A 230,686-nucleotide genomic window follows, 5' to 3' on the forward strand; every position below is an offset into this window, starting at 1 on the left:
TAGACCGAGCCTGCCGTGCGCTCGAGTTTCGGGTCGACCGACACCGTGCCCTGCTGGTCGCGCTGCCGGCCTTGCGCATCGCGAAACTGCACGTCGACCACGCGAAAGCCATTGGACTCCCCGTCGGTGCCGTTGAAGCGGAACTCGACGCGGTTGATTCCAGGTGCGGCGACCAGGCGCACACGTGTGGCGGCGTCGAGCGTGAGCGTCACGTGCGTGGTGTAGAACCCGCCGTTGATGCCGCCATGGATGCGTTCGGCATCCGGCAGCGACACCGTCGCATCCGTGATGTCGGTCCAGGGAATGGTGGTGTCCGACGGCGACGCGCCACCCAAGACCCGCACGCTTGCCTTGACCTTCACCGGTGCATGCGTGGTCACCTCATATTCCGGTGCGCCATAAAAGCCGCACCGGTGGCAGACAAACCAGAGCGTTGTCGTGGCGGCAGCATCCGCCGTGGCAAGTGAGAAGCCGGCTGTTGCCACCAGTGGCGCATCGGGATTGCCATCACCGAGGACCTCGATGGGCAGCGTCACGGGACCCGGCGTCGCCCGCGTCGCGGCGGGCGCACGAACGGTGCTGCCGACAACCCGTGAGAACGCAGCCGGCGGTGGGGTGGCCCGGGCCTCGGCAAACGGGAAGGCAAGGAGCAGGGCGGGGACGATGACGGCCCGTGGAAGGAGTGGCATGCGAGGGTCCATGGGGAGGGCCACGCGTGATGCGCGGGACAGGGCGTCAACCTAGAGAGGCGGCCACCGTACTGCTTGCACAATCGTCATCCGTGCCACCGTTTCGGGCACGCCGGGGAGTGCGGTGTCGCAAACTGAGACCTGCGACGCACTATGTCGCAGGCCGGTGAGATTGGGCATGGCGACTCGCCCGTCGTCGAATCGGTCGACAAACCTCAACCAATTGGTGAAGATCGTTCCTGCGTCCAGGCTACGTAAGGGATGCGAATCCTGAGGATGGGGGTGCATAGTGTCTAGTCATAAAGTGCGCGGCTTGCGCATGAGCCTGGGTACCCTCGTGCTGGTGACAGTGATCCCCATGCTTCTGATGGGTGTCATCGCGATCGCGCTCGCCGGACGGGAGTTTCGTGAGAGTTCGCGAGAGCGTTTACGCGAAACCGCCCAGGCGCTGAGCCACGCGGTCGACGATGGTATTCGTGACAACATCGCAAGCCTCCGGCTACTGGCCAACGTTGGTGGCAACGGTCTCACGAGCGAGCAGGCAACCGCCTTGTTACGATCCTCCAATGGAATCGGAGACGACACTCGCGTTCTCGTACTCAACTCTGAAAAAGAGGGGGCGGGAGTGCTTCCACCCGATTTGTACGCGCGCACGCTCGCCGAGTCGCAGGCTCGCATTTCCAACCTCATCCGCATCGAAGGCTCGACGCTACCACGGGTCGCGATCACGCTTCCCATGGCGACATCCGGATCCCCGTCACGAGTCATGGCCCTGCTGCAGCCATCCAATCAGCTGATCAACGTGATTCAAAGGAGCCATGCGACGGGCTCCGAGCTGCTTGTTGCGGTCGTCGATTCCACGGGGCATATCGCCGCACGCTCGCGTTCACCCGAGGCCTACCTGGGCAAGCCCGTACCGGACTGGAACAAGCTTCTGGCGCTGGGAACGAACGAAGGACTCTTCTCCGCACGCACCAAGGAAGGAGGAATGGTGATCTTCGCTTTCCGCAAGCTCGATAACGCACCGGGCTGGGCTTTGGTGGTCGGCCAGCCGATCGATTCGTTCGATGCCGGGTGGAAAGTGCCGCTTTGGTGGATGATCGGTGCATGGTTTGTCGCCACGCTGGCGGCGTTCGCTATCGCGCATCGCTTTGCCCAGCGCATCCTGGTTCCCATGCAATCCCTCGTTGCACGAAGCCGGCGCGTGGTCGACGACGTGGGTCATGTCGGGGAACTGCCCAGTTCGTCGATACGCGAGATCAGGGAGCTTCAGGAAAGCCTCCTGCTCGCGGAGCAGACCCTGGAACAGCGCGCCCAGGATGCACAACGACTGGCGGAGAAGTTGCGCAGCAGCGAGAAACGCTACCGGTCCATCGCAGAGGCGGGGGCGCTCGTGCTCTGGCGCTGCAACATCGAGCGTACATTGACGGCTATCAACGGTTGGCGGGAATTGACCGGGCAGAGCGATGACGCGGCCGTCGGCAAGGGTTGGATGCAACGAATACACCCCGCGGATCTTTCGGCGATGGAGGATGCGTGGGACCGGAGCGTGTCACTGGAGGTTAGTCTCGACATCGAGTTCCGCGTCATGGGTGCCGACGGCGGATGGCGTTGGGTGCGCTGTCGCGGGGCACGGGTCGAGGGTGAGGAACCTGTCGAATGGGTGGGTGTCCTGGAAGACGCCGATGCCCGGCGCAAAGCACAGGCGCGCATTGCCTACCTCGCCCATCACGATGCCCTGACCGGACTGGCCAATCGCAGCCTGTTCCACGATAGGCTGCAGATAGCGGTTACCGATGCTCATCGCGGGCGACGGAGTGCCTTGTTGTGCGTGGATCTCGATCGCTTCAAGGACGTCAACGATACGCTGGGTCACCCAACCGGCGATGCTCTCCTGATCGCGGTGACGGGTCGTTTGAAAGGGATTCTTCGCGAAACGGATCTTGTTGCACGACTGGGCGGCGATGAGTTCGCGATACTCCTTGGTTCGGAGCGTCAGCCCGACGATGCTTCGTTGATCGCCGGGCGCATCATCGATGCCATCAAGGAACCCTACGAGTTGGACGGCCACTCGATCGTCATCGGGGCAAGCATCGGCGTGGTCGTGATCGATGACCTTGCGCCAGGAACCGACCGCCTTCTGCAAAACGCGGATCTTGCGCTCTACCGTGCAAAGGGGGAGGGCAAGGGGCGTTATTGCTTCTTCGAGGCGGATATGGACGTCCGCATGCAGCTACGTCGTCAACTCGAGCTGGATCTTCGTGCGGCCCTCTCGCGCGGCGAGTTTGTCGTTCACTATCAACCCATGATCGAGGTGAAGAGCGGCAAGCTGTCGGGATTCGAAGCCCTCTTGCGTTGGGAACATCCCAGCCGTGGCCTGCTCATGCCGATGGATTTCTTCGATCTGGCGGAGGAGATTGGCCTCCTCATTCCATTAGGCCGCTGGATCCTCGAGCAGGCGTGCCGGGACGCCTGCAGCTGGCCCGAACGCCTCCGTGTGGCGGTAAATGTTTCGGCATCTCAACTTGCCCATCCGCGGCTGCATGAAATGGTGGAAAACGCGCTCGCCGCCTCTCAGCTTGCTCCGACCCGCCTGGAGCTGGAGATCACGGAGAATGCTCTGCTCGCCAACATCGAGGCCGCATCGGCCACCTTGCTGAAGCTGAAAGTAAGCGGCGTCGCCATTGTCATGGATGACTTCGGCACGGGTTATTCGTCATTGGGATACTTGCGCGCTTTTCCGTTCGACAAAGTGAAGATCGATAAATCGTTCGTCCGCGACCTCGGCCCCAACGCAGAAGGCAACGTTTTGATCAGCGCCATCTCCCAGCTTTGTGCAAGGCTGGGCATCGGCACCACTGTGGAAGGCATCGAAACCGCAGTGCAGCTCGCGCACATAAAGGAAGAGGCGTGCACTGAAGCACAGGGCTATCTGTTTGGCGAAGCATTGCCTGCCGATGGTCTCGCGGCGTTCATCCGCGCGCACGAGACAACATTGCCTCCGCGCGGGGACGCCCCCGAGGCTTGACGGGTGCCTATAGCCTGATTCAACCTCACCTCGAAGCGTTATGGCGGTCCTTTAACTTTCGCAGCGCCGAGAAGCCGCCCAAGCCGGCAGTCATGACCATCACGCAGGCCAGGGGCGGCCACCACCATCCCTCCATCCGCAAGAGTGCAATGCTCGTTCCGAAACATGCGAGCAGCGCGACCAGTGCGATCGTCCACATCTGGCGAAATCCGGGCAGACCGTAGAGCAGCAACGGCAACGTCAGCAACGTGGCGCCGATGACGAGCTGGTTCGTGAAGTTCAGTGGTGTCAGCGTGCTGGCGTTTTCGATGGACTCGAGCAGGTTGGCCTGATACTCCACGCCCGGCATGCGCTCTTCGCCACCCGAAGCCGAGGTGTCGAGCAGGTCGCCAAGTCCCGAGGCCGTCGCACCGACGAATACCCAGCGTCCGTTGAGTAGCGCGGGCGACACATGGCCTTCCAGCAGGTCGACGTAGGAGACCTGGTCGAAGCTACCGGCCGGTCCGGCGAAATGGAGCAGGACATAGTCGTCGCGCATCCATTGGTAAGGCGATTCCATGTCCGTATCCGGTCTGTGCAGGCTGGGCAGTACCGGCTTTTGCGTTTTCCGGTCCATACCATAGACGGCGAGGGCGAGGGCCGGCCAGTACGGGCGCCCCAGGCCAGCTTTCAGATAGGCGCCACGAATGACGCCGTCATCGTCCTTGGCGGCATCGACGTGACCGAAGGCAGACGCCTCACTGGCGATCTCCTGCGTGGGCAACATTTCTTCCAGTGTTCCGCCGAGTTCGGCGGCTTCGGCGAATACGGGCATGGCGACGTGCCCGTTTCGGCGAATGGCCTGCGCGAAAGCGCGATCGTTTTCTGGGTGATTGATGTCGGGCTCGGCCATGGTGATGTCGATACCGACACCGCGAACGCCCGCATCGGTGAGGCGATCGAGCAGTCGTGCATGCACCGCGCGCGGCCACGGCCAATTGCCGAGCCTGGACAGGCTCTTCGCGTCGACCGCCACGATAACCACGGCGTCGCTGGTCCGATACGACCAATGACGCATGTGCAGGTCGTAGAATGTGTTGTCGAGTCGGGTGGCCGCGCCGCTCGCCATGATCAGGGTGAGCGAGGCCACGCCGATCATCCAGGTCAGCACACGCCCGAGTACGACGAGCGGATCAGTACGCATCGTCGACCGCTGCGACATCGGCGAGGTTCCATGCGTCGGTTCGGCTGCAGCGGTTCATGGCATCAAAGTAGCAGCCACAGCAACGATGCACCGCCGCCTGCCGCTGCCCAGCGGCAGGCCACGCATGGCATGCGCGTTTTCTGCACCGAGCCCCATGGTCCGGCATAGCCGTCGGTGTCGATGGTTTGCACGCGTACATACCATTTGCCGGAAGACAGCTTCTTGAGGTCGATTTCCGGTCTGTCGAGCGTGGCATCCACTTCTGGCCGGGTGAAGTCTGGATGACGCGCCAGTTGTACGTGATAGCGCTGACCCGGTTGGCCCGCTGGCCAGCTCAGTGTCAGATCGCCATGCGAGCGCTTGGGTTCGCCAGGTACCGGAGCGGGTGGTTCGGATACCAGATCGAAGGGAAGTGCGTGGGTGTACGGACCCACCTTGCCGGTGTCGTCGCGGCTGGCGATGCGCCAGTAGTAGCGGCCAAGAGGTAGCGAATGGGCCGGGCGCACCTCGCTTCCCGTCACCTGCGGCTGATCGGCCAACAGGTGTTCGAATGCCGGGTCGCTAGCCAGCTGCCAGGCGTAGGACGTAGCCTGCTGGCTTTCCGTCCAACGGAATGCCGGTCGGGTATCGCGCACCCGGCTATCTGGCTGCGGCGACACGATCAGCGGCGGTCGCGGGTGGTTGTCGATGGATATGGCCGAACAGGTGGCGTCTAGGCCTTCGAGCGCGCTTGTGCCGACACCGCGCACGCGGATCGCATAGGTGCCATCGCTCAAATCGGGAATGACCGCACGGGTATCATCGACGACGCGGTCCAGCAGCAGGGCCTCGAATTTCGCACTGGACGCGACCTGCACGCGATAGTGCCGGGCGCCGTTCAAAGCCTGCCACTGAAACTCGTAAGGAAACTGATTGATCGGGACTACCGGGCATTGCAGTGCCGGTGCCGGAAGCAGCGATTGCGGTTGTCCCGGAGAAGCTTCCCCGGCGGTGGTCACGCCCAGTCCGGTCGTCGCCAGTACATGTCGCTTGTCGTTGCCGACATCGACCTTGCCGGAGATCACCTCGGTTCGCGCCTCATCGGTCGCCGAATCGGCGATCACGCGAAAGTGGGTGCCGCGCACGCTGGAAATCGTGCCTGGAGTCGACACATTGAATCGCGCGGCGTTCCCGCTCATGGGGGTAACGTCACTGTTGATGCGCCCTCGCTGCAGACGTACGCGGGTGTCGACCATGCCTGTGTTTTTGTAGGCGCTAAGCCGATCAAGAGCGAGCTCGCTGTTGCTCTGCACGAGAATGCGCGAACCGTCCGCGAACTCCAGGGTGAGGCTGGAATCACTCTGGGTCACCAGCGTAGCGCCGTAACCGAACGACATGCCTTGCGTCACGGGCATCGCCTGCGCGGTGCCGGGCAGGGTGGCTGTGGCATGGCCGATGACGGCAATCACCCTGGCCCTCGCGGGTTCCAGCCGCAGCCACGCCACCGGAATGTGCAGAGTCATGCCCGGCGGCAGATGAAGCGGATCGGCGACTTTGTTGTAGTCCTGGAGTTTCTGCCAGGGGATGCCCGGTTTCAGGTAACGCCCGGTCAGATCCCAGATTGTGTCGTTGGGACGTACCCGATAGTTCCAGTCGGCAGCCGGCGTGGCAAATGCCGGTGCAAAAAATATAGGACCGAAAGCGATAGCGAGCGACACAGCAAACAACCAGCGGCGAAGCCGGGACTGCCCCAAAACCTTGCGTGACATAACCTCACTCCTGTTGCGCCCCCAAGCGCTCCGCCGCGCGATCCTTCCAGGCACGCCGAACCGTCCGGATTCGACAGGCCTGATGCGGCACAAAGACGGTGTTATTATCGTGAAGTTTCGGAAAAATTGCTATTTGACCTGTCTATTCAGCTAGTTGGTTATTCAGGCCTGAGAGCAGGGTCTCGACTTCCAGGGCAAAACCGGGCAATTGGGAGAGGGCGTCGTTCGCCTGTTCCGTATGCAGGGACTCAAGCAATTGCTTGCCCTGGCTAAGTAATGCGCCATCGTTAAACAGTTGTAGGGCACCAAGCAGGCGATGCAGGCTCAAGGATGCCGCCGCCGCGTCGTCCATTTCGACGCAACGGTGTAGTTCAAGCAGGTCGTCGCGACTGGCGCTGGAAAAGGCCTGCAGCATTTCGGCGTACAGACCCGCCTCCTCGTTACCGCCGGTCAGTCTGGCCAGCTGTACGGCGTCGGAAGCATGGGGTATATGGGCACGCGCGGATGCCGGTTGTTCCGGCAACCACTGGCGGATTTTCTGGCTGAGCGGGAGTAGTTGCAGCGGTTTGCTCAGGGTGTCGTCCATGCCGGCGTTGCGGACGCGCACGGCCTCCCCGGCCAGGGCGTTGGCGGTCATGGCGAGGATGGGAAGCCGTCGTTGGCGACCGGTCTCCGCTTCGTACTGGCGCCATGCCATAGCGAGTTCGTATCCGCTCATCAAGGGCATGTTGCAGTCAGTGAGCAGCATCGCGTATTCGTTACCGATCAGGGCCTCCAAAGCGTCCCGCCCGTTGTCCACCACTTCGCAACTCAAGCCGAGGATCGCCAACTGCCGAAGGATCAGCTTTTGGCTCACCGGATGGTCTTCGGCGACCAGGATGTGCCCGCGATCGACCGGTACACCAGCCAAGAACAAAGGCAACGGATCGGAGTCCGCTATCGCGCCCGACGATAGCCCCTCACCGGTCTCTTGCAATGTTTCATCGCGCAGCTCGAGTGCGACAAGGCAGGCGCGCACCAGTGACTGCCACTTCAGCGGGTTCGCGCTCAGGGGCACCCGGTCATCCCCCACCGTCGAAGGACCTGCATCGCCGGTAATGGCAATGACATGAGCACTGATCAGGGACTCACTGTCTTTATCGGCGGGGTCGATAAACAGCAAGCTCGCCGCCATGCCTTCGCGTAACGCTTGCGATGGCATGGCTTGTTCCACCGTCATGCCCAAGGACTTCAGGTGCTCGCTCAATGACCTTGCCGTTTCAGCCGAGCCGATCCTCACGACCGCATGGCGCCCATGCAGTCCGGCGGGTGCGACGACTTCTCGCCGCACTACAGAGAGGCGGACTTCAACTCCCACCGTCGTTCCCACGCCGGGCTCGCTGCTCAACTCGACCGCGCCACCCATGAGTTCGACCAGATGGCGGCAGATGGCAAGGCCCAACCCGGTGCCTCCATAACGCCGGCTGGTCGAGGCCTCGGCCTGGGTGAACGGCTTGAACAGCGTGGCCTGCTTCTCTCCTGGAATACCGATGCCGGTATCCGTGACGCTGATGCGCAAGTGCTGGCGATCGCTCTCGTCGCCAAGCACGACCATGCGCACGGCTATGCTGCCCCGCTCCGTGAATTTGATGGCGTTGCTCAGCAGGTTCAATAGGATCTGGCGCAGGCGAACGCTGTCGCCGCGCAAGATGCCTGCGACGGTGGCATCGATAGCAATATGGATGCCAAGGCCTTTCGTCTGAGCACGTGCCGCCATTACGCTTATGACGTTGTCGACCAATACACGCGGATCGAATGGCGTTTCGTCCAGCCTGAGATCACCCGCTTCGAGTTTGGAAAAATCCAGGATGTCGTTCAGTACCTGGAGCAATACGTCCGCAGAATCCTCAACGGCACGTAGAAGCTCACGCTGCTCAGCGTCGATCGGCGTGCGTCCGAGCAATTCAAGCATGCCGATCACGCCATTCATTGGCGTACGGATTTCATGGCTCATCGTGGCCAGGAAATCCGCTTTTGCCTTCGATGCACGCTCGGCGACATCGCGCGCAATTCGCAGGGCTTCGTTGCGCGCGTTGAGTTCGGTCGTATCGATGAAGTAACCAATCAGCCGCACGCTTCCATCAGGCAACTGCTGCGTCGCAAGCGTCGCGCGAATCCAGCGCAGGCCGTCGCGGCCGAATGCGCGGAAATCGAGCGAGCGTTGCCCCGGGTCGGTGGTGGCGGGGAAGATCAGTCGACCGAAAGAGGCCATATCGTCGGGATGAATGCGGCCTTGCAACACATGCTCATGAAGCACGTCGCCCGTGCCGAGTAGGTCCACCAATTCCAGACCGAACAGGGCGCGCGCATCGCCGGCGGAAAACGTGAGATGGCGGACCCCCTGTGTGTCTCTGAGTATGGTGAAGACCACCACGGGGATTTGCTGAACGATGTCGCGTAAACCCAGGTCGGTGATCCGCGCGGCGCGTTCCGCGTCACGAAACGCCGTGACGTCGATGAGGATGCCGATAGACCCGACGAGTTGCCCGCTCTCCGTGAGGATCGGGCGATTCCATAACAGCGCCTGCCGCGGCATGCCGTCATCGAATGTGTAATCGATTTCACGAGGGTCGTGTCCATCCGCTGTTCCGCCGAAACCTTCACTCAAGATCGCCGCCGTCATCGCTTCCGCAGCGGCGGGGTGTTGTCGGTAATACGCATTCGTGCCGACGATGCGTCCATCAAGGTCATGGATGGCCACAGGCGCAAGCAATGCGTCCAGGGCGCCTTCGGAAAACGAACGCTGAGCGAGGAGTTCCTCATGCAGGCGCCTGGCCTTGCTCACATGGGCTTGCAGCAGCCAGGCAAGCCCCATCGCCACGACTGCCACCAGGATCAGCAGCACGGCGAGCACAAGCGTAGTGGCGGAAATAGGGGTCGCCTGATTGTTGATCCAGGTGACTCCATACGATGCGTCGAAGGTAGCGATCCCGGGCAACAGATGGGGCAGTGTGGTCGGCATATCGCTCCTCGACGCCGCAGTGCTGACTGAGTTCATGGCAGGCTTTGCTGCGCGTTCATGTTACAATTACCACCAATTCATGCACAAATCATGCCGCGTGCACAGATTTATACGCGGTGGTGATGGCTAAGTTATGGGCTAACCGTAAACCGTAGGGTGAGGTGCGCAGTGCGGGTCATTATTTCCGACGACCATCCTGTTGTACTGATGGGGTTGAAAGCAGCGCTGCAAAGTTACGGGGACAGGTTCAGCATCATTGGCGAGGCGAGCAATGGCAGGGAGCTGGCCAGCTTGCTGTCACGCGAACCTTGCGATCTGCTTATCACCGATTTCTCCATGCCGGGCGATCAGCCTTCCGAGGATGGCCTGTCCATGTTGGCCGGGATACGCGAAAATTATCCGAAGCTTTCCATCCTTGTACTCACGATGCTCCGCAATCCCGCTCTGGTGCAAGGCATGCTTGCGATCGGGGTGGGTGGCGTCGTCGACAAGATGGCGATGACCCGGGAGCTGATACTTGCGATCGATGTCATCTGCGCGGGACGCATCTATCTCAGCGAACGTACGCGTAAACAGATCGAAGAGACGGCGATAGCCAACAACGAGCCGGGGTCGATATCCCCGCGCGAGGCCGAAGTAGTGCGATTCCTGGCGCAGGGCCTTACTGTCTCCGAAATCGCCCGCCGCACAGGACGTAGCGTGAAAACCGTCAGCCAGCAGAAGCGCGATGCCATGCGCAAGCTCGGTCTGGACGGCGACAAACAGTTATACGACTACGCCCGCTCCAACGGCCTGTTCTAAGAAAGGATAGCCGCCACCGTACGGCTGGTGTCACCTACGCCTCGACCGCCTCGACCGCCTCACGCTCGTGCATCGCGGCGGCGTGGGCGGCACCTTTCAGCCCGTCTAGGACTTTTCTGATTCCAATCGCGAGGCCAGTCGCTCACATTACGAACCACGAGATGTGACGGCATCGTGCCCCAGGGCTGAACCAGGAATCCATGCACGTCACACAACGGTTTTCCGCATACCAGGGACGTGTATGTGTCGACGATTACGTCGACGGCAGTCGAGTCCGCATTTGCCCCCGATAGGGCTTGGCTGCCGGGATTTAGTTGTAACTAGAGAGGGGTAGAGCATACGAGATGCTGCAACACTTCTTGCGCACGGCTGACGCCATCGCAATACCCAGTCATCCTGGTCCAATCCAGTTGCCGATAAGGCCACTTATGCCTCCCCCTGTACATGAGGGATTGGCGCTTCAGCGCAGCTCATTGCTAGACGTGCTGTGTCGCATTGAAAGCCATCTCCATCTCAGTGCTTCATCCACGCTCGGCGCCAGGGAGGTTGCGATGAGACGTGACCTCCACGAACTGGTGAGCACGGTCGACCCCGAAGACGCTGTGTCGCTCGCCGAAGTTCGTCTACCCATGTTGCGCAGGATTCTATTGGCGGAGTGGGGCGACGCGGCCCTGGGAGATTATGCCTCGCTCGTCATGCTGCGTTCGGTGGACCGCCTGGTTGCGGTGGACCCGAAAATGCGCGATCTGTTCCGTCGGGCTGTGGTGGCGCTGAAGCATCCAACGTAAAGTTGCCTTCCAGGCCTAAACTGGCCCAGCGTTTTCAGCCGACGGTCGTTTCGTCCACAGGTATCTTCACGGAGTCTCCGACAATGGCATCACACGGTATTATCGTATGGCTGATCATCGGCGCAGTAGCCGGTTGGCTTGCCGGATTGTTGGTCAAAGGCGGCGGCTTCGGCGTGATTGTCGACATCATCGTCGGCATCGTCGGTGCGTTCATCGGCGGCTGGCTGGCCGGTGTTCTTGGCATCAACCTTGGCGGCGGCCTGCTCAGTTCTATCGCTACCGCGACGCTTGGTGCGGTGATACTGCTGTTTATCTTACGCCTGTTCAAACGGGCTTAAGTCGATAGCGGAGTTACAGAAGCGCCGGCAAAATGCCGGCGCTTCTGTATGCCGTCAATCGGATCACACAATGAGCATAACGTGGGTGTAGGTTGGCCTACAGTGCAAGCGGCTGATTCTTAAGGCGTCATATCGATGAGATGGTGTCAGGTATGGAGCAGTAAGTGATGCCAGGAATCTCATTGGCGACAAGGGTTTCGGTCGAGCCTGTATCGGGGTACCAAAGCCTACTGGGCCTAGCGCACGTTGGGCTACACGATCACGCCGGTTGTTGTACCACGGTACGCTCCGTCACCGGAGCATCCCGCTCACCTACCTCTGGATAATCCAGGTGGATCACACGCTCCGCGGACGCGATCGTTTCGGGACGATGCGCGACCATCATTCGCGTCATGTTCAAGGCCGCGACGTTACGGCTGATCAGGCGCTCGTTCACCACGTCAAGATGGCTGGTGGCCTCGTCGAGCAGGAGCAATTGTGGCCTTCGATAGATAGCCCTTGCCAGGAGGATCCTCTGTTCTTGTCCCGCCGAAAGTGCAGATCCCATATCTCCGACCAAGGTTTTGTAGCCCATCGGGAAAGCCTGGACCTCGTCGTCAATGGCTGCCAAGCGTGCGGCGTGAACCATTCTCTCTTGGTCGCGGTCCGTCTCGAAGAAGCAGATATTGTCTTCAACAGAGCCGGAAAAGAGTCTGTCGCTTTGGAGTACGGTGCCACAGATGGAACGGAATCCGCCGCGCCCAATGTCCGCGATATCAACGCCATCGTAAAGAATGCGTCCCTCGGTCGGTTCCAGAAACCCCAGGATGAGTTTCACGAGCGTCGTCTTTCCGACGCCTGACGGACCCGCCAAGGCCACGGACTCGCCCGGCTTGATGGTTTCGTTGAAATGGCGAAGGATCCACGGTTCGTCGTCCGCGTATCTAAATCCGACGTTCTCGAACCGAAGCGCACCAACACGTGTCGGAGAGAATCCCTTTCCAAGATCTTCCTTGGTCTGCTCGGTGATGTCCCGCAAGCGATCCACATGAAGGTCGAGCAGCCGGAGCTCGATCAAGTTATCGACGAGCGCCGCCGCTTTGAGCAAGAACATCTCGACGTAGGCCACGGCCGCCACGAATGCGCCAATGGTAAAACTGCCGCCAAGCACCCCGCGCGCGCCCAGGGCGATGATTCCGAGGCGACACAGCCCCATGATAGCTTCGTTTCCCGAACGTGCCATGGAACTGAGGAACTTAACGCGGATCATCTTGTTGAGCGTGAGCGTGAACAGGGACGTGAACCGGTCCGTTCGTCCGCCATGATCATTGAAGAGCTTGACAGTGGCGATGCCTCTGACCGATTCGATCATGAGACTTTCCTGCCGTGCGCTGGCATTGAGTTGCTCCTGATTCGCCAGCATCAGGGGGGTATAGATAAACAGGCGTATGGACCCGTATACCAAGAGGGTAGATGCGGCTAATAGCGTGAACCACCATGAATAAGCCGAGATGAGCGCCAGTGCGATCAAGGAGGTGCCGCCATCGATGATCGAAGATATGATGTTCGTGGACAGGATCGACTGGATTGACTGGATCGAAAGGTAACGAGACAAGACGTCGCCTATATTCCGCTTCTCGAAGTACGGAAGCGGTAACCTGAGCAGGTGATGGAAGACATCGCTACCCCAGCGCCTTACAAAAGACGCGCTGACCGAGGCGATAGACCAGTCACGGGCTACGCTCAAGGTGGCTTTGAGCAGGATCGCGAAAGCAAAAAGGCCGCTCAAAAGATAAAGCAGGTTCACATCGCGTGCACCGATTACCCGCTCAATCACCCATTGCAGCAGCAGTGGACCGACGAGACCGGTAAGCTCAAGGCATACCGCTACCAGCAGGAGTAGTGTGCCGGCACCGACCAGCGAACGCATGATATTCCGCACTTCATTGCCGAAACGCGGCGGTTTTCTGTACGCAATGACCTCGAAATTTTCGTCCGGTTCGGCATCAATGGCGTAACCGGAGAACTGACGAGAGAATTCCGCTGCGTCAATCTCGCATCGGCCTTTCGCTGGGTCATGCACGATGTAGCGGTCGCGCTTGACGCCGTCGAATACGACAAAGTGATTATTGCCCCAATAGAGTATCAACGGTCGGCCGAATCGCTGCAAGACATTCGGTGAGCAGCGTATGACCCGTGCTTTCAGGCCGAGATCGTCTACTACAGATGCCGTGCGACGCAGCGACATGCCCGATAATGAGGACGCGTAGCGCGTGCGCATCCAGCTGAGATCGATACGGTGTCCGTAGTACTGGCCAATCATCGTTGCGCACGCTAGGCCACATTCCGTGATCTCGGCCTGGAGGATAACCGGCAGTCGCTTCCTCATGCGTAAGCCACACCGTCGACAGAACATGAAGAGAGGTGGCGAAGCCCGTGAACGCGATCGCGCAGCTGCTCCAGGCGCCATGCGATTTCGCTGTCCCACCGACCATCGAAGAATGGCGGCACGTCACGGAATATCCGATAGCCACTGGTCGCGGCAGCCTCGCGCCATGTCGTCAGTCCGCCAAGTCGTTCGAGTTCCGCGCCCGCCCTGGCCGCATATTCCGCGTCCGCGAGGCACTCCGCATATTCTTCCGTGCGTTGAAACAGTTCCGTGGCGCATGCAGTGTCTCCGCAGGCGAGTCTCAGAAGGGCGGCACGGAACAGAATCCTCACCATGACGTGGTCAGGCACAGCGTTAGCGATGGGCACTGGCAGGCGCAGCAACTCGATGGCCAACTTTTCCGAAGGTTGGAAGGCGCCTTGTTGCGCCGCCCATACGGCCCTGTAATACATGCCGGCGAGACGGGTCCTGGCATCGGTAAACCAGGCACGATTCGACAATCCGGCGTTGACCATGCCCATATCCCTGTGATGGGTGCCAGCGATGATCTGCTGCTCGGCAAACAAAGGATGTTCCTTTCGGCCAAACAGGCGTTCAATCCGCCGGAAGTGGCGAGTCAGCTCGTCTGTGCTGGAGATGGACAAGTGAAAATACTCGCCGGCGAAGACGCTGGCGGCGAAATGCCGGTCACTTTCGCTACCTATGCTGACGCCATCGAGAGTCACGCGGCCGTGGATTGCCAGGCGCCGCAGGGCAGCGAGCTTTTTCGCTGAACCTTTCACATCGCCATCGATGCGATCAAGCCGGGCCAGGTTTACCCAGGGCTGCACGACCTCGTCCATGGCACGCTCCGCGATCGCGTGCCGGATCTGGTCGATGCACTCACGACGAGCTGCGGTGGTTCCGGACGTAAGTAACGTCAACAGCGAGAAGTTGTTCTGTACGGCTGAGAACTCGCTTGAGGCGATCTTTCCGCCCCTCTTGGCAATAGCGGCCGCCTTCTCGATCAGCCCATCCAGCCAAGGCAGTATGGGCTTGCGGGGTGTCCGTCCGGTGTCGACGAGCGAATCGGCGGTGATGAGCCTGCGAAGATCGATAGTCGCCATGGGCGTTATCTCAGCAGCAACGCCGGATCTCGGCGGACCGTTCGTCGTAGGGTGAGGGAAACCGCTGAAAAACTCACGAGTAACATCCCCGCCACTGTTGCGATTACAAGAGATGCCGGCAATCTGGCAAGGCCATATCGTTCCGCCAACTGTACGTTCACGCCGATGGCCATGATCGTACCAAGTACCACGCCGCTACCTGCCACGAAGAAGTTTTCGCAGGCAAAGAAAAAGACAATATCGCGCCGCATGGCACCAAGCGCTCGCATGATGCCGATCTGCCGGAGACGACGATGCACGAGGAAATGAGTGAGAGCAGCCAGTCCGCACGCCAGCATCGTAAGGAGGATAACGGTGATGACGAGAAGCAGCCGAGTTACTGCCATGTCGGAGGCGAAGTATTCCCGCCGCTTCTGCGGAAGAGTGAACACATCGGCCTGCACATGCCCCGGGTTGTGCAGTTCCATGGCCGAAGCCGCTTGGGAAAGAGCGTTATCCAGCCGTCCCTTGCGAGCGCGGATGGTAAACGCACCACCGACGTTTTCCTGCTCAATGCGTATCTCACTGACGATGCCTTCGTCGTCTGTCGGGGCACCCGTCAACTGTGAGCGGAGGTGGCGCACGACACCGATCACCCGCATCGGGTTGCCGTCCGAGTACAGAACCTTACCCAGAGCGCCGTCATCGGGGAACAGGTGCCGGGAGAGGCCCTCAGTTACGAGTACAGGAAGAACGCTGGAATCCGTCAGGGAATCCGCGGGAGGCGGGTCATTTTCACTGAAGGAACGCCCCTGCGTCACGTCGACGCCGAGGGTGTGCGCCAGCCCTTGGCTTCCCTGGAAGAGGTAGGCGGTGATCGAAGTGGAATGACCGTCGGCACTTCGGCGAACCTCAATCGTGGATGTATTCATCAGGGGAGGCGCACCATACGCGGCCGATTCCACGTCAGGAATTTCGCGCAGAAGCTCCAGGTTTTGTGAGGCGGTCGAGGGATTGGATGCACCGATCACCCCGATGCTCCGAATGACGCCGATGTTGGCTTCGTCTATGCCAGTCGGCGTTTGCCAGCGGTCTTGGGTGGCGGCGACGACGGCCATGGCGTTGATGATCACCGCAGTCAAGACAGCAACCTCTAACAGCAAGAGGACGTGGATGAACTTCTGCCGCCGAAGCATGGCAAGAATGGTGGGAATGATGTCCAGGAATCGGTTCATAGCGTCTTGATCAGTTGAGCCGGCGCTACCCGAGAGGATCGGAGGGCAGGGTAGAGGCCAACGGCGAACATAACGATGACCGCCACAGCGACGGATTGCGAAAGCGCGGCGGCGTCGACGTGTATCCCTTCCATCAGGGTGGGCGATTGCCGCTGGATCATCCTGAAGCCCAGCCAGGTCAAGGGCACGGAAAGAATCCCGCCGGCGAGACCGGCGATGCCGGCTTCGAACAGGCATTGCAGGAAGATGTCTTTACGGGTTGCGCCGAGCGCGCGACGGATGGCTAGCTCGGAACCGTAACGTGAGAACTTGGCCACGAGCAAACCGATTGCACTGATCATGCAGATAAGAAAGACCCCGGCGCCAATCACGGCTTGCATGCGAACAGTGGGTGGTACCACGTGATTGACTTCCACCCAACGCCGCACGTCACTAAGCATCGGCGTAGCGTTGACTTGGAAACGACCGGACGCTACTTGGCTGCTGACGTAGGCTTGCAGATTTTCCCGAAAGCGGGCGACGGCGTCAGGTTCCGTAAGGCTTACCCAGTATTGCACCCAGGTACAATTCGGGGACGTGGGGTGTTCACCGGACTGCCCGCTGGCCGGCCAGCAGTGAGTAGGACCAAAACCGTAATCCTGCGGAAGATCCATCCAGGTCCTGAACGGCATGTAGAGGTCTTCCGCATTCGCGAACGGCCCGCTGCCAAGGTCGTAAAAATGCGGTTTCGGATTGAAATCGTCGACGATGCCAATGACCCGGAAGGTACGCGTCGCGATCTGCATTTCCTTTCCGACACTGTTCTTTCCGCCGAAGATTCGTTCATTGGCCACCCGCGATAGAACCACCACCGGTGCGCGGTCGTTATCATCGGCGGAGGTCCAGCCTCGGCCCGCCAGGAAATGGAGGCCAAAGAGGCTGAAGAAGCGCCAAGTCGTCGCCCGCGTGTGGGTCATCCGCAGTGGGGAGTCGTCGCCGCCGCGCTTCGCCGGCAGACGATTGGCGCTCATCATGGCGGCGGCAGGAGAGGTCGGTAGCTGGTATAGCGCCTCTGCGTCCTGAAGGGTCAGGTCAGCGGGCATCGCGGGATCCCGCGCGATCACCTCTGCCGGGCGAGGTTCTATCTGAGGGTGGAAGATGGTGTAGCTGAGCCCGGGCAGTGGGTCTCCGCCAAGTCGCTCTACGAGGGCGATCGCTGAAAACGGCGCGCTGATACCCAGAGCGACGGCGAGCACCATGAACGCCGACATGAGCGGATGCCGGCGGGTGCCATGCCATGCGGACTCAAGGGAATAGCCAAGCATTCAAAAACTCTCCCACGGAACGTCGGAACGGTGCCGCCGAAGCGGCACCGGGACTTAAGGACCGGTGGCCCTCGTCCATGTCACTGACAGGAGTCCTTGTTGTGACAGAACACCCCCGACACGGCTTCGGCACTGGGGCCGCCGATCGACGACTGGATGCCGCCGCTCAGGCGGGAGACCTGCTCCGCGTCGACGATGTCGAACAAGCCATCTTCGTCATAAACAAAAAGCTTCGACTCGTTGCTCATGCTGGTTTTCCTTATTTGCAGTTCTTGTCATTGGAGCAGGCGAATCCTGAAACAACCAGTCCTTCCCGGGCACCCGCCATGGATGCCTGGATGCCGCCGCTCAGGTCGTACGGGGATGCATCGTCCTGGATGTCGAAGAGGCCATCTTCGTCATAAACGAACACGATGCCGTGTCCTGTCGATCCATTACTCATCTTCCATTCTCCGTGATTGCACAATGATTGACGCGCGTTTCCTCGCGCGAGACCGATCCTCCATGAAACCGTGGCGTCATCCGTACGAGTGAGCCGGGCAACCGAGCTCTTCAGGATTGCGGCTAAGGTGACCGCGAAGCCAAAAGTTCATGCGCTCATCGTCGATCTGCACGCGGCCGTCTTCGAGAAGGCGGCCAACGTCGTTACCTTTGCTATTGAGGGCGACGGTGCATTTGCCGAGCCTGCCGTCCGCCCTGATCATCAGGTGATTGGGCTTGGCCGCGTAGCAGATGTAACCAAATTGGTGATCGTCTTCGTTCGAAGACTTGGCCTCTGCCAAAGCGTCGGACTTGAGCTTGATATCCGTGACCTTAATCGCACTTTCGAAAATGTTGCCGACGCCATTGGAGACGGCAAAGCCAGCCTTCACGAGCCGCTCCTCGATACGCAGGGAGATGCGGTGAGCGTCCGCCATCGAGATGGTCTGCATTTCCTTTGCGTTAAGATTGGTCCCGCCGAGGTCGGATATATGGCGTACGTAGACGCTATACCTCGGGTCGCCGCCAAATTGGGCCACGATCTTCTCTGTCAGTTCGTACAACCCCTGCTCGTTGCCTGGCATGATGTGAAGCCGAAGGATGGTCTCAAATGCGAGGTCAGAGGAATGAGCGGAAACGAGGTTCGCCCAGATTTCCCTGAATGTCCCCGATCCATTCGCGTACCGACGCGAGCGGTTATGGGCTTCCTCGTCGCCATCCAGAGATATCTGGAAATTGCGTTGTCGGCGGGAAACCAAGGCTTCCAATGTGGAAGGGTCCAAAAGGAACGCGTTGGTAGTGAGGCCGCCCTCGAACTCCTCCAGATCCCCGCGTTCATAGAAGCCATAGGCGTAGTCAGCAAGCTCGTGGACGATGTCCTTGGCGACCAAGGGTTCGCCGCCAAACCATTCGAACTGCAATGACTTTAGTCCCGCGTTCTCAACGCGCCGTCTGATCAAGTTCTTGATGCCGTCGACGACCGGGCGCTTCATCTTGCCAATGGCGAAATCTTCATAACAGTAAGTACAGCGAAAATTACAACGCTCGGTTGGCAGGATCGTAAGGTGAAGGTGCCTGTTTCCATCATGCCGCATGACATCCCCTTGTCAGTTCAACCAATGAAGTACGCGTACGCCACGGCGACGCAGGTGGCGATAGAGACGGCACAAAGGATCGCTACCAGCACCGCCGAAGGCGGGGGTGTGACGTCATCTGCTTTGTTTACCGAACGGGCATCAGGCCATCGCATAGCGGAGCCCTGCCGAGTGTCTCGCTAGACGCTTCGCGGCCGGGTGGCCGCCGTGTGGCCGACGGAGTCGACTCTTCCCCATGACCTGCATCCTTGCCTCCTTCGACGGATTCACGAGGTCGTGGACTTATATATACCAGCCTAGTTTATAGAATCCATAGCAAGCTTTTGCGATCCGTCGGCCTCAGCGCGGGTCTGGAGCGCGCCCAAGGAGACCTTGTTTCGCTTCGAATGCGCGTCAGGCCGCATCTATCGCTGATTTCGCGCCGGATCGGTGGGGAGTTGTGTCGCAAGTTATTGCGACTTGTAGGGATTGCCCTACAGCAGGATGCGCTGTTAGCTGACATCACCACTTCACAATTATTCTGACGTCACGATGTTAGGGCCGACGTTTGATCAGCTAGATGGCACTTCGAACAGTGCCCATTACGTAGTTGCACATTCGGCAAATGGTCCAGGGTGGGTTGCTCGATATGCACCGTCTCGACTGAGGGCATGAGCCGGTAGGAAGTCGCTGTGTGCCGATCAAGTGCCTGACTGGAAGTCGACGCCAGAGCGATTAGGGATGGTTATCAAAGGTGGCGTCAGTATCACGATCCTTTAGTTGTCCACCTCTATGCGTAGGAAAGATAAGGACAATGGCCTTGATTTTGGACAATGGCAGTAGCGTTGCTTAGGCCAAATGGACAGGTAGACCGCTCAGGGAATCGGCGTAGAACGCAATGCAGTGGACGTGTTGGTTCGTCGGGGGCTATCGCAGCGTGAGGCCTGCCTCTATCTGGGTCTGAGTCGGTGATCATGACCGGGGCTCACTGTGAGCAGGACGGGGCCACGTCGAAATGCGATCGCTTTCTCGCCCGAAATGTCCTCGAGCGCAACAGCGATTCCTCGGCATCGCGCTTGAGTGAGCGCGCCAGAGGGAAATCTCCCAAGGTCACGTCGCGAAGGTGTCGGATGACGGGGCGGGAAAAACCGGGAAGACAGACCAGATCGGTCACCCAAAGGTTCAGCCCTTCGTTCCATTCGCTCAGATGAAGCAGGTTTATGACGTCCCTTTCCATAAGCGCCGAGACCTCATCGGCGAGGAACGCCCATGTTGCGTAGCCGACGGGATTGCCCTGTTCATCGAAGTAAAGAACGAACTGTCCCAACGCGACCGGGGGAGTGAGCCAGTTGGCGATCGCGGAGATCGGGAGCGCTTTGCGCGACCCCGTGCATAGCAGCTGGGTGATATAGCCAAGTGCCTTCGCGGTGTCAGTATGATGTCCGTCGGGTGATTCGGTCAGTATTTTCATGTCGCGATCGTCTCAATCGGGAGGCTGGTAGAACCGGTCCGCCGAGGGTATTTCGACGGTCTGGTTGGCGATCGCTATCGGTCCTCCGCACTTGGCATCGAGGCCGCAAGAAGGTAAGACAAGAGACACTTTGCCTCGACCCTGATCATGGGACGCAAGCGGAGGAAGCATGGCAAGGGCTATTGTCCGGCCGAAGATGGCCACCGTTTCAGCGCAACGCGTTCCCTCGACGATCAGCGTCCGATCGCCGGATACTGGATCGGCGCAGTACAGCGCCGCGCTGTGGCTGCCGCTACGCTGTGCGAGGAGCACCAGTCCCGGGGGCAGCGATGGCCAGTAGCGACGGGATTTAGACACGCACCCCTCGATAAAGTGCGTAAATGCATCCTCGGCGTTCGCTTCGCCAGACTTCAATAGGTAGTTCGTGAGGCGGACCAGGTTCTCCCTCACTATGAGCCGTCGCGGAGCGCGCCAGCGAGCCATGGCGGCCTTGCATGAATCCACGGCTCCAATGGCTCCCGTTTCCGTCCCGGCGTCGCGGAGCAATGAGGTCAGTCGATGGGCCAATGCGTCGGCGACGTCACGCCTCCCCGACTGGTGACCGAGTGGTCTGGCGGCAAGGTAATCGACGAGGGTCTGCTGCTCATGGATGAATGCTTCCCTGGCCTCGGCGAGGATCCTGACCCTTACCGCGGAACGTGCGGCGGGAATGCTTTCGAGCGCGAAAGCCTTCGTGCAGGCTTCGTCGAAGGCGGTCAGCGCGATTTCCGAAAGGCGGCGAATGACTACGTGGGTTGCGGGAAGCTGCTGCGTTGCCGGCGCGTACTTGCGAAAATAGAAGGCCAGCGAGTCAACCATCGGCTTCATATAGCTGAACTCATCGCCGAAAGGTGCCGCCGCACGGACCGTGCGCGCGCGCCGCCAGTCCGGAAGCGCCCGGAACGATCCGAAGTCGACCAGCTCGCCGTCGACCGTCACGTTCGAAGAAAAATACCCACCATGATGAAGCCGGTGAAACCAGCCGTGGCCTATCTGCCGACTGATCCGGTCTAGCGTGTCGACGATCCCGGTAGTGGTTACGCCAAGTGAGCCATCCGGGCCGGCTTTGTCGCAGAAGTTCCCGATCGCTTCCCGTGTCCGTTGTGCATCCTGGAACTGGGGTGATTCGATTGTTCCGCCTTTTCCGAAATAGATGCTGCGCTCGAAGTGGGCGGGGCGGATGAAGTTGGGCCGTACGGCGATGGCTCGATGCGGTTCGAAACTGCCGTCCGGTCTCTGCAGAACATCATTGATTCTCAGGATCGCCACCGTTGGAACCGCGCCATGGGGGAACTCCGCATCGGCAATTTCGCCGAGAATCGCTTCACGTATGGCTTCTTCTAGCCACATGCATCCATGTGAGTGATACCAGTCGGCTGTCTTCCCCACCAGCGACGTCGGACCGATGCCTTTAGCATTGAATGCCCCCACGTAGCCGCAGCGTCCACTTCCGCCATGGTTGGGGGTGCCGCCGGGTGCGCCGTAGCGATCGGCGTGCATCGTGCGGGTCGACGACGTATAGAACTCGTCGGGCTCGTGGTCGCGTGGCGGTCGGGGGGCCGCATACGCGAAATCGTTCTTCAGAGCTTGGACGATGCGCGCCCGGGTCGATGGCTCCAGGATGTCTACGCCTTGGCTCAGGAACCAGCGCTCGTTGATCCAGACGACGTCGGCGGATCGCAACTGCCTCGTCTCGAATGGCATGCCCATCGAAGGCGAGAGTGCTTCCATGCTTCTCACGCCGGCCCGTTGCGGTACCGCGTTCGTTAGGTCCATTCGGCCGCTCCGGCTGGCGGTTCGATCCGGCGGTCGAGCATCCACGCGATTAGAGGCGCCATCGCCCAAAGGAGGGCGAGCAGAGCGCCCTCGGCATGCGGGCGTGAGTGAAGGCCGTTTAGAAGCAGTACCAGCCCGACGATCGCGGTCGAGGGCAGGAAGACTTGGATATACCGTGCGAGGGCTTCGGGCCCTTTGTCGACCTGTGCGCTGGTTCGCCATTCGAGCAGGTCCTTACGGCTCCAGGTCATTCTGTACAAAGCGCGTCCGATGGCGTCGATTTGTAACGTCGCCGTGACCGGCAGGTAAGCCAGCCACAGTATCTTTTCGAGGATCGCGAGCGACAGGAATGAAAGGGCCGACCTTATCGTGCGGAAATCCCCACGAAAGGTCATCAGGAGGAACCTGAAAAACGTGGACGCGAACATGATGGCCAGCATAAACGTCGGCACAGGCCATCCCGATTCGCGGCCGACGGAGTCACCTACGAGAAGGACGCCCAGACAGGCCGCGGGGATGATAGATCGCCTTGCGTTGTCCACGATCTTCAGTCTGGACAGCACGGAAAGCGGGTTTTTTTCCGTCTTCCCATCTTGGTTAAGGACCCGCGGGAGCAGCCAGCGCAGGTTCTGCCAGTCGCCACGCGTCCACCGGTGCCTCCTGGCCAGATCGGAGAGAAGGGTGGACGGGGGGCGTTCCTGCAGCGCGGGGTCGTAGGCGATGCCCGAGCGGAGATAAGCCCCCTCAATGAGGTCGTGACTGAGCAGGCAATTGTCCTGAAACCGACGGTTCAACACCCGATGGGCGACCTTGACGTCATAGATTCCCTTGCCATAGAACGAGCCCTCGTCGAACAGGTCCTGGTAGAGGTCGCCGGCGGGCGCGACCGAGCTCGATGAGAGGGACTGGCTCCACGTGGACCGAGCCCTGTCGACCGTGACCCAAGGAATGGGCTGTATGACCCCATGGCCGCGGATCACCGTGTTGGAGCCGCTATCGACGACGGGCTGGTTCGCCGGGTGTGAGATCGTGCCGATCAACCTGAGTGCGCCCCCCGGTGGGAGGGGAGTGTCTTCGTCGAGGACGATGACATAGGCGATGCCGCCCAGATCCCACGGGGTCCCGACAGCGAGTCCGAATCCCTCGGTAGCCTCCCCCAACAGGTAGCTATTGAGATCCTCTATCTTGCCCCGCTTTCGCTCCCGGCCCATCCAGCGCGCATCCTGGGAATTCCATGCGCGCTTCCGGTGAAACAGAAAGAAGCCACCTCCACGCCGTGCGTTGGCGGCGGCTATCGCCTCGCGCAAGCGAGCAAGCAAGACCTCGTCCGAGGTAAGGTCAGGTGTGGTGGCGTCGGCAAAGTCGACCACCAAGCAAGCCAAGAGGTTGTGCTGGCGGTTGCCGATCATGCGCAGCTCGAGGTCGGCGACGAGTCGGTCCGCCTGCGCGAGGCTCACGACGAGCGACGGTACCGCTACCAGCGTCCGGCTTGCCTCGGGAATACCCGAGGCAAGCTCCAGCGACGGCAGGTGCGGTTGCACTGGGAGGCTTCGGCATAACTGAGCCGTGATGTCCCAGGCGGCATCGCCCACCGCGATGAGCGTGAGAATCACCAGTACGACGAGCAGCCAGGAAGTCCCGAACGTGGCCCACGCCGGACAGACCACCAGCAGAGTTAACACTGACGTCCATGCGAGAAACCACGCGGAAAACACCGCCAGATTATTCTTCCAGCCATCCTGGTCACCACTCGGCTCGTTCATCGCTCGACTTCCCTTTGCACCTCGGGCCACAACGGTTCGGTCGCTCCCACGGGCGAGAGCGAACGCACGATCTTTCCGTTCTCGAGAACCAGGACGCGATCGGCGCTGGCGATGGTTTCCGGCCGATGTGCGACGATGATCCGCGTGAGTTCGAGTCGGCGCACGGCGTCGTTCACCTCACGCTCCCGTTTCACATCCAGATGGCTCGTGGCCTCGTCGAGAAATAGGACCAGAGGCGCGGCGTAGAGCGCGCGGGCGAGAATCACCCGCTGCTTCTGTCCCCCCGACAGTGCGCTGCCCATGTCCCCGATTAGGCTCTCATACCCCATAGGCATGGCGCAGATATCGTCATGAATGGCAGCCGCGCGCGCGGCGTCCTGCACGCGATCGATATCGAAGTCCGGGTCGAAGAAGCCGATGTTCTGGGCGATGGTGCCGGCGAAGAGCTGGTCCTCTTGCATGACCGCGCCGATGGCATGGCGGATTGAGCCGCCGTCCGCGCCGGTGATATCCACGCCACCGATGCTGATCGATCCACGGGACGGCTTTAGCACGCCGAGCAGAACCTTCATCAACGTGGTTTTTCCACACCCCGACGGGCCGACGAAGGCGACAGATTCGCCAGCGACGATGGAGAACGAGCAATCCTCGAGAATCCACGGTTCGCTTTCGGAATACCGAAACGAAAGCCCGCGAGCCTCGATACCCAATGAAGTGCCCTTGAAGTTCGCTTCGCGGGCGGGTGGCATAGGTTCCGGCTCCGACAGGACGACATCTGCGAGCCGACTGCCGTGCAGACGCAGCATGCGAAAATCGAACGATTTGTCGATCAGGCTGCCCACTCGCTGAACGAATTGCTCCTTGTAGGCAAGGTAAGCGACGAGCATGCCGACCGAGAACGACGCGTGCATCGCCAGCGATGCGCCAAGCCATACGACGGCGACCCGTTCGAGGCCAAAGATCAATTGGTTCACTGTCAGGAAGGCGAGGCCGGCGCGCGCGATCGCGTTTTCGAGGTTCGTGGAGTTCACGACCAGATTATCGTGCGCCACGCGGCGAAAGGATTCCCTCCCGGCTACTTTGAGGCTCTGCATGCCCCGTACCGTTTCAAGCAGATGGGTCTGCTGCATGGCGGAGGCGAGAAGATGTTTTTCGTTAAGGGCTCGCACCTTCCGGAACGCCAGCGTGCGGACGGTCAAGTAAAGCGCGGTGGCCGCAACCGACAGGGACGCGAGGGCGGCGCTGTAGAAGCACATCAGCCCGAGAGTGATCGTGGCCATCACGCCGTCGATGATGGCTTCGACGAAGCCGGTCGTGAGCGTTCCCTGGATGGTCTGGACCGAGCCGATGCGGGATGTAATGTCGCCAAGATGTCGCCTCTCGAAGAACTCGAGCGGAAGGCGCAGCATATGTGCGAAGACATCGTTCAGCCACTGCATGCTCAGCGATGCGGACAGTTGCACGACGGCGAAGCCGCGCAACCAGGTGACCACGGCCTGGAAAACCGTCGCCAGGCCGAAGGCGAGCCCCAGCACGGTCAGCAGGCCGCTGTCCGCACTCACCAGCGCTTGGTCGACCACCCACTGAAGGTAGAAGGGCGCCAGGAGCACGCACGCCTGGAGCGTCAGCGACAAGCCGAGCATGGTTCCCAATGCGGACTTCAGACCCCTGATAGGGCCCATCAGGGATCGGATGGCCACTTCGGGCTCGGGTGCCTTCTGCGTGAAATCGGGGCCGGGCTCCATCTCCATGACGACGCCGGTGAAGTGCTCGGAAGCGTCTGTCCAGGAAAGTGTCCGTTTTCCGTGTGCCGGGTCGACGATTTCCAGCACCCCGCGCCCCGCGCGCGTGAGCACGACGAAGTGATTCATGTCCCAGTGCAGCACGCAGGGCGTCCTAACCTTGCGTAGCTCGTGCAATTCCACCCTCAGCGCGCGCGCCCGCATGCCGAGACGATGTGCCACGTCCATGAGCACACTGAGTTTCACGCCTTTCATGGACGTCGGGAAGCGCCGACGCATCTGTGCGAGGGTAAGGTCGTGGCCATGCCTGGACGAGACCATAGCCACGCAGGCGATGCCGCATTCTGCGGGCTCGGATTGCAGAATCACTTTCATTCAAACGCTTCCCTGTCCTCCAGACCGCACGGTCACGGCTTGGCAGCGGGCGTGATCACGCCGAGCTGTTGCCTGATATGTTCGTCGACGACCCGTTCGTTGAACGGTTTGGTGGACGGGTTGCCCTTTCCGTCGTCCTTGAACTGGGTACCATAGATCTGCGGGAGGTTCTTCGACCATAGGAATCGGTCGAGCGTGGCCGCGGCGATCCACGCCGCCGACGATTCACCTTTTGCCATGGCCGCCAGAGCGAGCGAGTGGGCGAGCAGATAGTCGTCGGGTGTGGTGCCGTGCTGCATGATGAACGCGGCTTCCTTGAAATCGTTGCCGGTGTGCAGCAAGCCATTGGCGACAAGTTCATGCGTGCGCGTGCGGCGCGCCGTGTCTCCGGCGGACACCGCGGCCCAGTCGATCGGGTTTTTCTGCCGGACGTCCTGGTCCTCCTTGAACATCCGGTCCATCTCTGCGTTCGGCTGATCAGTGTCACCGACGACATAGGCGCGACCGGGTTGCCAATCGCGGGCCACGGTCTCGCTCGTGTCCGCATGGTCGAACAGCCACGGCCCGAGGCCAACGCCCGGCGGGACGCCGGCGATACCCACTTCGACCTTGCCTGATCTGGGCCTGAGTTCGAAATCCTTGACCTTGCCGGAGGCGTCACGGAACGATACCAGCGCATAGGCGCCCTTATCCGAGAACGCGGAAAGCGGGTGACTGTCGGCTGTCGCGTCGGCGACGGAGAAAAGGTTGTTGGTGACGTTCATGCCCTTGGGTTGAATAAGCTCACCTGTCGGCGCCCCCGAGGCATCCCCGATGCGCATGACGATCATCGCTTTGCCGTCGATGTGTAGCGCCCAGTTTCCGCTAACCTCCTTCAGGGTGGTAGCGGCTGCGCCGGCAGAGAACGAAAGGAAAAAAATCAGAGTCCAGGCGGTTTTGTGTAACTCGCGTGCCATCTTTATGCTCTCCAAATGTTTTTCGTTATCGCGAGCACGCTTCAGGCGAGCTCGGTATAGAACGGATTTTGCGCGGAAAACGACGTAGGTCCGTTGCCGGAAGGCGCGGAGAGCGCATGGAAGTCGCCGGACGCTTCGAAGCCTCGCGTGGAGATGTGCGTGGGCAGGGCGGTCGTGCCGGCCCGTCCCTGGTTCGCCAGCATGCCCGCGAAGGATGCCAGCAGGGGCAGTTCCGGAACTAGCTGTTCAACGAAAAGAAATTGCCCCGACGGATTGACCTCTAGGAAGTGCGCGTCACCTTGCCTATCGACGACGATGTCGAGGCATCCATAAGACAGCCCCGCCTCGTCCATGAAGGCGAGAATAGTTTGCTCCAGGCCGTTATCCAGCTTGACGGCATCCACCGAGGTATCAGGCCCTTCGATGAACATACGTGCGTCGACGAAGTATCCTCCATCACGCTTGGTGATTTTTGCCGCATGGACGGTTCGCCCGATCACCGTGACGCGAAGCTCGAGAGCCTTCTCGATGAATTGTTGATATATCGAAGGCGATGCCTCGACGGTGTCCCGGTCGAGCTCGGAAGTGCTTTCTATCAGGCTTGTCGAGGCGAAGCGAAGCGTGTCGCTGGCGACATGGCGCCAGTAGTGGGGCGAAAAAGGCTTCACGGCAACCCGCCCCGTTCGCTCAACGAAGGCGCAAACCGCTTCGAAACTGTCGGTGATGATCGTGGCCGGAACGCGAAATCCCAACCGTCTGGCCAGGGCCAGCTGTCGCGCTTTGGTCAGGTGCCGTGTTCCGATGCCACCCACGACGAACGGCGACATGCTAGTGGCAAGGGTCGCCAAGCATTCGTAGGCCTCCGCGCACTCCCGGACGACAAAGGTCCTCGCATGATCCGCGATATGGTCGAGGTTGCCGTGCCGGATGGGCCGTCGGTGCCAGACCGAGTGAAAGCGTTCGTACTTCGCCCCGTGCATCCATATCTGGCCGTCTCCACTGGCCGGGTCGAGCATCAACCGCTGTTCGGCAGACACGCCCACGCCGTCCCAGATCAACGCTGTGTGGCCGATTTCCCGTAGGGCCCACGCTACAGCGACGGCGTGATAATCGGTGGAGTTTCCTAAAATCAGATGCGATGGCATGCCCAAAATCCCTGTTCTGGCCAACAAAAGCTCCCTAGTCACCATAGGGAGCCGACTTGCGCCTTCCGACGCCACCATTGGGCAGCCAGAGGGTCGTTGTGTCCCGAGGGCGATGCCCCGACATCATCCGCGGCGCAACATCAGTGGTGTTTTACCACTCGTAGTCGTAGTCGACGTCACCGGAGCCATGGATGGGGCCCGGGCTTCCGCCGCCGCTGCCCGTGACAGTGCCGGAGTTCGTGCCGGCACCGCTGATTTCTTCGACTTCGGCGCCCGTCAGGAGACGGCCATACGCGTAGCCCATCGGCTCAACCTTTCCTTTCATTTTTTCACACCTCGTTTTCCATGTGGCGCGATCCATCTATCCGTCGATGAATTACGTCATCGTGCGCGTTTGCGCGTAGTACCGGTTCGTCCTTACCGGAATTCTTCTAGCCCCCGGCCCCGTCATCGTCCGCCCTCGAATTTAGGAGGACGGGTCAGCGAGATAGCGAGTGCCCTCTGAGCGAGTAGATCGGTTCAAAGAGCCAGTCCAGCAGCGTGCGGCGCTCGCCGAGAACGTCTGCGTCCAGCGTCATTCCGGCGAGCAGGGGCTCCACCTTTCCGTATGCCCTTACCGCTTGTGCGTCGAGCGCTACGGAGATTCGATACTTCGGACTTGCGCGGGAGTCCGATGCGTCAGATGCGATCGGGCTGCGCGATATGCGTAGTACGTGACCGGCGAAATGTCCGAATTTCTGGTACGGGTACGCTCGGTACCGAAGAAGAACGGTGTCGGCCGGGCGAATGAATCCGATGGCTTCGCTTGGCACGAGCAATTCCGCCTCAAGCGCGCCGTCACCGGGCACGATGCTCATAATGGGCTGGTCGGCCTTGACCGCCTGTCCAGCCTTGGAAAACACCGCCGTGACTACGCCAGCCACCGGCGCGGTCACCGTGAGGGAGCCATCGGCCTGGATCTTCACCTGATCCTGCCGCAGTGAAGCGACATTGCGCTCGAACTCGGCATCGATTGTCTGACGTTGCGAGGGAAGTTCGGCTAGGGCTTGCTCGAGCTGCGCTTTTGTGCGGCGGGCGCTGATCAACTCCCGTTCGAGGCCTTCAACTTCGCTCTCGTATGAGATAACGGAAGACTCTTGCTGCTTGATCTGGAGAATGCTTACGTACTTGGCGTCTCGAAGCTGGTCGAAGCGTGCAAGGATCTCTCGCGAGATGGCGATCTGCTTCTTCCTTGTGGCTATCTCGGCATCGATCTTGGTGTCTTCGTCCTTTGCCGCCTTTAGCTGGTTTTGCAGCCCTGCGGCTTGGGCGTCGAGCTGGCGTAGCCGGGCGATGTGGCCCTCAGTTAGGGCGTGTTGGCTCCCGTCGATCGTCGCGAGAATTGCTGTCTGCGTATCGCCGCTTTGCTGGGTCGATCGAGGGACGGTTATTATGGCTAGTGGCTCATTGCGAACCACGCGTTCGCCTTCAGCGACAAGTACGCGTTCAATTACGCCCTGCTGCCTGGGGAATACCGTCGATAGCCCGCTTACCGGTACCAGTTCACCGCTAACGCGGGTCCTGCGTGCATAGCTGCCAAGTGCGAGAAACGACAGGGTCCCTATGGCAAACCCCACTACGACACATGCCGCTAGTCGAATCGAAAGCGGCTGCGATATCGATGCACCGCCTAACCACCGGTTGTGTCGAGCGCGAACTATTTCTTCGCGAAACAGTTTGTTCATCGTCCTTGAACCCTATGAGCAACATCGCATGTTGCCTACCAGATTTACGCTAGTACTTTATCGTGGATTCGTCAACGTAACAGCCGTGTCTTGGGGCCGGCGTCACGTTTCGTAAGTTTGTGCGGTTTAACGAGCCTCAAACGCGCATGTAAGAGGACGCGCCGAGCTAGATGATCGAACGCGGTTGCCTGACATCTTGGAACAGATCGAGGCGCGTCACGAATAGAAGTCCAATCAAGAACAACATCTACGGCGAGATCGCCTCTCTCGGGTTGTGGCAGGACGGCGCTCGCAGCCAGACCGAACACTAAGCGGACCAAGCCGGCCATCACCAATCCGCGGTGTTTCCGACTCCGATTCGCTGACGGCACCGCATGCGTGCGTCTACCACACGAGCTGAAGCAGCACTTCCGTGAGTGGTTAGAGAGTCGCTATCCCGACCGTGCTGCCCACATCATCAGCCTCATCCAGCAGATGAATGGCCGCAAGGATTACGACAACAATTTCTGCGACGCGCATGCGGGGGCAGAGCGTGTTTGCGGACATTACCCGCAAGAGGGTGCAGATAGCTTCGAGAAAGCGAAGTTGCACCGGGCGTGGAACACGGCGTTGGACACTTCTCGATTCGTGCCGCCACGGATTGCTTCGCCGCAGGGTAAGTTGTTTTAGATGCCCGTGGGTATCAAGCCCTGTATTAACCAGGGTTTTTCCAACTGTAAGTAACAGGATCTACCGGGTGGCCATTACAACTGGCGTTGCCTCAAAGCGAACGCCATAGTAGTGAGGTGATAAGGGATGGTTATCAGGGTTAGGATGGCGTTCGCGGTCAACCCGCCCCGCATCAACTTCATATGCGCTTCCTTTGTCTCGCTTATCACAAGGTGAAGTCGGAGCCATTCCGCCAAAGTCGCCGCCTCTTTCCTGTAAGCACAACGTTGCGCCTCGTTAACGTTAGGAAAGCACTGGACAATGCAACGAATGCTGTGAAGACGATTTGGAGGGACTACGTGCTTTTGCAGCAAGAAGGGGGATTGATTGCGGAGCTATCGGCGATAAGGCGATCGTTCGCCCACCTTCACGTGAATCGCAGCCTAGGTATCGGGAAAGAAACGGAAGATACCGTCATTTCGCTACTCAGGAAGGCTCGAAAATCACTGCTTATGCATCCGCAAGAATGATCGGCGTGAGAAGGAGCTATGAAGTAATGTATCCCGCACACGTAGCTGACTAGACCGTGTTATCGAGCACACGGAAGATTGAGGGGACGGGGCGCTGGCGCCTTCGGTCGTCTTTTAGAACCTTGATCGGTGCTGATACCCTTGCGGTACCGGTGCTCGCCCAGTGCGCCGGGGCCAATCAGGGAGGCCCATTGTGGCGCGGGATGACTTTTCAAAGCCGATAATCCGCGAGCTGCGCGAACGCGTGGCAAGCCATTGTTCGAACCCGGATTGCCGCCGGAAGACGGCCGGCCCGAAATCGGGAGGACGCGGGACGATTGTTTTGGGGGAGGCGGCCCACATCCACGCTGCAGCCCAAGGTGGACCCCGCTACGACGCTGAGATGTCACCGGCCGAACGCGCATCCATCGACAACGCCATCTGGCTGTGCCGTGGCTGTGCTCGACGCGTCGATCGCGACGAAGCGGCCTATCCGGCGACGCTGCTTCGCCAGTGGAAAACCCGCGCCGAAGATCTCGCAAGCGACGAGCTGGACACACGGCCCCCAGCCCATGGGGACGCCCAGGAACAGTTGGTCGGGGCGTTGACCGGGCACACCAAGCGTTTGCTACCGTCGTTGATAAAGAATGCCCACGCTGCGTCAGTGGAAACCTTGGAGCGGCTCGATCCTCGGTTCCATATCGAAAGCAGCCACCAAGGCGGCGTTACCCGGTTTCGCATCGAGGCCCTCGAGACCGTTCCGTTTCGCCTGTCCGTCCCCGAAGAACGCATGGCGGAGTGGAAGCGCGGTGTGGATGCAGCGCTGCAAGCGGGCACCCCCTTCGAGATCGACGCGGCCGGCTTCGCTGTACGGGGCTCGACATTGCTCACCCACGTCTTTGAAGGCGACGACGAGCTGGAAGAGCGAAAGCTCACCTTCACTCCACACGCCATGCCGGCGCGACTGAAATGGTCCGCGCTGACCGAGGCAACGGCCGTCCGTCGGGGCTTCGACGATGTGACGGGCTCGTTGGCCATGGGAGCATCGCAGTGGACCTTTCGCGGCGAAGTCTGGGATGGCTTGGCCGTGCTGACTATCCAAATGCGCCATGTGGCCCCGCCTTGGAACGGCAATTTTTCGCTTCGCTTCGATGTGGACCGCTGGGTGGGACGGGACATTCGCACGCTGCCCTACCTGGATGCTCTGATCGAATTCTGTTTGCGAACCACGCCCGAGGAAATCCTCGATGTCGAGCTGCACGTCGAAGGGCAGCGACGCGCGGCCATGAGCTCACCGTTCGGCACAGTGGCCCCGGCAAACCCCCAACAGAATGCGCTGCTGTCGTATTTGGGCCGGGCGGCCGAAATCACGCGCCGGTTGGGGGTGAATGTTGCGATGCCCAAGCATGCGAAGGTCAGTCAGGAAGACGCAGAAGCCCTAGGCCGTGTCTACGATGTCGCGGTGGCCCCCGACCGCATGACCGCGGCGCACCTCGCATGCAACCCAACCTGCACGCTCACCGCGACCGACCACGGCGCCAACATCCGCCAATTGGAAGGGGAGACCGAAGCCATAATTATCCAGGTGCCGACCGATCTCCCCTCGGAACTCCGCATCTTCGGGCAAACGGTGGCGGTGCCACCGGTTCGCACCACGCTGCACGGCCTACGTCCCCGCGTTATCGATGAACGGACGGTCTTTCAAACCGGCGATGCGGTCAAAGTCGAGCTGGAACCCACAAAAGACTTCTGGATGGCCTACGAATGGCCGTTGGGTGATACATCGCTGCACAAGTGAGACCGAGACGATGAATTCGAGCGGCGGGGGGTGGGATGGAAGAGAAAGCGCCTGGCAAACACCCAACGGTTCTGCTGCAAGATGCGGCGACGGGGCGTTATGAAAAGATTGTGGCTCGGTTGCCACCCGAGGAGGTCTTGCTCCGCTGTGGCGCCGCGCCCGCCCGACTCCCCATTAAGTCAGGCGTCCGCCAGATGCAGTGCTAAGGAGGCTGCGTATTGGACTATCGCTGGCCCCATTTTTATGTCTGTAGGATTCCCCCTACAACCGATGGCCAAGTTCCCTCGACACACCCCATGTTTAGAAGGGCAGCGGTACTGGGTGAGGACGATTACGCCTTGTTATCGCGGGTAGGCCAGTGCCTTCTTTTGGCCTGTCGCGGACATTTGTAGGTCCACGCCATTTCTGGAGTCGACGACGAAGGTACTCGATCTGTTCGAGCAGGCGATCAGGGCTGCTGATATCATGCCAGTGAGGAAGTGCTGGCCAGGGGGCGAGATGCACAAACATGATCCGATTCGACAGATTAGTTTCATTCAGCAGGCGCTGTCGCAGAACCGTAAGCCTATCGGCTTCTTCCTGGGCGCGGGGTGCCCCTTGTCGATCCGCGTCAACGAACGGGAGGAGGGCGGAAAGATCGTAACCGACCCTCTGATCTGGGACGTGGCGGGGTTGACGAAGGTGATCGCGGAGCAATTGTCCAGCAACGCCGTCGACAACCCATCGATCTGGGACAAGCTCGTCAAGATCGTGACCGATGACGGCGGCGATGGCGGTAATATTGAGCTCCTACTCAGCCGCATCCGAGTGTTTGCGAGCGTCGCCGGCGCCGGCGATGTGCGCGGGCTGACCGCCGCCGAGCTCATCGCACTCGACACGAATGTCTGCGACGTGATCTCCAAAGAGGTTCGGCGCGAGCTTCCGGCAAAGGATAGCCCCTATCATAACCTTGCGATCTGGAGTCGTTCGATCCGTCGCGAGCGGCCGGTCCATCTCTTCACGACCAACTACGACTTGTTGATGGAGCAGGCCCTCGAGGAAAGCTCGGCACCCTATTTCGACGGCTTCATCGGTGCCCGGAAAGCTTTCTTCGACCTCGGCGCTGTTGAGGATGAAGGCTTGCTACCGCCACGCTGGACCCGGCTCTGGAAGATCCACGGCTCGCTCAACTGGCGTCTTGAAGGCAAGACCGATGTCGTGCGCAGCGATGAGAAAACCGACAAGCAGAGCTATCTGATCTACCCGTCGCATCTCAAATATGATCAGAGCCGCAAGATGCCCTATCTCGCGATGCTTGATCGCTTGAAGGCATTCCTGCTCGCCCCGTCGTCGCTACTTTTCATCTGTGGCTATTCCTTCGCCGACGAGCATATCAACGACGTCATATGCCGCAGCCTTGAGGCGAATCCGACTGCGCATGTCTTTGCCTTTGTCCATGGCGAGCTAGAAACAGAGCGCTACAAGCTCGCGTGTCAGTGTGCGCTGGCGAGCCCGAATCTTAGCCTGCTGGGTTTCGACAAGGCGATCATCGGCCGCACGGCGGGTGACTGGTCCGGCGACGGCGCGGATGACCTTGTGTTGCCGCCCAGTATCCTAGTAAAGGACGGCGACAAGGTTACCGTGCGGCTCGGCGACTTTGCTGCACTCGGCGCGCTGCTGCGTGGTCTCTCCGGCAACGGGACGAGCGATGATCCGGCCTGACCTAGCCGACCGCGCAACCGTCATCGGCACGGTCCAGGACGTCAGCGGGACGTCGGTCAGCGTCACCTTGACTTCTGACCACTTCTCGGGCCTGAGCTTTGTCCACGGCCAGGGCCACAAGATCGGCCAGATCGGCAGCTTCGTTAAAATTCCCATCGGTTATGTCGACCTCTATGGAATCGTATCGCAAGTCGGGGCGAGCGCAGTTCCTGAGAAGGCGGCGCTCTCGATGCCCAATGGGCTTCGCTGGATGACGGTCCAGCTGATCGGCGAGGGCTACAGGACGGGACGGTTCCAGAGAGGCATCTCGCAATATCCGACCTTCGAGGATGAGGTCCATCTCGTCTCTGAGGCAGATCTCCAGGCGATTTATGGGCGGTCGGACCAGCAGAATCATTTGGTCCGGGTCGGTCATGTTGCAGGCAGTGAGTCGATAGACGCACTCGTCGACGTCAACAAACTCGTAACGCGGCACAGCGCGGTCGTCGGGACGACCGGCTCAGGCAAGTCGACGACGGTCGCGGGGCTGTTGAACGTCCTGTCCGATGAAAACCGCTTCCCGTCGGCGAGGATCGTCGTGCTCGATCTCCACGGCGAATATGGCAAGGCACTCGGCGACCGAGCGAATATCTTCAAGGTTAGCCCGGATGCTCGCAACACGAATGAGCATCGGTTGTGCGTCCCTTTTTGGGCGCTGAGCTTCGATGAGCTCATGCGTGTGACGTTCGGAAGCCTTCCGCAGGACGGCAAAGCACGCAACATCATCCTCGAGCAGATACTCGAGGCCAAGATCGCAAGCCTAACGGCGCAGCCGATCGCCGGTGTCGATCCCGCCAGCATCACCGCCGATAGCCCGGTGCCTTTCTCGCTCAACAAGCTCTGGCATGATCTCTATTGCCGCGAGTTCGGAACCTATCTTAGCGCCGGCGGAGCAAACCCGTCAGATCAGGCGACCTGGGCCTACGAATGCGATCTTTCGGGTGCGAAGATCGTAGGGGACGCGCAGGCCGCGGTCCCACCGCGCTTTCGCAAGGTCAAGAATGTCGCCTCTGATCAGGAGAAGATCAATTGGCTCCCGGACGTCCTCAACATCCGAGGGCCGCTTGAGGCGCTCGGAGCGCGGCTTCGCGTCGCGCGCTACGACTTCCTGCTGAAGGCCGGTGACTGGCATCCCGAGCTCGACGGCACGACGACGAAGACGCTCGCCGATCTCGTCGGTCAATGGCTCGGCAGTAATAAGCCGATCACGATCCTCGACCTGTCAGGCATTCCCTCAACGGTGACGAACGACATCATCGGCAACATCTTGCGCGTCCTTTACGATGGTCTCTTCTGGGCGCGTAACCTCTCGGAGGGCGGGCGCGAACGCCCGCTGCTCGTGGTGATGGAGGAAGCGCACAGCTATCTTGGCGACAATGGCGGCAGCGCCGCCTCGATCGCGACCCAGCGCATCGTCAAGGAAGGGCGCAAATATGGGATCGGCGCGATGATCGTCAGCCAGCGCCCAGCAGAGATCAACCCGACGATCCTGTCGCAATGCGGGACTTTTTTCGCGATGCGGTTGAGCAATGCTACGGATCGCTCGCATGTGACGAGCGCGCTCTCGGACAATCTCGAGGGCCTGACGAGCATGCTGCCGGTGCTGCGCACCGGCGAAGCGATCATCCTTGGCGAAGCGGTCCGGTTGCCAATGCGCACGATGATACAGGCGCCGCCTCGGGACCGTCGTCCCGACAGCCAGGATCCGCTCATTTGCGACGAAGCCGCGCCCGATGATTCGATGACGCCTGGCGGCTGGAATCTTCGGACCCATATTGCCGCAGACTATCGTTACTTCGTCGAGAACTGGCTACAGCAGAACCCCATATCTTCCCCTCCAAAGAAGGAATGACCGTCATGGCATGGCAAAATTTCGCGCCCTTCACCTCTTCGAATATTGCAGCGATCCGCTATGATGAGGATCAGCTGCTGCTCGAGATCGAGTTTCTAAATAGCACCCGCTATCACTACTATGAGGTGCCGGCGCATATTGCGCAGACCTTCGATCAGGCCGCGTCAAAGGGGAGTTTCCTCGCCTCAACGATCAAAGGCCATTACCGCTACAGCCGAGCGTAATATGCCACTTGTTAGTCTCGATCAGAAAAATAGTCGCGTTCAGTTCGGCGCCTTCGAGGTCGACAACAAGATCTTGTTTGAGTTCTTTAACAAGGTCGCTGCCGCCGATCGCGAAGAGCAGCTCCACAAGGCACTCTATATCGGTGTTCTGGCGCTCATGGAGGACCGCCTCTCGAGCTTTCTCTCCCGGACAGCGAATGAACTCGGGACCGAGCTCGAAAGCTTGAAGCTCATCTTCGACATGAAGAAGGAGCTTTTCTACCGGTCGGCAGTGAAGGGTGTGCTCGCTGAGGCCGATATCGCCGACTTCCTGGCGGAGTTTTTTGATCGCCAGAAGCTCGGCGACCGTATCGAGCTGACCGGCGAACGCGCCGGTGCAATCCGTCGAAACAAGACCGGAGACATCGTTTGCCATCTTGCCGGCGACAGCGGGAAACGGATCGCGATCGAATGCAAGTTCGACAAGAGCATCCGCCTTGGTGACATACAGAGCAAGGATGTCTTTACCAAAAAGGCGGATACTGCTTGGAGCCAACTACTCGAAGCGCAGGCCAATCGAGACGGGCAGGCCGGAATCATCGTGTTCGACGCCTCGCTCGTCGACAACAGCATTCTCGCCGTCGTCCAGGACCTGAAGTTCCTGCCCGGTATCGGGCTGATCGCGATTATCGATTCCCAGAAAGGCGATTATCGCAACCTCGCCATTGCTTACATGCTGGCGCGCGACATCGCGCTCAACGCAAAGACGCTCGAGCTTGACACCGAAGTCCTCAAGATCATCGTGAACCGACTGATCAAGGATGCGCGTGACATGGCGCTGGTGAAGCATCTCGTCACTGCCAACATCGACAACATGAAGCAGATCCTCGCGCAGATCGAGAAGGGCATCCTTCTTGCCGAATTCAATCAGCGCTATCTCATCAAGTTCCTTGCCGAAGGGACTCTCACGAAGGAAGACATGCTCGCCTTTTATGCCGGTGAAGAGGTCAAGGAGCGTTTTCGGCTCGTCGAACGCGAGATCGGCGACCTCTGCGCATGAGATTTCGAAATGCCGTCCTGCAGGCTGTCTGGCCCCGGGTTAGCGATTTCAACTTGCCAGTAGTTTTCGGCCGCTTTATGTCATCCGATGATCACGGCCACGGAAATGCTGATCTCCGCCTCCGGCGTTTGCAGACAAACTCGGATCACTTCAGCAAGCGGGCGGCAGGGTTATCTTCCGCGGCTCCGGCCTGGAAGTAGCCAATCACGCTCGCCACCGAACGATGCTCGGTCATTGCCATCACCGCAGGTAACGATACCCCTTGCTTGCCCGCCTCGGTGACAAACCCCGACCGCAGGCTGTGCGCCCCAAAGTCCCCGTCCAGCCCCGCCAGGGCGGCACGCCGCTTGACGATCGTCGCCACTGAGCCCGAAAGCAGGGCAGGGCCGACCCGATCCTTCCAGATACGCCGAAAGATCGCCCCTTCCCGAATTCCGGACGCCTCGATCCAGGCAGACAGCGCCTGCGCGCTGCGCCCTAAGATCGGTTTGTCTGGTGTCGAATCCACTGTGACCCCCGCCTGCTGCGTCTTCGAATACTCCAACCGGTAGATGTAGCCCTCCTCGCCGACCTTGCGCAGGTCGCGCAGATCGGCCGCGGCGATCTCACTGCGCCGGCGTCCGCCGCTGGCGAAGCCAAAGCAGAGCAGGGCGCGATCGCGCAGGCCTTCCAGGGAGCGGTCGCAGGTGGCGAGCATCGCCTCGAGCTCCGAGCGCGTGATCGCCGTCTTCTTGGTCGGCCGCTCGCCGCGTTTGATCGCGGCGCGCCGGGCGCGGCTCAGCAACGTGCGAACGCTGGCCAGTTCGCAGGGATTGGTGAGGCGTTTGAGCTTGTGGGCCGTCGACATCACGGCGACGCGTTGGACCACGGTCGAGAGCTTGAGCGGCCCCAGTTTGGCCTTGAGCCCTGCGGCGACCAGAGCCTGGTCAATCGGTGGCGGTAGCTCGTTGACTAGGCCGGTCTTGTTCTTGCGCTGAATATGGTCGACCAGAAACTGGATCGCCGCAGCCTCGTTCACCGGCAACGTGAGCTCGACGCCGAAACGCGCTAGATGCCAGCCGGCCCAGTAGCGCAGGGCGGCGGCGTAGCTGCGGGTGGTGTTGGCGGCGGCCGCTTCGGCCAGCAGTTCGCGCACCGCGTCGGCGGCCTGTTGGGCCAGCTGTTCCGGCAGTACCAGGTTGGCGGCAGATGCTGCGAGGGCGGAGAGGTCGCGTTTTTGCTTCATAATATGTAATGTTAACTACGATAACGGGCATGTACTAGCGATAATCATCACTTATCGTGACTATGAATCCAAGCGGGCAGGACGCCGATTGAGGAGGCGGTTTCGTGCGTAAAGGCATAACCCAAGAGCAGGTTGACGCTGCGGCTGATGCTCTGGTTGCTGCCGGCGAACGGCCCACGGTCGACCGTATCCGCACTGTTTTAGGCACGGGCTCGCCGAATACGGTGATTCGGATGCTGGACCACTGGCGCGAGTCGTTGGCAAAGCGGATGCAGGAACTCATTAGCCTCCCTGACGTTCCAGACGAAGCAGGGCGGGCCTTCGTCGCGCTGTGGCGCCTGGCCGTTGCCCATGCGAGCTCGCTAGCCGAGGCCTCCCTGGAACAGCAGAGGCAGGAGTTGCGTGCGGCAAGCAACTCCCTGGCTGAGGAGCGAGAGAACCTGGCTATCGAGTTGCGCGATGCTAGAGCGAGGGCTCAAGATGCAGAGCAAGCCAGAGAGGTTGCCGAACTACGGTTGATCGACCTGCAGCGCCTCGCGGACCAGCAAACAAGCCAGCTTGAGGAACTTACTCGGGACCGCAACGGATGGCAGCTGCGGTGCGAGCAATCAGACCAGAACCTACTCGCCCTGCAAAATCGGTTGGCGAGCGAACAACAAGCTCAAACGCTCCACGTCCGCGCCGTTGAGGATCGTGCTCATGCCGAGGTCGACCGTGCCCGGGCCGAGGTAAAGTCGCTGGAGGCGGTCCTCCGTCGGCGGGAACGAGAACTTGCCGACGGCGCCACCCGTCTTGAAGCCGCCCTCGCTTCCGCGCGTTCTGCGGAGCAGATCGCCGCAGAACGGGGGGCTCGCGGTAAGACGCTCGAGGAGCAGTTGGCCAGGATGGACGGACTCCCCGCGGCACTACTGGCAGCGCAGAAAGCTTTGGTAACCGCGACGAAGCGCGAGGTTGCATTGCAGGCTAGGTTGAACGCTCATTCTGCAAAGGCTAAGGAGAAGCCCGCGGGAAAGAAGGCATGACGACCATATGGCCAGCGCCATCCGATAAGGGTCAAGCAACGACACATGCGGCCGATGAAGGAACGGATGCGCTGGATAACAGGGTGGGCGACGACGGCAGCGTCTTTAAGGGATGCCGCACGTTTAAAGGCAACTGCCGCATGTTTAAGGGTAGAACGACAAATCCGAGAAGTATGCGCTCCGAAGGCGTCTTATCAAAGTAGACATAATATACATTATGCGAAGCAAAGGATGATCCGACCCGGGGCCGTCCTCGCCGTGTTTCTAGGCGTCGGCAATGGCTGGTGAGTCCTGAAGACTTCCGTGAGCTTCGTCTCTCCTGCCTGCGACCGCCGCCGAGTACCTGGGTGTCTGCCTCCGAACCATCCGTCATTGGGATGCGGGCCGAAACCGTGTGCCGTGGTCGGTCGTTCGGCTGCTGCGGGTCCTGAGGTGCGGCGACCTGGGCGCCCTCGTGCCGGAATGGTCTGGCTGGATCATCAAACGCGGGAAGATCTTCAGCCCGGATGGTCGTGGTTGGTCCCAAGCCGATCTCGGGCGCTGGTGGCTAATCCTCGACCAGGCTCGACTGTTCCGCGATCGCTACGACGCCGAAACCTGGGGTGTGGGGCGTAGCCCCGCGAAGACGCTCCAACCCGAAGCTGAGGGACGCGAAAGGCGCGTAGACGCCGCATGCCGGGATCGCCTCGACGTCCGTTGGCGGCGCGGAGCGCCGCGGGGCTTGTCATCCTTTCAACAAGTGGAACGCGCTTTGCGAGAAGCTGCGTTGCACGTGGCATTTCGAGGGTCGCATGAACGCTCAGCCGATCTATCTGAACCCTCGCAAGATGCGGTGTCGTCGGCTTCGCCGGACGATCACCGAGGCCGCAAAGCTCCACGAGATGGTTACAGACCATGACTCTGAGAGGTTGGGCCGGTCGGCGTATCGCAAGACCTTCATTATCCTCACCTATCGTCGGAACGGCGATTGGGAGCGTTGCCATATCTCGCGGATGGCCTGCCCCGCCCCGACGTTTGTGGCTGGTGGCCGTATGGCAGCACGAAGATCGAGACAGCACGCAACCCGATTGGCTACATGGTCAAGTATGCGACGAAGATGTCGCCAGATGATTTGAAGCGTCTTCCAAAGCATGTTCGCCTTCACGGCAACGGCGGGCATACCGATGGTGCGCGCATGGCGCCGCGTGAATCGTTACTCCCGACCTGGGCGCGTGAACATGCCTTTGCATCGCGCTTCCTCGCTGCGAGTGCGCTGCGTAATGCGCTGATCGAAGCTGGCGAGCTCGATCCATCGGAGAGCCTTCCTAGTGGCTCCGGCTTCTACATGCGCCCGCAGTTGCGCAGTGTTGCGACTGGCGAAATCTTCTCGATGGATTTTGCCATCCCTGTTGATGCCCCTGCCCTCGCTCGATGTCCCGGCGGTGGCATGGTTGACCTGGCAACAGGCGAAGTGATCCCTTCTCGCTGGCTCGTCGCGTATGAACGCGGCGCGTTGATCCTTACTGAAAAAACGGAACTGGAGACGACTTATGAATGCGCCGCTTGAACCTGGCGAGTGGATGATGGGCGGGACGCATGATGGCGTTGCCAACGAAGTGATCGGTATGAGTGAGGCTGAGGTCGCTCAGATGGCCGTTGAGGCGTACGAGTATGCGTGGACGAAATGGCAAAGCGGTGCACCTGGCCGTGTGAAGCAAGAGCGCATCGTCGTGGAGCTTGTACGAGAGTTGGAGCACCTCATCCGTGATCGTCTGGAGCTCTTCGACGAAGAGTGACGGATAAAGCGAGGCCCCCTTCCGCCGGCAAGCAAGAGAGGGGGCCTCAACCACAACAGGGGCTCTCGCCCCAAAGGAATGTTCGCATGAAAATCGATCACGCTGCAGAGTGCCGCTTCTTCTCGGCTGAGGACGCGATCCGCTTCGCCCTCTCCGCTTACTACGCTGCAACGAAGCACATCGAGCCACCAGCTGGTGAGCCATGGGTTATCGATGGGGCTCCGTGGGCTAGCGGTGCAGACTTCGCTGATGCCTTCATGCAGGAGGTGGCGGACCGTATCTCGGCCAAAGCATGTGAGCTTCAACTGCGTCGCAGTGGCTCGCAGATAATGGGCTTGTGGTGGCCGCTCGACGGTGACGAAATTACAGATACAGGGAAGGTTTTTTACGTCGTCTAATGAATCATTTGCCATCGGCGAATGACGCGGATATTAATGTCGAAACAGGGGCTGAAGGCCAGCTTGTTTATCGCCATCATTTAGCGTGACGGAAACCGAAATGGATAATCGTAGCGTTACGCAAATCGGCCCATATACGTTATGCGAATCGTTGGTAATTACCACGGTTTGCGCAGTCAGTCCCGAGTCCTCGCAATTGACCAAATCGTACGTTAGCGTTTGGTCATTATCGCTGTTGCACATAGGGGTTGCCTGTGTTCCCCCGGCTATCAAACTCCGCGCTCCCAGCTTCGACGAGGCCAGATCCACGCGTGAGAAGAAACTCCGATATGTCGACAGCCTGTACGCTCCCATGCCGACCTGAACTTCGGTGCGAATGCCCTCGACACCGCCATAGCTCGCTTTGACGAGGCGCACCTCGAAGAGATTCTGGAATCGTGGCTGGTCTACATAGTTAGCCGTCCGAAGCAGACGATGCGCGACGAGCCAACATGGCGTACCGGACTCGATTTTGTCTCTACAGTTCTTCTCTGGCTGACGAAGACGACGTCGAGAGAGATGAAGATCTACTCCCTCCAGGGAGTAATTCATCGACTGTCGAATCTTTACGGTCAACTGCATGTGGCTTGGCCGGCGTAGATGGTTAATCGCCCCGCGCGCCTGGCCCAGTCATAGCGTATGGACAGAGACCGTCACCTCAGGCGATCTGAACATGTGATCAGCTTCTCCAAGGCCATTCTCCGCGACTAAGCAACGCCATAGGACGCCTGCAACCGACGGGTTCAACGCCAGTTCGCATTGCTACTGCATGCGAGTCTCATCGCCCGGCTCAAGCTCGGTTCGCCGCGTGGCATGCGCGATGCGTTCCGAGCTTTGGCCGCCAGACTTTTTTTGACGGCGCGCAATAACGTCCTGCGCCGTCGACCCGAGCACGGCATCCAACTGTAAGCGACCCGCCGCAGTCAGAACGATCGCCGCACCCTCGCCCTCTAGATTTTGACCGTGCAGGTCACCATCTGACCCACCGTCGCGCCAGCAGTATGCGGTCGCCATCACCCCGCCGCTGCTATCAAGCCAGGTCCGTTCATCGTCGGTGTACCATTGCATCTCGGCAGCGAACGCCGGATTTAGGGTGAGCTCCCAGCGTGGGAGCGCGCCCAGCCCCACGCGCGTCACGCGCTGCATTGGCGTGCCCTCGTCGGATAGTCCCTCGGCCAAGTCTAACGGATCCCCCGTGTCCGGTATCCGCACCCCGAATAGGCGCAGGCGAGTCCACTCGTAGTGCATCGAGCTGTAATGCCCCTTGAACTGGGTGATTTCAGCAAACACGGTATCCTTACCAACCTGCTCCTCGAGGTCGTGCTCAACCTGGTCCAGCCAGTCGTCCTCGTTGCCGTAACCACGCGGCAATGTCGGTCGCGCAACGAAGTCCGGACGAGCATCGACTGAAGTTCGCGTCCACTGCACCGCCTGGTGGAACTCGCGTAGCAATTCATCGTCGCGGATAGCGGGAAGACGGCCGGCGGCGGCAAGTTCTCCGGCGATATGCCTTAACGCACGCAAGCCGGCGAGAACATGCGGAAAGAAGTAGGTCATCTGTAAGCCAAGCATCGACAAGGTTTGCTCGAGACGACGGATGCCCGGCTGCCCAAAAGCTTCCACGCCGCCCCACCCGTCGATCAATTGCTGCACTCGGCGACGCACATGATCCTCGTTCAACCCAGCGATCCCGGCCAAAGAAGCAATCAACGCCGAAAACGGCGCGCTCCAAGCCGCCGGGTCCGACGCCAGCGGCGGACCGAAAGGGTGGCGGCGTAGCACCTCGATGCGCGATGGTGAACCGACCGGCGGCAGCGCTAGATTGTAGAAAGCGGGCATCGGCGCAGTGACTGGCGGAACGACCTCGCCCCACTGTTCGGCGAGGCGTCGCGCCAGAATGCGAACCGCGAAGTCGGCGTGCTTGGCGAGCGCTAGCACCCTCGCCGTCAAGGCGTCGTTGGGCTCCAACCCTGGTACGCTGCGTGCCAGTTGCAGGCCGCTAAGAATCGCATCCTCATCGTCGTGCCCGAGCAGGACCATGAGCAAAGTCTCAAACGCCGAGGGGTCAGAGACTGCCAAGGCAAGGGCAGCCCGGCCGGCATGCCATCTCAGCTCGGCCACGGGCATGGTGACGAGGCGCTCGACCAGTAGGGCCGCAACCTGAGCATCCGAGCAAATGCTGCCATCAAGCACGTCCTGACCCAACCGGTAATCGCGAGTATGCGGCAGCTGCTCCTCGACGGCGGCCCAGAGGGCAACCCAGTCGGGCGAAGCTGTGAGCACCGGTAAGATCGTTTCGACATCCCACAGCAGCGAGTTGACCTGCTCCTCGCCGGACACCAAGGCCGCGGCGAAGTTGGCGTAGGCAATGTCGTGCACTCCTTCGCCCTCTAGCTGGAGGCGAACCGAGAAGTAGTGGCGTAGATTACCGCCCCACACCCAGGACCAACGCGCACCGCGATCGTCACGGCTGGGATAGTCGGCCACCAGGCGCCTAGCAATGTCGATTTGCGCTTCCGCCAACGCGCGCTTGGCTAGGTCGAAGCGGGCCCGATCGTACTCTTGCAGTTTGGAGTGACGATCGAATAGCGCCAGGGCCGAAGAAAAATCTGTGGTCGGCAACAGACGATGGAAGGCGCGCGAAGCGTCGTGGCCAATTTCGCCCGCCTGCGCTTCCGCATCCAAGCGTACCGCAAGAGAGAACATATCCGCCTCCCTGTCGTAAGGCGACGGCGTGCTTCCGCCCGTGCGCGCGATCGGCGGAGCACTGCAGAGGCGCTGCAAGGCGGCATCCACACGCGCGAGGTCTTCACTACGGGCAACCAGCGCCGTGCGCAACGCCCGGAGTGCATCAGGCCGCACGTCGATTAACGCGTGGATTTCGATGTTCTCAATCATCCGATCTCGCACAGTCGCGACTTGCTCGGTTGCTGCCGTGCGGATCACCTGCTGAAGGAAGTCGAATTCTTTGTTTTCGCGATAGTAAGGAGCACGGTGGAACGGCAGGCACAGCGCCACCCACACATCGATGCACGGCGATAGGCGGTCCGGATCGCGTGAAATCGTGCCTTTCATTAGCGCATCTATCATGGCCGGAAACTCAATCAACCCGTTATCGAGCAAGGCTTGGCCAATGCTCCAGCCCAGTGCCGCGCTCTCGGCCGCCGCTTCTATCACCAACACGTGCGCCAGCCGGTGCGCAGCGTCGCGTCCCTCGGTGGACCCCATGCCGATCGCTTGCCGCGTCAGCACCCGAACACGTTGGGCGCGCCCCGCTGGGTCGGCGCCATTTGCTGCCTGCAGCAACTCGGACCAGAACGCGTATTGGGGATCCTTTTTGGCGCGCAGCGCGTAGCCCAAGGTCTGACCGCGCTGTTGAGCCAGCAACTCCCTAGCCCGCGCTGTTCGCCCGATGCGCGTGTAGGTGTTCGCCAGGCGCGCCGTGCTCGCCAGGAACTGACTAGGGGTGTCCTCCTCGCGCAGGATCATCAACGCGTCGAGTCGCCGTTCGGCCTCTTTCGGATCCTGCCCTAGCCTTGCGAGCGCCTCGGCCATTAAGAACTGCAGAGGCACATGGCGACCGCCTTGTGGAGGCGCTTGTTCGAGAGCGTGATCGAATGCGAGAATAGTCGCGGTGAGCTCAGTGATGCCCATCCGTGCGGCAGAGCCGAGTATCGAGCGCAACAAGGCGTGTGCGGCGCGGTCGAGCAATTGCGCCCCGATGTGCTCGTCAATCCCGCCCGTCCCAGCGCGGCCGACGTAGCGCATCAAGTCTGCACACAGATTGGCGGCCGACCCGGCCGGCGTTCCCATCGGATCACGTCGCGTCCATGCAGCTAGTGCGCCGACATCCGTGGCGAATTGTTGCAGTGGACGCAGGACCGCTCGGCCGGGCGGCGTCGATGCGGGCACGGACTCATCCAGCCACGTGGCGAGCTCAGCGTGATCCATAACGGCACGCGCCACGTACGTACCGGCCTCGTAATCGGTTACGTCATTGAGTTCGGCGATCGCCGGAGCGGTCAAGGACTTGTACAACTGCTTGGCCGCAGCAAGCTGACCTCGACGGGCGGCCTGTAAGGCCGCGCCGCGTCGATACCCCCTCGGCACCTTCGAGAGCGCGACGGTATCGGACACAGCTTCGCCGATCGCGAAGACCGCCTCCTCTGTATGATCGGTCGAAGGGTCGAGCAGTAGATAGTGGGCGGCTTGCACCGCAAAGTAGGTGCGATCGTTCGGCTCAAGTCGATAGTCCGTGATTAGCGCATCGCGGTCGGCAAGCGGCTCGCGGCGGAGGGCTGCAAGCGCCGCACGGCGACGTAAGTCCAGCCCCACCTCGTCCGGATCATCAATAGGTCGATCCTCGCAACGCAGAGCGACCACGAAGCGTTCGACGCCCGCGACTATTTCGCTGGGAGAGCGGAAATCGACTGCTCGGCTTACCCAGTCTGCGAACTCATCCCGGCGATATATCGGGTCGCTGCCGTGCTTTTGGCTGCCAAAGTCATGCAGTGGCTCGATCCGCTCGAACAGGTGGCGCGCCCGATCAAGGTTGCCTTGGGCCAACCACGCGTCCACGACCAAATAGCCATCGCCACCGACCTCATCCAGGAAGTCTTCCGCAGCCTCGAGCTCTCCCAATGCTATCAGCGCGACTAGCGAATCGTCCGGTTCGTCGAACGCATCCGAACGTCGAGCCATCTCATCGGAAGCAAGGATGAGCTTGAAGGCGGCTGTCGGATCGACGATGGCCATCAGGGATCGGAAAGCAAGGCGAATGTCGTCTCGGATGGCCGACGGCGCCCGCCCCTCAAGATATTGCGCGCGCAGCATCGCAGGCGTCGCCAACGCCAACGCTTCTTGGTGCGCTCCCGCGCGCATCAGATAGCGCGCAACTAGGAATCGCTGCGGCGAGGTCGGACCGGACTGCTCGGCAACGCTTACCAGCTGGCGATACAGGCGCGTCGAGTATTCTGCGTCTGGTACCCCATACCGGATCCGCTCCAACCGCGTCACGAACATACGAAAGCTGTTATGGAAGACCGACCAGCCCTCGCCCGACCGTCTAAGCAAGTGACGCACACGGCCGAACGCGCGCTCGATGGCGGCGGCCGAGTACGCCCCCTCCAGCTGGCGCAAGTCAAGTGGTGCTTCTGCACGGGCGATCAAGCCCAGGATGTCCAGCACCTCGGCTTCCTGATCCAGACCCCGAAGGGCGGCGCGATACAGCGCGTCGATGTCGCCGACGTATTCGAACCCGTCGCACAAGATGCGCTCCCGCGTGTCCTCGTCGTCCGCTGCCAGCAGGGCCTGTAGCAAGTAGTGCGTGGCCAGCGGGTGGCCTTGCGACAGCTCGCGCAGGCGCGTGCGCGAGATCGAGGGCAGCAGGCCGGTGGCATCAGCCAGGGCGGCAATTGCGGCCGGGGACAGCGACGCCATCTCGACTAGACGATCGGGCGATCGCGCCTGCTCCTGCACCGCTGGGGGAATGTCCGACAGTTCGACGCGTTGCGTCCCCAACACAAACAGTACGCCACTGGGTACCGACGTTGGCAGCGGCAGGTCCGCGAGGAATGAACGCTCAGGTCGCTCCTCACGCGGGACGTGGTCCAGACCGTCCACGATGATCAGGGTTCGCAAGCCATCGGCCTGATAGCGCTCCCCGGCTTGCCACAGCAAGGTCTCTAGTTCCTCGCGGCGATCATGGGCGGACTCGCGCCGGAAGCGTAACCCCTGCAAGCCGGTATTGCGCAAGGCTGCGATCAGGTCTTCGTGAAAGTCAGCGGACTCGCCGCGGCCGATACCCTGTGCATCACCAGGAACAAATGCCAAGTAGCGTACGACCACCAGCTGCGGCTCGGCTTCTAAGGCTATCTGTAGCAGCGTGGACTTGCCCGAGCCAGGTGGGCCCACCAGCGACGCGTAGCCCGACACATTGGCACGTATCACGCTCTGAAGCTGAGCTTCAGTTTCTGGGTTACGTTGCACGGTCGCACCGACGGGGAACTGGTGGCGATGACGCGGCTCGGTATCCCGCCAGCCCATCTCCTGCAAAAACTCCGCTCGGCTCCAGCGGTCGCGCTCCGGCACTAAAGCGACCAGATTGGGAAGCCGCTCGGCGATGCGATCGACCTGTGCTTGCGTGCGATCGGTGATTCCATAGCGCGTGGCGAAGTCCGGCTCGTCGCCATGCACAAGCTCCAGGTGCTGGAAGAAGCCTTCGAATTCGCCATCAGGCAAACCTGACGCGATTCGCAAATCGTCGATGAATGCGCTCCAAGGCGTGGTCCGCCACTGTGCCAGCGTGCGCTCGGGGTGCTCCTGCCAGTCGGCAACGAATTGCCGAGTAGTGCCACACGCTTCCCCGAATCGATCGGTATCCGACGGCGTATCCGAGACCACCAACCGTAAACGAATGCGAAGCCCGGGGCAGCTGGCTCTCAACTCCTGCCAGGCGAGCACCAGCCCAGGCAGCAATCCGTTGGCACCCGTGAGCAGCGTGCCGATGCGAAATGCAACGGGATCGCGACTGGACTTGAACTGGTGACCGATGGCCTCGGTGTCGTAACCGAGCACGACGTCGTCGGCGATCCCTGCACAGCGATCGGCCAGGCCTACCCAGCGAAGGTCACCGCGCTGCAGGCCGTGGTAGATGGCGGCGGCGGCGCTGCCGTATTGACGGGTGTACCCGCGGATAGCGCGGCGTTCCCCTTCCGCCGGCGCGGTGGTGGGCGGTAGCGTCGGTTCAACGGTCTTAGAGGTACTCGAATCTGGGCTGTTCATGTTCACATTCTTTAGGCAGAAGATCTCGATCAACTCGAGCTGCCGGCCGAAGTAGAGATGGCGCTCGGCGAAAAGGGGATTTGTCGCTGGCTTCGGATCGTTGCCGGAAGGATATAGCTCGGCGGAAGCTTCAGTATCACGCCGTAGCTGCCCTCACCCGAGACGCGGACGGCATGGATGCCGCCGGGAAAGCGGAGCATCTCCTGGCAAAGCGCGGGGTGGCTGTCGCTGAGCTTGGTCACGCGACGTTCCGCCGCATCCGCCCTTTGACCTCGTCGTCCCCTTCTTCAAACCGAGTAAATAGCTGACGCGCCGCGAGCGCCGCAAGGATAGCGTCCGCTGTGGTAGTGCGCTTAATGCTGAAGTTCTTGCCCGGACGCAAACTGAGCCAGTTGCCGTCCCACGAACGAAGAATGGCCGAGATCGTGGACCATTTCATGAGGGGAATGGCGTGGACCATCACCTCCATGAGGTGCACCTTGTCCGTGCTGAGCTCCTGTACCGCGCGTACCGCGGCCTGGCTCAGCGTCCCGGGAAAAACGAGGTTCGCGACGACGGCGTCCGCCGCTAGCTTCGTCAGCGTGGCCATCGCCTCCGGCGACTCCTCAAAGGGCAAGGCGTCCTGCGCCTGCAGCAGGCGCAGGGCATCGTCCACCGACATGACAGCGTCCAGATAGAGCCGACAGATGAGAGCGAAGCTGAGCTGGTCCTCGAGGGTGGTGCCGCTGATCAGGGCCCATCTCGTTGCTGCGTAGGTCGCCTGAATCGGCAGCGGCCGCGAGATAATAACTTGCCAGATCGCCTCGGAGATCGCCAGTCTTCCGTGCCCAGCCATCTGCTCCAAGCGTGAATCCGTCACTTCGGCGGTCAGCAGTATGGGGTCGGCAATCGTCGTCGCCGACAACAGGGACACCGCCATGTCGTCGCTCAGCTGATCCTCGGCAAGGATCCACGCGGTAACTGCCGTGTCCGCCGGGTTATCTCGGCCAAGGGCCAGAGCGATCTCCGCGGCGTGGTCCACAGCGTAGTGCACGAGCACGCGCCGTAGTTCCTCGGCATCCCGTCCATCTGCGTCGCCCTCAATCCCCTCGCGCCGCCACGCTTCGAACGCGCGCAGCGCGCCGGCGCGATCGGTAATGCGATCCGCCTCCAGGGCGCTCGCCCAGAAACGTTGATCAATCACGTCGAGGGTGGCGAAGGCGCACTCGCTACGCTCAAAGTATCGCCGCGCCAGGCTCTCGTCGCTCGAAATGGCCGTGAGGGTGTGCATCGCCACGTCGGGACGCTCAGGCATCCTTCCGGGCTGGCTTAGCAGTTCGCGGACGATCGGTACTGGATAGCGCGCAACGAAATCCTGCATGCCCGAAACAGTGCTGGTCTCCACAAGGCGCGTCACCGTAATGGCCGCATCCGCGGCGGTGCTGTGCTGGTCCTCCAAACAGATGAGCTGCAGCATCGGCAACGACGGGGCCAGGGCATCGGCCGCGATTAGCGCCTCCAGCACCTCGCGTGGCGTGCCGGCGGCGAGGTTCCCGAAACGCATCCCAGCCTTCTGAAGATAAGGCCAACCACGATCGAGGCGCGCAAGATGGGGGACAAGCAGCGAGACGTCGGACAAAGCCGCGATGCACTCACTCAACAGGCTATCGTCGGTATCGAGGCGCTGGATCTCGTTTGCATCGAGCTCATCGAGCACGGCCACGATGAGCGCCTGGCTAGTAAGGCTCTCGGACGGCCCACGCGCGCCGAGCACGGCAACTAACAACGTGGACTTCAGCGCGTACAACGATCGTACGAGGTGAGCGGCCTCCCGCCGAGCGACCAACAGATCGACGGCGCTGCTGAAGCGGGCAATGTCCGCTGGAGTATCGTCAAGCACCTTGCGCAGGAAGCCCGTGGTCACATCGCTCGGGGCGTCGACGTAGGTGCGGCAGAGGTACGAAAGCAGGTCGGCAATGATGCCGCGCCCCTTGTCGATGTTCTCCAGCCGCAGCTTCTTTAGGAACTTTTCTGCGTCCGCGATAGGTGCCGCCACATCGCAAGCCTCGCCTTGCCGAAGCACGAGGACGAGCGCCATGTCCTCGCTGCTGATGGAGTGCCCGTAGAAATGCCCCAAGTAATCAGGGTAATCCTGGTCAAGGTGACCGGCATCCAGTAAATACTTAATCGTGTCATACCCCTTTAGCTCATCGCTAAATTCGTCACGGTAGCCTTCGCGCAAGCCACGTGCGAGGGTGAGACTCTGCAGGTCGGCCAGCTGAGCATGCTTGGCTCTTAACTCAGCGTGGATATCCTCATCGTCGGCGACGATTGTGGAATAGCGCCTCAGATAGTCCATTTCCTCGAGTATCTCCGGCACGCGCACAGACTGTCCGGCGCGCGCGCCGTTCGTAGCCACAATATAGTGTGCGGATTTCGATGTGGCGAAGCCATCGAACACGTCGTCCTCAATGAACTCGCTCAGACTGAAGCTCGCTCCATCGCGTTGTATCTGGGCCGGCACGAAGGAAGGATCAGCGCGTAGGACAGCGTGGTACCAGGCGAGCATTCGGAGCTCAAGCCGACTCCGCGCCACGTCAGCCTGCTTCTCGAGTAGCGTCGTTTCGAGGCCACTGATCGCCTCTTTGAGCGCGCTGGTCTGGCGACCTCGCCAGTCGGCATACCCGGTGATGAGGCGGAAGAGAAATCCGCTCCGCTTGGTAAGCTGCCAATACAGGTTCGAGTGAAGGTTCTTCACCACGATCATCGCAAAGAGCTTATTCCAGTTGAGCCGCAGATCGGTCATCAGGATCTGCGCGAAGACGTCAAGCTCATTGACGATATTCTTCACAAGCCGCATGTCATCGATTCGAAAACAGACGGATTCGATCAGCTGGTCGTCGATTTGACTGGCAAAATCTTGCCCATTCAGTTGACGCCTCTTGAGCAGCTCGACCATCTTGGCGTGTGAATTCTCCTTGTTGATCACCGGAACGACGGGGAGAATCACATCGAAGAATTTCGTTTTCTCCCCGCCGGCGAACAGCTCATCGTTCAAGGCGTAGATGAAGCGGACCGTCCGCTTAATTTGGGGAGATTCGTTGATGATTGCATTGATCTCGCGCAGTCGAAAGAAAACGTCCTGCACGCCAAAGCGGTCCAGATCCTCGACAACCACGACGTCAATGCGGCTATTCTGGAAACAGTAAACGATCTCGTCGACATTTTTGTGCAACACCGAACTGTGCTGCATGCTCTCGATGGTGCCGCCCTTGATTGACCAGCCGTCGATGTTGAGCAGCGACAACGAGCGAGCAACTTGGTAAATAGCGCATGCGCCAATGCCGACAACGGTGACCAGGGCCAGCCAGGACGGGATCCACAGCAAAACGCCGGTCAACCACTCGACCTCCGAGGTCCGCGGCGGAAATGCGCCGATCAGGTAGAGGCGGGTCAATGCAAATGCCCCCGCCACGAGAAGGACAGTAGCGATCAAGGCGCGGAAGCGCGACGGCTGCATGATGCGTTTCAGGCGCGTGCGGGGAAGCTTTGTGGCAGGAACCGCATACAGCAGTTGCTGAACGATCGTTTCCTCGATCCGCTCGACCAGTTCCTTCACCGTGAGGTCGGTGTCTGCCGATGGCGCTTCCTTGTCGTCCGCGCTGGAGACCATTTTCCCTTCCTTTCGGAAGGTGGCCAGCGACACGTAAGCATAGTCGAAGCCGCGATGGCGCTCATTGAAGGTACGAATCAGGCTGCTCTTACCCGCGCCGTAGCCGCCCGTAATGGCGATGTTCCTCACCATGGGATCCGTCAGTGCGCGCTCGAGTTCATCCTCATACCGTTTGGAATCCCGGCGATCCAATAGGATTGGCGTAAGGGTCTCCAGCGCGCCATCGGTCACTACGATACGACGGAACGCGACGGCAGCATCGCATAGATGCCTCCACGCTTCTTTAAATCGGTTTCTCACAGAGAAGCGAATGTCAGTCATGAGACGCGGCTAGATGGCCGCTCCATGGCACGTACAATTCCCATCGACCCCACCTGTCATCCGCCGTGCGCTACGCCCGGCCGGTAGTCTAGCCTGTCTCCATGTTCCTGAGCGGCAACCACATGCGACGCGCCGGGCCTCATCGAGAGACGCGCCTAAGCGGCTCTCGCACCTTTTCCTTAACGAGTGGAGGCCCTAGCGATGGCGTGCATCGCACAGACCCGTGGCCTCCACGTTGGCCCCCGCCATGAACCATGGCAGCTGTGGCGCGGGCACGTGCCGTGATTTCCCGATCGCCCCGCAATAGCCACGCTGTGCCGGTCATCGAGCGCGACGCCAGCCCCTCTCCTATTCGTGCGCAACGCATGCCCTTCAAAGCGAACTCGAGAACTCGCCTTGTCGAGGAAATTGCGCGTGGTTATCCAAGACTCCGCTTTATCAGCTCAGCTTGCCGATGAAACCCACGCTGCTCGAGGGCCTCTACGAACACATCCCAAGGAGGTATGTTGCTCATGTAAGGTCGATCAGTAGGCCCTCGATACATGCCGCCTCCTGGACCCGTGTACAACCCGCCTCCTGGGCCGGTGTAAAGACCACCGCCGGGGCCCGTGTAGAGCCCGCCACCCGGACCGGCGTAGAGGCCTCCCCCAGGGCCGGCGTACATCCCTCCGCCCGGCCCGATATACATCCCTCCACCTGGCCCGATATACATGCCTCCACCTGGCCCGATGTATGCGCCGCCGCCAGGGCCAATGTAAAGACCACCGCCCGGACCTATGTAGCGGCCGCCGCCCGGTCCGATATATTGATCTCTGGGCCACATGCTTAGCTCACACGTCGACGGTAAGACCTACAAGTAATGAGTCAGCCTTATCATTTCCTTGCTTGCCTAGCTATATTGAGCAATGCACAAATTCTGCAATTTTGGTCCAGAAGCGTCGTTACTAGTGTCCAAATAAATAGATAACCTACGCAACACTGCGAAGATTCAGCTCCAATCGTCGTATCCGGCCGTTGCGCGCTCTAACGACCTGTCAGCAACAGGCGGGGCAATCATGCAGTTGCAACGGCCTTAAGCTGTCTCACAGTCAAGGGTATTGTTAGCAAAGGATTTTCAAGGGCAACACCCTTCCTTAAGTACCAAGAATGCGAAATAAAGGATGATCCGCTCCAGGGCCGTCCTCGTCGTGTTTCTAGTTGCCGCCAGTGGTTAGTGAGCCCTGGAGACTTCCGGGAGCCTCATCTCTCCTGCCTGCTCAACCGCAAGGCCGCCGCCGGGTACCTGGGAGTCTGCCTCCGAACGATCCGGCATTGGGATGCGGGTCGAAACCGCGAGCCGTGGACTGAACGTCCATGATGAACGACGCGCGGTCTCGACCCGGTTCGGGCTTTTCGAAACTGGGACCCCAGGGGATTCGCTCGCGCTCCTGCACTGTGTACCCGCCACCGCACGCTTGCCACGCAATGCTCTCGCATATACCCGCCAACAAGACCTGATAATTTCAATCTTGCCCTCAATCGGCTCGTTTTCCAGACAAGAGCCGCTCCGCTACACATTCCAAGTCGAACCTCACCGTCCTCATCAGCGGCTACCCTCGATGCTGGTCGAGGATCACGATGTTTTTCCCAGGATCGCTTCCGATATCGATCGCACTGTCTCCGCACGCCGACAAGGTGATGATCCCCTTGAGGCTCTTCCGAAACACCCCCATCACCTCAACCAGCTTGCCGTTGAATCGCTTCTCGTCCTCGATAGCGATGTCCGCATTCAAGAGGCTCAGGCAATTCGACTCGCGCGACCACAACGTGTAGGACTTTGGATCGGACACGATGTACTGCTGCTCCTCTCCCAACACGAGGTATCCGCGTAACGTCATGCGTTCGCCATCGTGATCCTCGCGATGGGCATTGAGGTCCGAAATCGACGGGAACTTCTCCGCCGCCGGAGCGCATCCGGCGTCTAGCAGAAGTGAGGTGGCGATAGAGGCAAGGAATCTATTCACGGGTGTTGTGCATCCAAGGCAGCTTGTTGTGCATTGATGGACTTCTCGAGTCCCCTGTACTCATCCAAGCTCATTGTTCCCTCGAGCAAGCACACCTGGATCCTTCCATCGACGATTTCATACTTTCCTACACGATCGCCGTTCACCACGTTATTTATGAAGCCCTGCCCCAGCGGTTGGGCATCGCCTGGACTGATGATGCCTTTCGAAGACAAGCCAGGTGTATTTCCTTCGACTTCCGGCCGCGCGGTGGTCCTTACCATTTCCTTGCCGGCCAGTCGGTACTGAGGAATCGTCCGGTATAAGCATCGCAGTCTGGTCTGTAGGCGATGCTTGGCACGCCTTCGAATCCGCAATCGCTTTGCTGAGCGCGGTATCAAAGGTCGTCGAATCATAGGGGGCGACCCTTGAACGCTATAATATAACATTCCCTGCACGGCATGCATCCCCTTTCGCGAACCATCCATGCGCCCGAGAGCGCTAGTCAAAATCAGCATTTTGCCGATAGCGAGCGCCCGCTAGAGCCCTTATCGTGATACGCAGCAAAGGTGAGTGGTCGAAGGCCATCTATGGAGCAACGAGTCTCCCTCGCGCCAACCGAGCAGGGCCTCTCCCCATCGGAGCCGGCCGCAGAGCGGCGCGATGGCGTTGCTACAGCGTCGGGCGTCAACTTCGAATCCAGTACGCGACAAATTGCGCAGCGGCAGGTTCTAGCCAAGCTGCAAGGCAGCCCTCGTCAGCCCTTGCAGCGACAGGCGCCGGGTGGCTCTACATCCAACCTGACTGGACTGCCCGACAAACTCAAGGCCGGGGTAGAAGCCCTTTCTGGCATGGACATCTCCGCAGTGCGCGTCCATACCAACTCCGACAAGCCTGCGCAAATGCATGCAGAGGCTTATGCGCAAGGAAATGACATTTACCTCGGACGCGGTCAGGAGCGGCATCTACCGCATGAAGCCTGGCATGTGGTGCAGCAGCGACAGGGCCGCGTGAAAGCGACCATGCAGTTTGCAGGCATCGGGGTGAATGACGATCCACGGTTGGAGCACGAAGCCGACACGATGGGAACTATCGCTTCGCGTGGAGGGGTATCTCAACTCGCGACAACAAGCCCGGTCTCCAATGACTCGGTTACCGGTGCGGGAGTTGTGCAGCGCGCGGTGGGATTTGAATTGGAGGTCAACATCCCGGTGAGTCAACAAACAGCCCCCGCGGACGCCATGCCAGCGGGCCTCAGGCCCGCTGGCCAAGATTGGGCCAATGCGCGCATTCCGTTCCCGGAAGCCGATCCGCACGGAATTCCTCCAGTCCCTCAAGCGGTGATCTATACGGCGACGAACGGTGGCGTAACAGTCGATGCCGTGCCGGACAAGAGGCTATTAGCCGCCGGCATGCCCCGGCAGATCCTCGAAATACGCGTGAGTCCAATTGATACTGCAAATATCGCAGGACTAGGCGCGACAATGGGGCACGTGCGGACGGGAATTGATGGCTTATACAACCCCATCAACGGCGGCGCGCCGCAAAATCATCGCTTTCCAATTCCAGGAGGCATACCTGCAATGGTCGGTTTGCCGTTTGGAAATGACCCCACCGGTACGTTCAACGACGCGGACCGGGCAGAAGTCACCTGGAGGACCTACATGCAGGCCACGGCTGGCATTCGAACCGATCGTGTTCGGAAGCTGCATAAAAAGATCAGCGAAGGCGCAACGGGCGCCGATGATGCATCGCTGGATAGTCTGGAGTCCTCGACGGCAAGGCATCAAGACATCGCCGACGACGCGCGCACAGCCGCACAGAACGTTTACAACACCGTTCATGGTGTCGCCAACAATCCTGACGACGGTATCGCCATAGAAAGAAAGTCCGTGCTGGGATTCCTTACACTAGTTTGCTCCTACTTGCTTGGCGGCAAAAAGGCGTACAGAGGGCGAGGAAACTTGAACCCTAAGAATATGACTGCATTGTTTTCGCGCACGGGCTTCAATCAACTACGCACTCAGACCTTATCGGCAAACAGCGAAGCCTGGATAAGAACCAACGCCGTCAGCTTTCGTAGTGCCCTGGTTAACGCGACCCGCAGTGCGGACGCCGATGATCGAATGTATTCCCCACTGTTTAACCGCCTCGGGATGGCTCACCCCACCCAGAACGTTGTGATTTTTCTGAATGACGCGCTAGGTGGAGCACAAGATCGCTATACCGACGCGGAATCGAAGTCGATTATCGCGCCGGAAAACGTAGGGGCTGCCAGGCCCGGCGGTGTGTTTGAATTTCGCAGGATAAGTAATCCGGGAGCGAACCCTGGAGCCTGGGTGGCAAAGATCCAGGAGGTCGTCACGGCCATTCATCATCTAAACAACTGATGTCACACCCCGACGCGTTTATTGTGAACGAGAGCTCTCTCTGAATGAGCAGATGCTCCAACGCGAAGCGGTCGAAGAACTCCGAGCCATCGAGCGTACCATTCGCCACGATGAGATCCCTCGTGCTAGGTGAGGCCGTATCTACGTTCGCATCACACACGGGCCGATGGGGGCCTGTACCACTCGACATTCCCGTTAACATTATCGAGAGCTTGGCATGATCTCGTTTCGATTGGTGCGCCTACTGGCAAGCCTCGTAGCCATCTCACTTGGCGGAGCCGCCTCGGCCACGGCGGGACGGGACCATGTTCCAGCTGTCGAAGCCGTGCCCAAGAACGGATTAGCGCGGACACCTCCCATGGGCTGGAACAGTTGGAATCATTTCGCTGGCCGAATCACCGCAGCCGATGTACGCGCCATGGCCGATGCGATGGTGTCCACGGGCATGCGCGATGCCGGCTATGTTTACGTCAACGTCGACGACACGTGGGAAGGTTCACGCGCCCCATCCGGTGAGATCCAGTCAAACGCGAAGTTCGGGGACATGAAGGCGCTGGCCGACTACGTTCACGCGCGGGGTCTCAAGCTGGGCATCTATTCCTCGCCCGGCGACACGACCTGTGCTGGCTTCGCCGGCAGCCATGGGCACGAGGTGCAGGACGCCCGGACATTCGCTGCATGGGGCGTGGACTATCTCAAGTACGACTACTGCGGCGCCCGCGATATCTATCCGGTGACGCGGGAGAACCAGGAAGCCCTGTTCCGGCGAATGGGCGCAGCCCTGCACGAGACGGGTCGGCCGATCGTCTACAGCCTCTCGCAATCGGGCGATTTCGACATCTGGCGGTGGGGATCCACGACGGGCGCCAACGTGTGGCGCACGACGCCAGACATCAGCGACAACTGGGACTCCATGTCGCAACGCGGCTTTCGTCAACTGGATCTCGGCCCGTGGTCAGGCCCGGGGCGTTGGAACGACCCCGATATGCTCGAGATAGGCAACGGCGGCATTACTTCGGATGAATACCGGACACAGATGAGTCTCTGGTCGATCCTGCCGGCTCCGCTTCTGGCAGGTAACGATCTTCGAACCATGGACCCCGCGACCAAGGAAATCCTTCTCAATCGAGAAGTGATCGCGGTCGACCAAGACCCCCTCGGCAACCCGGCCCGGCGTCTGGAAAAACAAGGCGAGGTGGATGTCCTGGTGCGCGACATGGCCGATGGTTCGGTCGTCGTCGGTTTCTTCAACAGAGGGAATGCCGAAGCGAAAGCTGCACTGAGCTGGGACCGTCTTGGCGGCCGCTTCAGGCAAGGCGCCGTAGTCCATGACCTCTGGAAACACGTGACCTTGCCTTCCTCCAATTCCTTTGTGGGACATATCTCCCGGCATGGAGTGACTCTGCTGCGTATCAATCCAGCAGGGGCGACGGCAAATAGCGTCGCTCGTGACAGAGATATCACGGAGGTGGAGTGACGGCGCCGCCGATGCGTGCATGTAGCTATACGGTTCGCGTCGCCGCCACCGGCGGGACATTGGAGGCTCTCCTTGCCGGAACGAACACAGCGAACTGCCCCAGCAAGCTGTGGGTCCCGGGCGCGGGACACGCCTCCGGTGGACCCTTGGGCATCGACCATCGCGTGGCCTACGACAACAGCGGGATATGGAAGCGCAGCAACCAGAAGGCCCTACTCTACGGCAGCATCCTTACCGTGGGCGTGGGCGCGCTTGCGTTCGGTGACAACGACAAGCTGGGCGACACGTTCTGGCGTTCGATCGATTCCATGGTGGTGACAGGCGTCACCTCGACCGCGATGAAGTACACGTTCCGCCGCGAGCGCCCGTCGCAGACCCGCGACCCCAACCGCGCGCTGGCGCTGCTGCCGATCTACGACGCGGTGGCCCGGGTGAAGGTCCATGGGCACTGGCAGAGCGACGTGCTGGTGGGCGCAGCGCTGGGCACGGGCATCGGCCTGTGGAGTGCCCATCGCAGCGACTCACCGATCATCCTGGGCTGGCTGCCAGGCGGTTTCCAAATAGGCTTCGTCCACCACTTCCGCTAGACGGCAGCCCATGCCCGAGGTGTGGTGCCGCCGCGCTGAAGCGGTCGTGGCGGCGTCAACGCCTCGATGCTCATCCGCCAGCCGCACTGGCCATCGAGCCGGCGTAATCGATCACGAGCGTCACACGGCGATTCGGTTCGGCGCCGTCACCCCACTTGCCCGGGAGCACCTGACGGTTCCGCGCTTCTCCATAGCTCACGGCGCGTACCTTGTCCGCTGTCAGACCGCCGGTGGACACGAGGTAATCGCGCACCGCTTCCGCTCGGGCATGGCCCAGGCGAAGGTTGAACCCATTGGTTCCCGCCGCGTCGGCAAAGCCTTCAACGGTGATGACAGCCTCTGGGAAATTGCCTGACACCACTTTCGCGAAATCATCCAGCAGGGGCTTGTCTTCCTCGCGGAGAGTGGAATCGTTGAATGCGAAGTGAGCCGCGACATCCACGCGGATGCGGCCCTTCATTGCGGCAATCTTTGCATCGTAATCCGCAAAGCGCTGACGCATCTGCTCGGCAAGGCTATCGATCTCCTGCTGCTGCTTCTGATCGTTGGCGCGCAGCTCGACGACGGTCGAGTCGAAATCGGCCTTCTTGACGTATCCGCTGCAACCGGCGAGGGCCGCTATCGATAGGCACGACGAAATGACGAGAGTACGGCGATGACAACGCATGGCTAGTTCTCCTCTGCATGTTGGAGATGCGTGAAACACGGCGCATCGAGCCACGTCGCCGGAGGAGTTTCCAACCTGCCAAATGGATGCAACCCGTTGATCGGAAGCCGGCCGCGTACGTCCGCCACGATCACGTCGATCGGACTTGGACGGTGCAAGCATGCGCCTGGCTCCGGCCTATCCTCTTGATCTGAATCAACCCTGCCCTTCACGTGTCACGGAGTCGCCTGGAGACGCAGGTCAAATCGCCGCATGGGCCGCCTCCCTGCCCCAGCCGTTCTGGCAGGTCAGCAACGGTACCGTCGCCCGTGCGCTGACACGTCGCGACAGGTGGCCGCTGCGGGAGCCCATCACGATCAGATCGCAGCCGGTATCCGCCACGCATTGCAGGATGGCGCGATCCGGATGCGGGTCGTAAGCCAGCCGTGTCTCGAAACGGACGCCGGCGTTCATGGCGAGCACGCGGGCGCGGTCGAGGTTGCATTCGGCAAGCGCCGCGCACCCGGGGTCGACGGACACTTCGGCGTTCGCGAAAAGGCGGGCCAGCCAACGGCCACCCCGCCATGGCATCGCCGCATGCAGGAACACCACGGGGACGGCCGCGAGCCGCGCCAGAGAGACGCCGAGCGCGGTCGCGTCGTTCCCGAGGGCCGACCCGTCGGTCGCTATGAGTATCCTCGTGAACGGTGTCGCGCATCGGCTTGACATGCCACTTCGCGGCAACGTCTTCGCGCATGTCGGGCAGAGCAGTTGCGCGGCCTGATTCGATGGAACAAGTTCGACGGGCACCTCGCCATCGATCAGACCCGGGCGCAATAGCAATCTATACGGAAGCGACGGCTTGGTGTCCATGGAGTCTCCCGGTTCACGGATGGACGAGCTGTCCGTACCATCGCGCGGATGCGGGTTTGCCGTCTTGATCGCCATCAAGTTCGGGGGGCCCGCCGGACACCTCACTACCGAGCAGTTCGTAAGGACTGCCAGCCGCGGCATCACCTATCTGGGCAAGACGCTTCCCTGGTAATCCGTCACGGGCCACTGACGGAGGCACGCCGGGCGCCTAACCGGGGGCGACGAACGACCAGAGCGCCCATCGGCGCCCGCGGAGGCGTGCCACGGTACCTGGTGGAAGCCAATAGGCAATGGGACCGGGGACGGACAGCGTAACGGTCGTGCCTCCACCGGGAGTGGAGCGGATGGTGAACTTGCTGGCGAGACGTTGTGCTCGCTCCTGCATGCCGATGAGTCCCCAGCCCGGGCGCTGTGCCCTGCGACTCACCTGCTTGACGTCCATGCCGACGCCGTCGTCACGCACGCTGACGCTCAACGAGCGTTTCTTGAATACGACGGTGACACTCACGGACGTGGCTTCGGCGTGCTGGAACGCATTGCTCAGCATCTCGGAAACCACGGCATGGATATCGTCCTCGGCGGCCGGGTTCACCGAGCGGGCCTCCCCGACGATGTCGAGCGAGAACCGTGCCGAGCTGCCGCTGCCGAGGAGGCCTGCCAGCTTCTCTATGCGCTCAGGCAGCAGCGATGGGGATTGCCGGTCACCGCGCAATGCGGTGATCTTTTCGCGACCTTCAACGAGCGCATCGCGCGTCGCTTCCATGGCTTTTTCAAGCTTGTCGCGCGCGTCTTCGTCGGTTATCGCATCCGTCGCCATCTTCGTTCGAAGGAGTGCCGCGTGAAGGCTCTGCAGTATCGTGTCGTGAAAGTCACGCGCGATGCGCTCGCGCTCGAGCAGTCGCGCGCAGATCAGGATGCCGAGATGCCTGATTCTCATCAAGTAGCCCGCGTAGACGAGCGCAAGTGCCGCGAGGATACACAGGCCGCGGAACCACCAGGTCTGGTAGAACTCGGGGGCGATGGAGAAGCGAACCTGCGCGATGGACGTCGACCAGACGCCATCTTCGTTGGCCGCCTGGACCTCGAAGCGATAGTCGCCGGGAGCAAGGTTGGTGAAAGTCGCCCGACGCTCGGTCGTGGTGGTCCACGTAGCCGTTTCAGTCCCGGCCAGACGGTACCGGAACCGGGCGCGTTCCGGGACGCCGAGGACGGGTGCCGTGAAAGCGATATCCGCGCGGTGCATTCCTTGGCCAAGGGCCAACGATCCTGCCGTGGGGGACTGTCCGTTTATCGCGTCGATCGTGATAACCGGAGCGAGGCGGTTACGAACGACCCGGTCTGCGTCGATGAATGCGATCCCACGGTCGGAGCCAATCCATAGCCGGCCGTCCTTTCCGGCAACGAGGCTGTTGACATGATAGGTCGAAGGCGCGCCGGGCCTTCCGTCACGCTCGTTCATGAGTTCAAAGGGAACCGGACGACCGGGATTGCGACGCCACGCCGCCATGTCCGCTGCGTCGATACGGAACAGACCGTGCACGCCGTTGAGCCAAACCTCTCCGTTTTCGCGTTCCACGATGCCGGTGATGTTCGCAAAATGCTCGCCACCCACACCGGACAACTGGGAGAACCGGCCGCTGTGCAAGTGTTGGAGCGCGGCATCGCCAGCGACCCAGAGGCCGTCCGCGCTATTGGCCAGCGCAAGTACATCCCCCACGGCCAGCCCATCCGCCGTGGCATACGTTCGTACCGCCAAGCCAGGCTCTTCCACGCTGGCGATTCGATTGCCGGTATACCCCACCCATACCGTGTTGCCCTGCGCATACAGGCTTGTAGGAAACGCGGCGACCGTGGGCAATCCACGCAAGTCGTCGGGGCCCATCCAGATGCCGTCCTTCAGCCGCCAGACCCCCTTGCTGCTCATCCATAGGGCTCCGTCCGACGTCACGGCAAGCCCGTTGAACGGGGTGGTTACCGCCGAAGGGTCCTCCAGCTTCGGGGAAAATGGCACGCGCGACCAAGTCCCCGACATATGGCGATAAAGGCCACCGTACCCGACCATCCAGACCGTTCCATCAGGGCCCGTTGCCACCGCGGTGACGCTTCCGCCCATCGTCGGCAACGGTGTCAGACGACCATCGTAGGTCGAGGGAGCATCGGACTGTCGCGCGCCTATCCAAAGGCGCCCGGAAGAATCAGCGGCAAACGCGGCATCGCGCGTGCCGACGGAGCGCGGGATGGGGGTGATCTTGCCGGGGCGGAACTGTTCGAGGGTGCCGCCGGTGGCCACCCAGATGGTGCCCGCGCGGTCGCGGTATGCCGCGCGCGACTCATCATCCGCCTCGCCGCCGCCTGGGGCCGGCCGCTCCTGGACAGGAGGGGCTCCCGATGTCGCACCGGTCTCCCAATGAGCCCTCACGATGCCCCGTGCTGTCGGAATCCAGAGGGCGCCATAGGCATCGCGTGCTTCGTCATTGACGATATCCGCGGGCCGCCACGAGGCGCCAGGTCGGTCCACCATGGCGCTCGCGGCGGCTTCCGGCGTGTCCTGCACGAAGTGTGCGGACCCGGGATCAAGGCGGTATGCCCGCAACGCTGTCACGACCCAAAGGCGGTCATGGGGATCGCGAAACGCCTGATAGATAAGTTCGCGTGGGGCACCGTCAGAATCGGGCCCATGACGCCGCCAGTGTCCCCGGGACAAGCTTTGCACGCCGGAATTGCTGACCACCCACAGTACCCCGTCGGGCATCTGCGTCATGAACATCACGGTCGATGGAAGCAATGGCGGTGAGCCCCAGGTCGTCAGGGCGCCATCGGCAGCGATGCGGCTGACCGCTCCATAGTGCCCGCCAACCCAGAGTGAGCCGTCGTCTGCGCCATACAGCGCGTTGATCGTCCCCACAGGCAATCGGTCTGCGAATTTGCGTTCAAAGAGCGTGCCGTCGAAGCGAAACAACCCTTCGCTGGTGCCCAGCCACAGGAATCCCCGCGCGTCCTGCGCCATGGCTTCGACCCCGCGTGGCGCTCCATCCTTGGCTGTATAAACGGTGCGCACCCACTGATCGATGCCCCGGAACGCCGGGGATTCCACGCTTCCCTCAACGGCCATGCACGGCGACGAAATGCCAAGCGCCGTGCTCAAGGCGAGGCCGAGGACTAGCCCGCGGCGGAGGGCTGATTTCTTGAAAACGGTGACCACGGATTACCCCATCGCATGCGTCGGAACCGCATGAGCCGATATTGACAGGGTTAAATCGGCACCACTACTGCGCCAGTGGAATCTACAGGCTGATCAGGTTTCTATCCCAAGCCCCTCATCAGCGGGAGCCGCAGCGAACGCTTGCCGGTCGCCATGGCGAGCGCACTGACGATGGCGGCGGCCGTCGGCCCCTGTGCGATCTCGGCGGCACCGAGGAAGGACTCGCCCGGGCGATCAATCAGTTCCACCTTGACCGATAGCGGCACCTGCGTGAAGCGCGCGATGGGGTACGTCGCCCAATCGACGCTGCGCACACCCCCTGCATCGAACAGCACCTGCTCATAGAGCGTCCAGCTCGCTGATTGAACGATGCCGCCCTCGATCTGGTTCACCAGCCCGTCTGGATTCACCACCTGGCCGCAGTCCGCCGAAGCGACCGCACGAACGATGGTCACGCGGCCGTCGTCTGGATCCACTTCCAGTTCGACCGCCACCGCACAGTAGCCCATGAGATTCTTGTAGCGCGAAAAGGCGAAGCCTACGCCGCGGCCGGCAGGTAGCTTCGGCATAGGCGACCACCCGAACGCGCGGGCTGCCACCTCGACCACCTGCCTTGCCCGCGGGTCGTCGAGATGGGCCAGCCGGTACGCCACGGCGTCCCTACCCGCGCGATGGGCGAAGTCGTCCATGGCGCTCTCGATAGCGACAACGTTGAGGTGAGCCCCGAGGGAGCGCATCGCCGATGTGCGAAACGGCATGGTGGTCACGAAATGCATCGTCACGTCCAGCGATGGAATGCGATAGCTCGGGATGGCGTTGCGATCGGCATCGCCCTCCGGCTCCGCGATGGGCACCGACGGCGCGGGTTCGATCTTGTTCGCCATCAGCCACGCCGGCAGCAGCCGCCCCGCATTGACGATTCGTTCGTTGTGCGCGGTGCTCCACAACTCGTATCGCCACCAGGAAAGATTGCCCTCCCCGTCCGCCGAAGCATCCAACGACGTCACCATCGCCGGGCCGAAGGGTTCCCACCCTGCTTCCTGGTCGCGCATCCACTGCACGCGCACGGGGTGCCCCGGGACCTTCATGGCAATCAAAGCCGCGTCGGCCGCGACGTCGTCCGCACCGTTGTGTCCGTAACAGCCAGAGCCTTCGACGTGGATGCACCGCACCGCATCGGCTGGCAAGGCAAGCATTTGCGCGATGCCCGCGCGCAAAGGAAACACACCTTGGGTGTGGGTCCACACCGTGAGCAGGCCATCTTTCCATTGCGCCACGGCACACGAAGGTCCGATGGAACCGTGCTGCACGTACTGTTTTGTCGCCTTGAGCGACACGTCCGGCGTCGGTGGCGCTGCCGGCACATTCTTCCGCGCAGTAGCATAGTCGCGGTGGGGCAAGGCTTTCAGCACGTCGTGGATGGTTGCATCGGTGGGAAGCGGTGGGCCGCCGGTCCACCGCGCGCTCGCCGTCAACAAGCGCATGGCCTGGATGGCTTGCCACTCGCCAGCCGCCACCACGGCGAGGTAATCACCATCGCGCACCACGGCTATCACGCCCCCGGCAGCGCGCACGCCTTCGATATCCGCGGACACCAGCGTCGCGCCACGCCTTGGTGGACGAACCACGCGAGCATGCACCATCCCGGGAAGGCGCATGTCCTGCACGTAGCTCGCTCCGCCCGTCACCTTGGCGGGGATATCGACACGTGGCTGGGCCTTGCCGATATATCGGTAATGAAGGGGATCGGACGCGGGAGATACGGGACTGGCCTGAAGGTGCAGGTCGACTTTGGATGCAATGTCTTCGTAGCGCTTGCGACGACCGTCCGCCGTGACGACGTCACCGTTCTCCACGTGCAAGTCCCGCACTTGAACGCCAAAATCCGCCGCCGCCGCTTTCAGCAACAGTCCCCGCACCTGGGCGGCGGCGTTGAAGATGGCCGTGCCGCCATCGGCCATCGTATGGCTGCCTGCGGTGTATCCCTCATTGGGCGTCATCGCGGTGTCGGCCGTGATGAAGTGCAGCCGGTCGAAGTCTACGCCGAGCTGGTCGGCGGCGATCTGCCAGAGCGCCGTGCGTACCCCCGTGCCGAGTTCGACCTTGCCGCTGTAAACCGTGATGCCCTCCCCGTCGATACGAATCCATGCATCGAGCATGGGATTGGTCTTCAGGCTTCCGGGAAGGTTCGGTGCCAGCACGGTGGTACCCAGTGTGTCGACCTCTCCGGCTCGTACCAACGTCGGCGCGAAAAGCGCAAAGCTGACGACGATCCCGGTCGAACGCAGAAAGGCCCGGCGGCTCCCGTCAAACGAGGAGTCATTCATGGCCATCCCCGACTTCAGCACGATAAAGAGAACCCGAGGCTGCGACGTCGCGTATGGCCTGCAGAATGCGCATATGCGTGCCGCACCGGCACAGATTCGGTTTCATGTGTTCGCGTATCGTCGCTTCGTCGGGGTTTTTTACCTGCTCCAGCAGCGCTTGCGCGCGCACGATCATGCCTGCGATGCAGTAACCGCACTGCACGGCCTGGCGATCGATGAATGCCTTCTGCAACGGGCCTGGCAATGCCAGCGTGCCCAGACCTTCCACCGTGCGTACGGTGCGATTACCCACCGAGGCAAGCGGCAGCACGCACGAGAAGACGGGACGCCCGTCAAGCAAGACCGTGCATGCCCCACATTGACCCATACCGCAACCGAACTTTGCTCCGTTCATGGCCAGGTCGTTCCTGAGCACATAGAGCAAGGGGGTATCCGGCGTGGCAGCGACCTCATGGTCGACGCCGTTGACGTTGATTTTCGTCATGGCTTGAGCTCTTTGCGAAGGCTGGTGACGGTGGCGGGTGTGTCGGCCCAGGCAGGTCGCCCCGTCGTTGAGCGCACGTAGTCCACGACGTCAGCCATATCCTTGTCAGTAAGAACCTCGCCGAACGGAGGCATATAGGTCGTCACACCTGGCTTCTCCGGCCACGACAGCCCCTCGATGACGGTTGCGATGGCGTTGCGAGGCGTGTCGCCGTGGAACGCCGACGATAGCGCCAGGGATGGCCGATGTAGCGCCGTGGTCATGGAGGCGGAGGCGCCGTGGCATGTCTCGCACGAGGCTTGGAAAATGGCTTGTCCGTGGCGTATGCGAGCCGGGTCGATCGTCGCGGTGGTCACACGTTCAGTCGCCTTCGACTGCGGTAGCGACATCACGTACGTTGCGATGGCCCGCACGTCGGAAGGTGGTACCGTCCCCAGGTTCTCCACGACGGGACGCATGGGGCCGCCCGCCGCCCCGTGCTCGATGGCCACCCCGTTGCCGAGGTAGGCCACGATCTGATCGTGCGTCCAGGGAATGCTCGCATTCCCCAGTTCCGTGAGAGCGGGGGCATCCCAGCCGTCGATACGACCGCCCCCGAAATAGTGGCCGCTCTTCTCTCCCCCAATGATGCCTAGCGGGGTGTGGCAGGAGGAACAATGCCCAAGGCTGTCGACGAGATAGCGGCCGCGCTCGACCTCGCTATCGTCCTTCGGAGGACGCGCGCCGGAACGCAGGTACAGCAGGTTCCAGAAGGCCAGCGACGGGCGGAATCGCAGCGGCAGCGGCAGTTCGTTTTCCGGTGCGCGTTCATGTACCGGCGTACGCGTCATCAGGAACGCATACGCCGCCTCGATGTCCGCGTCGGTCACCTGGGTGTAGTGGATATAGGGAAACGCCGGGTACAGGAGGTGACCATCGCGCGATACGCCTTCTCGCATGGCACGACGAAAGGCCGCGAGCGACCATCCCCCGATACCTGTCTCCCTATCGGGCGTGATGTTGGTGGTGAAGATGGTTCCGAACGGTGTTTTCAACGGCAGACCGCCCGCGAAATCCTTTCCACCAGGCCGGGTGTGGCACACGGCGCAGTCACCCAGCGCCACCACGATGCGTCCTTTTTCGACACGTGACGCATCGATGGCGACGTCCGGCGATGCGACGGGGGCCATCGAGGGTCGCCAGGCGAAGATGACGAAGGCCAGCAACCCGAACAGACAGACTGCTGGAACCGCAATCAGGAGAGAGCGACGCATGTGTAATCCGTCTCGCAGAAGGTAAATCGCCAGGACTCTACAAACACGTGTCAAGCCCCGACCGGCGGAGGGTGCATCCGGCCGGGCAACGCACTCTTTGAGCCGAGCGTAGCGACTATCGACGCTCGCTCGATTGAAAGATCCGTGCGTAAACGAAGAGGCGACTGGTACCTATCGTGCAATGCTCGCGATTACGACTTGCGTATGGTCGATCGAATCCACGGTCTCATGGGCTACGAGGTGCCAAGGCCTGGGATGATCCACGGTGGATCACGTCGCAGGATCCAAGGCCATTTTCCCGGGTGCCGCCACCGACGGGGTACCCAAGGCGCCCAAGGCCGGATCTGTCCGCGACGCCCGCCCCGTCTCCCTATGACCAGCCAGCCGCCGCAGGAACCGCGGGTCGTGATCGCTGGTCACGCTGAAGTCGAACCAATGATCGCTGGAGACGATCTCCCACAGGCTCTCGGCGCGACCGCCGGGCAGCAGGAGATGGCGGCGTGGCGGCTGGTGGGTGTATTCGTCGCTTGGCGTGACCGTCACGATGCACGCCCCGTTACCCTCGTTGGTGATGACCAGGCGTAGCAAGCCATCGAGACCGCCTGTCGCCAGGCGTACCTCGGGCTGGGGGTGACGTCCGCGATCACCAGCCGCCGGCTGGCTGCCAGCGAACTGGCGAAGGAACCCGTTCGGTCCCGTTACCGAGAGGTCATAGGCATTGCCGCTGTAGATGCTGGTCCAGCTGTCGGCGAGCGACTTGCCGGCTTCCACCGTGTAGGCCCACGGACCATCGGTCCTCGCGGAGGAGAACACGTGGAAGAAGGCACCGCTCCCACCCTGGTTGATGAAATCCAGACGGTAGCGCCCCGCGGCGACATCGACCCTGCCCTGTACATCCAGTGCATAGGGCAAGGCACGGGCGGGTCGCTGTCCCGGTTCCTGACGCGGCATGCGCTGGTCGGACGGTGGCGTCGGACGCAGATCCTGATGAGCCTTCTGGTCCGGCTCATAACCGCTCGTGCCAGGCAGGCGCGGCGCATCGGCATCATGCCGCGAGAAGTCGAAAGCACGAGTGAGGTCACCACATACCGCGCGACGCCAGGCAGAGATGTTCGGCTCGCGCACGCCGAAACGCTGCTCCAGGAAGCGGATGATCGAGGTGTGGTCGTAGGTTTCCGAGCAGACCCACCCGCCCTTGCTCCACGGTGACACGACCAGCATCGGCACGCGAACACCCAGGCCGTACACGCCGGCGACGAACCCATTGCCGCCAGGATATAGCTCGCCCTCCTTGGTCACCGTCGACAACCCCTGCTCGCGCGACGATGGCACGTACGGCGGCACGATATGATCGAAGAAGCCATCGTTTTCGTCGTAGGTGATGAATAGCGCCGTCTTGCTCCACACCTCCGGATTCGCGGTCAAGGCGTCGAGGACGCCGTCGAGGTACCAGGCGCCGTAGTTGGCGGGCCAGCTGGGATGTTCGGTATACGCCTCCGGCGCAGCGATCCACGATACGTGTGGCAGGCGGTCCGCGAGTACGTCCTCGCGCAGCATGGCGAATGGAGATTGCCCCTTGGCGATCTCGGTGCCTGTGCGGGCCTTGTCGTACAGCGGGTTACCCGGCTGGGCATCGCGGTACTTGTCGAAGTACAGCAGCGAGTTGTCGCCGTAGTTGCCGATGTACGGATTCGACGTCCATCCCCAGCTGCCGGCCGCGTCCAGGCCCGTACCGATGTCCTGGTAGATCTTCCAGGACACACCGGCCTGCTCCAGGCGCTCGGGGTACGTCGTCCAGTCGTAGCCCTTCTCCGCGTTGTCGAGCACGGGGCCGGCGCCCTTCCCGTCGTTACCCACGTAGCCGCTCCACATGTAGTAGCGGTTGGGATCGGTGGAAGACAGCATGCTGCAGTGATACGCGTCGCAGATGGTGAACGCATCGGCCAGCGCGTAATGGAACGGGATGTCCTCCCGGGTCAGGTACGCCATCGTGGTCGTACCCTTGGCCTGCACCCAGCCGTCGTATCGCCCGCCATTGGCAGCGGCGTGCGTGTCGTTCCACCCATGCGGCAGGTCTTCGAGGAATTGCAGGCCGAGGTCGTCGGCCGCGGGACGGAACGGCAGCAGATAATCGTCGGTCGACGCTGCATAAGGCTGATGCCAGACCGACCTTCCGCTCGCCAGGGTGAAGGGACGTGGGTCGCCGAAACCGCGCACACCGCGAAGCGAACCGAAATAATGATCGAACGAGCGGTTTTCCTGCATGAGGATCACCACGTGCTCGACATCGGCCAGCGTGCCGGTGCGCCGCGCTGCCGGGATCGAAAGCGCTTTCGCGATCGACGGCGGTACGATACCAGCGGTAAAGGCGGCGCCGGCTGCGCCCAGCGAAAGCTTGAGGAAGTGCCGCCGATCCTGAGACGTCATGTTTGCCCTTTTCGCGGATTGGGGGCATGCCTGGCATGCTCGGCCTTCCACGGCTTGCGTTACCCCTGAGCGCATGAGTGTCGCGGCGAAATATGACAGGATCGTGCCAGCAAGATTCCGCGGAAGCGGATCTCAATGATGCTCACCATGCGCAAGAAGCATCATGAACACCAGGCCGGCCAGAACACCGCAGACCGGTGCCAGTCGTGCTTTCCCACTGGCCTTTGACCATATGCCGGGAAGGATGTCTGCAAGGGCGACGTAGACAATGGTGCCGGCGGCGAACGCCGAGACCATGGACGTGGTGCGCGTGTCGAGCGCCAGGAACTGGACCGCCACCGCGGCCAGCGGGACCGCCGATGCCATGGCGACAGACAACGCAAATGCACGCGCGGGCGTATAGCCCATCGCCACCAGCACCCCGGCACTGCCGATCTCACGGGGAACCTCGTGCAAGGCGATAGCGATGAGCGCCGCATAGCCTGGGGCCGGGCCCGCCGCGAAGGCACCCGCCAGAATCATGCCATCGACAGCGTGATGGATGAGGTCGCCCAGCAGCGTCATCCTCGCGGTGGGCATGCCGCGCGGCCATTCCCTGGTCGACATCCGCATGGCGGACTCTGCGCAGAGCAGGATAACCACCCCCATGGCGGACACTGCCAATATGCTTTCCGCCTCCCCTCCTCCTTCGAGGGCGTGTGGAAGTACATGGAGGAATGCGTCCCCGAGCAACAGGCCGACAGCGAGCGCCTGAAGCCACGGCAGCCACCCCTGCCGGCTCGCCGAGGGAAGCCACGCCACAGCGCGCGACGACAGCGATGTCGCTGCAAGGAAAAGCGAAGACAAAAGCAGGTCCAGCGTGAGAGGTGGCACGGGCATCAAGCGCCATCGAATGGAAAACGGGATACGGCTGTCACGAGGTTTTTTTCCTACTGGCACGTGGCAGGCAGGCCACTGATCAGGTGCTGGATATGGCCGGCTGCCTGCTCAGGAGAGGCCCCCTCGGTGTGGCAGAGCCGGAGAATGTTGGAGCGGGCGTTCGCGCGAAGGCCGGCGCATTGCCAGGCACGAGGCGAGTCGAGGGGCAACATGGCATAGGCGACGGAAGTGCAGCTGTCCCTCACCCGTTGATCGAGGGGGACATGCTTGAATTCCGCCGGGACGATCGATAGCCCGGGGTCGAAGTAGCTGTCGGGAAAGGCCGCGGCATACGCTTCAGGGTCGAGGCTGCGCGTGTAGTCGCCTATATGCAGGGTCACCGGACTGACGCAGCTTGCTTGCCGAACCCTGTCGTCGACCACGACGGTGACATCGTGCCGGAAGTTTTCCGACGTCCCACCGTCTCCTCCTCCGGCAACGAGCGCCGGCACGTGCGCCAACACGGCCATCCTGGGAAGGTCATGGGCGCGCGAAGGCATGCAACGTCCCCGAAGCGCGGCAGCGACGAGAAAGACCACGTCGTCGGCGACAGCGTCGTCCGCGATCATTCGCTTCCCTACTCGTTCCGCCGCATCCCGATCCGCGCCATCCTTCCTGGCCGGCGGGCGCGCATCGCCCGGCAAGGTTTGCTGGGGTGTCCATATCAGTGCGACGGCGGCCAGCACACCCACCAGGGCGGAGACGGTAACCCACCTTTTCATCGTGTGGCGAGGCTCATTCGAATGCCTGGCGTAACCGCTCGGCGTCGGAGTCGTGGTACGGCTCGAGAACCGCGTCACCCATGCCATAGGCGGACGCGGCCATGGCGTTCTGCGTAACCTCGGTGTGCAGCACCCCCTTGAGGGTCAAGGGGTCATACAGGCTCGGGGTATCGATGCCATGGGCAAGCTTCACGTGGATGAGCATGTTCGGCGGTGGCGGCGGCACATGGATGCACGCGCCATAAAAAGGCACGAAGAAGAACTCCAGCATCTTCCCGTCGTCATCGGATTCCAGGGGCACGACGTAACCCGAGAGCTTCACTTTCTGGTTGTCGAGCGCCTCGACCGTATGCAACGTACCGACCTGTTTCATGCGCTGGTTGCCGACGTGCAGCACGGGGGGCGCGTTCTCGAGCGTCTTGATGTCCTCGGGCGGGACCATGTGGCTCCAGTCGAGATCGGCATAGCCGTTTTCGTCGGGCTGGCCGAGCAACGCCGCACCTGCGGGAGTCACCGCCTTCGGCGCCCCATGGGCGGCGGCAAACGCGCGTGCCGCCACGATGCCGGCGACCTGGGCCTTGGCCCTCGCCGTACGCATGGCGTCGGCTTCGGCCTGTGCCGATGCCAGCGCCGATGTGGCCGAGCCTGCCGGCTCGCCTCGCGGGGCGTCCGCGGGGTCGCTGCACGCGGTGAGGAACGCGCTGGAAACGACGAACAGGATCGCATTGCGTTTCATCACAGGCGCACCTGCAGGCCGTCGGCCAGCGAGCGACGATACGCCACCCAGCCAGGGATGCATCCCGCCAGCGAGCCCAGGGCGAGTACGAGCAGCAATAACGGCCATTCGCCAGGCGCGGGGGTTCCGTCGATCACCAGCCCCGCCGTACTGATCAGGTAATCGTGTGCAAGTGCCGTCGCCGCATCGAGCAGGGCGACACCGGCAAGCATGCCGCCTATCGTCAAGAGCGTGCTTTCCATCACCAGCAGCGCGAAGACCGTGCGCGTCGACGCTCCCACCGCCCGTAGTACGGCCATCTCGCGCCGACGCTCACCAAGCATCCCCAGGAGCGCGGTCAACATGCCGGACATGCCGACCAGCAAGACCATCCCACTGACGACACGCAAGGCATTTTCAGCCGTGCCGACCAGGTGCCAGAGTTCACCCAGTGCAACCCCGGGCAGGACGGCCAGCAGGGGCTCTTCGGGATATTCGTTGATGGCGCGTTGTACGGCGAACGCGGACAGACGGGAGCGCAGGCCGACGAGCGTGGCCGTGATGGCCTTCGGGGTCAGGTCCATGTGCCGCGCCTGTTCGGCGGACGCTTCCATGCCCGGCAACCGGATGCCGGAATGCCAGTCGACATGGATGGCTTCGATGGCTTCCAGGCTGACGGCGATCGTGGCATCGACAGGCGTGCCGGTGGGTGACATGACTCCGCTCACGCGGAACGGCTTGTCCGCATGGGAGGCGAGATGGGGGCCGCCAAGGCCGTGCGACAGAACCAGGCTGTCGCCGACCTTGTAGTGAAGCTGGCGGGCGACTTCCGAGCCAATGACCGCGTCATAGAGATCGGAAAACGGCTTGCCGCTGGCAAAGGCAAGCGCGTTGCCTCGTCCGTAGTGGTAGTGGTCGAAGAAGGCGGTCGAGGTCCCGGTCACCCGGAAGCCGCGGTGCGAATCACCGAGCGAGAGCGGAACGGTCCACGCCACCTCGGGCATCGCCCGTATATCCTGGTAGCTCTTCCAGGTGATGTTGTTCGTGGCTTCGCCGATGTGGAAGATGGAATAAAGCAGCAATGTCACCGGCCCGCTCCGGGCCCCGACCAGGAGGTCGGTGCCCGAAACGGTACTTGCAAAACCCTGCCTCGCTTCGATGCGGACGCGTTCAACACCCAGCAGCAGGAAGACACTCAATGCGATGGTGAATACGGTCAGGGCGACCCCCGCCTTTCGCTGGCGGAGGCTCTTGAGCGTCAGGGAAAACAGCCTCATCGAAATCAGGACTCCCGGCTGTCGCGCGGATCGCCATCGAGCGTCACGCCGCGGTCGAAGTGGCGCGCAAGGGCAAGGTCATGGCTGACGAAGACGACACCGGTTCCATGGCGGGCGCATTCATCGAGCAGCAGCGTCAGGAACGCATCGCGGCTCGCCGCATCCAGAGCGGAAGTCGGCTCGTCAGCCAGCAGGAGTTCGGGGCCTCCGATGAGCGCACGCGCGGCGGCGACGCGTTGCTGTTGCCCCACGCTGAGTTCCCCTGTCCGTGCATGTGACCACGTCCGTTGGCCAAGGCCGAGCGCGCCGAGAAGTCGTGTCGCCTCGCTTGTCATCAGGGAACGGGTCGCGCCGGCCCGCCGGCTGCGCTCCGCGGACCATGCGCAGCCCAGCAGCACATTTTCCACGGGCGTAAGGAACGGAAGCAGGTTGAACTGCTGGAAGATGTAGCCCAGGTGATTGGCGCGAAAGCGATCCCTCGCACGGGCAGCCATCGAGGCAAAGGACATGCCGAGAATCCTTACATCGCCGTCGGTCGGCGCAAGCACGCCGGACAGCAAACCGAGCACCGTGCTTTTCCCGCTGCCGCTTGGCCCGCCAAGGAACAAGCGCTCGCCAGGTGCCAGTTCGAGGTCCCCCAGGACGAGAGCCGCACTCGACCCCGGCCACGTGTGGCGAAGCGACCGTGTGCTCACGAGAGGAGAGGACGCCGGCCCGATCATTGCCGCACGTCGACCCGGGTAGCGCTGCCCTCGAGATCCTGCTGGTTGCTGCCAGACGCGGTGATGATGTCGACGACCACCTTCCGGACCGCCGGGAAGGCGGACGCAAGGCGGACATCCACATGGTCGAGCTCGGCCACCTTTCGGCAGGCATAGTGGTATTCCGCATCGAAGTCGGCGTGTCCACCAGGCTCCGCTGCGTCGCCGAACCCGTGAGGTGACACCTTCGCTGAAGCGAGGGTGCAGCCGGCGGCGGAAGCCGGCACGAGCCAACCGGCGCCGGTGAGCGTAGCCGTCGCCCTGTCGACCGCCGAACGCTCCCGCGGCGAAGCCGGCGGATGCTCGAAGCCCACGGCGTCGTGCCCCGGTACGCTGACCTGCACGTCCATCAGGCCACCGTCGACCGACATGTTCACGCTCGCCTGTCCATGAATGTGTGGCCCGAGCTGTCTCTCTGCAGCATTCGCCATCATCGGCAAGGCCGCCAGCAGAAACGGGAATACCATCATGTGCATCTTCATGGCCAAGGGGAGGCAAACGCCGAGGTGCGGCAACCCATGAACGTTATGTTATAACATCATCATCAAGCAAGCCCCATTGGATGTGCGGAGCAGCCCTATGCATACGATCCCGAACCGCCTGAGCACGCGGGCGTTTGTCCACGCCATGCTTTGCGCAGCCCTGTCCATGATTCCCCTCGTCGCCGTCGCCTCGAAAGAATCGCCTTCGCCGAATGCGTTCGAATGGGTCGAAAGCGTGCCGGAGGGCACCTCTTACGGACTTCCCGACACGGCGAGGACAGCGCCGACCTGGCTGTCGATGGTGCGCGGAGCGAAAGATCACATCGATATCGCGGCGTTTTACCTGAGCAACCCGCCCGGCGCTGGGCTCGCTCCCGTCATCGACGCGCTTGTGGCGCAGGGAAAAAAGGGTGTCCGGATCAATATCCTCGTCGACAGCAGCTTCATGCATGAGAGCCAACCGGCGGTCGATACGCTGAAAGACGCCCCGGGCATTACCGTCCGCCAGATGCCGGTCAAGGACATGACGGGTGGCGTGTTGCACGTGAAGTTCATGGAAGTGGACGGCCGCGATGTTTTCGTGGGCAGCCAGAACTGGGACTGGCGAGCCATCCAGCACATCCATGAGGTCGGTGCGCGCATATCCGACCCACGCATCGGGGCGACCTTCCAGGCGGAGTTCGACCATCTCTGGCATCTGGCCGGAAATCCGGCCGACGCGCGCCTTGCCTCGCCTCTGGTACCTCCACCATCGTTCGAGCCCGTGACCGAACTCGCTCCCGTGGTCATCGATGGTGCCGGCCAGCCCAGCACCGTCTTCCCCGCCTTCAGCCCGGATGCCCTGCAGCCTGCCTGGCTAACGAGCGAGGCGCCCACCCTCGCCCTGCTTCTCGGTCAGGCCCGGAAGAGCATTCGTCTGCAGGTCATGACGCTGTCGGCGTTCAAGGATTTCGGGCCCAAGGGCTACTGGGGATTGCTCGATGCCGCGCTTCGCGACGCGGCGGCTCGCGGCGTGAAGGTGCAAGTGATCGTGGCCGACTGGGCGCTCCGTGGGCAGGACCTGGCTTACCTGCAAAGCCTTGCCGTCTTGCCAGGCATCGAAATCCGCTATTCGACGGTACCGCAGGCAACATCCGGCCCGATTCCCTATGCGCGTGTGGAGCATGCGAAGTACGTGATGGTCGACGACGAGCTCGCCTTTGTCGGTACGGGGAATTGGAGCTGGAGCTATTTCGAGAGCACGGTAGACGCTTCGCTCTTTATCCACGGTCCACTGGCCCGTCCACTCGGAAGAATTTTCGACGCGGACTGGAACGGGCCTTATGTGAAACCACTCAAAAGTCATAACTGACCGACAACCGCGCGTAGCGCGGCTGCTGGCGGATCGTCACCGTGCGGTACAGCGGATTCGTCAGCTGCGGACTGAGTTCGCTGTACGGCGACAGCTGCAACGGGCGCTGCTCGTTCGTGAGGTTGAAGATGTTCGCGCTGAAGCTGAGCTTGTGGTCGGCGAAGGCCGGGCTATACGTCGCGCCGATGTCCAACTGGCGGGTCCACGGTAGCCTGCCCTGCTTGCCCGGAGCCGACGGCTCGCCGTTGCAGAAGTGGTAGAGGCTGCCGTACGAGAGCGGATCGGTACCCTTGGCGCCATAGAAGCCCAGGCAATGCTTCGGACTGCCAGAAATGATCGCCAGGTTCGCCGACACCAGCCACTCCGGATCGATCTGGTAATAACCATAGAGCTTGATCTGATGCGTGTGATCGTTGTTCTGCGGGCCATTGGCGAACTGCATGATCGAGGCGCCGTCCCAATCGTAACTGGTGGAGGCGTTGGCCTGGCTGACGTCCGAACGCAGCTGGCCCTCGGTGTTGCCGTAGCTTCGCGAAAACACGTAGTCGAACTTGGCGTACCAGCGACCGTCGAACGGATGCTCGAGCAGCGTTTCCAGGCTGTAGTACTGTCGCTTGAGCTTCGGGAAACCGAGATCCGCGTTGCTCATCGGTACTTCCACGTAGTTCCCGCTCGCGTCCACCAGCGTGAAGGTGTTGGCGCGGCCGGGATTGATCAGGAAGCAGCTGTTGCTGGTGGAGGCGTCGTAGCCGAGCGAAGCGGCCTTGGCCAGCACCGCGTCGCGGTCGCAGTAATCGTCGATGGCGTTACGCAGGCTGCGGTACATCAGCTTCGCACCGTAGACCCACGACGGACCCGCCGTCTTCGTGAAGCCGAGGATGTACTCGTCCTGCTTCTCGGCCGTGAGACCCTTGGCCGTGGTCATCTTCGGATCGGGTTGCTGGCCGTAAAGATTCAAGCCCGAGACGGGGCCGGACATCGGCGTCAGGCCGGTGGGCGTGCCATCGCTCGCGATGCCGCTGTAAGTGTAGTACTGGACGGTGTTGGTCGTCGCCGCCGCCGAGTTGAGTGCCGGATTCAGAGGCAGGCCAAGGTAATAGCGGCCGGCGTTGCCATAGACCTTGAAGCTGGCGTCACCGAGCACATCCCAGCTGAAGCCCAGGCGAGGCGCCCACTGAGGCTTGGTCTGCGTGATATAGGCCTGGCTGGCCGAATCGTAGTTGGTGAACTGGTCGTTGCGCAGGCCCAGCTGCAACAGCAAGCGGTCGTTCACTTGCCACTTGTCTTCGATGTACTGCGCACGCTGCGTCGAGCGGACGGTGGCGATCTGGCTATAGGTATTCTTCTGCACGAAATAGCCCTCCGCGCCATTCGGGAAATCACCCGTGGCGCCCACACCGAGATCGGAGTTGATGGGCACGTCCGGCAACGACTGGCTGTACGACCAGGTGTAGCCCGGCCCCGAGGACTCGCTGCCCTGGTCGGAGGCCTTGGCCGTCAGGTTGTCGATACCCACGCTGATCGTGTGCGAACCGATGGCGTAAGCGAGATCCAGCCGGGTATTGGTGGTGAAGTTGCCCCGGTTCGGGTCGCTCAGGCCGTCCGTGGTCTGCGCGTTGCCGATGGGCACGCCGCCGTTCAGCGCGGGATTCTGGTTCACGTCGCCGTCGATGTACGTGAGGCTGCCATCGTAGTTGGCCGGTGCCTGGTACGACCGCGTATGCATCTTGCCGTACTCGGCGGTGAGCGTCAGCGCGTCGGTGATATAGCTGGTGAACTTGCCGCTCCACAGGTCGCCACCGTTCTTCTGCCGGTCGGCATCGTTGACGAAGGCGCCCCGCCGCTTCGCGACATAGTCGTAGTCGTAGTACGTGCCGTTGGTCTCGGTCTTGTCGGATGCACCGGTGAGCTCGAGGATATTGCTGTCGGTGATGTTCCAGTCGAGCTTGGTATACCAGCGCGGCATGGTGCTCCGTGATTTCTCGAACGAGTTGCTGGCCTCTTCGTTGGCGATCGTCTGCGTGTCGTGACGCTCCACTTCCGCCGCCGCGAAGATGTACAACTTGTCCTTGATCAGCGGACCGCCGGCATAGACCGATGCCGTGCTTCCCGTGTCGCGATTGTCGCGGTTGTACGCATACAGGTTGCCGGCCTTGGCGGACTGCGGCACGCCGCTGGCGTAATAATCGTTGGCGCCCTTGGCACGGGCGAACTGCGGCTCCCACAGGAACTGGACGCCGTAGTGCCAGGTATTGGTACCGCGCTTGCCCACCGCGTTGATCACGCCACCGTCGGAGCGGCCGTACTGCGCGCTGTAGCCACCTGTATAGACCTCTTCCTGGTCGATCGCGCCATACGGCAACGTGATGCCGCCCAATGCCTGCAATGGATCGGTCGTATTGAAGCCATTGATGTAATAGGCGTTGGCGTTCGCGGACGAGCCACCGAAGCTCACCAGCGACTTACCGGTGTCGCTGGTGAAACCGCCGTTGTTCGGCACCACGCCGGGAGCGAGTTGGGCGATCTGCTCGGCGGTGCGGCCAAGCGGCAACTTGGCCAATTGCTGCGCGTCGATCACGGTGCGTGAATCCACACTGGCCACGTCGATCGGTGGCGTCGTATTGGCCGACACCTGCACGCCATCCAGCTTCGTCGCCTGCGGCGCGGCGGTCGAGAACGAGACCTCGCTCGCGTTGCCGACGCGGACCGCCACGTTCTGACGCGTCTCGACCACCGAACCGTTCTGCAACAACGTCACCGTGTAATCGCCGATGGGCAGCGCGGGCGAACGATAGTGACCGCTGGCGTCCACCGGAAGGTCGCGGCTGACGCCGCTCTGGTTCTCCACCCGGACCGTCGTCCCGGCCGCCACCGGCACCTCGCCGAAAAGGCTGCCGGTGGTCGACTGCGCGAAAGCCGCGGGCGCGCAGGCTACCGCCAGGGCCACGCACAGTGCGCGGAGGGGGAGACGCCGGGAAGAATGCAGTGTCGACATGGCAAGGACTCGAGATACGGCACGGCCAGGCACACGGGAACCTCCCATGGACCGGGAATGCGAGTGGATGGGAACGCCCGGCCCGAGAGGGCCGACGCCCCAACTTCTAGCATCGAGTAAACGTTTACACAACGGTTACATGCGCGTTACGTAAATCTCGCAAGTTCTTGCGCGAAAACCGGATTTTCGAACGCGAGGTCAGCCATCCGTCGACCGCGTCAGGCCCTCCCAACGGTCGATGTCCGCTGTCATGGCGGCCAGTTTTTCGCGTACGAGGGATAGCGCGTCGCTGCCGAGCAGGAGGTGCGCGGGCGGCTCGGGCAGGCTGGTCAGATCCAGGATGGCTTTCGCCGCCTTGGCGGGATCGCCGAGTTGCTTGCCACTCTTTTCCTGGCGGGCCCGGCGGATGGGATCGAACAATGCGTCGTAATCCGGAATGCTGCGCGGGGAACGCTGCATCGAGCGTCCCGCCCAATCCGTCCTGAAGCTGCCCGGCGCCACGGCGGTCACATGCACGCCGAAGGGACGCAGTTCCTTGCCCACTACCTCGCTTATCCCTTCGAGGGCGAACTTGCTTCCACAGTAGTACGCGATGCCGGGCATCGTGATGAAACCACCCATCGACGTGATGTTGACGATGTGTCCCCTGCGGCGCTCGCGGAAACGCGGCACGAACGCGTGGGTGACCGCGACGGCACCGAACACGTTGACCTCGAACTGCCGGCGCATCTCATGGAGCGGCGATTCCTCGAAGACACCCTCATGGCCGTAGCCCGCGTTGTTCACGAGGACATCGACCGGGCCGAAGTGGGCTTCCGCGTCGGCCACCACGCCGGGTATCGCGTCCATATCGGTCACGTCCAGGACGACGGCATGGGCACGGCCATTGTCCAGGGCCTCGAAAGCGAGGCGCGCCTCCTCGTTGCGCACCGTGCCTATCACCGTATGACCGGCCGCCAGGGCTTCGCGGGAGAGGGCCAGCCCGAAGCCGCTGCTGACGCCGGTGATGAAGAAGGTCTTGCTTGTCATGATGATCTCCTGGTCAGGAACTGGGCTCATGGTAGGGATCCCGTGCCTTGTCTCCCATGACCTGGCATGTGGCGTCATTGCCTGATCCTATGAGAGAGTGGAACCATGGACCCGCTTCTGCGCCATCGCATGATCGCCCTCCTCCGTGACCTTGCTCCGGACGAAGGCTACACGCTGACCACGCTGCCGGACGTGCGCCTCCTGCGTTCCGACCGGCCGTTGAGCCAGACCCCCGTGCTCTACGAGCCCGGCATCGTCATCGTCGTGCAGGGACGCAAGCGCGGTTTCCTGGGAGACGAGGTTTTCGTCTACGACGACCAGCACTACCTCGTCGTCTCGGTGCCCGTGCCGTTCACGATGGAGACGGATGCCTCGGCCGATGAACCGCTGCTCGCCATCTACTTCCGTCTTGACCATGCCATGGCCGCCGGGGTCTGCATGCAGCTGGACGAACGGCGAGGCGCATCGTCGGCAACACCCAAGGGCCTTTATTCCTCGCCGATGGAAGCGTCGCTCGCGATCTCCGTCCTGCGCCTTCTGGAAGCGTTGGCGAACCCGCCGGATGACGACATGCTCGGACCCGCGCTCCTGCGCGAAATCTACTATCGCGTGCTTTCCGGTGCACAAGGCGGATCGCTACGTGCCGCGCTGACCCAGCAGGGCAAGTTCGGCATGGTGGCCCGTGCGATCCGCACCATTCACAGCCGCTATGCCGAGGCACTCGGCGTCGACGAACTCGCGGGCGAAGCGGCGATGAGCGCCCCCACCTTCCATGCGCACTTCCGCGCCATGACAGGCACCTCGCCGATGCGCTACGTGCAGTCCACGCGCCTGCACCGGGCGCGCCTGCTGATGCTTCGCGAGCACGCCACGGCGGCGGCGGCCGCCGCCGCCGTCGGCTACGAAAGCGCGTCGCAGTTCAGCCGTGAGTTCAAGCGGCTGTTCGGAAGGCCGCCGGTCGAGGAAGTGGAGCGGATGAAGCGAAGCTTTGCGATGCCGGCGGCGCGGGTGCCATCGACGTACGTGTCGTCGCATTGAAGCGTGCTCGACGATCGATCGTGGGGATCAGCGCTGCCACGCGATGAAGGGAAGTTCGGCGGGCAGGAAGGCATCGTCGTTCCAGGGGCGCACGCGCGCCGTATATCGTCCCGGCGCGTGCGCCGCCGGGACACCGGCCGAGAACTCGTAACCACCGATCACACCGCTGACCGACGCGCCCTCCCGCATCGGGATGCATTGCATCGGAAACCCCTCGCCCTCTTCCGCATACAACTCCACGCGCACCCATGCCAGGGGAAGGTCGCCGAGATAGACGTGGGCGCGGAATCGCCATTGCTCACCATCCAGCGTGATGTCGACATCGCCGAAGCGCACTTCGTGCCAGTGCGATGCGACGGTGTCGCTCCATTCGGCGAGGCCTGGCGCGGAGTCCTTTTTCTTGCGTTTCCTGAGCGCGCGGGTCGCCGGTCGATAGAAGTCGTCCAGGTACGCGAGCAGCATGCGGTTGCTGCTGAAGCTGGGCGCGAGCCGCGTCATGCTCGCCCGCATGCGAGCGACCCATCGTCGAGGTATGTCATGCGCATCTCGTTCGTAGAAGCTGGGCACGATCTCGTCTTCGAGCAGCCGGTACAGTTCATGGGCATCTTCCGCATCCCCACCGCCGCCATCGATGGCCCATCCGGAAGTGGCGTCGTACGCCTCCGCCCACCATCCATCCAGCGTCGAGACGTTGAGTCCGCCGTTGACCAGTGCCTTCATGCCGCTGGTGCCACAGGCTTCCCACGGGCGCCATGGGGTGTTGATCCAGGCATCGACGCCCTGCACCAGACGTTGCGCGATCGCCAGATCGTAGTCCTCCAGGAATACCACCCTGCCCGCCAGACAGGGGCGCCGCGCGAACTCCAGCCATGCCCGCACCTGTCGCTTGCCTGCTTCGTCGTCCGGGTGGGCTTTTCCCGCGACGATCAGTTGCACGGGCCGGGTCGTGTTCGTCAACAACGCCACGAGACGCTCCTCGTCGTGCAAGAGCAGCGTCATCCGCTTGTATTCAGCGAACCGCCGGGCCATCCCCAGTGTCAGGATGTTCGGATCGAGCACCTGCCCGGCCAGCGACACCCGCTCGGGGTCCTCGCCTCGTTGCCCGAGCTGCAAAGCGAGGCGATCGCGCGCGTAGTGCACCAGGTCGGCGCGTTGGTCGGCCGCGAGCTCCCATAAATCGGCGTCCTCGCACGTCGCCACGGACGCAAGGCACGTCGACTCGCGAAGCCACCGATCCTGGCCACAAGCGCTCGTCCATAGCGCATCGGCCCATGACGAATCCCATGATGGCATGTGTACGCCATTCGTGACGTGGCGCACCGGTACCTCATGGACCGGCCAGCGCGGATAGAGCCGCTCGAACAACCGGCGGCTGACCTCGCCGTGCAGCCGGCTGACCGCGCTCGATTGTGCACACCCGCGCAAGGCAAGGTAGGTCATGTTGAAGGGCTCGGCATCGTCGTTGGGGTCCACCCGCCCCAGCGCCATCAGTTCCTGCAGCGAGATACCGCAATCGGCCAGGAGGCCTTTCGCATATTTATGGATGAGTGCCGGAGCGAACGCGTCGAAGCCGGCCGCGACAGGCGTGTGGGTGGTGAAGACATTGCCCGCCCGGGTGGTCCACCATGCCTCGCGGAACGACAACCGGCGCTCGTGCATGCAGCGCCTGGCGCGTTCGAGCACGAGTAGCGCCGCATGGCCCTCGTTGAGGTGGCATACGTCCACGTCCACCCCGAGCGCCTCCAGCAGCCTCCATCCACCGATACCGAGCACGACTTCCTGGAGCAGGCGCATCTCCGGACCGCCGCCGTAGAGTCGCGACGTGATGCCCCGGTCGACGGGGGCGTTGCTCACGTGATTGCTGTCGAGCAGGTATAGGTCGACGCGACCGACCTGGGCGCGCCACACACGCAGGCGCAGCGTGCGCCCCGGCAGGGGAAGGTCCAGTTCCAGCGCGGAGCCATCCGGATCGAACGCGGGCTGGATCGGCAGGCTCGTCGGATCGTTGTAGGGGTACACGGCATCCTGGTTGCCCGCGTTGTCGATCGTCTGGCGAAAATATCCCTGCTGGTACAACAGGCCGATCCCCAGCATGGGTACGCCGAGGTCGCTTGCCGTCTTCAGGTAATCGCCCGCGAGCACGCCCAGGCCGCCCGCATAAAGCGGCAGCGCCTCGCTCAGGCCGAACTCCATGCTGAAGTAGGCGATCGTGCGCGGCATGGCTTCGGACGGCGTCGCGGCGCAAAGCCCCGGCGTGGCGAAGTAACGGCGACGCCCATCCATCGCCCTGTCCAGTCGCGAGGTGAACCCCTCGTCCGCGTCCAACTCGTCGAGGCGGTGCCTCGAGACATTCTGTAATACCACCCAGGGATTGTGTGTCTGGTGCCACAGATCCGGATCCACCTCTTGCCACAGTGCGTCCACGGCGTGGTTCCACGTCCAGCGCAGGTCGAGGGCCAGTTCGGTCAAGCCTTCCAGACCGCCAGGCAAGGCACGTGGCAAGACAGGATGCATACGCGTTCGACTTTCGCGCTTGTTCGCCTCATGGGTATTGACGAGGATCAAGCTGGTCGATGAGTCCGGAGGCATAGTCGCTGCGACCCCTCTGCAACGAGAAACTGGCGAGTGAGCATCCCGTTCGTGCTAGCCGACGGTTCCGCGCATGCCCTTGGCGCGCACTGGGATGGGTACGGAGTCAACATCGCTGTCCGCTCGCGCCATGCCGTGCGCGTGGACTGGTGCCTGTTCGACGAGCAAGGCGAGCGGGAAATCGCGCGGCTACCCCTGCCCGCGCGGGATGGGGACGTCTGGCACGGCTATCTGAAGGGAGCGGGCCCGGGGCTTGTCTATGGGCTTCGCGTGCACGGTCCCTATGCCCCGCGGGAGGGGCATCGATTCAATCCTGACAAATTGCTCATCGATCCGTACACGAGGGCACTCAGGGGGCGACTCCAGTGGTGCGCCGCGGTGTTCGGTTACGCGGACGGATCGCCGGACGACCCGGCGGCGGCCGACCGGGTGGACAGCGCGCCGTTCGTCCCCAAGTGCGTGGTCACGCCGGCCTTGCCTTCGCTGTCGCTCCGGCCGGCACGGCCGCGCATCCCGTGGACCGATACGGTGATCTACGAGGTACACGTGAAAGGTTGCAGCATGCGGCACCCGGGGGTCCCCGCGCCGATCCGCGGCACCGTGGCCGCGCTGGCGGAACCCGCGCTGGTCAGGTACTGGCGCGACCTGGGCATCACCACCCTGGAGTTGATGCCGATGGCGGCATTCCTCGACGAAGCCCACCTCGTCCGCCACGGACTGACGGACTATTGGGGCTACAACCCGATCGCGCCGCTCGCCGTGCACGCGCCCTACCTCGCGAGCGGAAGCCCGATGGAGCTGGCCGCGACGGTGGATCGCCTGCACGAGGCGGGGCTCGAGGTCATCGTGGACATCGTCCTCAACCATACGGCCGAGACCGGCGCGTACGGTCCGACGCTCTGCCTGCGCGGCCTGGACAACGCGACGTATTACCGGCTCGAACCCGGTCATCCCGAACGCTACGTTGACGATGCCGGTTGTGGCAACACGCTCGATCCGGCACAGCCGGCCGTCATCGCCTGGTTCCACGCGACGCTCCGTTACTGGGCATGCGAGATCGGTGTCGACGGATTTCGCTTCGACCTGGCGACCTTGCTGGGGCGAAGCCCGGCAGGAGCGTTCGACCGCAATGCGCCCCTTTGGCGGACCATCGCCGCCGATCCGGACCTGCGTGACCTCAAGCTGATCGCCGAACCCTGGGATCCCGGGTCGGGAGATGGGGCGTTGGGCGCGTTTCCGGAGCCGATCCGCGAATGGAACGACAGGTATCGCGATGACGTCCGTCGATTCTGGCGTGGCGATCGTGGCGCGCGTGGCTCGCTGGCGACTCGCTTCGCCGGTTCCAGCGATATCTTCGGGCGCGCCGTCCGCGGGCCGTCGCTGGGGATCGGATTCATCACATGTCACGATGGCTTCACGCTCGCCGACCTGACGGCGTATGCGCGGAAACACAACGAAGGCAATGCGCAGGACAACCGCGACGGCTCCGATACGAACTGGAGCGCCAACGGCGGCGTGGAAGGCGATACGGACGATACCGCCCTGCTCCTCCGCCGACGCCGGCGACGCTGCGCCATGCTCGGCACGCTGCTGTTGTCCCGGGGTGTCCCGATGCTGCTAGGGGGCGATGAGCTATCGCGCACGCAACGTGGCAACAACAACGCGTTCTGCCATGACAACGAACTCAGTTGGCTGGACTGGACGGCGCAGGGGGACCCGCTGCGCGACCTCCGCTCTTTCGTCACGCAGGCGCTTCGCTTGCGCCGTGAGCTACGTTTCCCTTGCGAGGATGCCTTCTATTCCGGCGCGCCGATTTCCACGAGCCACGACGACAAGGACATCCGCTGGCTGGAACCGGACGGAACCGAGGTCAACGTGCACGGATGGGACGACCCCACACGGCAAGCGCTTGGCGTGCTCGTCGCGTGGGTCGGGGCTGCCCGCGATGACCCCCAGCGCATGTTCCTCGCGTTCAATCCGTGCGATATGGCGTTGTCCTTTCGTCTTCCCGCACCGCACGGCGTCCAGCACTGGACGGTCGTGCTCGACGCCGACGCTGTCGCCGTCCGTGGCGATGCGCACGACATGCCCTGTGGCACCGTCCTCGTGCCGGCGGGTGGCCTGATGGCCTGGGTGTCCACCATGACTCCGCTTGATCCCGGTCAAGACGCCCCCCCGGCCACGGCCTAGGCTTGGTCTGCGGCTCATGCCGGGAGGTTTCATCATGACCAACACCTGGATACTGGTTTGCGATGCGGCAAGGGCTCGTCTGTTCGAGACGTCGAGCCGCCGTGGCGATTGGACCGAGGTCGCGTGCTACGCCAATCCGGAGTTGCGCGGACCTCCGGCGGACCGGACGACCGGCCGCACCATCCCACGCGCGCAGGAAAGCGTGGGAGCGGCCAGGCATATCATCGAGCCCCGCATGACCCGAAAGGACCGAAGCGCCCAGATGTTCGCGCGCCACATTGCCGAGCCGCTTCACGAGGCGAAGGTCCACCGGCGTTACGACCGGCTCTTTCTCGTGGCACCGCCAAGGTTCCTGGGCGTCTTGCGCGAGCAGATCGGCGATCCGGAGGTGGCCTGCGTGGCGGGCACTCTCGACGACGACATCGTCGGGCTGTCCAAGGGCGACCTCATCCAGCACATGTGTCGTGCCTTCCCCCACGATTTCGCCACCGAAAAGACCAGCGGCGCGACGATCTGAGCCGCCGATCAGTCCAGCGGCGAAACGGCGTGGCTTTCGTCCAGGTGGAAGACGGCATCGAACTGCCTGGTCATGCGCACGCGAAGATAATGGCTCTCGCGCTCCGTCTCGGGAAGGTAGAGCACGCCGATCGCTCGTTCCAGCATCGGCGTATCGAGTTGCATGGCCGTCTCGCCCTGGATCGGCAGATAGAAGGCCTCGAGCCCCGTACGGTAGAACAGGTGCTCGAAGCTCTCCTCGAGAGCCGGACGGATGGGCATGGATTCAGGCTCGCCGCCCCACTCGTGGGCTGCCATGACGGTGCCTGTGTATGTGGTGAACCCGATCAGGAAGGTCGAACCGAAGGCCGCTGTCTGCCGCGCGAGCTGCCCGACGTTGTACTCGCCGGCCAGCGCCATCTCCGTGGCACTCGCATCGCCGACGTGGGAGTTGTGCGCCCAGACCACGATGCGACCTTCGCGCCCCTGCGACCGAAGGTAACCTTGCAACGCCAAGAGGGTCTGCGCCATGTGCGCGTCGCGCACATTCCAGCTCAGGGCTCGCGGACCGAACATGGCGCGGTAGTAGGACTCGGCGTTCGCCACCACGTGGGCATTTCGTTCGGCAAAGAAATAGGCGTCCTGGGACCGCCTGTCTCCATCCCCCTTGTACTCGGCGGCGCGCCTGACCAGTTCGGCCAGCCGCTGTCGCACCGCCACGCTGCAGTCCGGCCGTAGACCGCGCACGGCTTCATAGCCATAGCGTTGCGGGTCCCGCACATGGTCGAGGGCTTCGTACTGGTGCCTGGCGATGGCGGCCTGCTCGTAGTCGACGGCGTCGAGATAACCGATCACTTCGTCGGCCGATCGATAGAGGCTGTACATATCGAGGCCGTAGAAGCCGGCGCGCGCCTCGTCCGGCTGCGTCGCATTCCGTGAGGCAAGCCAGTCGATGAAGCCGACCACGGTCTCGTTGCGCCACATCCAGCGTGGAAAACGCGAGAAGTCACCAAGGCTCTCCTCGGCCGTCCGGTCGTCGCCTTCACCACGGACATAACGATCCACGCGCCAGCAATCGGGCCAGTCCCCTTCGACCGCCACGGCGTCGAAGTGCCGCTCGGCGATGAGCCGCTGGCTGATCTCGGCGCGGATACGGTAGAACTCCGCCGTGCCGTGCGTGGCTTCGCCAATCAGGACGATGGAGCATCGTCCCGCCCGCTCGACCACATCGTCATAATCGGCGGACTCGCCGCTCAGGCGGACCGCGCAGGCCCGCAGAGTCTCCCGTTGGGTGTGCTCGCTGAAAGGCATCGCGGCGGCCTCCGGCCATGAGAAGAACACCTCCCCGATACCCTGGAGAGGCGTGTCGTTGCTTCAGCTCACCTTGAGCTTGCGCGAGCTTCCATTGTCCTTCTTGGGTAGCGTAAGGGTCAGCACGCCATTCTCGTAATGCGCGTTGGCCTTGTCCGACGACACCGCACTGGGCAACGTGAAGGAACGGTATGCCTGCCCGTAAGACCGTTCGGTAACGATCTGACGCTCCCCTTCCTTCTTCGTGCTCTCACGACGGATCTCAGCGCTGATGGACACCTGGTTGTCGTTGATCGACACGTCGATATCTTCCTTGCTGACGCCCGGGATGTCGGCCTTGACCTGATACGTGCCGCCGTCTTCGGTGACGTCGATGCGCATATCGGGCGCGAGGTCCGCGCCACCCATGGCGGGCCTCAGGAAGGAACCGCGGAACAACTCGTCCAGATCGGCAAACGGATCGATGCGCGACAATGACTTGATGGGATTCCAACGTATCATGCTTGTCATGATGAAGTTCCTCGCGTAAAGGTTGATGGATGACGGGCGCGCCGCCAGGAGCGCCTTTCACAAACGTAGACCAACGCCAGAACCGCGTATTGATTATGGTCAAGGAACCTACTCGGGGCTCTCGTCACCACCAGCGTGCGAACCAATCGCCCGCGAGCGAAGCCACCTGTTCGAGCGCGCCCACTTCCTCGAAAAGATGCGTCGCACCCGGCACGAGAACGAGCTCGGCCGTGGTCGACATCTCTCCGAGCGCGGCACGGTTCAACGCGATCACTTCCCGGTCCGCGCTTCCCACGATAAGCAGCGTGGGTGCCGTCACTTTCGCCAGCGCGTCGCGCCCGGCGAGATCGGGGCGGCCGCCCCGGGAAACCACGGCACGGATGTCATGCCGCCGCGCTGCGACCACGAGCGCCGCGGCCGCGCCCGTGCTGGCTCCGAACAAGGCGAGTGGCAGGCTGGCAAGTTCCGGTTCCTCGGAAACCCGGCTCAGCACCGCATCCAACCGCCGCGCGAGCTTGTCGATGTCGAACCGCTCGCTCGTCGCTCTCTCCTCATCCGCACTGAGCAGATCGAACAACAGCGTGGCGAAGCCGCGAGCTTGCAGGGCACTCGCCACATACCGGTTCCGGCTGCTTCGCCGGCTGCTTCCGCTGCCATGTACGAACACCACGATACCCGACGCTCGCGGCGGCACATGGAGGTCTCCCTCCAGCATCGTGTCATCCACGTCGAAGACCATGGGAACCGCATGACGATCGGAAGCCTCCGCGACCTCGTCTCGTGCCAGGAGCCGAATGACCTCGTCGTCCTCCACCGGATTGAACGAAAGGTAGTATTCGCCTACCGAGTGGAAAGCGGCGGGTACCGACAGGCAGACGATATCGTCCGCGAGTGCACGGATCGATGCCAGGCTATCCGGTGCCGCCACCGGCACGGCCGCGACCAGCCGTGCTGGATTCTGTCGTCGTACGGCCCGGAGGGCGGATCGCATGGTGGCGCCCGTTGCCAATCCATCGTCCACGACCACGACCACGCGTCCCGCTGGATCGTGCGGGTTGCGATGCGGACTGTATAACCGCCGGCGCTGCACGAGCCGTTCGAGCTGTCTCGCCGCCTCCTGTCGTACATACGCCTCGTTTGCCCCCGATGCCGCCGCATGCGGGCTCACTTCATAGCGGCCGCTTTCGTCGATGGCGCCGATGGCATATTCCTCGTGCCCTGGCGCACCCAGCTTGCGGACGAGAACGGCATCCAGCTCTCCGTCGATCTGATCGGCGACGACCCGTGCCACGGCCAAGCCACCGCGTGGTATGCCGAGCACGAGCGGCCGTGTGCCGCGGAGCGGGGCCAGCGCACTCGCCAATCGTTCACCCGCGTCTCGCCGGTCACGAAAGACAGTGTCTGTTGCGGGAGCCATGGTTCACACCATCCTTCGCAACGTATTGTCATGACGAATGAAGTGGTGCCACAACGATGCGATCAGGTGGGCGCCGATCACCCAGTAGAAGATCTCCCCGAGTGCCTCGTGGAGTTCACCGATCGATTCATGGGCGGCATGGTCAGGCGCGACCAGCGCGGGAAGCGACCAGCCACCCCATGGCAGGCTGACAAGCTCGCCCGCATAGTTGACCTGGAGGATGCCGAGCACCGGCTGCACCAACAGGAACGCATACAAGGCGACATGTGACACGCGGGCGGCCACCGCCACCATCTTTCCGGGCGCGGGGACAATGGACGGTGGCCTGGTGGTGAGTCGGGAAAGAATGCGGGGTATCAGCAAGACCAGCACGGCAAGCCCTGCCAGATAATGCCATCGCATCATCGCCGGGACCTCTTCGTCGCCGAGGTTGACGAAGACATACGCCGCCACCACCGCCAGGACCGTGAGCCAGTGTGTCCAGCGGACAAGGAAGGTGTAGCGGATCGAAGGTTGATGCATCGGTGTCATCCTCATCGGTAAGTGTTCTTGGTTAACGTGCCGTATAGCCACCATCGACCACGATCTCGGCGCCTGTCACGAACGAGGCCTCGTCCGAGGCCAGGAACACCGCGCACCAGGCGACCTCGTCGACATGGCCCATCCGGCCCAACGGATGAAGCCCGGCGATCTCACGCATGCGGTCGGACCGGTCACCGCCGAGGCTGGCCATGTGCCCCTCGACCATCGGTGTCAGGATGAAGCCCGGATGGATGGAGTTGACCCGGATCTTGTCCGGTGCATACAGCAAGGCGTCGGTCTTGGTCATCATGCGCACGGCGCCCTTCGAGGCATGGTAAGGCGGTACGTCCGGGGCACCGACGATGCCGTAGATCGAAGAGAGATTGATAATGCTTCCTCCTCCTGCCGCACGCATCGGTGCGATGGCGTGCTTCACCCCGAAGAACACGCCTTTCACGTTCACGCGCTGGACGCTATCCCACTCCGCCTCCGTCAGGAGATGCGTTGGCTTGTTCGGACCCACGATGCCGGCGTTGTTGACCAGGATATCCAGGCGCCCATAGGTGGAATGAGCATGCGCGATCGCGCCGGCGACTTCGTCTTCCCGGCTCACGTCCGTACGGATGAAGCTGGTCATCGGAAGCGGGCCGCCACCGGTCGTATGTTCCCCTGCATCGTGCAGGTCCGCGATGACGACGGATGCCCCCTCGCCTGCCATCAGGCGCACGCATGCAGCCCCGATGCCCGCGGCGCCGCCGGTCACCACGGCGACCTTGCCCTTGAGTCGGTTCATCGTCGACGCCCCACGATCGAGTTTGGGTAACGACAGGATCGTCCGGCGAGCAAGCCCTCTCCTTGACCAGGATCAAGCAGGCTCTTGATTCAGGTCAACGACCGGTGCCGTGGCAAGCGCTAGGGTTCTCTGGCTGCCTCGCGCTCCCAGGCGGCATCATCAACGGGAGGCCATCCATGAACAACCCGCAATTGCGTCAGAACATCATCGAGGAACTCGACTTCGAGCCGAGCATCGATACATCCGGTATCGCCGTCGCCGTCGACGACGGCATCGTCACCCTGAGCGGACACGTCGGCACCTACGCGGAGAAGGTCAACGCGGAACGCGCCACCTGGCGCGTGAAAGGGGTGAAGGCCATCGCCCAGGAGATCAAGGTCCGGCTGCCCTTTGAAAAGAAGGTCAACGATGACGAGGTGGCGCGCCGCGCGGTCGACATCCTCGCCTGGAATACCTGGGTGCCGCGCGATGCCGTCAAGGTTCGGGTATCCAACGGCTGGCTGACCCTGACGGGTTCGGTCAAATGGGATTACCAGCGCCGCGAAGCGGAGAAAGCCGTTCGCAAGCTCTCAGGCGTCCTTGGAGTGACGAACGAGATCGCCCTCGCCCCTGCCATCCAGGCAACCGATATCCGGCAGAGGATCAACGATGCGCTCAAACGTCATGCCGAAGTCGAGGCGGGCCGGATCCGCGTGGACGTGAGTGACGGCGGTCACGTGCATATCGAAGGCGACGTGGACAACTGGGACGAACGCCAGGCCGTGGAGCGAGCCGTATGGTCCGCGCCGGGCGTCCAGTTCGTGGAGGACCGCGTCCGGATATTGTGAGGGACGCGTCCGCGCCCCGACGGCCGGTCAGGTAAGCCCATATCGCTTGATCTTGTACCAGAGCGCGCGCTCGCTGATCTTGAGCAGGCGCGCGGCGGCGGCCTTGTTTCCGCCGGCCCGTTTCAACGCCTCGTCGATCAGGCGCCGCTCCAACTCGTCCACGTGCCGGCGCAGGGACAGCGAGTCCGGATCGTGCGGCATGGCCTTCGCGTCGACATCGGCGGTGCCGCCCGTCGTGGGCACGACCGGCGCCTTGCCCAGACCGGCGGGCAGGTGTGCCACGGTGATCAGGTCGCCACGGCACAGGACCATGGCACGTTCGATGAGATTTTCGAGTTCACGCACGTTTCCCGGCCAACCGTAGCCTTCCAGGATCGCCAGCGCGTCGGCCGACATATGCGGTGGCGTCCGGCTGAGCTCGATCGAGTACTTGTGTACGAAGTAGTCGACGAGCAACGGGATATCGCCATGCCGGTCACGCAGCAGCGGCACGTCCACCCGGACCACGTTGAGCCTGAAATACAGGTCGCGCCGGAGCAGGCCCGCATCCACGGACTGTTGCGGATCCCGGTTGGTGGCCGCGACGACACGCAGATCGACCGGCGTGGCCGTGTTGCCACCCACTTTCTCGATCACGCCTTCCTGCAGGACGCGAAGCAGCTTCGCCTGGAGACCGACGGGCATCTCCGTGATCTCGTCCAGGAAGAGCGTTCCGCCACTGGCCAGCTCGCACTTCCCGATGCGATCGCGCAAAGCGCCGGTGAACGCGCCCTTGACGTGTCCGAACAACTCGCTCTCCAGCAACTCGGCGGGAATCGCGGCGCAGTTGATCGGTACGAAAAGTCCGCTGCGCCCCGACGCCACGTGGATCGCGCGCGCCACCAGCTCCTTGCCTGTTCCTGTTTCGCCGACGATGAAGATGCTGCTGCGTGTCGGGGCTACCTGTTTCAGAAGATCGTAGAGTTCCTGCATGGGCTTGCTCGTGCCCACGAAGTCGCCCCAGCCACGGGACACCTCCTCCTTCAGGAAGCGGTTCTCACGCTGCACCACCTGCATCGTCAGCGCGCGCGTGACCGCCATCTCGATGGTTTCCATCTCGAACGGGCGGATGACATAGTCGGCCGCACCGACCTTCATCGCCGCGACGGCGGTTTCGATGGTCCCGTAGGCGGTCATCACGATGACCGGAATATCGTTGTCGGCCTCACGCAACGCGCGCAGCAGTCCGATGCCATCGAGCCGGGGCATGCGAAGGTCGGTCAGCACGAGGTCGAACGACCCCGACTCGAGGATCGCCAGCGCTTCCTGTCCATCGCCCGCCTGTTCCACCTCGTGCCCCATGGACTTCAGGGAAAGCTCCAGGATGCGACGCATCTTCGCTTCGTTGTCCACCACCAGAATGCGTTTCGCTGTCATGTCCCAGGTTCTTGATGATTGAAGCGCAGGTTGAAGGAGGCGCCACCCCAGGCACTTTCGCCGACGGACAGTGTGCCGCCGTGCGCCTGGACGATCTGTTGCACGATGGTGAGGCCGAGCCCGATGCCCCCTTCCCTGCGGCTGAAAAAGGGATCGAAGATGCGCTGCCGCAATTCGACGGGCACGCCCGGGCCATCGTCGGCGACGCTGACCCACAGCGCGTCCTCGTCACGGTGGGTGCTGACCCGGATTCGTCCGCCCTCGCCCACGAACGACAACGCGTTGAGGATGAGGTTCAGGAACACCTGCATCATCTGCTCCCTGTCACAGCGGAGTACCACGTCGCCACCGTCGGATTGCCGCGACAGGGAGACGCCGGCACGCTCCGCACGCGACTCGAGCAGGGCGATGACACTGTCGACGATCTCCAGCAGATCGTGCGACATGAAGTCGGGTGGATTTGGCCGGGCGCATTCGAGCAAGAGGGTTACCAGGCGGTTCAGTCGCTCGGTTTCACTGAAGATGAAGCCGATCAACTCGCGCTGCCGCTCATCGAGGTCGGCCTGCCTTTGCAGAAGCTGGGCGGAACTTCGCAGGATGCCCATGGGGGTCCGCACTTCGTGCGCCATGATCGCGGCCATTTCGCCGACGACGGCCAACTTGCCCGCACGAACGATCTGCTCGCGTGATTGCTCCAGGGCCTGGATCATCTCGGTATAGGCTCGATGCAGCTCATCCACTTCCGAGGTGGCGCCGGACGGCATGGTGGGGAGCAGCGCCTGCCCCTGGCGAAAGCTCCGCGTGAAGGCCGTCAAGGCCACGATGGGCGATGCGATGCGGTCGGCCAGGCGCGAGGAGATCCACAGCCCGGTGAGCAAAGTGACAAGCAAGACGCCGACCATGGCCCACAGCAACGCCCAGATGGGCCCGAACGATACCGACGTCGGCTCGATCATCAGGGTGTGCCAACCCATGCCCTCGAACGGTGGGTATCCTCCGGACGTGGCCGCACCCACGAGCAGGTCGCCGTATCCCAATCCCGCCCCGTCATGGACATAGGAAGCCGCACCGGTTCCCGGAAGCAGCCAGCCGTCCAGGCGGAGACGGGACAGGCCCGGCAGGTTGCGCAGGCTGGCCGACGCACCGAGCACGTGGCCATCGCGATCGATCAGGAGCAGATTGCGCGCACCCCGGTTCACGGCGCCATCGAGCAACCGCTGCACGGCCCTCCAGTCCAGGAACACATAGAGGTAACCGATCGTGCCCTCGCCGAAGGCATTGACTATGGGGCTGCGCAAGACGATGGCGCGAGTACCGGCGCCCGGTGACACCAGTGCCATCGACACGGCATCGAGGCCCTGCCCCGGAACGTTGCGCCATCCCGACAACCGCGGCGTATCGCCGCCGATGTAGGACGGATCGCTCGCGGCGACGACGCGCCCCTGGGCATCGGTACACAGCAGTACGTCGTAGACGGTGTCCTGCCCGGCGCGCAGGTTCGAAAGAAAGTTCGACAGACGCTTGTCGACATCCTTCACCCGGATGTCCTGCATGACCTCCAGGCCTCGCCAGACACGCATGTTCTCGACATGGGCGAACAGGAAGGTGTCGATGCGCTGCATCATGGCCGTCGCGCCAAAGCGGAGGTTCCCCGCGATTTCAGACCGCAGGGCGCTGCGGAACTGGAAGAACGACAGCGCGCCGACCACGGTCATCGTGCCGAGCATGGTCCAGAACAGGAGCCGAAAGAGTACCGATCGTGTCGTCAAGGCAGGTCAGCTTTGCGAATGCCGGCATCAGTGTCGCAGAATCGGGCATGGCTTATGCCATCCTTCGTCCGTCCATGTTTCATCCCCCTGAAGGTATCTCCATGAGCCGGTACCCGCGTCGTCCCCCGAGCCTGGGCGTGATCGCTCTCGTGGCGGCCCTTTGCACCGCGTCTCCGGCCCACGCCGCCGACACCACGGAGGGAAACACCTGGCAGCCGGCGCCCTACACCCTGGGCCAGGGACTCTACTTTCCCGCCCTGGGCCTGCGTATCGGCGGATACGCCGACGTTCACTTCTTCGACCTGGACGGTTCGCGCAGCACGTCGAGCCTTCGTGACGTCAGCCTGTTCGTCACCAAGGACCTGGGCAGCCGCTGGCAGCTCTTCACCGAACTGGCAACCTCCCGCACCGTCAACGTCACCGGCGCCCGGAATGAAGGGGGCGATGCCGAAGTGGACGTGGAGCGTCTCTACGCCGATTTCCATGCCACCCCCTCGGTCACGTTCCGGTTCGGCAAGTTCCTCACGCCGGTGGGAGAGTGGAACCTCGTCCACGCCGACCCTCTGACCTGGACGGTCTCGCGCCCGCTATCCACGTCGGCGGCGTTCGCACGCCATGCCTCGGGTGCCATGGCGTTCGGTACGGTCGGCATCAAGGGCCAGGATCTCGATTACTGGGTGTTCGCCGACAACAGCCAGACGCTGGGCGTGGGTCAGGACGCGGACGACGCATTCACGGATTACACCGGCGACCGCAGTCCGCGGAACAACTTTCGCCATGCGGTGGGCGGTCGTGTCCTGTACCACCTCGCCGGCGACAGCCTCACTGTCGGCGCTTCGTACGTGAGCTATCAACTGGAGACGCCGCGGCACGATTACCAGCTCGCCGGGGTCGACTTCACATGGACCCTGCGGTACCTGGAACTGACGGGCGAGGCGATCTACCGGTCCGGGCCGTCGCAGCTCTCCGACGAACGCGGTGGCTTCATCGAAGCGGGCATCCCCATCGCCGCCCGGCTTTACCTCATCGGCCGCCTGGAGCGGTATCACACGTCGATGCCGGAAACCACGACGACGGTACGCACCGAAGCGATCAATTACCGGCCCGTGCCGGGTCTGGTCCTCAAGCTGGAACACCGGAACGGGCGCGGCGGAGACATCGTCCCGGCCGGGTGGCTGGCATCCGTCTCAGTGTTGTTCTGACGCATGCGAACCGGCAGACGCGTCGCGCGTTACCTTTTTGGCGCGCTGGTCGCCGCCGGCCAGCCGGCGTGGGCGGCGCAGGTGCAGATCGCCGTGATCACGGCGCCTGCCGAACCACGTCTGTCGTTCGATCGGGACACGCTGCGCAATGTCTACCTCAAGCGCATCTTCGTCGACGATGATGGCGTAAAGCTCACGCCGGTGAACCTTCCCACGGATGCGCCGCTGCGCGACGCCTTCTCCCGCACGATCGTGCGCATGCCCGCCGCTCGCTTGCAGGATTACTGGGACAAGCAGTACTTCCAGGGTGTCAGTCCCCCCTACGTGCTCGGTTCGGACGAGGCCGTCGTCAGGTTCGTCGCGGCCACCCCCGGCGCGATCGGCTACGTCGCGTCGTGTCATGTCGATGCGAGCGTCCATGTCGTCATCCTGCTGCCGTGGCCGGCGACGATGACGAACGTGCCTGCACTTTGTCCGGACCGCGCCGGGCCCTGATTCACCCTACATTTCTTGCAGACAATTCGTGCGCACTGCAATGGATGCAGGCCGGATTTCTGCGTAAATTCTGCGTTATTTTCTTTTCTATCAATGCGATAGAAGGCTGGCACGAATCTCGCTACTAGAGGGTACCTCACCTCTTCGCGAGCGATGTCCATGTCCCTTCCCCCGTCGCCCTCTCCGTTCGATCCTTGCGTGCTCGACACGGTGGAGCCCCTGCTCGCCGAACTGCGCAACCCGGTAAGGGTGAATGTCATCCATTCGCAGCACCCCGAGCGCACCGACGCCGAGGCGTTCGTGCGCCGGGTGTTCGAGCGGCGTTACGGCGCCGATGTCCGGACCTTTCATCCGACCCTGCTGAGCTTTCGCGACCACGCCCGGCACAGGGCGGTCGTCGGCTTTCGTGGCGGTCACGATGGCGCGCTGTTTTCGGAGCAGTACCTGTCCGCTCCGGCGCCGAGCATGATCGCCGACCGGCTGGGCGTCCGGATCGATCGCGACGAACTCGTCGAGGTCGGCCACCTCGCACTCGATAAACCCGGCGATACCCGTTGGGTGATCGCCGCCGCCACGCAACACCTGCACGCAAGGGGTTACCGTTGGGTGCTGTTCACGGCGACACGGGCGCTGGTGAATGCCTTCCAGCGCCTGGGCCTCCATCCGATCGAACTGGCCACGGCACAGGCGTCCCGCCTTGCGGACGGTGGCTTGCACTGGGGCGACTATTACCGCACCAAGCCGGTCGTATGCGTGGGCAACATCGATTCGGGCCACAAGAAACTGCATCGGCACATCGGCCCATCGCAGCCATGGCTGCGCGCGCTGCTGCGCGAAAGCCGCGAGAGCGCCGATCCGGAGGCATCCCCGTGCGCCTCGACGTGCGGAGGCGCGTGATGCGAAACATCCTGAAGCAGATGGCACGGCATGCGCTCACGCAACCGGACAAGATCGCACTGAGCGATGGCGTTTCGACGTTGACGTACCGCGACCTCAACCGGGCGATCGCGGAACTCGGCGTCCGCATCGCCGCCGAGCGCGTCGCGGTGATGATGGACAATGGCGTCGCGTGGCCCGTCGTCGACCTTGCCATCGTCGCCTGCGGTGCCGTGTCGATACCCGTGCCCGCTTTTTTCAGCGACGGGCAGATCGAGCACCTCCTGGCCGACGCGGCTCCCGATCTCCTGATCACCGATCGCCCCGAGCGTGGCGTGGCCCTGTCGCGCATGCTCTACCACGAGACGATCGTGGTCGCCGGCACCGAGCTGCATCTTTTCAGCCTCGAGGTCAAGAATCGTCGGACCCTGCCATCCGACACGAGCAAGATCACGTATACATCGGGAACCACCGGACACCCGAAAGGCGTGTGCGTGACCTGCGCCGCCATCGGCCAGGTCACGGAGTCCCTCGCGAGCGCGGTGTCCGCCGAACCAGGCGATCGAAGCCTCACGGTGCTGCCGCTGTCCACCCTGCTTGCGAACATAGGCGGCATCTACGTGCCGCTGAGCCGTGGCGCGACCGCCATGCTGCCTTCACTGACGCAGTGTGGCTTCACTGGTTCCAGCAGCGTGGAGCCACAGGCCTTTCTTGCTGCGTTCCATCGTTTCGCGCCCAGCGCGACGATCCTCGTTCCGCAATTGCTCAAGCTTCTCGTCGAATGCGTGCAAGGTGGCGCGCCCCTGCCTTCCACGTTGCGGTTCGTGGCCGTCGGCGGCGCGCCGTGTTCCGAGCCCCTGATCGGTCGCGCCAAGGCCTTGGGCATTCCCGTGTACGAAGGATATGGCTTGTCGGAAGCCACGTCGGTCGTCTGCATGAACCGGCCTGGCAGTGAACGCCCGGGAAGCGTGGGCATGCCCCTGCCGCATGCGCGCGTGCGCATCGCCGACGACGGCGAGATCATCGTCGCCGGCGCGCTTTTCGGCGGCTATCTCGGACTGTACGGAGCGCCGCCGGGGACATGGCACACCGGCGACACCGGCTGGCTCGACTCCGATGGATTCCTGTACGTCAACGGCAGGAAGAAAACCGCCTTCGCCACCGCGTATGGACGCAACGTATCCCCGGAATGGGTCGAGAGCGAACTCGTCGCCACGCGGGCCATCTTGCAAGCCGCCGTATTTGGCGAAGGACGCGACTTCAACGTCGCGGTGATCGTGCCGGCGCCCGGTGCATCGCCCGGGCAGGTCGACAGCGCCATCGACGCAGCCAACGCGCGGCTTCCCGATTACGCACGCATTCACGCCTGGTGTCCCGCCGAATGCCCCTTCAGTGCCCGTGACGGACTCGCCCGTCCGAACGGAGGGCTGGACCGGCAGGCCATCGCGGCCCGCTACGCCACCCACCTCGACGCCCTTTATGAGAGAGAAGCTCCGCATGTCCACCCATGATCGCCTCGTGCGCGATACCGAAGTGAACCGGCAGGCATTCCTGTCCATCCCCATCATCCAGCGGGCCCTTCGCGGCCAGGTGACGCCACGCGAATACATCGCGTTCCTCGGCCAGGCCTACCAGCACGTGCGGCAGACCGTCCCGCTCATGATGGGCATGGGCTACCACCTTCCCGAACGGCTCCGCTGGATGCTGCCGGCGATCGCCGAATACATCGAGGAAGAGATCGGCCACGACCAGTGGATCCTCGACGATTTGCTCGCCTGTGGCGCGGACCCCGAGGCGTTCCGCCACGCACTGCCCATGCGCTCCACGGAAATGATGATCGCCTACGCCCACGACGGTATCGCGCGCGGCAATCCCGTGTCCTTTCTAGGGATGGTGTTCGTGCTGGAAGGCATCAGCGTGGCGCTTGCCACCCGTGCGGCGGGAGCGCTTCAGACGGCCCTTGGCTTGCCGAAATCCGCGTTCCGCTACCTGGCTTCGCACGGCGCGCTCGACGTGGACCACGTGGGCTTCTACGAGCGCCTGGTCGATCGCCTGGATACGGAGAGCGACCGTGAGGTCCTGATCCACGCGGCCAACCGGTTCTACGTGCTCTACGGCGACATCTTCCGCGAAATCGATGCCACCACTTCCGAAGGAGACACCCCATGATCGCTTCCCGTTCGCCGATCGCCATGCTCGTCTGCGCATGCCTCGCGATCGCTCCCGCACTGTCACGCGCCGATGACCTGGACGCGGCCATCAAGGGCCTGAGCCAGGATTGGTCGCACGTCACCTATGAGTTGCCCAAGGCGCAACAGGACGATGCCTATACCGCGCTCGAAAGCCGGGGTTCGGCTCTGATGACCCAGTACCCACAACGGGCCGAACCCCGTGTATGGCAAGCCATCATCCTGTCCACGCATGCGGGCGAGCATGGCGGACTGGCCGCGCTCGGCATGGCGAAACACGCCCGTGACCTGCTTCAGGAAGCGCAAAAGATCCAGCCCGATGTCCTGCATGGGTCCATCTATACGACGCTTGGCAGCCTCTACTACCAGGTACCCGGCTGGCCGGTGGGTTTCGGAGACAAGGACAAGGCGCGAACACTCCTGCAAAAGGCGTTGCAAATCGATCCGGATGGCATCGACCCCAACTATTTCTACGCCGACTTCCTCTACAAGACAGGCGACAAGACCGGCGCCATGGAACACCTCAAGAAGGCGCTCATGGCAACGCCCCGGCCGGGCCGGGAGTTGGCGGACAAGGGCCGTCGGGCGCAGGTGCAGAAGCTCATCGATACCATCGCCGCGGACCAGTGACCATGAGCCTCGACCTTCGCTCGCAACGTATCCTCCTTACCGGCGCCGCCGGCGGCATCGGCCGCGAATTGGCCGAGGCGCTCGCCGCAAGAGGCGCACGGCTGGGCCTGCTCGGGCGCACCGACGCGTCTGTCGCCAGCCTCGATCATCTCGTCGCCACGCAGCGGATGGACGCCATCGTCATCCAGGCCGACCTGACCGACGCATCGGCGCGTCGCGCCGCGGTGTGGCGCATGGTCCAGGCCTACGGTGGCCTGGACGTACTCATCAACCTGGCCGGCGTCCTGGACTTCCGCTTCTTCGACGAGGCAGATGCCAGCGCGATCACCCGTGCGCTGCAAGTCAACATCGAAGCGCCCATGCAAATGGCGCGCGAGGTGTTGCCTGCCATGCTGGGCCGGGGCTCGGGGCGGATCGTCAACGTGGGTTCCACCTTCGGAAGCATCGGCTATCCCGGCTTCGCCGCCTATTCAGCCAGCAAGTTCGCCCTGCGCGGCTTCTCGCAGGCGTTGCGCCGCGAATTGCACGGTACGGGCGTAGGGGTCACCTATGTGGCTCCCCGGGCCGTCCGCACGGCCTTCAATCCTCCCGCCGTGCACCTCATGGCCGAACGCAAACTCATGCACATGGACGAGCCTTCGTGGGTGGCGACACGCATCGTGCATGCCATCGAACACGAGCGGAACGAAGCCTATCTTGGCTTTCCCGAAAGCCTGTTCGCACGCCTCAACGGTGTGTTCCCCTCACTGGTCGACGGTGCGCTGAAGAAGGTCTTGCCGGATCTGTCCCACCACGCGCGGAGCACCCCGTGACCGCGCCGGATCCCACCATTGGCCACGGGATCTACCGGATCCTCGTCTGCCGCCCCAACCATCGGCTGGGCAATACGCTGCTCCTGACACCGCTCATCACCGAACTCCAGGCGCTGTACAGGGGAGCGGAGATCGACATCGTCAGCGAGGGGGATATCGCGCACGATGTGTTCAAGGGCTGCTTCAACGTGAGGCAGGTGTTTTGCCTGCCGCGCCGCGGCTTCAAACACCCGATCGCGTTCCTCCGGATGATCCTTCGCATCAGGCGCACGCGTTACGACCTGGTGGTGGACCCGAGCGTGCACTCGGGCTTCGCCCGGGCGCTGACACGGATCTTTCGGGGGCGGTACAAACTGGGCTTCAGCGATACGCCGACGAAAGCGCTCACGCATGCCGCGCCCAAGGCGGTGGCGGGACGGCACATGGCGAAGCGACCGGTGAACCTGGTCCGCTGGGCCTCGGGGATCGACTCCACCGCGCCCAACCGCTATCCGCCCCTGGCGATACACCTCAACGACGACGAGCACGCGGAGGGCTGGAGCGCCCTCACGGCGCTGACCGCCCACCCCCACGGTATCCAGGGGAGTCTCCGCATCGGCATTTTCGGCAACGCGACCGGTGCCAAGCGTTACACCACGGAATGGTGGGCCGACTTCATGGCGACCCTGTGTGCAGCCCACCCCACCGCGTCGATCCTGGAGATCATTCCCGCGCATGGACATTCCATGCTGCGTGAAACGTGGCCGGGCTATTACTCGTCGGACATCCGTCGGATGGCGGCGGTGCTGGCCGGGCTGGACCTGTTCATCACCGCCGACTGCGGCGTCATGCACCTGGGCGTCGCCGCGGGCGTTCCTACCATCGGCTTGTTCCAGGTCACCGCCCTGGACGTCTACACCCCTTATGGGGGGCACAACACCGGCATGTATACCGGCGAATACCCGGGAAGCGATGTGGCGCGACGCGTCCTGGCCATGATGGAGACGACGCGTGCCCATCGTCACGCCGCGATGGCATGACCTCAACCGACGACACGCATCCAGGTTCCAGTGATCTTTTCCTGGAGAACTTCGACGGCGCGGCCGGATCCGCGAAGATCCCGCGCGCGTTCGAGCGCGAATTGCACCGCCGCTCCCTCCGACGCAAAGGTCTGCTGGCCTGCTCCAGGCAACAGGACCCACCAGTCACGATGATTGATCGATGGGTAGAAGACGAATACCCGCAGGGTCTTCAGCGTCTCGTTGACCAGGCGTTTTCGCCGGAGTTCGGCACGGACCTCGCTCGACTGGGTTCCGACCTGCATGACCGCCGCGCGCAAACGATCTTCGGAAACCCCCAGGTTTCGAGTCCAGAAACGGATGTCCCCGGGAAAGGACACATCCACCTGCGTGGCATCCTGGGGTGCGTACGGCAATTTCGATGCGTGCATGGCGGGCATTTCTCCAAACATCGATGTTTGGCACATCGGAGGTTACGGGCACGTGACCTGAACCATGTTCCGGACGCATCCACCAGCCACGGTCAAGGCGCCGGTTGGGCGGGTACGCGAAGTGCGCGACTCGATAACCAGGCGTAGTACAGGATCGGAATGACCAGCAGGGTCAATACCGTGGAAACCAGGATGCCGAAAATCAGGGAAACGGCCAGCCCCTGGAATATGGGGTCGTCGATGATGAAGAACCCACCGACCATCGCCGCCAGCCCGGTCAGCACGATGGGTTTGGCGCGCACCGAAGCCGCCTCGACCACGGCCTCCGCCAGCGGCTTGCCGCCTGCGATGGCGTGATTGATGAAGTCGATGAGCAGAATCGAGTTTCGTACGATGATGCCGGCAAGGGCGATCATGCCGATCATCGACGTGGCCGTGTACTGCGCACCCACCAGTGCATGGCCTGGCATCACCCCGATGACCGTCAAGGGGATCGGGGCCATGATGATCAGGGGCACGACATAGCTCTTGAACTGGCCGACGACCAGGAGATAGATAAGCGTGAGGCCAACGGAATAGGCCAGGCCCATGTCACGGAACGTTTCGTACGTGATCTGCCATTCGCCGTCCCATTTCACGGTTATTCCCGATGTATCTTTCGGCTGCGAGATGAATTGCTGGCCGACGGCCTCCCCTGCCACTCGATGCTGCTTGAGGGTGTTCACCAGGGAGAACATGCCGTACAACGGACTGTCCATCGCGCCCGCGTCGTCGCCCACCACGTAAGCGTAAGGTAGTAAATCCTTGTGGTAGCGCGCGTTTTCCCAAGGCGCCTCGATAACGTCGACCACTTCGGAAAGCGGTATCAGCGCACCGCCCTGGGCACGCACGCGCAGCGCGAGCAACTGCTCCATGGAGGCCTGGTCGCCTGGTGGCAAACGCAAGCGTACGGGGACGGCATACTTGGCGTGACCGTCCATGACGAACGTGGCGTCGTCTCCGGATAGTGCGGTTCGAACGGCCTGTGCGACGACAGCCTGCGTCACCCCCAGTTTGGCGGCACGGTCGCGATCGACCACGACGACCTCCCGCGGCGCATCGGCCTCCACGCTGGAATCGATATCCACGATGTCGCTATTGGCATGAAACAGCCCTTCCAGGCCCTTGGCTACCCGGCTCACGACCTCTTCATCGGGGCCATATACCTCGGCGACGATGGGGGCCAACACCGGAGGACCGGGCGGTACCTCCACGACCTTCACCGATGCCCCGTAGCGCGCGCCGATCTTCGCCAGTTCCGGCCGGATGGCCAGGACGATGGCGTGGCTCTGGCGATGGCGGTCCGCCTTGTCCACCAGGTTCACCTGCAAGTCGCCCACGACCGCACCATGGCGCAAGTAGTACTGGCGGACGAGGCCGTTGAACGTGATGGGGGCCGAAATCCCCGCGTATCCTTGCCAGTTCTTCACCTCGGGAACCTTCGCTATCGCCCGCGCCAATTCGCCCAGCAGGCGGTTGGTCCGTTCGACGGTGCTGCCCTCGGGCATGTCGAGCACGACCTGGAATTCCGACTTGTTGTCGAAAGGCAACATCTTCAGGACCACGGCGTTCACGGCGACGAATCCCACGGCCACCAACACGAGCAGCGCCATGGAGCCAAACAGCCATGTCCGGTGGCGACGCGAAGCGTGGCCCTGGATGAAAGGAGACATCAGCCAGCTGAAGATGCGGTGCAGCCGCCCCGACGCCGGCATCGTATGGCCCGGCCGCCCGGGGTCTTCGGCGCCATGGCGAAGCAAGCGCAGTGACAACCATGGCGTGAGGACGAGCGCCACCACCAGCGACAGGAGCATGCCGGCCGAGGCGTTGATCGGGATCGGACGCATGTATGGCCCCATGAGTCCCGATACGAAAGCCATGGGCAGGAGCGCGGCGATCACGGTGAACGTGGCGAGAATGGTCGGTCCACCCACTTCGCTGACCGCTGCCGGGATCGCCTCTCGCAAGGTCTGTCCACCCAGGGTCATGTGGCGATGGATGTTCTCCACGACCACGATGGCATCGTCCACCAGGATGCCGATGCAGAAGATCAATGCAAACAGCGAGACGCGATTGATGGTGAAACCCATCGCCCATGACGCGAACAGGGTGAGCATCAAGGTGATGATGACCGCCGTACCCACCACGAGGGCCTCGCGCCAGCCGAGCGCCAGCCATACCAGCACCACCACCGAAAACGTGGCGAAGATCAATTTGTGGATCAGCTTGTCGGCCTTGTCGGTGGCGGTCTGCCCGTAGTCGCGGGTAACGGTCACGTGGACATCGCCAGGAATCAGTACGTTTCGCAAGCGCTCGAGACGCGTCGCTACCTCCGAGGTGATGTCGGCGGCGTTGGCGCCGGGCTTCTTGGCGATGGCGAGCGTTACGGCCGGTGCCGAGCCGGTCGCTGGCCCGGGCTTGCCTGCGGGCGCACCGAACCAGGCATAAGTAGCCGGCACATCGCTGCCTTGGTGGATACGCGCCACATCGGACAGAAATACGGGTTGGCCGTCCTTCAAGCCGATGACCAGCCGTGAAACCTCCCCCGAATCGACCAGGAAGGTTCCGGCGGTGACGGGGGTATCCCGATCGTGCGCGATCCGTTCGCCGGCCTGCATGACGACGTTGGACATCTTCAACGCACCCGACAAGTCACCCAGCGCCATGCCGTAGGAGGCAAGCTTTGCCGCGTCCAGTTCCACCACGACGGCCCTGTCCGGCGCACCGATGGTGTAGACATCGCGAGTTCCCGGCACACGCTTCAGCTCGGTTTCCAGGGCATGCGCCACCTCCGCGAGGCGGGTGGGATCCTCGCCTGCCCGATCGCTCCATAGCGTGAGCGCCATCACCGGAACGTCGTCGATTCCCATCGGCCGGATCAGTGGCGGACCCACGCCCAGGTTGGCCGGCACGAAATCCTGATTCTGGAAGACCTGGTTGTACAGTCGAACAATGGCTGTCTGGCGCGGCACACCCACCTGGAATTCCACGGTGATGATGGCCATGCCTGGCCGGCTCACCGAATACACGTGCTTGATGCCCTCGATCTCCGAGAGCTTCTGTTCCAGCGGAAACGCGACCAGGTTCTCGACGTCGCGAACGTCCGCGCCGGGAAAAGGCACCATGACGTTGGCCATGGTCACGTCGATCTGGGGCTCCTCCTCCCTGGGTGTGATGAGCATCGCCGCCAGGCCGAGCAGAAACGCCGCCAGCGCCAGGACGGGTGTCAACGGCGACATCTGGAAGGCCCGGGCGATACGGCCGGAGAGACCCAACTTCGGATCGTTCATTTGCCGCTGCCCTGGCGACGATCGATCAACCAGCGCGCCGCCGCCGATGGGTCCAGGACAATCCGTTCGCCGCCATCCACCCCGGAAAGCAGTTCGACCCGATCGCCATACCGCTCGCCCACCCTCACCTGGCGCAAGGACACGCTGGCGCCACTGATCACATACACCCCCTGGAGCTCGCCGTGGCGAACGAGCGCGCCGGCCGGGACCATCAGGCGACGGGTCTGGCCGGTGGCAAAAGCCACCTTCACCGTCATGCCCGGATACAGCCCCGTGTTTTCGCCAGGCAGTTCGGCACGAACCGTGAATGAATGCGTACCTGGGTCCGCATAGGGAAGAACGACGACCCTGCTCGCCGCCACGCGGCGCGGCGGTTCGCCGTCCAGGAGGATATCCGCGGCGTGGTAAGTGCGGATCGCGCCGACTGAACTCTGCGGCACCTGCACGGTGACGCGCAGGTCCTTGAGCGATGCGAGTGCGATGAGTTGTTGTGGCGCGGGCGGACCTGCCTGCACCGATTCACCCACCTGCACGAAGCGACGCGTGATAACGCCCGCATAGGGTGCCCGCACCACGGTGTAGTCCTCTTGCATGCCGACCTGGCGGGACGTCGCCTCGGCCGCCGCCAGGGCCGCTTGCGCACTGTCGCGCTGGGCGAGCGCCTGGTCCCGTTCCGCCCTGGCGACAACGCCCTTCGCCGCGAGAGCGGCGATGCGGTCGTAATTGACCTTCGCGTTCACATAGGCCGCGCGGGTCGATGCGATCTGGGCCTTCGCGGCTCGCGACGCGGACGTCTGCTCGACACGGCTGAAACGCACGAGCACATCCCCCTCGGAAACGACGTCGTTGACGTCATAGGGAAGCTCGACGACACGGGCGGTGGTCTGGGCGGAGAGGATCGCCGAGTTCACGGCTTCGACCGTTCCATCCCAGACTTGCTGCCGCGCCCCTGTCTCCGCACTCACCACCATGGATGCCAATCGCGGTGGCTCCGGTTCACGCGGTGGCACCGCGGGCTGCCCACACGCCGTGACGACCATGGCCAGCAACAGCGGCAACGTCGACCTGCTCTTGAAACGATCCATCGTCAATACCCGGGGCAATCGATCATGCGGCTCGACCGGGGAAAGCGCTGCCGGGGCGCACGCCCAGTCGCGCCAAGATCCTGGCCAGCGGGCAAAAGCCGGAGAACGACGCCTGCAGCAGATTCGCCCCGACGAACAAGGCAAGCAGCAGCCACCACGGCGACACCAGGTACGTCAGGGCGACGGAAAGCAACACCATCGCGCCGGCGAAAGCCAGGACGATGCGATCGATGTTCATGGCAAGCACCTCTTATCGATGAAAGAATCACTTTGCCGACCGCTCGCCCTTGAGCGGTCGGATACCCAGCAGCTTCAGGACGTAGGTCTCGATGACGGGATGGGTGTTTCCCGTCCGGACCTTGCTGAGGAAATACTTTTCGAAGGCGGCCTTGGCGAGGCGAACCCATTTGCCTTCCTTGATCCACACGACGTTTCTCGGAGGCATCTGAGGCAGGGCCACGAATGCCACGCCCGTATCTCCCATGTCGGCCAGGCAGACGGCATTCCATGTCGCCTCCGCTTCCGCGGGCCGGCCATCGATGGCCGACTTGATGTTCTCGACGATGGCGCCGACCATCGACTCGATCATGAATCCTGTTTTTGGAGCGCCCGTGGGCACCGGCGTAACCTCCACGGGCGGAATCGCGACGCAAACGCCCGCGGCGAATATCTGCGGGAACGTGGGGTTGCGCTGATGCTTGTCGATGACGACGAAGCCTCGCGGATTGGTCAAGCCTTCCACTCCGCGCAACGCAGGCACGCCCGTGAAGGCGGGAATGAACATGGCGTAGGAGTGCGGCAATTCGTGGCTTCGGTGAACATGACCCGCGTCGTCCAGCTGATCGACCCTGATCATGCCGGCGTCGATGGAAGTGACTTTCGCATTGGTTATCCAGCGGATGTCCCGCTTACGTAGCGCCGCCTCCAGCATGCCCTTGGAATCGCCTACCCCGCCCAGTCCCATGTGGCCAATGTAGGGTTCGGCGGTTACGAAGGTCAGGGGAACGAGGTGCCGCAGCTTGCGCCGGCGCAGGTCGGCGTCGACGATCATGGCGAACTCATAGGCCGGGCCATAGCAACTGGCTCCCTGCACGGCGCCGACGACCATGGGGCCGGGATGGCTCAGGAACGCCTCATAGGCCTCCCAGGCATGCTCCGCATGCGGCCCGGTACAGATGGATTGGGTGAACCCGCCATCGGGCCCGAGACCCGTCACTTCATCGAATGCAAGGCGTGGTCCCGAGGTGATGACCAGATAGTCGTAATCGATGACTCCGCCGTCGACCAGGACCAGCCGCTTGTCGCTCGCCTGTATGGATTGCGCCGGGACCGGCGTGAACGCGATGCCGTGCTTCCCGAGCGGATCATCCAGGGCGACCCGTATCTGCTCCGGCTTTCGCCACCCCACCGCGATCCACGGATTGGAAGGTGTGAAATTGAAGTAAGGCCCATCACCGACCACGGTAACCCGATGATCCTTGCCCAAGGCTGCCCGGAGATCGTAAGCCGCCGCGACACCGCCCAGACCCGCACCAAGAACGACGACGTGTGCCATGAGTTCATGCCTCCTACGGCCATGGTTGAAGCGTGGAATCCCCGGGCAGGCCACCTGGTGACGGCGATCAAGCAATAAGTACATTAGTAATATCTAATGTAGATCTACCTTAATTAGATATTTGTGCTAATGTCAAGCGTACCGATGACGCAGATGGAGCCGTCATGACGCCGGCCAACAATCTGGTGGACATGCGAGAACGCGCCGAGGACGCTTCTCAATTGCTCAAGGCCCTGGGTAACGCCCAGCGCCTGCGCATGCTTTGCCTGCTGGTGGAGGGCGAGATGTCGGTAGGCGAGATCAATGAACAGTTGAGCGACCTGAGCCAGTCGGCGCTTTCGCAGCATCTGGCCAGGTTGCGCAAAGAGGGCCTGGTCACCACCCGCCGGGAGTCGCAGACCGTCAAGTACCAGTTGGCTCCCGGCCCGGCGGAACGCCTCATTGAAACGCTCCACGGCATCTACTGCGCGAAACCGGGCAAATCCCGCTAGCGTCGTCACAGCCAAGAGGTTCTTGCCACCCACCCGGAGACGACCATGAGCTACTACTTTGCGAAGAAGCTCGATCTTGATTTCGAGCAAGCCATCCAGCGTGTCACCGAGGCGCTCAAGGCGGAGGGTTTCGGCATCATCTCGACCATCGATGTCCAGGACACGCTGAAGAAAAAGATCGATGTCGATTTTCGTCCGTACCGCATCCTTGGCGCGTGCAACCCCCGGCTTGCGTACGAAGCGCTTTCCATCGAGGACAAGGTGGGCACCATGCTCCCCTGCAATGTCGTGGTGCAGGCGATGGACGATGGAACCACCGAAGTAGCCGCCATCGATCCGGTGGCATCGATGCAAGCCATCGCCAATCCCCGGCTCGAGGCCACGGCGGGCGGCGTTCGCGACAAGCTCAAGAAGGTCGTCGATTCGCTTTGAGCACAGGAACGCCATGCTGCCGCTGACGCCCCTCGATCCTGCGCTTTCCGCCTCCATGGCCCAGGCCACCGCCTGCGCCGGCGAGCACTTCACCCTGCCCCTGCCCTCGGGCGGCTTGGGGCACGGCGTCTTGCTGCGCTTCGATGCGGCCCTCTTCCACGCCGGTCTTTTCGCGGCGAACGGCATCGCCATGCCCGACTCGGTCGCGCGTAGCGTCGTCAAACGGCAAGCGGATTTTTTCCACGGCCGGCTGGCGGCCAAGCTCGCCTTGCGAACCATGGGTATCGAAGACGACGCCTCCATCGGGATCGGTGACCAGCGTGAACCGCTGTGGCCGTCCGCCATCGCCGGCAGCATCTCGCATACGCACGGCATGGCGGGTGCCGTGGTCGCGCCTTCGGGTGCGATACGAGGCATCGGCCTGGACATCGAACACGTCGTCACCACCGACGCCGAGGCCGCGTTGCGAGGCCCGGTCGTCGACGCGGGCGAACAGGCCGTGCTCGACACGTTGTTCGCAGACGACCCCTTGCTTGGCCTGACGATCGCTTTCTCGGCCAAGGAATCCTTGTACAAGGCGCTATTCCCGCAGGTGGGCCGCTTCTTCGACTTCGATGCCGCCGTCGTCCAATACGTGGACACCGCCGCGCGTACCGTCCGGCTCGTGCTGAAGTCCACGCTCGCCCCGGGACTGCGGGGCGGCACCTGCCTCCAGGTTCGCTACGACGTCATCTTCCCGCGCCTTGTCATGACGCATTTCGCTTGACCTGGTTATCAATTTCGAAGGGATGGCTCTGCGACACTTCGGTCAGGGGGTAACCATGAGGAGCGCTTCTGACCATGAAACCCGTGATCGACGCCGTACGCGTGCACGTTCGGACATTGCTGGCCGTAGCCGCGTTGACGGTGATGGCCGCATCTTCTCCCACGGCGGTGACAGCGGCACCCGCCCAGCCAACAAGCAAGCGAGCCGACGGTTCCACGGCCGTAGCCCGTGCCCGGGTGGCGGCGGACGTACTCATGGGTTCCTACGACCCCGGAAAAGCGTGGTTTCCCTCGAGCTGGTGGAACTCCGCGGTCGCCCTGCAGACCATCGGCGACTACATGCAACGCACGGGCGACCGCCGCTATATCGGCCCGTTGGACAACACCTTCGAGAAAGACAAGGGCGTGTTCCCCGCAGGCGTCTTGTCGGGGGATCCGTTGCTGGGGAATTTCACCAGCCGGGCCATCGACGACTCCGAATGGTGGGGCCTTACCTGGCTGCAGGCCTATGACCTGACGGGCGACCCGAAGTACCTGGACATGGCGGTCACCATCGCGAACTACGTCGATGGCTACTGGGACACGAGCACATGTGGGGGCGGCGTCTGGTGGGATGGCGAGCGCACCTATAAGAACGCCGTCACCAATGGCTTGTGGATCCGTCTGACCGCCGAACTGCACAACCGCATCCCCGGCGACACGGTGTGGCTGGCACGGTCGCGTACCGCCTGGACGTGGTTCCAGGGCAGCGGCATGGTCAACGCCGACGGCCTGGTCAACGACGGCCTCACCAACGCCTGCACCAACAACGGCCAGACCGTGTGGAGCTACAACCAGGGCCTGGCGATCGGTGCGGGGCTGGAACTGTGGCGCGCCACCAGGGACCCGCAGATCCTGACGACGGTTCGTCGTCTGGCGGACGCCGCCATCGGTCCGAATGCACTGGTTACCGAGGGCATCCTGACGGAACGCTGCGACGCCACCGACCAGACCTGCGACGACAACGGCAAGCAGTTCAAGGGCATCTTCATGCGTTACTGGACCGACCTCGCCGACACCACCCACGATGCCCGCTATGCGGCGTTCGCCAGCCAGCAAGCCGAGAGCATCTGGAGCAACGACCGCGATGCCGCCGGCCGCCTGGGCACCCGCTGGTCCGGCGCCACCAGCGACGACCACCCCAACGTGTTCGACTGGCGTACCCAGGCCAGCGCGCTAAGCGCCTTGACCGGGGTCATACCGATTCCGACGCCCTCGGCATCGCTGGCGGCGACCCTTTCACCAGCGCAACCGGTCGTCATGCCGGCCGCCTCGGGTACCACCACGTTGCCCATCGATCTCGGCGTGTCGGCCACCGGCTTCTTCCCGCTCACGACCCTTGTCTCCGTGGATACGCCGGCCGGATGGAGCGCATCACCATCGGGCACCCTCATGCGACTGCAGCCGCACGGCAACGCGACCCCGGTCGAAGCCAGCCGCGCGCTGCGAATCACGGTACCGGGCTCGACACCCGACGGTCACCACAGGATGACGGCCAACGTCATGGCGGCCGGCCTGCATTTCACTACACAGGCTGACGTACTGATCGCTCACGCCATCGACTTCGACACGGGCACCGTCGATGAAAATCCGTGGCTGTTCGACGCCGGTGGCTCCCAAAGCAACGGCGTGCAGAACCGCTTCGCCGACGGTGGTGCACACTTCACCTATCGTTTCCCGCTCCCTGCCGACACCACCTCGGCTCAGGTGATCCTCACCATCGACGCGGAGTTCCTGGTGCAGGTCAGCGTCGACAACGAACACTGGACGACGGTGCTGCGAGAGGACCGGCCCATCACCGATGGATCGAACAAGGCCGACCGCATCATCGACCTGACACCGTACCTCACCACGTCGGCCGATGGATCCAAACCCGTGTATCTACGGGTCTCGGATTCGTTTCCCGATGACGGATGGGGCGGCCGCGTCTACCACGTCAAGGCGAACATCACCGAATAACCGGGCGATCCCTCCGCCCCCGGTCACGCGGGGACGGAGGGGTCTGCCGGTCATAGTGTCTTGGCCGCTTCATCGAACGGTAAGACTACACCGATAACGTGCAATCCATGGTTTAGATCGATTGAATCGATGGGGAGCACCGTCTTGAAAATGGCATGCCTTGCCGCCGCACTCCTGCCCTGCATGTCCTTCGCGGCGCCGGTGACACGCATCAACGACGTGCAGTACATCGGCAGCCATAACAGCTACCACGCCGGCCTGGCCACGGGCGAGGCGGAGGTCTGGCGTCGGGTCGATCCGGCGACCTACGCCATCCTCGCCTACTCCCATCCGACGTTGACCCGCCAACTCGACGACGGCGTACGGCAGTTCGAACTGGATATATACGGAGATGCGCACGGCGGCCGCTATGCGAAGCCAGCGGTGGTGGCACAGGTCGCCGCGGCTGGCCTCGTGGCGGATGCGCCTTTCGCCGATCCCACCGTGATGGCCGCGCCGGGGTTCAAGGTCATGCACATCCAGGACCTGGACCAGCGCAGTACATGCCAGCCACTGCAAGCCTGCCTTCGGGAATTGCTTGCGTGGTCCAGCGCGCATCCGCGGCACCTTCCGATTTTCGTCCTGCTCGAAACGGAGGAGACGCCGCTTCACCTGTCCTTCCCCACCGTGGTGCCGGAGCCGTTCGATATCGACGCCATGGACCGGTTGGATGCGGAGATCCGGAACGTCTTTCCCCGTTCGGCGTACATCGCGCCAGACGATGTTCGTGGCAATCACGCGTCCCTCAATGACGCCGTGCGCCACGGCGGGTGGCCTTCGCTGGACTCGGCACGGGGTAAATTCGTTTTCCTGCTCGACCAGCATTCGGTCAGCAAGGCCTACCTGACGGGCCATCCCTCCTTGCGCGGCCGCGTGATGTTCACCCATGCCACGCCTGGCGAAGACGACGCCGCGTTCCTCGAATTCAACGACGGGCCGCCCGACGAAATCGCGCGGCGTGTGCGCGAAGGCTACCTGGTACGCACGCGTACCGACGCCAACCTGAAGGAGGCGCTGCGCAACGACGTGCAACGCAGGGACGCGATGTTCGCCAGCGGGGCCCAGTTGCTCAGCACCGACTTCCCCGCGCACGAACCGGCATCCAACGGTTACGTCGTCGCCTTCCCTGGCGGCGTGACCGCCCGCTGCAATCCCCTGAGACCCCGCGACACCTGCACCCCCGCAGAGCTGACACCCTGACCCGTGAACGGGCCACCGCTGTGGCCCGCCCCTCCTTCGCACTCCCCTCCTTCGCACTCCCCAAGGCCCCCATGCGCTCGACGCTTCCGCACGCCCTGCTCTCGCTCTCCATCACCCTGGCGCTCTGCCACGTAACAACGGCCCACGCGGACGACATCGACGCGAAGGTCGAAAAGAAAGTCACGGCGTTGAGTGGCATGAACGTGGATGCCCAGGTTCCCGCGGCCGGTACCGTGGACGAACAACGGTTGTCCGCCGGGGTGACCACGGTCATGAGCAAGCAGGAGATCGATGCCGTGCCCACGGCGAATATCGCCGACGTGCTGTCGCATTTGCCCGGCCTGTCGTCCTATAGCGATATGCACCTGGGACAGGCCGCGACGGGCGAAAGCGAGTACGTCACCATTCGCGGTCTGGATTCGAGTTACAACGCGTACACCCTCAATGGCTTCGCCCTGCCTGAAACGGATTCGTCGACGCGCGCCATCTCACTGAACATGCTCGCACCGTTCGGCATCCAGTCGGTCAAGGTATCGAAAACGCCCACGCCGGACATGCCCGGTGACTCGATCGGTGGGACCATCGACATGCGTACGCCCACGGCCTTCGACTTCGCCGGCGATACTTACGCGAAGTCGACCGCGCAAGGGCGGATGAACGATCTCGCCGGGCATCGCGGCCTTCCCGACAAGGGCGGCATGTTCCAGCAGGAAGTCGCGCACCGGTTCGGAGCGTCGAAGCAATTCGGCATCTATGCCGCCGGCTACTATGGCAAGTACGACAACGCGGCCGAAGCCGTCGCGCCCAATTCCCAGTACACGCCGATCGATCCGCGGCAGGCCAAGGCGACCGACCTGTCGCAGGCCGGCCCGTTGCAGAGTTCGCAGTACAAGTACAGCGTGTATACCAACAGGATCAAGCGATACGGTGGCAACGTCTCGCTCGATTGGAACGGTGAAACGACCTCGCTCTTCGCGCGTGCGCTCTATGGCGCCTACGACGTGCAAGGTGAGCAGAACCAGATGTCCGCACGTAACCAGGGAACCACCCAGGTACTGCGCGGCGGATACTTCAACACGCGCGACATCAAGGAAAAAACGGCGACCCTTCAGTTGGGAGGTAGCAGCGCTGCCGATGCGCTCACGCTGGACTATGGCACGTCGTATGGTGTCGGTTACCGCAACGTCCCGGACCACGTGGAGGCGAGTCTCTACGGCGCGCAAACCCCCGGACAGTTCCAGTTCGACCTGGGCAATCCCACGTTTCCCAGCCTGGCTGGAACGCCTGCCGCGCTGCGCAACTACGTTTACAACCTGTCCACGGACAGCTTCTGGAAAACCCAGGGCGGCGATGCCGGCAGCAAGGACACGCGGATCAACGCCCATGTCGACGGCACCTATGCGTTCAACGACGCGGCCATCGAGAGCCTGAAGTTCGGTGTTGCCGCGGATACCTCGAAGCGAAACGCCTATGACCATCCGTTCACCCATGACGACAACAACTTCGTTTATGGGGGTCCGTTCTTCGGCGGACCGAACTATCCGTCGTCCGCGCCGGGCGGACCCTCACTCGCCGACTTGCCCGGACGTCTCGTCACCCGTCCTTTCGGTGGGCGTTATGCAGGCCCCTTCAAGCTGATCGACCGGCAATGGGTGCTCGATCAGGCCGTGCCGTACAAGTACCTCGACGACCCGAACGGCGCTGGCAATTACACCGCGAACGACTACAACGCCAACACCACGTCGAGCCGTGAAAACATCTTCGCCGGCTACCTGATGGCGACGTTCCGCGTACAAGACCTCACCGTGACACCGGGTGTCCGTTACGAACTGACCGATTACTCGTCGACGGCGTGGCGCTCCAACGGCGATGACGCGACGGGAGCGTTCGTCGGCCAGGGGAGGCGCTATGGGGAACTCCTGCCCGGCATCAATCTCAACTATCGGCCCGACGAGCTGACGGTCTATCGTGCCTCGCTACGGCGGAGTTTCAGCCGTCCGGCGTTCGGGCTCATTTCGGGCCAGACGACCTATTCCATCGACGATATCAGCGGGCAGGTGGTTGGCATTTCCGAGCCCAATCCGGACCTGCGCCCCACCACGGCCGACAACCTGGACCTGTCCGCGGAGTTCTATGACAGGACCGGTGGATTGCTCACCGCCTCGGCGTACTACAAGCGACTGAGCGATTTCATCTATACCTCGCAGTCGTCCACCGGCAACGACAGCACCCTGGGAGGCAATGTCCCTACCGGCACGGTGCTGACGGGCGGCGTACCCGTGAGCATGCCGGAGAACGGTGGCGATGCGAAAATCTACGGTGTGGAAGTGGCTCTGCGTAAGCAATTCGTCACCCTGCCCGGCATCTGGAGCCATCTCGGTGTCGCGGGCAATCTGACCGTCCAGCACAGTTCCGCGCATAGCGGACGCGAGGATCATCCGGGTAGCACCTGGCTACCCCGCGCGCCGGAACGCATGTATAACGCCGACCTGTTCTACCACGACGACCGGTTGCATGCCGACCTGATCTACAACTACACGGGCCTGCAGCTAATCGGCTTGAACGGCAACGGCCTGGACTATTACCTGCAGCCGATGAAGACGCTCGACTTCTCGGCCACCTACGACCTGCCCTACGGCATCGGCGTCGGCATCTCGGTGAAGAACCTGCTCGACCACGCCACGTTCCACGAGACCTCCGGCAAATCCAGGCGCTATCTGGCGTACGATCCCGGTGCCGATGGGGCGTATGTCGAAACGGGCCGCGTGTACATGGTCAATCTGAGCTACACGTTCTGACCGATGGGAATCCTGTCTAAACGCGAGGTTCTCCGTTGGATGCGCCATCTCATGGCGGTGCTGGCATTCGTCGCCGTGTCGCCGCCGGCTTTCGCCGCCGATGACCTGGAGTTGGAGCAGGTCATCCTGGTCTACCGGCATGGCGTCCGCTCGCCACTCCCCGGCGAGATCCAGGTCGACGAAATACATGGACGGGCATGGCCGGCGTGGCCCGTACCGCCTTCGGTACTTACGCCACATGGGCGGGACGGCGTCATGGCGATGGGACGCTTCGACCGCCAATGGTTGTCCGGCGCCGGCCTGTTTCCGCCGCAGGGTTGTCCCGTGGCCGGTAGCGTCGGCATCTGGGCAAATACCGACCAGCGGACCATCGCCAGCGCACAGGCACTCGCGGACGCGTTCGCGCCGGGTTGCGGCGTGCCGGTCGGGCATCTGCCCGAAGGCGCCAATGATCCGGTGTTCAATCCCGTGGCTTCGAACGCGGTTGATTGGGACGGTCATGCGGCCCTTGCCGCGATACAGCACGAGACGAAAGGGCCCGATGCCCTCACCGCCCGGCATCGCGATGCGATGTCCGCCTTCGGCCGCGTCATGGGTTGCGTCGCGGGCGACGGGCAACCTGCCTGCGCTCCGGCGAGATGGCACGGAACGCTCGCACTTGGCACCGATGGCAAAGGCATCGCGCTGGGCGGCCCCATCGCCGACACCTCCGGTACGTCGGAAGTCATCATCATGGCTTACCTCGAAGGGAAATCGATGGCCGAGGTCGGCTGGGGGCGCGTCGACGCGGCGACCTTTCGCTTCCTGTCGCAGCTGCACTCGCTGCTGTTCGACGTGCATGCCCGGCCCTCGTACGTGGCCGACCGTGTCGCGGCCGTCCTGGCTGGCCGCATCGTCGCCATTCTCGATGACCCGCACGCGCCGCGGCTGAACGTGTTCGTAGGTAGTGACAACAACATCGTCGCACTGGCAAGCGTGCTAGGCATGCACTTCGAGATGCCGGGCTATGGAAAGGACGATCCGCCGGTGGGCGGCGCGCTAGGCATCACCGTGTGGCGTTCGCGCGGCGACGGGCATCGCACCGTCCGTGTGGTGTACCAGGCACAGACACCGGACCAGTTGCGCTACCTGATGCCACTGACGAAGGACAAGCCGCCAGCGCAGCGGTCCCTCGTTCCGTTCGCGTGTCGCGTTTCTCCCTCGCGCTGCGACCTCGACAAAGTGCTGGACGAGCTCCGCCGGTCCGCTTCACATGTAACTGGTGCAGCTACACGCCGATGATCTCGCCATCCTCCTTCGTGAACGGCGTCGCCAGCGGCGGAATGATCTCCAGCACCACTTCCGACGGACGGCACAAGCGCGTGCCACGCTCCGTCACCACGAAGGGCCGGTTGATCAGGATCGGGTGGACGAGCATGGCGTCGACGATGGCTTCGTCGCTCACGGCGGGATCGCCCAGGCCGAGTTCCTCGAACGGGGTGCCCTTCTGCCTTGCCGCCTGTCGCGCCGTAAGCCCGGCATCGGCGAACAGGCGCAACAGCGTGTCCCTGTCCGGCGGATTCTTCAGGTACTCGATGACGGTGGGTTCAAAACCCGCGTGGCGCAAGATGGCCAACGTGTTACGCGACGTGCCACAGGCGGGATTGTGATAGATGGTGGCGTGCATGATCAGATCCTCGAGACGATGGCTTGCGCCGCGGCGGCGGCGCCCTTGCGTTCGCTGTAGCGGTCGACAAGATACTCGCTGCGGCCACGGACCAGGAGCGTGAATTTCATCAGCTCCTCCATCACGTCGACCACGCGGTCGTAGAACGGCGACGGTTTCATCCTTCCCGCATCGTCGAATTCCGTCCAGGCCTTGGCGACCGAGGACTGGTTCGGGATGGTGACCATCCGCATCCAGCGGCCGAGCACGCGCAGCGCGTTGACGACGTTGAACGACTGCGATCCTCCGCAGACCTGCATGACCGCCAGGGTACGGCCCTGCGTAGGACGCACGCTGCCGTCTTCCAGCGGCAGCCAGTCGATCTGGTTCTTGAATACGCCGGTCATCGTGCCGTGCCGTTCGGGACTGACCCATACCTGCCCTTCCGACCACAGCGACAAGGTGCGCAATTCCTGCACTTTCGGATGCGTGGCCGGCACGCTGTCGAGGATGGGAAGTTCCGCCGGATCGAAGACGCGGGTCTCGGCGCCAAGGTGGCGAAGGATGCGCTCCGCTTCGAGGGCGAGCTTCCGGCTGAAGGACTGCGGCCGCAACGATCCGTAGAGAAGCAGTATCCGCGGCGGATGACCGCCATCGCCTTCGACGGTCAGTCGCTCCCACTCGGGGTGCGGCAGGTCGCCGGTCAGGTGGGGAAGATCGACAGGGGACACGATAGCTCCGTAGGGTTGCGTAACCATAACAATTCTATCATTCTAGAAACGTAGAAACAAAGTAAAGACCCGCATGACCCTCGCGCTCATCCTTTTCGCCACCACCCTCGTCTTCGTCATATGGCAGCCCCGTGGCCTCGGCATCGGCTGGAGCGCGCTCGCCGGGGCGACCGTCGCGCTGTGCCTGGGCGTGGTGCACCTCGCTGACATCCCGGTGGTCTGGCATATCGTCTGGAACGCCACCGCGACGTTCATCGCCGTCATCATCATCAGCCTGCTGCTGGACGAAGCCGGCTTCTTCGAATGGGCGGCCCTGCATGTCGCCCGATGGGGAGGCGGCCGAGGCCGTTACCTCTTCGCGCTCATCGTCCTTCTCGGTGCGGCCGTGTCGGCGCTGTTCGCCAATGACGGCGCCGCCCTCATCCTCACGCCTATCGTGATGGCGATGCTCGTGGCGCTGGGCTTCGGTCCGGCAGCGACGCTCGCCTTCGTCATGGCGGCCGGTTTCATCGCGGACATGGCGAGCCTTCCGCTGGTGGTCTCGAACCTGGTCAACATCGTCTCGGCCGACTTCTTCAGGATCGGCTTCAACACCTATGCCGCGATCATGGTCCCCGTGACCGTGGTCGCCGTGGCGGCCACGCTGGGAGCGCTGCTTCTGTATTTCGGCCGCGACATACCGCGCACCTACGACATCGCCTTGCTCAAGGCGCCACAGGAAGCGATCCGCGACCGTGCGACCTTCAAGGTCGGCTGGGGCGTGCTGGCCTTGCTGTTGGTCGGGTTCTTCGGCCTGGAGCCGCTTGGCGTTCCGGTGAGTGCGGTGGCCGCAGCCGGCGCATTCGTCCTGTTCGTCGTGGCCGCCCGCGGTCATCACATCGATACGCGGAAGGTGCTGCATGGGGCGCCCTGGCAGATCGTCCTGTTCTCGCTGGGGATGTACCTGGTCGTATACGGATTGCGCAACGCCGGCCTCACCCAGTACCTCTCTGCCCTGCTCGACCGATTCGCCGAACACGGCGTCTGGGGTGCGGCGCTCGGTACCGGCTTCCTGAGCGCGATCCTGTCCTCGATCATGAACAACATGCCCACGGTGCTCGTGGGTGCCTTGTCCATCGACGGCACCACGGCGACCGGAGCGGTCAAGGAGGCCATGATCTATGCGAACGTCATCGGCAGCGACCTCGGACCCAAGATCACGCCGATCGGCTCGCTGGCCACCCTGCTCTGGCTGCACGTGCTGGCCCGCAAGGGGATGACGATCACCTGGGGTTATTACTGCAAGGTAGGCCTCGTGCTGACGCTGCCGATCCTGCTGGTCACGCTGGCCGCGCTCGCGCTACGGCTGTCCTTGCCGTGACGGACGGCACCGCTTTGTTACACTCGCCTTCCATGAAAACCGCCGACACCATCAAGGTCCTTTCCGCACTTGCCCAGGAATCGCGATTGGCGATTTTCCGCTTGCTCGTGGAACAGGGTCCGGAAGGCCTGCCGGTGGGCATGATCGGCGAACGGCTGGGCCTGCCCAATGCCACGCTGTCGTTTCACCTGAAGGAACTGCTGCACGCCGGGCTCGTCACCAGCCGCCAAAGCGGCCGTTTCATCTATTACGCGCCGGTGATATCCGCGATCGACGAACTGGTCGATTACCTGACCGAGAATTGCTGCGTGGGCAGTGGCGGCACGTGTGCCCCCGCGCCGGCCGCCAAGCGACCAGCCGCCGTCAAACGAGGCACGAAAGCCTAGCCCTCGGCTGTCGCCGCCGCGACCGGCCTATGACGCAAGGTCACTCGCGCGAACGTGAACGAGATCACGGCGCAGGCGGCGATGCCGGCGACCATGGGCAGCGACGTACCGTCGATGAAGCGTCCCAGCAGGGCGATCACCAACGCACCGGTGCCGAACTGCAGGGTTCCCATCAGTGCCGAGGCCGTGCCTGCGATGGCGCCATGTTCTTCCAGCGCGATGACCGCCGAGCTGGGAATGACCAGGCCGAGGAAGCCGTAGCCGACCACCAGCATCGCCATCAGCACGGCAAGGTCGTCCACCCCCACCGCGGTGATGGCGGCCAGCAGGACCATCGTCGCGGCGTAACCGACCACGGCGGTCTTCACCACCCGCTTCAGCCCGTAGCGACTGCCCAGGCGGCCGGTGAACTGCGAGGCACCGATGAACGACACGGCGTTCACCGAGAACGCCAGGCTGTACTGGGTCGGTGTCAGGCCATAGTGGTTGATCAACACGAAGGACGAGTTGGCGAGATACGCGAAGAAACTCGACACGCCGAACGAGCCGATGAAGACGACGCCGAGGAAATGGCGGTCACGCAGGAGCGTGGCATATCCCGCGAGCGCGGATCCGACCGTGCTGTTCAGGCGCAAGTGGGCCGGCCGCGTCTCCTTGAGCACCGTGGCGACCATGACCAGGCCGAGGACGGCCGCGCCGGTGACGACCCAGAACACGCCACGCCAGCTGGCCAACTCGATCACCAGGCTGCCGGTCAGAGGCGCCAGGATCGGCGAGACGCTGAAGATGAGCATCAGCAACGACATCAACCGCGCGGCGTCGTTGCCGGTATGCATGTCGCGCACGATCGCCCGGGGAATGACCATGCCGGCACAGGCGCCCAGGCCCTGGATGAAGCGGCACACGATCAGCGTGTGGATGTCCGGAGCCAGCGCGCAACCGATGCTGCCGAGCGCGAAGATGCACAAGCCCACATAGATCGGCCGCTTGCGGCCGAACATGTCCGACAACGGTCCGTAGACGAGCTGGCCCACGCCCATGGACATGAAGAAGACCATCAGGCTGAGCTGCACGGTGCCGATGTCGGCATGCAGGCTCTTGCCGATCGACGGCAGCGCCGGAAGGTACATGTCGATCGCGAACGGCCCGATGGCCGACAAGAGGCCAAGGACGAGCGCCGCCTTGAAGAAACGGGAAGCCATGGCGAGGGCGAATTCCGGGGATGAATCCAGGAAGTGTACGCGGGAGCTAAACCGGACGCGAACTCAGTTCCAACCTGACTTGTTCCTATTCGACCGAACAGGACTATGCTTCGGCGACCGGTGCATCCAGGAGACAGCCCATGCCCGTGGTGGTTTCCGTCAACGTGGGATTGCCACAGGACATCGAGTGGCAAGGACGGACCGTGCGAACGGCCGTCTTCAAACAGCCGGTCAAGGGGCCGGTGATGGCGAGACGCCTGAACCTGGATGGCGATGGCCAGGGAGATCTCGCGGGCCACGGCGGCGAACACCGCGCGGTCATGGTCTACCAGATTCAGTCGTACCGATACTGGGAGACGTTTCTCGGGCGCAAGCTGAGTGACCACGGTCAGTTCGGCGAGAACCTCACCGTCGACGGACTCGCCGACGACGAGGTCTGGATCGGTGACAGGTACCGCATCGGCGGCGCGTTGCTCGAGGTGACCCAGCCAAGGGTCACTTGCTACCGCGTGGGAATCCGCCTCTCCGAACCACGAATGCCTTCGCTGCTCGTGGCGCATCGGCGTCCCGGGTTCTATTGCAGGGTGATCGAGGAAGGCCTGATAAACGAAGGCGATGCCATCATCCTGGAGACGCGTGGCGATGGCATGAGCGTGGCCGAGGTGGATGCCCTGCTCTACCTGCCGGAACGCTCCGAGGAAAAACTTCGCCATGCCGTGGGCATGCGTGGCCTGAGCGAAGGTTGGCGCGGGTCGTTCGAGGCCTTGTTGAAGGCCGGACCCGAGCGCAACGGAAATGCCGGGCTTGCCGGCGCGCCCGAGGCGCCACCGGCCTGGGAAGGATTCCGCGACATGCGCGTCATTTCCGTGCACGAGGAAAGCCCTCACGTACGATCTTTCGTATTCGGTCCGATGGACGGCGCTCCCCTGCCCGTCCCGCGTGCCGGGCAGTTCCTGGTGCTGAAGATCGATCGTCACGACGATGGCATGACCTTGCTCCGCAGCTACTCCATCTCCGATGCCTCGCATCCGGGCAGCTACCGCATCAGCGTGAAGCGTGCCGAGGGCATGGGGAGCGCTTACCTGCATGATCACGTCGGCGCGGGCTCCATCGTGTCGATCAGCGCGCCGCGCGGTACGTTCGTCCTGCCCGACGACGAACGCCCGCTGGTCCTGTGGGGTGTCGGCATCGGCGTGACGCCGCTGCTCGCGATGCTCCACGACATCGTCAGCCAGCGCAGCCGCTGCCCGCGAAAAATCTACTGGGTATATGGAACACGCGATGGCGGCGAACATCTGTTCGCGCAGGAAACACGCGAACTGCTCGGGCAACTCGATGACGTGACATCGCTGGTGGCCTTCAGCCATCCGCGTCCGGGGGATCGCCTTGGCATGGACTTCGACGTGACCGGCCGCCTGCGTGTCGCGGACCTCGCATCGCTCGGTATCCCAGACGATGCCCGCTTCCTGCTTTGCGGCCCGCCATCCTTCATGCAGGAGGCACGCGATGGCCTGCATGCGCTGGGATACCCAGCCGGCTCGATACGCTCCGAACTCTTCGGGTCGAACGAATCGATGACTCCCGGCGTGGTGAGCACGACCGTCGTTCCGCCACACCCACCGGCCGGCCACGCCGGCACCGGCCCATCGGTATCGTTCGTACGCAGTGGCCTGTCGGTGCGCTGGGACGACCGCTTCCAGAGCTTGCTGGAACTCGCCGAGGCAAGCGACGTGCCCGTGCGCTGGTCGTGCCGTTCCGGTGTTTGCCACAGCTGCGAAAGCGGCCTGATCGGCGGGCGGACCCGCTACTCCCCGGATCCCCTCCAGCCCCCCGCCGACGGCGCGGTACTGATCTGTTGCGCCACGCCGTTGACGGACCTCGAATTGGATCTGTGACGGATCAGCGCATCCCGTCGTAGGCGATGCGGGTGAAAAAATCGGGGTCGATGACGAAGTGTCCGTACTTCGCATCCCAGGCCGCCGTCGGCTTGGCCGCGACGACTTCGTCACGTGACTTCCCGTCCTTCTTCAATGCCGCCACCTTGTCGCGGATACCGGCAAGCATGTCGCGAAAATCCTTTACGTCGGCCTTGTTGCCGACCGGGCCGTGGCCGGGTACGACGACGGTCTTGTCGCCGATCGTCGGAAGGATGCGGTCGAGGACGCGCACCATCCCGTCGATGCCTCCGCCGTTCTCGTTATCGATGAAGGGATAGACACCGTTCCAGAACAAGTCGCCCAGGAAGACGACGTCGGCCGGCTGGATCGTCACGTAGAGGTCGGTGTCGGTATGCGACGGAACGACCTTGATCGCGGTGATGGTCTGGCCATCGACGGTCCAGTGCTTGCTCGACGCCACCACCGTACCCGGCACGGCGGCTTTCGGCAGCGGCTTGAAAGTGAAATCCCAGTCGTCCACGCGCGTGGTCTGCGATACCCGCTTGATCGTTCCCGACGTGGCGGCCACTTGCACGCCCTTGCCCGCGAGCCAGGTATTCCCATCCGTGTGATCCCAGTGGTAGTGCGTGTTCACCAGGTAGCGGACCGGCTGCGACCCCAGGGCATTCAGTGCCGCCTCCACCCGCGGACGCGACACGGCGATACCGGCGTCGATCATGAACTTGCCGTCGCGCCCCGTCACGACACCGATGTTCCCCCCCGATCCCATAAGCACGCTGATGCCATCACGCACGGAAACCGTTTCGATCGGAGCCTTCGCGGCCTCTTCATTGATCTTGATGACCGGACTGACCCGGTCCTCTCCCCAGGCGGATACCGAAAGCACGGCTAACGACGTTCCAAACATGGCACAGCGCGCGAGGCGCACACGGTTGCGATGACCCATGTCCATTCTCCCGTCAGGGCGCCCCGGATGGGCGCTCCCCATCCAACCGCTTTTCGGGCGCCGTTGCTTGTGGGAATGCGCTATTTGGCGTGATCCATGTCCATATCGTCATCGGGCGGCGCCGCGGCCACCATGGCCTTGTACGCCTCCGGCGACAGGCCGGGCAGCTTCTGCAGGAAGGCGACCATGCTCCAGATCGTCATGTCGTCGTGGCTGCCACCCCATGCCGGCATGGCGCTCATCTTGATGCCGTGCTTGATCGTCCAGAACGCCTGCGCCGGATCGATCCTGGCCTGCGTCAGGTTCGGTGGTTGCGGGTAGAGACCCGGGCGGATTTCCGAATCCTTCTGGCCTGGTGTCAGGTGGCATGCGGTGCACATGGCCGCGTACTGGCCGGCACCCTTGAGGACCAACTGCGGATCGGACAAGTCGGGCACCGTGATATCCGAGGCCCGCGCCCGGATCGAACGCTGTCGCAAGGTCTCCAGTGCGGCGTAGACCGGCCGGGAATGCGGTGCGTCGGCACCTATGTCGTAGGCCCCCGAATAGATGAAGGCTACGGTGCCGCAAGCCGCCACGACCGCCACGCCCAGCACGGTGGAAAGAACGAGAGTGATTGGCTTCACGAGGATGTCCTAGAACCATAGCCGGAGGCCGGCGACGACCTGGCGGTCGAAGACGGGTTGACGATCCGCGCGAACATAGTCGGCGGTACGACCGAAGCGATCGACGAAACGGATGCCGATATAGGGCGCGAATTCACGACGGAACTCGTAACGCAGGCGCAGGCTGAACGAGGCATCCGAGACGCCCCTGCCGACGCGGGCCAGCGGGTCGTTCTTGCCATAGGCATTGAGTTCCAGTTCCGGCTGCAGGATGAGCCGCTGGGTCAGGAAGAGATCGTATTCCGTTCGTACACGCGCCGCGGTGCGTCCGTGGGCGCTCGCATACGCGGTCGCTTCCACCTCGAACCAGTACGGCGCCAGACCCTGCACGCCGAACGCCGCCCAGGTGCGGTTCGGTCCCGGGCCGAAATCCTGGCGGCCGCCGAGCTGGGTGCTCCAGTACGGCGCTATCGCATGGTTCCAGAGCGCCTCGACGTCCGCTTCTTCCAGTTTGCCGCCACCGCGGTCGCCTTCCGTGCGGAACCACAGCTTGTCGTCGTCATTGCCGTACCAGCCTTCCGCCTCCCACGCCTGCCCATTGGCATCCCTGCCATGAAACGCCTCGAGCTGGTCGATCAGGATCATGCGGTACGGACCGTTGTCGTTCATGTCCATGCCCTTCATCGCACCATGGCCGACGCCATCGGAATAGTCGGGGCTGCGCGCATCGGCGGGCGCATCGCCACCTTGCATCGGCCCCATCTTCATCTCCTGCGCCCCCGCGGCCGTGGCCATGCCCAGACCGAGGGCCGCGAAGAAAATCGTACGGGGCCTCATGACACCACCACCTCGCGGAACATGCCCGCCTCCATGTGATAGAGCAGATGGCAGTGGTACGCCCAGCGTCCGGGGTTGTCCGCCGTCACGGCATAGGTGATCCGTTGCGCGGGCTGCACATTGATCGTGTGCTTGCGCACCTGGAATTCGCCTTCGGGGGTTTCCAGGTCGCTGAACATGCCATGCAGGTGTATCGGGTGGTTCATCATGGTGTCGTTGACAAGCACGATCCGCACGCGCTCGCCCTTGTTGAAGTGCACCGGCGCGGCATCCGAGAACTTCACGCCATCGAACGACCACATGAAGCGTTCCATGTTGCCGGTGAGGTGCAGTTCGATCTCCCGGCCAGGCTCGCGCGGGTCGGGATTGCCGCCGACCGTGTGCAGGTCAGCGTAGGTGAGCACGCGGCGGCCGTTGTCGCGCAAGCCGATGCCCGGATCGTCGAGGTTGGTGCGTGGCATGTCCACGTGCATGTCCACGCCCGGGCCGTACTCCGTGCGCGCGTGGCGTACTTTCGGCGCGTTCTCCTTCATGTGATCCATGCCTTCCATGGAGGCGTGGTCCATGCCGGCCATCGCGCCGTGATCCATGCCAGCCATGGAGCCATGGTTCATGCCCGACATGCCGTCGTGATCCATGTCCTTCATCGGCTTCGCGGAACCACCCATCGCACCCATCATGTCACCCATACCCAGCCACTGGCGCGGGTCGAGCGGTGGTACCGCCGCCTCCAGCCCCGGCCGCGGCGACAGCGTGCCCCGCGTGTAACCGCTGCGGTCGATCGACTGGGCGAAGATCGTGTACGCGATGTCTTCCCCGGGTTCCACCAACACGTCGTACGTCTCCGCGGTGGAAATGCGGAACTCGTCGATCGGCACCGGCAACACGTCCTGCCCGTCGGCGGAGATCACGGTCATCTTCAAGCCCGGAATGCGAACATCGAAGATCGTCGACGACGAGCCGTTGATGAAGCGCAGGCGGATCTTTTCGCCCGGCTTGAACTGGCCGGTCCAGTTGCCCGATGCCGGTACACCGTTCATGAGATAGGTATACGCCGCACCGGACACGTCGCTCAGGTCGGTCGGATTCATGCGCATGGTGTTCCACATCTTGCGCATCTCCAGCGCCTGACCCCAACCCTTTTCACGCACGTCGCGGAAGAACCGTGAGGCGGTGGGCCGCGCATAGTTGAAGTAGTCACTCTGTTGTTTCAGGCGCAGGAAGATGCGCTCCGGATCCATGTCGGTCCAGTCGCTGAGCATGACCACGTAGTCCCGGTCACTTCGGTAACGGTCCGGTCCGGCCGGCTCGATCACCAGCGGACCGTACAAGCCCGTCTGCTCCTGGAAGCGGCTGTGCGAGTGATACCAGTAGGTACCGGCCTGGCGCACGTCGAACCGGTAGACGAAGGTTTCGCCCGGGCCGATGCCATCGAAGCTGATGCCCGGCACGCCGTCCTGGTCGAACGGCAGCACGATGCCGTGCCAGTGGATCGATGTCGGCGTGCGTAGCCGGTTGGCCACGCGCAACGTCACCGTGGTTCCCTCCTTCCAGCGAAGGATCGGACCCGGAATGCCGCCGTTGACGGTGACGGCGGTGCGCGGCGTGCCGGTGAAGTTCACCGGCGTCTCGGCGATGTCGAGGGAAAAATCGGTGCCGCCAAGCACGGTCGGATGACCGGGGTTGGTCAAGGCCCAGACGGGCGATGGACGCAACAAACCCATGCCGGCGGCGACGCCGCCAACGGCAAGGCCCGCCACGAAACGCCGTCGCGAGGCGTGCACGGGCTCGGAAGAACCGGGGAATGTCATACAGATGCTCCACGAATACGATGCGCGGCCGTCGGCCACGTGGCGCGATCGGCGCATTCGTCATCGCAAGGAACGATGGAATGCCCGGCGCGGGTGAAAGCGTCGGCGGAGGATCAGGCGGCGGGTGGACGCAGCGGTGGCCCGTACCCGGCCTGGGGCGCGGCGCGAACACCGGCAGCGAAGATCGTGACGGTTGTGGCCGGTGTATCGCCGAGCGCGAGCGCGCTGGCAGGAAGCACGCTGGTGCAGGCAGGCGTGCAATGACACGCCTGCCCGGGGCCATGACAGCAGTTGCCATCGTGGTCGTTGCAACCGCCCGCGGCCGACGACGCCGTGTGCGTCGACGCATGCTGCACGTGCATGCGATGCACGCCCGGTCCCGGCGCGGCGTGCACGTCGGCCGACCATGCCGGCGCGACGCTCACCATCGCCCACGCCAGCCAGGTGAACACCCAGAAGGCGCGCCGGCGGCGATAACGATGGAAGAAGGCATGCATACCGACAGCTTATGCCCCTGAAGCGATACCCTCAACTCTGGAGCCGGGTCCAACGCGGTGCACTTCGACGGTCACGTGGACCAGTTCATCATGGATGGCCAGCGCGTGCCGGTAATAGTCGCCGTCGACATCGGCGGTCGTGGTGATTTCGAGAACCACGGCGAACTTGCCCTTGCCGACACGCCATACATGGATGTCGTCGATGACGGCCTCATGGCGATCCTCCGCGATCACCTGGCGGATTTCATCGACGACCGGCGTGTCCATCTCGGCGTCGAGCAAGACCCGGCCGCTATCGCGCAGGAGACTCCACGCCCACACGGTGACCAGGACCGCGCCCAGCAGGCCCATCACCGGGTCCATCCAGCGCGCGCCCCAGATCATGCCGGCGATCAGGGCGACGATGGCGAGGACGGACGTGGCCGCATCCGCCAGCACGTGCAAGTACGCCGAACGCAGGTTCAGGTCGTGGTGGGCATGCCCGTCATGCGCATGCCCGTGATGATGATCGTGGTCATGGTGGTGGTGATGGTGATCGTCGCGCAGCAACCAGGCGCAGACGAGGGGCCACCACGCCACCGGGTGTTGCGGCGCACGATGGGCACGACCCACGACCACGGCCGCTGGCCGGTTCCCACCATGTGTCGCCAGGCAGCTATCGCCGGGAATCCGCTGATTCATGGCTATTTTGTGACACGGCCCGGGGACGTCGCCTGATTCGCCCTTGGGGCGCGGGCATCACGACCCCGGTCTCGGCTCGATCGTGCGACGCAGCAAAACATAACTGAAAGATGAACCAGTCATTAGGTATTTGTGCACGAATCGCCCGACCAATCTAACGATTAACTTACCTTTCCGCCCCTTTAGTGCCATACACGCGTTGGTTACTTGACGCGTGTCGCAAAACTGGCGCCTTTCACTTTGAGGCATCGGCCACCGCGTCTATGCTCGAACCTTCCATCGATCTCCGTCCCCGAGTGGGCGCGGGCGGAATCGGTGCCGGCGAAGGACATCGTGCAAAGGCACGAGTGGCGTCGGCGCGGCATCGTCATCGCCCGCCATCGAATAGACGCTCGCCTCATGACCCGAGTGGCGCATCCACATGATGCGCGATGCGCTTGCGTGCTCGAAAGACGCACGGTTTCGGCTGCGCGAAACACCGGAAAACAAGGCAAAAGTGGCTTCGGCACGCGTTTCGGCCCATTCATACTAGGTGCGCTATAAACGTTTAGCCGTCCATTCATTTTCAGGAAAAACGCTGCCGCATGACGACGAAGATTGATCAGGCCCACGACGACGACACCATCGATCTCAATGCGTTGCTCGGCACGTTGCTTGATCACAAATGGTTGATCGTCGCCATCACCGGGACGTTTTTCGTGGCGGGAGTCCTCTACTCACTGCTCGCCACGCCTATCTACCAGGCGACCGCGATCGTCCAGGTCGAGCAGAAGACGCCCAGCCTTCCCGGCCTCAGCGATCTCACCCAATCACTGGGCACCACCGCGTCGCAAGCCACCACCGAAATCGCCTTGATCACCTCGCGACTGGTCATCGGGCAGGCGGTGAACGACCTGCGCCTGGATATCCAGACGCAACCCCAGCGCATGCCCGTGCTGGGCGATTACCTGTCGCGGGGCTACAAACCCGGCCAACTCGGCCCAGTGCGTTTCGGCCTGAGCCGCTATGGCTGGGGCGGCGAAGTGGTGGACATCTTCAAGCTCGACCTGCCTGACGCCATGGTCGGCAAAAAGTTGGAACTGCGTGCTGGCGACAACCACCGCTTCAGCCTCCTCGACGACGACGGCAAGCGCCTCATCGAGGGCGTCGTCGGACAACTGGTCCGCGCCAACGGCATCACGATGCAGATCAGGCAGCTCACGGCCAACCCGGGAACGCGCTTCGACGTTGTCACGCAGCCGACCCTCACCACCATCAGCCGCTTGCAGACGGACATCGTGGCCCTGGAGCAAGGCACCGACTCGGGCATCATCGGCCTTACCTACAACAACGCCGATCCCGATCTCGCGCAGAAGGTGCTCGACCGCATCACCACCGCCTACGTCCGCCAGAACGTGGAGCGCAATTCCGCCGAGGCCGCGAGCCAGTTGCAGTTCGTCAAGGACCAGCTGCCCAAGGTGCGTCAGGAGCTCGACCGGGCACAGGCGGCGATGAACGCCTTCCAGACCCAGTCGCACTCCGTCGACCTCAGCATGCAGACCAAGGGCCTGCTCGACCAGATCGTCGCGGTGGAAAACAACATTCAGCAGTTGCACCTGCAAGAAGCCGACATCGACCGCCGCTTCACCCATGACCATCCGGCTTACAAGGCCTTGCAGCAACAGATGGGCCAGCTCCAGGCGCAGAAGGAACAGATGCAGAAGCAGGTCGGCGGCCTGCCGGACACGCAGCAACAGTTGCTCAAGCTCAACCGCGACGTGCAGGTGAGCAGCAACACCTACACCAGCCTGCTCAACCAGGCGCAGCAACTCGACATCGCGCGTGCCGGTACCGTGGGCAACGTGCGCATCGTGGATACCTCGGCGGTGGACAAGACCCTACCGGTGCAGCCGCGCAAGGCCCTGGTCGTCATCATCGCCACGTTCCTGGGCGGATTCCTCGCACTCGCCTTCGTCTTCCTCCGGCAGATCCTCAACCGCGGCATCGAAGATCCAGCGGTCATCGAAGACCTCGGCCTTCCGGTGTACGCCTCGGTTCCGCTCAGTTCCGGCCAGACCGCTCGTTCGACGCGTACACGCCACGGTCATGGCCATGGCGGGCGCGGTCCCTTGCTGGCCATCAGCGACCCCGCCGATCTCGCCGTCGAGGCGATCCGCAGCCTGCGCACCAGCCTGCATTTCGCGCGGCTGGAGGCAAAGAACAACATCCTGATGATCACCGGCTCCAGCCCCTTCGCCGGCAAGACCTTCGTCTCGGCGAACCTGGGCGCGGTCATCGCGCAAGCGGGGCAGCGCGTCCTGCTGGTCGACGGCGACATGCGCCGCGGCACCCTGCATCACCTCCTGGGCGTGGAAACCGGGCAAGGCCTGTCGGACATCCTCGTCGGCGGCGCGGAAATCGCCGCGGTGAAGAAGAAGGGGCCGCTGGCCAACATCGATTTCATCAGCCGCGGGCGCGTGCCGCCCAACCCATCCGAACTGCTGATGCACGAGAACTTCACCCAGTTCATCGCCGAGGTCGTACCCGCCTATGACCTGATCATCATCGATACGCCGCCGATCCTGGCGGTCACCGATGCGGCGGTGATCGGCCACCACGCCGGTACCAGCCTGATGGTCGCCCGCTTCGGGCTCAACAAGGCGCGTGAGCTGGCCCTGGCGAAGCAACGCTTCGAACAGAACGGTGTCGCCCTGAGGGGCGCGATCTTCAATGCCGTGGAACACCGGGCCGCCGGTTACTCCACCTACGCCTATTACAAGTACAAGGCCGACCCGGCCTGAACCGTCCCATGAACAAGGGGCACTGCATGAAGCAAGGACTATGGCGCGCATCCTGATCGTCGGAAACCACACCTGCGGCAATCGTGGCGATTGCGCGATCCTGCGCGGCCTGCTGGAGTGCCTGGAAGACGTGTTGCCGGAAAGCCGGATCGACGTCACCAGCCGCTTCCCGGTCAGTTCCGCGTACCTGCTCGGCCGGCCGTTGCTGACCGACACGTTGAACAGCTACTACCAGGAGGCGGGCAAGCGGCGCTTCGGCGCCGTCCGCCCGCTGCTGCTGCGAAGGCTGGTGCCACGCCTGTTGCACGCGCACCTCAACCGCCGCTGGTGGGCGCGCTGGCTTCCGCTTCCCCGGCGTCATCGCGAGTACATCGAATCGCTGAAAGCGTACGACCTGGTGATCCAGGTGGGCGGCTCGTTCTTCGTCGATCTCTATGGCGCCACCCAGTACGATCAGATCAGCTGCGCCCTGCTCGCAGGGCGGCCCACCTACCTGATCGGGCACAGCGTCGGCCCCTTCCAGCACGCGTTCTTCCGCAAGGTCTCGCAAGACGTGATGACACGGGTGGATGCGCTGGCCTTGCGCGAGGAAGTCAGCGCGCGGCACATGCAGGACAGCGACATCCCACAGGACAAGGTGCGCTGGGCCTCGGATACCGCTTGGCTGGTGCATCCGGGCGAACCGGTGGCGGTCGACGCCGCACGCCCGACGGTCGCGGTCACCTTCCGCGAACTGGCGCCGTTCGACAAGCGGCTGGGCGTAACCCAGGCCCAGTACGAGACCGCCTTCGCCGAACTGCTCGACGCGGTGATCGAAGCGGGTTACCGGATCGCGGCGTTCTCCACCTGCACGGCGATCGACGGCTATCCCAAGGACGACCGCATGATCGCACTCAAGGTACGTGCGCGTCTGCGCCATCCCGAGGCCTGCCACGTCGAGATGGACGAACTCAACGACGTGGAACTCGGCCAGAGGCTGGGGGCCTGCGTCCTGACGATCGGCACGCGCCTGCACAGCGCGATCATCTCGATGAACTTCGGCACGCCTTCCATGGCGCTCAACTACGAGCACAAGTCCGAAGGCATCATGAAACGCCTCGGCGTGGACGACCTGGCGATGCCCGTGCCGTCCCTGCTCGACGGCAGCCTGCGCGCCAAGGTGCTGGAACTGCTCGACGATGAAACCCTGCGTCCGAGGGTGGCGGCCGCGGTGGCCCGCGAGAAGGCGTTCGCCCGGGAGTCCCTGCTCTCCACGCTCGCGATAGGGCCGTGATCATGACGATCCTGTTCGTCCTTCCCGAGTTTCCCAAGTATTCGGAAACCTTCGTGATCGACCAGATCGTGGGTCTGCTCGACCGCGGCTTCGATGTGCGCATCCTCGCCATCAGCCGCGGCCCCGTGCCCGCACCCGGCGATATCGTGGCGACCCGCGGATTGATGGAGCGCGCCACCTTCATCTTCGACCATTCCGCCAGCGCGTCACGCGGCTGGCAGATCCTGCTGCAACGCCTTCGCCAGGTGGTTCCGGGTTTGCCGAGCCCCCGGGTGCGCCGGGCCTTGTCGGTTCGCCTGTACGGCCATGCGGCGAAGTCGCTGGTTCTGGCGGGCGCGGTGCGACGGCTGCGCGAACCGCTGAAGGCGGACGCGATCATCGCGCACTTCGGTCCCACCGGCGTGCTCGCGGCGAACCTGCGCGCGCTGGGCCTGATCGAGGGGCCGATCTATACGGTGTTCCACGGCTACGACCTGTCGCGGCACAGCGTGCTCGCGCGCCACGCCGACGATTACCGGCGCCTGTTCGCCAGCGGCGAGCGGATGCTGCCGATCAGCACGCGCTGGCAACGCAAACTCGAGGCGCTGGGCTGCGCGCCGGAGAAGATCCAGGTACATCGGATGGGCGTCGACCTCGACAGCTTCCGTTTCCAGCCACGCGCGAACGACGCGCCATCGCCGTCACGGCCCTTGCGCGTGTTGAGCGTCGCGCGGCTGGTCGAAAAGAAAGGCGTGACCTATCTCTGCGAGGCCGTGGCACGGCTCGCGAAGCGCGATGTCCCGGTCGAACTGGAAATCGTCGGCGACGGTCCGCTGCAACAGGAACTGGAACGCTTCGTGGCGCGGCACGGCCTGGAGCAGCATGTCTTCATTCGCGGCCGCCGCGACAAGGCATACGTGCAGGCCGCACTGCGCCGGGCGGACGTGTTCGCCCTGCCAAGCGTCACCGCCGCGGACGGCGACCAGGAAGGCATTCCGGTGTCGCTGATGGAGGCCATGGCCAGCGGCGTGCCCTGCCTGTCCACGGTGCACAGCGGTATCCCCGAGTTGATCGAGGACGGCCAGTCGGGCTGGCTGGTACCCGAGCGCGACGTGGATGCCCTGGCCGACAAGCTCGCCCGTATCCAGCGGGGCGAATACGACTTGCCGGCGATCGCCGGAAGCGCGCGCGCCACCGTCGAAAGCCGCTTCAACCAGAGCCGGTTGCACGACCAGCTCGCCGCGCAATTGGCCTAGGAGCACGTACCGATGCCCTCCGCCAGACGCGATGCCCTATGGACCGTCGGTTCGACCGTCGTCAGCGCGGCGAGCCAGCTGCTGCAGATCGCGGTGCTGGCCCATCACGTCGATGCGCATCTGCTGGGCGCGCTGGCGATCGTCAACGTCGTCAACGCGATCGCCACCTTGCTGCAGGACATGGGCCTCAGCAGCTACCTCATCCATAGGCAAAGCATCACCCGCCACGAGCGCACCTCGCTGTACATGATCAGCGCGGGGCTCGGCCTCATGTCCGCGCTGGTGCTGTTCGGCATCTCCTATGCCGTGGCCTATTTCTATGGCTCGGACGTGCTGGGCCACCTGTTGCGGCTGTCCACGGTCAATTTCGTGCTGCTCGGGTTGGCCGCGCAATACCAGGCAAGCCTCATCAAGACCTTCCAGTTGCCCCGGCTCGCGCGGATCGAGGTGATCGGGCGCCTGTCCGGCCTGGCCACCTTGTTGCTGCTGGTGCTCCAGTTCGGCGCGTCGATCGAGGCGGCCGTGTACGCGATGATCGTGAACAGCCTGGTACGCCTGGTGTGTTTCGTGGCCGTGGCCGATCGCGACTGGCATCCCGGCCGGGGCTACGACCGTGGGATCATCCGCCAGGCCCTGCGCTATGGCGCGTTCCAGCTCGGCTCCCAGGTCATCAACCAGCTGCGCAGCCAGGCCGACCAGATCATCCTCGGCAAATTCCTCGGCCTCGCCTCGCTCGGCGTGTATTCGCTCGCCAAGGAACTGGTGCTGCAGCCGACCAAGCTGATCATGCCCGTGGTCCAACGGCTCGCCCTGCCCCGGCTGGCGACGCGCCAGGACGATCCGCTGGCACTGCGGCACGCCTATCTGGTGGGACTGCGCGGGGTATCCGTATTCAGCAGCGGCGTGTTCATCATGCTGGCCGTGTTCGCACCGCCCGCGGTGACGATCCTCTACGGGCATCGCTACGCCGGCGTGGCCGAACTCATCCCGCTGATGCTGCTGTTCGGCATGCTGCGTCCGCTCGGCTCGCTCATCGGAGCCCTCAGTCAGAGCCTGGGCCGTTCGGATATCGAGTTCGCCTGGAACCTGAAGATCGGTGGCGTCACCTTGCTGGTGAGCGTGCTCGGCGCGCTGTCACGCTCACTCGAGGTCATGGCGGTGGCGCTGGCGATCAGCCAGCTGCTGGCCACGGTGCTGTCGTACTACTTCTTCTCCTCGAAGATCATCAGCCTCACCGCGCGTGAATTCTTTCATTCCTGGACGGTGGAGACTTTCGTGCCCTACGCCTTCCTGATGCTGGCCGTCTTCATCTACCAGGGTGACGACTGGAAGGCCAGCGCGGTACGCCTGGCGCTGGTGACGCCGCCACTGCTCTGGGTGGTTTGGCGAGCCCGGCATACGCTCCTGAACCGGCATCCACAGACCCATCGCATCCAAGGAACGAGGCCGACATGACACCCCTGGTGAGCGTATACATCCCTACCCGCAATCGCTCGGCGCTGCTTCGCCGGGCGATCGACTCCGTGCTGGCCCAGACCTATCCGGAGATCGAGGTCCTCATCTGCGACGAAGCCTCCACCGACGACACCGCCGAGGTGGTGGCCGACTATGCGCGCCGCCACCCCGGCAAGTTCACCTACCTGCGTAATGAAACGCCGCAAGGCGCATGCCGCGCGCGCAACCGCTGCATCGAACAAGCCATCGGCACCTATGTCACCGGCCTGGACGACGACGACCTGTTCCATCCGCAGCGCATCGAATGCCTGGTGGATATTTATCGCCGCCACTCCCCGTCGTTCGCGTGCAGCCGCTTCAAGTATTTCCAGGACCCGGCGCAGATCGAGCGCTTGCGCGAGCACCGTTACAGCGAGACGGAACTGGCCAGGGCGGACAAGCTCACGCTGCCCGCGCTTCTGTACGCGAACCTCGCCGGCAACCAGGTGCTCACGGAACTGTCGCGCATGCGCGAGCTGGGTGGTTTCGACGAGTCGATGCCTTCGTGGCAGGACTACGACATGTGGATACGCCTCGCCGACCGCTACGGCACGGCCGTGTGCACGCGGCAGCTGCTTTCCTTCGTCGACGACGACCGCTCACGTGCGCGCATCCGTAATTCCAGCCGGCGCGCCGAGGGCAGCGAACGCTTCATCGCCAAGCACGCGCGGCTGATGAACGCGGACCAGAAGCGCAACCACCGCAACATCCAGTACGTGATGAACCGGCAGCGGCCGTCGTTGGGCGAAATCGCCCGCAACATTTCCCTGGGAGGATACAAGTCGACCCTGAAGGTGCTTCTGCACAAGTTCTTCGGCGTGGCTATCGGATGACTCGCATGACGATGCGGATCAACCGGACACGCGCCGCCGCGGTCACGTTGATGGCCATGCTCTTCGTGCAGGTGCCGCTGACGCACAGCACGAGCAGCAAGTCGCATGTCAACGTCTATCACCTCCTTCTGCTATTGATGCCGCTGCTTTACCTGCCCGCCGTTCGCTACCTGAAGCTGAACCCGGCGACGGCGTTCATCGCGACGATGATGGGTACCTCGCTGGCGGCGGCGGCCACGTATGGCGGCGGCATGCGCTCCACGCTGATCGTGTTCGTGGCCATGGCGTATTTCCTGGGCGTGGTGTTCGGCCGCAAGTTGCACGATGTGGAGCTGCGCAAGATCTTCGTCTGGATACTCGGCTGCTGCATCGTCTTCATCATCCTGCGCGACGCCATCTACGCGGGACAGCTCGGCGCGGTGTACGCCCGTAGCGAAGGGGCCTCCGGCATCCTCTACATGTCCACGGGCGGACGCAACATCGAGGCCAGCCTGCTGGCCCTGCTCTCGATCCTCCTGCTGGGCACCCGCGTATACCCCATCGCCGCCGGCATCGCGTTGCTGACCAGCGGGATGATGCTGTCGCGCGCAGGCCTGCTCGGCGCCGCGGTCTCCATCGGCATCGCCGCCTACCGCACGCGCAAGACCCGCCACTACTACCTGTATACCTTCCTCGGCGTCGCCATGATGGTGCTGATAGGCGGGCTGGTGCTGTCGTCGGTCATCGACATCCCCGTGCTCGATCGCTTCAACCTCCAGGCCGAGACGCAGCTGGAGCACAAGAACGTGGGCCGCCTGGCGCTGTGGAACAGTGCCGCCGCCGCGCTGGAGCAGAACCTGCTGGGCTATGGCGTGGGTAACGGCGTGCCGCTGATGGAGCAGATATCCGGCCTCACCTTCGTCGAGAACAATGTCCACAACATCTACCTGCAATTCCTGCTCGAAGGTGGCGTGCAGTCACTGTTGCTGTTCCTTGCGCTGGTGGCGCACATCCTGCTCCGGCCGGCCGAAGGGCAGCAACGCAACATCAAGGCCTTCCTGCTGTGTTACCTGATGCTGGCCTTCATCGAGTTCAGCGGGTACGAGGCCTATTTCTGGTTCTTCGTGGGCATGTTCTATGCGCGCACCGACGCGCGGCGCGCCCAGGCGCGGATCGATGCCACCGCCCGGAAGGCATCCCCGCTGTCGCCACCCCACCCGGACCCGACCCATGCTTGACGATTTTCGTGCCGACGTCCGCCGTCTCCGATCCCTGCCCGGCTACCGGGGCATGGTGTGGTGGATGCTCGACCAGTCCTTCTGGGTGATCCTCTGCTATCGGCTGATCGCCACGGCCCGGGGCACGCCCTTGCACACGCCGTTGCGCGTGCTGGAGAAGGTCGCCGAGTTCATCTTCAAGTGCTACCTGCCGACCACCGCCACGATCGGCCCGGGCCTGGTGATCTATCACGCCTTCGGCATCATCGTGAATGGCAAGACCTCGATAGGCGCCAACTGCACGATGTATGCCCGTGTGTGCATCGGCAACCGCTGGCCGGGCGACGGCACCCCGGTCATCGGCGACAACGTCATCATCGGGACGGGCGCATGCATCTTCGGGCCCGTGGTCATTCCGGACAACTTCGTGGTGAAGGCCAACGAGGTCATCACCCCTTCCTCGCTGCGCGGCAGCACCGACCGTTCTTCCCCTACCACGCCCCCCGCAGGAGCATCGTCATGAACGCCGCCGACGTGAGATTGTCGATCATCATCATCACCTGGAACGAACGGGAGAACCTCGAGCGCTGCCTGCTCTCGCTGATGGACAAGGTGGACTTCGAGCGCGACGAGGTGATCGTCGTCGACAACGGCTCGCGCGACGGCAGCGCGGAGTTTGTCGCCACCTTGCCGCAAATCCGCTACTTCCCTCTGGAGCGCAACTTCGGCGTGGGCCCGGCGCGCAATCGAGGGCTGTTCCTGGCACGCGGCAAGTACTGCATGACCCTGGACAACGACACCATCTTCCTGACGGAAGACCCGGGCGCCATCGTCGATACGTTCTTCCAGGCGCATCCCGACGCCGGCGTGGTCGGCTTCCAGCTGCTCAACGTCGACCGCACCCGTCAGGATTCGACCCGGCGTTTCCCGCGTTTCTACCAGCCGATCGCCGCTCGCGTTCCCATCAGCCGCCAGCTCGGTTTCGTCAAGCGTGAACTCGAGCGGCACCTGATGCTCGACACGTGCTTCGACGATAGCAACGACCCTCTCGAGGTCGACTACGTGCTGGGCGCCAACCAGACCTTCACCAAGGACGTCGCGGCCCTCCTGATGGGCTACGACGACCGGATCTTCTTCGGCCCGGAAGACGCGGAGTTCTGCGTGCGCACGCGCAAGATGGGCCTGCGCAACTACTACAGCCGGAAGATCTCCATCGTGCACGACTACAAGCGGCGCACGCGCAAGTTCTCGAAGCTGACCATCAAGCACCTCGCCGGTTTCGCCTACATGCTCAAGAAGCATGGCGGCGTCTACCGCTATTCATTGAGCGAGCGTCGCTGACGCCGGGAGGTACCGCATGCATCGTCGAACCTTTCTTTGCCGGTCGCTGTGGGCGGGTGCCGCCCTCGCCTCGCTGCCGCTGGGCGAGGCCTTTGCCGCCACCGCGGGCAAGCGCTATTACGTGGATGGCACGGCGGGAAACGATCGGCATGACGGCGCCAGTCCCGGCCAGGCCTGGCGGAGCCTGGACAGGCTCAACCAGGCGAGCTTCGGCCCCGGCGACACGATCCTCTTCAAGCGCGGTGGGGACTATCCCGGTGTCTTCCAGCCGAAGGGTTCGGGCCGCGACGGGGCGCCCATCGTCGTCGATGCCTACGGGGAAGGCGCCCCGCCCCACCTGCACGCGGACGGCCGCGCCCCTTCCACCGTACGCCTGCAGAACGTCGAGTACTGGACCTTGCGCAACCTGGGCATCTCCAACCAGGGTCCACAACCAGGGGCCCGCCGGACCGGCGTGCACCTGTTCCACCAGGATTTCGGCATCGCCCATGGCATCGTGCTGCAAGGCCTGCACATCCACGACATCAATGGGTCGTCCCTCAAGCAGCAAGGGGGCGGCAGCGCCATCCTCATCGAAGCGAAGGGAAAGGGCCGCCCCACGCGCTACCAGGATCTGAAGATCGTCGACAACACGATCGAGCGCAGCGAGCGCGACGGCATCCTCTTCCTCGCCGCCGGCAACCGCACCGGCGGCCTGGCCACGGGGGTGATCGTGCGCGGGAATCGCATCAGCGAAGTGCCCGGCGACTGCATCCTGGTCAAGGGCTGCGACGGCGCCCTGGTCGAGCGCAACACCGTCAGCCGCTGCGGCGAACTGCCTCGCGGCGAGGCGGCCGCCGGCATCTGGCCGTTCGACTGCGACAACACCCTGATCCAGTACAACGAGGTCAGCGACCACAAGGCCTACGCCGACGGCCAGGGTTACGACGCCGATTTCCGTTGCCGCAATACGGTGATCCAGTACAACTACAGCCACGACAATGCCGGCGGCATGGCCCTGGTCTGCAACGACGGCCGTGGCGGCGACAAGATAGGCAATACCGGAACGATCGTGCGCTTCAACGTGAGCATCAACGACGCCCTGCGCAAGACCGGCAGCGCTTCGCTGCGCATCTCGGGCCCGGTGGACGGCAGCCAGATCTACAACAACATCATCATCATTCCGCAGAAGCCCATCGCCGACGCCGAGGTCACCGTGTTCAAGGCGACCAGCTGGAAAGGTGTACCGAACAGCACGGCCATCCACGACAATATCGTCGTGGCACCGCGTACCCCCGGCGTGGAGATGCAACTGGCGACACAGACGAAACTCGGCGAGAACCACTTCTACGCCGGCAAAGGCGGCGGAACGTCCTTCACCAAAGCCGACGACGCCATGCTGGACCGCTTCAGGACGCACCGCCCGTCGCTCGCCCAAGTCAACGCGCTGGTCAAGGCATGCTTCGCCAACGGCAAGCCCGTGCCCAACGCGCTGGATCTCATCGCGCGACTCACCTGACCCGGGTTCGGGTCAGCCCGTCGCGCCTTCCGCCGGGCGGGCGTCGCGCGCTCGGCGTGCCGCCAGCATTTCGATGACACGCTTGCCCAACGCCTGGCCCGGCACCTCGACGAAGCGATAAGTCACGCTCGACACCAGCACCGTACCCGCCAGTGCGAGCACCGCCGTGGCCACGAAGTAAAGATCCGGGCTCAGACGGTCACCGGCGTGCACCGCCGCGAGCGCCTTGCGCGCCACCTGCAGCATGAAGAAATGGGTCAGGTAGCCGCTGAAGCTGATCTTGCCGATGTGCTGCAGCGGACGATTCACCAGCCAACGGTAGGGCTGTCGAAAGAGGCACAGGGCCAGCAGCGCGAAGGCCGCCGCGTACACGAATACCACCCGCGGATCGTCCAGCCACTGTGGCGCGAGTGCCAGGACGGCCACCGAAAGAACGAACCAGCACGCATTGCGCCAACGGTCGCCCTCGCGGAAGAAAACCGACAGCTTTCCGGCGTGGCCGAACATCACGAAATAGGCGCAGATGCCGAACAGGAAGACGGGCAACTGGTTGGGCAGCCATACGAACACGTAGCGCTGCCACAGCTCCGCGTCGTCGATCGGCGGGTGGCGAATCAGCCATGGCCACGTAAGCACCGCGAGCAGGAGGAACACCGCCAACGCGGCCAGCGCGCGCGGGAAGCTGCGCAGCGCCAGGAACACCAGCGGAAAGACGATGTAGAACGACATCTCGACGCCGATCGACCAGCCCCCGGGGACCACGTCGTTGGCGCCCAGCAACCAGGCCGGGCTCCATCCGTTGGTGAAGCTCAGCGTGCCGAGCACCGTGCCCAGGGGTGGCAGCGCCTGCCCTTTCATCAACACCGGGGCCAGGCAATACACACCGAACGCGAGGTAGAACATCGGCGCGATGCGGAACACCCTTCGCACGTAGAAGTTCAGCCACGGCGTGTCTTCCCGGGTGCGCTTGCCTGCCGAGAGGAATAATGTCAGTGCGCTGACCACGAAGAACAGCTGCACGCCGCGTGCGCCCTGTGCCGCGTAGCGGCTGAGCCACGGCGACATCAGCGCCTGGTGGCCCATCGCCTGGTAGATTTCCACGTTGCGCTGCGCGTGGCTGACCAGCACGCCGACGATCGCCAGCCCGCGCAGCGCATCGATGAAGTCGAGCTGAACTTTCGGTTGGGCCTGCACGGTCAGAAACGCGGCTGCAGGTGCCACTGCCACGCACTGGCAAGGATATCGTCCAGCACCGTGATCCGTGGCTGCCAGCCAAGACGCTTGCGGGCTTGCAGGCTCGACGCCACCAGCGTCGCGGGGTCGCCAGGACGGCGGGGAGCGAATGCATGTGGCACCAGCCGTCCCGTGACGCGTTCGGCGGCGGCGATCACCTCGCGTACGCTGAAACCCTCGCCGTTGCCGAGGTTGAACGTGAACGCGCCTTCGTTCTCTTCCAGGAACTGAACGGCCAACAGATGGGCCGAGGCAAGATCGTTCACGTGCACGTAGTCGCGTACGCAGGTGCCGTCACGCGTGTCGTAGTCATCGCCGAACACCTTCAGGGCGGCGCTCTGGCCAAGCACGGCCTTCAACACGTTGGGAATCAGGTGGGTTTCCGGGTTGTGCGCTTCTCCGATCGATGCCGAAGGATCGGCGCCGGCCGCGTTGAAGTAACGCAATGCCACCGAGCGCAGGCCATACGCGCGGGCCGCATCGGCGAGCACGCGTTCGATCATCAGCTTGCTCTGGCCGTACGGATTGATCGGGTCGGTCGGGTGCGACTCGTCGATGGTGTCGCTCCTGGGATGTCCGAACACGGCCGCTGTCGATGAAAAGACAAGGCGATGGATGCCTGCCTCGCGCATGGCGGCCAGCAGGACCAGGGTGTTTCCCACATTGTTTCGGTAGTACTGGTAGGGGTCGATGACCGACTCGCCGACCAGGGACCGCGCGCAGAAGTGGATCACCGCGTCGAACTTGTGCGTGGCGAACAAACGCCACAAGGTCACCGCGTCGCCGATATCGCCATGGACGAACGGCACGTCGACATCCACCGCTTCACGGTGGCCTGTCGAAAGGTCGTCGTAGACGACCACCTCGTGCCCGTTCGCGACCAGGTATCGCACCATGTGCGAACCCACGTATCCCGCGCCGCCACAGATCAGAAACTTCAAAGATTGCCTCAGTTCGCGATTGGAATGATGGGGGAACGCGGCCGGGCCGCGTCCCTAGCCGGTCTCTTCACTGGCCGCGCTGGCCGTAGCCGCAGGCATCGAGGGGCCGGCCGGAAGCGGCGCCGATGCGTTGGCCTCGCTGTGGATGAAGCCCTTGAAGATGGTCAGGAAGATGATGCGGAGATCGAACGCCAGCGACCAGTGGTTGATGTAGTAGAGGTCGTACTCGATGCGCTTCACCAGGTCCGTATCGCCGCGCCACCCGTTGATCTGGGCCCAGCCTGTGATGCCGGCCTTGACCAGGTGCTTGTGCATGTAACCGGCGATCTCGCCCTTGAACTTCTCGACGAACATGGGCCGCTCGGGGCGTGGGCCCACGATGGACATGTCGCCACGAAGCACGTTGATGAACTGGGGCAGTTCGTCGAGGCTGGTTTGCCGGATGAATCGCCCGAAGCGCGTGGTCGTCTTGCTCTGCGCGCCACCCCACTGGACGCTCTTGTTCTTCTCCATGTCCACAGGCATGGAACGGAACTTCAACATCTCGAATTCCTTGCCGTCCAGACCGACGCGGACCTGCCGATAGAGCACCGGGCCGGGGCTGGAAAGCTTTACGCCGATCGCAAGGAACAGCATCAGCGGGCTGATCATCAGCAGGATGGCGCCGGCGATGATGCGATCCTCGATGGCCTTCAGGATCCACGCATGCCCATGCAGCGGGCTCTCGCGAAGGGTGACCAGGGGCACGCCCGCGCAGTCTTCCATGCGGTGGTTGATCAACTGCCTGCCCAGCAAGTCCGGCACGAACTTCACCGTCAACACGCGCTCGTCCATGCGATCGAGCACGTAGCTGATCGCGCGGTTCGCGCTCACGGGCAAGGCGACCAATACCTGATCCCACTCGCCACGGTCGAGGATTTCATCAAGATGCAGGAGCGAACCGGCCAGCGGCACACCCGGTGGAACGCCGTGGTCGTGGCTCGTCTTGACGTATGCGGTGATCTTCATGCCGAGACCGTGGTTGTCCTCGACCTGACGAACCATGTGGATGCCCGCCTCGGTGGCACCGATGAGCAGGCAGCGTTTCATGCCGATGCCACGACGGTGCAGATAACGCAACGAAAGCACGGCTACGAGTCGCACCGACGCCATCAACACGAGACCAAGCATGAAAGTAAGCGATACCCATCCGCGCGAGTAAAGCTCACCGACCTTGAGCAGGTAACCGAGCGCGATCATGCCCGCGAACGCGCTGGTCCACGATGCTGCTATGCACAAGAATTGGCTTACGGGACGCTCGCCAAGGGGCTGTTCATAGACCTTGAAGACGATCGAGGCCGCCAGCGTCATGAGCAAGAGAATAATCAGCGCGACAGCGTATACGCTGCTCATGCTGAACGTATCGAAACGGACGAAACAGGCCAGGTAGGCCGCGGCGATCACGCAAAGGGGATCGGCGGCACGCAGCTCGAGATCCAGTAACGCGTTGAATTTTGTCAGTTGCATGACATGTACCCTCTGCCGACGCGACAACGTCCGGCCATGCCGGCGTGCCCAGGTACGTGCCCCCTGTAGGGCCGCCATGTCCTGTTCCTAGGAATCCGGATGGCCCAACACGTTTTCGACCGAACCCCGTTGAACGCCGGGTCCGGCCTGAAAGTGTTCGAACTTGCTTGTTGCGATGATGCATGCTGCATCGCGACGAAAATGCGGGCAATCCGGCAGCGCCGATTCTGCGGGGCGTGTCACAAAAACAGTTGCCGGGAACACCTGTTCAGCTGATTGCCTTGACCATCGACGATGGATGGCAGTGAATGCAATGCGTACTGCGCGCACTCGCGTGCATTCATGAATGCGTTCATGAACGCATATCCGCATGCGGTACATACCCTTCCCCATCGCACGGAGAAAACGCCAGTGAGACGTCTACTTTTTGCATGCACCATCCTTGCCATCGCGGCACCGTTATGGGCGCAGAGCCAGCGGCAGCCAAATGAAGCCAATCCATCGAACAACCCGCAAAACAGCCCGCAAAACCCACGTGTAGCAACGCCGAACCAGGCACGCCAGGCCTCGAAGGGCACCCTCACGCCCGCACGCGTCGGTCCTGGTGCCGCCGCCGTGGCAGCCGCTGCCGGTGCCACCGCGAACGACACCAACGGCACCGGCAACGATGGCACGGGAGGTACGGGAGGCACCGGCGGCACGGGCGGAACCGGTGGCACAGGCGGAGCGGGAGGAACGCATTGATCTCCATGAACAGCTGTCTGGACGTCTAAATGTCCAATAACGTTCCAGTACCGTTAATAATGGATCGGTTTAAGTACGTCGACGGCGTCCCGCCATGCGGCGCCTCGATTGAAGGACCCCGTAAACGATGAAGTTCCTGCCGACTCTCGGTCTGGCCGGGTGCTGTCTGTTATTACATGCATGCATCCTGGCGCCCGGCCAGCACATGAAAACCGGCGAATTGAACGACAAGGAAAGCGCAACGGGCAGCCGCTACCAGCTGGTCCCCATCACGCCGAAGCTGATCGCGATGGACCGTGCCAGCACGGTCGCCCCCGGTATCGACCCCGCCCTGACCGCCTACCGGCCAGACTCCTATCGCATCGGCCCCGGAGATTCGCTCTACATCACCGTGTGGGAGCATCCGGAGCTGACCTCGCCCGCCGGCTCGCAGCAGCAGACTGCCGCGAATGGACGCCTGGTGCGCCCCGACGGCACATTGTTCTACCCCTATGTCGGCCTGCTCCATGCCTCTGGCCTTACGGTGGAAGAACTGCGCGTGGCGATCACCGATCGCCTGACCAAGTACGTCGAGAAGCCACAGGTCGACATCAGTATCGTCAGCTACGCCAGCCAGAAGGTCACCCTCGGCGGTGCCTTCGTGAAAACCGATCCGCAAGACATCACGGTGACACCGCTGACGCTCGCACAAGCGGTGGGCGCCGCCGGCGTCAACGCGCAGCTGGCCGATCTCTCCGACGTGGTGCTGCGCCGTGACAACCACGAATACCACCTCGACCTCGACGCGTTGTCGCACGCGCAACAGGGTCCGCAGGACATCTATCTGAAGGGTGGCGACAGCATCTACCTGCCGTACAACGATCGCCACGAGGCGTACGTGATCGGTGAAGTGCTGCGTCCACAGGCCATCTCGTTCAAGACCAGCGACCTCAGCCTCACACAGGCCCTGGGCCGTGCGGGGGGCCTCAACCAGACGAGCGCCAAGGGCAAGGCCGTCTATGTGATTCGCGGTGTCGAGGACATGGAAAAGGCGCCTGCGACGATCTACCAGCTCGATAACACTTCGCCCTCCGCCTTCGCGGTGGCATCGAAGTTCTCGGTCAAGCCAGGCGACGTCGTTTTCGTCGGCCCCGCCGGGATCACCCGCTGGAACCGTTTCATCAGTCAGCTGCTTCCACTGTCCGGCCTGATCAGCAACGCGGCCAACGCCCAGTACAACCTGGATCGCGATAGCCAGCTTTGACAGAGGCGGCTGGCTCCACATTTTCTTGCTAAACAGGCGATACAGATGAAGGTCACTATTTTCGGCACCGGTTATGTTGGGCTGGTCACGGGTGCCTGCCTCGCGGAAATGGGCAACCATGTGGTTTGCGTGGATGTCGACCAGGCCAAGGTCGATGGGCTTCGCAACGGCGTGATTCCCATCTTCGAGCCCGGTCTGGAGCCGATCGTCAGGCGCAACTACGCTTCGGGCCAGCTGGACTTCACGACCGATCCCGCACCGGCGATCGCACACGGCGAGCTCATCTTCATCGCGGTGGGCACGCCGCCGGACGAGGACGGCAGCGCCGACATGAAATACGTGCTGAGCGTGGCGCGGACCATCGGCGAGCACCTCGACCGCTATGCGGTGGTCGTCAACAAGTCCACGGTGCCGGTCGGCACGGCCGACCGTGTGCGCAAGGCAATCGACGATGTGCTGGGTGAACGCGGCGCGGCGGTCGACTTCGACGTGGTCTCCAACCCCGAGTTCCTGAAGGAAGGCGACGCGGTGGAGGATTGCCTGCGTCCCGACCGCATCGTCGTCGGCTCGTCCAGCGAGCGCGCCGTGGCCCGCCTGCGCAAGCTGTATGCGCCATTCAACCGCAATCACGACCGCATGGTGGTGATGGATGAACGGTCGGCCGAACTGACCAAGTACGCCGCGAACGCGATGCTGGCGACCAAGATCAGCTTCATGAACGAGATCGCCAACATCGCCGAGCGCGTCGGCGCCGATGTCGAACTGGTGCGCCAGGGCATCGGTGCCGACCCGCGCATCGGCTATCACTTCATCTACCCGGGCGCCGGCTACGGTGGCTCGTGCTTTCCGAAAGACGTGCAAGCGCTGGAACGGATCGCACGTGGCCACGGCTACGATGCGCGCCTGCTCGGAATGGTCGAGGCGGTCAACGCCCAACAGAAGACCCGCCTGTTTGCGCAGATCCAGAAGCATTTCGATGGCGACGTGGCGGGCAAGACAGTCGCGCTGTGGGGCCTGGCCTTCAAACCCAACACCGATGACATGCGCGAGGCGCCGAGCCGCCGCCTGATGGAAGCATTGTGGGAAGCCGGCGCCAAGGTACGCGCCTACGATCCGGAGGCGCGTGCGGAAACGACGCGCATCTACGGCGAACGTGACGACCTCGTCCTTTGCGACAACGCGTACGACACCCTGCAAGGCGCCGATGTGCTCGCCCTTGTCACGGAATGGAAAGCCTTCCGCAGCCCCGATTTCGCGCGCATCGAGGCCGTGCTGAAGAACCCGGCGATCTTCGACGGCCGCAACCTCTACGATCCGCGCGTGGTCGAGGACGCCGGCATCGCCTATTACGGCATCGGCCGCGGCCGTTCGCTGCAGCGCTGAAGGGCACGGTGTTCGCGCTGCGATACCTTTCCTTCGGCGGACTGGCTCTGGTGCTGGCGGTTGCGGGTGGCTGTTCGTCCGTATCGCGGGGCAGCCTCGAAGCGATTCGCCTCGCGATGCATGGCGAAAAGGTGGAGCCGACGGCCGCATCGGTCGCCGCCACGCCGTACTTCCAGCTCCAGGTGAATGGACCGGAGGGCGAGGCCATCCTCGTCCTCGCCAAGGCCGAGCACGGACAGCTCGGTTGGTACGGCACTGGCAACGATATCGTGTTCACTCGCGACGGCGTGGTGGTGAAGACCGTCGGTCTGCCGCGGAACCTCGACGATTCGGCCTTCCCGGCCGGCAATCCATTCAAGTCAGGGCTGCAACGGTTGAACGGGCCGCTCGACTACACGCGACGGATGGACTGGTCGCCAGGCTACCGTTACGGCGTGGTCGTGCAGGCCCATCTCGAACCGAAGGCGCTGGAGGACGTGGAGATCCTCGGCACCGTCCGTCATTTGCGACGCATCGACGAGCAACTCAGCGTGCCCGGCCTCGGCGCGCACATGACCAACCGGTACTGGGTGGACCCCACCGACGGCTTCATCTGGAAAAGCAGGCAGTACATCGCTCCCGGCGTCCCGCTCGAACTGATCCAGTTGCGGCCCTACCGGGAGGACGCGTCATGAATCGCACCTCCCGTCTTTTCGGCCTGCTGCTGTGCGCGCATGCGCTGCCGCTGATGGCGCAGACAGCGACGATCCAGGTCACCGCCGAAGGCGCGGTAGGCCAGGCCGGTTCTGCCACCTATCCCTCCGATGCGCGGCTTTCCGCCGTGGCCGAAGCCGCACGGGTCGATCCCGAGGCTTATATCCTTGGCGCGGCGTGGCTACAGCCCGCATTGCAGCGCGACCAGTTGCGCCTTCGCGCCGGCATCGATTACGAACTCGGCGCCATCCGCCGGCAGGCGCTTGGCGGCGGGAACATGCCCCTGGCCGAAACGGCAGCGACGTTCCAGGCCTGGGTCTCGGCGCGGCCGATCACCGGCCGCCGCATCGGCGTGGCGCTGGACCCCGCACGGCTCGCGGTGACGCCCACCGAGGACTGGCCGGTGCATGCCGGCGATACCCTGTTCTATCCACGGCGACCCGTGGACATCCGCGTTGTCGGCGCAGTGGACAAACCATGCCGACTGCCACACGTCCCGTTGCAGGACGCACGGCGCTACCTGGACAGCTGCCACGCGTCCGCTGCCGCGGACCCCGACCTGATCTACGTCGTGCAACCCGATGGCGCGGTCTTCGCCCAGAACATCGCCTTGTGGAATCGCGACACACCGCGACCGCTCGCGCCGGGCGCATGGATCTACGTGCCGTTCGACCGGCATGCGATCGCCGGCGCGGCCGATGAGACCTTCAACCGCGATGTCGCCGACTTCATCGCGACCCAGCTCCTGAGCGACGAGGGCTGGCGGTAATGCGCACGCCACGCATGCCACGGCTCGCCATGCGGCGAACCGCGTTGCAGGGTTGCTGCCGCGCGGGCTTCGTCCTGTGGGCTGGCGGAGCCACCGCCCTCCACGCGCAGGAAGCCTATACGCAGAGCGATTTCGGTGGCGTCGGCCTGCTGCAGACGCCGACCGCGCGGATGGCACGCGAAGGCGAGTTCAGCTTCGTCCTCAGCCGGACGACGCCGTACACCAACTACAACGTGTCGATGCAACCGCTGCCGTGGCTGGAGGCTTCCTTCCGTTACACCAATGTCAGCAACCGGCTGTACGGACCGCGTTCGCTCAGCGGAAGCCAGACCTACAAGGACAAGTCGATCGACGCGAAGGTAAGGATCTGGGAGGAAAGCCGTTGGTTGCCCGCCGTGGCGGTGGGCGCCCGCGACATCGGTGGCACGGGCTTGTTCTCCAGCGAATACGTGGTGACCAGCAAGCGCGCCGGGCCGTTCGACTTCAGCCTGGGCCTGGCCTGGGGCTACATGGGCGCGCGCGGCGACATCGCCAATCCCCTGAATTTCATCAGCAGCCGGTTCGAGACGCGGCCCACCAGCAGCACCGGCACCGGTAACTTCAGCACCAACAAGTTCTTCCGTGGACGTCCCGGCTTCTTCGGCGGCATCGAGTACCGCTCGCCCTGGCAATGGCTGCTTTTGAAGGCGGAACTCGACGGCAATGACTACAAGCACCAGCCGCAGAACAACAACCAGCCGCAACGCTGGCCGGTCAACCTGGGCGCCGTGTTCCGCCTGAATCGCAATGTCGACCTGACGCTGGGATACGAGCGCGGCGAGGTGGCGACCGCGGCGATCAACCTGCATACCAACCTCGCCACCCACGTCGACCCACCAAAGACGTACGATCCCAAGCCCGAGCCGGTGGCCTTCGAGTCCACGCCGGCCGAAGCGCCCCCGGCCAGCCCGGCCTCGGCCAACCCGCCCCCCGCCAACGCTGTCACCGCCAACCCGGCGACGCGTACGGCGCCGGAACAGGTGGACTGGCCGGAGGTGGCCACCGCCTTGCGTGACAACGCCGGCATCAACGTCAGCAGCATCGGCCGCCGCGGTTCGGAACTGGTGATCCACGGCCAGCAGGACCGGTTCTTCTACAGTGCCGAGGGCGTCGGCCGCGCCACGCGTATCATCGACAACCGTGTGGATCGCAGCATCGACTGGCTCACCGTTGCCAGCGAACGCAACGGACTGAAGACCGTGGAAACCAGCGTGCACCGGCCGCGTTTCCTCGAGTTGCTCGACCACCGCATCGACCTTCCCACGTTCCGCCGCAGCGTGGAACAAGACCCGGTGACGGTGCGTGAGGAAGAAGTACTTTACCGCGCGCCACTGAAACGCTTCAACGGCGGCTTCTCGCTCGGCTACCAACAGAACCTGGGCGGCCCCGACGCGTTCGTCCTGTACCAGGTGTACGGCGCGGCCTCGGGCACGTTCAACTTCACCCGCAACCTGTGGCTGGACGGCGTCGTTTCGCTCAACCTCTTCAACAACTACGACAAGTTCAAGTACGACGCGCCCAGCAACCTGCCGCGCGTGCGCACCAACCTTCGCCAGTACCTCACCAGTTCCGACCTCACCCTGCCGAACTTCCAGCTCACCGGCACGCACCGCCTGGGCCAGGATCTCTACGGCATGGCGTACGCCGGCATGCTGGAAAGCATGTATGGCGGCGCCGGCGGCGAAGTGCTGTACCGTCCCTTCGGCGAGCGCTGGGCGGTGGGTGCGGACGTGAACTGGGTGAAGCAGCGTGGTTTCGACCAGGATTTCTCGTTCAGGCGTTACCACGTCATCACCGGGCAGGCGACCGGCTACCTGGATACCGGCTTCCATAACGTGACCCTGGCGGTGAGCGTGGGCCGCTATCTCGCCGGCGATTGGGGCACCACCATCGACGTGTCGCGCGAATTCGCCAATGGCGCGCGGATGGGTGCCTATGCGACGGTCACCAACAAGTCGGGCAGTTCCGGTTACGGCGAGGGCAGCTTCGACAAGGGCATCTACGTGTCGATCCCGTTCGACATGCTTCTTCCACACTCGTCACGCAGCCGCGCCACCCTGCTCTGGCAACCGCTGATCCGCGACGGCGGCGCGCGCCTGAACAAGCGTTACACGCTGTACACGCTGACCAGCGACCTGGACAGCGACCTGTTCGACAAGAACCTCGGAAAGATCAGCGAATAGCTAGAGGTAACGCAGCCAGCTGTCCACGCCACGATCGATCAGGCCGTACACGTGTTCATAGGCGGGACGCTGCTGGCGGTACGGGTCGGGAATGTCCTTGCCCTCCACCCAGCGATCCAGCAGGAACACCTTGCCGCTGACCTCCGGCGCCATCCGGCCGATGGCGGCGACATGGCTTTTTTCCATCGCGAGGATCAGGTCGGACTGGCGCAGGAGCGCGGTATCCAGCTGGCGGGCCCGGTGCGGCTCTCCATCGATGCCCTGCTCCCGCAATAATTGAAGCGCGGTCTCGTCCATGGGATAGCCCGTCATGGCGCTGAGGCCGGCGCTTCCGATCCGCACGTCGCGGCCTTCGCCCAGCCGATGACGCAAGAGGTATTCCGCCGTGGGGCTGCGGCAGATGTTGCCTACGCAGGCGATAAGTATCCGTTGGAACATAGGTACTGCAATACTCCTGGCTCGAGGCAATCATAGACGATGACTACGCCGCACATGATAAGGATCGAAAGCGACGCATGACGATATGGACCGCCATCACCAGCTTCGGCGACAGCGCGTTGCTGCTGCCGTTGATCGCATGGATCGCGATCTGCCTGCTGCTGCCCACGCCAGGGTGGCGCGACGCGCGACGCTGGGCGATCGCGGCGGCGGTATGCGGCGGCGGCGTGATGCTTTCCAAGCTGCTGTTCATGGCCTGGGGTATCGGGCCACCCGGCCTGAACTACACCGGCTTCAGCGGACACACCGCACTGGCCATCCTGGTATGGCCCACCCTCGCGGGCGTCCTTTCCCTGGGCGGCACACGGCGCCAGCGCCTGTCCATGATCGGGATGGGCGCGTGCATCGGCGCGGCTGTCGCGGTCTCGCGCCTGGTGTTGAAAGTACACAGCCCATCGGAGGTCTGGCTGGGCGCGATCCTGGGCGCCGCCGTGGTCACCTGGTTCCTGCGCGGTCTGACGCCGCACGAGGTCACCGCCAGGTCCGCCGACCCGTGGCGCCTCGCCCTGCTCGGCGGCGGCGCCCTGGCGATCGGGCTGGTTTGCTATGGCCGGGTGTTTCCCTCGCAGCACGTGTTGCAGGACATCGCCTTGTGGCTAAGCGGCCATTCCGGCGTGTTCACACGGCGCGTGGAGCTGGGTTGATCGAGCGCATGGTTCAGGTGGATGGTGGAAGCGGGATATCCCCCCGCGCCGACACCAGCCGCAGGAAGGCCTCGCGCTGGTACCGGCTCATGCGGAGCTTCTGGCCCGTATCCATCGTCACCACGTGGTGCCCGTTGAACCACGGGTGGATGGCCTGCACCCGGCGCACGTTGATGATGGCGGACCGATGGACCCGGGCGAAGTGCTTCGGGTCCAGCCGCTCGGCCAGGCTAGCCATCGTTTCGCGCATCTCGTGCACCCCGTTCATCAGGTGGATCTCGACCGCGTTGCCGTTGGCCTTGATCCAGACGATGTCGTCGACATCGATGAAGGTGACCTGGTCGCGGGTGCGGATGGGAATGCGGTCGAGGTAACCCTCGCGCCGACGCAATGCTTCCAGCACCTGCTGGATGGCTTCGCTGCCCGCGGCGCCCGTGCTCGACGCACTAGGCGCCGCCAGCCTCGTTTTCACCCGCTGCAGCGTCTGCACGAAGCGGTCGCGGCTGAAGGGCTTGACCAGGTAGTCCACGGCGTTGGCTTCGAAGGCGCGCACGGCGTAGTTCTCGAAGGCGGTGACGAACACGGTCGCCGGCATCCTCGCCGGACCGATCGCGGCCACCACGTCCATGCCATCCATACCAGGCATCTGGATGTCGAGGAAGACCACGTCGGGCGAATGTTCGCGGATCGCCCGCACCGCGGACAGCCCATCACCATATTCGCCCGCCACGTGGACCTGTGGATCGTCGGCCAGCAGGCGAACGATGGCGCGCCGTGCGATCGGCTCGTCATCCACGACGAGGGCGGCGATGGTCATACCGTGTCGATCTCCGGCGATTCGTCCATGTCTTCGATGCGCCGGAACGGCACATGGATGCGGCAAGCGACGCCTTCGGGCCAGAGCATGTCCAGACGCACGTGCCCCGCATCGCCGTACAACTCGTGCAGGCGCAGCTGCGTGTTCGAAAGGCCCACCCCATGGCCCTTGCGCGCACGGCTTCCTTCGCCGTTCTCCAGGGTACTGTTGCGGTTGCGCACCTCGATGCAGAGGCGATCGCCTTCCCGGCGGCTCTCGATCTCGATCACGTCGGTGCCTATCCGCTCACTGATGCCGTGGTGGATGGCATTCTCCACGATGGGTTGCAGGATCAGGCTCGGCACCGCGCAATCCAGGGTGTCCGGCGCGACGTAGATCCGTACCGTCAGGCGGTCCTTGAAGCGCATGCCCTGGATGCCGAGGTAGAGATCCAGCAGCACGAGCTCGCGCCGAAGGCTCACCTCCTGGCCATCGTAATCCTCAAGGAACGCACGCAGGAGATCGCTCAGACGCAACAGCATGTCCTCGGCGGATAGCGTGTCTTCCTTGAGCAGGGTGGCGATCGCGTGCAAGGTGTTGAACAGGAAATGCGGCTGCAATTGCGACTTCAGTGACTGCAAGCGCGACTGGGCCAGTTCGGCGGCCATGCGGCTCGCCTCCATCTCGCGACGGTTCTTTTCCTCACGAAACTGCAGCGCTTGCTGGATCGCGAACAACGACCAGTACGTGAGCAGGCCGGTGGCGAAATGCTGGCCTAGGAACTGTCGAAATTGCTCGGCGAAGGAGCTGGGTTCGAACGGGGAGGAAATCAGGGCGCCGATGAAGAGCGACAGCATCGTGACACCAATGCTTGCCGCGATGGGAACGTACAGGTCACGCCACCGGGCCACGCCGATGACTGGATATCTCGCCGCCAACTCGAACACGGCGGGCGCCAGGGCAGCCCAGGTGTACCACTGGATCATCGACCAACGCAGGTAATCCGTGGCGTCCCACGTGTGCCCGGACAGCTCGTCACGCATGTAGTGCTGCACGGCGAAGACGACGACCACGATCGTCCACAAGGCGATATAGCGGCCCCATCCGATGTCGGTCGTACCGAGGCGAAGCTTCATCACAGCGTATCCGAGGGAAGAGCGAGGCCATCTTAGACGCAGTTTCCAGCGGGGGAGAAGCATTCCTTTCGCCATCTACGATTCGCCCCGGCCCTCCTACGATTCGTCCCGGATGCGTTGTCCTGGCGACTCGCGCGAGGGCCAGATAGGGGCGTCATCGACCGGCTCAGGAGAGTCCCATGTCATCGATCCGCGCCACTCTTGCTGTCTTCGCCCTCGCCACTGTCGCGTCCACCGCGAGCCTAGCCGGAGACCTCACGAGACTGCCGGTGGAAAAACGCGAGGTGAGCCTGTTCACCGTGGTCAATGCCACCTTCGACAGCGTGACCGGGCTGGCCACGGCGCCAGCGAACTCTCAGGCCTTCGAGGATGTCAGGCTAGGCACCGCCCTGCCCGGCGGCCTCACCTCCGCCACCGTGCGCCTGCCGCCGGGGGACTGCCTGCGCGATGTGCGCGTCACCTTCCAGGGTGGACGTAGCCAGGTCTTCCCCGGCGTGGATGTCTGCCGGTCGCACGGCCTGCGCCTGGGTACGCAACCGACCTAGGTGCGTCGCCGGCGTGCGGCGGCTACGCTAGCCGATCTTCATGGAACCGCCGGCGCCCGATGACACGACCCGACCCCCAGAGCGACGCCGGCCAATGGCTCGACCGCTTGCTCGAAGCGCGTGCCGCCGAGGCGCAGGCGGCCCACAACACGGCGTTGGCCGCCGACGAGTTGCGCCGATACCAGAAGTTCGCCCGGCCGGGACAGCCTTCGGCGCACATCGTGCAACTTCGGCAGAAACAGGCGGCGGCGCGTCAGGCCAGCGCGCGTTCCCGGCAGGCCTTCCTCAAGGCGGCCATGGAATTCGTGCGCACCGCCGGCCTCACGCCGCCGCCCAGGACATCGCTCGATGCCTTCGTTACAGCGTGGATCGACACGCACGTGGCGAAGCACGGCGACTGAAGCAAGGCATCCTGCCCGCGCCTCAACGCGCGGGACAATCGTCCCGGCTATTGTCCGCGATGCCGGAGATCAGCCAGCGGCCGTCCATGCGCACCAGGTTCACCGCATCCGTGCCGCAATGCTTGACCGCGCCGTTCACCAGGAACTCGTAAGGCGCCCAGACGATGGCGATGTCACCGTCGATGCGCACCAGCGGATCGTAGATACGCTCCTCGATGCGGTCCTTGCCCGGTTTGATGTGATTGGCGAAATCGGCAAGGGTCATACGGACGACCTTGCCCTTGCGCAACAAGGCCACGCTTCCCTCGGGCTGCACCGCGGCCAGCATGGCCGCGCTATCGTACTTCGCCATCCCGTCGAACAAGGCCTGTATGGGCGCCAATACGGCGGCCTCCTCCTTCGTGGCGGCATGCGCCGGCAGCACAGCGAAACCCACGAACGCCGTCATGGCGGCGACCAGCGACCCAACCTTCATGCGATGCCCCTGTCTTCAGGATATGCGCCATCCTAAGCCGATTCGCGGGCCGGAGCGTATGTGTCGGTGGTCACGCTTTCATCGGCTTGACGGCAATGCGCGTACAGTCGAGGCCATACCCCTCCTGGCAGCCATGCATGACTCTAGACGACTCCGCCCGCCGGACGATCCTCCTGGCTTCGTGCCTCGTGCTGGCACCGCCGGCCTCCGCCGTGGAGCGTTACGTCGGCACGGCCTACCGGACCGGGGCCCGGACGCCCCTCTACCGCGAGGTGCACTTCGTGGACAGCGCGCGCCATGCGGTCCTGTTCGAATGCCTCGATGGCAAGGCCTTCGCCAGGAAGGAGCTCGACATGCGGGGTGGTTCGCCGCAGCCGGACTATTCCTTCGTGGATGCCCGCACGGGCTACGAGGAAGGGGTAGCGCGTGAAGGCGCCACCCGCGTGGCCTATGTACGCCGGCCCGGCAGTCAGCGGGTGGAACGGCCGTTGCCGGATAAGGGCGACGCCGTGATCGATGCCGGCTTCGACACCTACCTGCGCACCCATTGGGACACGGTCGTGCGGCGAGGCGCGACGGTGGCTTTCCTGCTTACCTCGCGCGGTCGATTCATGCCGGTCCATATTTCCGCCGATAAGCCACGCGACGGCGACCGCCAGCTCACCCTGAAGCTGGATGCCTGGTATGCCTTCGTGGCGCCGTCAATCATGGTGACCTACGGCGAAACCGACCGGCGGCTGCGCCGTTACGAAGGACCGGGCAACATCCGCGACGCGCGCGGCAAGCCGATCGCCGTGCGGATCGAGTTTCCACCGTCGGAACGACGGAGCGGGGTCACGGGAGATCCCATCGACGAGGCCTTGAATACACCGCTGGACGGTCACTGCGCGAGTTGAGCGGCAGACAGGATACAAATTCACAAGCCGTGTGCAGGGCGGGATGCTAAATCACCGTATTGGCCTCGCCACTTACCCTCACTCCGGAGTACCACCCATGTCCCACCCCACGCTGGACGCCACCTTCATCGCAAGCCAGAAGCAGCGCTTGCTCGACCTTCGCCAACAGCTGATCGAGGTGGGCGATGCCGCCGGTGACGACGAGCAACGGTGGCAGGCGGCGGCAGGCGGCGAGCCGCAGGACGAAGGGGACGACGGCGACCGTTTCGCGCAGCAAGCCAACGATGAAGCCGTTCTGTCGCACAACGAATCCCGCCTGGTGGCGATCGACCGCGCTCTGGAGAAGATCGACGAAGGCACCTATGGCCTGTCCGACAGCAGCGGCGACCCGATCCCCCGCGAGCGCCTGGAGGCGGTCCCGGAGAGCTGCTACACCGTCGAGGAATCGAGCGACCGCGAACGCGCCGCACGACGCGGCTAAAAAAAGCACGACCGTCCTATCGTGCCCCTCCGGGCCCCCTGAGAATGGCCGAGGACCCCTCAGGAGACAGACCCGTGACCGAATCGAATGAATCAGCGCTCGATCCCAAGCGCCGCAACTTTGTCGTCAATGCGGGCACGCTCGCCGCTGGCACGCTCGTCGGAGCCGGCGCGATGACCGCCTCGGCCCCCGCGACCGCCGCGAACACGTCATCATCCACTGGCAAGAAGGAAAGCTCGATGTCTTTCATCACCACCAAAGACGGCACCCAGATCTATTACAAGGACTGGGGCAAGGGTCAGCCCATCGTCTTCCATCACGGCTGGCCGCTGAGCGCGGACGACTGGGATGCCCAGATGCTGTTCTTCCTCAATGAGGGATTCCGCGTCATCGCGCACGACCGCCGTGGCCATGGCCGCTCCACGCAGACGGCCACCGGCAACGAGATGGACACGTACGCCGCCGACGTCGCCGCCCTCACCGAGCACCTCGACCTCAAGAATGCCGTCCACATCGGCCATTCCACCGGCGGCGGCGAAGTGGCGCGCTATGTCGCCCGTCATGGCAAGGGCCGCGTGGCCAAGGCCGTGCTGGTGAGCGCCGTGCCGCCGATCATGGTCAAGACCCCGTCCAACCCGGGCGGCCTGGACATCTCGGTGTTCGACGGCCTGCGCCAGCAGCTGGCCGCCAACCGTGCGCAGTTCTACCGTGAAGTGCCGATCCCCTTCTACGGCTTCAACCGCCCCGGCGTGAAGACGATCGAAGGCGTGGTCGACAACTGGTGGCGCCAGGGCATGATCGGCGGTGCCAAGGCCCACTACGATTGCATCAAGGCCTTCTCGGAAACCGACTTCACCGAAGACCTCAAGGCGATCGACGTGCCAACCCTCGTCCTGCACGGCGACGACGACCAGATCGTCCCTTACGCCGATGCCGGCGTGCTGTCCGCCAAGCTGCTCAAGCACAGCGAATTGAAGATCTACAAGGGCTACCCGCACGGCATGCTGACCGTGCATGCGGAAGAGCTGAACAAGGACATCCTCGCCTTTATCAAGAAGGCCTGATGTGTGGTTGCCGCAACGGGTTTGGCCGTTGCGGCAATTTCCGCTTCGCTTAGCGCGACATCCCCTGGCCGAGCTGCATGTTCTGCTCCTGGAACGCCTGGAGCATCTGTGATTGCTGCCGATCGAACTGCTGGATCTTCTCGATCGCCTGTTCCGGTTGCGGCGGCGGAGCACTGAGGTCCACCTGGGCCGGGCTCGTCAACGGTCCTGTACCAAGCATGGTCAACGTCAAGGTTTCCTCGTTCAGATGAACGGAGGAAAGATTACCGGCGGTGATCTGGTTCTCGTGGCAAGCGGCTGTGAACTGCAGCAAGCGATCTTCGGACGCCTCGGGGATGCTCCTTTGCAGTTCGTTGTAGAGCTCGTGATGCGGGCTGTCGGGATGCCGTGGGTCGGCGCGGTCGTGGCCTTGGCTGCGGGATGTGGTTTCAAGCTCCCTATCAGGCTCTTCGTGCTCAGCTTCCCGTGTTGCACCGAATGCCGGGACGCCGCGCGACACCGACGGCGTCACGACCTGTTGAAGGTCTGCGACGAACGCCTGCGCCTGCACGTTTCTCAGTGTGGCCTCGTCCGGTAGGCCTGTGACCGGCATGTCATGCATTGACTGGAAACGCGCTACCGCGGTCTGCGTGGGTGCATCGTATGTCCCATGCACCACGAGCGGATCGCCCTTCATATCCGCCACGCCCAGCGTGTTCAGGTTCTCTTGGAGGGCGCGGATGCGCTCGGCATTCGGGTGCGCGACGGTCGCTGCCTGCAAGGCGTCCGTAGACCACTCTGGCGGGGCTTGATCGATGGTGGGCATAAGTGGCGTCGCTGACTTGGCCTCGGGCGCCAAGGATTGATAGACCGCCATCGCATCGTCGGGCTGTTCGTTCTGCAAGTAGGGCGCGTCCGGTTGCCCGATCGAACGTAATTCGGTCTCCACCGCGTGACGCACGGCGGCAAGTGTGGCGGGGCCTGCTATGCCGTCCGCGCTCAACTCATGATCGCGCTGGAATGCTTGAATCGCCGTTTGAGTCGTCGGGCCGAAGTCTCCATCGGGGTGCACGGCACGCCCGCGCGCGTCCGTGAATCCCAACCGGGCAAGGTCTGTTTGCAAAGCGCGTACATCGTCGCCATGCATGCCTTGACGAAGCGTTCTGTCCTCACTTCCATGGATCCGGCCGACGGTAGTCGGCCCCACGTGCAACAGCGGCTCCAGATTGCCGTTGCGCTGCACGGCAAGGTCCACGGACCTGTCATCGTGCACGGTCCGGCTGATGTCGTCGCGGGAAAGCTGCGACCATTGCCCGCCAATGTAAGCGATAGCCCGACCATCGGCGTTCCACTGCACGAAGTCGGAGCCCGAGGCGAAGAACCCGGAGGTCGCTCGGTGATCACCTATGGCGGTAGGTGAACCTTTGCTGTGTTCGCCACCCCGCTCCAACGCATCGATGAAATCGATGGCGTTGCGCGGCTCCAGGAACAGGTTCTTGATGGTCGTGTAATGAGCCGCGAGGTCGGGGCGTGTCGGGTCGTCGCCCGTGGCCGTCGGTTTGATCAGGGGGTCTTTCAGGACTTCCTGCCATGCGGCGTGCAGAGGATTGTCTGGGCTGATCTGCTGCAGCCGTGTGTAGACAGCAGCAGCGCCGAGAGCGATGTCGCGTCCATGTCGCATGGACGCCGAGAATGCCTTATCCGACCTGGACATAAGGTCATCAAGGGACTGGATCGTCGCCACCGAATGGCCGCCATCCTCCATGGCAAGGAGCACTTTGCCAGCAATGCGTTCGTTCTGATTGAACCCCTTGGCTACGATCGCCGCCATTTCAATCCGCTCGGTACTCGACGCCTGCTGATAAGCCTGCGTCAAGGCAAGATCAGACAGAGCCTCATTGTAAATTCGATCAACCTGAGCCATGTCTCTCTGGTGGACGAAATCCTTTCCGCCGTCCGACATCAGGAACGTGTCGAGACCGTTCTTTACGTGTGGATCGAGAGGACGATTTCCCTGCTTATTGATCGTCCTTCCATTACGCGATAAATCGTCGACAATCTTCCTTCGCTGAACATCAGTAAGTGATGCTCCGGAATGCTCCGCTGCCCAACGTTGGTATGCAATGACCATGGCGTTAGCCGTCTCACGATTATCCTGGCCGAGATCCTTCTGAAGCGTGCCGATGGTTAACCCGCTATTTTCCACAGGATATATTTTTCCGTCCCGGTATTTTCCAGCAAATGACAATCGGTTAGAAACGTCCCTGCCTACGAAATTTCCCTCCGACCCGACACCCACCACGAAATATGTAAGGGCCTTCAACTGACCCACATCAAGGTCTCTCCGTTCCCTCATAGCAAGTTCTCCTAAATGTGTATTGAACGTCCTTCATCACAGAAGACGAAGTTGTTCGGCTAAAAACGTGTTCGCATCCTTGATGCCACTTCCCTCAGCCTTGTCGATGACTCCTTTGACATCTGCCTCGTCGACGACATGCAAGTGGGGCGCGCGACCCACCGGCGCCAGATCATCTTCACGGAGGCGGAAGACATACTTACCTCCAGTGATTAACATCGTGCCGTCGCGCAGTTCCAACCCTGTTCCGATGAGTGATGACCATGTCCTACCCGAGCAAGTTGAAGAGGCCGGATCTCCGAACAGAAGGACCTTACGCCAGATAACCGTTCTCCCGTCGTCCGCTATCCTTTGGCTGACGTGCAAACGAGGACGACACGGTATTGCCCTGTCGAATCTCAGTGAGCTCACGTTGAGTTGCACAGTGTTACCGATGGCGCCCCCTGGACGCGGATCTTTAAAGTAGAACGCGATTTCGTCACTGCTTGCATGAGCGACCCCATTTGAATCCACAAATGAATCGTTATATTCCCCAGGCTTCTGGACTGTGATGTCCTGGACCTCGCCAGAAAAAAAGTCCATGGCTCTCGCCTGACCCCGCACGGGAGACAGAAGCACCCAAACGGTCCACCGTCCCTTCGAATGCTCAACGAACATGTTCTCGGGCCAGGTCTCCTCGCCGTCACCAAGTTCGCGCTCGGCGATTCCGTTGTTCGGCCAGATAGGTCGCTCCATGTGCACCTTGGCCTTACGGGTCGACAGCCGATCCTGTATCGATACGGAAAAAGGAATATCCTCATCTGCACCGAGATGCCGATATTTCCCGAGTACCACGATTCCTTCCTTTTGCTTTCTTAGGTTCGATGCATCTTTATCCACCCATGCAGAGTACGCACCCAAAGCCCCCGGGACCAAAATTTCAACATCGGATTCGATGAAGCCATCGATCACCCGCAACTTCACTAAATGAAGTACACCTTGGGACATCGATCGTTGGGAATGCGTGTCCAATTGAAGCAAGACAAACAGCGAGTCGCGCTCACGTAAGCAATGCGTTGCACGTCCTTCGTAGAATAGTTCGGGAATACTCGGTTTCTTTAACCAATTCAAACCGCCCTTATGCGCGGGAGTCCATTCTACGTATGGACGTCTATTTAATCCGTCCTCATCTCCCACGGAACCCACCGAGCAGACACCACCCTGGACGTGGATCGTGAGATAACGTGGAGAGATTGGCGTTGCCAACGTGTTTATTGCTGGTGCCACCGCGAAAATTGCGGCTATGACCAGATACCGAGCTTTCATGGCTTCGTGTCCTTGAAATTGATCACTCACTTGCCCCCGGAGATTCCCGTCAGATTTTTCACGCCGCTTCCGCCATTTGGCCGAGTGCAGCGCGTGCCCTACGACTGGTTGTCGCCACAACTTTTGTTCGCTTTTCCATCGGAGCGACTCTCTTTAGGTTGAGTTCGCGCATTTCGATCCGTGGCAGCAACCGCGCCGTAAATCGCTTGTCCTCGTAGTACTTGATCTTTTCGCACTTGACCGGATGCGCGATGCCTTCGTAGAGGATCACCTCCTTGTCCGGCCCCATCGCCTTTAGCTCCTGCGGAAGCATTAATGCCCGGCGTTCGTCGGATCGGCTGCGTGATACGTCCCTGCCCTTCGACACGCTCTCCTTGGACACCGTCGTATAGCCGAGCATGTCCGAATAGTCGTTCGCGTCTTGCTGCTCGCGCGGCGCGAAGATGATCTGCAAGGCATGGTTGGTGATGATCGTCCGCGAGATGTCCTTGCCGTAGGTCGCATCCAGCTGCGCCATGCTCTGGATGATGGGCAATAGGCGAAGGTTGTACCCCGCCATGTACGACACGGAATGGGCCAGGATGTCGACCTTGCCAATGGCGGTGAACTCGTCCATCAACAGCAGGCATTGGTACTTGAGTTCGGGATTGGTCTGCGGCAGTTCCCTCGTGTTGACGTTGATCAGCTGGCTGAAGAACAGGTTGACGATCAGGCGGCTCTCGGCCAGCTTGTTCGGCTGAATGCCGATGTAGATGGTCATCTTCTTCTTGCGCACGTCCGTGAGCAGGAAGTCGTTGCAACTCGTGGCCGCGTCCAGCACCGGATTGATCCATGCATTCAGCGGTTCCTTGAAACTGCCCATGATCGAGGCGAAGGTCTCATCGGCCTGCGACAGCAGGTTGGCGAAGGCGGTCTTCGCGTCCTTGCTGAGGTGTGGCCACGCCGTCAGGCGTTGCAGATATTCACGCAAGTTGCCGCCGTCACCGGTCGATAACCGGTAGACCTCGCCCAACGTCGGGAAGGGTTTGACGCCCGACGGGACATCGAGGGTCATTTCCTGATCGAAGTTCTCGAAGAGGTAAAGCGTGAAGGCGATGAAGGCGTTGCGCGCCTGGCTGCTCCAGAACCGCTGATCGCCGCTCCCGTCGGGATATAGCATGGCCGCGATCGATTGGATGTCCGAGATGCGAAACGCCGGGTCGGGCGACACGTAGCTCAACGGGTTCCAGCGGTGCGTCCGCCGGTCTTCGGCGAACGGATTGAACAGGAAGATTTGCTGGTCCTGCGATTTCCGCCAGCCGCTGGTCAGGTCGAAGTTCTCCTGCTTGATGTCGAGAACGACGATGGAGCCCTGGTACTCGAGGAGGTTGGGGATGACCACACCCACGCCTTTCCCCGATCGGGTCGGTGCCGCGAGGATCACGAACTGCTGGCCGCTGAGCCGGATCAGCTTCTTGCCGAACTTCCCGACCACGATGCCATCGGGCGATTCCTTGAGCAGGCCCTGCTTCTCCAGGTCGCGTCGCGTGGCGAAGCGGGCGTCGCCGTGCAGCGTCGGAGCACGTGAAGAACGCAGCAGCGGCACGAGACATCCGACCCACGCCAATGCTGGCAACCCAAAACCCGCCATTCCTGCCGCCTTGATCTTCCACGCATACGGTGCGTACTGCGGATAGACCAAGGCGCTGTGGTAATCCCACCACGTTCGCCACGTCAGCGGCATGTCGACGCCGAGCAGCATGAGGATCAATTGACCCGAGAGGTACAGGCCGCCACCGAAGGCCGCCAGGAACATCGCCGCCGCAAAGACGGTCTTCGTCGATCCATTCACGCCAGGCTCTCCGTGCCCATTTTGAGGTGCGCAGTCTAGCCACTTTTCGGTGGCGCAACACAAGGGTGAGGAAAGTTCTCACTCGATCGTTTCAATCGCGATGCCAACCCATCCCCAGCGCGGCTTTACTCACTCACAGCACGCGTCTGCTCCCAACAGATCCGCGCATGCGCCTGTGCCGTGCACTGCACACCCATGTGCGTCAACGCACCAATCGCTTCGAGCGAGAGCGCCAGTTGCGCGCAATGTTGTCTGTAGGCGCCATCGGAGAATGGTCGCCATTTTTACTTGAGCAACGCCCACCACTGCGACAGGCTGACCACGGCCGTCGCCACCATCACCAGTCCGAGGATGGTCCACGCGTCACTCAGTTGATTCCCGGGTGAGCAGTACGATCCCGGCGCGAACATGGCCGCCGCCATGCCCGTGTAATGCATGCCGGTCACCGCCACCGCCATGACCAGCGCGGCACCCAGACGCAATGCCACGTGGGTCCAGTGTCGGCTGGTGCGCAACCAGGTCATGATCAACAAGGCCGCACCGCTGGCACCCAGCGCGATCGCCGCGGAAGCCCAGAACAGGAGTGGCCGGTATTCGATGCCGGGCAACATGCGCATGGCGTACATGCCACCGTAGTGCATCAGGCAGACGCCGGTGGCCATCAGCACCGACGCGATCAGCCAGGTCAGCAGGCGCACGCCATCGCGGATCACATAGAAGCCGATCGCGCTCACCACCACCGCGACCAACCAGGAGGCCACGGTGATCGGCAGGTCGAAGGTCACCGGCACCCCGAGTGTCAGCGCCGCCATACCCATGAAATGCATGGCCCATACGCCGGTACCGAAGGCGAAGGCACCGGCGACGATCCAGCGCGTCTTCTCCTCCGGTACGGCGGCGCGCACGCGGGCCGTCATTTCGATGCCACAGTAACCGGTGAGGGTGGCGATCACGAACGAGTACGCCACCATGACCATGTCGTAGTGCTGTTCCATGGGAGTTCCTATGTGACGGTCAGGTGCGTGCGAAGGTGAAGAAGGCGACGTTGTCGGCAAGGCCATCGGCTTGTTCGAGCATATGGCGGCTGGCGGAGCTGGCCTGCCGCAGCAGCGACTCATGGGCCTGCATGGCCTGGTCGATCTGGTTGAGCGACACACTGGCCTTGCCTACGCCATCGGACTGCAGAGCGCTGGCGCGGGCGATGTGACCGACCACATCGGTGAGTTCGCGCACGCTATGCACGATCCTCGCCAGCGTGTCGCCGGAACTGTTCGCCAGTTGGGCACCGTCGCTCACCTTGTCGCGGCTGTCGGCGATCAGCTGCTTGATCTCACCCGCCGCCGCGGTACAACGCTGGGCAAGGTTGCGCACCTCGCCAGCGACGACCGCGAAACCGCGCCCATGCTCGCCGGCACGCGCGGCTTCCACGGCAGCGTTCAGGGCAAGCAGGCGGGTCTGGAAGGCGATCGCGTCGATGAGGCCGACGATGTCGGCGATGCGGTCACTCGAATCGCCGATCGCGCTCATCGCCTGTTGCATCTGCGCGACGACGTCGCCGCCGTCCTCCGCGCATTTTCGAGCCTCGGCGGCCAGCCGGTCGGCATGACGGGCATGCTCCGCGGTCTGCACCACCAGGGTGGACATCGTCTCCATGCCCGTGGCCGTGTCGCGCAAGCCGGCCGCATCCTCTATCAGCTGGCGAGCCAGGACCTCGTTATCCGACACCATCTGCACCGCGGCGACGTTCACCGCACCCGCACCATCGCGAACCTTGCGGATCACGCCAGCGAGACGCTCGTCCATGTCGCGGAAGGCGGCACGGAGTTCACCGATTTCATCGGAATAGAGCGCGGGGATGCGGTTGTCCAGGCATCCGTCGGCGACCGTGCGGGCCAGGGCCAGGGCGTCCCGGATGCGCACGGTGACCGAGCGGACGAAGATGCCGTCGAAGATCACGGAAAGCAGGAGACCCGCCAATACCGTGCCGAGTTCGGCATTGCGGATGTCGCGTCCTTCGGCGGCTTGCTCCTGGGCCAGTGCGTCGAGCGAATGCCTCGCCGTTACGAATGACGCACCGCCGTGCTCCGCTTCCAGCCGGGCCAGCAGTTCGCTGGCGTGCCGATAGACCTCGCCGGTATTGGCGTTGGCCCGGTCGATGCCGTAGAGGCCGACCAGGCCGGTCACCACCAGGAATGTCAGTACCAGCCCAAGCCGCAACCCCATGCGGACCTTGATCGTATAGCGAGCCATCGGAGCTTCCCCGCTCGTTGAGACTTCGGTCGTTATCGGCCGTGGGGAGACGGACTTTAGGACCTGTTTCGCATTTCTCGACGCAGCTGCTTATACCTGCCGAATTCACACACGGATTCTCATGGGCGCGCTTCCAGCACGATGTTGAACGGCATCCCGGCGTCGGTGTGTACCGCCTTGCATTGACATGGATCAATCACCTCCCGATCCACGCGTCTACGCTCTTCGAAGGAATCTTCCTCGACGGCAAACGGTGCGGGAGTCGACATGCCAGTCCAATCGGGCGCTTCCATCGGCGGTGACGACGGCCGCCATGTCCGTTTTCGATACCTGTTGTCGCGTTGTCGCGGCCGGCCACGCCTGCCGATGGCGATCGTCCACCCGTGCGACGCCCTCTCCCTGGAGGGCGCACTCGATGCCGCATCGTGCGGCCTGATCGAACCATGGCTGTTCGGTCCCGAGGAGCGCATCCGGCGCCTCGCGGAAACCATCGGCAAGGGACTCGAAGGTGTCATCCTCCACGATGCACCCGACAGGATGGAAGCCGCACGAGCGGCCGTGAGGGCGTGCAGGCGCGGAGATGTCCATGGATTGATGAAGGGCGATATCCATACCGCCGAGCTGCTGCGGGTGCTGCTGGACCGGGAGCATGGACTTCGCATCGGCGGACGCTTGTCGCATGCCTTCGCCATCGACACACCGGCATATTCGCATCCGCTGATCGTGAGCGATGGCGTCATCCACCTGCGGCCCGGCCTGGAGGAAAAACGCCAGATCTGCCAGAACGCCATCACGCTGGCGAAGGCCATCGGCATCGAGCATCGGCGCGTGGCGATACTCGCCGCCGTGGAGACGGTCCACGAGACAATGACGGCAACGATGCATGCCGCCGCCTTGTCCAAGATGGCCGAGCGTGGGCAGATCCTGGACGCCGATGTCGAGGGTCCGCTTGCCCTGGATAACGCCATCAGCCATGCCGCGGCGTCGGTGAAGCACCTGGACCCGCACGTAAGCGGCCGGGCGAACATCCTCATCGCACCCGACCTGGAATCGGGAAACATCCTCACCAAGGCCCTCGTGCTCCTCGCGGATGGCATCGCCGCGGGCGTGGTCCTCGGTGCGTCGGTTCCGATCGCCCTCACGAGCCGCGCGGATACTTCCACGGCGCGCGTGGCGTCCGCGGCGCTGGCCGTTCTCCTGTCCGGCTGAATCCCACCCTTCGAGCCTATGGCCGCGCCTCCAGCACGATGTTGAACGGCGTCTCGGCAGCGCGACGGAAACGACGAAAGCCACCTGCATCGACGATCACCTTTCGCAAGCGCGCCTCGCCCGCCTGGGCCCCCAGAGCCGGTCCATGCCTGGCGAGCGACACCGGCACGCAGATCATCGATGACGCCGCGTAATACACACGACCGACAGGGTTGAGGTTATCCGTCGTGCTGTCGCCAGCGAAAGGCTCCACGACCATGCACGTGCCATCGTCTTTCAATGCGCCTTTCGCGTGCCGGGCCGCACCATCGGGGTCGGCCATGTCGTGCAGGCAATCGAAGAAGGTGATGAGGTCGAAGTCGCGTCCCTGGTAGCCCGAGGCATCGGCTTGCTCGAACGACGCATTGACGATACCGGCCTCCTTCGCGCGCTCGCGGGCGACATCGATCGACGGTGCGTGATAGTCGTAGCCCACGAAGTGCGATGCGGGGAAGGCTTTCGCCATCAACACCGTGCTTGCGCCGTGTCCGCAACCGATGTCGGCCACCTTGCCACCGCGCCCGAGCTTGTCGACGACACCCTCCAATGCCGGTAGCCAGGTGCCCAGCAAGTGGGAGTGGTATCCGGCACGGAAGAACCGTTCGGTGCCATGGAAGAGGCAAGGGTGATGTTCGCCCCACTCCATGCCGGCGCCACTACGGAAGTTGTCACGCACGCGCGGGTAGGTGTGGAACAGTGCGAGGGCGATTTCATAGGCACCGGAAAGATCGACCGGGCCGGCCGGGTCGGCCAGGCACGCGGCCTGTTCTTCGTTGAGCTGGTATTTGCCTGACGCGGCGTCGTAGTCGACATAGCCGCCGGCCGCCTGATTGCCCAACCATTCGCGCACATAGCGTTCATGGGTGCCTGTACGTGCGGCCAGTTCGGCGGGGGTCAGGGCGTCGCTGGCAAGTGCCTTGTACAAGCCCAGTTCGTCGCCGAGCAGGACGAGCACCGCGCTGAATGCGGCACCAAGGTCGCCGACCGCCTTGCCAAGAAAGGCATTGAGTTTTTCTTCGTTGATGGACATGGGTACGCGCTCCGAAGCCAGGGAGAATCGGTGCGGCGAAGGGTCGACGGTCCCGGCCAGCCGCTAGCGCCGGAACCGGCGACGTCGTCCTGCCGGCGGCATGCCTCCGCAAGGACCAGGGCATGGCGGGCTTGGAGGGGTCACGTTCTGCCCACCGCCGGTGAATGCGTCATCGGCGCATCGTTCGGAACGATGGCGGGCACGGGCCATGATGGGTGAAGTATAACGCCGGCTGTCGCTCCACCGCGCGGCGCCCACACCGTCCAAAAGGACTATAGGGCGATCGCTCCCAGGGCCTGGACCGGCGAATCGTGCCGGAAAGCGGCCCGCATCTGCCTGGCATCACGTTTCGGCGGGATCCCGAACATCCGCGCGTATTCACGGCTGAATTGCGATGGGCTTTCATAGCCCACCTGGAAGCATGCCGTCTCGACGTTGAATGCGGTCGAGATCATCAACCTGCGCGCCTCCAGTAAACGGAGCTGCTTCTGATACTGGAGCGGCGTCATCGATGTCAGCGCCTTGAACTGGCGATGGAACGCCGAGGGGCTCATCTGCGCGATCGCGGCCAGTTCCTCGATCCGGATCGCCTCGGTAAAGCGCGTCCGCAAAGTGTGCATGGCGTTTATCACCCGCTGCGACGGGCCGTTCGCGAGCGTCATCCGGGCAACGTCTCCGCCGTGAGGTCCGGTCAGGAGCCAATAACAAGTCTCGCGCATGACGACGGGGTAAAGCGTTGGGATCGCCTGGGGCGTATCGAGCAGACGGACGAGGCGCAACGCGCAATCGGCTAGCGGACCCTGGAAATCCGTGACGAAGACGCCGCGCCCGGGCTCTCCGCTTGCCCGTGGTGGTGCATCGAGCCCCTCCGCGACGCTTCGCACGATCGCGAGATCGAGTTCGAACGCCAGAACAAGGCAGGGTTCACCCGGACTGGCTTCGACGACGCGGCCGATCGATGGCGTCTCCACACCGATGACCAGCGCCTGCCCTGCCCGGTACTCGAGCCGGTTGCCGCCGAACATTCCCCACTTGGCACCTTGGGCCACGATGCACATGGCCGGCCGGGAAAGCATGTGGGACGGCGGCTTCGGATGATCCGACCGCATGATCGCCATGCCCTCGACCGCCGTCATGAACGGGCTCTCCCCGGGACGGCTTTCCGTGTAACGCAGGAGCGCTTCCACCAACGGGTCGGACATGTGCGGCTACTCTCATGCTGCATGCCATGGAGAGGCTAATCCTCCAAGCAGGAATAGGCAAGAAAAAGGAGGGTTTCGGCATTCAGTGCAGCGGCCCACCGCGCCAGAATGACGCAAATTCCCCCGTGCCGGCGCGCACGCCCCTCCAAGAGAAATCAAGCCATGTCAAACAGTAAGATCGCCATCGTGACCGGCGGCAGCCGTGGCATCGGTCGCCAAACCGTCCTCTCCCTCGCCAAGCGCGGGGTCCGTTCGATATTCACCTACAACGCCAATCGTGCAGAAGCCGAAAGCGTGGTCGCGCTTGCCGCGGACGCGGGAGTGCGGGCTATCGCCCTGCAGCTGGACGTGGGCAGGGTCGATGCGTTCGATCGCTTCGCGACGCACGTTCGTGACGCATTGGCAAGCCTCGACGCCGAGCGTTTCGATTACCTCGTCAACAACGCCGGCACGTCGTCAGGCGCCGGCCTGGAAACGATTACCGAGGCGGAAATGGATGCGCTGTACAACGTCCACTTCAAGGGAGTCCTGTTCCTGGTACAGAAGCTGCTGCCACTCATGAACGACGGCGGCCGTATCGTGAACATTTCTTCGGGACTGGCCCGCTTCGCCATGCCCAACCGTATCGGATACGGTTCCATCAAGGCCGCCGTCGAAACGCTGAGCCGTTACATGGCGCTGGAACTGGGGCCGCGCCGCATCGCCGTCAATGTCGTGGCACCGGGCGCGATCGCCACCGACTTCAGCGGAGGCATCGTCCGCGACAATCCCCAGGTCAACAAGGCCGTCGCCGAGCACACGGCGCTTGGGCGGGTGGGCGTCCCCGAAGATGTCGGCCCGGTGATCGCGTCGCTTCTTTCCGATGAATTCGGATGGGTCAACGCGCAGCGGATCGAGGTGGCGGGGGGTATGCATATATAGGCCTACTTGAAGCTTTGGATATACTCCGCCACGAGGCATGGGGACCTCGAACATCGTGGTGGGGGAAATCGTGGAAACGCTTGCGAGACTGACGCACGCTGGCACCTTGCTGATCGTCAATGCGTTACTCGCGGCACTTTCCTCTGCGATCTTCACCACCCTCCACCTGAGCCTTCGCAAGACGCGCCACATTCGCGGACTCGCGCTTTGGGCAGCCAGCCATGCGCTGATCGCAGTCGGGTTCTCAGCCCTCGTACTTCCGGCGTTCGGGATCACGTTCTTCGGCCTGGCCTTGCTCGGCAACTTGCTCATCGACCTGGGCACGGCCTTCGGCCTGGTGGCGGTCCTGGTCTACTTCGAGCACCCGCTTCGCTTCGGACGCGTTCTGTTCGTCGCAGCGATCATCGGGGCGGTGGAGGTGCTGTATGTCCTCGATCGTGGGGAAGACCTGGGCATCATGGTGGTCGCCGGCGGCAGCCTCAAGGGCTTGTTGACCGTCGCAACGGGCATCGCTTTCTGGCGCTGTCGCGACGATGCGCAGAGGCTGGCCGCGCGGGTCGCCGCGGCCTTTCATTTCTTGTGGGCGGCTGCGCTCTTCCTACGGGTGTCGTGGTGGGAGATCCACCCCCTCGCGAGCGGGTCGCACGATCCGACATCCGCCTTCGGCCTGTTATCCCGCTTGTTGCTGACATGGGTGATCACGCCATGCATCCTGTGGATGCTCAGCCGGCAGTTCGACGCCGAGTTGATCCAATTGGCCAAGGAAGACCCGTTGACGGGCATAGCCAACCGGCGCGTGATGTGGGAACTCGGCGAGCGGGTCGCCGCCGATACATCGCAGCCGGCGCGACGGTTCGCGGTGTTGATCGTCGATGTCGATCATTTCAAGCGAATCAACGACCGCTGGGGCCATCCCGGTGGCGATGAGGCGCTCAAGACGATCGCCACCCTCCTTCATCGTCTTACCCGAGCCCCCAACCTCCTGGCACGGGTTGGGGGCGAGGAGTTCATGGTGTTGATGGTCGACACGAACGAACAGGCCGTGCAGGACTTTGCCGAGGAACTGCGCGGCGCGGTGCAGGCTTTCTCCATCGCGATGGGGTCGGAGCACCTGCTGAGGTGCACCGTCAGCATCGGCCATCATCTCTTCCACGGTGGGGACAGCTGGAATAACGCCGTCACCCTGGCCGACCAGGCCTTGTACGAGGCGAAACGGCGCGGACGAAATCAAGCGGTCGCGTCCGCCGTCCTCCACGATGGGCCGGAGGCCGCGCGTTAGCGGGTCTTACGAAATGGCCTTCTGCAGGCATGGGAACGTTGTATCGTCTCGGACGCGCATCCGGCGCCATTTCGATACGGTTGATTGAGGGATGGAACATGAGAAGATCATTGGCGGCAATCGCATCGCTGATTTGGGCGACCACGTCGTATGCGTCCGATGCGTCTGCATGGAAAGAGAAAGCGGATGCTATCCTCCGCGAGGTATCCGCTGATGCCCCGGGCGCGTCGGTCGCCGTGGTCGAAAAGGGGCAACTGATCTACTCGACGTCTCGCGGACTCGCAAGCGTTGAACTGAACGTGCCCCTGACTGCAGCAAGCCGATACAGGGTCGGTTCGTTGACCAAAACGGTTACCGCCGCGGCCATCCTGAAACTACAGGCCGACGGCCGGCTGAACGTTGACGACCCTCTTGCAAAGTGGCTTCCTAATTTCCCGGGAAGCTCCGAAATCACGATAAGAGAACTTCTCAACCATACGTCGGGAGTCAGCGATGCATGGGACGCTCCGCTCGCTGACGTGTTGAGCACGGAACAGAGGCTCGCATTGATCGGCAAGACACATGCCGATTTCCTGCCCGGTACGGATTGGCGATACAGCAACTCCGGCTATATGTTGTTGGGCGCGGTTCTCGAGAAGGTCACGGGGCTCAGTTGGTCGGATGCGGAGCGAAAGCTGGTCCTCGACCCTCTGGGCATTGACGGCCTTGGCTACCACGATGATTCGGCTGTGGTGCGGGGCCTGGTGCCCGGCTACACAAGCGGACAGGACGGAAGGCCAGCGAAGCCAGCGCTGTATAGCATCTCCGGACCAGGGGCGGCGGGCGCACTCGACGGAGATGCCGCTAGCGTTGCAACCCTGCTTCATCGTCTTGGCACCAGCCAGGGACCCTGGCCGGCCATCTTCAAGTCCATGACGACCCGTACGCGAGTGGAGAAGCAGGAGGTTCCCTATGGGATGGGGACCATGCCTGGAAAACTGCACGGCATCTCCATCGTGGAGCATGCGGGCGGCATCGAAGGGTATTCGGCGTATTACGTCTATGCGAAGGGCCAAGACCTGGCGGTCGTCGTCCTAGAGAATTCGGATTCACCAAAGGTCACTTCCCGCTCCCTTGCCCGCCGGATCGCCGGAGTAGCCTTGGGTGTTCCCTACAGAACCTTCGAGCCTGCGGCGTGGCCGGTGCAGAAGATCAATGCCCTTGCAGGAAGCTACGTCATCGAGGGTGACAGCCGGCATATCATCGCAATCCACGATGGCGCCCCATGGATACGACGGGACGGTGGTCCGGAAAAACGCCTTGTTCCCGCAACTGGGAATGTTCTTTTCTACGCTGGTGATGGTACAGACTTCATCGAGCCCGTGCAGGATGGAGATGGCGTAATGCGCTCGCTGAAGTTCCATTCGGACGGCGAGGCATCATTTCGGGTCGAGGCCAGGGAGAAGAGCGACTAAGATGATGCGCGCCGCCGTTGCAGCGGATGACCTCACTCTCGCTCGCGCATATATATGCAAGTAGAACATGCCCCATGACCAACATCTCCGAAGCACCCGTCATCCTCATCACCGGCGGAAGTCGCGGCGTCGGCGCCGCAACCGCGCGGCTAGCGGCCACGCAAGGCTACGACGTAGCGATCAGCTATGTTTCCAACGCATCGGCCGCACAGGCCGTCGTAGCGGACATCGAAGGCTTGGGGCGTCGAGCCCTGGCCGTGCGCGCAGACAGCGCTGACCCGGGACAGGTGGAACAACTGTTCGCCGCGATCGACCAGGTCTTCGGCCGGATCGACGTGCTGGTGAACAATGCGGCCGTCCTGGAACTGCAGTCGCGCCTCGAAGACCTCAGCTTCGAACGGATGCAGCGCGTGTTCGCCGTCAACGCCATCGGCCCGATCCTCTGCGCCCAGCAAGTATCCAAACGCATGTCGCACCGTCATGGTGGACGCGGCGGCTCCATCGTCAACGTCTCGTCGGCGGCGGCACGCCTCGGCAGTCCGAACGAATACGTCGACTATGCCGCTTCCAAGGGCGCCCTGGAGACCTTCACCACAGGCTTCGCCAAGGAAGTCGCGCGGGAAGGCATCCGCGTCAACTGTGTCCGCCCGGGGCACATCTACACCGAGATGCATGCCAGCGGCGGCGAGCCGGGACGGGTCGACCGGGTGAAGGGCTCGATACCGATGGGGCGTGGCGGTCAGCCCGAGGAAGTCGCCAGGGCGATCCTGTGGCTGGCTAGCGACGAGGCGTCGTTCGTCACCGGGACATTCCTCGATGTGACCGGGGGAAAGTAAGCTCCGATGCCCGCCACACCACACTCTGCCGGCTACGAGTCAATGACCGCACACTTGCGCATCGGAGCAACAGCATTGAAAAACCGGCGGGCGCAAGAGTTATCGGGTCACTCCTTGTCAGATCCCAGCCGGCCGAATTCCACTTCGTTGCGGCAGTAGAAGACATCTATCCCCTCTTCCTCGATCGCTGCCATCAGCGCTTCGCACGTGGGTTCGTCCGTGACGACGGAGACGGTCATCGGCCGGTCCGCCATTTCGAAGAAACCCGCCGAGTGCATGGTTCCCGAATGCCCGAAGCCCTCTCCGCCCGCGGTCATGGTCCCGCCGGCCGCTCCAAGTTTACGAGCCCGCTCCAAGATCCATTGGCCCACGGTATCGCCGTGGACCTTGCGATTTTCCTGAGTGAAAAACAGGATCCGATAACCTTTCATCGTGCTCTCCTCCGGAAGTCAGGCTGGGGCAAGTGAGGGTGTGTCGCAGGCCAACATGAGCACGCGCACTTTCCGAAGTTCGGTGGCGTGCTCCGTCAGGAATGCCTCCAGCGTGCTTCGCTGATCCACCAGTTCCAAACATTGCGGATGTTCCATCGCCGAGGCTTCGGGATGATGGTGCGATAACCGTTGGCCCTTGAGATAGCCAGCGTCCACATGGTGGAGGATAGCCTGTTCGATACCCGCTTGCCGGGCCACCTTGAGCAGGTGATGTGCCAACGCAGGCGCGCTCAGGTGGTGCCAGAACCGAGACCGGTTGGCGCGGGCCGAGGCGGGGAAGTACAGACGAACGGCGACGAGATCGGTCATGGACACGTTGCTCATGATTTGGGCGCTTCGGTGGAAGGGACGTCACGCTGCCGCCGCCGATAGGCCGGCAATTCGCCCAGGCGGAGATCTTCCGGAAGGTGACGCAAGTGCTTGGCGCGGCCCAGTCGTTGCGCGTGGTAGATACCACTATGTCCCGAGAAGAGGTAACTGGCGACGCACGCGATCGCCGCGAACGGCGCAATCTGAGGACCGAACAGTTCGATCGCCATGACCGTGGTCGCGAGTGGGGTGTTGGCTGCCCCCGCGAAGACGGCGACGAAGCCCAGACCCGCCAACATGGCAAACGGCAGATGGAGCAACGGTGCCAGGCTGTTGCCCAGTGTGGCGCCAATGAAGAACAGCGGTGTCACCTCCCCGCCTTTGAACCCCGATCCCAGCGAAGCAACGGTGTAACCGAACTTGCCCACGCTGTCCCACCACGGCAATGGATGATCGAACGCCGCGACGATGATGGGGATGCCCAGGCCAACGTATGCCTCGGTATGAAGCAGGTAAACGGAGCCTGCGATGACGGCACCGCCGGCAAAGGGCCGCAGGGGCGGATATCCGATCAGCCGTTTCATCAGGGCCCCAACCCGGTGAGTCGCCGTGGCAAACAACAGGCCCACCAGTCCGAAGATGATCCCCGCCACGATGACGGACAGGACCGTCCAACCGGTCAGCGGGGCGACGGTGCCCACGACATACACCGTGTGATGGACGCCCCAGGTCAGACAGACCTGGTCGGCCACGATCGCGGCTATGACACAGGGAAACAGGGCGTCATAGCGAAGGCGGCCAATGGCCAGGACCTCCAGCCCAAACAGGGCACCGGCCAGCGGCGTGCCAAAAACAGCGGCGAACCCGGCGCTCATGCCCGCCATCAGGAGCACCCGGCGGTCTTCCGGGCGCAGCCGGAACACCGCCGTCAGCTGGTCCGCCAGGGCGCCGCCCATCTGAACCGCGGTTCCCTCGCGTCCCACCGACGCGCCGAACAGGTGCGAGACGACCGTGCCGATGAAGACCAGCGGCACCATGCGGCGCGGTATGACTTTCCTGGGGTCGTGGATCTCGTCGATGATCAGGTTGTTGCCCGCTTCCACCGGCTTCCCCAATCGGTGGTACGCCCAGCCCACGACGAAGCCGGCGACCGGCAGCAGTGCCATCAGCCAGGGCGTGGCCCGGCGGGTCTGCGTCGCCCAGTCGAGGCTCAGCAGGAACCAGGCGGAAGCGGTGCCAGCCAGCACGGCAGCGGCGGCGGCGATAAGCAGCCACTTGCCGATGTAAGGGAGGAGTTCCCATTGTTCGAGGGATCGAAGGGCGCGCATGCATCATCCAGGTCGAGGAAGTCACCTGGGCACGGGAAGTGCGGCACGCATGCCTACACCCCCGGTAAACCCAGGACATGTAGGCATCATCAGCCCCCATCGGGGCGGTTCGCGGAGGAATGCCATCTCCGTGGCACGCAGCCTACGGGGAGTCAGCGGGAGCGTCAACGGGCGGCCGCCTGGCAGGTGGCGCGCAGTAAAAAGGCCGCCTGCAAATGCAGGCGGCACTGGGGAAATGCGCGATGGCCCTCACGGGACATTTCTAGTTATAGGCGAAGCCGTTGCTTAGAAGTCGTACGTAGCCGTCAGGCGGGCATAACGCGGGTTCTGGAAGTACTGACCGAGACCGTAGTTGTTGAGCACGGTCTGCGGCGACGCTTCATACGTCGCGTAGCTGATGAGCGGCTTGCGCTCGTTGGTGACGTTGAAGACCGACAGGCCGAAGGCGAGCTTGCCTTCGAAGTACGACGGACGGTAGGTCACCGCGAGGTCGAGCTGGCGGTACCACGGATTGCGCTTGTCACCCGGATGCGACGGCTGACCATTGCAGTTGTGGTACGACGAGCCGTAACCGATCGGATCAGGATCCGCCGCTCCGTCCAAGAAGCCCAGGCACGATTTCGGTGCACCGGAGGCGAGCCGCAGGTTACCCGAGACCAGCCATTCGTCCGTGAGCTGATAGGCGCCGTACGCCTTGATCTGGTGGGTACGATCGTTGGCCAGAAGGCCGTTGGCGTACTGCATCAGCTCGGCGGAATCCCAGTCCTGCGTCTTCGAGATGTCCGTCTGGCCGATGTCCGACTTGGTCTGGCCTTCCGTGTTGCCGTAGGAACGCGAGAACGTGTAGTCGAGGCGACCCTGCCACTTGCCGTCGAACGGATGCTCCAGGTAGAGGTCCAGCGCGTAATAAGAACGCTTGGCCTTCTGCGAGAACCCCCAGTCTTCCTGGTTCATCTTCACTTCGGTGCGGCCGGAACCGTCGACATTGGCCAGGCTGAACGTGTTGGTGTCGCCTGGGTTGAAGATGACGCAGCCCGGAATGGTTACCGAATCCGGGTCCAGCCCTTCGCGCGTCATCTTGTCGGCGATCTTGCCCGTATCGCAGACGTCATCGATGGCCGTACGCAGCTTGCGCACCGTGACCTTGGCACCGGTTACCCAATCGGAACCGAGCGTCTTGTCGAAGCCCAGGATGGCTTCATCCTGGTACTGCGACTTCAGGTCGCGCGCCGCGACCGACTGCGCGTCGATCGGCTGGCCGAACTCTCCGTCGGGAGACACGATACCGTTGCCCAGCGGAGTAAGACCGGTCGGACGGCCATTCTGGTCGATACCGGTGTAGTTGAAGTACTCGTACGTATAGGTCGACGACGAAGCACCACGCACCGCGACGTTGTTCGGCAGCGCGAGGTAGTAGCGGCCGAGGTTGCCGTAGATCTTCAGCGACGAGTCGCCGAACACGTCCCACGACGCGCCGAGGCGCGGGGCCCACTGCGCCTGGTTGTTGACGTAGGGCTTGTTGTTGTCGTTGAAGTTCTTGAAGCCATCGTTGCGCAGACCGATGCTCAACAGCAGCTTGTCGTTGACCTGCCAGCGATCTTCCAGGTACTGCGCGCGCTGGTCGAGCGACATGTTCGTCACGCTCGAGAAGATGACGCGACGCACGTAGTAGCCTGCGCCACCCGGCGCGCCGATACCCTGCCCAGGGCTGATGGGAACGCCCGGATTCGCGGTGTGGAAGTAACGCCAGTAATAGCCCGGGCCGCTCGTCGAGGTGCCCTCGTCGATGCCCTTGTAATGCATGTTGTCGATACCACCGGCAAGGTGGTGATCGCCCAGCTGCCATTCGAGGTCGAGGCGGAGGCCGTGGGTGCGGCTGCCAGCGCTCGGGTCCTGGCTGGTCTGCGAGGAATTGAGGTTCGTGATGGGGTTGCCACCATTGAGCGCCGGATCCTGCAGCGCCGGATTGAAGATGTAAGGCTGCTGGTCGATGTTCGGCGTCGGGTTGTGCAGGTAATCGTCCGTCCAACCCTTGGCATAGGTCGCCGACAGCGTGATGTCGTCGGTGATGTAGGACGTGTACTTGGCGATCGCGTACTTCGACGTGATCTTGGACGTATCCGCGTCCGCGCCGGTACGGCCCGACTTTGTGCGCGTGTCGTAATCGTAGCCGGTGTAATAGCCGCGCTGCTCGTCGGTCGAGTGGATGCCCGTCAACTCCAGGATGTTGCTGTCGTTGATGTTCCAGTCGATCTTCGCGTAGATCTTCGGCAAGTTGTACGTGTAGTGGTTGTTGGCGACCGGGTTGGCCTCGGCATTCGAGGTACTGGTACCTTCCGACTTCTCGGCCTCGGCGGCGACGAAGAAGAACAGCTTGTCCTTGATGAGCGGACCGCCGACGTAGGCGCTATAGATCTGCGTCCACTTGGTGTTGTCTTCACCGTTGCGGTAGAGGGCGCCTACCTTGCTGGTGTCCTGGTAACCGTAGCCAGCGGGCAACTGGCGGTTTCCGTAGTACACGTTACCCGGATTCGAGGCGGCGAACTTGGGCTCCCAAAGGATCTGCGCACCAAAATGCCACTCGTTCGTACCGCGCTTGCCGACCTGGGAAATCACGCCGCCATCGGAACGGCCGTACTTGGCGGAATAGCCGCCCGTATAGACTTCCTGCTGGTCGATCGCGCCATACGGCAGGCCCACGCCGCCGAGCGCCTTGTAGGGATCGGTCGTGTTGTAACCGTTGACGTAGTACGCGTTCTCCGAAGCACCGGAGCCGCCGAACGACACCGTGCGGAAACGGCCGTTGCCGAGCGTGCTCTGGCCGGCGACGGCGCCAGGGGCGAGCAACGCGATGGCCTCGGCATTGCGGCCCAACGGCAGGCGGGCCAGGGTCTGGGCGTTCACGACCGTGCGCGAATCGACCGTCGAGGTGTCGATGGGAGGCAAGGAATTGGCGGAAACGGTGACGGACTCCAGCGACTGCGCATTCGCCGCGGTCGCGGCGCTCGCGAACGAGACGTCCGTGCTGCCGCCCACCTTGATCTGGATGTTCTTGCGCGAATCGACGACCGCACCATCGCGCTTCAGGCTGACGGTGTAATTACCCAACGGGAGGTTGCCGACGCGGTAGCGGCCATCGGCTTCGACTGGAACATCGCGCGTGAACCCGCTATCGCTTGTGACGGTGACGGATTCGCCAGCCGCGACAGGCACCTGGCCGAAGATGGAACCACTGGTCGCCTGCGCGAAGACGGTGCAGGTAGCACCCATGCCGAGTGCCAGCGCGACAGCCAGCACCGACGGCCGCACAAACGTGCGCCGCTCGCTTCTCAAGAATTCCATGGTCTCCCCCAAAGGAAAAATGATTCGAAGTGAAAAAAGTTGGTCTTACACCTGCACATCCATCCCAGGCGATACCGGCGATGTAACGCTGCTGCTCTCCCCGAGCAGGGGCGTCTCGTATCGCGTCGGACGGAGGTATCGCGCAACCGCGCAAACGATTTGGATGTCCAAATCTTTCACAGGTCGAGCGCAAAACTATGCGTCGGCGTGATGACAAGTCAACAGATGTCGATGATAATTTTGAACATTCGCAATAACTTGCGCACCACCTGAGGCGGGGATTCATCCGACAGGCACACTCCCCGTAAGTAGCTTCGCGCACGGCGGCAGACGCACAGGCGACCTTGGCGGATGTACGGGGGTGAATACGAGGAGGGGTGCTCGCGCCCCCCGTGCATCCAATTGCCACCAGGCTGCGTATAGCCCCTGGTACCCCTCGGATCGATAGCCATGACCCAGCCGCCTTCGCCTCCTGTTGTGGAACCACGGCCCAATGGCCTTGGTCAGCGGCTGCGCCTTTGGTTCGATACGACCGCAGCCGCAGGCCGCCCCGTCGAGGCCGGCCGCCGCATCGACTGGCTTCGCACACTGCCCTTCGTGGGCCTTCACCTGGCTTGCCTGGCGGCGTTCTGGGTGGGCGTGTCTCCCGCGGCCATTATCGTGGCGACTACCCTCTATGCGGTACGCATGTTCGCCCTCACCGGGTTCTACCACCGTTATTTTTCCCACCGGGCATTCCGCACCTCACGGGCCGTGCAGCTGGTCTTTGCAGTCATTGGGGCGTCTTGCGTGCAACGGGGTCCCTTGTGGTGGGCCTCACATCACCGTAATCACCATCGACACGCGGACACCGCGCTCGATCCCCACTCGCCCACGGTATGGGGTTTCCTGTGGAGTCATACCGGGTGGTTCCTCACCCACGATGCCTTTCGCACCGATCTGGACCGGGTGCGCGATCTGAGCAAGTACCCGGAACTACGCTGGCTGGACCGCTACGACACCGCCGTGCCCGTGGTGCTGGCCATGGCGCTTTATGGCCTGGGCATGCTGTTGCAAACGTTCCGTCCTTCCTGGAACACCAACGGCCCTCAAATGCTGGTCTGGGGCTTCTTCATTTCCACAGTCGTCTTGTTCCACGCCACCGTGACCATCAACTCATTGGCGCATCGGTTCGGACGCCGCCGCTTCGCTACCCGCGACGACAGCCGCAACAACCTCTTGCTTGCCCTGCTCACCTTCGGTGAGGGTTGGCACAACAATCATCATTTCTATCCCGGCTCGGCCCGACAGGGGTTTCGTTGGTGGGAAGTGGATCTCACCTGGTATGGGCTGCGCCTGATGGGGGCCCTTGGCTTGGTGTGGGATCTCAAACCGGTGCCCGCCTGGGTGCATCGCAAGGCGGGAAGCTGATCATGCGCATCGCCGTCATTGGTTCGGGCATCGCCGGACTGGCGTCTGCATGGATGCTATCGCGCCATCATGCAGTGACCTTGTTCGAAGCCAACGACTATTTCGGCGGCCATACCCATACGCATCGCGTGAAGGTCCATGGCGAGCATCACGTCGTCGACACGGGGTTCATCGTGCATAACCGGGCCCACTACCCATTGCTTCACGCGTTGTTCGACGAGTTGGGTGTCGCTTCACGGCCGACAACCATGAGCTTTTCCGTTACCCACGAACACGCAGGTCTGGAATACAACGCCAGCACGCTGGACACCTTGTTTTGTCAGCGCCGCAATCTGTGGTCACCGCGTTTTTGGGGCATGGTGAATGACTTGTTCCGATTCTATCGCGAAGCTCCAAGCCTTCTGAGACAAGCAGGTGTCGGACCGACGTTGGTGGACTACCTGGACGAGCATGGATACGGTCGCACATTCCGCGACGAACATCTGATCCCGATGGCCTCCGCCCTGTGGTCGTCTCCATCGCGGCAAATCCTGCGGTTCCCCGCGCGCTACCTCGTGCACTTCATGGCCAATCATCAGATGTTGCAGATCAGGGGCCGGCCGCAGTGGGAAGTCGTCGCCGGCGGCTCGTCCACATACGTGCAGGCCATGCGCCAACGCTGGAGTGTCGATGAGCGACTGGGCTGCCTTGTGCGCTCTGTGGAACGCAGGGATGGCACCGTCATGGTTACCTCTTTTGAAGGCGTCGAAACCTTCGACCACGTCGTGATGGCTTGCCATAGCGATCAAGCGCTCGCGCTGTTGGCGGATGCCACCGATCGCGAACACGCCATCCTCGGTGCCTTGACTTATCAAGCCAATGAGACGGTGTTGCATACCGACGCTCGCGTGCTTCCCCGGCAGCGCAAGGCCTGGGCGGCATGGAACGCATTCATTCCCGCCGAACCGGAAGCGGCATGCACGGTGAGCTACTGCATGAACCTCTTGCAGGGCTTCCGTTCATCGGAGCCCTTGGTCGTCAGCCTCAACCAAAGCCGTTGGATCGACCCGGTCAAGGTGCTGCGGCGCATGACCTACCACCATCCTGTCTACACCACCGCGTCGGTGACAGCTCAAGCACGCAAGCAGGAGATCCAGGGACAGCGTGGCACATGGTATGCCGGAGCCTATTGGGGCTGGGGCTTTCATGAAGATGGCATGCGCAGTGCTGTCGAAGTGGCTCAGGCGCTGGGTGCAAACGCATTGGAGAAGCGTCAGGAACAGGTGGAGGCGGACGTATGACGACACTGGCCAGCGCGATCTACGAGGGACGGGTGACGCATCGGCGCCATACGCCACGGCACCATGCGTTTGCCTACCGCATGGCGCAGTTGTATCTCGACCTCGATGAAATCGAAGCCGTGTTCCGCCAGCACGGCCTATGGTCGGCGGATGGCCGAAACCTCGCGGAATGGCGGCGCAGCGACTACCTGGCGCCGGCCGATATGCCGCTACGCGAGGCGGTGCAGCAACGGGTAAGCCGAGAGGCCGGCATGGTGCTCGACGGTCCCATCCGCATGCTGGCCCACCCCCGCTATGCGGGCTACGTGTTCAACCCGGTCACCTTCTACTACTGCTATGAGATCGATGGAACCACACTCGCCTGCATCATGGCCGAGATCACCAACACGCCATGGGGGGAGCGCCACGCGTACGTGTTGCCGGTGGAGCACGCGCAGCGCCGCGGTCGCGCCCTCGCCTGGTGCTTCGATAAGCAATTCCACGTGTCGCCCTTCATGGCCATGGAACGCAGCTACGACTGGCGCTTCACCGCCCCTGCGGACGACCTCAGGGTGCACATGAAAGTCTGTCAAGGCGACGCTTGCGAGTTCGACGCCTCTCTGGCGCTGCAACGCCAGCCGCTGGACCGAAGCGCACTCAGTCGGGTGCTGTGGCGTTATCCCCTGATGACCGCCCAGGTCATCGGCGCCATTCATTGGCAGGCGCTTCGGTTATGGCTCAAGCGCAACCCCATCCACGACCACCCTACTGAAGCGCCCGTCTCATCGCGGAGGAAATCCCCATGACTGAAGCGGCCGAAACTCACCGGTCGAACGCAACCTCGGCCCAGTCCAGTGGGCTGGACCGGTTCATGCGCAAGCGTTTGTTGAACGCCTTGAAAGGGCTTCGCCATGGCCAGCTCTCGGTACACGACGCATGGGGTCGGGTTGTGTTGGGAGAAGAGGAGTCTCATGCACCGCTGCATGTGCACGTCCATGTCGATGACCCGCGCTTTTATCGCACGCTGGCATTTCAGGGCAGCGTAGGAGCTGGCGAAGCGTATGCCGACGGTCTGTGGCGTTGTGATGATCCGGTCGACCTGGTGCGCCTGCTGGTGCGCAACCGGAATCTCCTGGACGGCATGGAGAGTGGGCTTGCTCGACTCGCCAACTGGTCCATGCGTGCATGGCACGCCTTGCGCGAGAATACCCGTGCAGGCGCCCGGCGCAACATCGCAGCCCATTACGATCTGGGCAATGCGTTCTTCGAACTGTTCTTGTCGCCTGATCTGATGTATTCGTCCGCGCTGTGGGCCGGTGACGAGGACACTCTGGAGACCGCATCCACGCGGAAGTTGGACGTCATCTGCCGCAAGTTGAATCTCAACCGTGGCGACCGACTGGTCGAGATTGGCACCGGATGGGGCGGGTTTGCGCTCCATGCCGCCAAGTACTACGGCTGTCATGTCACGACAACCACCATTTCGCGCGAACAGCATACCTTGGCGAAGCGGCGTGTCGCCGATGCGGGACTCAGCGACCAGGTGACGTTGCTGCTGGAGGATTACCGCGACCTCGATGGCACGTATGACAAGCTGGTATCGATCGAAATGATCGAGGCTATAGGTGCCCGCTACTTGCCGGCGTATTTCGCCAAGCTTGGCGCGCTGCTCAAACCCGATGGCCTGGGCCTGGTGCAAGCCATCACCATCGAAGACCACCGCTACGCACAAGCGCTGGCTTCCGTCGACTTCATCAAGCGACACGTCTTTCCAGGCAGTTTCATACCCTCGTTGAACGCCATGCTCGAGGCGAAGACACACGCCAGCGACCTGGCCCTGGTGCATCAGGAAGACTTCGGTCCGTCTTATGCACGCACTTTGCGTGCTTGGCGCGAGCGCTTCATGGCGCGGCTGCCTGAGGCCCGCGCGCTGGGATACGACGATCGCTTCTTGCGCTTGTGGGAGTTCTACCTCGCCTACTGCGAAGGTGGCTTCATGGAACGCTCCATCGGCGTGTCGCATCTACTGCTCGCCAAGCCTGGCGCGCAACCAGCCAATGCCCGGTGGACAGTCCGCGCCGGAGACCACCTGGCATGAAGGCTATGGCGAATTTTGTCGGGTATCGGATCGAAGGACTCCTCATGGTGAGGGGCTCCTCGCTCGGCAGCCTGGAACCGTCGTGGTGCAAGGTATGATGAGCTACACGATGCAACTCGCGCTGCTCGCCTGCATGATGCTCATCGTGATGAGCTTGGGCTGGGAATGGCAGCGCCGCCACCAGAATGCCGGCATCGTCGACGTGCTATGGGCCATTGGCCTTGGGCTGGGCGCGCTTCTCATGGCCTTTACGGGTCGAGGCGCCACGTTGCCGCGCACACTACTCGCCCTATCGGGTTCGGCATGGTCGCTACGCCTGGCTCTCCACTTGTGGCGTCGCGTGCAAGGCGAACCCGAAGACGGCCGCTATCGCCACCTGCGCACACATTGGCGAGGCAACCAGGTTAACTTCTTCCTGTTTTTCCAGGCGCAAGCTGCGCTCGTCGTGTTGTTCGCCCTGCCCTTCATGGCGGTGGCGGCGAATCCCCAGTCCACCTTCACCATCTGGAGCAGCGTGGCGGTGGGCGTGTGGGGATCGAGCGTAGCCTTGGAATCCGTCGCCGACCGCCAACTCGCCCATTTTCGTGCGGACCCAGCAAACGAGGGTAAGGTCTGCCGCGCCGGGCTGTGGCGATATTCGCGACACCCGAACTATTTCTTCGAGTGGCTGCACTGGTTCAGCTATGTCGCATTGGCCGTGGGCTCTCCTCTTGGATGGCTTTCATGGAGCGGACCTGTGCTCATGTACGTTTTCCTTCGCTGGATCAGTGGTGTGCCTTACACCGAAGACCAGGCTCTGCGATCGCGTGGCGATGACTATCGCGCCTATCAGCAGAGCACTCCGATGCTGTTCCCCTGGTTTCCCCGCTCCAACGTATCGAGGAGTTCTTCATGAGCACACCGCTTACTCCCCCGGTGGAGCTGACCGCCGACCTTCCTGCCGCAGGGGTGATGGGTTGGGCCGAACGCGGATGGGTGCCGGACGTCCTGATACGTGCCGGCATCCGACGACTGTGCGCGGAACGCCTTGCGACATGCAATGAAGGCGGCGTCAGCGGCTGCCAAGAGCGCAACCAACACCTGATCCAGGTTCTGCGGCGTGGCCCCATGGCTGTCCATACCGACGCGGCCAACGCGCAACATTATGAGGTGCCAACAGCCTTCTTCGAGCAATGCCTCGGGCCGCGCCTGAAGTATTCATCGTGCTATTTCCCCGCGCCGGACACCTCACTGGAACAGGCGGAAGTAGCCATGCTGGAGCTCTACGGTCAACGAGCGCGACTCATCGATGGCCAGGAGGTGCTGGAACTGGGTTGCGGCTGGGGCTCGTTCACGCTCTGGATGGCCGAACGCTTTCCGCATTCCCGAATCACGGCGGTATCCAATTCGAGTTCACAGCGCATCCACATTCTCGCGCAGTGCCGGAAGCGAGGCCTTTGCAACGTCGAGGTCATAACCTGCGACATCAATACCCTCGAGCTGGCCCGTGACCGCTTCGACCGCTGCGTGTCCGTCGAGATGTTCGAACATGTGCGCAACCACGAGGTGCTGATGGCGCGCATCGCCAGCTGGCTTCGTCCATCGGGGCAGCTGTTCGTGCACATCTTTGCGCACCGACATGCGGCTTATCTTTTCGAAACGGAGGGAGACTACAACTGGATGGGCCGCCATTTCTTTACCGGCGGAATGATGCCATCAGCCGATACATTGCACTGGTTCCAGAACGATCTGCGACTGGAAGAGCAGTGGCTGGTGAATGGCACGCACTACGAGCGCACCGCCAATGCCTGGCTTGCACGCCAGGATGCACATCGCACGTCGGCCCTTGCTGTCTTGCGTGAGGCCTACGGCACCGACACCCTGGCCGAACTCTGGTTCCAACGCTGGCGCATTTTCTGGATGTCGTGTGCCGAGTTGTTTGGTTATGCCGATGGCCAGGAATGGCTGGTGGCTCATTACCGCTTTATCCGACAGGCTTGATGGAGGAGTGCGATGCGCAAGGTCATGAGAAATCTGCTTGTCAGCCTGCTCGTTGGCCTACCGCTCATGGGATGCGCCAACCAGATGCCCATTCCTTCCGTTGCCCAGGTAGACGTGCCCCGTTACATGGGTGACTGGTATGTCATCGCCTCGATTCCCTCCTATTTCGAGCGCGATGCCTACCGTGCCGTGGAACGTTACACCCTGCAGGCCGATGGACGCGTACAAACCAGGTTCACTTATCGGGTTGGCGGCCTGGACGGCAAGCCAAAGGTCATGCACGCGACAGGCTTCATTGAACCGAACACGGGCAACGCGGTGTGGGGTATGCAATTTGTCTGGCCGATTCGGGCCGAATACATCATCGCCTGGCTGGACCCGGGTTATCGAACCGTCATTGTGGCGCGAAGCAAGCGCGATTACGTATGGATCATGGCGCGCACCCCGACCATACCCGACGCGCAATACGAACAGTTGTTAGCGCGGGTTAAAGCCATGGGCTACGACGTGAGCAAGATGCGCAAGGTACCTCAGTAGGCCATGGGCGCCCCCCCTTGCATCCAGATCGTCGAAATCGACGTATAGAGCGTCATAACCCGTCGGCCCTTTCATATGTTCGAGGTCTCGCGGCCCACCCCTGCCACGTATCATCCGCCACGGTTTCGCTGGGCAAGACGGGCAAACGTGCCTATTCGCGGCGTGACGAGTGGCGGGACAAGGGTATGATGACCCCCGATCCGGCATCCAAGAAGGTGACGCCCCTCGGGGCCACACGACGCGTGTCCCATTCAGCGAACCAAGCCGCCACCGACGCACGCTACTGGGCCGAACAGATGGCAGGTGTGGCCGCGCGCCAAGACACGGACTGCTTCATGCGTATCTATGACTACTACGCGCCTCGCCTGCTGCGCTACCTGTTGGGTTTGAAGGTAGCGGCACCGCAAGCGGAGGAGCTGGTGCAAGAGGTCATGCTTCGGTTGTGGCGACGCGCCGGCTTGTTCGACCCCGCGAGAGCAAGCCTGTCCACGTGGCTGTTCCGTGTCGCACGCAATCTTTCCATCGATAGCCGCCGTGGCGAACCGTCCTGGCTGGAATCCAAACGCGACCTGGATTGGCTGGATCAACTAGGCTGCGACGACCCCGCCAGCAGCGCAGAGTCCTTCACCGACCACGCGGTTATCGCGCGAGCCATTGATGCCCTACCTGCCGTACAGGCACGACTTATCCGTATGTCTTACTTTGAAGCCAAGAGTCACAGCGAAATCGCCAACGAACTGGGCATGCCCCTAGGTTCGGTCAAGTCCCACTTGCGCCGCGCATTCGCCAGGCTGCAGGCGGGACTGAAGGGAGTGCAGTGATGACGCAGCATCACCTCGACAGCAGCACCCTGATCGGCTATTCGGCCGGCGCCTTGCCTCGCGCGTTCGACGTGGTAGTGGAAGCGCACCTGAGCATCTGTCCTGCCTGCTGCGAACAGCTTCGGGTCGCCCAACACATTGGCGGTCATTTGATGAGTCAGCAGCAAGGCGCCGCGCTCCCCGCGGGGGCTCGCGAGGCCATGTTGGCACGCCTGTCCGAGAAGGAACCCGTCGTCCCGGTCCCGCGACCGCCCGAGCTACGCAGGCCGTCAGCGAACACGTTACCCGAGCCACTGTGGCCGTACTTCGGGGAAACGTATGGTGACCTTCGTTGGCGCACGATCGGTCCGGGCGTGCATCATATCCGCGCACGCGACGTTCAGGATGGCCACCTGATGCTGTTGCGCCTTGCCCCAGGTCGCAGCGTGCCGATGCACAGCCATGGCGGCAACGAGTTGACCATGATTTTGCAGGGCGCCTATGACGATTCGTTGGGTCACTTCGCACCTGGCGATGTCGCCGACCTCGATGGCGACGTGGAGCACCAGCCAGTGACGTCACCAGGCGTTCCCTGTGTCTGTGTGGCAGCCACCGATTTACCCCTGCGCTTTTCCGGGCGGCTCGCGCGCATGCTCCAGCCGCTGTTCAAGTTGTAGGACCTGACGGTACCTTTGGGAAGGTCGATACGCCGTTCCTGCTTCGATCCGACGACGGCCGCGGTGGAACCGATTGACGAATCCATGCGGAGACGAAGGCGCGATGGGTACTTATCGTGCAATGCCCGCGATGACGACTCTCGTATGGTTCTAGTCATCCGGGCTTGTTGGCAGTCGGGAACCTAACCGCATCAAGCAAGCGGGTGCCACGCAACGAGCCATTGCGACTCCGTTCCTAAACCCTTCCCCATGCGCAGGTCTTCCAATGGCTGTTCCCACGGCACCCCCACGTGATCCAATCGTTCTCCTACTGATGTTGCTGTCTGCGGCAACCGGACTGGTCGACGCCACAAGCGTGCTTGGCCTCGACAAGGTCTTCACCGCCAACATGACGGGAAACGTGGTTTTTCTCGGCTTTGCCGCCGTCGGCACTGCGGGTTTTCACTGGCCTTATTACGTACTGGCGCTCCTGGCATTCGGCCTCGGCGCAGCGCTTTCCGGACGTCTCGGCAAACGGTGTGCACCCCGTGGTCGACGGCAATGGCTAATCATGGCCGCCAGCGGCGAAGCGGGTCTGCTCTGGGTGGCGGCCGGTTTTGCAGCCCTGCGGCCTCCCACCGAGCATGGAGAGTGGTCCATCTGCGTCCTTATCGCGCTCACCGCCGCCGCCATGGGCTCCCGCAATGCAACCGCACGGCAGCTCAAGGTCGCCGATCTCACCACCACAGTCCTGACCCTCACCATCACCGGCATCGCCGCCGATTCACACCTGGCTGGCGGCGACGGTCCCAATTTCTGGCGACGTATGCGCGCCGTCCTTGCCATGCTTGCAGGCGCAGCTGTCGGCGCCTGCCTGGTTCGCCTATGGGGCCTTGCGCCACCGCTTGCGCTGGCCGGCGTCTGCGTCCTCGCAGCGACGCTTGTCCTTGCCACCGACGAGGTTCCGACGGACAGCGGCCTGGCCCACCCGTGATGAGGCAGCGTTCAATCGACCGTCAGCGTTGGTGCCGTGGTTGCCTCGCCCTGGAAATGTGACCCCGTGAACCTATCCGTTGCGCCGCCCTGACCCGAGGATATTCCCACGCATCCGTTACGCCACCTGGCTTGCGAGGGCCGGATAGTCGGTGTAGCCGCGAGCATCGCCACCGAAGAAGCTGCCGCGGTCGGCTTCGTTGAGGTGGGCGCCGCGCGCAAATCGTTCGGGCAGGTCGGGGTTGGCGAGAAAGTGCTTGCCGAACGCCACGATATCGCCACGCCCCTCTGCCAGCGCGCGTTCAGCGCTTGCCCGGTCGTAGCCGCCGGCAATCATCAGCACACCGGAATAGCGCTGGCGCATCACCCGCATCATCGCGTCGAAACGCGGATTGTCTTCGCCGGTCTCCGTTCCGAGCGTCGCGGGCTCGACGACGTGAAGGTAGGCAAGGTTCCGCCGGTCCATCTCCGCCGCGATGTGGCCGAACGTCTGTTCCGGCGTCTCGTCGCCCATCCCCATGAAGCGTCCCATGGGGGTCAGCCGGACACCCACTCGAGTGCTTCCAATCGCTTGCGTCACTGCGTCGACCACCTCCGTCAGAAGCCGTGCCCGGTTCTCGATGCTGCTTCCATAACGATCGGTGCGGTGGTTGCTCTCACTGTTGATGAACTGGTCAATCAGATAGCCGTTGGCGGCATGAATCTCGACGCCGTCCATGCCCGCTTCGATGGCGTTTCGCGCAGCCTGAGCATAATCGCCGATGATTGCCTCGATGCCCGCGACCGTCAGTTCCTGCGGGACGAGCACGTCTGCCCACACGCCGTTGCCGCTTTCGTCAACGATGAAGGTCTTGCCCGGCACCGGCATCGCCGTAGGCGCGACCGGCAGAGCGCCATCGGGCTGGAACGATGGATGCGAAACGCGACCGACATGCCAGAGCTGCATGAAGATGCGCCCACCTTCTTCGTGCACGGCGTCCGCCACCTTTGACCAACCCGCAATCTGCGCCGAATCGTGGATCCCCGGCGTCCAGGCATAACCCTGACCTTGCTGGGAGATTTGCGTCGCCTCGGTGATGACGAGAGCAGCCCCTGCACGCTGACGGTAGTATTCAACGTTGAGCGCGGTCGGGACATTGCCAGCGCCAGCCCGCGAGCGGGTAAGCGGAGCCATCGCAACACGATGCGGCAATGAGAGACCAGCGATCGTGATCGGTGAAAAGAGAGAGGGGGACATGGTCGTTGTTCCTGTTCGATGCCGAGTGCGACATCCTGCCGCCAATATTCGGCCTCCTGACTCGAATCGATAATCCCCCGGTTCTTGTGACGTACTTTGCGCGCAGCGCAATGATGATCAGTGTGGCTACAGCCTGTCCCAATAGGGCGGAGATCCGAACCTCTCCATGAGAAATTCGGTGAAGGCCAGAACCTTGGTCGAGCCCCGTCGTTCCGCGAGATAGATGGCATGGATTCCGGCGTCGGACTGCGGCGCCGCGGTGGCCCGCCCGACATTCGCGTCCCAGTCTGCAAGGAGCCTGCGAAGCCGCCCATCCGCGAGTTCCTGACCTATCAGCCATGTAGGCATGATGAGCACGCCCAGACCCGCCAGAGCAGCCTCCTTGAGCGTCTCCGAATGGTTGGCGCGAAGAGCACCGCGCACCTGTAACTGCTCGATCCGGCCGGCCTTGGCAAAGCGCCAGGTGCGATCGCCTGTCGCATAGGAGAAGGTCAGGCAGCTATGGTGCACGAGGTCTACTGGATCCACAGGCTCGCCTCGCGCACGCAGGTACTCAGGGCTCGCACACACCACGCGACGATGCGGGGCAAGCCGGCGTGCAACCATGTTCGACGATTCCAGATTGCCGATGCGGATCGCGACATCGATTCTGCTCTCGACCAGATTGACGACCGTATCGGTCATCAGGAGGTCGAGGTCGACATCCGGGCATGCCTTCAGGAACTCGGGCAGGATGGGCGTCACGTGCAGGCCGCCGAACGCGACCGGGAGGCTCACCCGGAGCAAACCACGCGGGGGTCCTTCCCGCTCGCTGACGCTGCGGTTGGCCTCGTCGAGGTCGGCGAGGATGCGGGTGGCCTGGACGTAATAATCCTCACCAGCCGGCGTCAGGGTGACGCTGCGGGTTGAACGGTTAAGCAGAATCGTGTGCAGATGGGCTTCGAGCGTATCGACCTGGCGCGCCAGCGAGGAGGTCGCCATGCCGGCCTTGCGTGCGGCCGGCGCGAATCCGCCCGCGTCGGCAACGGCAACGAATGCGCTGAGCGCACCGAACAGGTCCATTTTTCACCTTTGCGCAATACGCAATGAAGTTAGCAGAAATTGGCTTATTGTCAGCGCCGGACTCCGGTAGCACCTTCGAGATATAAGGAGACCAACCATGCGCATCCCCATTCACGTCACGTCCGACTTCATCTGTCCCTGGTGCTATATCGGGGAAAAGCGGCTCCAGAAAGCCATTCAGGGTCTTCCCGCCGATATCGAGGTCGACATCCGGTGGCTCCCGTTCGAACTCAATCCCGATATGCCGGTGGATGGTCTCGACCGGAAAGCCTATCGCTCGCGCAAGTTCGGGAGCTTGGAGATTTCGCGCAGGAAAGATGCCCAGACCGTCGAAGCGGGCCGGCCCGACGGGGCCGTTTTCGACTATGACGCTATCGAACGGACGCCGAACACCTTGCTCGCACACCGCGCAGCCGCCTTTGCGAAACGCTCCGGCAAGCAGCACTCGTTCGTCGAGGCAGCCTTCCATGGCTATTTCGCCGAAGGGCGCGACATCGGTACGACGTCCGCTCTCCTCGACATCGCCAGTGAGGTGGGATTGGACAGGGAGGCACTCCTCGCCTTCCTGGACACGGACGAAGGCATCGACGAAATCAGGGCGCTGGAGAACGCCGCCATGGAACGCGGTATCAGCGCCGTTCCCCTTATCGAAATCGATGGTATCGCCATCACGGGCGCCCAGTCCCCTGAAATTATCCGAAAGGCAATCCTCGATGCAGGAAAAGCGACATGACCACAGCAGCAGGCAAGCGCCACGCCCTGATCATCGGTGGATCGCTGGGGGGACTGTTCACCGGCGTCCTGCTGAGGCAGATCGGCTGGGACGTCGACATATTCGAGCGCTCTCCCCGTGATCTCGACAGCCGGGGTGGCGGGATCGTCCTCCAGCCCGATGTGGTCGAGGTGTTCCGCCAGAGCGGCATCGACCTCGACAGCGGGGATCTCGGCGTGCGTTCTCGCTTTCGGACGGTGTTCAGGCCGGACGGTTCAATCCAGTCCAAGCACTTTGCGCCACAGACACAGACGTCGTGGTCGTTTATCTATACGACCCTGCGGGCTGCGTTTGGCGACGCCCACTACCACCAAGCCATGACGCTGACACATGTTGACCAGGATCTCGCAGCTGGAACTGTCACCGCCCATTTCGAGGACGGCAGCAGCGAAACCGGCGATTTGCTGGTTGGCGCCGATGGAGGCAATTCGGCAGTGCGCGCGCAATACTGGCCAGAGGCTCGACCCAGCTATGCCGGCTACCTTGCATGGCGTGGCCTCATTCCGGAGGACGCGATGTCGCCCGCGACACGCGGGATGCTGCACGGCGACTTCAGTTTTTCGACCAACACCGGCTCGCACATCCTCGGCTATCTCGTGCCCGGCGCGGACAACGACATGCGCCCCGGGCACCGCTTCTACAACTGGGTCTGGTACCGCCTGGCGGATGACGAGATGCTCGCGCGGATCATGACCGATCGGGATGGCCGCGCCCGTGGCCACGCCGTTCCTGAGGGCATGCTCGCCGAACGGTGGGTCTCGCATATAAGACACGATGCCCAGATGCTCTTGCCGCCACCGTTTCGCGAGGTCGTGCAGGCGACGCCGCAGCCCTTTGCCCAGGCAATTCGTGACCTGGCGTCCGACCACATGGTCGCAGGTCGGGTCGTGATCCTCGGAGACGCCGCGGCTATCCCGCGCCCGCATACGGCGGCCAGCACGTCGAAGGCTGCCGCAAGCGCCCTCGGTCTGGCCTTCGCCTTGAAGTCCTCCCCCGATGACATCGCACTGGCACTTGAGCGCTGGGAGCCATTGCAGGTAACGCAGGGCAAGATGCTGCTTCGGCGAGGTTCGCAGACCGGCGATGCCCTGTTGTTTCAAAAGTACCCGACCGTGGTCCGCAGCTGAGGTCCGCCCGGTGTGGCCCCCTCGAGCACGGGGTGGTCTGTTGCAGCAGTCACTTCCATCCGTACCAAATTCGCAAGCCGGGGCCAGCGACACGGACCATCATGACACCCCCTTCGCAACGAGACATCGCCATGACATCGGTACCCCTGCTCACCCCGGACGACTGCGCGCTCGTCCTTGTCGACGAACAGGCGGGGCTCGCCTTCGCCACCGGATCGGCCGACCGCCAGACGCTACGCAGCAATGCCGTGGCGCTTGCCCGCACCGCCGTTGCCTTCGACATCCCGGTCGTCGTCAGCACGTCCGCATCGAAGGTCTACAGCGGCCCCCTCATGCCGCCATTGCGCGCGGTGCTTCCCGACGTCGTCCCCATTGAGCGGCGCAACATGAATCTTTGGGAAGATGAGGCCGCGCGTGCCGCGATCGACGCCACCGGACGCAAGACGCTGATCGTCGCCGGCTTGCTGACCGAGGCCTGTGTCAGCTTCCCTGTCCTGTCCGCGCTTGCCGACGGTTACCGCGTCCACGTCGTCGCGGACGCCTGCGGTGGTCTTACCGCTGCGAGCCACGACGCTGCCCTGCACCGCATGAAACAAGCCGGTGCCGTAATGACGTCCTGGCTGCAGTTCCTGCTCGAGATGCAGCGCGACTGGACACGCCACGATACCTATGAGGCGGCGCGGGGGATCGTCGCGGATCACGGTGGTGGCTACGGCATCGGTCTCGACTACGCCCGCGACATGATTAAGCCTGCCTGACAATGCAGCGTGCGAAGGACGCTACGCGCCCCTCGCACGCAAGCATCAACGACCGGCAGCCACCGACTCGGCGGCTTCCTCGATCACCTTTGCGACTTCACGCGGGTGCGACAGCAGCGACACATGGCTGGATGCGAGGACCGTGGTCTTCGCCTTCATCTGCTTTGCCGCGTCGCGCTCGAGCTGTGGATTGATGACCCGGTCGTTCGCCGAGACGATGTACCAGGTCGGGTGCGTCTTCCACGCTGCCGTGGTGACTTTGTCGCCAAACGTGCTTGCCGCCAGGGCGCCCTGGGTCACGGCCATCGTCTTTGCTTCGGCGCGCGGCAGGTCCGCCGCGAAATTCTCGATGACGCCCTGTTCGGTCTGATACAGGAAACCGTGGCCGTCGTCGCGAATGGTTCCAAGCGCGGGGGTCTTCGGATACGCGTTCACCAGCTCACCGGCCGACTGCCCATCGTTGTTGGCAAAGGCGGCGACGTAAACGAGCGCCGCGACTTTCGGGTCGTTGCCTGCCTCGGTGATCACGGTGCCGGCCCAACTGTGACCGACAAGGACGACGGGTGCCTTGGCCGACTCAAGGGTCTGCTTTGTTGCCGCCACGTCAGCCGCCAGCGAGGTCAACGGGTTCTGCACCGCAAGCACGGTATAGCCCTTTGCCTGCAGGAGCGGTATGACCTTGTTCCAGCTCGAGCCGTCCGCCCACGCGCCATGAACAAGTACGATTGTCGGCTTGGTCGCTTCAGCGGCCTGTACGGTAGTGAACGATGCGCTGGCGATGGCGATGGCAACAGACAGGCTGAACAATGCTTTCTTTTTCACGCGGCACTCCTGGTCATGGGTGGTCGGTACGGACGCCGACCTTGCGCGAAGGATAAAAAAGAGATCTGCTGCGGGATTGCAGTATTGGCAGGCTGATGCAGCACGCCCATGGAGCAGGAACTACCAAGCGAGAAGCACCTGCACGCTACCGTAGTTGCCGTCACTGCCACCCGCATCCCGAATGGTCCGGCCCGCCCGGAAATGATCGCCTTCAAGGGAGAACGTCACGCCAGGGCGCCACTTCCAGTCGACGCGAAACTGCCCGTACATGCCCGTCCACTTCGAGCCCGTCCCCGCGGTACCTGGCAGCGCGTTGATCGGCTGTACGTAAATGGCATCCGATGTCGTTCGCCGCCATTGCAGGCCAACGGCGCCAAGCAAGGTCACGGTCGGCGAAGGCTTGAGGGTGATACTGGGCTTGACGTGCACGAGGTTGCTGTAGCCCGTGTACCCGGCCAGCGAGAAGTAGTAGCCATTGGGAAACAAAGGATTGAACGTGCCCAGCCTGCCGTCACCAGCACGGTGGTCACCGGACGCGGTATCGACCTGCAGGCCGAGCCGTGGCGTCCATGCGGTGTCCGTCCATGTCCATCCGGCACGTGTGCCGACGGCCCAGGCGTGTATCCGCGAGTCCCCCACCCTGCCGCCCTGGACCATCGCTTCGAGATCCCAATCGACTGGCCCGCGCGCACCGGCGAAACGCACGTCGTCGACACGGCGGCGCTCATTGCCGTGTGCGTCGAGGAAGCTGGCATCATCATTGTCGAACCACGCGTGGTAATACGACAGCTCGTTCGTGCCGAGCACATGGCGTTCGACACGAACCATGTCAAAGCGTTGGTTCGATCCGGAGGTGTCATCGAAGGCCCGGTCGTCACGGTACTGCACCGGATGACTCACGAAGCCGATGAATCGCCATGGTCCGCGTTCGAAGTTGGCCCAGAGCGCGTCGAACGATTGCCGAACATTCGGCCCATCGCGCAAGGAGACAAAGCGCTGGAGGTCGAGCGCGAAGTCCTGCCGTCCGGCCCGCACCCTCACCGTGCCATCCAGCACCTCGCCCTGCCAGGCGAGGAAGGCCAGGCGAACGTCCGCTTTGTCCCGGTCCGTCGGGCCCCACGTCTTCTTGGCAAACGCACGGTCGTCTTCCAGCTGCACGAACGCCAGCCAGGGTGCGCCAAGGCGGAGTCCCGCATGCACCTGCAGGCGTTGCAACAGGTAGGTGTCTTGCGGGCGCCCGATGCCGAAGGCTGGCGCGTCGTTCGATTCCAGTCGTTCGCGCAGCGTCGCCCCAACCGTCAGGTACTCCCGGCCGCCGTCACCGAGCGGCATGTATTTCAAGCCGTCGAAACGCTTGCGTGGCACGGCCGGATTGGCGAGGACGCCCCAATCCTCTTGCCAGCGATTGGGCAGGACGACAGGCCTGGCCGGCGTGTGAACGACGCCTTCGTTGGTGGTCGCCTTCTCGTCCGGGACGTCCTGTGCGAACGCCGGGCTCGCACAAGCGCTAGCCAGGCCGAGCCATGCCGCACGCGCGGCTCGACGCATCGTCATCGGGGAACGCTGTGGACTTCTGCCACGTACCCACCCGGAAACTGCAGCATCGCCGCGCGACGGCCACGCTCATCATGCGCCGGTACGACCACTTTGGCGCCCGAAGCGATGGCCTTCTGCAACGTCGCGTCGAGGTCGGTCACCTCATAGCCGGTGAGCTCCGTGCCATACGGCCAGTCGAGCTTTCCGTCGGTGACGAGTACCGTGGCCTTGCCGTAGCCGGATTCGATGCGAATGCGCCGATACGTTCCCGCCTGTCGTCCGATTTCGATGGCCGGGGCCTTTGCGTCGTCCGAAACCACCTTGCCGTGGGAAAAGCGCACGAAGGCACGGACGAAGGCATCCGCGCTGGCAGCGGGCAGGTAGATGCGATTCTCCGGTATGTGTTCGAACGCGGCGTAGTCCGGTTTTGCAGTGTGCCAGTACAGCTGCATGTTGACGCCACCGGGCCAGGTCACCACGGCGTCGCGGCCAATCGGATCGTCAAACGGCGTCACCAGCGTAACCGCGCCAGACGCTTCCGCCGCCTTGACCGCGGCGTTGAGGTCAGTCACCAGGTACCCCGTCCGTTCGAGACCGAACGGATACGGTACCGGCGTGCGGAAGCCAAAGACCGACACGGTGCCCACTGGGGTTTGCACGAGCTGCGACGACGTGCTCGAGGGCGTCGGGGTGACGGTTACGACCACCTGCTTCGTCGACTTGCCGCCAAAGGTCGCAACAAAGCTGTTGACGAAGGCGTCGACGTCGGCCGCCGGCACGTAAACGTGCGTCGTGTCGTACTGGGCAGCCACGCAATAGTCCGTGGCTGCGGCGGCGCCAAAGGAAGCCAGCATGAACGCCGTGGCAAGGAAGAAAGAGCGGATACGCATGGGGGGCCTTCCGGTTCAGAGAATGGGGGATGAGCCGATCTGGGACAGCGAGCGTGCGTCGATGCCAATCAGGTGCGTCACGAGTGGGGGTGCGGCACCGCTGTGGAAGGCAACCGCTTCGTTCTGGAGATCCGCACCAGCATGCGAGAAGCGCTGGTGTTGTCGCAGGTGTTCGGCCCACGACTCGACCATGAACCATTCGACGAGCCGCTCGGGGTCGGTGGAATCCTGGCTGAGGCCCCACGCATACGCGCCGTCTCGACGCCGCTCGGTCGACAACCGGTCCATGGCGGACACGAAGGCCGCTTGCCGGTCGCGCGCGACACGGTAGTCGACCAAGATCAGCACCGGGCCACGGTCGTTTGCCACAGGGTCGGCCGTGAGGGGTTCGGCCCACTGGTGCGACGAGGTCAGATCGGCTTCCACGGTGGGCAGCTTCACCCGATTCATGACGAAGGCTGCCACCACGAGGCCAGCCGCGCTGACCAGCAAGGCGCTCGGTACGCCGATGCCCTCAGCAACCGCGCCCCAGCCCATGCTGCCAGCAGCCATCGCGCCGTTGAACACCGTGAGGTACACCGCCAGCGCACGGCCACGCACCCAGTTCGGCAAGATGCCCTGGGCCACGCCATTGAACGTGGTCAGCGACATGATCCATGCCCCGCCGAGCACCAGCAGCGCGACGAAGGCCACGGCCTTTACGGGCACGAGGGCCAGGGTCACCATCACGGCCGCCGAAAGCAGCGACGCCCCGAGCAAGAGCGCATTGGCGCTGCAACGTGCACGCAACCTTGGCAGAAGCATGGCGCCGGCAATGGCGCCCGCACCGACGGCCCCCATCAAAATGCCATAAAACCCCGCCCCTCCCTTCAGTTCGCCGCGCGCGACCAGTGGCAGCAAGGCCCAGACCGAACTCGCGAAAACAAAGAAGACAGCAGCACGAAGCAACACCACGTGCAGCTCCTTGCTTGCCCTCGTGTAACGAAGGCCGGCACGGAACGCGCCAAGGAAGTTCTCCGGCAACGCTTTGTCTGCCGTGGACGCCCGACGCCACCACAACAACGCGCCGATGACCAGCACGTCGCTGAGGATGTCTCCACCATAGGTCGCGGCGGCGCCCAGACCAGCAAGGATGGCACCGCCAGCGGCGGGTCCGATGGCGCGCGCGATGTTGATGCCAAGGGAGTTGAGTGCAACGGCATCCTTGAGTTCTTCGCGAGGCACAAGCTCCGGCACAATCGATTGCCAGGTCGGCCCGACCAGCGCGGCACCCACACCACCGGCAAACGTCAACGCGATCATCGCCGCCACACTCAGCGATCCGGTCACCGCAAGGAACGCCAGAATGGTGCTTACCAGCGCCATGAAGAACTGGACGGCAACGAGGAAGCGGCGGCGATCGAGGATGTCGGACAAGACGCCAGCCGGAATGGCGAGGAGGAACACCGGCAGCGTCCCGGCCGCCTGGATGGCCGATACAGCGGCAGCGCCCCCTCCGAGTTCGGTCACCATCCACGAGCTGGCGATATCACGCATGAAGGAACCCGTGTTTCCCAACACGGTCGCACCCCACAGCACGGCGAAGGTCGCATGCTTGAGGGGCCCAAGGCTCTGGCCGAGGCTTCCTTTTTGTTTATCCGTCACGGGTTTTCCTCCCGAGATCCATCCAGGCCACGAGAACAAAGGCACCCGCCAGGCCGATGTGCTCGAAGAATCCGTTCATCGACATGCTCTGTTCCGGACCGGGTGGCAGGCTCCACCACGCGTTGGCGACAAAGGTCGCCGCGATGGTGAAGACGGCCAGCGCCAGCGCGCCCAGCCAGCGCAGCCGACCGCTCAGGATCGCCGCTGAACAGACAAGCTCGAACACGATCACCCCGACGGCGAACAGCGTCGGCGGCGCCATGCCGAAATGCCGCATCTCCCCGATTGCCGACGGGAAGTCGACGATTTTGCAAACAGAGCCCTGGATGTACGCCGAGCACAGCGCAAGCAACGCCAGCCAGCGCACGACCGGCCGATGGACCATCCTCTCAAGGGTGCTCATATAGCCCAGCAAGCGCAGCCAAGCGCGCCCCAGAAGCTCTTGAAATCATCGACCGGCAACGCCGCACCATGCGACTTGGCGTGGTCATGGCCGTGCACCGAACAGCTGTTCGCGCAGCCACACGCGGGCATTGCCTGGCGAACCGAGGCATTCTCGCGCGTCTTCGCCGCCGCCCATGCCGCGTAACCGCCATAATCGCGTACTGGCGACCAATCCGGCATCGCGGGAGGAACAGGATTGTCGTCGAGCGACGCGAAGGGGCCCGCGCCGTAAACCACCCGTCCACCCACCATGGTCAGCAGTGCGGTGGTGCCGGCGATTTCGTCTTCGGCGCAGGCGAAATAATCCCGATCCGGAATCACGAGATCAGCCAGTTGACCTTCGGCGATGCGGCCTTTCTTGCCCTCCTCGTTGGAAAACCAGGTGACGTTCTCCGTCCACATGCGCAGCGCCGTTTCCCTGTCCACGCAATTGCGCTCGGGGTACAGCCGCATGCCACCGACGGTTCGTCCCGTGCTCAGCCACGCCAGCGACACCCAGGGGTTGTACGAGGCGACCCGCGTCGCGTCGGTCCCAGCGGAAATGTTGACACCCGACTCCAGAATCTTCTTCACGGGCGGCGTGGCCTGGGCAGCACCCATGCCATACCGTTCGACGAAATACTCACCCTGGTAGGCCATCCGGTGCTGCACCGCAATGCCGCCACCGAGCGCGGCGATACGTTCGATGGACTGGTCCGACACGGTTTCCGCGTGATCGAAGAACCAGTGGATCCCTTCCAGCGGAATGTCCTGGTTGACCCGTTCGAACACGTCGAGCGCGCGGCTGATCGTTTCATCGTAGGTTGCATGCAGGCGCCACGGCCAGCGGTTCTGCGCCAGGATGCGCACCACCTCTTCCAGTTCCCCCTCCATCTCCGGTGCCACGTCGGGGCGCGGCTCGCGAAAATCCTCGAAGTCGGCAGCCGAGAAGACGAGCATCTCGCCCGCGCCGTTGTGGCGGAAATAGTCGTCGCCCTGCGCGTAGGTCACCGAGCGCGTCCAGTTGAGGAAGTCTTCCTTTTCCTTCTTTGGCTTTTGCGTAAAGAGGTTGTACGCGATGCGAATGGTCAGATTGTCCTCGGCAGCAAGCTGTCGTACGACCTCGTAGTCGTCGGGCCAGTTCTGTGAGCCGCCACCGGCGTCGATGGCGCCGGTGATGCCGAGCCGGTTGAGCTCGCGCATGAAGTGACGGGTCGAATTCACCTGATACTCGAACGGCAGTTTCGGTCCCTTTGCCAGCGTCGCGTAGAGAATCGACGCATTGGGCTTGGCCAGGAGCAACCCCGTCGGATTGCCCTCGCTGTCCCTGACGATCTGCCCACCTGGGGGCGCCGCGGTGTCCTTGGTAAAACCACACACACGAAGCGCCGCGGCGTTGAGCAGCGCCCGGTCGTACAGATGCAGGATGAACACCGGCGTATCCGGTGCCACGGCATTGAGTTCGTCGATGGTCGGCAGGCGCTTTTCGGAGAACTGGTGCTCGGTAAAGCCACCCACCACACGCACCCACTGCGGCGCAGGCGTGATCTCGACCTGCTGGCGCAGCATGCGCATGGCGTCTGCCAGGCTCGGAACGCCATCCCAGCGCAGTTCGAGGTTGTAGTTCAATCCGCCCCGGATGAGGTGGAGATGGTTGTCAACCAACCCCGGCAGCACACGCCGGCCACCTACGTCGACGACGCGCGTGTTCGGTCCTGCCAGCGCCATCACTTCATGGTCGTCGCCGAGCTTGATGAAGCGACCGTTGGCGATGGCCACCGCACTGACTGTCGGGCGCCGACGATCGAGCGTGGTAAAGAGTCCGCGATGCAGGATAAGGTCCGCTACCGGGGTATCTGACATGGTGCTTTCCTCCCGCCTCAGGTGGCGGTGTCGTTGTTCGATTGGGGCTTCTCGCGCGATTCGATCGCGAAGCTCTTGCTGTGCCAGAGGTTGGCCCAGACGTCCGGATGGCCTCGCAGGTACGACACGGCGGCCTCACCAGCGAGCATGCCGAGCAGGCCGAGCAGCGCAATCATGGGCGGGGCCGGGGAACGCACACCGAACAGACCGTACGCAACGCCAACGGCAATACCGAAAACGACCGAGATGACATAGGGAAGCATGGCCTTAGCCCGCTTCGGAAGCATGTTCGCCCAGTGCCCACTTCGAGAAGCGCACCTGGGTACCGTACGGTGAAAGCGCGCGAAGAATATCCATCACCGGCTCGTAGGTGGACGTGCGCGCCCAGTCCTGCTGCAACTCGAACATGAACTGCAACGCGGTGATGGGAATGACGCCGGCCTGGACCATGCGCTGAATGGCGCGCTCGTGTGCTTCGTGACTGGTGTCGCCGCACGCATCGGCAACGACGATAACTTCGTAGCCTTCACGAATCAGGTCGAGCGCCGGGAAGTTCACGCAAGCACCGGTCCACAGACCCGCCAGGACGATGCGCTTGCGACCCGTTGCGGCCACCGCCTTGCGGAAATCCTCGTTGAGCCACGAGTTGATGGAGGTACGATCGATAACCACCTTGTCGGGATAGACCCCTTCGGTGATTTCCGGCATGAACGGCCCGGAGAAGCTGTCCTTGGCCACCGTGGTCAGGATGGTCGGCACCTTGAATGCCTTGGACGCGCGGGCAAGAACCTGCACGTTGTCGATGATCACTTTGCGGTCATGGCTCTGCACGCCTTGGAACATGGCGGGCTGGAAATCGATAAGCGCTAGCGCGCAATTGTCCGGGGTGAGAAGCTCGGCGAAAGACATCGGATGTGGCCTCATGGTGAATCGCAGGAAGGTCCTGCGAGGGAACCACCATATCTTTCTGCTCACGCTCTGAATTGAATCTTTGGTTCGCTTTTTTTGTCAAAGTCGATGAACTGATGACTGCACTTGCCGGCAAAGAAGACCACGCTTTTTAGCGATGGCAATGGCATGCGCACGGTTGCTCGCATGCAGCGTGGCCACGACGTTTGACAGGTATTCCTTGATGGTTTCGGGTGAGAGACCGAGACGCTGCGCAATCTGTTTGTTTTCAAGCCCGGCCGCGACACCGCGCAACACGTCGAGCTCTCGTTCCGATAGGCACTTGCCACGACGCGGCGCCGAAAGCTGTCGAGCAACGTCAGCATCAATCCGGTGATGGCCGGCATGAACGGCATGGATCGAGTCGACGAGTTCGTCGATGGGTGATGTCTTCAAAAGATACGCTTGTGCTCCGGCCGCAAGCGCACGACCTGCCGATCCATCACTCCCAGCAGGGGCAAGGACAACGATCCGGGCCTGCGTGGTGAGGCAGCGGATTGCAGACATCAGACGCTCCCCTGTCATGTCGCGAAGCACAAGGTCGACAAGCGTCACATCCGGTTGGCACAGGCGGAACCGGTCGATGGCCTCCTGACCGGTCGAAGCCTCCCCGACCACGTCCATGCCGCTCGTGCTACCGATAAGCGCCGCGAGGCCTTTGCGAAACACCCCGTCGGCATCGACGAGCATTACGCGAACAGGGGGCCTGTCCCTTTCCGCGGCCGCACCCGGCGGTAACGCTCGGCTCACGGGCTCAAGAGCCGCAAGCCGCCGAGCGAAAGCAAGTCATGCGTTTCAGGATTGTCACGCATGTAATCCAGGACCTCTGGGCAAAGAGGCTCGACAAGCAGACCTTTTGTACGGGCTTCGACCAGGGCCACGCGAATCAACTGGCTCAGCACGCCCCGGCAGACCAGCTCGGCGGGGAGGTCGATTCGAACGAAGCGAAGCGTGTCGCCGTTTCGCTCATACCAGGCACTGGCGAGGCATCCCTCCAGTTCCGCAACGATGCGGCACTCGGCCGGCTCTTCCCTGATGGTAATCTCGGCAGCCATGGTGCCCCCCCACCCGCAGGCATGCCGGTCATCCGGCGAGGCGTCCAACGTAGTCCGGCGCGGAAGCATTGGATTGAACTATTGTCGCGTAGCGGAGCCTTCGGTAAACATTCGGCGTCATCCCCACGGTGCTTTTGAAAGAACGCGTGAAATGCGCCTGGTCGCTGAAACCGCAGGCCACGGCGATGTCGGCAATTGCTTCATATGAGTTCGCCAGCTTGTGGCAAGCCTGTTCGATGCGCTTTCCGATGCGCCATCGATGCGGACTCACACCGAAGGTCGCCTTGAACGCGCGCGTGAAATAGCCGCGCGAGAGGTTGCAGGCCGCAGCCAGGTCGTGGATGGCCAGTGGCGCATCCAGCTGGGCAAGCGCCCTCTCGTTGACAATGCATACCTGCCAATCTGCCAGACCACTCGGGGGTCGAGGGGGTTCGCCTGGCCCCACGGACGTCTGGTGGATGCGCAAAGCCAGCGTGATGAAGTCCACGCAAGCCGCCTTGTCCGCACGGGCCAAGTCGTCGAGTTCACGAAGCGCCTTGTTCAGGAGCTGCCTTACCGTACATGCAACTGTGCGGTCCGCGCCGGCGCGCAGCAATGGTCCGGATGGTTCGAGTTGCATGGTGCCCTGCCATCTTCGCGTTGAAGATGAGTCGATGCTATCGGCACAGGCGGCCACTGTGACCCCCGGTTTGGGGGGTAACCCCCCCGAGCAGCCCCTGACTGCCCTCGGGCACGGGCTGGCAGCGCTCAAGGAGAATCATGCCAGCCGGAGACATGACCACCGATGCTGTTTCGCACTCGCGCTGGAGTATTCTCACCCTCCGACGTCCACTGAGATCCTCATGACCGCGTCATCGCTCCGCATCCTCGTGGCCGACGACGATCCGCTCTTCCGTGCTGGCGTCGTCGCCATGCTCGCCGCCAATCCGGCCGTGACCGTCGTCGGTGAGGCAGGGTCGGGGACGGAAGCCATCGAGGTTTTCCGAGCGCTACGTCCGGACATCGTGCTCGTCGACCCGATGCGACCGGACATGGACGGCGACCGTGTCATTGCAGCCCTTCGCACCATTGACCCTGCAGCCCGCATCATCGTCCTGACGACCCACCCGGGAGACGGAACCGCCCGCCGTGCGCTCGCAGCCGGTGCGCAGGGATACCTCCTCAAGGCCTCGCTGACCGGCGACCTCGCGTCGACCGTGCTGGGTGTCCACGCGGGGGAGTACCGGATTTCCGCCGAGGTGGCGCAGCGGTTGTCCGAACACCGCGACGACGAGGCGCTCACCGAACGCGAGCTCGAGGTGCTTCGTGGCGTAGCCGCCGGCCTGGAGAACAAGCAAATTGCCAAGCGTCTCGGCCTGTCCGCCGATACGGTGAAGGAATACGTGTCCAACGCGATGGCCAAGCTGCATGCCAGCAACCGGGCGCACGCGCTTTCCATCGCCCTCGCCCGCGGATTCCTGCGCTAGATCAGGGTGTCGATGCCCAGGTGATCGAGCAGCGCGAGCAATCGCGGGCCATGTTGCGCTTGTCGATTTACGGGCCAACCGGCGTCCAGGTGAAACCGGCTCCAGACTTGCTCACCTTGCCGATGCCGGGGAAATCGATGTGCGCGCCGGCAACGTAGTAGCCGCCCTTGCTGGCGGCGGAAAATGCTTTCTCCCGGGAGACCACGGCGGCCGCCGGCGTGCTGTCGAACTTGATGGTCACCTTCGGGTCGGGAAACTGGACGAGCGCCAAGTGGACCAGATCACCCCACACGAGCAGGACCTTGCCGTCGCTCTCGACGCGGAAACCCGTGTGACCGGCCGTGTGACCAGGCTCAGCCACTGCAGTGATGTCCGGCTCAACCAGATCGCCGGCCTGAAATGTCTCGATATGGCCTGCCTCGCCATAGGGCTTCAGCGCGGTAGCCACAGCGTCAAAGGTCGCCTGCACGGAAGGGTCCACTTTCGTGATGTTGGAAGGGTCTTTCCAGAAGCTCAGCTCTTTCTCGTCCACGCGGACCGTCGCATTGGGGTAGGCCAAGGTCCCGTGGTCGATCAGGCCACCCACATGGTCCGCATGCAAATGGGTGATCAATACTTCGTCGATCTGATCGGGTTCATAGCCAGCGGCCTGGAGATTGTGTGTGACCTGGCCCAACGTAGGGCCCAGCAGCGCGCCTGAACCCGCATCGATCAGGATGCGTTTCCGGCCTGTATCGATCAGGAACGCATTCACCGAAGTGGGCACTTTGTCACCGACATGAGCCTTGGCGAGGGCGGCTTTGACCTCCCCTTTGCGCGCTTCCACCATCAAACCCGACGCGGGGAGCTGGAAGCTGCCGTCTGACAGCGCGACGACCGTCACCGCGCCAAGCTTGAACTTGTAGAAGCCGGGTGCGACCGGTGCATCGGCACCCACGGCGGTACCGAAGGCGGTCACGGCCAATGCCATCGCGCTGGCACGAAACATTGCGGCGGGAAAGACTTTCATTGTGAAATCTACCGAAGAAAGAATGATGATCAAAGCTAATGAACGCCGGACCCGCGAGATAGCAAAGTTGTAACGTGCGTTGTTGGACGATATGGGCCGCCTCGCCGTACTACGGATATTCGCCACGGTGATGGAAGCCGGCTCGTTTTCGTCGGCCGCGCGCCAACTCGATATGGGTTGCAAGCGGGGGGACGTCGGAGATGATGGAGACCCCGACACTGACGACCCGTCCAACTATCCCTCAATTCGCCCTTCGAACTGCCGTGCGCTTTCGATCATCACGTCCAGCAAAGCGCTACCTCTGACGCCTATGCGTTCAAATGCACCATGCTCACCCAAAATGTAAACAGAATAGAATACCGAGTCGCCCGTCCAGAAAATCTGCAACCCCAGTACATATCCGTCCCTCGCCCATCTATCCCATTTCCGCAGTACTTCGCCTAACGCCTTAGCCTCTCCTTCGTTCGTTGCCGCAACGAAAGGGAACGCATTTGAGACGGCGCCGTACAAGTCGCTCGTCTCCTGGCGATAATCCAACAGGTCGTTTCCGTTGCCGTCAATATCTACCGTGTAGATGTTGCCATTCTCACGCTCACCATCGAACTTGATAAGCACGAGCACTTTTTCCCGCCTTACGATTGCACTGGCAGCGAGGATATGCTTGGCCGCTTCTAACCAATCGATCGACTGTGTTTTTGAATCAGCATGCGAATCCAAGTTACTTGTCTCCCTTTTCGAGTGCTTTTTGAATAGCTTCTGTTGTAGGAAGCCGGCCATCCGCAGCTGCGCCTATGACGGCCCGAAGGTTTGCCGGCCTCGGATTGTCGCCAAGCATTCTCTTCACTAGCTCGTACGCAGTCCGCTTATTGCCATTTTCAAACATGTGCCCACCCTTGCCCGCGATATCTCGAATCACAGTTGCCAGCTTCGCATTCGCACCTTCGCGATACGACATATTAAACAGCATTGTGGACAAATTCTTCCCCTCCCGGAGGATGCCATTTGAGAACATTTTGTTGATGGCGACGATTTCTGGAAGGTCAACTTCAGCAAGAACAATATCTGCAGCCGCGAACGTCAATTCACCTGCAGAGCAGGCCGCACCAGTCGCGCAAGCCGTTGCGGCCACACCCGGAACAGAATCGACGAAGTTGGAGGCACTTCTAACCTCGGATGCCCCTGCATTCTCGAGATCACTGTTTAGCGCATTAAGACCCGCAGTGGCCTGACCCAGAGGCCCCGCCCCACCACCAACTGGTGCACTAATGGCACTGAAGCCCATCGCATCAGACAATTTTCGGAGCTGCCTGCAACCCGGGCCACAATCGTCTGCCATCCCCGTTGGGTCCAGCCGTGATATGGGATTTCCAGAGGCATACCCATATCTTGAGAAACCGAAGAGGCTCCCGCCCGATGATCCTAGAGGGTCAGCACTTATGAACTGGCCCGCAACGGGGTCGTAGTATCTGGCCTGCATGTAAACCAACCCCGAACCCGGGTCATTCACGTGGCCCGTGTACCCCGGCCCCGCCTCCGGCGTCCCTAGCACCTGCACGCCATACGGCCTGTAATCGGTCGTTGACAGGATGTTTCCCGCCGCATCGGCTGTCGCCAAGGGCGTGCCTTGGGGGTTGGTGTAGTAATACGTGATCGTCTCGGCGTGGCATACACGCTGCCCTAAAATGACAAGCGCCAGCAGTGCCAACCACCAAAATCCAATACGGCTCTGTCTCGAAGCTCCGTCGCCTATCACCTTCATCCGTAGTGCACCATCGAAGCGTGAATGGCCGTTCGTGTATGACTTCACCATGATCCCCCTGTCAGCCTTCAATGCCAGACCATGCCGAACAACCCAAGTCGTTGCACGCGCGTACGCGATAGCTGTACTTGAGCTCGTATGGAGAGATGCCAGCCTCTACGCGATACGAGAGTCCTGTTCCGCTGTAGACGGTCTTGTTGAGCTGAACATTGAGAATCTCGTACCGCGTGGCATTGGTCGTCGCATACCAAGACAGCGTGTATTGCTGAGAACGCCCGACAATAGTTTCGTCCATGTGAATGCCATCCGGAATCGCAGGGATCAAAGAGACCGTCACCGTGGCCGTCCCGCTGAACGGGCCGCAGCCGCCAGCGTTACAGCCCTGCACACGGTAACCGTACGTTCCCGTGCCTTTGCCGCAGATGCTCAGGGCCCCGGAGTCATTGTTGCCGATGGTTGTGAACCCGCCACCGTTGACCTGTTCCTGCATGACATAGGACGTCGCCCCCGCCACGCCACTCCAGTTGACGGTGTAGCAGCCGTCGTTGCTCGATGCCGGCACGGAGATACCCGGAGGCTGGGACGGCGGGACAGTCACAGCTGACGCCGCCGATGGGCTGTTGGCGCCGCAGAATGTGCCATTGGTGCTGTTGCAGGCACGAACGCGAAACCAGTACATGCCTGTCGCACCCTCCGTCAGCGTGGTCGACGTTGCAGCCCCGTAATAGATGTCCGTGAAATTGGTTCCATCGGTGCTTCGCCCCAACGCATAGGTCTGCGCGTAGGTGACGGTAGGCCAGCTGACGGCTATCGAGCCGCTGCTCGGGCTCTGTACGCTGATGGAACCGGGTGCGCCCGGCGTATGCTGGAGGCTCACCGCGCTGCTGGTAGTCCACGCGCTGCATCCGTACTGGTTGCAGGCGTCGACCTGGAAGGCATAAGCGCCATCCGCGCTGGACGACACGGCAAACGTCGTGGCAGCTCCCATGTATACGGTCGTCCAGGCGCCGGTGCCGACCTTCTCCTGCAGATTGTAGGACGTCGCCGTGGCCGAGGCTGACCAGGTGACCGTGATGGACTGCTGGTTGCCTGCCAGGACTGCCGTGGCCGTCGCAGGCGCAGCAGGTGCGGAGGGTGGTGGCGCAACCGTGGTGGTGGCAATCGCACTCCACGGCCCACACCCGGTCGCATTGCAGCCACGTGCCTGATAATGGAAAGTCCCGGCGGCGGCGTGGGTCACCGACTGGGTCCTGGGCGAACCAGTGGCAATCGTCGACCAGACGCTTCCGTCTGGCTGCTCCTGGAGGTCATAGCTCGTCGCGGTGTTCACGACCGTCCATGAAACCGTGTACGCCACATTGGCCTGGGCGGACGCCGGCGCAGTGACGGTCGGCGTGTCGTTTGGTGCCAGCACGTTTTTCCTACTGGCGACGAGGGTCTCGCCCAGGTGGACGTAATCCGTGCCCTCCCCACTTGCCGGGTCATACTCCCACATCAGCGTGCCATCGCTGCTGTAGGCGTAATAGGTGGCGCCTGCGGACGTAAGATTCTTCACCCGCCTTCCGGCGGCGTCGTACATGTAATCCGCCTTGCCAGTCAGCGACAGCAGGCGGTTTGCGAGATCAAACACCATGGCCTGGCCGTCCCGCTTCGTCACATTGCCCTGCGCGTCGTATTCAAACGTGTGACCGGCCGAACCCGTGATGGAAGCCAGCCGGTTGTGTGTGTCGTACACATACGTTGCGGTCGCGCCTGCACCATCTCCCAAGCTCTGGATGTTGTTCAGGGCGTCGTACGAGTAGGTCTCGGTGCCCCACAGATTGGCATCGGAACGGACCAGACGATTCATGCCGTCATACTGGAAGGACCGTGTCCGCTGGCCACCGGCGCCATCGGTCTGATCGGCAATCTGGACGATATTGCCGGCCGCGTCATAGTCGAGATGCTCACCGAGGACAGACGACGTGGCGCCGTACTTGAAATTCATCAGCAACTGGCGGGTGTTGGGTTCGGCCGTGTAGACGGCGCCATTGCCCAGGGTGTAGCCCTTGACCTGCCCGTCGGGCCAGTACGTCGCGCCGCTCAGGAAACGGCCGGCCGATGTCGGCTGGCCGAGGGCGTTTGGCGCCAGTCCCACCAATTCTCCGTCCGGATACTGCACGGAGCTCTGGATGCCATTGGCGTCATAGCCGTAACCAAGCGACCAGCTCAGGTGGTCCACCTGGAGCATTTCGGTGGTCAACAGTCCGAGCTTGTTGCGGCCGAATGTCCAGACGACTTCGCCCTGGTTGTTGGTGTTGCCTGCGCCCGTATTGGAGACCGCCTGCGCCGGCTTGCCCAGCAGGTCATAACCAAATGTCAGCGAAAGACGACCAGTGGGGTAGGTCTCGGCCACCAGGCGATTCATGGTGTCGTACGTGCGATTGACCTTGGATGCATCCGCGACCAAGTCGAGGTCACAGCGATCGACTGCATCGGACGCCTGGCCTGACGCCGTCCAGATGACGTTGCCCACCGCGTCGTAGGCCGTCATCTCGCTGCCGGTCTCCGGCTCGTCGGTACGGCAGACGCGGTGTTGGGCGTCGTACATGGTCAGGCGTGTTTTCCCGCCCTGGGTTATCGCATGCACATCGCCATACGTGTCGCGCGTGATGGTCTGGGTCGACAGGAGAACGCCCTGAGCGTCGATCGCGTCCACTCGGACCGGGTGATCCGAATCGGGCTCGTCGAATCCCTGGAACGCCGTCGCAACTTTGTTGCCATTGGGGTCCGTCACCAGACGCGTGCCGCCCGTCAGGTAGTCCGTAAAGGTCTGCAGGCCGCCCGGGTATGCGCTGGTCAGCTCCGACGCCTGAGTGGTCTTAACGACACGCCCAATGGGGTCGTAGTCGGTGGTCACACCGGTGGTCAGGCTCCCTAGGGAAACCTGGCCGTCGACCGGGTACGAAACAAACGTCTTCTGCCCTTTCCAGTCGTACCCTGCGCCAGTCGAAACGTACAGCGCCCCGGTCCCGGTCTCCGACTTGCCTTCAAGAACCGGACGGAGCATGGCGTCGAAGTCCGTGCGATCCGTGCGGGTGCCCTGCGTGATGGTGCGCACCCAGTGGTTGCCGCCAACGCCAAGAGCATCCTGGCTGTAGACATAGCTGTAAATCTTTGGCGCCCACGCAACAGAATCGCCGGCAGGGTAGTCAATCCGGGCAATCCGACCAATGGCGTCATAGCCGTAGGACGTCGTCGCCCCCGCCTGGTCGGTAACCGATGAGACCTCACCGAACCCGTTGACGTTGATGGTCTCCTGCGTGCCATTGGGAAACTGGGCAGGGTAATCAGGAAAGATGATGAGATGCGGAATGCCCAGCCTATAGCCCGTGAGCGTTGTCACGTTGCCGCGCGGATCCTTGAAGGTCTCCAACTGGCCCTGCGCGTTGAACGTGTAGTCCATCGCGCGCTGGCCGAAGTGATCACGAGACGACAGGATCAGGTTGTCGTTGTAGTTGTTCTGGCTAACGACCTCGTAGACCCCATTCACCAGATGGGTCTGCTGGAGCGGGAGCCCGATGATGCTCCGGTCCGTATTGTCGAGGAAGGTGTGGCCTTCGTCGGTACTGAACGACGGATCGATGCTGCTGAAACGTCGTGTGAGCGACGGGCGGGCAAAGGCATCAAACTGGAGCGCTTGCCAGGTATAGGTGTCGCCATCCTGGAGAACGGCTTTTTGCGACTCCGGCGCTTCCTGCTCCTGGCGTTCCGTGTTTGCAAAGTAATTGAAGCCACCGCCGTACCGCGCAGGCCATGGACCGGACGTGGACGGCGCGTACTGATAGCTCTCCGTCCGTACGGGCGTGCCGGTGGCAGCACCCTTGAAATACTCGGTGCGAATCGGCTTGCCCTCGGTGGCATCGGCACTGTTGGAGAATGTGTAGCGCGTTGTGTTACCGGAGGGGTCGACCACAAGCGACTGGCTCGTCGTGTCGCAACCAAAAGCCTGGCAGGCCGCGCGCCAGCTCGCCGTGGCGAGGGGATACTGGTACGACCACGCCTGCGTACCGAGGCCAGTGCCGGTAATGGTCTTCGACGTCAGGGCCAGGTTGTTGGTGTATCTCGGCCTGGCCTCCGCTGCCTGGAGACCGGCGGTGCTGTGTGCGCAAACCTCAACGACGTTCGACCGCGCGTGCAAGACAGGGTGCGCCTCGAACCTTCCCTGGATACCGCTCGGGCCTGTAATGATGCCCACCTGGGTCGAATCCGGTTGGGCGACAACATCCTCGCAATTGCCCGACGGCGCGGGTGACTTCACGTCAAAGGTCAGTCCAGAGAGGTCGTAGGTCCAGGCGCTTCCGTCGGGCAGCGTGACGCTGGAAAGAAGCGAGCCGCCGGAAACGGCCGTGTACACGTACGTCCAGCTCCGCGTGCCATCGCTTTGGGTCACCACGTTGATTTTCGAGATGTGCTTGCCGTCGCCGGCGTACTCGAACGTCACCGTACGCCCATCGCTGGCCACGATGCTCGTCAGCTGGCGATTGGTCCAGTTGTAGGTCAACGAGTTGCCGAACCGGTCTTCCACCCGCGTCGCGGCCATGACGCCGAGGTTCCGAATGATGCCAAACGAGCGCGCCGGCCGGTAGAACAGCTCGTTGAGGATGTACTTCTGACCACCAGGGCCAACCGCCTCGAAGGCTTCACCCGAGTACACATCGCCATCCGATGCGTTTGCGGTCGTTGCCAGGCAGCCGAGGTGCCAGCGGTCCTTGGAGACCGCTTTGTAGGTAAGCCCATCAACCGTGGGTGCGGCCGGCGACGTGGCAACACGAAGCAGCATGTTCTGGTCTGCGCTACCCGGAATCTGCAGTGAATAGCCCTGGTTCCACCAGACATCCGGCGTCAACGGGTCGGAACCGGCGCGACCAACGCGCTGGTCGGGCGGATCACCGAAGTTCGTGCATCGATCCGTACGTGCTACCGAATTGACCTGCCAGCCAATCTGGCTCGGCCCCTGGATGATCGTCCCCTGGTTCGACGTCAGCGTCGTCAGGCGCGGGTAATCCATATCCCAGTCGCCGAACTCGGAATCCGACCAGCGCACCGCGTTGTCGCCATCAGCATGGAATGTCCGGCCAATCTCGATGGTCGGCCCGGTACCCGGAATGGAAATGTCGACGACATGGAACGACAGGCTGCCATCGAACACATTGACTGACTCGCCGAAGGGGTTCTCGCCGAGTGGTTTTATTTCCGTATCGACCTTCACGAGCTTTTTGTACTCGTCCTCCGGATTGGTCGTTGCGGTCTGGGCTAAGATGCCCGGTGCAACGACGAGACACACGACGGCCAGACACCACCACCATCCAGAGCGGGAAGTCATCAGCGAAAACCTTGTTGTGAGCGGTCCAAACAGCATTTGCGGCCTGCTGGCCGCGTACCCTGGCGCCAGAGGGCGTCCTGCCCTTTCGTTGCGCGCGATGCGCACGAACGCACCCTGCCCCTGACTTGCGACAGCAAGCTAAGCGACAAAAACTAGGGACGCAATATCCTCATGTATCGTAGCTTCTTGCGATTTATGTATACCGCGATCACAATCGCCTGACGCTCATAAGAATCTTGAACCCCATGGGCCACCCTTGTAGGCATTCCCCTACACTTCGATGCGTGGAAGGCCTACACAGCCAACGGAGCGCGAGTTCGCCCGGACCGGTGCAGGGTCGTCACACATTGCACCGACCGCTGTTGTCCGTCGGTTTCTTCGAATCGATATGCCAGCCGTACCCGCGCGGCATTTTGACGCCGCGGTAGCTGTGCAACCATGCGCTTGTCGGAAAATTCGGCAGATTATATTTTGGTACCTACTTGTCACGCGCTTGCGCACGCTAGTGCTGTACTGCCGGTACGATAGGCGAATCAAAGAAAGGGACTCCATGTTCAAGTCGCGAACTGTGTTTGTCGTAGGTGCCGGGGCCAGCTACGAGCTGGGATTTCCGCTGGGGTCAGGTCTGAAAGACCGCATCGGCGACCTCAGCGATTTCTACTTCGAGTTCAACTCTGGACTGACCCGGGGTGACCACCTCATCCAGGAGGCGCTCCACGTCAGCTACAAAGCCGCTGGGCGCGACGGCAACCTCGCCTATAGTGCTGGTCGCGCGATGAAGAGTGCCCTGCCCGTGGCGATTTCCATCGACAACTACCTCGAGGCGCACTCGACCGACGAGCATGCGCAGGCCGTCGGCAAGCTTGCCATCGTCCGCGCCATCCTTGAGGCAGAGGGCAACACCAGACTCACCACGGACCGGGGTCGCTCGTCCATCGATTTCTCGGACACCACCCTTCAAGGCTCGTGGCTGACCCGACTTATTCGATACCTTGCTGAGGGCGTGAAACGCGAGGACACGGACGATCTCTTTCAAAATGTCAGCTTTATCACCTTCAACTATGACCGTAGCCTCGAGGAATTTCTCTGGCGGGCACTCCAAACTTATTACGGCATGACCGAGGAGCGTGCAGCAGAGCTTGTTGGTACCCACGTAGTCCACCATGCCTACGGCTCCGTTGGTCGACTGCCGTGGCAATCCGGCGACGGACCTGAAGCGCCTTACGGCGAGAAGGTTGACGTAAGAACCCTCCTTGAACTATCGAAGCGCATCCAGACGTTTTCCGAGCAAATCGACAACGCCCACCATTCGGCGATGATCGAACGTCTCGGCGAGGCACGCACCGTGGTCTTCTTGGGATTTGGGTTTCTCGAGCAAAACATGCAGCTCCTCGAGTTGCAGGGTCTGCACGCCGCCGAGCGCGTCTATGCCACGGCGCTTGGATTCTCACGTAGCGACTGCGACGTCATCACCGACCGCATCCGCGAGATCCTCATGGATGACTTAGTGCCGGTCGAACTCCGTAACGACCTGACAGCGGCCCGACTCTTTGACGAGTATTCCCGCAGCATCACCCAGTAGGGAATCTGTGCGCCGTCTGCTTTTGACCGGCGTGTAAATTGATGGCCAGGCTCGAGCACGACGGCATGAACTCGATGTCGGGCGGCGACCTGACTGCGGCGCAAGCCCATGCGGTGGCCGCAGAAATCACCAAGAGACTTCCCAGCTTCAACCCTGATCGTGGCGCGCATTTGCCCGCGCGAGGGCATCAGCAGCCCATGAGCGCACGACGGCTGACATGCAGCTTCGCCGCGATGTCAGTTTGCCGCCCGAAAAAACGCCACCAACAACCGATAGGTTGTAGGTCTGCCGCCGACAACTGCCTGTTCAACCGGGCTCACTGGTCGGAAGACATCGTCACGCCAAAGCGTGGCGCCACATAGGGAGATGACCGATAGGCAAGCACCACCGCACATGCCGCCACTTAACGCACTCATGGAGGCAACCGGCCTTCCTGTTCTTGGGCGTGGCGCTTGCCGCGTCGGCACAGGCGGCGCCGCACTTTGTCACTTTCATCAACGACTCGGATCGGACGGTTACCTCCATCGAGACCGCTCCGGCGAGCACACGCCATTGGCATGCTCTCGACCTTGGTGGGCCTTTGATCGGCGGCAAAGGCGGCGAGAGCGCAGTTCGGTTCGACAGCGCGGATGCGTGCAAGCAGGACCTATCGGTGACTTACCGCGGGATTGCACCATTGACGATCACCGGGTTCGACGTTTGCCGCACCGACCGCCTTTACTTGGGAAAAGCTCTGGCAAGGGCGCTGCGCTCCGTCCCGAGCGAAAGGCGCTGACCTACCCTTTAGTTTCTTCGTCAAGCGATGGCTGGATGAAGCGGCGGGCTTTCGGTCGCTGCTCCACCGAAGTCGTGTATCGGTCCTCATGCAACGACGTCTCGCCCCGTTATCGTGCCCAACACCGCCGCCAACTCGCGGTTATCCCAAGGAGCCATGGATGCAGGCCCTATGATGCGCGCCTGACGCCTCGTAAAGGGTTCGCTGTACTATCTGGCTTACTACGCATAGCCAAGAGCGCAAGTTCATTTCACGCGACCACTTCGCTAAGATGAGCCTCGGCCGTGACCGTGCGGCTTGCCTCAAGGAGCCACGGATGACTACCCGATGATGCGCCCCCCTGCTGTGCTAGCCAGTTTTTGCGCCGCTTTCCTAGTGGCTTGCGCCACGCCGGCGCAGCCGGCAATGCGACCCTATGCCGCGACCACGTCAGCGCCGCCTTCCCCCGTCAAGGACCGCCCCATGGTTTCATCCCTCGAAGCCCACGTGCTGCCCGGTGCGCGTGCAGCCGTGGACCACCTGCTTGTCTTCCTATCGACCCTGAGCAGCACCGACATGCTCGTGCCAGCGCAGTTAGGGAAGGCGTTCGGCGTGACCCTCGGACCAGACGCCGCTAATGGTGCGGGCTGGACGGTCTATCAAAGCCCGGACCTGGGCCATGGCTGGACCTATTGGGTGCAGCAATCCGACGCGAAGCCGTCGATGAAGAATGGATTTAGCTTCTGGTTTGATCATCCGGACCGGACGGCCGATGCCGCACCGGTGTGCGCATTGTCTCTGGACCGGCTGCGTGCCACGCTGACCGCACACGGCTGGACTGAGCGGCCGGTGCCCTCTGAAATCGGCAGCATTCTGGCGATTGAGTTTGCCAAGAACGACATCGTTCTGACCTTGACCCCGCGCGATGGCACGGACATCGACGGCACCGCCTGCGTGCTCTCCCTGCAAACCGCGGACGGTCACTGACCGCGAAGGATTCGCCATGGCCACGGCCCACCCCACCCTCGACGCGGCGGTCAATCAATTTGCCCAGCAGCCGGGAGTTACTTCGGCGCAGGTGGCGGCGCTGCGTGCGGCGCTGTCGTCAGACCCCAACTTGACCCAGCGTCTGGAGGGGCAAGCCACAAGCGGCGCGCTTCGCGGCTTTGTGCAGGCGCCTGATGGCACTCCCGACCACCCTGTAGGCGACTACGATCGCACTACCGGGACGATAACGCTGCCGGCCTCGGCCTTCCCAGCTTCGGGCGCGAGCAAGGAAGTGCATTCGATGTTGCGCGTGCAAGCCATGGTCGTGGATTTTGCCGGCAAATCTTATCCGGACGCCGTCGGTGCCATGCACCCGGTGACCCCGGACATGCTCAATAACTTGCAGGGCACGCTCAACGGCTCGCCAGCCTTGGCCGAAGAAATCAAGCGGGCGGCCGCGACTGCCGACCCATTGCAACCGTCGCACCGCATCCTTGAGTCGTTCGCCTTCACCGCCCCGGGTGCCGGCGTCGGCGGCAGTTTCAATGCACCCGGCCACGCGATGAATCTGGTCAGCGAGTCGCTGATGACCGCCGGACCCAACAATGTTGGTCGGTATAACCCGCACGATTTGACCTTCGTCATCGGGCACGAAGTCCAGCATGGGTTCAATGCTCAAACAGCCGCCCAAGGGCGCGCCGCATTCGTCAACGATGTCCGAGCCCTCGCGGCCACGCCGACGCCGGTGCATGACTACACGGGCTTGGTTGGACGGTACATCCAGGGCGGCCGTGAAGATGAGGCCAGCGCCCAGATTGCCGGGTGGAACGCGCTGCGCAGCCGGGTCGAGCATGACCAGGGCACAGTAACGCTGGCGGACATCCATAAGGTGGCGCCTTCACGCGCGGACGACTTCATCGAGCGGCGACAAGGCGGCTATGTGCCGCACGCCAATGTACAGCTCAACGCCGACCTCTCCATGCCCAGGACACCAGCGAATGTAGCCGCGATGGGACATAACTATTTCGACCGACCGGTCCATCCGGCGCCTGGCGACACCCGTCAGGCCATGCATCTGGGCCACAGCGGCGTCGAGGATTATCCCAACTACTACGCGGGGTGGGCCGTGGCAGTCATCGGGTCGGAAGAGCACGCCGTGCCGCACCGCGGACCACTACCGCACATCCAGCTCAACATGGCGCACGCCGGACTCAATGAGGCCATGATGGAACAGGCTGGGCTCAACCTCGCGCCATCCAAGCAAGCGGTCCCGTATATGGACAGCAGCACGCAGCCGGCCACGCCACATCGGTTTGACCACACGGCGGACGGTCCGAACCAATACCAGTCGGTTCCGGTGGGGCTCACCCGCTTGGACGACCCCGCCCATCCCGACCATGTGTTCTTCAGCCAGGTACGCTCGCAAGTCGCGGACCTCGACCGAAGCCTCGGCCGCGAGCCGGACCAGCACACCGACCAAATATCCTCCGCGTTGACCGTGCAGGCGCGCGCCGATGGAATGCATTACGTCACCCTGATGGCCTTGTCGACAGATGGGGAGCGCCTATGGGCGGTGCAAACGCCACCCGGCCGGAACGACCGCTTGTTCGACCTACGCACCAGCGTGCCGACAGCCGAAGCGATGACGCCGATGGACCAGAGCGCATCGAAGTGGCCGGAAGCCATGCAGCAGTTCCAGCAAACACAACAGCAGCAACAGGCGCAGAGCCAGCAGGCCACGCAGGAGCAGGTGCAAACGCGAGGTCCTGTGATGACCCACGTTGGACACGGGCCCTAGAAAAGGCGTTCAAAGCGCAGACCGCGCTCCAGGGGTGCGGTTGGGCTTGGCGGAGAGAGTGGGAGACCGTACGTTTCTCTCCGTCACCCCGCGAATCAAGGCCCTTTCGGTGGCGACCGCCCGCGGTTGAGTGCCCAGGGGAAGTGTCCAAGGCAAAACGTATCAGGTGTCAGCCACGCAAGCTACGTTCGCCCAGGCAGCCGACGGATGCGCTAACGGCGAAGCTTCTCCGCCATGGCCATACCTACACGAAAATGCCCGCCCGCCATGGCGTCGTCTGTCCCCTCTCGCTCATACGCCGCCTCGATGAATCGTTCGAAAGCCTCTTTCGAATTGACCGTCGCGAACCTGCCTAGGCGGATTGCAGTTAGCTCTGCGGTGAACCCAGTCTCGTCCGGCACGAACACCGACTGCGCGGTGGCGTAATACGCCACCACATACTTCCCTACGAGAACCGAATTGGCGAACAACATCGTTCGAGGCTCGGTGCGAGGGGGCTCCGGTTTCCCGTCAATGCGGCTACGCATGCCCTCCAGTGTGCCGGCAAGCAGAGCCTGCATCAGACTCAGTTCCCCTTCTGCAACGGCAACATCCGAAAACTTGACTCGGGCACCTGGCGGTAGACCTCCACGCCTCGATACCTGTTTGAGGGTCTCAAAGATGTCCAGAAGGTCAGCCGCGTCTGGCAACACCGTCTTGTCATCTCGCGGCACCATTGGCAATTCAGGCGTCGTAGCACCATCTTCAACGATGAACTGCACGGTCCCCCGTTGCTCGTTTATCATTCGGATTGCGCGCCAATAATCGCACCATTCGTCTGGCGTACCCGGCGTGTCTCCAATATCAAACGTAAATTGCAATGTCCGGCTACCCTCCCAGTTTCCGATGACAGAAAACCACTGGAACTGGATGCGGGAGCGCATTGGCAGCCCAGGGGGTGTCGTGAACGCGGTGCCGCTGAACACGATGCGTTCCTGAGCGCTGTGGTCGGCGAAGGCGATTGAGCAGGGACGGCCCGGGCGCGGGTCGAAGGATAGTGTCGCAACATCCATCACTACAGTTGTCAGCGGAATGCCAAACCTGCGCTCGATGATGTTGATGTTGCGGACTTCTACCTCACGATGGAGCCCTAGATACATATCCGAGAGGTCATGCCAGTGTTCGCCACTCACGTGAAAAGTGCCGGTGAGTGCATCGCTCTCGTAGCCCATGGTCTTGAGCTGGCGCTGCTTTTCGCGAGTGTAGCGATGAATGTCCGGCCCAATATGCAAGCGCAGGCGCTCGATGAGTGCAGCTCCCGTGAGGCTCAGCCGTTCCTCCTGCTTGGGGACAAAAGAAATGGTCTTGTCCCTGAGGTCGGCATCAGTCGCGCCTTTGCCTAGTTCTCGCAGTCGCTTCAGTATCGACGCCAAACGCCCGCCAGCGATGTGTATCAGATAAGCCTCGGCGAATTGCAGGTCGTCCGAAACCTTGAACACGGAAATGAACGAGGGCGTCAGATCCTTGGCAAGCCGCTCGGCCATTTTCAGCGAAAGCGTCACCGACGGCGTGGATTCAAGAACCGTCTTTTGTTGCACCCGGCAGGTGATTGGGCTGCCACGATGGTCGAGCGATATCCCCTTAGCGTCTGGCATGCCGAAGTCGAGAGTGAAATCCCAGCCGGCTTTATCCCAATCTAGAGACGCGTTGAATGTGAGCCCGACATCTGCGCACAACTCCCGAAAACGACTCTCGCCCTTCTTTCCCAACGCGTCAACGTCAACCATTTCCAATCTCTCAGCCAATGCCTGTTGCCGTCCCGAGGCGGCACCGGCCTTTGTCATCCTACTCGCGGGTCGCTCGAATGCACGCCTCAGTCAGTCTTCCCCAAGCCTCGAGGTCGCTGCCGCACGCATGGCACCAGTCCCAGACCTGAAGCGGATCGACTCGTTTGATGCCCCGCTCCACCTCTGACACATGCCCTTGGGACCGCTTTAGCCGCTCGGCTAGCTCGACCTGCGTTAAGCCGGCCTCGACGCGAAGGGCCACAAGCGCCGCGCGGACCCCCTCGTATTCAGGGCGGGTGGGCGATTTCGGCACGCGACGGCGGGCAGGTTTTGGTGGAAGGCGTGGCATAGCGGACCCGCGAGCTGGATGCGGTCCGAACGCTAGCTACCGTTCAGGAATATCCCTAGATTCGTTAACTCTCCTTTCGTTATGCTGACGTGACGTCGGCCGAAGCGAGCCGTCACGACCGGCGTCCCACCAACGACAGGGAACCACCATGGACTCTGCTATTTCGCCTTGGCTGCTAAAGGAAAAAAACCGAAGCAGAAAAATCGAGGCGTGGCGGGCACATGGCGTGACTCGCGTAAGAGATAAGCCTCAACCTACCGCTTAAGCAAGGCATGTCAACGGCTTGGGCGAGCAATCGCAGCAACGCACGTCACAGTTTCTCGGTTGCTCATCGAATGCAGGTGGTCGCGACGGTGATTACGCAAATTCGGATGCCAAACGCATCATTCTTTCCGCTTTTGCGCCATTGACAGCCGGGCGGTCTGCCCTAGAAGGACACTCCCTGAATTGCCACGGAGTTTCCATGTTTAGCGAGTATGGCGGCACATCGCCGGTGCAGGAGCACCTCTACGATGTCGTAGCCACCCCTTCGGGCGTCCGCCTGTCTCCGAACTGCGAGCGCGGCCATGAACTAGTCGTCGACCTGATGGCGCGGCTGGGACTCTTCGCAGAGTCCCGCGCACCGATGACTGTAGTGCCTCCCCAGCCCACAGTTGGCGCTGCGTCAGCAACTGCTGCTCCCTCCCCCGCTCCTGTTGTGAACTCGGTACCGCCGCGGGCCGCCTTGGTGGAACCAGCGGCTCCACCGGTCGCTGCGGCAGCCGTGCCCGAAGTCGCCATCGATGACGATGCATCTCTTTCGCGCCTCACCGCCCTGCATTTGAGCAACATGGACCGCGGCGGATTGAAGAACCGCTCCTCGGTGCGTGAGCGTCGGTACATTCTTGGACTGCTCGAACAAATCATCGGCGACAAGCCGGCAACGGCCGTTACCGCCGCCGACGCTGAGATGTTCGCCGACACCCTAGCCCAGTGGCCCGCCTATCGGCACAACCATGCAGACTTCGCGCACATGTCGCCTGCGGCTATCGTGAAGCGCACCGAGGAGTTGGAGTTGCCCACGATTCAGCGCAGCACGCAGGCCAAACACATCAAAGCCATCAATGCCTTTTTTGCGTGGTGCATCGAGGCCGGGCTGCTCGACCAAAACCCGTTCCGGTTCATCCAACTGTCTCGGTATCGCGAGCTGATGCCGCGAAAAAAAGAGCCGTTCACGGAGGAGGACCTGAAGGCCTTATTCTCGGCCAAGCGCATTGCCGCGTGCGACCAGCCGCATAAGTTCTGGGTGCCGCTCATAGCGATGCTGACGGGCATGCGGGTCAATGAGATTTCGCAGCTGTTCCGGAAGGATGTCCGTGTCGAGCGGGTGCGCGACACGAAAGGGGTTGAGCACACCATTCTGTGCTTCGAAGTGACCCCGCATCGGAAGAATCAGCGCCTCAAAACACCTTACGCGCAACGGCTCATCCCCGTCCATTCGATGCTGCTGAACCTGGGTTTCCAAGAATACCTGGAGGACTTGGACCGGCTCGGGGCCCAGCACTTGTTCCCTGGGCTCAACTGGTCCGGCGATGGCCCAGGCCGCGCCATGACGCAGTGGTTCAACGCCAAACATCGGCGGCAGGAAGCCGGTATCGATGTGCCGACGAAAACCCTGCATTGCTTTCGCCACACCATCAACACGCTGGCCGACCGCTGCTCCATCCCGGACAGCATCATGACGAGCTTGAACGGGCACGCAGACGGGGAAGGCGTGCGAGCCCGTACGTATGTGGCAAGAGCGACGCTGGTGGAGTGCCAGCAGGCCATCGAGAGCTTACCGTTCCCCGCTCTTGGGGTGCCCAGATACCAGACAGGCCAATACGATGCCTATCTAAGGCATGCCTTAAGCGCCGTTGAGCACGAGACCAATCAACGCAAGGCGGGCAAGCCAGTGGCACGAAAGCGCGGGCGGCCTGCCAAGTGCCAGCACTCCCCATCTCCCCCGAGGCCCCTGGCGCCGCCCTGAAACGGCCGAGATTTATCCTCTCAACACGCCACCCCGACGGTGGTAAGTTCTACCCACCGCCCTCATGAGCCGTGCCCGTGACCTTTGACGCCAAAAAGCACTCCCGCTCCGTTCCGCTCATGTGCCCCACGTGCGGGGGCACCGAATTCGAACACGCCGAAGATGTGACAGCCTCCGATGCATCGGTGCGTTGTGCCCGGTGTGGGCTTGAGCTGACCAAGGACGAACTCATCCGTGCCAATCAGGAAAATCTGTCGATGCATGCCAAGGAAGTGGCCGAAGGCGCAGCGAAGGATTTGACCCAAGAACTACGCGACACGCTCCGCAGGGCGTTCAGCGGCAGCAAGAACATCCGTATCAAATGAAGATCGCACCTGTGACTGTCGGAGATTGCATCGCTGCACTAGCGTTTCTGCTGTCGTTGTATGCCGTGATTTCTACATCCCGGTTCAACAATCGGCAGCGAAAGCTTATCGAAGGCCAGGAGCGGCTCAACGAAGTCGTGTTCGCGCGGGAGTCCGTAGAGGCGACCAAGGCCAAGGAAGCCGACCTGGGCGCCAGCTTCGTCAAGCTAGGCAGCAACAGCTATCGGCTGAAGGTCTGGAACAGGGGCAAGGCAACTGCTCGTCGTGTCCGCCTTGAATTTCCCGAGGGCAACGAGTGTGTCATGGAGTCGGACGTTGAAGCGAAGTTTCCCATGGAGCTGTTGGAGCCGCAACATTCGGTCGAGTTAATTGCAGTCGTTGGTTTGAACACCAAGCGCAAACACCCGATGCGCTTGTGCTGGGACGACGACTCCGGCGATGACCATCAGAAAAGGGTGTACCCCACGCTGTGATGAGCAACGCCGTGCAAGGGAAGACTCAATCACGTTTACGCAGCTAGCTAATGCGCCACCGATAGCTAGAACGGTAGATGGTTTGGTTGTCGAAGGTATTCCACGTCACCGCTTCCCACATCGACTTTCCGTTTGAGAGTTTCGCCTCATCGGCGAGCCTGTCGTAAACGCTCTTGGTGACGTACGTATAGCTCGCGGGCAATGAAGTCAGTTTGGCCGCGTAGTTTGCTGCTCGACCGACCCACACCAAGTCATTCGTGCCACGCGCGCCCGTTTTGGCGACGAAGAGTTTGCATGTATCAATTCCAGTCACGTGTCTCAGCTGGAACTTAGTATCTGGTCGGACCTGCCTCAACTTCGGCATGATAATCTCGTCGACCGCCCACTTTATCTGTAAAGCCACCTTCGCAGCATTCGTATTTTTCAATTTTCCAACGAAGACAGCCATCACGCGATCGCCATCGTAGGCCGTGACTACACCACCGTGTGCAGCAATGATTCTGGCACAGCAATAGAGGTACGTTTTATAGATCTCCGCGGCGAACCAGTTCTTATACTCGTCCACCATCGCCGTAGAGCCATCGAGGTCTGCATAGAGGACAGTGCCCTCTATCGTGATGGCGGTATTCTTCAGTGTAAGTCGGCTATCCCCATGAGGAACCGCCGTGCCTTCCGATATCTCCCATTTACCGCAGAACACATCGTGACAAAAGTTGGTCAGCTCGTCTTTCAGTCCCACGCCACTCTCCTACCCTTTGGGTCCCGCCGCCAATATCAAGTCGCGAAGTCTTGCGCACGCAGGCGCAATCAAATGCTCCGCATCCCTCCCCTTTTCGTAACGATAGGGTATGGTGGTCAAACCGGCGAGGTCACTTGGCAACTTCAGGTCAACGTCGCGTGGCTCCATCAGGAACGCCCTCCGACGTCCCAATCTGCCCATGAACATCCCTAACTCGAAAATCACGTTATCGCGCACAGTAGGCCATTCGTCATTTCGTGTGATAACAACATCGTCTGAATGAGCAACAGCTATCGCAAAATCGGAGCGCTCCAGCTCGTCATCCATCTCGTCTAACGTGTAATTTGAGGCTCGGAATACGCCATTTTTCCAAGCCACCGCAAGGAACGGGTCGTGCTCAAACTGCCTGATGAGCAAGTCAACCACTGGAATAGCTTCAGCCGAAGAAATAATGAAGACGCGAACACGCTCTCTTTGAGCGGTAACCAAGTGATTTCGCTCCGCCAGTCTCCGAGCCAGAGTTGCCGCAAGCCTGCGCCAAACGTCCGAAAACCTGTCAGCAATAGCCGAAAATGATTCTTCTGAGATCTTTAACATCACGGACGTGTCTGAGGCCCTCACTGATGCAGCCCTGGGCTGAGAAGGCTCGAGCGCTGCCATCTCACCTACGATGTCGCCCGAGGCTCGCATCGCCACGCTTTTATTGTTGACGGTGACTTCGACCTTTCCTGAGACGATAAAGAAGACCTCGGTAGTTTGGTCGCCTTGCTCAATGAAAAGTTCTCCTGCCGGAACTTCTACAAGCGTTCCGGCTGCTACAAGCTCTTTCGCGAGTTCGAGATTGTTGCCAACAAGCCGGTGCTCCACTAGAGAAGCAATCAGTCGCCGCTCACCTTCGCTACCTTGAAATCGTTGAATCATTGGCTTCTCACGGTTGTCGTATTGCAGTGCCGTTGTCCGATGTCCGTACGCCACTAGCTCGCTTGCCACATTGGAAGGGAGCACTTAAAGACGCTAAGGATTTCCTCCGTCCGTCGCCGGCGGAAGCACAGACAAGCCCTCTTTTATGAACTTTTCCCTCAGCTCGGGTATGACGCAATCTTCGCTGCGCGATGTCTTGAAAATGGTGCGCCGTGAGTCGATATGCCGCTCGAAGACCTTTGTCAGTTCTGCCACTTGCGGGTCATCGGCCACGCCGATTTTCCTGCGAATCTCTGCGGCAAAGCTTATCGCCCCTAGACCGTAGAACGCGACACGCTCCGCATCGTATTCCCAAGCATCGTCCAAGTCCGCCCAATATCTCCAAGCGGCAATGATGAAGCCTTGGGAACGCTGAAACGTGCGCGGAAAGGTTTTGGCGCGCACCGCAATCTCCGCTGGCACCCTGTCCCATTCGATGCTCTCATCGAATTTGAAGTGAATATCTTCCAGAGCTTCCAGCGACCGCGCATCGTGCTCGGTCCGATATTTCGCAATTCCCTCGCTGATGCTCTCTAGGATTTTTTCTGCTCGAAATGAGAATTCTTCGAGCTGAAGTGCGATGTCCAGATAGACCACATGTCTTTTCTCGCCTTCTCGACTGTCTTCTCGCCAGTGGTCCCATTGCTTAAGCGCCACATTCGCGATGATGTTCACGACAGCGCTTGCAACTGCGCTGGTCGCAATGACCTGCCACCAAGTGATGTCAGGGCTCATAGCCGCTCCCCAGGAATGGCGTGACTGGCGCTGACATCATGAAACTGCCCCGTGCTCAAGTTGGCAATCCAATGTGCGAGAGCACCGTTGTATCCACAACTAGGCTCACCGAACTCCATAGGACCTTGAATGCAGATGGCGTGCAGCTGGTCGAACCCTTCATCGTCCATCGGGAAGAACGCTTCCCCTGGGCGCTCAAGATAGTAGTCGCCCAACTTGGCATCGCATGCCTCGCAGTGATTCATCCAATAGGAAGAGCCCGCGGTGTGGCTGTGATCGAGCCTATAACGCCCCCGCGAAGATTCATCAATGACCGCTAGAGCCTCATTGGGCAGTGGGGCCGCCGTCGTTAGCGTAAGGATAGCGTCATCGTCTGGCGAAACGACAAGGTCTGGTTCGCCGCGCAGCGTAAAGGGCCCTGCCAGAAGGATGGCAAAGACTCTCGTATTTGCGTGGCATTGATAGCAGGCTGTTTTGGCAGACAGCACCCAAGCCTTGGCCGCCACAATGGCATTGTCCGCAATAGCGTTCATGAAACCTCTATCTTGGTATTGGGTCGCTGATTTTGAGCCGGCCACATGATTACCCTACCAACAAAACCGTGTTCGTCTACTTACTAAATTACGCGACGCCGGCAAGAAAAGGTGCAGCGAGGCTCGTCAAAGGTTCGGCCTCCCGCCTGGGGTGAGCCGTGGCGCTGGACGCAGCACGACCTCTACGGCGTCCGATGCGGGCTCTGTAGGCGCGGAGACCTCCGGCATCGCGGTAACGAGGGCCGGCGTGTGCTCGCCGTCGGCAACGCTCAGCAAGACCATCCGATACAGCGGGGCGAGGCCCACCACGGATGCCGTGGCGGCCTGGACTTGCCTGTGCATCAACTGCATCTCGGCTTCCGCCAGCTTAATGCGCGAGTCCATCTCCGCCACGCGCTGTTCGGCATCAGCCACCCCACGCTTGAGTTGCTGGACATACGTGTTCACTGCCGCCGCCGAGCCCTCCAACGCCATGAGTTCTGGAGGCCTGCGCTCGGCGCCGCCCATGATCTTTGCCAGGCGCACCTGCCACGGGTGCGCATCAAGCCAGTCGGCAATGGCTTTGCGCGCCTCAGCCCGGCGCTTCCGCCGGTCGTCCAGCTCAACCAAAAAGGTCGCTCGGGCGCCGTCGTCCCTTCGCCGACGGTCTCGCAGGTCCGCCACGCGCAAGGCGATGGCAGCCAAGCGGCGTAGCGCGTGCTCAATGCATTGAAGCCATGCGATGAGCCGGCTGCGTTGCTCTGGCGTGGGTTGGGGCAATTCCGGTTTCTTGGCCAGCTCGGCCAAGAAGCGGCCCGCCAGACCCGACGGGCTGCCCTCTGACAAGGAAGGTAACGGAGGCGCACGGCGGACCGTGATGGGGACCAACGGGTCGAGCCATGCGCGGCTAATGCCCTGCTCACCATCGGCACGCCTGGCCGCCAGGCGTTCGGCGGCCCCTGCGATTGGAGACGAGACGACAATATCTGTTGGTGGGGTAGCGCTCGCGCGTGCGCGGTCACCCTTCCAGCTGCGTTCGCCCCGGCGCTCCATCGCTGTGGCGGCTGCCCCCAGAGTCAGTTGGGGAATCTTTGCGAGCCCGAGCCGGGCGTAGCTCAAATGTGAAAAGTCCGGCACCTGCCCGGCTGCCGCCGCATACGCGTTTGCCGCAGCCGCCCACTCCGCATTGAAGCGTTCGATGCACGCCGCCGCTGTCGCTTTGGTAGACAGCACCCGGAGCTTGTCCCCGAGCACCCATGTGCCCTCGCCGGTCTCGCCTTCGCTGTTGCCATCGCCGCTGGAAGCATCCGCCTGGAACACCAAACGACGCGTGGGAAAGTACAGATGCGCGTGAACACCCACGCGGTCATGTGGCTTCGCGATACCCATCGCGTCCACGGTCGAATCTCGATGCAATCCGATGGATACGAATGTGTGAAGGTCATCACAGATGCGCTGCGCCACCCGCCGCGCCATCGCGAGCGCATCAGCATCGGACACGCCAAACGGAATGGGAAGCCTGAAATCGTGGGCCAGCTGGCTATCCTTGCGCCGTTCGGCGGCCTCGACGGCGGTCCATGCAGCCTGCGGGTCCATGACCCAGTCGGGCGCACCGACGGGCGCAACGGTCAGCGTCCCTACGATTTCATCGCCGGCCTCTCGCCGTCGGTAATCGTGCCACTCCCCCGTCCGTCGGTCTTGCAAGCGAAGTCCAAGGCGATAAGCGACCCCGGCCACGGCACTGTGCCCCTTGCTGCGGGTGTGGGTCGTGAGATGAGGGCGAGCATGGTGCGTCATAGGTCCTCCGTGGAATGGCCCGGGCCACTTGGCACGGGGTGGGCGTCGTGCCCTGAGCAAAGCTGCGGGCGGCAGTGCTCGCCCTCCCCGCCAGTTAACCACCGGCGGCAAACATGTCAAGCAAACTTGACATGTCGCACTTCACACTTCAGAGGAAGCCTTTGCCACGACGCATCAGCGTTGGGGGCTTTGGCTCAGCTATTCGCGACGCATTGGGAACCAATGATGAGACGCGCCCTTGCCTCGCTTTGAAGCCGGCCATTGGGGCGAGTCGGTTAAACTTCCGGCACAGTCCGCCTTCCCTTGTCACCTCTCATCGGCACCGCCATGGATTTCAAGCGACGCACTATTTCCGAGCTGGCCAGGATGATTTGCGGCGACTTCTCCGACGAGCCGAAACTTTTTCGGTATCGCAGTAGCCACTACCTCACGGAATTCTTCCAGGACTGCGACACGGATTACGCCCACGACGGGTCGACACGCGCTCATTGGGTGGCCGGCGTTCTAACCGAAATCCTGAGCGGCCCTCAACCGAGCCCACAAACCCCGCCGCAAGTATTCAGCCGCGTCATCCGCACGCTGATGGACCCCGGCGACGCGATGGACGGAGACCCGGGCCGGACTGGTGCCCTGACGCACCTCAACCAATCGTTGAGCCGGGAGGGGTTCGAAGCCTTTTATGCCGAGGACCAGCAGTGCTACCTGCGCCACATCGCCTCCGGCAGCGTGGCCGCTGATGTTGCCAATCCCCATCGTCCCCTGTCCGCGGCGGAAGTGGAGAAGCGCAAGGACCTGACGGCATTTCTGGATGCCGCCTCCGAAGATGCGTTGATTGAGGAGGTACTGCTGCCCCTTTTTCGTCAGCTCGGCTTCCAGCGCATCACCGCAGCCGGCCATAAGGACAAGGCCCTGGAATACGGCAAGGACCTCTGGATGCGCTATGTCCTACCCACGCAACATGTCATCTACTTTGGCATCCAGGCCAAGCGCGACAAGCTCGACGCATCCGGCATGAGCGGTGCCAAGAACGCCAACGTGGCAGAAATCCACAACCAGGCGACCATGATGCTAGGCCATGAAATCTTCGACCCCGAGATTGGCAAGCGCGTGCTCGTCGACCATGCCCTTATCGTGGCCGGCGGCGAAATCACGAAGGCAGCCCGAAACTGGCTCGGGAACAAACTGGATGCATCGCGGCGAAGCCAAATCATGTTCATGGACCGAGAGGACATCCTGAACCTGTTCGTGGTAACTCCGCTGAAGGTGCCAGGCGGCGCAACATCCAAGTGGGACGACGATGACATTCCGTTCTAACCTAAGCAAAGTTTTTAAAGAATGGTCCGGCGATGTAGGGCTTCTCAGTCGAACAACGCACCAAGAGACAATGCGGGAGCCTGGCCGTGTCACCATCCTGCTGCGGATGGCGCCGTCATCGGCGAACGTTCGATTACATGTAATCAATTGTCTCAGTTCCACATCTTGCCAGGTCACTACTTTCTGATAGATCTGTTAGCCCACGTGGCCATCGTCGGAGAAACCTATGATCAAGGGCAACTACAATCAACAAAAGCAGGACCGTGATTTGAAACGTTTCCTGGTTATGGGGGTTCTTCTCGCAGTTCTTGGCATTTGGTCCATTGTTCACACCAACGGCTAGTGTTCAAAGCCCCAGATAACCCACGTTCTTTGGCATTTGGCAGCTGACTCCGCGGCCGGGGCTGTGATGCACGCTTCGTTATTCGAAAAAAAAGCGTAGCCATAACTACAGGCAGCAAAGAGCAGACCCACGAGAATCAACTGAATAATCAACTCATGCCGAAGTCCTCGGGCGCCGCGAACCTTGAAAGACGACCTCAGCGAACGCACTGCTAAAATCAGAACATGGGCGGCAGTAATCAGGACAAGCAGAGCTGAGGACGCGGAGATGATTTTTCCATGCTCATCCTTCAACGCGATGAATGCCGCGATACCAAGATATAAGAAGAACAGTGTGGCGATGAATAGCAGACCCTTTCGCCGCTCGATGAACGCCGTGGCGCCCGCGAAAATAGCAGCGCATATCGGAAAGATGTAAG

Annotated in this window: 193 protein-coding genes, 2 pseudogenes and 1 riboswitch (2 of these 196 running past the window's edge); of the genes and pseudogenes, 90 read left to right on the forward strand and 105 right to left on the reverse strand. The window is 62.6% G+C overall.

Annotated elements, in window-relative coordinates:
- On the reverse strand, window positions 1-689 hold the start of the coding sequence (locus J2T07_RS02040) for a hypothetical protein (protein ID WP_306846898.1). Its footprint begins 1,915 nt before the window's first position; 689 of the gene's 2,604 nt are visible here — the first part of the coding sequence; it begins with the start codon at window positions 687-689; its stop codon lies beyond the left edge, outside the window.
- Window positions 690-1,008: 319 nt separating this feature from the next.
- On the opposite strand from J2T07_RS02040, the gene J2T07_RS02045 reads away from it, so the two are divergent.
- Window positions 1,009-3,717, forward strand: coding sequence for a bifunctional diguanylate cyclase/phosphodiesterase (locus tag J2T07_RS02045; RefSeq protein ID WP_306846899.1), 2,709 nt, complete (start codon window positions 1,009-1,011; stop codon window positions 3,715-3,717).
- A gap of 25 nt (window positions 3,718-3,742) precedes the next feature.
- On the opposite strand, the gene J2T07_RS02050 is transcribed toward J2T07_RS02045, so the two are convergent.
- The 3 genes from J2T07_RS02050 to J2T07_RS02060 form a co-directional block, all read right to left on the reverse strand.
- Window positions 3,743-4,900 (reverse strand): CHASE2 domain-containing protein, encoded by a 1,158-nt coding sequence (locus J2T07_RS02050; RefSeq protein ID WP_306846900.1) that lies wholly within the window; start codon window positions 4,898-4,900, stop codon window positions 3,743-3,745.
- 62 nt (window positions 4,901-4,962) lie between these two features.
- The gene (locus J2T07_RS02055; protein WP_306846901.1) at window positions 4,963-6,648 is read right to left on the reverse strand and encodes a FecR domain-containing protein; all 1,686 of its coding nucleotides are present in this window, start codon (window positions 6,646-6,648) and stop codon (window positions 4,963-4,965) included.
- Window positions 6,649-6,790: 142 nt separating this feature from the next.
- Complete coding sequence (locus J2T07_RS02060; protein ID WP_306846902.1) at window positions 6,791-9,649, reverse strand: hybrid sensor histidine kinase/response regulator; 2,859 nt, start codon at window positions 9,647-9,649, stop codon at window positions 6,791-6,793.
- A 168-nt stretch (window positions 9,650-9,817) separates the two neighbouring features.
- On the opposite strand from J2T07_RS02060, the gene J2T07_RS02065 reads away from it, so the two are divergent.
- From J2T07_RS02065 to J2T07_RS02075, 3 genes are all read left to right on the forward strand, one after another.
- On the forward strand, window positions 9,818-10,450 hold the full coding sequence (locus tag J2T07_RS02065; protein ID WP_306846903.1) for a response regulator transcription factor: 633 nt from the start codon (window positions 9,818-9,820) through the stop codon (window positions 10,448-10,450).
- Between the two features lie 551 nt (window positions 10,451-11,001).
- Entirely contained in the window at window positions 11,002-11,238 is a 237-nt protein-coding gene (locus J2T07_RS02070) for a hypothetical protein (protein WP_306846904.1), read from the forward strand.
- Between the two features lie 83 nt (window positions 11,239-11,321).
- Entirely contained in the window at window positions 11,322-11,576 is a 255-nt protein-coding gene (locus tag J2T07_RS02075; protein WP_306846905.1) for a GlsB/YeaQ/YmgE family stress response membrane protein, read from the forward strand.
- A gap of 259 nt (window positions 11,577-11,835) precedes the next feature.
- Here the strand turns inward: J2T07_RS02075 and J2T07_RS02080 are convergent, their stop codons facing one another.
- The 15 genes from J2T07_RS02080 to J2T07_RS02150 form a co-directional block, all read right to left on the reverse strand.
- Window positions 11,836-13,944 carry a peptidase domain-containing ABC transporter gene (locus tag J2T07_RS02080; protein ID WP_306846906.1) on the reverse strand — a complete coding sequence of 703 codons (2,109 nt, stop codon included), beginning with the start codon at window positions 13,942-13,944 and terminating at the stop codon, window positions 11,836-11,838.
- Complete coding sequence (locus tag J2T07_RS02085) at window positions 13,941-15,050, reverse strand: hypothetical protein (RefSeq protein WP_306846907.1); 1,110 nt, start codon at window positions 15,048-15,050, stop codon at window positions 13,941-13,943. The genes J2T07_RS02080 and J2T07_RS02085 overlap by 4 nt, the downstream gene beginning before the upstream one ends.
- 5 nt (window positions 15,051-15,055) lie before the next feature.
- Complete coding sequence (locus J2T07_RS02090; RefSeq protein ID WP_306846908.1) at window positions 15,056-16,264, reverse strand: ABC transporter permease; 1,209 nt, start codon at window positions 16,262-16,264, stop codon at window positions 15,056-15,058.
- Complete coding sequence (locus J2T07_RS02095) at window positions 16,261-17,568, reverse strand: ABC transporter permease (protein ID WP_306846910.1); 1,308 nt, start codon at window positions 17,566-17,568, stop codon at window positions 16,261-16,263. Before J2T07_RS02095 ends, J2T07_RS02090 begins: the two co-directional genes overlap by 4 nt.
- A gap of 80 nt (window positions 17,569-17,648) precedes the next feature.
- Complete coding sequence (locus tag J2T07_RS02100; RefSeq protein ID WP_306846911.1) at window positions 17,649-17,816, reverse strand: hypothetical protein; 168 nt, start codon at window positions 17,814-17,816, stop codon at window positions 17,649-17,651.
- Between the two features lie 11 nt (window positions 17,817-17,827).
- Entirely contained in the window at window positions 17,828-18,010 is a 183-nt protein-coding gene (locus J2T07_RS02105) for a hypothetical protein (RefSeq protein WP_306846912.1), read from the reverse strand.
- A 76-nt stretch (window positions 18,011-18,086) separates the two neighbouring features.
- Window positions 18,087-19,142: a radical SAM protein gene (locus J2T07_RS02110; RefSeq protein WP_306846913.1), complete on the reverse strand. Its 1,056-nt coding sequence runs from the start codon at window positions 19,140-19,142 to the stop codon at window positions 18,087-18,089.
- A gap of 964 nt (window positions 19,143-20,106) precedes the next feature.
- Window positions 20,107-20,592, reverse strand: coding sequence for a toxin-activating lysine-acyltransferase (locus tag J2T07_RS02115; RefSeq protein WP_306846914.1), 486 nt, complete (start codon window positions 20,590-20,592; stop codon window positions 20,107-20,109).
- A 12-nt stretch (window positions 20,593-20,604) separates the two neighbouring features.
- The gene (locus J2T07_RS02120; RefSeq protein WP_306846915.1) at window positions 20,605-22,362 is read right to left on the reverse strand and encodes a hypothetical protein; all 1,758 of its coding nucleotides are present in this window, start codon (window positions 22,360-22,362) and stop codon (window positions 20,605-20,607) included.
- Between the two features lie 35 nt (window positions 22,363-22,397).
- A complete protein-coding gene (locus J2T07_RS02125) occupies window positions 22,398-24,170 on the reverse strand; it encodes a hypothetical protein (protein WP_306846916.1) in 1,773 nt (590 codons plus the stop codon).
- A complete protein-coding gene (locus J2T07_RS02130; protein WP_306846917.1) occupies window positions 24,167-26,287 on the reverse strand; it encodes a peptidase domain-containing ABC transporter in 2,121 nt (706 codons plus the stop codon). The genes J2T07_RS02125 and J2T07_RS02130 overlap by 4 nt, the downstream gene beginning before the upstream one ends.
- A 32-nt stretch (window positions 26,288-26,319) precedes the next feature.
- The gene (locus J2T07_RS02135; RefSeq protein WP_306846918.1) at window positions 26,320-27,243 is read right to left on the reverse strand and encodes a hypothetical protein; all 924 of its coding nucleotides are present in this window, start codon (window positions 27,241-27,243) and stop codon (window positions 26,320-26,322) included.
- A 41-nt stretch (window positions 27,244-27,284) separates the two neighbouring features.
- Window positions 27,285-28,388 carry an ATP-grasp domain-containing protein gene (locus J2T07_RS02140; RefSeq protein ID WP_306846919.1) on the reverse strand — a complete coding sequence of 368 codons (1,104 nt, stop codon included), beginning with the start codon at window positions 28,386-28,388 and terminating at the stop codon, window positions 27,285-27,287.
- Between the two features lie 151 nt (window positions 28,389-28,539).
- Window positions 28,540-28,713, reverse strand: coding sequence for a hypothetical protein (locus tag J2T07_RS02145; protein WP_306846920.1), 174 nt, complete (start codon window positions 28,711-28,713; stop codon window positions 28,540-28,542).
- A gap of 154 nt (window positions 28,714-28,867) precedes the next feature.
- Window positions 28,868-30,112, reverse strand: a complete 1,245-nt coding sequence (locus J2T07_RS02150) for an HlyD family secretion protein (protein ID WP_306846921.1) — start codon at window positions 30,110-30,112, stop codon at window positions 28,868-28,870.
- Window positions 30,113-30,490: 378 nt separating this feature from the next.
- On the opposite strand from J2T07_RS02150, the gene J2T07_RS02155 reads away from it, so the two are divergent.
- From J2T07_RS02155 to J2T07_RS02180, 6 genes are all read left to right on the forward strand, one after another.
- A complete protein-coding gene (locus J2T07_RS02155) occupies window positions 30,491-30,781 on the forward strand; it encodes a hypothetical protein (protein ID WP_306846922.1) in 291 nt (96 codons plus the stop codon).
- 702 nt (window positions 30,782-31,483) lie between these two features.
- Window positions 31,484-33,067, forward strand: coding sequence for a hypothetical protein (locus J2T07_RS02160; protein ID WP_306846923.1), 1,584 nt, complete (start codon window positions 31,484-31,486; stop codon window positions 33,065-33,067).
- A 498-nt stretch (window positions 33,068-33,565) separates the two neighbouring features.
- Complete coding sequence (locus tag J2T07_RS02165) at window positions 33,566-34,768, forward strand: SIR2 family NAD-dependent protein deacylase (protein ID WP_306846924.1); 1,203 nt, start codon at window positions 33,566-33,568, stop codon at window positions 34,766-34,768.
- The gene (locus J2T07_RS02170) at window positions 34,755-36,659 is read left to right on the forward strand and encodes an ATP-binding protein (RefSeq protein ID WP_306846925.1); all 1,905 of its coding nucleotides are present in this window, start codon (window positions 34,755-34,757) and stop codon (window positions 36,657-36,659) included. The genes J2T07_RS02165 and J2T07_RS02170 overlap by 14 nt, the downstream gene beginning before the upstream one ends.
- Window positions 36,660-36,664: 5 nt before the next feature.
- Window positions 36,665-36,883: a KTSC domain-containing protein gene (locus tag J2T07_RS02175; RefSeq protein ID WP_306846926.1), complete on the forward strand. Its 219-nt coding sequence runs from the start codon at window positions 36,665-36,667 to the stop codon at window positions 36,881-36,883.
- Between the two features lies 1 nt (window position 36,884).
- Complete coding sequence (locus tag J2T07_RS02180; protein WP_306846927.1) at window positions 36,885-37,922, forward strand: hypothetical protein; 1,038 nt, start codon at window positions 36,885-36,887, stop codon at window positions 37,920-37,922.
- Between the two features lie 145 nt (window positions 37,923-38,067).
- On the opposite strand, the gene J2T07_RS02185 is transcribed toward J2T07_RS02180, so the two are convergent.
- Window positions 38,068-39,147, reverse strand: a complete 1,080-nt coding sequence (locus J2T07_RS02185; protein WP_306846928.1) for a site-specific integrase — start codon at window positions 39,145-39,147, stop codon at window positions 38,068-38,070.
- A 104-nt stretch (window positions 39,148-39,251) separates the two neighbouring features.
- Here J2T07_RS02185 and J2T07_RS02190 point away from each other — a divergent pair, with 104 nt between their 5' ends.
- The 5 genes from J2T07_RS02190 (at window position 39,252) to J2T07_RS02205 (ending at window position 42,342) form a co-directional block, all read left to right on the forward strand.
- Window positions 39,252-40,169, forward strand: coding sequence for a DNA-binding protein (locus J2T07_RS02190; RefSeq protein ID WP_306846929.1), 918 nt, complete (start codon window positions 39,252-39,254; stop codon window positions 40,167-40,169).
- A gap of 454 nt (window positions 40,170-40,623) precedes the next feature.
- Complete coding sequence (locus J2T07_RS19105; protein ID WP_430539312.1) at window positions 40,624-41,067, forward strand: DUF3653 domain-containing protein; 444 nt, start codon at window positions 40,624-40,626, stop codon at window positions 41,065-41,067.
- A 78-nt stretch (window positions 41,068-41,145) separates the two neighbouring features.
- Window positions 41,146-41,715: a rolling circle replication-associated protein gene (locus J2T07_RS02195; protein ID WP_430539313.1), complete on the forward strand. Its 570-nt coding sequence runs from the start codon at window positions 41,146-41,148 to the stop codon at window positions 41,713-41,715.
- The gene (locus J2T07_RS02200) at window positions 41,699-41,944 is read left to right on the forward strand and encodes a hypothetical protein (protein WP_306846931.1); all 246 of its coding nucleotides are present in this window, start codon (window positions 41,699-41,701) and stop codon (window positions 41,942-41,944) included. Before J2T07_RS02195 ends, J2T07_RS02200 begins: the two co-directional genes overlap by 17 nt.
- 86 nt (window positions 41,945-42,030) lie before the next feature.
- A complete protein-coding gene (locus J2T07_RS02205; RefSeq protein ID WP_306846932.1) occupies window positions 42,031-42,342 on the forward strand; it encodes a hypothetical protein in 312 nt (103 codons plus the stop codon).
- Window positions 42,343-43,143: 801 nt separating this feature from the next.
- On the opposite strand, the gene J2T07_RS02210 is transcribed toward J2T07_RS02205, so the two are convergent.
- From J2T07_RS02210 to J2T07_RS02230, 5 genes are all read right to left on the reverse strand, one after another.
- Window positions 43,144-49,197, reverse strand: coding sequence for an AAA family ATPase (locus tag J2T07_RS02210; RefSeq protein ID WP_306846933.1), 6,054 nt, complete (start codon window positions 49,195-49,197; stop codon window positions 43,144-43,146).
- Window positions 49,194-49,406 carry a hypothetical protein gene (locus J2T07_RS02215; protein WP_306846934.1) on the reverse strand — a complete coding sequence of 71 codons (213 nt, stop codon included), beginning with the start codon at window positions 49,404-49,406 and terminating at the stop codon, window positions 49,194-49,196. The genes J2T07_RS02210 and J2T07_RS02215 overlap by 4 nt, the downstream gene beginning before the upstream one ends.
- Window positions 49,403-53,137, reverse strand: a complete 3,735-nt coding sequence (locus J2T07_RS02220; protein WP_306846935.1) for a hypothetical protein — start codon at window positions 53,135-53,137, stop codon at window positions 49,403-49,405. The genes J2T07_RS02215 and J2T07_RS02220 overlap by 4 nt, the downstream gene beginning before the upstream one ends.
- Before the next feature lie 1,589 nt (window positions 53,138-54,726).
- Window positions 54,727-55,140: a hypothetical protein gene (locus J2T07_RS02225; RefSeq protein ID WP_306846936.1), complete on the reverse strand. Its 414-nt coding sequence runs from the start codon at window positions 55,138-55,140 to the stop codon at window positions 54,727-54,729.
- Entirely contained in the window at window positions 55,137-55,355 is a 219-nt protein-coding gene (locus tag J2T07_RS02230; RefSeq protein ID WP_306846937.1) for a hypothetical protein, read from the reverse strand. Before J2T07_RS02230 ends, J2T07_RS02225 begins: the two co-directional genes overlap by 4 nt.
- 354 nt (window positions 55,356-55,709) lie before the next feature.
- Between J2T07_RS02230 and J2T07_RS02235 the strand changes: the two genes are divergently transcribed.
- The 3 genes from J2T07_RS02235 to J2T07_RS02245 all read left to right on the forward strand — a co-directional run bounded on the left by J2T07_RS02235 (window position 55,710) and on the right by J2T07_RS02245 (window position 59,573).
- Window positions 55,710-57,509, forward strand: a complete 1,800-nt coding sequence (locus J2T07_RS02235) for a DUF4157 domain-containing protein (protein ID WP_306846938.1) — start codon at window positions 55,710-55,712, stop codon at window positions 57,507-57,509.
- Between the two features lie 358 nt (window positions 57,510-57,867).
- Entirely contained in the window at window positions 57,868-58,986 is a 1,119-nt protein-coding gene (locus tag J2T07_RS02240; RefSeq protein ID WP_306846939.1) for a glycoside hydrolase family 27 protein, read from the forward strand.
- 11 nt (window positions 58,987-58,997) lie between these two features.
- Window positions 58,998-59,573: a phosphatase PAP2 family protein gene (locus tag J2T07_RS02245; protein ID WP_306846940.1), complete on the forward strand. Its 576-nt coding sequence runs from the start codon at window positions 58,998-59,000 to the stop codon at window positions 59,571-59,573.
- A gap of 70 nt (window positions 59,574-59,643) precedes the next feature.
- On the opposite strand, the gene J2T07_RS02250 is transcribed toward J2T07_RS02245, so the two are convergent.
- From J2T07_RS02250 to J2T07_RS02310, 13 genes are all read right to left on the reverse strand, one after another.
- A complete protein-coding gene (locus tag J2T07_RS02250; protein ID WP_306846941.1) occupies window positions 59,644-60,240 on the reverse strand; it encodes an OmpA family protein in 597 nt (198 codons plus the stop codon).
- A gap of 240 nt (window positions 60,241-60,480) precedes the next feature.
- Window positions 60,481-61,092 carry a universal stress protein gene (locus J2T07_RS02255; RefSeq protein ID WP_306846942.1) on the reverse strand — a complete coding sequence of 204 codons (612 nt, stop codon included), beginning with the start codon at window positions 61,090-61,092 and terminating at the stop codon, window positions 60,481-60,483.
- A gap of 208 nt (window positions 61,093-61,300) precedes the next feature.
- Window positions 61,301-64,294, reverse strand: coding sequence for a sensor histidine kinase (locus tag J2T07_RS02260; protein WP_306846943.1), 2,994 nt, complete (start codon window positions 64,292-64,294; stop codon window positions 61,301-61,303).
- Between the two features lie 101 nt (window positions 64,295-64,395).
- Window positions 64,396-66,621 (reverse strand): xanthine dehydrogenase family protein molybdopterin-binding subunit, encoded by a 2,226-nt coding sequence (locus J2T07_RS02265; RefSeq protein WP_306846944.1) that lies wholly within the window; start codon window positions 66,619-66,621, stop codon window positions 64,396-64,398.
- Window positions 66,614-67,105: a (2Fe-2S)-binding protein gene (locus tag J2T07_RS02270; protein ID WP_306846945.1), complete on the reverse strand. Its 492-nt coding sequence runs from the start codon at window positions 67,103-67,105 to the stop codon at window positions 66,614-66,616. Before J2T07_RS02270 ends, J2T07_RS02265 begins: the two co-directional genes overlap by 8 nt.
- Window positions 67,102-68,358: a c-type cytochrome gene (locus J2T07_RS02275; RefSeq protein ID WP_306846946.1), complete on the reverse strand. Its 1,257-nt coding sequence runs from the start codon at window positions 68,356-68,358 to the stop codon at window positions 67,102-67,104. Before J2T07_RS02275 ends, J2T07_RS02270 begins: the two co-directional genes overlap by 4 nt.
- Before the next feature lie 270 nt (window positions 68,359-68,628).
- Window positions 68,629-70,785 carry a phosphocholine-specific phospholipase C gene (locus J2T07_RS02280; protein WP_306846947.1) on the reverse strand — a complete coding sequence of 719 codons (2,157 nt, stop codon included), beginning with the start codon at window positions 70,783-70,785 and terminating at the stop codon, window positions 68,629-68,631.
- 132 nt (window positions 70,786-70,917) lie between these two features.
- A complete protein-coding gene (locus J2T07_RS02285; RefSeq protein ID WP_306846948.1) occupies window positions 70,918-71,658 on the reverse strand; it encodes a ZIP family metal transporter in 741 nt (246 codons plus the stop codon).
- Window positions 71,659-71,714: 56 nt separating this feature from the next.
- Window positions 71,715-72,425: a hypothetical protein gene (locus J2T07_RS02290; RefSeq protein ID WP_306846949.1), complete on the reverse strand. Its 711-nt coding sequence runs from the start codon at window positions 72,423-72,425 to the stop codon at window positions 71,715-71,717.
- A 13-nt stretch (window positions 72,426-72,438) separates the two neighbouring features.
- Complete coding sequence (locus J2T07_RS02295) at window positions 72,439-73,161, reverse strand: DUF3299 domain-containing protein (protein WP_306846950.1); 723 nt, start codon at window positions 73,159-73,161, stop codon at window positions 72,439-72,441.
- Entirely contained in the window at window positions 73,161-74,417 is a 1,257-nt protein-coding gene (locus tag J2T07_RS02300) for an ABC transporter permease (protein ID WP_306846951.1), read from the reverse strand. Before J2T07_RS02300 ends, J2T07_RS02295 begins: the two co-directional genes overlap by 1 nt.
- A 5-nt stretch (window positions 74,418-74,422) precedes the next feature.
- Complete coding sequence (locus J2T07_RS02305) at window positions 74,423-75,139, reverse strand: ABC transporter ATP-binding protein (protein WP_306846952.1); 717 nt, start codon at window positions 75,137-75,139, stop codon at window positions 74,423-74,425.
- Window positions 75,136-75,660, reverse strand: a complete 525-nt coding sequence (locus J2T07_RS02310; protein ID WP_306846953.1) for a ZrgA family zinc uptake protein — start codon at window positions 75,658-75,660, stop codon at window positions 75,136-75,138. The genes J2T07_RS02305 and J2T07_RS02310 overlap by 4 nt, the downstream gene beginning before the upstream one ends.
- A gap of 97 nt (window positions 75,661-75,757) precedes the next feature.
- Between J2T07_RS02310 and J2T07_RS02315 the strand changes: the two genes are divergently transcribed.
- Window positions 75,758-77,011, forward strand: coding sequence for a phospholipase D-like domain-containing protein (locus tag J2T07_RS02315; RefSeq protein ID WP_306846954.1), 1,254 nt, complete (start codon window positions 75,758-75,760; stop codon window positions 77,009-77,011).
- Here J2T07_RS02315 and J2T07_RS02320 read toward each other — a convergent pair.
- Both J2T07_RS02320 and J2T07_RS02325 read right to left on the reverse strand, forming a co-directional pair.
- Window positions 76,995-80,006 carry a TonB-dependent receptor gene (locus J2T07_RS02320; RefSeq protein ID WP_306846955.1) on the reverse strand — a complete coding sequence of 1,004 codons (3,012 nt, stop codon included), beginning with the start codon at window positions 80,004-80,006 and terminating at the stop codon, window positions 76,995-76,997. The genes J2T07_RS02315 and J2T07_RS02320 overlap by 17 nt on opposite strands.
- 198 nt (window positions 80,007-80,204) lie before the next feature.
- Window positions 80,205-81,035 (reverse strand): oxidoreductase, encoded by an 831-nt coding sequence (locus J2T07_RS02325; protein WP_306846956.1) that lies wholly within the window; start codon window positions 81,033-81,035, stop codon window positions 80,205-80,207.
- A 105-nt stretch (window positions 81,036-81,140) separates the two neighbouring features.
- Between J2T07_RS02325 and J2T07_RS02330 the strand changes: the two genes are divergently transcribed.
- Window positions 81,141-82,073: an AraC family transcriptional regulator gene (locus tag J2T07_RS02330; protein ID WP_306846957.1), complete on the forward strand. Its 933-nt coding sequence runs from the start codon at window positions 81,141-81,143 to the stop codon at window positions 82,071-82,073.
- A 27-nt stretch (window positions 82,074-82,100) separates the two neighbouring features.
- Here J2T07_RS02330 and glgP read toward each other — a convergent pair whose 3' ends face one another.
- On the reverse strand, window positions 82,101-84,587 hold the full coding sequence (glgP, locus tag J2T07_RS02335) for an alpha-glucan family phosphorylase (protein WP_306846958.1): 2,487 nt from the start codon (window positions 84,585-84,587) through the stop codon (window positions 82,101-82,103).
- A 111-nt stretch (window positions 84,588-84,698) separates the two neighbouring features.
- Here glgP and glgX point away from each other — a divergent pair, with 111 nt between their 5' ends.
- Window positions 84,699-86,852 (forward strand): glycogen debranching protein GlgX, encoded by a 2,154-nt coding sequence (gene glgX / locus J2T07_RS02340; RefSeq protein WP_306846959.1) that lies wholly within the window; start codon window positions 84,699-84,701, stop codon window positions 86,850-86,852.
- A gap of 34 nt (window positions 86,853-86,886) precedes the next feature.
- Entirely contained in the window at window positions 86,887-87,369 is a 483-nt protein-coding gene (locus J2T07_RS02345) for a host attachment protein (RefSeq protein WP_306846960.1), read from the forward strand.
- Window positions 87,370-87,377: 8 nt separating this feature from the next.
- Here J2T07_RS02345 and J2T07_RS02350 read toward each other — a convergent pair whose 3' ends face one another.
- From J2T07_RS02350 to J2T07_RS02370, 5 genes are all read right to left on the reverse strand, one after another.
- A complete protein-coding gene (locus J2T07_RS02350; RefSeq protein ID WP_306846961.1) occupies window positions 87,378-88,658 on the reverse strand; it encodes an erythromycin esterase family protein in 1,281 nt (426 codons plus the stop codon).
- Between the two features lie 63 nt (window positions 88,659-88,721).
- Window positions 88,722-89,168: an Hsp20/alpha crystallin family protein gene (locus J2T07_RS02355; protein WP_306846962.1), complete on the reverse strand. Its 447-nt coding sequence runs from the start codon at window positions 89,166-89,168 to the stop codon at window positions 88,722-88,724.
- Between the two features lie 124 nt (window positions 89,169-89,292).
- A complete protein-coding gene (locus J2T07_RS02360) occupies window positions 89,293-90,585 on the reverse strand; it encodes an alpha/beta family hydrolase (RefSeq protein ID WP_306846963.1) in 1,293 nt (430 codons plus the stop codon).
- Window positions 90,586-90,588: 3 nt separating this feature from the next.
- Window positions 90,589-91,107 carry a cytochrome b gene (locus J2T07_RS02365; RefSeq protein WP_306846964.1) on the reverse strand — a complete coding sequence of 173 codons (519 nt, stop codon included), beginning with the start codon at window positions 91,105-91,107 and terminating at the stop codon, window positions 90,589-90,591.
- Between the two features lie 31 nt (window positions 91,108-91,138).
- Window positions 91,139-91,900, reverse strand: coding sequence for an SDR family NAD(P)-dependent oxidoreductase (locus tag J2T07_RS02370; protein ID WP_306846965.1), 762 nt, complete (start codon window positions 91,898-91,900; stop codon window positions 91,139-91,141).
- A gap of 176 nt (window positions 91,901-92,076) precedes the next feature.
- On the opposite strand from J2T07_RS02370, the gene J2T07_RS02375 reads away from it, so the two are divergent.
- Window positions 92,077-92,727, forward strand: a complete 651-nt coding sequence (locus J2T07_RS02375) for a BON domain-containing protein (protein ID WP_306846966.1) — start codon at window positions 92,077-92,079, stop codon at window positions 92,725-92,727.
- Window positions 92,728-92,754: 27 nt separating this feature from the next.
- On the opposite strand, the gene J2T07_RS02380 is transcribed toward J2T07_RS02375, so the two are convergent.
- Window positions 92,755-94,143 carry a sigma-54-dependent transcriptional regulator gene (locus J2T07_RS02380; RefSeq protein WP_306846967.1) on the reverse strand — a complete coding sequence of 463 codons (1,389 nt, stop codon included), beginning with the start codon at window positions 94,141-94,143 and terminating at the stop codon, window positions 92,755-92,757.
- On the reverse strand, window positions 94,140-95,912 hold the full coding sequence (locus J2T07_RS02385; protein ID WP_306846968.1) for a sensor histidine kinase: 1,773 nt from the start codon (window positions 95,910-95,912) through the stop codon (window positions 94,140-94,142). Before J2T07_RS02385 ends, J2T07_RS02380 begins: the two co-directional genes overlap by 4 nt.
- Before the next feature lie 101 nt (window positions 95,913-96,013).
- Between J2T07_RS02385 and J2T07_RS02390 the strand changes: the two genes are divergently transcribed.
- From J2T07_RS02390 to J2T07_RS02425, 8 genes are all read left to right on the forward strand, one after another.
- Complete coding sequence (locus tag J2T07_RS02390) at window positions 96,014-97,114, forward strand: porin (RefSeq protein WP_306846969.1); 1,101 nt, start codon at window positions 96,014-96,016, stop codon at window positions 97,112-97,114.
- A gap of 3 nt (window positions 97,115-97,117) precedes the next feature.
- Window positions 97,118-97,609: a hypothetical protein gene (locus J2T07_RS02395; protein ID WP_306846970.1), complete on the forward strand. Its 492-nt coding sequence runs from the start codon at window positions 97,118-97,120 to the stop codon at window positions 97,607-97,609.
- A 159-nt stretch (window positions 97,610-97,768) separates the two neighbouring features.
- A complete protein-coding gene (locus tag J2T07_RS02400) occupies window positions 97,769-98,506 on the forward strand; it encodes a thermostable hemolysin (protein WP_306846971.1) in 738 nt (245 codons plus the stop codon).
- Window positions 98,506-99,996 (forward strand): AMP-binding protein, encoded by a 1,491-nt coding sequence (locus J2T07_RS02405; protein WP_306846972.1) that lies wholly within the window; start codon window positions 98,506-98,508, stop codon window positions 99,994-99,996. Before J2T07_RS02400 ends, J2T07_RS02405 begins: the two co-directional genes overlap by 1 nt.
- Window positions 99,983-100,654, forward strand: a complete 672-nt coding sequence (locus J2T07_RS02410; RefSeq protein ID WP_306846973.1) for a TenA family transcriptional regulator — start codon at window positions 99,983-99,985, stop codon at window positions 100,652-100,654. The genes J2T07_RS02405 and J2T07_RS02410 overlap by 14 nt, the downstream gene beginning before the upstream one ends.
- On the forward strand, window positions 100,651-101,304 hold the full coding sequence (locus J2T07_RS02415) for a tetratricopeptide repeat protein (RefSeq protein ID WP_306846974.1): 654 nt from the start codon (window positions 100,651-100,653) through the stop codon (window positions 101,302-101,304). The genes J2T07_RS02410 and J2T07_RS02415 overlap by 4 nt, the downstream gene beginning before the upstream one ends.
- Before the next feature lie 2 nt (window positions 101,305-101,306).
- On the forward strand, window positions 101,307-102,116 hold the full coding sequence (locus J2T07_RS02420; protein WP_306846975.1) for an SDR family oxidoreductase: 810 nt from the start codon (window positions 101,307-101,309) through the stop codon (window positions 102,114-102,116).
- A complete protein-coding gene (locus J2T07_RS02425) occupies window positions 102,113-103,135 on the forward strand; it encodes a glycosyltransferase family 9 protein (protein ID WP_306846976.1) in 1,023 nt (340 codons plus the stop codon). Before J2T07_RS02420 ends, J2T07_RS02425 begins: the two co-directional genes overlap by 4 nt.
- 2 nt (window positions 103,136-103,137) lie before the next feature.
- Here J2T07_RS02425 and J2T07_RS02430 read toward each other — a convergent pair whose 3' ends face one another.
- The 5 genes from J2T07_RS02430 to J2T07_RS02450 all read right to left on the reverse strand — a co-directional run bounded on the left by J2T07_RS02430 (window position 103,138) and on the right by J2T07_RS02450 (window position 109,514).
- Window positions 103,138-103,545, reverse strand: a complete 408-nt coding sequence (locus tag J2T07_RS02430; RefSeq protein WP_306846977.1) for a DUF3606 domain-containing protein — start codon at window positions 103,543-103,545, stop codon at window positions 103,138-103,140.
- Between the two features lie 92 nt (window positions 103,546-103,637).
- Window positions 103,638-106,874 (reverse strand): efflux RND transporter permease subunit, encoded by a 3,237-nt coding sequence (locus tag J2T07_RS02435; protein ID WP_306846978.1) that lies wholly within the window; start codon window positions 106,872-106,874, stop codon window positions 103,638-103,640.
- A complete protein-coding gene (locus J2T07_RS02440) occupies window positions 106,871-107,959 on the reverse strand; it encodes an efflux RND transporter periplasmic adaptor subunit (RefSeq protein ID WP_306846979.1) in 1,089 nt (362 codons plus the stop codon). The genes J2T07_RS02435 and J2T07_RS02440 overlap by 4 nt, the downstream gene beginning before the upstream one ends.
- A 22-nt stretch (window positions 107,960-107,981) precedes the next feature.
- Entirely contained in the window at window positions 107,982-108,197 is a 216-nt protein-coding gene (locus J2T07_RS02445) for a YgaP family membrane protein (protein WP_306846980.1), read from the reverse strand.
- 27 nt (window positions 108,198-108,224) lie between these two features.
- Window positions 108,225-109,514, reverse strand: coding sequence for an NAD(P)/FAD-dependent oxidoreductase (locus J2T07_RS02450; RefSeq protein WP_306846981.1), 1,290 nt, complete (start codon window positions 109,512-109,514; stop codon window positions 108,225-108,227).
- A gap of 164 nt (window positions 109,515-109,678) precedes the next feature.
- Between J2T07_RS02450 and J2T07_RS02455 the strand changes: the two genes are divergently transcribed.
- From J2T07_RS02455 to J2T07_RS02485, 7 genes are all read left to right on the forward strand, one after another.
- Window positions 109,679-110,005, forward strand: coding sequence for an ArsR/SmtB family transcription factor (locus J2T07_RS02455; protein WP_306846982.1), 327 nt, complete (start codon window positions 109,679-109,681; stop codon window positions 110,003-110,005).
- Between the two features lie 45 nt (window positions 110,006-110,050).
- Window positions 110,051-110,437 (forward strand): DUF302 domain-containing protein, encoded by a 387-nt coding sequence (locus J2T07_RS02460; protein ID WP_306846983.1) that lies wholly within the window; start codon window positions 110,051-110,053, stop codon window positions 110,435-110,437.
- Window positions 110,438-110,450: 13 nt separating this feature from the next.
- Window positions 110,451-111,203, forward strand: a complete 753-nt coding sequence (locus tag J2T07_RS02465; protein ID WP_306846984.1) for a 4'-phosphopantetheinyl transferase family protein — start codon at window positions 110,451-110,453, stop codon at window positions 111,201-111,203.
- 74 nt (window positions 111,204-111,277) lie between these two features.
- Entirely contained in the window at window positions 111,278-113,200 is a 1,923-nt protein-coding gene (locus J2T07_RS02470; RefSeq protein WP_306846985.1) for a glycoside hydrolase family 76 protein, read from the forward strand.
- A gap of 150 nt (window positions 113,201-113,350) precedes the next feature.
- Window positions 113,351-114,439: a phosphatidylinositol-specific phospholipase C1-like protein gene (locus J2T07_RS02475; RefSeq protein WP_306847932.1), complete on the forward strand. Its 1,089-nt coding sequence runs from the start codon at window positions 113,351-113,353 to the stop codon at window positions 114,437-114,439.
- A gap of 71 nt (window positions 114,440-114,510) precedes the next feature.
- A complete protein-coding gene (locus J2T07_RS02480; RefSeq protein WP_306846986.1) occupies window positions 114,511-117,237 on the forward strand; it encodes a TonB-dependent receptor in 2,727 nt (908 codons plus the stop codon).
- A gap of 39 nt (window positions 117,238-117,276) precedes the next feature.
- Window positions 117,277-118,518 (forward strand): histidine-type phosphatase, encoded by a 1,242-nt coding sequence (locus J2T07_RS02485; RefSeq protein ID WP_306846987.1) that lies wholly within the window; start codon window positions 117,277-117,279, stop codon window positions 118,516-118,518.
- Here the strand turns inward: J2T07_RS02485 and arsC are convergent.
- A complete protein-coding gene (gene arsC / locus J2T07_RS02490; RefSeq protein WP_306846988.1) occupies window positions 118,505-118,903 on the reverse strand; it encodes an arsenate reductase (glutaredoxin) in 399 nt (132 codons plus the stop codon). The two genes, J2T07_RS02485 and arsC, sit on opposite strands and share 14 nt — an antisense overlap.
- A gap of 2 nt (window positions 118,904-118,905) precedes the next feature.
- Window positions 118,906-119,613, reverse strand: a complete 708-nt coding sequence (arsH, locus tag J2T07_RS02495; RefSeq protein WP_430539300.1) for an arsenical resistance protein ArsH — start codon at window positions 119,611-119,613, stop codon at window positions 118,906-118,908.
- 73 nt (window positions 119,614-119,686) lie between these two features.
- Between arsH and J2T07_RS02500 the strand changes: the two genes are divergently transcribed.
- Together J2T07_RS02500 and J2T07_RS02505 are read left to right on the forward strand one after the other, a co-directional pair.
- Window positions 119,687-120,973: an arsenic transporter gene (locus J2T07_RS02500; RefSeq protein WP_306846989.1), complete on the forward strand. Its 1,287-nt coding sequence runs from the start codon at window positions 119,687-119,689 to the stop codon at window positions 120,971-120,973.
- 32 nt (window positions 120,974-121,005) lie between these two features.
- The gene (locus tag J2T07_RS02505; protein WP_306846990.1) at window positions 121,006-121,359 is read left to right on the forward strand and encodes an ArsR/SmtB family transcription factor; all 354 of its coding nucleotides are present in this window, start codon (window positions 121,006-121,008) and stop codon (window positions 121,357-121,359) included.
- Here J2T07_RS02505 and J2T07_RS02510 read toward each other — a convergent pair.
- A complete protein-coding gene (locus J2T07_RS02510) occupies window positions 121,356-122,561 on the reverse strand; it encodes a multidrug effflux MFS transporter (protein WP_306846991.1) in 1,206 nt (401 codons plus the stop codon). The genes J2T07_RS02505 and J2T07_RS02510 overlap by 4 nt on opposite strands.
- A 140-nt stretch (window positions 122,562-122,701) precedes the next feature.
- On the opposite strand from J2T07_RS02510, the gene J2T07_RS02515 reads away from it, so the two are divergent.
- Window positions 122,702-124,456 (forward strand): MOSC and FAD-binding oxidoreductase domain-containing protein, encoded by a 1,755-nt coding sequence (locus tag J2T07_RS02515; RefSeq protein ID WP_306846992.1) that lies wholly within the window; start codon window positions 122,702-122,704, stop codon window positions 124,454-124,456.
- A gap of 4 nt (window positions 124,457-124,460) precedes the next feature.
- On the opposite strand, the gene J2T07_RS02520 is transcribed toward J2T07_RS02515, so the two are convergent.
- The 6 genes and pseudogenes from J2T07_RS02520 to J2T07_RS02545 form a co-directional block, all read right to left on the reverse strand.
- Window positions 124,461-125,345: an MBL fold metallo-hydrolase gene (locus J2T07_RS02520; protein WP_306846993.1), complete on the reverse strand. Its 885-nt coding sequence runs from the start codon at window positions 125,343-125,345 to the stop codon at window positions 124,461-124,463.
- 140 nt (window positions 125,346-125,485) lie between these two features.
- Window positions 125,486-126,031: a c-type cytochrome gene (locus tag J2T07_RS02525; RefSeq protein ID WP_306846994.1), complete on the reverse strand. Its 546-nt coding sequence runs from the start codon at window positions 126,029-126,031 to the stop codon at window positions 125,486-125,488.
- A 9-nt stretch (window positions 126,032-126,040) separates the two neighbouring features.
- Complete coding sequence (locus J2T07_RS02530; RefSeq protein ID WP_306846995.1) at window positions 126,041-126,847, reverse strand: copper resistance protein B; 807 nt, start codon at window positions 126,845-126,847, stop codon at window positions 126,041-126,043.
- On the reverse strand, window positions 126,844-128,658 hold the full coding sequence (locus J2T07_RS02535; RefSeq protein ID WP_306846996.1) for a copper resistance system multicopper oxidase: 1,815 nt from the start codon (window positions 128,656-128,658) through the stop codon (window positions 126,844-126,846). Before J2T07_RS02535 ends, J2T07_RS02530 begins: the two co-directional genes overlap by 4 nt.
- A gap of 113 nt (window positions 128,659-128,771) precedes the next feature.
- A complete protein-coding gene (locus J2T07_RS02540; RefSeq protein ID WP_306846997.1) occupies window positions 128,772-129,155 on the reverse strand; it encodes a hypothetical protein in 384 nt (127 codons plus the stop codon).
- 9 nt (window positions 129,156-129,164) lie between these two features.
- Window positions 129,165-129,719 (reverse strand): annotated as a pseudogene (locus J2T07_RS02545) (cation diffusion facilitator family transporter); the annotation flags it as partial.
- A 701-nt stretch (window positions 129,720-130,420) separates the two neighbouring features.
- Between J2T07_RS02545 and J2T07_RS02550 the strand changes: the two are divergent.
- From J2T07_RS02550 to J2T07_RS02590, 9 genes are read left to right on the forward strand one after another with little or no spacing between them, the layout of a single operon-like run.
- Window positions 130,421-132,616, forward strand: coding sequence for a polysaccharide biosynthesis tyrosine autokinase (locus tag J2T07_RS02550; protein WP_306846998.1), 2,196 nt, complete (start codon window positions 130,421-130,423; stop codon window positions 132,614-132,616).
- 40 nt (window positions 132,617-132,656) lie between these two features.
- On the forward strand, window positions 132,657-133,889 hold the full coding sequence (wcaK, locus tag J2T07_RS02555) for a colanic acid biosynthesis pyruvyl transferase WcaK (protein WP_306846999.1): 1,233 nt from the start codon (window positions 132,657-132,659) through the stop codon (window positions 133,887-133,889).
- Window positions 133,890-133,891: 2 nt separating this feature from the next.
- Window positions 133,892-135,124, forward strand: coding sequence for a glycosyltransferase (locus tag J2T07_RS02560; protein ID WP_306847000.1), 1,233 nt, complete (start codon window positions 133,892-133,894; stop codon window positions 135,122-135,124).
- 12 nt (window positions 135,125-135,136) lie between these two features.
- A complete protein-coding gene (locus J2T07_RS02565; RefSeq protein WP_306847001.1) occupies window positions 135,137-136,579 on the forward strand; it encodes a lipopolysaccharide biosynthesis protein in 1,443 nt (480 codons plus the stop codon).
- Complete coding sequence (locus J2T07_RS02570; protein ID WP_306847002.1) at window positions 136,576-137,451, forward strand: glycosyltransferase family 2 protein; 876 nt, start codon at window positions 136,576-136,578, stop codon at window positions 137,449-137,451. Before J2T07_RS02565 ends, J2T07_RS02570 begins: the two co-directional genes overlap by 4 nt.
- A 5-nt stretch (window positions 137,452-137,456) precedes the next feature.
- A complete protein-coding gene (locus J2T07_RS02575) occupies window positions 137,457-138,668 on the forward strand; it encodes an O-antigen ligase family protein (protein WP_306847003.1) in 1,212 nt (403 codons plus the stop codon).
- Window positions 138,661-139,170 carry a serine O-acetyltransferase gene (locus tag J2T07_RS02580; protein ID WP_306847004.1) on the forward strand — a complete coding sequence of 170 codons (510 nt, stop codon included), beginning with the start codon at window positions 138,661-138,663 and terminating at the stop codon, window positions 139,168-139,170. Before J2T07_RS02575 ends, J2T07_RS02580 begins: the two co-directional genes overlap by 8 nt.
- Window positions 139,167-139,988, forward strand: coding sequence for a glycosyltransferase family 2 protein (locus J2T07_RS02585; protein ID WP_306847005.1), 822 nt, complete (start codon window positions 139,167-139,169; stop codon window positions 139,986-139,988). The genes J2T07_RS02580 and J2T07_RS02585 overlap by 4 nt, the downstream gene beginning before the upstream one ends.
- Before the next feature lie 16 nt (window positions 139,989-140,004).
- Window positions 140,005-141,486 carry a right-handed parallel beta-helix repeat-containing protein gene (locus J2T07_RS02590; protein WP_306847006.1) on the forward strand — a complete coding sequence of 494 codons (1,482 nt, stop codon included), beginning with the start codon at window positions 140,005-140,007 and terminating at the stop codon, window positions 141,484-141,486.
- A gap of 12 nt (window positions 141,487-141,498) precedes the next feature.
- On the opposite strand, the gene J2T07_RS02595 is transcribed toward J2T07_RS02590, so the two are convergent.
- From J2T07_RS02595 to J2T07_RS02605, 3 genes are read right to left on the reverse strand one after another with little or no spacing between them, the layout of a single operon-like run.
- Complete coding sequence (locus J2T07_RS02595) at window positions 141,499-142,707, reverse strand: acyltransferase family protein (RefSeq protein ID WP_306847008.1); 1,209 nt, start codon at window positions 142,705-142,707, stop codon at window positions 141,499-141,501.
- Window positions 142,683-143,660 carry a UDP-glucose 4-epimerase GalE gene (gene galE, locus J2T07_RS02600; RefSeq protein ID WP_306847009.1) on the reverse strand — a complete coding sequence of 326 codons (978 nt, stop codon included), beginning with the start codon at window positions 143,658-143,660 and terminating at the stop codon, window positions 142,683-142,685. The genes J2T07_RS02595 and galE overlap by 25 nt, the downstream gene beginning before the upstream one ends.
- 54 nt (window positions 143,661-143,714) lie before the next feature.
- The gene (locus J2T07_RS02605; protein WP_306847010.1) at window positions 143,715-145,166 is read right to left on the reverse strand and encodes an undecaprenyl-phosphate glucose phosphotransferase; all 1,452 of its coding nucleotides are present in this window, start codon (window positions 145,164-145,166) and stop codon (window positions 143,715-143,717) included.
- A gap of 182 nt (window positions 145,167-145,348) precedes the next feature.
- Between J2T07_RS02605 and J2T07_RS02610 the strand changes: the two genes are divergently transcribed.
- From J2T07_RS02610 to J2T07_RS02640, 7 genes are all read left to right on the forward strand, one after another.
- On the forward strand, window positions 145,349-145,474 hold the full coding sequence (locus tag J2T07_RS02610; protein ID WP_306847011.1) for a hypothetical protein: 126 nt from the start codon (window positions 145,349-145,351) through the stop codon (window positions 145,472-145,474).
- 103 nt (window positions 145,475-145,577) lie between these two features.
- Window positions 145,578-145,910, forward strand: coding sequence for a hypothetical protein (locus tag J2T07_RS02615; protein WP_306847012.1), 333 nt, complete (start codon window positions 145,578-145,580; stop codon window positions 145,908-145,910).
- Between the two features lie 205 nt (window positions 145,911-146,115).
- Entirely contained in the window at window positions 146,116-147,153 is a 1,038-nt protein-coding gene (locus tag J2T07_RS02620; protein WP_306847013.1) for a polysaccharide biosynthesis/export family protein, read from the forward strand.
- 45 nt (window positions 147,154-147,198) lie between these two features.
- Complete coding sequence (locus J2T07_RS02625) at window positions 147,199-148,536, forward strand: UDP-glucose dehydrogenase family protein (RefSeq protein WP_306847014.1); 1,338 nt, start codon at window positions 147,199-147,201, stop codon at window positions 148,534-148,536.
- An 8-nt stretch (window positions 148,537-148,544) separates the two neighbouring features.
- Window positions 148,545-149,210 carry a YjbF family lipoprotein gene (locus J2T07_RS02630; RefSeq protein WP_306847015.1) on the forward strand — a complete coding sequence of 222 codons (666 nt, stop codon included), beginning with the start codon at window positions 148,545-148,547 and terminating at the stop codon, window positions 149,208-149,210.
- Complete coding sequence (locus J2T07_RS02635) at window positions 149,207-149,998, forward strand: capsule biosynthesis GfcC family protein (protein ID WP_306847016.1); 792 nt, start codon at window positions 149,207-149,209, stop codon at window positions 149,996-149,998. Before J2T07_RS02630 ends, J2T07_RS02635 begins: the two co-directional genes overlap by 4 nt.
- Window positions 149,998-152,220, forward strand: a complete 2,223-nt coding sequence (locus J2T07_RS02640) for a YjbH domain-containing protein (RefSeq protein WP_306847017.1) — start codon at window positions 149,998-150,000, stop codon at window positions 152,218-152,220. Before J2T07_RS02635 ends, J2T07_RS02640 begins: the two co-directional genes overlap by 1 nt.
- Here the strand turns inward: J2T07_RS02640 and J2T07_RS02645 are convergent, their stop codons facing one another.
- Window positions 152,221-152,658 carry a low molecular weight protein-tyrosine-phosphatase gene (locus tag J2T07_RS02645; RefSeq protein WP_306847018.1) on the reverse strand — a complete coding sequence of 146 codons (438 nt, stop codon included), beginning with the start codon at window positions 152,656-152,658 and terminating at the stop codon, window positions 152,221-152,223.
- Between the two features lie 77 nt (window positions 152,659-152,735).
- On the opposite strand from J2T07_RS02645, the gene J2T07_RS02650 reads away from it, so the two are divergent.
- Window positions 152,736-153,362 carry a phosphatase PAP2 family protein gene (locus J2T07_RS02650; protein ID WP_306847019.1) on the forward strand — a complete coding sequence of 209 codons (627 nt, stop codon included), beginning with the start codon at window positions 152,736-152,738 and terminating at the stop codon, window positions 153,360-153,362.
- Between the two features lie 13 nt (window positions 153,363-153,375).
- On the opposite strand, the gene J2T07_RS02655 is transcribed toward J2T07_RS02650, so the two are convergent.
- Window positions 153,376-154,179 (reverse strand): LytR/AlgR family response regulator transcription factor, encoded by an 804-nt coding sequence (locus J2T07_RS02655; RefSeq protein WP_306847020.1) that lies wholly within the window; start codon window positions 154,177-154,179, stop codon window positions 153,376-153,378.
- Window positions 154,176-155,294: a sensor histidine kinase gene (locus tag J2T07_RS02660; protein WP_306847021.1), complete on the reverse strand. Its 1,119-nt coding sequence runs from the start codon at window positions 155,292-155,294 to the stop codon at window positions 154,176-154,178. The genes J2T07_RS02655 and J2T07_RS02660 overlap by 4 nt, the downstream gene beginning before the upstream one ends.
- Window positions 155,295-155,473: 179 nt before the next feature.
- Here J2T07_RS02660 and J2T07_RS02665 point away from each other — a divergent pair, with 179 nt between their 5' ends.
- Both J2T07_RS02665 and J2T07_RS02670 read left to right on the forward strand, forming a co-directional pair.
- The gene (locus J2T07_RS02665; protein ID WP_306847022.1) at window positions 155,474-155,839 is read left to right on the forward strand and encodes a hypothetical protein; all 366 of its coding nucleotides are present in this window, start codon (window positions 155,474-155,476) and stop codon (window positions 155,837-155,839) included.
- Between the two features lie 59 nt (window positions 155,840-155,898).
- The gene (locus J2T07_RS02670; RefSeq protein ID WP_306847023.1) at window positions 155,899-156,240 is read left to right on the forward strand and encodes a hypothetical protein; all 342 of its coding nucleotides are present in this window, start codon (window positions 155,899-155,901) and stop codon (window positions 156,238-156,240) included.
- 22 nt (window positions 156,241-156,262) lie between these two features.
- Here J2T07_RS02670 and J2T07_RS02675 read toward each other — a convergent pair whose 3' ends face one another.
- Window positions 156,263-156,715 (reverse strand): nuclear transport factor 2 family protein, encoded by a 453-nt coding sequence (locus J2T07_RS02675; RefSeq protein WP_306847024.1) that lies wholly within the window; start codon window positions 156,713-156,715, stop codon window positions 156,263-156,265.
- A 137-nt stretch (window positions 156,716-156,852) separates the two neighbouring features.
- On the opposite strand from J2T07_RS02675, the gene J2T07_RS02680 reads away from it, so the two are divergent.
- From J2T07_RS02680 to J2T07_RS02690, 3 genes are all read left to right on the forward strand, one after another.
- Window positions 156,853-157,611 carry a hypothetical protein gene (locus tag J2T07_RS02680; protein WP_306847025.1) on the forward strand — a complete coding sequence of 253 codons (759 nt, stop codon included), beginning with the start codon at window positions 156,853-156,855 and terminating at the stop codon, window positions 157,609-157,611.
- A 97-nt stretch (window positions 157,612-157,708) separates the two neighbouring features.
- Window positions 157,709-158,092, forward strand: coding sequence for a TraR/DksA family transcriptional regulator (locus tag J2T07_RS02685; RefSeq protein WP_306847026.1), 384 nt, complete (start codon window positions 157,709-157,711; stop codon window positions 158,090-158,092).
- Between the two features lie 239 nt (window positions 158,093-158,331).
- Window positions 158,332-159,156: an alpha/beta fold hydrolase gene (locus J2T07_RS02690; RefSeq protein ID WP_306847936.1), complete on the forward strand. Its 825-nt coding sequence runs from the start codon at window positions 158,332-158,334 to the stop codon at window positions 159,154-159,156.
- 49 nt (window positions 159,157-159,205) lie between these two features.
- On the opposite strand, the gene J2T07_RS02695 is transcribed toward J2T07_RS02690, so the two are convergent.
- The 5 genes and pseudogenes from J2T07_RS02695 to J2T07_RS02715 all read right to left on the reverse strand — a co-directional run bounded on the left by J2T07_RS02695 (window position 159,206) and on the right by J2T07_RS02715 (window position 166,877).
- Window positions 159,206-161,467 carry a peptidoglycan-binding domain-containing protein gene (locus J2T07_RS02695; RefSeq protein ID WP_306847027.1) on the reverse strand — a complete coding sequence of 754 codons (2,262 nt, stop codon included), beginning with the start codon at window positions 161,465-161,467 and terminating at the stop codon, window positions 159,206-159,208.
- Between the two features lie 60 nt (window positions 161,468-161,527).
- Window positions 161,528-162,796 (reverse strand): hypothetical protein, encoded by a 1,269-nt coding sequence (locus J2T07_RS02700; protein WP_306847028.1) that lies wholly within the window; start codon window positions 162,794-162,796, stop codon window positions 161,528-161,530.
- 151 nt (window positions 162,797-162,947) lie between these two features.
- A pseudogene (locus tag J2T07_RS02705) lies at window positions 162,948-164,591 on the reverse strand (type IV secretory system conjugative DNA transfer family protein); the annotation flags it as partial.
- Between the two features lie 320 nt (window positions 164,592-164,911).
- The gene (locus J2T07_RS02710; protein WP_306847029.1) at window positions 164,912-165,622 is read right to left on the reverse strand and encodes an MHYT domain-containing protein; all 711 of its coding nucleotides are present in this window, start codon (window positions 165,620-165,622) and stop codon (window positions 164,912-164,914) included.
- Window positions 165,623-165,641: 19 nt separating this feature from the next.
- Window positions 165,642-166,877, reverse strand: a complete 1,236-nt coding sequence (locus tag J2T07_RS02715) for a methyl-accepting chemotaxis protein (protein ID WP_306847030.1) — start codon at window positions 166,875-166,877, stop codon at window positions 165,642-165,644.
- Window positions 166,878-167,144: 267 nt separating this feature from the next.
- On the opposite strand from J2T07_RS02715, the gene J2T07_RS02720 reads away from it, so the two are divergent.
- On the forward strand, window positions 167,145-168,086 hold the full coding sequence (locus J2T07_RS02720) for a bifunctional enoyl-CoA hydratase/phosphate acetyltransferase (RefSeq protein WP_306847031.1): 942 nt from the start codon (window positions 167,145-167,147) through the stop codon (window positions 168,084-168,086).
- 16 nt (window positions 168,087-168,102) lie between these two features.
- Here the strand turns inward: J2T07_RS02720 and J2T07_RS02725 are convergent, their stop codons facing one another.
- Window positions 168,103-169,155: a class I SAM-dependent methyltransferase gene (locus J2T07_RS02725; RefSeq protein WP_306847032.1), complete on the reverse strand. Its 1,053-nt coding sequence runs from the start codon at window positions 169,153-169,155 to the stop codon at window positions 168,103-168,105.
- A gap of 272 nt (window positions 169,156-169,427) precedes the next feature.
- Complete coding sequence (locus J2T07_RS02730) at window positions 169,428-170,357, reverse strand: AraC family transcriptional regulator (RefSeq protein ID WP_306847033.1); 930 nt, start codon at window positions 170,355-170,357, stop codon at window positions 169,428-169,430.
- 162 nt (window positions 170,358-170,519) lie between these two features.
- Between J2T07_RS02730 and J2T07_RS02735 the strand changes: the two genes are divergently transcribed.
- The 4 genes from J2T07_RS02735 to J2T07_RS02750 all read left to right on the forward strand — a co-directional run bounded on the left by J2T07_RS02735 (window position 170,520) and on the right by J2T07_RS02750 (window position 174,847).
- Window positions 170,520-171,278, forward strand: coding sequence for an SDR family NAD(P)-dependent oxidoreductase (locus J2T07_RS02735; RefSeq protein ID WP_306847034.1), 759 nt, complete (start codon window positions 170,520-170,522; stop codon window positions 171,276-171,278).
- Window positions 171,279-171,315: 37 nt separating this feature from the next.
- Window positions 171,316-172,557, forward strand: coding sequence for a GGDEF domain-containing protein (locus tag J2T07_RS02740; RefSeq protein ID WP_306847035.1), 1,242 nt, complete (start codon window positions 171,316-171,318; stop codon window positions 172,555-172,557).
- A gap of 98 nt (window positions 172,558-172,655) precedes the next feature.
- Window positions 172,656-174,011 (forward strand): serine hydrolase domain-containing protein, encoded by a 1,356-nt coding sequence (locus tag J2T07_RS02745; protein WP_306847036.1) that lies wholly within the window; start codon window positions 172,656-172,658, stop codon window positions 174,009-174,011.
- Between the two features lie 74 nt (window positions 174,012-174,085).
- Complete coding sequence (locus J2T07_RS02750; RefSeq protein WP_306847037.1) at window positions 174,086-174,847, forward strand: SDR family oxidoreductase; 762 nt, start codon at window positions 174,086-174,088, stop codon at window positions 174,845-174,847.
- Between the two features lie 107 nt (window positions 174,848-174,954).
- Here J2T07_RS02750 and J2T07_RS02755 read toward each other — a convergent pair whose 3' ends face one another.
- The 4 genes from J2T07_RS02755 to J2T07_RS02770 form a co-directional block, all read right to left on the reverse strand.
- Window positions 174,955-175,278 (reverse strand): DUF190 domain-containing protein, encoded by a 324-nt coding sequence (locus J2T07_RS02755; RefSeq protein ID WP_306847038.1) that lies wholly within the window; start codon window positions 175,276-175,278, stop codon window positions 174,955-174,957.
- Between the two features lie 18 nt (window positions 175,279-175,296).
- Window positions 175,297-175,662 carry a DUF190 domain-containing protein gene (locus tag J2T07_RS02760; RefSeq protein WP_306847039.1) on the reverse strand — a complete coding sequence of 122 codons (366 nt, stop codon included), beginning with the start codon at window positions 175,660-175,662 and terminating at the stop codon, window positions 175,297-175,299.
- A complete protein-coding gene (locus J2T07_RS02765) occupies window positions 175,659-176,975 on the reverse strand; it encodes a voltage-gated chloride channel family protein (RefSeq protein WP_306847040.1) in 1,317 nt (438 codons plus the stop codon). The genes J2T07_RS02760 and J2T07_RS02765 overlap by 4 nt, the downstream gene beginning before the upstream one ends.
- Before the next feature lie 73 nt (window positions 176,976-177,048).
- Window positions 177,049-177,114, reverse strand: a riboswitch (Fluoride riboswitch).
- 146 nt (window positions 177,115-177,260) lie between these two features.
- Complete coding sequence (locus J2T07_RS02770; RefSeq protein WP_306847041.1) at window positions 177,261-180,317, reverse strand: TonB-dependent receptor; 3,057 nt, start codon at window positions 180,315-180,317, stop codon at window positions 177,261-177,263.
- 450 nt (window positions 180,318-180,767) lie between these two features.
- Here J2T07_RS02770 and J2T07_RS02775 point away from each other — a divergent pair, with 450 nt between their 5' ends.
- The 10 genes from J2T07_RS02775 (at window position 180,768) to J2T07_RS02820 (ending at window position 190,051) form a co-directional block, all read left to right on the forward strand.
- A complete protein-coding gene (locus J2T07_RS02775; protein ID WP_306847042.1) occupies window positions 180,768-181,727 on the forward strand; it encodes an acyl-CoA desaturase in 960 nt (319 codons plus the stop codon).
- A gap of 2 nt (window positions 181,728-181,729) precedes the next feature.
- Window positions 181,730-183,007 (forward strand): NAD(P)/FAD-dependent oxidoreductase, encoded by a 1,278-nt coding sequence (locus tag J2T07_RS02780; RefSeq protein WP_306847043.1) that lies wholly within the window; start codon window positions 181,730-181,732, stop codon window positions 183,005-183,007.
- Entirely contained in the window at window positions 183,004-183,792 is a 789-nt protein-coding gene (locus J2T07_RS02785; RefSeq protein WP_306847044.1) for a DUF1365 domain-containing protein, read from the forward strand. Before J2T07_RS02780 ends, J2T07_RS02785 begins: the two co-directional genes overlap by 4 nt.
- Complete coding sequence (locus J2T07_RS02790; RefSeq protein WP_306847045.1) at window positions 183,789-185,084, forward strand: SAM-dependent methyltransferase; 1,296 nt, start codon at window positions 183,789-183,791, stop codon at window positions 185,082-185,084. The genes J2T07_RS02785 and J2T07_RS02790 overlap by 4 nt, the downstream gene beginning before the upstream one ends.
- 97 nt (window positions 185,085-185,181) lie before the next feature.
- Window positions 185,182-185,979: a DUF1295 domain-containing protein gene (locus tag J2T07_RS02795; protein ID WP_306847939.1), complete on the forward strand. Its 798-nt coding sequence runs from the start codon at window positions 185,182-185,184 to the stop codon at window positions 185,977-185,979.
- Window positions 185,976-187,064 carry an SAM-dependent methyltransferase gene (locus J2T07_RS02800; protein WP_430539302.1) on the forward strand — a complete coding sequence of 363 codons (1,089 nt, stop codon included), beginning with the start codon at window positions 185,976-185,978 and terminating at the stop codon, window positions 187,062-187,064. Before J2T07_RS02795 ends, J2T07_RS02800 begins: the two co-directional genes overlap by 4 nt.
- A 12-nt stretch (window positions 187,065-187,076) precedes the next feature.
- Window positions 187,077-187,601, forward strand: a complete 525-nt coding sequence (locus J2T07_RS02805; protein WP_306847046.1) for a lipocalin family protein — start codon at window positions 187,077-187,079, stop codon at window positions 187,599-187,601.
- 188 nt (window positions 187,602-187,789) lie between these two features.
- Window positions 187,790-188,422, forward strand: a complete 633-nt coding sequence (locus J2T07_RS02810; RefSeq protein ID WP_306847944.1) for a sigma-70 family RNA polymerase sigma factor — start codon at window positions 187,790-187,792, stop codon at window positions 188,420-188,422.
- Window positions 188,419-189,078 (forward strand): ChrR family anti-sigma-E factor, encoded by a 660-nt coding sequence (locus J2T07_RS02815; RefSeq protein ID WP_306847047.1) that lies wholly within the window; start codon window positions 188,419-188,421, stop codon window positions 189,076-189,078. Before J2T07_RS02810 ends, J2T07_RS02815 begins: the two co-directional genes overlap by 4 nt.
- Before the next feature lie 313 nt (window positions 189,079-189,391).
- Entirely contained in the window at window positions 189,392-190,051 is a 660-nt protein-coding gene (locus J2T07_RS02820; protein WP_306847048.1) for a YoaK family protein, read from the forward strand.
- Between the two features lie 117 nt (window positions 190,052-190,168).
- Here the strand turns inward: J2T07_RS02820 and J2T07_RS02825 are convergent, their stop codons facing one another.
- Both J2T07_RS02825 and J2T07_RS02830 read right to left on the reverse strand, forming a co-directional pair.
- Complete coding sequence (locus J2T07_RS02825) at window positions 190,169-191,287, reverse strand: alkene reductase (RefSeq protein WP_306847049.1); 1,119 nt, start codon at window positions 191,285-191,287, stop codon at window positions 190,169-190,171.
- 126 nt (window positions 191,288-191,413) lie between these two features.
- On the reverse strand, window positions 191,414-192,349 hold the full coding sequence (locus tag J2T07_RS02830) for a LysR family transcriptional regulator (protein ID WP_306847050.1): 936 nt from the start codon (window positions 192,347-192,349) through the stop codon (window positions 191,414-191,416).
- Between the two features lie 97 nt (window positions 192,350-192,446).
- Between J2T07_RS02830 and J2T07_RS02835 the strand changes: the two genes are divergently transcribed.
- The 3 genes from J2T07_RS02835 (at window position 192,447) to J2T07_RS02845 (ending at window position 195,006) form a co-directional block, all read left to right on the forward strand.
- A complete protein-coding gene (locus tag J2T07_RS02835) occupies window positions 192,447-193,082 on the forward strand; it encodes a DsbA family oxidoreductase (protein WP_306847051.1) in 636 nt (211 codons plus the stop codon).
- Complete coding sequence (locus tag J2T07_RS02840; protein WP_306847052.1) at window positions 193,079-194,248, forward strand: FAD binding domain-containing protein; 1,170 nt, start codon at window positions 193,079-193,081, stop codon at window positions 194,246-194,248. The genes J2T07_RS02835 and J2T07_RS02840 overlap by 4 nt, the downstream gene beginning before the upstream one ends.
- 131 nt (window positions 194,249-194,379) lie before the next feature.
- Complete coding sequence (locus tag J2T07_RS02845) at window positions 194,380-195,006, forward strand: hydrolase (protein ID WP_306847053.1); 627 nt, start codon at window positions 194,380-194,382, stop codon at window positions 195,004-195,006.
- 45 nt (window positions 195,007-195,051) lie between these two features.
- On the opposite strand, the gene J2T07_RS02850 is transcribed toward J2T07_RS02845, so the two are convergent.
- The 11 genes from J2T07_RS02850 to J2T07_RS02900 all read right to left on the reverse strand — a co-directional run bounded on the left by J2T07_RS02850 (window position 195,052) and on the right by J2T07_RS02900 (window position 204,806).
- Window positions 195,052-195,828: an alpha/beta fold hydrolase gene (locus J2T07_RS02850; protein WP_306847054.1), complete on the reverse strand. Its 777-nt coding sequence runs from the start codon at window positions 195,826-195,828 to the stop codon at window positions 195,052-195,054.
- Window positions 195,829-195,948: 120 nt separating this feature from the next.
- On the reverse strand, window positions 195,949-197,382 hold the full coding sequence (locus J2T07_RS02855) for an alginate export family protein (protein ID WP_306847056.1): 1,434 nt from the start codon (window positions 197,380-197,382) through the stop codon (window positions 195,949-195,951).
- Window positions 197,379-198,254 (reverse strand): glyoxalase, encoded by an 876-nt coding sequence (locus tag J2T07_RS02860; RefSeq protein WP_306847057.1) that lies wholly within the window; start codon window positions 198,252-198,254, stop codon window positions 197,379-197,381. The genes J2T07_RS02855 and J2T07_RS02860 overlap by 4 nt, the downstream gene beginning before the upstream one ends.
- A gap of 15 nt (window positions 198,255-198,269) precedes the next feature.
- Window positions 198,270-199,943: an MFS transporter gene (locus J2T07_RS02865; protein WP_306847059.1), complete on the reverse strand. Its 1,674-nt coding sequence runs from the start codon at window positions 199,941-199,943 to the stop codon at window positions 198,270-198,272.
- The gene (locus J2T07_RS02870) at window positions 199,888-200,301 is read right to left on the reverse strand and encodes a DoxX family protein (protein WP_306847061.1); all 414 of its coding nucleotides are present in this window, start codon (window positions 200,299-200,301) and stop codon (window positions 199,888-199,890) included. Before J2T07_RS02870 ends, J2T07_RS02865 begins: the two co-directional genes overlap by 56 nt.
- Window positions 200,298-202,184, reverse strand: a complete 1,887-nt coding sequence (locus J2T07_RS02875) for an amidohydrolase (protein ID WP_306847062.1) — start codon at window positions 202,182-202,184, stop codon at window positions 200,298-200,300. The genes J2T07_RS02870 and J2T07_RS02875 overlap by 4 nt, the downstream gene beginning before the upstream one ends.
- A gap of 17 nt (window positions 202,185-202,201) precedes the next feature.
- Complete coding sequence (locus tag J2T07_RS02880) at window positions 202,202-202,471, reverse strand: DUF1427 family protein (protein ID WP_306847064.1); 270 nt, start codon at window positions 202,469-202,471, stop codon at window positions 202,202-202,204.
- The gene (locus J2T07_RS02885) at window positions 202,452-203,093 is read right to left on the reverse strand and encodes a hydrolase (RefSeq protein ID WP_306847066.1); all 642 of its coding nucleotides are present in this window, start codon (window positions 203,091-203,093) and stop codon (window positions 202,452-202,454) included. The genes J2T07_RS02880 and J2T07_RS02885 overlap by 20 nt, the downstream gene beginning before the upstream one ends.
- Before the next feature lie 99 nt (window positions 203,094-203,192).
- On the reverse strand, window positions 203,193-203,822 hold the full coding sequence (locus J2T07_RS02890; protein ID WP_306847069.1) for a LuxR C-terminal-related transcriptional regulator: 630 nt from the start codon (window positions 203,820-203,822) through the stop codon (window positions 203,193-203,195).
- Window positions 203,823-203,878: 56 nt separating this feature from the next.
- Complete coding sequence (locus tag J2T07_RS02895; RefSeq protein ID WP_306847071.1) at window positions 203,879-204,187, reverse strand: GNAT family N-acetyltransferase; 309 nt, start codon at window positions 204,185-204,187, stop codon at window positions 203,879-203,881.
- A 28-nt stretch (window positions 204,188-204,215) separates the two neighbouring features.
- Entirely contained in the window at window positions 204,216-204,806 is a 591-nt protein-coding gene (locus J2T07_RS02900; RefSeq protein ID WP_306847073.1) for a helix-turn-helix domain-containing protein, read from the reverse strand.
- 223 nt (window positions 204,807-205,029) lie between these two features.
- Between J2T07_RS02900 and J2T07_RS02905 the strand changes: the two genes are divergently transcribed.
- On the forward strand, window positions 205,030-205,653 hold the full coding sequence (locus J2T07_RS02905) for a response regulator (protein WP_306847075.1): 624 nt from the start codon (window positions 205,030-205,032) through the stop codon (window positions 205,651-205,653).
- Window positions 205,654-205,720: 67 nt separating this feature from the next.
- On the opposite strand, the gene J2T07_RS02910 is transcribed toward J2T07_RS02905, so the two are convergent.
- The 4 genes from J2T07_RS02910 to J2T07_RS02925 form a co-directional block, all read right to left on the reverse strand.
- Window positions 205,721-206,695 carry an MBL fold metallo-hydrolase gene (locus J2T07_RS02910; protein ID WP_306847077.1) on the reverse strand — a complete coding sequence of 325 codons (975 nt, stop codon included), beginning with the start codon at window positions 206,693-206,695 and terminating at the stop codon, window positions 205,721-205,723.
- Between the two features lie 201 nt (window positions 206,696-206,896).
- Window positions 206,897-207,379, reverse strand: a complete 483-nt coding sequence (locus J2T07_RS02915) for a hypothetical protein (RefSeq protein ID WP_306847078.1) — start codon at window positions 207,377-207,379, stop codon at window positions 206,897-206,899.
- Between the two features lies 1 nt (window position 207,380).
- The gene (locus tag J2T07_RS02920; RefSeq protein WP_306847080.1) at window positions 207,381-208,472 is read right to left on the reverse strand and encodes an RHS repeat domain-containing protein; all 1,092 of its coding nucleotides are present in this window, start codon (window positions 208,470-208,472) and stop codon (window positions 207,381-207,383) included.
- Between the two features lie 10 nt (window positions 208,473-208,482).
- Window positions 208,483-213,786 (reverse strand): hypothetical protein, encoded by a 5,304-nt coding sequence (locus J2T07_RS02925; RefSeq protein ID WP_306847082.1) that lies wholly within the window; start codon window positions 213,784-213,786, stop codon window positions 208,483-208,485.
- Window positions 213,787-214,336: 550 nt separating this feature from the next.
- Between J2T07_RS02925 and J2T07_RS02930 the strand changes: the two genes are divergently transcribed.
- The 4 genes from J2T07_RS02930 (at window position 214,337) to J2T07_RS02945 (ending at window position 218,907) form a co-directional block, all read left to right on the forward strand.
- Window positions 214,337-215,368, forward strand: a complete 1,032-nt coding sequence (locus tag J2T07_RS02930; protein WP_306847084.1) for an SIR2 family protein — start codon at window positions 214,337-214,339, stop codon at window positions 215,366-215,368.
- 41 nt (window positions 215,369-215,409) lie between these two features.
- The gene (locus tag J2T07_RS02935; protein ID WP_306847086.1) at window positions 215,410-215,730 is read left to right on the forward strand and encodes a hypothetical protein; all 321 of its coding nucleotides are present in this window, start codon (window positions 215,410-215,412) and stop codon (window positions 215,728-215,730) included.
- An 875-nt stretch (window positions 215,731-216,605) separates the two neighbouring features.
- Window positions 216,606-217,109: a hypothetical protein gene (locus tag J2T07_RS02940; RefSeq protein ID WP_306847088.1), complete on the forward strand. Its 504-nt coding sequence runs from the start codon at window positions 216,606-216,608 to the stop codon at window positions 217,107-217,109.
- A gap of 16 nt (window positions 217,110-217,125) precedes the next feature.
- A complete protein-coding gene (locus J2T07_RS02945) occupies window positions 217,126-218,907 on the forward strand; it encodes an XVIPCD domain-containing protein (RefSeq protein ID WP_306847090.1) in 1,782 nt (593 codons plus the stop codon).
- Window positions 218,908-219,119: 212 nt separating this feature from the next.
- Here the strand turns inward: J2T07_RS02945 and J2T07_RS02950 are convergent, their stop codons facing one another.
- A complete protein-coding gene (locus J2T07_RS02950; RefSeq protein WP_306847091.1) occupies window positions 219,120-220,730 on the reverse strand; it encodes a hypothetical protein in 1,611 nt (536 codons plus the stop codon).
- Window position 220,731: 1 nt separating this feature from the next.
- Complete coding sequence (locus tag J2T07_RS02955; protein ID WP_306847093.1) at window positions 220,732-221,022, reverse strand: helix-turn-helix domain-containing protein; 291 nt, start codon at window positions 221,020-221,022, stop codon at window positions 220,732-220,734.
- Between the two features lie 463 nt (window positions 221,023-221,485).
- On the opposite strand from J2T07_RS02955, the gene J2T07_RS02960 reads away from it, so the two are divergent.
- From J2T07_RS02960 to J2T07_RS02970, 3 genes are all read left to right on the forward strand, one after another.
- Entirely contained in the window at window positions 221,486-223,030 is a 1,545-nt protein-coding gene (locus J2T07_RS02960; protein ID WP_306847094.1) for a site-specific integrase, read from the forward strand.
- 77 nt (window positions 223,031-223,107) lie between these two features.
- Complete coding sequence (locus J2T07_RS02965; RefSeq protein WP_306847096.1) at window positions 223,108-223,395, forward strand: ECs_2282 family putative zinc-binding protein; 288 nt, start codon at window positions 223,108-223,110, stop codon at window positions 223,393-223,395.
- A complete protein-coding gene (locus J2T07_RS02970; RefSeq protein ID WP_306847098.1) occupies window positions 223,392-223,868 on the forward strand; it encodes a hypothetical protein in 477 nt (158 codons plus the stop codon). Before J2T07_RS02965 ends, J2T07_RS02970 begins: the two co-directional genes overlap by 4 nt.
- A 43-nt stretch (window positions 223,869-223,911) precedes the next feature.
- On the opposite strand, the gene pycC is transcribed toward J2T07_RS02970, so the two are convergent.
- From pycC to J2T07_RS02995, 5 genes are all read right to left on the reverse strand, one after another.
- Window positions 223,912-224,607: a Pycsar phage resistance system uridylate cyclase PycC gene (pycC, locus tag J2T07_RS02975; RefSeq protein ID WP_306847099.1), complete on the reverse strand. Its 696-nt coding sequence runs from the start codon at window positions 224,605-224,607 to the stop codon at window positions 223,912-223,914.
- A 9-nt stretch (window positions 224,608-224,616) separates the two neighbouring features.
- Window positions 224,617-225,528: a TIR domain-containing protein gene (locus tag J2T07_RS02980; RefSeq protein ID WP_306847101.1), complete on the reverse strand. Its 912-nt coding sequence runs from the start codon at window positions 225,526-225,528 to the stop codon at window positions 224,617-224,619.
- A gap of 93 nt (window positions 225,529-225,621) precedes the next feature.
- Window positions 225,622-226,302, reverse strand: a complete 681-nt coding sequence (locus tag J2T07_RS02985) for a hypothetical protein (protein WP_306847104.1) — start codon at window positions 226,300-226,302, stop codon at window positions 225,622-225,624.
- Entirely contained in the window at window positions 226,299-226,835 is a 537-nt protein-coding gene (locus tag J2T07_RS02990) for a hypothetical protein (RefSeq protein WP_306847105.1), read from the reverse strand. The genes J2T07_RS02985 and J2T07_RS02990 overlap by 4 nt, the downstream gene beginning before the upstream one ends.
- 126 nt (window positions 226,836-226,961) lie before the next feature.
- The gene (locus tag J2T07_RS02995; RefSeq protein ID WP_306847107.1) at window positions 226,962-228,611 is read right to left on the reverse strand and encodes a MobA/MobL family protein; all 1,650 of its coding nucleotides are present in this window, start codon (window positions 228,609-228,611) and stop codon (window positions 226,962-226,964) included.
- A gap of 327 nt (window positions 228,612-228,938) precedes the next feature.
- On the opposite strand from J2T07_RS02995, the gene J2T07_RS03000 reads away from it, so the two are divergent.
- A complete protein-coding gene (locus J2T07_RS03000; protein WP_306847109.1) occupies window positions 228,939-229,925 on the forward strand; it encodes a hypothetical protein in 987 nt (328 codons plus the stop codon).
- 339 nt (window positions 229,926-230,264) lie between these two features.
- Here J2T07_RS03000 and J2T07_RS03005 read toward each other — a convergent pair whose 3' ends face one another.
- On the reverse strand, window positions 230,265-230,686 hold the 3' portion of the coding sequence (locus tag J2T07_RS03005; RefSeq protein ID WP_306847110.1) for a hypothetical protein. 271 nt of this gene lie beyond the right edge of the window; the window shows 422 of its 693 coding nt (coding positions 272-693); the start codon falls outside the window, past its right edge; its stop codon occupies window positions 230,265-230,267.

The sequence above is a fragment of the Luteibacter jiangsuensis genome (assembly GCF_030812295.1).
GTDB classification, from domain to species: Bacteria; Pseudomonadota; Gammaproteobacteria; order Xanthomonadales; family Rhodanobacteraceae; genus Luteibacter; species Luteibacter jiangsuensis_A.

Excerpts from the sequence above, each read along its gene's own strand:
- J2T07_RS02415 (WP_306846974.1), top strand. The coding sequence starts at position 100,651 with ATGATCGCTTCCCGTTCGCCGATCGCCATGCTCGTCTGCGCATGCCTC.
- J2T07_RS02455 (WP_306846982.1), top strand. The coding sequence starts at position 109,679 with ATGACGCCGGCCAACAATCTGGTGGACATGCGAGAACGCGCCGAGGAC.
- J2T07_RS02620 (WP_306847013.1), top strand. The coding sequence starts at position 146,116 with ATGAAAACCGGCGAATTGAACGACAAGGAAAGCGCAACGGGCAGCCGC.
- J2T07_RS02115 (WP_306846914.1), bottom strand. The coding sequence starts at position 20,592 with ATGAAAATACTGACCGAATCACCCGACGGACATCATACTGACACCGCG.
- J2T07_RS02220 (WP_306846935.1), bottom strand. The coding sequence starts at position 53,137 with ATGACTGACATTCGCTTCTCTGTGAGAAACCGATTTAAAGAAGCGTGG.
- J2T07_RS02135 (WP_306846918.1), bottom strand. The coding sequence starts at position 27,243 with ATGGCACGCGAGTTACACAAAACCGCCTGGACTCTGATTTTTTTCCTT.
- J2T07_RS02950 (WP_306847091.1), bottom strand. The coding sequence starts at position 220,730 with ATGACAAAGGCCGGTGCCGCCTCGGGACGGCAACAGGCATTGGCTGAG.
- J2T07_RS02590 (WP_306847006.1), top strand. The coding sequence starts at position 140,005 with ATGCATCGTCGAACCTTTCTTTGCCGGTCGCTGTGGGCGGGTGCCGCC.
- J2T07_RS02800 (WP_430539302.1), top strand. The coding sequence starts at position 185,976 with ATGAGCACACCGCTTACTCCCCCGGTGGAGCTGACCGCCGACCTTCCT.
- J2T07_RS02560 (WP_306847000.1), top strand. The coding sequence starts at position 133,892 with ATGACGATCCTGTTCGTCCTTCCCGAGTTTCCCAAGTATTCGGAAACC.
- J2T07_RS02510 (WP_306846991.1), bottom strand. The coding sequence starts at position 122,561 with ATGGCTTCCCGTTTCTTCAAGGCGGCGCTCGTCCTTGGCCTCTTGTCG.
- J2T07_RS02710 (WP_306847029.1), bottom strand. The coding sequence starts at position 165,622 with ATGGAACAGCACTACGACATGGTCATGGTGGCGTACTCGTTCGTGATC.
- J2T07_RS02355 (WP_306846962.1), bottom strand. The coding sequence starts at position 89,168 with ATGACAAGCATGATACGTTGGAATCCCATCAAGTCATTGTCGCGCATC.
- J2T07_RS03000 (WP_306847109.1), top strand. The coding sequence starts at position 228,939 with ATGGATTTCAAGCGACGCACTATTTCCGAGCTGGCCAGGATGATTTGC.
- J2T07_RS02395 (WP_306846970.1), top strand. The coding sequence starts at position 97,118 with ATGCGAACCGGCAGACGCGTCGCGCGTTACCTTTTTGGCGCGCTGGTC.
- J2T07_RS02765 (WP_306847040.1), bottom strand. The coding sequence starts at position 176,975 with ATGCGCGCCCTTCGATCCCTCGAACAATGGGAACTCCTCCCTTACATC.
- J2T07_RS02760 (WP_306847039.1), bottom strand. The coding sequence starts at position 175,662 with ATGAGCAACGTGTCCATGACCGATCTCGTCGCCGTTCGTCTGTACTTC.
- J2T07_RS02105 (WP_306846912.1), bottom strand. The coding sequence starts at position 18,010 with ATGAGTAATGGATCGACAGGACACGGCATCGTGTTCGTTTATGACGAA.
- J2T07_RS02955 (WP_306847093.1), bottom strand. The coding sequence starts at position 221,022 with ATGCCACGCCTTCCACCAAAACCTGCCCGCCGTCGCGTGCCGAAATCG.
- J2T07_RS02140 (WP_306846919.1), bottom strand. The coding sequence starts at position 28,388 with ATGCCATCGCATCTGATTTTAGGAAACTCCACCGATTATCACGCCGTC.
- J2T07_RS02885 (WP_306847066.1), bottom strand. The coding sequence starts at position 203,093 with ATGTCTTTCGCCGAGCTTCTCACCCCGGACAATTGCGCGCTAGCGCTT.
- J2T07_RS02655 (WP_306847020.1), bottom strand. The coding sequence starts at position 154,179 with ATGACCATCGCCGCCCTCGTCGTGGATGACGAGCCGATCGCACGGCGC.
- J2T07_RS02150 (WP_306846921.1), bottom strand. The coding sequence starts at position 30,112 with ATGAACAAACTGTTTCGCGAAGAAATAGTTCGCGCTCGACACAACCGG.
- J2T07_RS02575 (WP_306847003.1), top strand. The coding sequence starts at position 137,457 with ATGACGATGCGGATCAACCGGACACGCGCCGCCGCGGTCACGTTGATG.
- J2T07_RS02550 (WP_306846998.1), top strand. The coding sequence starts at position 130,421 with ATGACGACGAAGATTGATCAGGCCCACGACGACGACACCATCGATCTC.
- J2T07_RS02485 (WP_306846987.1), top strand. The coding sequence starts at position 117,277 with ATGCGCCATCTCATGGCGGTGCTGGCATTCGTCGCCGTGTCGCCGCCG.
- J2T07_RS02985 (WP_306847104.1), bottom strand. The coding sequence starts at position 226,302 with ATGAGCCCTGACATCACTTGGTGGCAGGTCATTGCGACCAGCGCAGTT.
- J2T07_RS02060 (WP_306846902.1), bottom strand. The coding sequence starts at position 9,649 with ATGCCGACCACACTGCCCCATCTGTTGCCCGGGATCGCTACCTTCGAC.
- J2T07_RS02730 (WP_306847033.1), bottom strand. The coding sequence starts at position 170,357 with ATGTCCGACCCGTTGGTGGAAGCGCTCCTGCGTTACACGGAAAGCCGT.
- J2T07_RS02580 (WP_306847004.1), top strand. The coding sequence starts at position 138,661 with ATGCTTGACGATTTTCGTGCCGACGTCCGCCGTCTCCGATCCCTGCCC.
- J2T07_RS02715 (WP_306847030.1), bottom strand. The coding sequence starts at position 166,877 with ATGGCTCGCTATACGATCAAGGTCCGCATGGGGTTGCGGCTTGGGCTG.
- J2T07_RS02745 (WP_306847036.1), top strand. The coding sequence starts at position 172,656 with ATGAGAAGATCATTGGCGGCAATCGCATCGCTGATTTGGGCGACCACG.
- J2T07_RS02830 (WP_306847050.1), bottom strand. The coding sequence starts at position 192,349 with ATGGACCTGTTCGGTGCGCTCAGCGCATTCGTTGCCGTTGCCGACGCG.
- J2T07_RS02530 (WP_306846995.1), bottom strand. The coding sequence starts at position 126,847 with ATGAGGCCCCGTACGATTTTCTTCGCGGCCCTCGGTCTGGGCATGGCC.
- J2T07_RS02505 (WP_306846990.1), top strand. The coding sequence starts at position 121,006 with ATGAAAACCGCCGACACCATCAAGGTCCTTTCCGCACTTGCCCAGGAA.
- J2T07_RS02990 (WP_306847105.1), bottom strand. The coding sequence starts at position 226,835 with ATGAACGCTATTGCGGACAATGCCATTGTGGCGGCCAAGGCTTGGGTG.
- J2T07_RS02940 (WP_306847088.1), top strand. The coding sequence starts at position 216,606 with ATGGTTTCATCCCTCGAAGCCCACGTGCTGCCCGGTGCGCGTGCAGCC.
- J2T07_RS02050 (WP_306846900.1), bottom strand. The coding sequence starts at position 4,900 with ATGCGTACTGATCCGCTCGTCGTACTCGGGCGTGTGCTGACCTGGATG.
- J2T07_RS02450 (WP_306846981.1), bottom strand. The coding sequence starts at position 109,514 with ATGGCACACGTCGTCGTTCTTGGTGCGGGTCTGGGCGGTGTCGCGGCG.
- J2T07_RS02650 (WP_306847019.1), top strand. The coding sequence starts at position 152,736 with ATGACGATATGGACCGCCATCACCAGCTTCGGCGACAGCGCGTTGCTG.
- J2T07_RS02995 (WP_306847107.1), bottom strand. The coding sequence starts at position 228,611 with ATGACGCACCATGCTCGCCCTCATCTCACGACCCACACCCGCAGCAAG.
- J2T07_RS02315 (WP_306846954.1), top strand. The coding sequence starts at position 75,758 with ATGCATACGATCCCGAACCGCCTGAGCACGCGGGCGTTTGTCCACGCC.
- J2T07_RS02935 (WP_306847086.1), top strand. The coding sequence starts at position 215,410 with ATGGCCAGGCTCGAGCACGACGGCATGAACTCGATGTCGGGCGGCGAC.
- J2T07_RS02725 (WP_306847032.1), bottom strand. The coding sequence starts at position 169,155 with ATGTCCATCAACGAAGAAAAACTCAATGCCTTTCTTGGCAAGGCGGTC.
- J2T07_RS02090 (WP_306846908.1), bottom strand. The coding sequence starts at position 16,264 with ATGAACCGATTCCTGGACATCATTCCCACCATTCTTGCCATGCTTCGG.
- glgP (WP_306846958.1), bottom strand. The coding sequence starts at position 84,587 with ATGCATCCTGTCTTGCCACGTGCCTTGCCTGGCGGTCTGGAAGGCTTG.
- J2T07_RS02605 (WP_306847010.1), bottom strand. The coding sequence starts at position 145,166 with ATGCAACTGACAAAATTCAACGCGTTACTGGATCTCGAGCTGCGTGCC.
- J2T07_RS02110 (WP_306846913.1), bottom strand. The coding sequence starts at position 19,142 with ATGCGGCATGATGGAAACAGGCACCTTCACCTTACGATCCTGCCAACC.
- J2T07_RS02700 (WP_306847028.1), bottom strand. The coding sequence starts at position 162,796 with ATGAAAGCTCGGTATCTGGTCATAGCCGCAATTTTCGCGGTGGCACCA.
- J2T07_RS02170 (WP_306846925.1), top strand. The coding sequence starts at position 34,755 with ATGATCCGGCCTGACCTAGCCGACCGCGCAACCGTCATCGGCACGGTC.
- J2T07_RS02540 (WP_306846997.1), bottom strand. The coding sequence starts at position 129,155 with ATGCATGCCTTCTTCCATCGTTATCGCCGCCGGCGCGCCTTCTGGGTG.
- J2T07_RS02870 (WP_306847061.1), bottom strand. The coding sequence starts at position 200,301 with ATGAGCACCCTTGAGAGGATGGTCCATCGGCCGGTCGTGCGCTGGCTG.
- J2T07_RS02825 (WP_306847049.1), bottom strand. The coding sequence starts at position 191,287 with ATGTCCCCCTCTCTCTTTTCACCGATCACGATCGCTGGTCTCTCATTG.
- J2T07_RS02645 (WP_306847018.1), bottom strand. The coding sequence starts at position 152,658 with ATGTTCCAACGGATACTTATCGCCTGCGTAGGCAACATCTGCCGCAGC.
- J2T07_RS02640 (WP_306847017.1), top strand. The coding sequence starts at position 149,998 with ATGCGCACGCCACGCATGCCACGGCTCGCCATGCGGCGAACCGCGTTG.
- J2T07_RS02860 (WP_306847057.1), bottom strand. The coding sequence starts at position 198,254 with ATGCGTATCCGCTCTTTCTTCCTTGCCACGGCGTTCATGCTGGCTTCC.
- J2T07_RS02185 (WP_306846928.1), bottom strand. The coding sequence starts at position 39,147 with ATGAAGCAAAAACGCGACCTCTCCGCCCTCGCAGCATCTGCCGCCAAC.
- J2T07_RS02755 (WP_306847038.1), bottom strand. The coding sequence starts at position 175,278 with ATGAAAGGTTATCGGATCCTGTTTTTCACTCAGGAAAATCGCAAGGTC.
- J2T07_RS02780 (WP_306847043.1), top strand. The coding sequence starts at position 181,730 with ATGCGCATCGCCGTCATTGGTTCGGGCATCGCCGGACTGGCGTCTGCA.
- J2T07_RS02680 (WP_306847025.1), top strand. The coding sequence starts at position 156,853 with ATGACTCTAGACGACTCCGCCCGCCGGACGATCCTCCTGGCTTCGTGC.
- J2T07_RS02880 (WP_306847064.1), bottom strand. The coding sequence starts at position 202,471 with ATGCTTCCGAAGCGGGCTAAGGCCATGCTTCCCTATGTCATCTCGGTC.
- J2T07_RS02610 (WP_306847011.1), top strand. The coding sequence starts at position 145,349 with ATGCTGCATCGCGACGAAAATGCGGGCAATCCGGCAGCGCCGATTCTG.
- J2T07_RS02430 (WP_306846977.1), bottom strand. The coding sequence starts at position 103,545 with ATGCACGCATCGAAATTGCCGTACGCACCCCAGGATGCCACGCAGGTG.
- J2T07_RS02130 (WP_306846917.1), bottom strand. The coding sequence starts at position 26,287 with ATGAAAGTGATTCTGCAATCCGAGCCCGCAGAATGCGGCATCGCCTGC.
- J2T07_RS02635 (WP_306847016.1), top strand. The coding sequence starts at position 149,207 with ATGAATCGCACCTCCCGTCTTTTCGGCCTGCTGCTGTGCGCGCATGCG.
- J2T07_RS02960 (WP_306847094.1), top strand. The coding sequence starts at position 221,486 with ATGTTTAGCGAGTATGGCGGCACATCGCCGGTGCAGGAGCACCTCTAC.
- J2T07_RS02690 (WP_306847936.1), top strand. The coding sequence starts at position 158,332 with ATGTCTTTCATCACCACCAAAGACGGCACCCAGATCTATTACAAGGAC.
- J2T07_RS02365 (WP_306846964.1), bottom strand. The coding sequence starts at position 91,107 with ATGCATCAACCTTCGATCCGCTACACCTTCCTTGTCCGCTGGACACAC.
- J2T07_RS02180 (WP_306846927.1), top strand. The coding sequence starts at position 36,885 with ATGCCACTTGTTAGTCTCGATCAGAAAAATAGTCGCGTTCAGTTCGGC.
- arsC (WP_306846988.1), bottom strand. The coding sequence starts at position 118,903 with ATGCACGCCACCATCTATCACAATCCCGCCTGTGGCACGTCGCGTAAC.
- J2T07_RS02735 (WP_306847034.1), top strand. The coding sequence starts at position 170,520 with ATGTCAAACAGTAAGATCGCCATCGTGACCGGCGGCAGCCGTGGCATC.
- J2T07_RS02435 (WP_306846978.1), bottom strand. The coding sequence starts at position 106,874 with ATGAACGATCCGAAGTTGGGTCTCTCCGGCCGTATCGCCCGGGCCTTC.
- J2T07_RS02930 (WP_306847084.1), top strand. The coding sequence starts at position 214,337 with ATGTTCAAGTCGCGAACTGTGTTTGTCGTAGGTGCCGGGGCCAGCTAC.
- J2T07_RS02245 (WP_306846940.1), top strand. The coding sequence starts at position 58,998 with ATGCGTGCATGTAGCTATACGGTTCGCGTCGCCGCCACCGGCGGGACA.
- J2T07_RS02440 (WP_306846979.1), bottom strand. The coding sequence starts at position 107,959 with ATGGATCGTTTCAAGAGCAGGTCGACGTTGCCGCTGTTGCTGGCCATG.
- J2T07_RS02665 (WP_306847022.1), top strand. The coding sequence starts at position 155,474 with ATGTCATCGATCCGCGCCACTCTTGCTGTCTTCGCCCTCGCCACTGTC.
- J2T07_RS02670 (WP_306847023.1), top strand. The coding sequence starts at position 155,899 with ATGACACGACCCGACCCCCAGAGCGACGCCGGCCAATGGCTCGACCGC.
- J2T07_RS02095 (WP_306846910.1), bottom strand. The coding sequence starts at position 17,568 with ATGCTTGGCTATTCCCTTGAGTCCGCATGGCATGGCACCCGCCGGCAT.
- J2T07_RS02820 (WP_306847048.1), top strand. The coding sequence starts at position 189,392 with ATGTTGCTGTCTGCGGCAACCGGACTGGTCGACGCCACAAGCGTGCTT.
- J2T07_RS02310 (WP_306846953.1), bottom strand. The coding sequence starts at position 75,660 with ATGAAGATGCACATGATGGTATTCCCGTTTCTGCTGGCGGCCTTGCCG.
- J2T07_RS02970 (WP_306847098.1), top strand. The coding sequence starts at position 223,392 with ATGAAGATCGCACCTGTGACTGTCGGAGATTGCATCGCTGCACTAGCG.
- J2T07_RS02235 (WP_306846938.1), top strand. The coding sequence starts at position 55,710 with ATGGAGCAACGAGTCTCCCTCGCGCCAACCGAGCAGGGCCTCTCCCCA.
- J2T07_RS02740 (WP_306847035.1), top strand. The coding sequence starts at position 171,316 with ATGGGGACCTCGAACATCGTGGTGGGGGAAATCGTGGAAACGCTTGCG.
- J2T07_RS02380 (WP_306846967.1), bottom strand. The coding sequence starts at position 94,143 with ATGACAGCGAAACGCATTCTGGTGGTGGACAACGAAGCGAAGATGCGT.
- J2T07_RS02400 (WP_306846971.1), top strand. The coding sequence starts at position 97,769 with ATGTCCCTTCCCCCGTCGCCCTCTCCGTTCGATCCTTGCGTGCTCGAC.
- J2T07_RS02500 (WP_306846989.1), top strand. The coding sequence starts at position 119,687 with ATGACCCTCGCGCTCATCCTTTTCGCCACCACCCTCGTCTTCGTCATA.
- J2T07_RS02175 (WP_306846926.1), top strand. The coding sequence starts at position 36,665 with ATGGCATGGCAAAATTTCGCGCCCTTCACCTCTTCGAATATTGCAGCG.
- J2T07_RS02240 (WP_306846939.1), top strand. The coding sequence starts at position 57,868 with ATGGGCTGGAACAGTTGGAATCATTTCGCTGGCCGAATCACCGCAGCC.
- J2T07_RS02895 (WP_306847071.1), bottom strand. The coding sequence starts at position 204,187 with ATGGCTGCCGAGATTACCATCAGGGAAGAGCCGGCCGAGTGCCGCATC.
- J2T07_RS02465 (WP_306846984.1), top strand. The coding sequence starts at position 110,451 with ATGCTGCCGCTGACGCCCCTCGATCCTGCGCTTTCCGCCTCCATGGCC.
- J2T07_RS02685 (WP_306847026.1), top strand. The coding sequence starts at position 157,709 with ATGTCCCACCCCACGCTGGACGCCACCTTCATCGCAAGCCAGAAGCAG.
- J2T07_RS02410 (WP_306846973.1), top strand. The coding sequence starts at position 99,983 with ATGTCCACCCATGATCGCCTCGTGCGCGATACCGAAGTGAACCGGCAG.
- J2T07_RS02070 (WP_306846904.1), top strand. The coding sequence starts at position 11,002 with ATGAGACGTGACCTCCACGAACTGGTGAGCACGGTCGACCCCGAAGAC.
- J2T07_RS02345 (WP_306846960.1), top strand. The coding sequence starts at position 86,887 with ATGACCAACACCTGGATACTGGTTTGCGATGCGGCAAGGGCTCGTCTG.
- J2T07_RS02570 (WP_306847002.1), top strand. The coding sequence starts at position 136,576 with ATGACACCCCTGGTGAGCGTATACATCCCTACCCGCAATCGCTCGGCG.
- J2T07_RS02475 (WP_306847932.1), top strand. The coding sequence starts at position 113,351 with ATGGCATGCCTTGCCGCCGCACTCCTGCCCTGCATGTCCTTCGCGGCG.
- J2T07_RS02080 (WP_306846906.1), bottom strand. The coding sequence starts at position 13,944 with ATGAGGAAGCGACTGCCGGTTATCCTCCAGGCCGAGATCACGGAATGT.
- J2T07_RS02660 (WP_306847021.1), bottom strand. The coding sequence starts at position 155,294 with ATGAAGCTTCGCCTCGGTACGACCGACATCGGATGGGGCCGCTATATC.
- J2T07_RS02330 (WP_306846957.1), top strand. The coding sequence starts at position 81,141 with ATGGACCCGCTTCTGCGCCATCGCATGATCGCCCTCCTCCGTGACCTT.
- J2T07_RS02925 (WP_306847082.1), bottom strand. The coding sequence starts at position 213,786 with ATGACTTCCCGCTCTGGATGGTGGTGGTGTCTGGCCGTCGTGTGTCTC.
- J2T07_RS02905 (WP_306847075.1), top strand. The coding sequence starts at position 205,030 with ATGACCGCGTCATCGCTCCGCATCCTCGTGGCCGACGACGATCCGCTC.
- J2T07_RS02265 (WP_306846944.1), bottom strand. The coding sequence starts at position 66,621 with ATGAATGACTCCTCGTTTGACGGGAGCCGCCGGGCCTTTCTGCGTTCG.
- J2T07_RS02375 (WP_306846966.1), top strand. The coding sequence starts at position 92,077 with ATGAACAACCCGCAATTGCGTCAGAACATCATCGAGGAACTCGACTTC.
- J2T07_RS02200 (WP_306846931.1), top strand. The coding sequence starts at position 41,699 with ATGAATGCGCCGCTTGAACCTGGCGAGTGGATGATGGGCGGGACGCAT.
- J2T07_RS02535 (WP_306846996.1), bottom strand. The coding sequence starts at position 128,658 with ATGACATTCCCCGGTTCTTCCGAGCCCGTGCACGCCTCGCGACGGCGT.
- J2T07_RS02945 (WP_306847090.1), top strand. The coding sequence starts at position 217,126 with ATGGCCACGGCCCACCCCACCCTCGACGCGGCGGTCAATCAATTTGCC.
- J2T07_RS02810 (WP_306847944.1), top strand. The coding sequence starts at position 187,790 with ATGACCCCCGATCCGGCATCCAAGAAGGTGACGCCCCTCGGGGCCACA.
- J2T07_RS02980 (WP_306847101.1), bottom strand. The coding sequence starts at position 225,528 with ATGATTCAACGATTTCAAGGTAGCGAAGGTGAGCGGCGACTGATTGCT.
- J2T07_RS02480 (WP_306846986.1), top strand. The coding sequence starts at position 114,511 with ATGCGCTCGACGCTTCCGCACGCCCTGCTCTCGCTCTCCATCACCCTG.
- J2T07_RS02565 (WP_306847001.1), top strand. The coding sequence starts at position 135,137 with ATGCCCTCCGCCAGACGCGATGCCCTATGGACCGTCGGTTCGACCGTC.
- J2T07_RS02675 (WP_306847024.1), bottom strand. The coding sequence starts at position 156,715 with ATGAAGGTTGGGTCGCTGGTCGCCGCCATGACGGCGTTCGTGGGTTTC.
- J2T07_RS02350 (WP_306846961.1), bottom strand. The coding sequence starts at position 88,658 with ATGCCTTTCAGCGAGCACACCCAACGGGAGACTCTGCGGGCCTGCGCG.
- J2T07_RS02405 (WP_306846972.1), top strand. The coding sequence starts at position 98,506 with ATGCGAAACATCCTGAAGCAGATGGCACGGCATGCGCTCACGCAACCG.
- J2T07_RS02775 (WP_306847042.1), top strand. The coding sequence starts at position 180,768 with ATGACCCAGCCGCCTTCGCCTCCTGTTGTGGAACCACGGCCCAATGGC.
- J2T07_RS02805 (WP_306847046.1), top strand. The coding sequence starts at position 187,077 with ATGCGCAAGGTCATGAGAAATCTGCTTGTCAGCCTGCTCGTTGGCCTA.
- J2T07_RS02855 (WP_306847056.1), bottom strand. The coding sequence starts at position 197,382 with ATGACGATGCGTCGAGCCGCGCGTGCGGCATGGCTCGGCCTGGCTAGC.
- J2T07_RS02045 (WP_306846899.1), top strand. The coding sequence starts at position 1,009 with ATGAGCCTGGGTACCCTCGTGCTGGTGACAGTGATCCCCATGCTTCTG.
- J2T07_RS02515 (WP_306846992.1), top strand. The coding sequence starts at position 122,702 with ATGCCCGTGGTGGTTTCCGTCAACGTGGGATTGCCACAGGACATCGAG.
- J2T07_RS02795 (WP_306847939.1), top strand. The coding sequence starts at position 185,182 with ATGAGCTACACGATGCAACTCGCGCTGCTCGCCTGCATGATGCTCATC.
- J2T07_RS02890 (WP_306847069.1), bottom strand. The coding sequence starts at position 203,822 with ATGCTCGTCGATGCCGACGGGGTGTTTCGCAAAGGCCTCGCGGCGCTT.
- J2T07_RS02420 (WP_306846975.1), top strand. The coding sequence starts at position 101,307 with ATGAGCCTCGACCTTCGCTCGCAACGTATCCTCCTTACCGGCGCCGCC.
- J2T07_RS02305 (WP_306846952.1), bottom strand. The coding sequence starts at position 75,139 with ATGATCGGGCCGGCGTCCTCTCCTCTCGTGAGCACACGGTCGCTTCGC.
- J2T07_RS02085 (WP_306846907.1), bottom strand. The coding sequence starts at position 15,050 with ATGGCGACTATCGATCTTCGCAGGCTCATCACCGCCGATTCGCTCGTC.
- J2T07_RS02320 (WP_306846955.1), bottom strand. The coding sequence starts at position 80,006 with ATGTCGACACTGCATTCTTCCCGGCGTCTCCCCCTCCGCGCACTGTGC.
- J2T07_RS02875 (WP_306847062.1), bottom strand. The coding sequence starts at position 202,184 with ATGTCAGATACCCCGGTAGCGGACCTTATCCTGCATCGCGGACTCTTT.
- J2T07_RS02295 (WP_306846950.1), bottom strand. The coding sequence starts at position 73,161 with ATGAAACGCAATGCGATCCTGTTCGTCGTTTCCAGCGCGTTCCTCACC.
- J2T07_RS02055 (WP_306846901.1), bottom strand. The coding sequence starts at position 6,648 with ATGTCACGCAAGGTTTTGGGGCAGTCCCGGCTTCGCCGCTGGTTGTTT.
- J2T07_RS02100 (WP_306846911.1), bottom strand. The coding sequence starts at position 17,816 with ATGAGCAACGAGTCGAAGCTTTTTGTTTATGACGAAGATGGCTTGTTC.
- J2T07_RS02120 (WP_306846915.1), bottom strand. The coding sequence starts at position 22,362 with ATGGAAGCACTCTCGCCTTCGATGGGCATGCCATTCGAGACGAGGCAG.
- J2T07_RS02205 (WP_306846932.1), top strand. The coding sequence starts at position 42,031 with ATGAAAATCGATCACGCTGCAGAGTGCCGCTTCTTCTCGGCTGAGGAC.
- J2T07_RS02770 (WP_306847041.1), bottom strand. The coding sequence starts at position 180,317 with ATGGAATTCTTGAGAAGCGAGCGGCGCACGTTTGTGCGGCCGTCGGTG.
- J2T07_RS02790 (WP_306847045.1), top strand. The coding sequence starts at position 183,789 with ATGACTGAAGCGGCCGAAACTCACCGGTCGAACGCAACCTCGGCCCAG.
- J2T07_RS02300 (WP_306846951.1), bottom strand. The coding sequence starts at position 74,417 with ATGAGGCTGTTTTCCCTGACGCTCAAGAGCCTCCGCCAGCGAAAGGCG.
- J2T07_RS02370 (WP_306846965.1), bottom strand. The coding sequence starts at position 91,900 with ATGAACCGACTCAAGGGCAAGGTCGCCGTGGTGACCGGCGGCGCCGCG.
- J2T07_RS02785 (WP_306847044.1), top strand. The coding sequence starts at position 183,004 with ATGACGACACTGGCCAGCGCGATCTACGAGGGACGGGTGACGCATCGG.
- J2T07_RS02445 (WP_306846980.1), bottom strand. The coding sequence starts at position 108,197 with ATGAACATCGATCGCATCGTCCTGGCTTTCGCCGGCGCGATGGTGTTG.
- J2T07_RS02325 (WP_306846956.1), bottom strand. The coding sequence starts at position 81,035 with ATGACAAGCAAGACCTTCTTCATCACCGGCGTCAGCAGCGGCTTCGGG.
- J2T07_RS02280 (WP_306846947.1), bottom strand. The coding sequence starts at position 70,785 with ATGACGTCTCAGGATCGGCGGCACTTCCTCAAGCTTTCGCTGGGCGCA.
- J2T07_RS02165 (WP_306846924.1), top strand. The coding sequence starts at position 33,566 with ATGCACAAACATGATCCGATTCGACAGATTAGTTTCATTCAGCAGGCG.
- J2T07_RS02845 (WP_306847053.1), top strand. The coding sequence starts at position 194,380 with ATGACATCGGTACCCCTGCTCACCCCGGACGACTGCGCGCTCGTCCTT.
- J2T07_RS02585 (WP_306847005.1), top strand. The coding sequence starts at position 139,167 with ATGAACGCCGCCGACGTGAGATTGTCGATCATCATCATCACCTGGAAC.
- J2T07_RS02750 (WP_306847037.1), top strand. The coding sequence starts at position 174,086 with ATGACCAACATCTCCGAAGCACCCGTCATCCTCATCACCGGCGGAAGT.
- J2T07_RS02145 (WP_306846920.1), bottom strand. The coding sequence starts at position 28,713 with ATGAAAGGAAAGGTTGAGCCGATGGGCTACGCGTATGGCCGTCTCCTG.
- wcaK (WP_306846999.1), top strand. The coding sequence starts at position 132,657 with ATGGCGCGCATCCTGATCGTCGGAAACCACACCTGCGGCAATCGTGGC.
- J2T07_RS02920 (WP_306847080.1), bottom strand. The coding sequence starts at position 208,472 with ATGGTGAAGTCATACACGAACGGCCATTCACGCTTCGATGGTGCACTA.
- J2T07_RS02270 (WP_306846945.1), bottom strand. The coding sequence starts at position 67,105 with ATGACGAAAATCAACGTCAACGGCGTCGACCATGAGGTCGCTGCCACG.
- J2T07_RS02290 (WP_306846949.1), bottom strand. The coding sequence starts at position 72,425 with ATGAAAAGGTGGGTTACCGTCTCCGCCCTGGTGGGTGTGCTGGCCGCC.
- J2T07_RS02470 (WP_306846985.1), top strand. The coding sequence starts at position 111,278 with ATGAAACCCGTGATCGACGCCGTACGCGTGCACGTTCGGACATTGCTG.
- J2T07_RS02125 (WP_306846916.1), bottom strand. The coding sequence starts at position 24,170 with ATGAACGAGCCGAGTGGTGACCAGGATGGCTGGAAGAATAATCTGGCG.
- J2T07_RS02360 (WP_306846963.1), bottom strand. The coding sequence starts at position 90,585 with ATGGCTCCCGCAACAGACACTGTCTTTCGTGACCGGCGAGACGCGGGT.
- J2T07_RS02625 (WP_306847014.1), top strand. The coding sequence starts at position 147,199 with ATGAAGGTCACTATTTTCGGCACCGGTTATGTTGGGCTGGTCACGGGT.
- J2T07_RS02250 (WP_306846941.1), bottom strand. The coding sequence starts at position 60,240 with ATGCGTTGTCATCGCCGTACTCTCGTCATTTCGTCGTGCCTATCGATA.
- J2T07_RS02840 (WP_306847052.1), top strand. The coding sequence starts at position 193,079 with ATGACCACAGCAGCAGGCAAGCGCCACGCCCTGATCATCGGTGGATCG.
- J2T07_RS02390 (WP_306846969.1), top strand. The coding sequence starts at position 96,014 with ATGAGCCGGTACCCGCGTCGTCCCCCGAGCCTGGGCGTGATCGCTCTC.
- J2T07_RS02720 (WP_306847031.1), top strand. The coding sequence starts at position 167,145 with ATGCCAGTCCAATCGGGCGCTTCCATCGGCGGTGACGACGGCCGCCAT.
- J2T07_RS02460 (WP_306846983.1), top strand. The coding sequence starts at position 110,051 with ATGAGCTACTACTTTGCGAAGAAGCTCGATCTTGATTTCGAGCAAGCC.
- J2T07_RS02075 (WP_306846905.1), top strand. The coding sequence starts at position 11,322 with ATGGCATCACACGGTATTATCGTATGGCTGATCATCGGCGCAGTAGCC.
- J2T07_RS02275 (WP_306846946.1), bottom strand. The coding sequence starts at position 68,358 with ATGCGTCGCTCTCTCCTGATTGCGGTTCCAGCAGTCTGTCTGTTCGGG.
- J2T07_RS02835 (WP_306847051.1), top strand. The coding sequence starts at position 192,447 with ATGCGCATCCCCATTCACGTCACGTCCGACTTCATCTGTCCCTGGTGC.
- J2T07_RS02255 (WP_306846942.1), bottom strand. The coding sequence starts at position 61,092 with ATGGACACCAAGCCGTCGCTTCCGTATAGATTGCTATTGCGCCCGGGT.
- J2T07_RS02900 (WP_306847073.1), bottom strand. The coding sequence starts at position 204,806 with ATGCAACTCGAACCATCCGGACCATTGCTGCGCGCCGGCGCGGACCGC.